207 protein-coding genes, 4 tRNA genes, 1 other RNA gene and 1 riboswitch (2 of these 213 cut by a window edge) are annotated in these 230686 nt (G+C 56.5%); of the genes, 123 read left to right on the top strand and 89 right to left on the bottom strand.

Annotated elements, in window-relative coordinates; all coding sequences use genetic code 11:
• From FJD38_RS05845 to FJD38_RS05835, 3 genes are all read left to right on the top strand, one after another.
• Positions 1–22, top strand: a tRNA-Pro gene (locus FJD38_RS05845); it begins 55 nt to the left of the window's first position.
• 120 nt (positions 23–142) lie between these two features.
• Positions 143–218: transfer RNA gene (locus FJD38_RS05840), tRNA-Asn, on the top strand.
• Positions 219–236: 18 nt separating this feature from the next.
• Positions 237–312, top strand: a tRNA-Lys gene (locus FJD38_RS05835).
• Between the two features lie 251 nt (positions 313–563).
• Here FJD38_RS05835 and FJD38_RS05830 read toward each other — a convergent pair.
• From FJD38_RS05830 to glsA, 3 genes are all read right to left on the bottom strand, one after another.
• On the bottom strand, positions 564–836 hold the full coding sequence (locus FJD38_RS05830; RefSeq protein ID WP_146384331.1) for a DUF3077 domain-containing protein: 273 nt from the start codon (positions 834–836) through the stop codon (positions 564–566).
• A gap of 572 nt (positions 837–1408) precedes the next feature.
• Entirely contained in the window at positions 1409–2995 is a 1587-nt protein-coding gene (locus FJD38_RS05815) for an amino acid permease (RefSeq protein WP_146384327.1), read from the bottom strand.
• 15 nt (positions 2996–3010) lie between these two features.
• Positions 3011–3964: a glutaminase A gene (gene glsA, locus FJD38_RS05810; RefSeq protein WP_122785824.1), complete on the bottom strand. Its 954-nt coding sequence runs from the start codon at positions 3962–3964 to the stop codon at positions 3011–3013.
• Between the two features lie 168 nt (positions 3965–4132).
• Here glsA and gad point away from each other — a divergent pair, with 168 nt between their 5' ends.
• A complete protein-coding gene (gene gad, locus FJD38_RS05805; protein ID WP_122785823.1) occupies positions 4133–5530 on the top strand; it encodes a glutamate decarboxylase in 1398 nt (465 codons plus the stop codon).
• Positions 5531–5576: 46 nt separating this feature from the next.
• Here gad and FJD38_RS05800 read toward each other — a convergent pair whose 3' ends face one another.
• The 8 genes from FJD38_RS05800 to FJD38_RS05765 all read right to left on the bottom strand — a co-directional run bounded on the left by FJD38_RS05800 (position 5577) and on the right by FJD38_RS05765 (position 11316).
• Complete coding sequence (locus FJD38_RS05800; RefSeq protein ID WP_122785822.1) at positions 5577–6878, bottom strand: NAD(P)/FAD-dependent oxidoreductase; 1302 nt, start codon at positions 6876–6878, stop codon at positions 5577–5579.
• Positions 6879–6944: 66 nt separating this feature from the next.
• Positions 6945–7118 (bottom strand): DUF3094 family protein, encoded by a 174-nt coding sequence (locus FJD38_RS05795; protein ID WP_122785821.1) that lies wholly within the window; start codon positions 7116–7118, stop codon positions 6945–6947.
• A 54-nt stretch (positions 7119–7172) separates the two neighbouring features.
• On the bottom strand, positions 7173–7700 hold the full coding sequence (locus FJD38_RS05790) for an MOSC domain-containing protein (RefSeq protein ID WP_146384325.1): 528 nt from the start codon (positions 7698–7700) through the stop codon (positions 7173–7175).
• On the bottom strand, positions 7697–8326 hold the full coding sequence (locus FJD38_RS05785) for a DUF1780 domain-containing protein (protein WP_146384323.1): 630 nt from the start codon (positions 8324–8326) through the stop codon (positions 7697–7699). The genes FJD38_RS05790 and FJD38_RS05785 overlap by 4 nt, the downstream gene beginning before the upstream one ends.
• 84 nt (positions 8327–8410) lie before the next feature.
• Positions 8411–8614 carry a DNA gyrase inhibitor YacG gene (yacG, locus tag FJD38_RS05780; RefSeq protein WP_122785818.1) on the bottom strand — a complete coding sequence of 68 codons (204 nt, stop codon included), beginning with the start codon at positions 8612–8614 and terminating at the stop codon, positions 8411–8413.
• Positions 8611–9234, bottom strand: a complete 624-nt coding sequence (gene coaE / locus FJD38_RS05775) for a dephospho-CoA kinase (RefSeq protein ID WP_146384321.1) — start codon at positions 9232–9234, stop codon at positions 8611–8613. The genes yacG and coaE overlap by 4 nt, the downstream gene beginning before the upstream one ends.
• Position 9235: 1 nt before the next feature.
• Positions 9236–10096 (bottom strand): prepilin peptidase, encoded by an 861-nt coding sequence (locus FJD38_RS05770; protein ID WP_146384319.1) that lies wholly within the window; start codon positions 10094–10096, stop codon positions 9236–9238.
• 2 nt (positions 10097–10098) lie between these two features.
• Positions 10099–11316, bottom strand: a complete 1218-nt coding sequence (locus tag FJD38_RS05765) for a type II secretion system F family protein (RefSeq protein WP_146384317.1) — start codon at positions 11314–11316, stop codon at positions 10099–10101.
• Positions 11317–11536: 220 nt separating this feature from the next.
• Between FJD38_RS05765 and FJD38_RS05760 the strand changes: the two genes are divergently transcribed.
• The 3 genes from FJD38_RS05760 (at position 11537) to FJD38_RS05750 (ending at position 14061) form a co-directional block, all read left to right on the top strand.
• A complete protein-coding gene (locus FJD38_RS05760; protein WP_122785814.1) occupies positions 11537–11944 on the top strand; it encodes a pilin in 408 nt (135 codons plus the stop codon).
• A 114-nt stretch (positions 11945–12058) separates the two neighbouring features.
• Entirely contained in the window at positions 12059–13555 is a 1497-nt protein-coding gene (locus FJD38_RS05755; protein WP_146384315.1) for a DNA-3-methyladenine glycosylase 2, read from the top strand.
• Entirely contained in the window at positions 13552–14061 is a 510-nt protein-coding gene (locus tag FJD38_RS05750) for a methylated-DNA--[protein]-cysteine S-methyltransferase (RefSeq protein ID WP_122785812.1), read from the top strand. Before FJD38_RS05755 ends, FJD38_RS05750 begins: the two co-directional genes overlap by 4 nt.
• Before the next feature lie 41 nt (positions 14062–14102).
• Here the strand turns inward: FJD38_RS05750 and nadC are convergent, their stop codons facing one another.
• On the bottom strand, positions 14103–14951 hold the full coding sequence (gene nadC, locus FJD38_RS05745; RefSeq protein ID WP_146384313.1) for a carboxylating nicotinate-nucleotide diphosphorylase: 849 nt from the start codon (positions 14949–14951) through the stop codon (positions 14103–14105).
• A 234-nt stretch (positions 14952–15185) separates the two neighbouring features.
• Here nadC and FJD38_RS05740 point away from each other — a divergent pair, with 234 nt between their 5' ends.
• The 3 genes from FJD38_RS05740 to ampE all read left to right on the top strand — a co-directional run bounded on the left by FJD38_RS05740 (position 15186) and on the right by ampE (position 18110).
• Positions 15186–16631 (top strand): DUF1631 family protein, encoded by a 1446-nt coding sequence (locus FJD38_RS05740; RefSeq protein ID WP_146384311.1) that lies wholly within the window; start codon positions 15186–15188, stop codon positions 16629–16631.
• Between the two features lie 82 nt (positions 16632–16713).
• Complete coding sequence (ampD, locus tag FJD38_RS05735; RefSeq protein ID WP_122785809.1) at positions 16714–17277, top strand: 1,6-anhydro-N-acetylmuramyl-L-alanine amidase AmpD; 564 nt, start codon at positions 16714–16716, stop codon at positions 17275–17277.
• On the top strand, positions 17274–18110 hold the full coding sequence (ampE, locus tag FJD38_RS05730; protein WP_122785808.1) for a regulatory signaling modulator protein AmpE: 837 nt from the start codon (positions 17274–17276) through the stop codon (positions 18108–18110). The genes ampD and ampE overlap by 4 nt, the downstream gene beginning before the upstream one ends.
• 109 nt (positions 18111–18219) lie before the next feature.
• Here the strand turns inward: ampE and FJD38_RS05725 are convergent, their stop codons facing one another.
• Together FJD38_RS05725 and cra are read right to left on the bottom strand one after the other, a co-directional pair.
• The gene (locus FJD38_RS05725; protein WP_146384309.1) at positions 18220–19023 is read right to left on the bottom strand and encodes a TatD family hydrolase; all 804 of its coding nucleotides are present in this window, start codon (positions 19021–19023) and stop codon (positions 18220–18222) included.
• A 2-nt stretch (positions 19024–19025) separates the two neighbouring features.
• Positions 19026–20021, bottom strand: coding sequence for a catabolite repressor/activator (gene cra / locus FJD38_RS05720; protein ID WP_146384307.1), 996 nt, complete (start codon positions 20019–20021; stop codon positions 19026–19028).
• 339 nt (positions 20022–20360) lie between these two features.
• On the opposite strand from cra, the gene ptsP reads away from it, so the two are divergent.
• Genes ptsP through FJD38_RS05705 form a run of 3 tightly spaced genes read left to right on the top strand, consistent with a single transcriptional unit; the run spans position 20361 to position 25911 of the window.
• Positions 20361–23222 (top strand): phosphoenolpyruvate--protein phosphotransferase, encoded by a 2862-nt coding sequence (gene ptsP / locus FJD38_RS05715; protein WP_146384305.1) that lies wholly within the window; start codon positions 20361–20363, stop codon positions 23220–23222.
• A complete protein-coding gene (gene pfkB / locus FJD38_RS05710) occupies positions 23222–24163 on the top strand; it encodes a 1-phosphofructokinase (protein ID WP_122785804.1) in 942 nt (313 codons plus the stop codon). Before ptsP ends, pfkB begins: the two co-directional genes overlap by 1 nt.
• A gap of 11 nt (positions 24164–24174) precedes the next feature.
• The gene (locus FJD38_RS05705) at positions 24175–25911 is read left to right on the top strand and encodes a PTS fructose-like transporter subunit IIB (RefSeq protein WP_146384303.1); all 1737 of its coding nucleotides are present in this window, start codon (positions 24175–24177) and stop codon (positions 25909–25911) included.
• Positions 25912–26051: 140 nt separating this feature from the next.
• Here the strand turns inward: FJD38_RS05705 and FJD38_RS05700 are convergent, their stop codons facing one another.
• The 3 genes from FJD38_RS05700 to FJD38_RS05690 all read right to left on the bottom strand — a co-directional run bounded on the left by FJD38_RS05700 (position 26052) and on the right by FJD38_RS05690 (position 31475).
• On the bottom strand, positions 26052–26348 hold the full coding sequence (locus FJD38_RS05700) for an endonuclease domain-containing protein (protein ID WP_341874103.1): 297 nt from the start codon (positions 26346–26348) through the stop codon (positions 26052–26054).
• Positions 26349–26526: 178 nt separating this feature from the next.
• A complete protein-coding gene (locus FJD38_RS05695; RefSeq protein ID WP_146384301.1) occupies positions 26527–29073 on the bottom strand; it encodes a PepSY domain-containing protein in 2547 nt (848 codons plus the stop codon).
• A gap of 89 nt (positions 29074–29162) precedes the next feature.
• Positions 29163–31475 (bottom strand): TonB-dependent receptor, encoded by a 2313-nt coding sequence (locus FJD38_RS05690; protein ID WP_122785801.1) that lies wholly within the window; start codon positions 31473–31475, stop codon positions 29163–29165.
• 218 nt (positions 31476–31693) lie between these two features.
• On the opposite strand from FJD38_RS05690, the gene FJD38_RS05685 reads away from it, so the two are divergent.
• The 4 genes from FJD38_RS05685 (at position 31694) to FJD38_RS05670 (ending at position 35565) form a co-directional block, all read left to right on the top strand.
• Positions 31694–32374: a Fe2+-dependent dioxygenase gene (locus FJD38_RS05685; RefSeq protein ID WP_146384299.1), complete on the top strand. Its 681-nt coding sequence runs from the start codon at positions 31694–31696 to the stop codon at positions 32372–32374.
• Between the two features lie 3 nt (positions 32375–32377).
• Positions 32378–33142, top strand: a complete 765-nt coding sequence (locus FJD38_RS05680) for a tetratricopeptide repeat protein (RefSeq protein WP_122785799.1) — start codon at positions 32378–32380, stop codon at positions 33140–33142.
• A gap of 181 nt (positions 33143–33323) precedes the next feature.
• The gene (locus tag FJD38_RS05675; RefSeq protein WP_146384297.1) at positions 33324–34532 is read left to right on the top strand and encodes an alpha-xenorhabdolysin family binary toxin subunit A; all 1209 of its coding nucleotides are present in this window, start codon (positions 33324–33326) and stop codon (positions 34530–34532) included.
• A gap of 19 nt (positions 34533–34551) precedes the next feature.
• Positions 34552–35565, top strand: a complete 1014-nt coding sequence (locus FJD38_RS05670) for an alpha-xenorhabdolysin family binary toxin subunit B (RefSeq protein ID WP_146384295.1) — start codon at positions 34552–34554, stop codon at positions 35563–35565.
• Between the two features lie 83 nt (positions 35566–35648).
• On the opposite strand, the gene FJD38_RS05665 is transcribed toward FJD38_RS05670, so the two are convergent.
• The 5 genes from FJD38_RS05665 to FJD38_RS05645 form a co-directional block, all read right to left on the bottom strand.
• Positions 35649–36812 (bottom strand): type III PLP-dependent enzyme, encoded by a 1164-nt coding sequence (locus FJD38_RS05665; protein ID WP_122785796.1) that lies wholly within the window; start codon positions 36810–36812, stop codon positions 35649–35651.
• A 631-nt stretch (positions 36813–37443) separates the two neighbouring features.
• Positions 37444–38601 carry an osmoprotectant ABC transporter ATP-binding protein OsmV gene (locus FJD38_RS05660; protein ID WP_122785795.1) on the bottom strand — a complete coding sequence of 386 codons (1158 nt, stop codon included), beginning with the start codon at positions 38599–38601 and terminating at the stop codon, positions 37444–37446.
• Positions 38598–39251: an ABC transporter permease gene (locus FJD38_RS05655; protein WP_122785794.1), complete on the bottom strand. Its 654-nt coding sequence runs from the start codon at positions 39249–39251 to the stop codon at positions 38598–38600. Before FJD38_RS05655 ends, FJD38_RS05660 begins: the two co-directional genes overlap by 4 nt.
• Positions 39252–39265: 14 nt before the next feature.
• Complete coding sequence (locus FJD38_RS05650) at positions 39266–40159, bottom strand: glycine betaine ABC transporter substrate-binding protein (protein ID WP_146384293.1); 894 nt, start codon at positions 40157–40159, stop codon at positions 39266–39268.
• Between the two features lie 25 nt (positions 40160–40184).
• Entirely contained in the window at positions 40185–40901 is a 717-nt protein-coding gene (locus FJD38_RS05645) for an ABC transporter permease (protein ID WP_122785792.1), read from the bottom strand.
• A 339-nt stretch (positions 40902–41240) separates the two neighbouring features.
• On the opposite strand from FJD38_RS05645, the gene FJD38_RS05640 reads away from it, so the two are divergent.
• The 5 genes from FJD38_RS05640 (at position 41241) to FJD38_RS05620 (ending at position 46818) form a co-directional block, all read left to right on the top strand.
• Entirely contained in the window at positions 41241–42824 is a 1584-nt protein-coding gene (locus FJD38_RS05640; RefSeq protein ID WP_122785791.1) for a peptide chain release factor 3, read from the top strand.
• A gap of 272 nt (positions 42825–43096) precedes the next feature.
• Complete coding sequence (locus FJD38_RS05635) at positions 43097–45676, top strand: S-type pyocin domain-containing protein (RefSeq protein WP_146384291.1); 2580 nt, start codon at positions 43097–43099, stop codon at positions 45674–45676.
• Positions 45676–45939, top strand: a complete 264-nt coding sequence (locus FJD38_RS05630; RefSeq protein WP_122785789.1) for a bacteriocin immunity protein — start codon at positions 45676–45678, stop codon at positions 45937–45939. Before FJD38_RS05635 ends, FJD38_RS05630 begins: the two co-directional genes overlap by 1 nt.
• Positions 45940–45973: 34 nt before the next feature.
• Positions 45974–46282, top strand: coding sequence for an S-type pyocin domain-containing protein (locus FJD38_RS05625; RefSeq protein ID WP_122785788.1), 309 nt, complete (start codon positions 45974–45976; stop codon positions 46280–46282).
• Positions 46283–46491: 209 nt separating this feature from the next.
• Entirely contained in the window at positions 46492–46818 is a 327-nt protein-coding gene (locus FJD38_RS05620) for a hypothetical protein (protein ID WP_122785787.1), read from the top strand.
• Positions 46819–47079: 261 nt separating this feature from the next.
• On the opposite strand, the gene FJD38_RS05615 is transcribed toward FJD38_RS05620, so the two are convergent.
• From FJD38_RS05615 to FJD38_RS05575, 9 genes are all read right to left on the bottom strand, one after another.
• Positions 47080–48048: a peptide ABC transporter ATP-binding protein gene (locus FJD38_RS05615; protein ID WP_122785786.1), complete on the bottom strand. Its 969-nt coding sequence runs from the start codon at positions 48046–48048 to the stop codon at positions 47080–47082.
• Positions 48048–49016: an ABC transporter ATP-binding protein gene (locus FJD38_RS05610; RefSeq protein ID WP_122785785.1), complete on the bottom strand. Its 969-nt coding sequence runs from the start codon at positions 49014–49016 to the stop codon at positions 48048–48050. The genes FJD38_RS05615 and FJD38_RS05610 overlap by 1 nt, the downstream gene beginning before the upstream one ends.
• Before the next feature lie 10 nt (positions 49017–49026).
• Positions 49027–49938, bottom strand: a complete 912-nt coding sequence (locus tag FJD38_RS05605; RefSeq protein WP_146384289.1) for an ABC transporter permease subunit — start codon at positions 49936–49938, stop codon at positions 49027–49029.
• Positions 49939–49948: 10 nt separating this feature from the next.
• On the bottom strand, positions 49949–50959 hold the full coding sequence (locus tag FJD38_RS05600; protein WP_122785783.1) for an ABC transporter permease subunit: 1011 nt from the start codon (positions 50957–50959) through the stop codon (positions 49949–49951).
• Between the two features lie 75 nt (positions 50960–51034).
• Positions 51035–52630, bottom strand: a complete 1596-nt coding sequence (locus FJD38_RS05595; RefSeq protein ID WP_146384287.1) for an ABC transporter substrate-binding protein — start codon at positions 52628–52630, stop codon at positions 51035–51037.
• Positions 52631–52718: 88 nt separating this feature from the next.
• Positions 52719–54086 (bottom strand): OprD family porin, encoded by a 1368-nt coding sequence (locus FJD38_RS05590; protein ID WP_146384285.1) that lies wholly within the window; start codon positions 54084–54086, stop codon positions 52719–52721.
• 159 nt (positions 54087–54245) lie between these two features.
• Positions 54246–55844, bottom strand: coding sequence for an ABC transporter substrate-binding protein (locus FJD38_RS05585; protein WP_122785780.1), 1599 nt, complete (start codon positions 55842–55844; stop codon positions 54246–54248).
• Positions 55845–56144: 300 nt separating this feature from the next.
• Entirely contained in the window at positions 56145–57770 is a 1626-nt protein-coding gene (locus FJD38_RS05580; RefSeq protein WP_146384283.1) for an ABC transporter substrate-binding protein, read from the bottom strand.
• 415 nt (positions 57771–58185) lie between these two features.
• Entirely contained in the window at positions 58186–58902 is a 717-nt protein-coding gene (locus FJD38_RS05575; protein WP_146384282.1) for an SIMPL domain-containing protein, read from the bottom strand.
• A gap of 357 nt (positions 58903–59259) precedes the next feature.
• Here FJD38_RS05575 and FJD38_RS05570 point away from each other — a divergent pair, with 357 nt between their 5' ends.
• From FJD38_RS05570 to FJD38_RS05545, 6 genes are all read left to right on the top strand, one after another.
• Complete coding sequence (locus FJD38_RS05570) at positions 59260–60522, top strand: ATP-binding protein (RefSeq protein WP_122785777.1); 1263 nt, start codon at positions 59260–59262, stop codon at positions 60520–60522.
• Complete coding sequence (locus tag FJD38_RS05565) at positions 60515–61075, top strand: response regulator transcription factor (RefSeq protein ID WP_122785776.1); 561 nt, start codon at positions 60515–60517, stop codon at positions 61073–61075. The genes FJD38_RS05570 and FJD38_RS05565 overlap by 8 nt, the downstream gene beginning before the upstream one ends.
• Positions 61076–61215: 140 nt before the next feature.
• A complete protein-coding gene (locus FJD38_RS05560; protein WP_146384280.1) occupies positions 61216–62931 on the top strand; it encodes an ABC transporter ATP-binding protein/permease in 1716 nt (571 codons plus the stop codon).
• Between the two features lie 69 nt (positions 62932–63000).
• Positions 63001–63495 carry a hypothetical protein gene (locus FJD38_RS05555; RefSeq protein WP_122785774.1) on the top strand — a complete coding sequence of 165 codons (495 nt, stop codon included), beginning with the start codon at positions 63001–63003 and terminating at the stop codon, positions 63493–63495.
• 51 nt (positions 63496–63546) lie between these two features.
• On the top strand, positions 63547–63831 hold the full coding sequence (locus FJD38_RS05550; protein WP_122785773.1) for a PA4642 family protein: 285 nt from the start codon (positions 63547–63549) through the stop codon (positions 63829–63831).
• Between the two features lie 273 nt (positions 63832–64104).
• Positions 64105–64545 carry a hypothetical protein gene (locus FJD38_RS05545; protein ID WP_146384278.1) on the top strand — a complete coding sequence of 147 codons (441 nt, stop codon included), beginning with the start codon at positions 64105–64107 and terminating at the stop codon, positions 64543–64545.
• Positions 64546–64614: 69 nt separating this feature from the next.
• Here FJD38_RS05545 and mqo read toward each other — a convergent pair whose 3' ends face one another.
• A complete protein-coding gene (gene mqo / locus FJD38_RS05540; RefSeq protein ID WP_146384276.1) occupies positions 64615–66120 on the bottom strand; it encodes a malate dehydrogenase (quinone) in 1506 nt (501 codons plus the stop codon).
• Between the two features lie 831 nt (positions 66121–66951).
• On the opposite strand from mqo, the gene FJD38_RS05535 reads away from it, so the two are divergent.
• Complete coding sequence (locus tag FJD38_RS05535) at positions 66952–67536, top strand: YajG family lipoprotein (protein WP_122785770.1); 585 nt, start codon at positions 66952–66954, stop codon at positions 67534–67536.
• Positions 67537–67595: 59 nt separating this feature from the next.
• Here FJD38_RS05535 and FJD38_RS05530 read toward each other — a convergent pair whose 3' ends face one another.
• Together FJD38_RS05530 and FJD38_RS05525 are read right to left on the bottom strand one after the other, a co-directional pair.
• Complete coding sequence (locus FJD38_RS05530) at positions 67596–67802, bottom strand: hypothetical protein (protein ID WP_122785769.1); 207 nt, start codon at positions 67800–67802, stop codon at positions 67596–67598.
• A gap of 196 nt (positions 67803–67998) precedes the next feature.
• Positions 67999–69165, bottom strand: a complete 1167-nt coding sequence (locus FJD38_RS05525; protein ID WP_122785768.1) for a 1-acyl-sn-glycerol-3-phosphate acyltransferase — start codon at positions 69163–69165, stop codon at positions 67999–68001.
• 103 nt (positions 69166–69268) lie between these two features.
• On the opposite strand from FJD38_RS05525, the gene FJD38_RS05520 reads away from it, so the two are divergent.
• The 4 genes from FJD38_RS05520 (at position 69269) to FJD38_RS05505 (ending at position 71368) form a co-directional block, all read left to right on the top strand.
• Positions 69269–69454 carry a CPXCG motif-containing cysteine-rich protein gene (locus FJD38_RS05520; protein ID WP_146384274.1) on the top strand — a complete coding sequence of 62 codons (186 nt, stop codon included), beginning with the start codon at positions 69269–69271 and terminating at the stop codon, positions 69452–69454.
• A gap of 9 nt (positions 69455–69463) precedes the next feature.
• Positions 69464–69724, top strand: a complete 261-nt coding sequence (locus FJD38_RS05515; protein ID WP_146384272.1) for a putative signal transducing protein — start codon at positions 69464–69466, stop codon at positions 69722–69724.
• A 46-nt stretch (positions 69725–69770) separates the two neighbouring features.
• Positions 69771–70397, top strand: coding sequence for an SOS response-associated peptidase (locus FJD38_RS05510; RefSeq protein ID WP_146384270.1), 627 nt, complete (start codon positions 69771–69773; stop codon positions 70395–70397).
• Positions 70398–70546: 149 nt separating this feature from the next.
• Positions 70547–71368 (top strand): M48 family metallopeptidase, encoded by an 822-nt coding sequence (locus FJD38_RS05505; RefSeq protein ID WP_122785765.1) that lies wholly within the window; start codon positions 70547–70549, stop codon positions 71366–71368.
• Positions 71369–71682: 314 nt separating this feature from the next.
• Here the strand turns inward: FJD38_RS05505 and FJD38_RS05500 are convergent, their stop codons facing one another.
• From FJD38_RS05500 to FJD38_RS05490, 3 genes are all read right to left on the bottom strand, one after another.
• Complete coding sequence (locus FJD38_RS05500) at positions 71683–72267, bottom strand: TMEM165/GDT1 family protein (RefSeq protein WP_122785876.1); 585 nt, start codon at positions 72265–72267, stop codon at positions 71683–71685.
• A gap of 91 nt (positions 72268–72358) precedes the next feature.
• Positions 72359–72480, bottom strand: a riboswitch (yybP-ykoY riboswitch).
• 49 nt (positions 72481–72529) lie between these two features.
• Positions 72530–73528, bottom strand: a complete 999-nt coding sequence (locus tag FJD38_RS05495) for a class I SAM-dependent methyltransferase (RefSeq protein WP_146384268.1) — start codon at positions 73526–73528, stop codon at positions 72530–72532.
• Between the two features lie 31 nt (positions 73529–73559).
• Positions 73560–74525 carry a 2-hydroxyacid dehydrogenase gene (locus tag FJD38_RS05490; protein ID WP_146384266.1) on the bottom strand — a complete coding sequence of 322 codons (966 nt, stop codon included), beginning with the start codon at positions 74523–74525 and terminating at the stop codon, positions 73560–73562.
• A gap of 80 nt (positions 74526–74605) precedes the next feature.
• On the opposite strand from FJD38_RS05490, the gene FJD38_RS05485 reads away from it, so the two are divergent.
• The 7 genes from FJD38_RS05485 to FJD38_RS05450 all read left to right on the top strand — a co-directional run bounded on the left by FJD38_RS05485 (position 74606) and on the right by FJD38_RS05450 (position 85332).
• Entirely contained in the window at positions 74606–75235 is a 630-nt protein-coding gene (locus tag FJD38_RS05485) for a LysE family translocator (protein WP_122785762.1), read from the top strand.
• Positions 75236–75353: 118 nt separating this feature from the next.
• Entirely contained in the window at positions 75354–77375 is a 2022-nt protein-coding gene (gene tssI, locus FJD38_RS05480; RefSeq protein WP_146384264.1) for a type VI secretion system tip protein TssI/VgrG, read from the top strand.
• Complete coding sequence (locus FJD38_RS05475; protein ID WP_146384262.1) at positions 77372–78220, top strand: DUF4123 domain-containing protein; 849 nt, start codon at positions 77372–77374, stop codon at positions 78218–78220. The genes tssI and FJD38_RS05475 overlap by 4 nt, the downstream gene beginning before the upstream one ends.
• Complete coding sequence (locus FJD38_RS05470; protein ID WP_167654231.1) at positions 78217–81552, top strand: toxin VasX; 3336 nt, start codon at positions 78217–78219, stop codon at positions 81550–81552. The genes FJD38_RS05475 and FJD38_RS05470 overlap by 4 nt, the downstream gene beginning before the upstream one ends.
• Complete coding sequence (locus tag FJD38_RS05460) at positions 81549–82505, top strand: DUF6708 domain-containing protein (RefSeq protein ID WP_146384260.1); 957 nt, start codon at positions 81549–81551, stop codon at positions 82503–82505. Before FJD38_RS05470 ends, FJD38_RS05460 begins: the two co-directional genes overlap by 4 nt.
• On the top strand, positions 82502–83461 hold the full coding sequence (locus tag FJD38_RS05455) for a DUF6708 domain-containing protein (protein WP_146384258.1): 960 nt from the start codon (positions 82502–82504) through the stop codon (positions 83459–83461). Before FJD38_RS05460 ends, FJD38_RS05455 begins: the two co-directional genes overlap by 4 nt.
• 104 nt (positions 83462–83565) lie before the next feature.
• Positions 83566–85332: a DUF1302 domain-containing protein gene (locus FJD38_RS05450; protein WP_146384256.1), complete on the top strand. Its 1767-nt coding sequence runs from the start codon at positions 83566–83568 to the stop codon at positions 85330–85332.
• Here the strand turns inward: FJD38_RS05450 and FJD38_RS05445 are convergent.
• The 5 genes from FJD38_RS05445 to FJD38_RS05425 all read right to left on the bottom strand — a co-directional run bounded on the left by FJD38_RS05445 (position 85329) and on the right by FJD38_RS05425 (position 90874).
• A complete protein-coding gene (locus FJD38_RS05445) occupies positions 85329–86543 on the bottom strand; it encodes an MFS transporter (RefSeq protein WP_146384254.1) in 1215 nt (404 codons plus the stop codon). The genes FJD38_RS05450 and FJD38_RS05445 overlap by 4 nt on opposite strands.
• Before the next feature lie 59 nt (positions 86544–86602).
• On the bottom strand, positions 86603–87640 hold the full coding sequence (locus FJD38_RS05440; RefSeq protein WP_122785755.1) for a heme-dependent oxidative N-demethylase family protein: 1038 nt from the start codon (positions 87638–87640) through the stop codon (positions 86603–86605).
• A gap of 15 nt (positions 87641–87655) precedes the next feature.
• Positions 87656–88624: a PDR/VanB family oxidoreductase gene (locus tag FJD38_RS05435; RefSeq protein ID WP_122785754.1), complete on the bottom strand. Its 969-nt coding sequence runs from the start codon at positions 88622–88624 to the stop codon at positions 87656–87658.
• On the bottom strand, positions 88621–89226 hold the full coding sequence (locus FJD38_RS05430; RefSeq protein WP_122785753.1) for a dimethylamine monooxygenase subunit DmmA family protein: 606 nt from the start codon (positions 89224–89226) through the stop codon (positions 88621–88623). Before FJD38_RS05430 ends, FJD38_RS05435 begins: the two co-directional genes overlap by 4 nt.
• 223 nt (positions 89227–89449) lie before the next feature.
• Positions 89450–90874 carry a gamma-aminobutyraldehyde dehydrogenase gene (locus tag FJD38_RS05425; RefSeq protein ID WP_146384252.1) on the bottom strand — a complete coding sequence of 475 codons (1425 nt, stop codon included), beginning with the start codon at positions 90872–90874 and terminating at the stop codon, positions 89450–89452.
• 245 nt (positions 90875–91119) lie between these two features.
• Here FJD38_RS05425 and FJD38_RS05420 point away from each other — a divergent pair, with 245 nt between their 5' ends.
• The 5 genes from FJD38_RS05420 to FJD38_RS05400 all read left to right on the top strand — a co-directional run bounded on the left by FJD38_RS05420 (position 91120) and on the right by FJD38_RS05400 (position 96431).
• Positions 91120–91875, top strand: a complete 756-nt coding sequence (locus FJD38_RS05420) for a FadR/GntR family transcriptional regulator (protein ID WP_146384250.1) — start codon at positions 91120–91122, stop codon at positions 91873–91875.
• Positions 91876–91969: 94 nt separating this feature from the next.
• Positions 91970–92719 (top strand): PDC sensor domain-containing protein, encoded by a 750-nt coding sequence (locus FJD38_RS05415; RefSeq protein ID WP_122785750.1) that lies wholly within the window; start codon positions 91970–91972, stop codon positions 92717–92719.
• 308 nt (positions 92720–93027) lie between these two features.
• Positions 93028–93948, top strand: a complete 921-nt coding sequence (rbsK, locus tag FJD38_RS05410) for a ribokinase (protein ID WP_146384248.1) — start codon at positions 93028–93030, stop codon at positions 93946–93948.
• Positions 93949–94014: 66 nt separating this feature from the next.
• Positions 94015–95346, top strand: coding sequence for an L-fucose:H+ symporter permease (gene fucP / locus FJD38_RS05405; protein ID WP_146384246.1), 1332 nt, complete (start codon positions 94015–94017; stop codon positions 95344–95346).
• A complete protein-coding gene (locus tag FJD38_RS05400; RefSeq protein ID WP_146384244.1) occupies positions 95343–96431 on the top strand; it encodes an aldose 1-epimerase family protein in 1089 nt (362 codons plus the stop codon). The genes fucP and FJD38_RS05400 overlap by 4 nt, the downstream gene beginning before the upstream one ends.
• Here the strand turns inward: FJD38_RS05400 and deoR are convergent.
• A complete protein-coding gene (gene deoR / locus FJD38_RS05395; protein WP_167654230.1) occupies positions 96428–97198 on the bottom strand; it encodes a DNA-binding transcriptional repressor DeoR in 771 nt (256 codons plus the stop codon). The genes FJD38_RS05400 and deoR overlap by 4 nt on opposite strands.
• A 119-nt stretch (positions 97199–97317) precedes the next feature.
• Here deoR and deoC point away from each other — a divergent pair, with 119 nt between their 5' ends.
• Positions 97318–98001 (top strand): deoxyribose-phosphate aldolase, encoded by a 684-nt coding sequence (gene deoC / locus FJD38_RS05390; RefSeq protein WP_146384240.1) that lies wholly within the window; start codon positions 97318–97320, stop codon positions 97999–98001.
• Between the two features lie 182 nt (positions 98002–98183).
• Positions 98184–98900, top strand: coding sequence for a YiaD family glycine zipper/OmpA-like lipoprotein (locus FJD38_RS05385; RefSeq protein WP_146384238.1), 717 nt, complete (start codon positions 98184–98186; stop codon positions 98898–98900).
• Between the two features lie 216 nt (positions 98901–99116).
• Here FJD38_RS05385 and FJD38_RS05380 read toward each other — a convergent pair whose 3' ends face one another.
• Entirely contained in the window at positions 99117–99551 is a 435-nt protein-coding gene (locus tag FJD38_RS05380; RefSeq protein ID WP_122785744.1) for a Z-ring associated ZapG family protein, read from the bottom strand.
• A gap of 145 nt (positions 99552–99696) precedes the next feature.
• Between FJD38_RS05380 and FJD38_RS05375 the strand changes: the two genes are divergently transcribed.
• From FJD38_RS05375 to zapE, 3 genes are all read left to right on the top strand, one after another.
• Positions 99697–100326, top strand: coding sequence for an alpha/beta hydrolase (locus FJD38_RS05375; protein WP_208727502.1), 630 nt, complete (start codon positions 99697–99699; stop codon positions 100324–100326).
• Positions 100327–100350: 24 nt separating this feature from the next.
• On the top strand, positions 100351–101706 hold the full coding sequence (locus FJD38_RS05370; RefSeq protein WP_146384236.1) for a tryptophan--tRNA ligase: 1356 nt from the start codon (positions 100351–100353) through the stop codon (positions 101704–101706).
• 91 nt (positions 101707–101797) lie between these two features.
• The gene (zapE, locus tag FJD38_RS05365) at positions 101798–102892 is read left to right on the top strand and encodes a cell division protein ZapE (protein ID WP_122785741.1); all 1095 of its coding nucleotides are present in this window, start codon (positions 101798–101800) and stop codon (positions 102890–102892) included.
• A gap of 59 nt (positions 102893–102951) precedes the next feature.
• Here zapE and FJD38_RS05360 read toward each other — a convergent pair whose 3' ends face one another.
• Both FJD38_RS05360 and FJD38_RS05355 read right to left on the bottom strand, forming a co-directional pair.
• Positions 102952–103848: a GlxA family transcriptional regulator gene (locus FJD38_RS05360; protein WP_199750919.1), complete on the bottom strand. Its 897-nt coding sequence runs from the start codon at positions 103846–103848 to the stop codon at positions 102952–102954.
• A 341-nt stretch (positions 103849–104189) separates the two neighbouring features.
• Positions 104190–105230, bottom strand: a complete 1041-nt coding sequence (locus tag FJD38_RS05355; RefSeq protein WP_146384232.1) for an NADP(H)-dependent aldo-keto reductase — start codon at positions 105228–105230, stop codon at positions 104190–104192.
• Positions 105231–105476: 246 nt separating this feature from the next.
• Here FJD38_RS05355 and rplM point away from each other — a divergent pair, with 246 nt between their 5' ends.
• From rplM to FJD38_RS05320, 7 genes are all read left to right on the top strand, one after another.
• Positions 105477–105905, top strand: coding sequence for a 50S ribosomal protein L13 (gene rplM / locus FJD38_RS05350; RefSeq protein WP_007917032.1), 429 nt, complete (start codon positions 105477–105479; stop codon positions 105903–105905).
• A gap of 14 nt (positions 105906–105919) precedes the next feature.
• Positions 105920–106312 (top strand): 30S ribosomal protein S9, encoded by a 393-nt coding sequence (rpsI, locus tag FJD38_RS05345; protein WP_003216038.1) that lies wholly within the window; start codon positions 105920–105922, stop codon positions 106310–106312.
• A gap of 265 nt (positions 106313–106577) precedes the next feature.
• Entirely contained in the window at positions 106578–107177 is a 600-nt protein-coding gene (gene petA, locus FJD38_RS05340; RefSeq protein ID WP_122785739.1) for a ubiquinol-cytochrome c reductase iron-sulfur subunit, read from the top strand.
• Positions 107177–108388 carry a cytochrome b gene (locus tag FJD38_RS05335; RefSeq protein ID WP_122785738.1) on the top strand — a complete coding sequence of 404 codons (1212 nt, stop codon included), beginning with the start codon at positions 107177–107179 and terminating at the stop codon, positions 108386–108388. Before petA ends, FJD38_RS05335 begins: the two co-directional genes overlap by 1 nt.
• Positions 108388–109167: a cytochrome c1 gene (locus FJD38_RS05330; RefSeq protein ID WP_122785737.1), complete on the top strand. Its 780-nt coding sequence runs from the start codon at positions 108388–108390 to the stop codon at positions 109165–109167. Before FJD38_RS05335 ends, FJD38_RS05330 begins: the two co-directional genes overlap by 1 nt.
• Positions 109168–109349: 182 nt before the next feature.
• A complete protein-coding gene (locus FJD38_RS05325) occupies positions 109350–109967 on the top strand; it encodes a glutathione S-transferase N-terminal domain-containing protein (RefSeq protein WP_122785736.1) in 618 nt (205 codons plus the stop codon).
• Between the two features lie 16 nt (positions 109968–109983).
• Entirely contained in the window at positions 109984–110397 is a 414-nt protein-coding gene (locus FJD38_RS05320; RefSeq protein ID WP_122785735.1) for a ClpXP protease specificity-enhancing factor, read from the top strand.
• Between the two features lie 48 nt (positions 110398–110445).
• Here the strand turns inward: FJD38_RS05320 and FJD38_RS05315 are convergent, their stop codons facing one another.
• The 4 genes from FJD38_RS05315 to FJD38_RS05300 form a co-directional block, all read right to left on the bottom strand.
• Positions 110446–111027 carry a BON domain-containing protein gene (locus FJD38_RS05315; RefSeq protein WP_122785734.1) on the bottom strand — a complete coding sequence of 194 codons (582 nt, stop codon included), beginning with the start codon at positions 111025–111027 and terminating at the stop codon, positions 110446–110448.
• Positions 111024–111617 (bottom strand): phosphoheptose isomerase, encoded by a 594-nt coding sequence (locus FJD38_RS05310; protein ID WP_122785733.1) that lies wholly within the window; start codon positions 111615–111617, stop codon positions 111024–111026. The genes FJD38_RS05315 and FJD38_RS05310 overlap by 4 nt, the downstream gene beginning before the upstream one ends.
• 137 nt (positions 111618–111754) lie before the next feature.
• Positions 111755–112117: a YraN family protein gene (locus FJD38_RS05305; RefSeq protein WP_122785732.1), complete on the bottom strand. Its 363-nt coding sequence runs from the start codon at positions 112115–112117 to the stop codon at positions 111755–111757.
• Positions 112117–113868, bottom strand: a complete 1752-nt coding sequence (locus FJD38_RS05300; RefSeq protein WP_146384230.1) for a penicillin-binding protein activator — start codon at positions 113866–113868, stop codon at positions 112117–112119. Before FJD38_RS05300 ends, FJD38_RS05305 begins: the two co-directional genes overlap by 1 nt.
• A gap of 235 nt (positions 113869–114103) precedes the next feature.
• Between FJD38_RS05300 and rsmI the strand changes: the two genes are divergently transcribed.
• From rsmI to lpxC, 18 genes are all read left to right on the top strand, one after another.
• A complete protein-coding gene (rsmI, locus tag FJD38_RS05295; protein ID WP_122785730.1) occupies positions 114104–114958 on the top strand; it encodes a 16S rRNA (cytidine(1402)-2'-O)-methyltransferase in 855 nt (284 codons plus the stop codon).
• A gap of 137 nt (positions 114959–115095) precedes the next feature.
• Positions 115096–115449, top strand: an RNA gene (gene rnpB / locus FJD38_RS05290) — RNase P RNA component class A.
• Positions 115450–115804: 355 nt separating this feature from the next.
• A complete protein-coding gene (gene mraZ / locus FJD38_RS05285) occupies positions 115805–116260 on the top strand; it encodes a division/cell wall cluster transcriptional repressor MraZ (RefSeq protein WP_048359172.1) in 456 nt (151 codons plus the stop codon).
• On the top strand, positions 116257–117204 hold the full coding sequence (rsmH, locus tag FJD38_RS05280; RefSeq protein WP_167654229.1) for a 16S rRNA (cytosine(1402)-N(4))-methyltransferase RsmH: 948 nt from the start codon (positions 116257–116259) through the stop codon (positions 117202–117204). Before mraZ ends, rsmH begins: the two co-directional genes overlap by 4 nt.
• Positions 117201–117494 (top strand): cell division protein FtsL, encoded by a 294-nt coding sequence (gene ftsL / locus FJD38_RS05275; protein ID WP_122785729.1) that lies wholly within the window; start codon positions 117201–117203, stop codon positions 117492–117494. The genes rsmH and ftsL overlap by 4 nt, the downstream gene beginning before the upstream one ends.
• Positions 117491–119239: a peptidoglycan D,D-transpeptidase FtsI family protein gene (locus FJD38_RS05270; protein WP_146384228.1), complete on the top strand. Its 1749-nt coding sequence runs from the start codon at positions 117491–117493 to the stop codon at positions 119237–119239. The genes ftsL and FJD38_RS05270 overlap by 4 nt, the downstream gene beginning before the upstream one ends.
• On the top strand, positions 119239–120702 hold the full coding sequence (locus tag FJD38_RS05265) for a UDP-N-acetylmuramoyl-L-alanyl-D-glutamate--2,6-diaminopimelate ligase (protein WP_146384226.1): 1464 nt from the start codon (positions 119239–119241) through the stop codon (positions 120700–120702). The genes FJD38_RS05270 and FJD38_RS05265 overlap by 1 nt, the downstream gene beginning before the upstream one ends.
• Positions 120695–122062, top strand: coding sequence for a UDP-N-acetylmuramoyl-tripeptide--D-alanyl-D-alanine ligase (locus FJD38_RS05260; protein WP_146384224.1), 1368 nt, complete (start codon positions 120695–120697; stop codon positions 122060–122062). Before FJD38_RS05265 ends, FJD38_RS05260 begins: the two co-directional genes overlap by 8 nt.
• Positions 122062–123144: a phospho-N-acetylmuramoyl-pentapeptide-transferase gene (gene mraY / locus FJD38_RS05255; protein ID WP_122785725.1), complete on the top strand. Its 1083-nt coding sequence runs from the start codon at positions 122062–122064 to the stop codon at positions 123142–123144. The genes FJD38_RS05260 and mraY overlap by 1 nt, the downstream gene beginning before the upstream one ends.
• A 5-nt stretch (positions 123145–123149) precedes the next feature.
• Complete coding sequence (murD, locus tag FJD38_RS05250; RefSeq protein WP_122785724.1) at positions 123150–124496, top strand: UDP-N-acetylmuramoyl-L-alanine--D-glutamate ligase; 1347 nt, start codon at positions 123150–123152, stop codon at positions 124494–124496.
• Positions 124493–125707: a putative lipid II flippase FtsW gene (gene ftsW / locus FJD38_RS05245; protein ID WP_146384221.1), complete on the top strand. Its 1215-nt coding sequence runs from the start codon at positions 124493–124495 to the stop codon at positions 125705–125707. The genes murD and ftsW overlap by 4 nt, the downstream gene beginning before the upstream one ends.
• Positions 125697–126767 (top strand): undecaprenyldiphospho-muramoylpentapeptide beta-N-acetylglucosaminyltransferase, encoded by a 1071-nt coding sequence (murG, locus tag FJD38_RS05240; RefSeq protein ID WP_122785722.1) that lies wholly within the window; start codon positions 125697–125699, stop codon positions 126765–126767. The genes ftsW and murG overlap by 11 nt, the downstream gene beginning before the upstream one ends.
• Positions 126760–128220 (top strand): UDP-N-acetylmuramate--L-alanine ligase, encoded by a 1461-nt coding sequence (gene murC, locus FJD38_RS05235; RefSeq protein ID WP_122785721.1) that lies wholly within the window; start codon positions 126760–126762, stop codon positions 128218–128220. The genes murG and murC overlap by 8 nt, the downstream gene beginning before the upstream one ends.
• The gene (locus tag FJD38_RS05230) at positions 128217–129176 is read left to right on the top strand and encodes a D-alanine--D-alanine ligase (protein WP_122785720.1); all 960 of its coding nucleotides are present in this window, start codon (positions 128217–128219) and stop codon (positions 129174–129176) included. Before murC ends, FJD38_RS05230 begins: the two co-directional genes overlap by 4 nt.
• Positions 129177–129180: 4 nt before the next feature.
• On the top strand, positions 129181–130047 hold the full coding sequence (locus tag FJD38_RS05225) for a cell division protein FtsQ/DivIB (RefSeq protein WP_122785719.1): 867 nt from the start codon (positions 129181–129183) through the stop codon (positions 130045–130047).
• A gap of 15 nt (positions 130048–130062) precedes the next feature.
• On the top strand, positions 130063–131322 hold the full coding sequence (ftsA, locus tag FJD38_RS05220) for a cell division protein FtsA (protein ID WP_122785718.1): 1260 nt from the start codon (positions 130063–130065) through the stop codon (positions 131320–131322).
• Positions 131323–131394: 72 nt separating this feature from the next.
• Entirely contained in the window at positions 131395–132606 is a 1212-nt protein-coding gene (ftsZ, locus tag FJD38_RS05215; RefSeq protein ID WP_122785717.1) for a cell division protein FtsZ, read from the top strand.
• A 112-nt stretch (positions 132607–132718) separates the two neighbouring features.
• Positions 132719–133630, top strand: coding sequence for a UDP-3-O-acyl-N-acetylglucosamine deacetylase (gene lpxC / locus FJD38_RS05210; protein ID WP_122785716.1), 912 nt, complete (start codon positions 132719–132721; stop codon positions 133628–133630).
• Between the two features lie 79 nt (positions 133631–133709).
• Here lpxC and FJD38_RS05205 read toward each other — a convergent pair whose 3' ends face one another.
• The 12 genes from FJD38_RS05205 to FJD38_RS05150 form a co-directional block, all read right to left on the bottom strand.
• Entirely contained in the window at positions 133710–135188 is a 1479-nt protein-coding gene (locus FJD38_RS05205; RefSeq protein ID WP_244302701.1) for a sensor domain-containing diguanylate cyclase, read from the bottom strand.
• A gap of 130 nt (positions 135189–135318) precedes the next feature.
• Positions 135319–136638: an OprD family porin gene (locus FJD38_RS05200; protein ID WP_122785715.1), complete on the bottom strand. Its 1320-nt coding sequence runs from the start codon at positions 136636–136638 to the stop codon at positions 135319–135321.
• Positions 136639–136830: 192 nt separating this feature from the next.
• On the bottom strand, positions 136831–137055 hold the full coding sequence (locus FJD38_RS05195) for a hypothetical protein (RefSeq protein WP_122785714.1): 225 nt from the start codon (positions 137053–137055) through the stop codon (positions 136831–136833).
• Between the two features lie 374 nt (positions 137056–137429).
• On the bottom strand, positions 137430–138494 hold the full coding sequence (locus tag FJD38_RS05190) for a DUF6708 domain-containing protein (RefSeq protein ID WP_244302700.1): 1065 nt from the start codon (positions 138492–138494) through the stop codon (positions 137430–137432).
• The gene (locus FJD38_RS24735; protein ID WP_233609212.1) at positions 138487–139548 is read right to left on the bottom strand and encodes a DUF6708 domain-containing protein; all 1062 of its coding nucleotides are present in this window, start codon (positions 139546–139548) and stop codon (positions 138487–138489) included. The genes FJD38_RS05190 and FJD38_RS24735 overlap by 8 nt, the downstream gene beginning before the upstream one ends.
• Positions 139541–142957 (bottom strand): toxin VasX, encoded by a 3417-nt coding sequence (locus FJD38_RS05180; protein WP_146384217.1) that lies wholly within the window; start codon positions 142955–142957, stop codon positions 139541–139543. The genes FJD38_RS24735 and FJD38_RS05180 overlap by 8 nt, the downstream gene beginning before the upstream one ends.
• Positions 142954–143841 carry a DUF4123 domain-containing protein gene (locus tag FJD38_RS05175; protein WP_146384215.1) on the bottom strand — a complete coding sequence of 296 codons (888 nt, stop codon included), beginning with the start codon at positions 143839–143841 and terminating at the stop codon, positions 142954–142956. Before FJD38_RS05175 ends, FJD38_RS05180 begins: the two co-directional genes overlap by 4 nt.
• Entirely contained in the window at positions 143828–145876 is a 2049-nt protein-coding gene (locus FJD38_RS05170) for a type VI secretion system Vgr family protein (protein WP_146384213.1), read from the bottom strand. The genes FJD38_RS05175 and FJD38_RS05170 overlap by 14 nt, the downstream gene beginning before the upstream one ends.
• Positions 145877–146088: 212 nt before the next feature.
• Entirely contained in the window at positions 146089–147486 is a 1398-nt protein-coding gene (locus FJD38_RS05165) for a heavy metal sensor histidine kinase (protein ID WP_146384211.1), read from the bottom strand.
• On the bottom strand, positions 147461–148135 hold the full coding sequence (locus FJD38_RS05160; RefSeq protein WP_146384209.1) for a heavy metal response regulator transcription factor: 675 nt from the start codon (positions 148133–148135) through the stop codon (positions 147461–147463). Before FJD38_RS05160 ends, FJD38_RS05165 begins: the two co-directional genes overlap by 26 nt.
• 8 nt (positions 148136–148143) lie before the next feature.
• Positions 148144–151239, bottom strand: a complete 3096-nt coding sequence (locus FJD38_RS05155) for a multidrug efflux RND transporter permease subunit (protein ID WP_146384207.1) — start codon at positions 151237–151239, stop codon at positions 148144–148146.
• The gene (locus tag FJD38_RS05150) at positions 151236–152399 is read right to left on the bottom strand and encodes an efflux RND transporter periplasmic adaptor subunit (RefSeq protein ID WP_146384205.1); all 1164 of its coding nucleotides are present in this window, start codon (positions 152397–152399) and stop codon (positions 151236–151238) included. The genes FJD38_RS05155 and FJD38_RS05150 overlap by 4 nt, the downstream gene beginning before the upstream one ends.
• Before the next feature lie 205 nt (positions 152400–152604).
• Here FJD38_RS05150 and FJD38_RS05145 point away from each other — a divergent pair, with 205 nt between their 5' ends.
• Both FJD38_RS05145 and FJD38_RS05140 read left to right on the top strand, forming a co-directional pair.
• On the top strand, positions 152605–152940 hold the full coding sequence (locus FJD38_RS05145; RefSeq protein ID WP_158637849.1) for a hypothetical protein: 336 nt from the start codon (positions 152605–152607) through the stop codon (positions 152938–152940).
• Positions 152941–153021: 81 nt separating this feature from the next.
• Positions 153022–153261, top strand: a complete 240-nt coding sequence (locus tag FJD38_RS05140; RefSeq protein ID WP_122784879.1) for a hypothetical protein — start codon at positions 153022–153024, stop codon at positions 153259–153261.
• Positions 153262–153277: 16 nt separating this feature from the next.
• Here the strand turns inward: FJD38_RS05140 and FJD38_RS05135 are convergent, their stop codons facing one another.
• The 3 genes from FJD38_RS05135 to norR form a co-directional block, all read right to left on the bottom strand.
• Positions 153278–153754, bottom strand: coding sequence for a GNAT family N-acetyltransferase (locus tag FJD38_RS05135; protein WP_122784878.1), 477 nt, complete (start codon positions 153752–153754; stop codon positions 153278–153280).
• A 4-nt stretch (positions 153755–153758) separates the two neighbouring features.
• Positions 153759–154658 (bottom strand): chemotaxis protein CheV, encoded by a 900-nt coding sequence (locus tag FJD38_RS05130; RefSeq protein ID WP_146384201.1) that lies wholly within the window; start codon positions 154656–154658, stop codon positions 153759–153761.
• 196 nt (positions 154659–154854) lie between these two features.
• A complete protein-coding gene (gene norR, locus FJD38_RS05125; RefSeq protein ID WP_146384198.1) occupies positions 154855–156399 on the bottom strand; it encodes a nitric oxide reductase transcriptional regulator NorR in 1545 nt (514 codons plus the stop codon).
• A 149-nt stretch (positions 156400–156548) separates the two neighbouring features.
• Here norR and hmpA point away from each other — a divergent pair, with 149 nt between their 5' ends.
• From hmpA to cyoE, 7 genes are all read left to right on the top strand, one after another.
• Positions 156549–157721 (top strand): NO-inducible flavohemoprotein, encoded by a 1173-nt coding sequence (hmpA, locus tag FJD38_RS05120; protein ID WP_146384196.1) that lies wholly within the window; start codon positions 156549–156551, stop codon positions 157719–157721.
• A gap of 204 nt (positions 157722–157925) precedes the next feature.
• On the top strand, positions 157926–158435 hold the full coding sequence (locus FJD38_RS05115) for a disulfide bond formation protein B (protein WP_122784874.1): 510 nt from the start codon (positions 157926–157928) through the stop codon (positions 158433–158435).
• Between the two features lie 787 nt (positions 158436–159222).
• On the top strand, positions 159223–160161 hold the full coding sequence (gene cyoA / locus FJD38_RS05105; protein WP_122784872.1) for a ubiquinol oxidase subunit II: 939 nt from the start codon (positions 159223–159225) through the stop codon (positions 160159–160161).
• 3 nt (positions 160162–160164) lie between these two features.
• Positions 160165–162189 (top strand): cytochrome o ubiquinol oxidase subunit I, encoded by a 2025-nt coding sequence (gene cyoB / locus FJD38_RS05100; protein ID WP_122784871.1) that lies wholly within the window; start codon positions 160165–160167, stop codon positions 162187–162189.
• Positions 162190–162192: 3 nt separating this feature from the next.
• Positions 162193–162819, top strand: a complete 627-nt coding sequence (locus tag FJD38_RS05095; protein ID WP_122784870.1) for a cytochrome o ubiquinol oxidase subunit III — start codon at positions 162193–162195, stop codon at positions 162817–162819.
• Positions 162819–163145, top strand: a complete 327-nt coding sequence (gene cyoD, locus FJD38_RS05090) for a cytochrome o ubiquinol oxidase subunit IV (RefSeq protein WP_122784869.1) — start codon at positions 162819–162821, stop codon at positions 163143–163145. Before FJD38_RS05095 ends, cyoD begins: the two co-directional genes overlap by 1 nt.
• Positions 163146–163156: 11 nt before the next feature.
• A complete protein-coding gene (gene cyoE / locus FJD38_RS05085) occupies positions 163157–164044 on the top strand; it encodes a heme o synthase (protein WP_122784868.1) in 888 nt (295 codons plus the stop codon).
• 64 nt (positions 164045–164108) lie between these two features.
• Here cyoE and FJD38_RS05080 read toward each other — a convergent pair whose 3' ends face one another.
• The 4 genes from FJD38_RS05080 to FJD38_RS05065 all read right to left on the bottom strand — a co-directional run bounded on the left by FJD38_RS05080 (position 164109) and on the right by FJD38_RS05065 (position 174493).
• A complete protein-coding gene (locus tag FJD38_RS05080) occupies positions 164109–169874 on the bottom strand; it encodes a glycosyltransferase family 32 protein (RefSeq protein ID WP_146384194.1) in 5766 nt (1921 codons plus the stop codon).
• A gap of 536 nt (positions 169875–170410) precedes the next feature.
• Positions 170411–171826: an efflux transporter outer membrane subunit gene (locus FJD38_RS05075; protein ID WP_146384192.1), complete on the bottom strand. Its 1416-nt coding sequence runs from the start codon at positions 171824–171826 to the stop codon at positions 170411–170413.
• A gap of 2 nt (positions 171827–171828) precedes the next feature.
• Positions 171829–173418 carry an MDR family MFS transporter gene (locus tag FJD38_RS05070; RefSeq protein ID WP_122784865.1) on the bottom strand — a complete coding sequence of 530 codons (1590 nt, stop codon included), beginning with the start codon at positions 173416–173418 and terminating at the stop codon, positions 171829–171831.
• On the bottom strand, positions 173411–174493 hold the full coding sequence (locus tag FJD38_RS05065) for an HlyD family secretion protein (protein WP_146384190.1): 1083 nt from the start codon (positions 174491–174493) through the stop codon (positions 173411–173413). The genes FJD38_RS05070 and FJD38_RS05065 overlap by 8 nt, the downstream gene beginning before the upstream one ends.
• Positions 174494–174600: 107 nt before the next feature.
• Here FJD38_RS05065 and FJD38_RS05060 point away from each other — a divergent pair, with 107 nt between their 5' ends.
• A complete protein-coding gene (locus tag FJD38_RS05060) occupies positions 174601–175302 on the top strand; it encodes a CerR family C-terminal domain-containing protein (RefSeq protein WP_122784863.1) in 702 nt (233 codons plus the stop codon).
• Between the two features lie 85 nt (positions 175303–175387).
• Here FJD38_RS05060 and FJD38_RS05055 read toward each other — a convergent pair whose 3' ends face one another.
• Complete coding sequence (locus tag FJD38_RS05055; RefSeq protein WP_122784862.1) at positions 175388–176278, bottom strand: SDR family oxidoreductase; 891 nt, start codon at positions 176276–176278, stop codon at positions 175388–175390.
• 116 nt (positions 176279–176394) lie between these two features.
• Between FJD38_RS05055 and FJD38_RS05050 the strand changes: the two genes are divergently transcribed.
• Positions 176395–177318 (top strand): LysR family transcriptional regulator, encoded by a 924-nt coding sequence (locus FJD38_RS05050; protein WP_122784861.1) that lies wholly within the window; start codon positions 176395–176397, stop codon positions 177316–177318.
• A 96-nt stretch (positions 177319–177414) separates the two neighbouring features.
• On the opposite strand, the gene FJD38_RS05045 is transcribed toward FJD38_RS05050, so the two are convergent.
• Entirely contained in the window at positions 177415–177867 is a 453-nt protein-coding gene (locus FJD38_RS05045) for an Lrp/AsnC family transcriptional regulator (protein ID WP_122784860.1), read from the bottom strand.
• Positions 177868–178004: 137 nt separating this feature from the next.
• On the opposite strand from FJD38_RS05045, the gene FJD38_RS05040 reads away from it, so the two are divergent.
• Entirely contained in the window at positions 178005–178622 is a 618-nt protein-coding gene (locus tag FJD38_RS05040) for a LysE family translocator (RefSeq protein WP_122784859.1), read from the top strand.
• Here FJD38_RS05040 and FJD38_RS05035 read toward each other — a convergent pair whose 3' ends face one another.
• Entirely contained in the window at positions 178623–179321 is a 699-nt protein-coding gene (locus FJD38_RS05035) for a pentapeptide repeat-containing protein (RefSeq protein WP_122784858.1), read from the bottom strand. It lies immediately after the preceding gene.
• A gap of 187 nt (positions 179322–179508) precedes the next feature.
• Between FJD38_RS05035 and FJD38_RS05030 the strand changes: the two genes are divergently transcribed.
• On the top strand, positions 179509–179898 hold the full coding sequence (locus FJD38_RS05030; RefSeq protein ID WP_146384188.1) for a c-type cytochrome: 390 nt from the start codon (positions 179509–179511) through the stop codon (positions 179896–179898).
• Here the strand turns inward: FJD38_RS05030 and FJD38_RS05025 are convergent, their stop codons facing one another.
• From FJD38_RS05025 to FJD38_RS05005, 5 genes are all read right to left on the bottom strand, one after another.
• Positions 179899–180228 (bottom strand): hypothetical protein, encoded by a 330-nt coding sequence (locus tag FJD38_RS05025; protein WP_146384186.1) that lies wholly within the window; start codon positions 180226–180228, stop codon positions 179899–179901.
• A 130-nt stretch (positions 180229–180358) separates the two neighbouring features.
• Positions 180359–180649 (bottom strand): DUF3077 domain-containing protein, encoded by a 291-nt coding sequence (locus FJD38_RS05020; RefSeq protein ID WP_146384184.1) that lies wholly within the window; start codon positions 180647–180649, stop codon positions 180359–180361.
• A 364-nt stretch (positions 180650–181013) separates the two neighbouring features.
• The gene (locus FJD38_RS05015; RefSeq protein ID WP_146384182.1) at positions 181014–181421 is read right to left on the bottom strand and encodes a type II toxin-antitoxin system HicB family antitoxin; all 408 of its coding nucleotides are present in this window, start codon (positions 181419–181421) and stop codon (positions 181014–181016) included.
• Between the two features lie 40 nt (positions 181422–181461).
• On the bottom strand, positions 181462–181641 hold the full coding sequence (locus FJD38_RS05010; RefSeq protein WP_146384180.1) for a type II toxin-antitoxin system HicA family toxin: 180 nt from the start codon (positions 181639–181641) through the stop codon (positions 181462–181464).
• A 371-nt stretch (positions 181642–182012) separates the two neighbouring features.
• Positions 182013–182097: transfer RNA gene (locus FJD38_RS05005), tRNA-Leu, on the bottom strand.
• A 106-nt stretch (positions 182098–182203) separates the two neighbouring features.
• Here FJD38_RS05005 and queA point away from each other — a divergent pair.
• From queA to FJD38_RS04975, 6 genes are all read left to right on the top strand, one after another.
• Positions 182204–183265 carry a tRNA preQ1(34) S-adenosylmethionine ribosyltransferase-isomerase QueA gene (gene queA, locus FJD38_RS05000; protein WP_131652254.1) on the top strand — a complete coding sequence of 354 codons (1062 nt, stop codon included), beginning with the start codon at positions 182204–182206 and terminating at the stop codon, positions 183263–183265.
• A gap of 11 nt (positions 183266–183276) precedes the next feature.
• Positions 183277–184392 (top strand): tRNA guanosine(34) transglycosylase Tgt, encoded by a 1116-nt coding sequence (gene tgt, locus FJD38_RS04995; RefSeq protein WP_122784899.1) that lies wholly within the window; start codon positions 183277–183279, stop codon positions 184390–184392.
• Between the two features lie 42 nt (positions 184393–184434).
• Positions 184435–184773, top strand: coding sequence for a preprotein translocase subunit YajC (gene yajC, locus FJD38_RS04990; RefSeq protein ID WP_003443398.1), 339 nt, complete (start codon positions 184435–184437; stop codon positions 184771–184773).
• Between the two features lie 66 nt (positions 184774–184839).
• Entirely contained in the window at positions 184840–186708 is a 1869-nt protein-coding gene (secD, locus tag FJD38_RS04985; RefSeq protein ID WP_122784853.1) for a protein translocase subunit SecD, read from the top strand.
• A gap of 9 nt (positions 186709–186717) precedes the next feature.
• Positions 186718–187632, top strand: coding sequence for a protein translocase subunit SecF (gene secF / locus FJD38_RS04980; protein ID WP_122784852.1), 915 nt, complete (start codon positions 186718–186720; stop codon positions 187630–187632).
• 120 nt (positions 187633–187752) lie between these two features.
• Positions 187753–188280, top strand: a complete 528-nt coding sequence (locus FJD38_RS04975) for a glycine zipper 2TM domain-containing protein (RefSeq protein ID WP_146384178.1) — start codon at positions 187753–187755, stop codon at positions 188278–188280.
• A gap of 82 nt (positions 188281–188362) precedes the next feature.
• Here the strand turns inward: FJD38_RS04975 and suhB are convergent, their stop codons facing one another.
• Positions 188363–189178: a type III secretion system regulator SuhB gene (gene suhB / locus FJD38_RS04970; RefSeq protein ID WP_122784850.1), complete on the bottom strand. Its 816-nt coding sequence runs from the start codon at positions 189176–189178 to the stop codon at positions 188363–188365.
• A 144-nt stretch (positions 189179–189322) separates the two neighbouring features.
• On the opposite strand from suhB, the gene trmJ reads away from it, so the two are divergent.
• From trmJ to FJD38_RS04865, 21 genes are all read left to right on the top strand, one after another.
• The gene (trmJ, locus tag FJD38_RS04965) at positions 189323–190093 is read left to right on the top strand and encodes a tRNA (cytosine(32)/uridine(32)-2'-O)-methyltransferase TrmJ (RefSeq protein WP_122784849.1); all 771 of its coding nucleotides are present in this window, start codon (positions 189323–189325) and stop codon (positions 190091–190093) included.
• A gap of 2 nt (positions 190094–190095) precedes the next feature.
• The gene (gene cysE, locus FJD38_RS04960; RefSeq protein ID WP_146384176.1) at positions 190096–190872 is read left to right on the top strand and encodes a serine O-acetyltransferase; all 777 of its coding nucleotides are present in this window, start codon (positions 190096–190098) and stop codon (positions 190870–190872) included.
• 263 nt (positions 190873–191135) lie between these two features.
• Positions 191136–191627: a Fe-S cluster assembly transcriptional regulator IscR gene (gene iscR, locus FJD38_RS04955; protein WP_122784847.1), complete on the top strand. Its 492-nt coding sequence runs from the start codon at positions 191136–191138 to the stop codon at positions 191625–191627.
• A 49-nt stretch (positions 191628–191676) separates the two neighbouring features.
• Entirely contained in the window at positions 191677–192891 is a 1215-nt protein-coding gene (locus tag FJD38_RS04950; protein WP_146384174.1) for an IscS subfamily cysteine desulfurase, read from the top strand.
• Between the two features lie 95 nt (positions 192892–192986).
• Complete coding sequence (gene iscU, locus FJD38_RS04945) at positions 192987–193373, top strand: Fe-S cluster assembly scaffold IscU (RefSeq protein ID WP_003443374.1); 387 nt, start codon at positions 192987–192989, stop codon at positions 193371–193373.
• A gap of 67 nt (positions 193374–193440) precedes the next feature.
• Complete coding sequence (iscA, locus tag FJD38_RS04940; RefSeq protein WP_122784845.1) at positions 193441–193764, top strand: iron-sulfur cluster assembly protein IscA; 324 nt, start codon at positions 193441–193443, stop codon at positions 193762–193764.
• A gap of 8 nt (positions 193765–193772) precedes the next feature.
• Positions 193773–194294 carry a co-chaperone HscB gene (gene hscB, locus FJD38_RS04935; protein ID WP_146384172.1) on the top strand — a complete coding sequence of 174 codons (522 nt, stop codon included), beginning with the start codon at positions 193773–193775 and terminating at the stop codon, positions 194292–194294.
• A gap of 50 nt (positions 194295–194344) precedes the next feature.
• Entirely contained in the window at positions 194345–196207 is a 1863-nt protein-coding gene (hscA, locus tag FJD38_RS04930; RefSeq protein ID WP_146384170.1) for a Fe-S protein assembly chaperone HscA, read from the top strand.
• 3 nt (positions 196208–196210) lie between these two features.
• The gene (gene fdx / locus FJD38_RS04925; RefSeq protein ID WP_047273851.1) at positions 196211–196552 is read left to right on the top strand and encodes an ISC system 2Fe-2S type ferredoxin; all 342 of its coding nucleotides are present in this window, start codon (positions 196211–196213) and stop codon (positions 196550–196552) included.
• 12 nt (positions 196553–196564) lie between these two features.
• Positions 196565–196765, top strand: a complete 201-nt coding sequence (gene iscX / locus FJD38_RS04920) for a Fe-S cluster assembly protein IscX (protein WP_032879605.1) — start codon at positions 196565–196567, stop codon at positions 196763–196765.
• Positions 196766–196858: 93 nt separating this feature from the next.
• Positions 196859–197284: a nucleoside-diphosphate kinase gene (gene ndk, locus FJD38_RS04915; protein ID WP_010457859.1), complete on the top strand. Its 426-nt coding sequence runs from the start codon at positions 196859–196861 to the stop codon at positions 197282–197284.
• Positions 197285–197312: 28 nt separating this feature from the next.
• Positions 197313–198461 carry a dual-specificity RNA methyltransferase RlmN gene (rlmN, locus tag FJD38_RS04910; protein ID WP_122784842.1) on the top strand — a complete coding sequence of 383 codons (1149 nt, stop codon included), beginning with the start codon at positions 197313–197315 and terminating at the stop codon, positions 198459–198461.
• Positions 198462–198473: 12 nt separating this feature from the next.
• A complete protein-coding gene (gene pilW, locus FJD38_RS04905) occupies positions 198474–199232 on the top strand; it encodes a type IV pilus biogenesis/stability protein PilW (RefSeq protein ID WP_122784841.1) in 759 nt (252 codons plus the stop codon).
• A complete protein-coding gene (locus tag FJD38_RS04900; protein ID WP_146384169.1) occupies positions 199232–200248 on the top strand; it encodes a RodZ domain-containing protein in 1017 nt (338 codons plus the stop codon). The genes pilW and FJD38_RS04900 overlap by 1 nt, the downstream gene beginning before the upstream one ends.
• Positions 200249–200251: 3 nt before the next feature.
• Entirely contained in the window at positions 200252–201361 is a 1110-nt protein-coding gene (gene ispG, locus FJD38_RS04895) for a flavodoxin-dependent (E)-4-hydroxy-3-methylbut-2-enyl-diphosphate synthase (protein ID WP_122784839.1), read from the top strand.
• A 22-nt stretch (positions 201362–201383) separates the two neighbouring features.
• Positions 201384–202673 carry a histidine--tRNA ligase gene (gene hisS, locus FJD38_RS04890; RefSeq protein ID WP_122784838.1) on the top strand — a complete coding sequence of 430 codons (1290 nt, stop codon included), beginning with the start codon at positions 201384–201386 and terminating at the stop codon, positions 202671–202673.
• A 41-nt stretch (positions 202674–202714) separates the two neighbouring features.
• A complete protein-coding gene (locus tag FJD38_RS04885) occupies positions 202715–203356 on the top strand; it encodes a YfgM family protein (protein WP_122784837.1) in 642 nt (213 codons plus the stop codon).
• On the top strand, positions 203349–204500 hold the full coding sequence (gene bamB / locus FJD38_RS04880) for an outer membrane protein assembly factor BamB (RefSeq protein ID WP_146384167.1): 1152 nt from the start codon (positions 203349–203351) through the stop codon (positions 204498–204500). The genes FJD38_RS04885 and bamB overlap by 8 nt, the downstream gene beginning before the upstream one ends.
• Before the next feature lie 138 nt (positions 204501–204638).
• Complete coding sequence (gene der / locus FJD38_RS04875) at positions 204639–206108, top strand: ribosome biogenesis GTPase Der (protein WP_122784835.1); 1470 nt, start codon at positions 204639–204641, stop codon at positions 206106–206108.
• 123 nt (positions 206109–206231) lie between these two features.
• Positions 206232–207380 (top strand): pyridoxal phosphate-dependent aminotransferase, encoded by a 1149-nt coding sequence (locus FJD38_RS04870; protein WP_146384165.1) that lies wholly within the window; start codon positions 206232–206234, stop codon positions 207378–207380.
• Positions 207368–208159, top strand: coding sequence for an amidohydrolase (locus tag FJD38_RS04865; protein ID WP_146384163.1), 792 nt, complete (start codon positions 207368–207370; stop codon positions 208157–208159). The genes FJD38_RS04870 and FJD38_RS04865 overlap by 13 nt, the downstream gene beginning before the upstream one ends.
• 177 nt (positions 208160–208336) lie before the next feature.
• Here FJD38_RS04865 and leuA read toward each other — a convergent pair whose 3' ends face one another.
• From leuA to xseA, 3 genes are all read right to left on the bottom strand, one after another.
• Positions 208337–210016: a 2-isopropylmalate synthase gene (leuA, locus tag FJD38_RS04860; RefSeq protein ID WP_122784832.1), complete on the bottom strand. Its 1680-nt coding sequence runs from the start codon at positions 210014–210016 to the stop codon at positions 208337–208339.
• A 346-nt stretch (positions 210017–210362) separates the two neighbouring features.
• Entirely contained in the window at positions 210363–211187 is an 825-nt protein-coding gene (locus tag FJD38_RS04855) for a M23 family metallopeptidase (RefSeq protein ID WP_146384161.1), read from the bottom strand.
• 3 nt (positions 211188–211190) lie between these two features.
• Positions 211191–212570, bottom strand: a complete 1380-nt coding sequence (xseA, locus tag FJD38_RS04850; RefSeq protein WP_146384159.1) for an exodeoxyribonuclease VII large subunit — start codon at positions 212568–212570, stop codon at positions 211191–211193.
• Between the two features lie 79 nt (positions 212571–212649).
• Between xseA and FJD38_RS04845 the strand changes: the two genes are divergently transcribed.
• From FJD38_RS04845 to tadA, 6 genes are all read left to right on the top strand, one after another.
• Positions 212650–213393: a sulfite exporter TauE/SafE family protein gene (locus FJD38_RS04845; RefSeq protein ID WP_146384157.1), complete on the top strand. Its 744-nt coding sequence runs from the start codon at positions 212650–212652 to the stop codon at positions 213391–213393.
• 116 nt (positions 213394–213509) lie between these two features.
• The gene (locus FJD38_RS04840; RefSeq protein ID WP_146384155.1) at positions 213510–214058 is read left to right on the top strand and encodes a sugar ABC transporter ATPase; all 549 of its coding nucleotides are present in this window, start codon (positions 213510–213512) and stop codon (positions 214056–214058) included.
• Positions 214059–214285: 227 nt separating this feature from the next.
• Positions 214286–215755, top strand: a complete 1470-nt coding sequence (gene guaB, locus FJD38_RS04835) for an IMP dehydrogenase (RefSeq protein ID WP_122784829.1) — start codon at positions 214286–214288, stop codon at positions 215753–215755.
• A gap of 102 nt (positions 215756–215857) precedes the next feature.
• Positions 215858–217435, top strand: coding sequence for a glutamine-hydrolyzing GMP synthase (gene guaA / locus FJD38_RS04830; RefSeq protein ID WP_122784828.1), 1578 nt, complete (start codon positions 215858–215860; stop codon positions 217433–217435).
• Between the two features lie 348 nt (positions 217436–217783).
• Positions 217784–219160 (top strand): multicopper oxidase family protein, encoded by a 1377-nt coding sequence (locus tag FJD38_RS04825; protein ID WP_122784827.1) that lies wholly within the window; start codon positions 217784–217786, stop codon positions 219158–219160.
• Positions 219160–219648: a tRNA adenosine(34) deaminase TadA gene (gene tadA, locus FJD38_RS04820; protein ID WP_122784826.1), complete on the top strand. Its 489-nt coding sequence runs from the start codon at positions 219160–219162 to the stop codon at positions 219646–219648. Before FJD38_RS04825 ends, tadA begins: the two co-directional genes overlap by 1 nt.
• 25 nt (positions 219649–219673) lie before the next feature.
• Here the strand turns inward: tadA and cmoB are convergent, their stop codons facing one another.
• The 6 genes from cmoB to lon form a co-directional block, all read right to left on the bottom strand.
• Positions 219674–220630, bottom strand: a complete 957-nt coding sequence (gene cmoB / locus FJD38_RS04815) for a tRNA 5-methoxyuridine(34)/uridine 5-oxyacetic acid(34) synthase CmoB (protein ID WP_146384153.1) — start codon at positions 220628–220630, stop codon at positions 219674–219676.
• Complete coding sequence (gene cmoA, locus FJD38_RS04810; RefSeq protein WP_122784824.1) at positions 220627–221370, bottom strand: carboxy-S-adenosyl-L-methionine synthase CmoA; 744 nt, start codon at positions 221368–221370, stop codon at positions 220627–220629. Before cmoA ends, cmoB begins: the two co-directional genes overlap by 4 nt.
• A 109-nt stretch (positions 221371–221479) precedes the next feature.
• On the bottom strand, positions 221480–221872 hold the full coding sequence (locus FJD38_RS04805) for a hypothetical protein (protein WP_146384151.1): 393 nt from the start codon (positions 221870–221872) through the stop codon (positions 221480–221482).
• Positions 221873–222090: 218 nt separating this feature from the next.
• Positions 222091–222483 carry a protease inhibitor I42 family protein gene (locus FJD38_RS04800; RefSeq protein WP_122784822.1) on the bottom strand — a complete coding sequence of 131 codons (393 nt, stop codon included), beginning with the start codon at positions 222481–222483 and terminating at the stop codon, positions 222091–222093.
• An 89-nt stretch (positions 222484–222572) separates the two neighbouring features.
• Positions 222573–223073: a hypothetical protein gene (locus tag FJD38_RS04795; RefSeq protein ID WP_146384149.1), complete on the bottom strand. Its 501-nt coding sequence runs from the start codon at positions 223071–223073 to the stop codon at positions 222573–222575.
• A gap of 173 nt (positions 223074–223246) precedes the next feature.
• The gene (gene lon, locus FJD38_RS04790; RefSeq protein ID WP_146384147.1) at positions 223247–225682 is read right to left on the bottom strand and encodes an endopeptidase La; all 2436 of its coding nucleotides are present in this window, start codon (positions 225680–225682) and stop codon (positions 223247–223249) included.
• 157 nt (positions 225683–225839) lie between these two features.
• On the opposite strand from lon, the gene FJD38_RS24435 reads away from it, so the two are divergent.
• The gene (locus FJD38_RS24435) at positions 225840–226004 is read left to right on the top strand and encodes a hypothetical protein (protein ID WP_158637848.1); all 165 of its coding nucleotides are present in this window, start codon (positions 225840–225842) and stop codon (positions 226002–226004) included.
• A 51-nt stretch (positions 226005–226055) separates the two neighbouring features.
• Here FJD38_RS24435 and FJD38_RS04785 read toward each other — a convergent pair whose 3' ends face one another.
• Positions 226056–228467 carry a glucose/quinate/shikimate family membrane-bound PQQ-dependent dehydrogenase gene (locus FJD38_RS04785; protein WP_122784819.1) on the bottom strand — a complete coding sequence of 804 codons (2412 nt, stop codon included), beginning with the start codon at positions 228465–228467 and terminating at the stop codon, positions 226056–226058.
• Between the two features lie 69 nt (positions 228468–228536).
• Between FJD38_RS04785 and FJD38_RS24430 the strand changes: the two genes are divergently transcribed.
• The gene (locus tag FJD38_RS24430) at positions 228537–228704 is read left to right on the top strand and encodes a hypothetical protein (RefSeq protein WP_158636744.1); all 168 of its coding nucleotides are present in this window, start codon (positions 228537–228539) and stop codon (positions 228702–228704) included.
• Between the two features lie 453 nt (positions 228705–229157).
• On the opposite strand, the gene FJD38_RS04780 is transcribed toward FJD38_RS24430, so the two are convergent.
• On the bottom strand, positions 229158–230686 hold the 3' portion of the coding sequence (locus FJD38_RS04780) for a TonB-dependent receptor (protein WP_146384145.1). It continues 502 nt past the right edge of the window; the window shows 1529 of its 2031 coding nt (coding positions 503–2031); the start codon falls outside the window, past its right edge; its stop codon occupies positions 229158–229160.

Raw genomic sequence — 230686 nt, 5'->3', positions numbered from 1 at the left:
TCGAATCCCCTTACCCCGACCATTTTCTGCCCGGCAGTAGTGGGTGTAGAAAATACGGTGCTGATGCCAATTGCATCAGTTGCCATAAAAAAAGCGTCCGCAGGGGCGCTTTTTTTATCCAGTTGTTATTGAAATATGCAGTTCCGCGATAGCTCAGTTGGTAGAGCAAATGACTGTTAATCATTGGGTCCCTGGTTCGAGTCCAGGTCGTGGAGCCATTTTCAAACCTGTTTTTTGGGTCGTTAGCTCAGTTGGTAGAGCAGTTGGCTTTTAACCAATTGGTCGTAGGTTCGAATCCCACACGACCCACCATATCGCAAGACCAAAACAGCCGGTTTATCCTCAGGGATGACCGGCTTTTTTGTGCCTGCGATTTGGTAAGAATAGCCCTCTTCAGGTGAGCACTAGCTGATATTCGACGGGAAGGATTGCCTAATATGCTGCTCCCGCTTTAAATCAATAGGTGCGTTGCACGTGGAAAGCCGCCAGGTCGATCGGCAGTTGGCGACCGAGCGTAGGCAGGATGGGCACTAGGCATCAAGGAGAAGCGCTCATGATGCGTGTCAAGGAACGTCTTGCAGCCCCAGGGTCACGTCATCAATGATCGCCTTCGCCATCTCGCTGAGGTAGTGCGACGCCCAACGCATGGTTTCGTGGCCATCGTCCATGGCGCCCAGGTACGAGAGTCTGTTGACACAGTTCAACAGTAACGAGGCGTGTTGTAGGGCTTCTTCGCCCGAGACACCGGCAATGACGCTGAACAGGCGTTGGTTCTCTGCGTTGCAGACGCCAAAGGTGGCGCCGCCAACAGTTTTGATCAACGGGGAGGCGTTCATAGGTCACCTCGTTTCGCATCGAGATGTTGGGCTTTGGGCAGGGCGACAGTGCGCGTAGGGCATTTTTTGAACGGATTGAGAGCGTGCATCTGGCATTACTCCTGTATGTGAGGAGCTACCACGGTTCGCCGCTAAACGAATTAGGGTGGCAGCTGTGCGCAGGTTAGCGGACCGGGCATACAGGACCCCGGCAGACCCGAGGGTCTCCCACGCACAACCGCCATAAACAGATAGGCGGGCACAAAAAAGCGCCTGTCATCTGAATGGTGGGCGCTGTGCGCCTGTATGAACTCGGGCCGCTAAACCCGTTCGCTGATGAGCAGCGACGTCGGAAGGGTAACGCTGGGGTAGTTAAAGTGCAACCGCGTGCTCGCGTGCCACAGCAACATCCCCGGCATTTGTAACGCGATCATTATTCCCAGCGACCACCGATAAGCCTCCGGATGAAAAACGGCTCTATCGAGAGCCGTATTCGCGTTACTCATAAAAAATGCGTCCGTTGGGACGCTTTTTTTACACCTGTGTTAAACCCAGTCTGTGGTCACTGCCCCAGGCAGCGACCACGTGCCATCTCAGGTTGCCGCTGGAGCAGGGGGAGGGGTCGTTGATGTCGTGCTGTTGCTTGCGGCCGTCGCGGCAGCAGCCTTGTCGTCTGCATCTTGCAAGTCTTGCAGTGCTGCGGAGTACTGATCGGCTTCTGCCTTGGGCACCATCTGCCATGAAGGTTTGCGCACCGCATAGAAGATAAAGGGCGGTATCCCCGCGATGATCAGCCCGAGCAGTAATATCCCCGCGTATTCAAAGAACGGCATGCTGCTGAAACTGTTCGGTGGAATAAAGCCGAAGATCAGCGCCACGCAGGTCGAAAACAGACCCAGATAGCACCAGCCGTGCAGCCCTTTAAGCACATAACCGCGTTTGACGTTGGGCTGAGTTTTACGCAACTTCATGGCGGCCAGGAACATGAACACGTAAATGATCAGGTACATCAACGCGGCCATGGCGCTGATCATCCAGAAGGCATCGGATACGTTGTCGATAAAGATATAGATCGTTGAAAGCAGGGTGACGATGATGGCCTGTAAGTACAGGATGTTTTTCTGCACGCCCTTTTTGTTCACTTGCTGAAAGATGGGTGGAAGCATGCCGGCTTTACCGACGAACAGCAGGCCTGTTGATGGCCCCGCCGTCCAGGCCAGCACCCCGCCCAATGCACCGATAATCAGCAGGATAGCCAGAATGGGCGTTGCCCACGGTATGCCGAAACCTTCAAAAAAGGCCGAGTAAGCCTGAATGACGCCCGCGGTCAGGCTGGTCGAATCCGCCGGCACCACCAGCGAAATCGCCACGGTCGGTGGGATGAACACCAACAGAATCATGAAGAACGCCAACAGGATTGCGCGCGGCATTTCTTTTTGCGGGTTGCGCAGCTCACGGGCGTGAATGGCGTTCATTTCAATACCGGCGAACGCCAGGAAGTTGCTGACGATCAGCACCAGGCCGGTGATGGCTCCGGTAAATTCCTGCCAAAAGTCCGGGTGCAGATTATGAACGCCGGCTTTTACTGTGGTGTGGGTGTCGAAAATGGCTGGAATCAGCGCGTCCCACGTCAAGGGTGTTGCCGATTTATGCCCCAGTACCAGCCAGGCCACGCCGAGCAGCACCAAGAGCGCAGCGGGTAAGGCCGTGCCCAGCAACATGAACCAGGAGGTCAATTTCGACAGGGCTGTCAGCCCGTTAAGCGCCACGAACGTTGATAGCCAATACAGGACGATGATCACCGCAGTGGTGAAAACCCCGCTCTTGGCCAGTTCAGGATTGATCAGGTAAGCCAGCGTGCTGGCGCCAAAGCCCAGGACGATGGGGTACCAGGTGACCACTTGTACCCACATGAACCACATGATGAAAAAGCCCGGTCGGTCGCCATATGCTTGGCGCACCCAGCCGTAAATCCCGCCGTTCCAACCTGTGCCCAGTTCAGAGGCAACCAGTGACACCGGAATGAAGAACAGCAGCGCCGGAATTACGTACAGAAACACCGAGCCCAAACCGTAGACCGCCATGCTTGGCAAGGAGCGGATGCTGGCAACCGCGGCAACCATCATGAAGCAGATGGTGAGCCACGACATGTATGTTTTAGCTTTACTGGTAGTAGCCATAAGTGTCTCGCTCCCTTACGCGAATTCGTGCAGCAGGCTCAGATTAAGCGTGCGGCTCAGGTGCTCGGCGGCTAGCTGGCCGCGCACGCTGTTACCCGCCACATCCAAAGGCGGGGCAAAGGCGGCAATGGCGCACACGCCCGGCACTACGGCCAGAATTCCACCGCCAACCCCGCTTTTACCCGGTAAGCCGACCTTGTAGTACCAGTCGCCCGTGGTGTCATACAGGCCATTCAAGGTCATCTCGGAAAGAATCGGTGCCACATTTTTAGCGGCCACAACACGCTTGCCCGTAATGGGGTTCACGCCGCCATTAGCCAGTGTCACGCCCATGGTCACGAGGTCATGGCAGGTGATCGAAACGGAGCATTGGCGGGTGTAAACGTCGCACACTTGCATGGGATCGGCGTGCATATAGCCATAGCTTTGCAACAGCCAGGCAATGCCGCGGTTGTGCTGATTGGTGTTGGCTTCCGATTGATAAACTTCTTCGTTGACCGCTAATTCGCGCCCTGCGAAAGCGTTGTAGGTTGCTTGAATCTGATCCCAGCGATCTTTTGCCGTCTCGGCTTTGATCAGGCTGACAGTCGCCATCGCACCGGCGTTGACGAAGGGGTTCAGGGGGCGGCCTTTGTGCAGTTCCAGAGCAATGACCGAATTGAAGGGTTCGCCAGTCGGGTCGCAGCCGATCTTGCTGCGCAAGACTTGGGGCCCCACTTCATCCAGCACGTGGGCCAGCGTAAATACCTTGGAAATTGACTCAATGGCGAAGGCGTAATCGGTGTCGCCCACTTCGGCATGCGTGCCATCGCAAAACATGATGCTGATGCCAAACAAATTTGAAGGTACTGAGGCCAGATAGGGAATGTAACTGGCGTTTTTTCCATGATGGTTGCCGCTATAGCGCTGCAGCGCTTCGTCCAGTGCCTGCTTGACCTCGCTATTGAGGGTGGTGGGTCTTTGTTTCATGGTGCTCGCTCCGTGAGTACGTTGAAGACAAAGACTATAGATCGGAAAATTCACATCGATCGATTATCGGAGGGCATCCCCCAAAAGGTTGTCTATGCTGGCTGGGTCTGATCGAGCCTCAGTTGATTCAGGCACGCCCCGGTTGACCCATACTCAAGGAGAGATTAAATGGCCCTTCACCGTATCAAGAGCAATAAGGATATTGACCCTGTATTTGGTTCTTCCGCGCTGGCGCATGTTGCAGCGACCAAGCAATTTCCCGAGGCTGAGCAATCCCCCGGGGATGTGTTTCAGCTGGTTCATGATGAGTTGTATCTCGATGGCAACTCTCGGCAGAACCTCGCCACGTTTTGCCAAACGTGGGAAGAGGATGAAGTTCACAAACTGATGGACCTGTCGATCGACAAAAACATGATCGACAAGGACGAATACCCTCAGTCCGCCGAGCTGGAAAACCGTTGCATTCACATGCTGGCGGACCTATGGCACTCCCCGGAAGCTGCCACCACTATCGGCACATCAACCGTAGGCTCCAGTGAGGCTTGCATGCTCGGCGGTCTCGCTGCTCTGTGGCGCTGGCGTGCGGTACGCAAGGCGGCAGGCAAGCCTACGTCCACCCCGAACATGGTCTGTGGTCCGGTACAAGTTTGCTGGCACAAATTTGCCCGTTACTGGGATGTCGAAATTCGTGAAGTGCCGATGTCCGAAGGGCAGTGGTTTATGACACCCGAAGACATGCTGTCGCGTGTTGATGAAAATACGATTGTGGTAGTACCAACGTTTGGGCAGACCTTCACCGGTCTGTATGAAACGGTAAAACCGCTTTCGGATGCGCTGGATGATCTGGACAAGCGCACTGGCCTGAGCGTTGATATTCACGTTGACGGTGCAAGTGGCGCGATGCTGGCTCCGTTTTGTGCACCCGATGTTCTTTGGGATTTCCGCGTCGCACGCGTCAAGTCCATCAGTACATCGGGGCACAAGTTTGGCTTGGCACCGCTGGGGGCAGGCTGGGTGATCTGGCGTGACGTCAAAGAGCTACCTGAAGGTTTGATCTTCCACGTGAATTACCTGGGCGGGGACATGCCAACCTTCGCCTTGAACTTCTCACGTCCGGCGGGGCAAATCATTGCGCAGTACTACAATTTCTTGCGCCTGGGGCGTGAAGGTTACGAGCGAATTCATTCGGCGTGCTATGAAACGGCACAATTTCTGGCCAGCGAAGTGGTCAAGATCGGCCCGTTCGAAATGCTCTATGACGGCAATCCACAGTTGGGTATCCCCGCGCTCACATGGCGTTTGAAGCCGGGCGCGAAGGTGAGTTATTCGCTCTATGATCTGGCGGATCGGTTGCGTACGCGGGGTTGGTTGGTGCCGGCGTATAGCTTGCCAGCAAATGTCGAAAACGTCGTCGTGCAGCGGATTCTGGTCAAGCAGGGCCTGTCGATCGACATGGCCAAGTTGCTGTTGGCTGACTTCAAACGTGCGGTTGAGTTCTTCGATGAGCACCAGCCTCATGGCTTCAAAGGCCGTGAGGGCGAGGCGGGTAACCACACGGGTCGTTAGGTTCTGCGCCCCGCAAGCGCTTGCTCGCGGGGCCGAGGGTGGTTATTTAGTGCAGTTTCAGACGCGGCTCGGTGCCGCGTCCGATTCTGCTGCCAAGCATCAGCATCAACGTACGGAACGTGCCGTAAAGCGCCATCTGATGCATGCGATACAGCGAGATATAGAACATTCGCGCCAACCAGCCTTCCAGCATGACGGTACCCATCAAGCTGCCCATCAAGTTACCCACCGCCGAAAAGCTCGACAGCGAAATCAGCGAGCCATAATCGCGGTAGTGGTAGTCCGGTAATTGCGTTTTACCTTCCAGGCGCAGTTTCAACGACTTGGCCAGCAGCGACGCTTGCTGGTGAGCGGCTTGCGCGCGAGGAGGAACCATCTTGTCACTGCCCGGTTGCGGGCACGCCGCACAGTCGCCAAAGGCAAAGATGTTGTCATCGTGCGTCGTTTGCAGGGTAGGGCGCACGACCAATTGGTTAATGCGGTTGGTTTCCAGCCCGGCAATGTCTTTCAGAAAGCCCGGTGCCCGAATGCCTGCTGCCCATACTTTCAGGCTGGCAGGAATGACTTGACCATCCTTGGTGATCAGGCTGTCAGCAGTCACTTCGCTCACGGCGGCGTTAGTCAGTACGGTGACGCCAAGTTTTTCCAGGGTTTTATGCACAGGCCCGCCAATACGTTCCGGCAGGGCAGGCAGCACCCGTGGACCGGCTTCGATCAGAGTGATGTGCATGTTTTCCGGCTTGATCCGATCCAGCCCGTAAGCCGCCAGCTCGTGCGCGGCATTGTGCAGTTCGGCGGCCAGTTCAACACCGGTTGCCCCGGCACCTACAATTGCGACGCTGATTTGCTCAACGGCATCGGTTTGCCCGGCGTGCGCGCGCAGGTAGTGATTAAGCAATTGTTGGTGAAACTTCTCTGCCTGTTTGCGGGTGTCGAGAAACAAACAGTGCTCCGCTGCGCCCTGGGTGCCGAAGTCGTTGGTGGTACTGCCCACGGCAATCACCAGCGTGTCGTAACTCAAGTCGCGCGCAGGCACCAATTCCTGACCGTTTTCGTCGAGGGTCGCCGACAATGAGATCTTTTTCCCATCGCGGTCCAGACCGCTCATGCGCCCCAGCTGGAACTCGAAGTGGTTCCATTTAGCTTGGGCGACATAGTTGAGCTCATCTTCAGAGGAGTTCAGCGAGCCAGCGGCGACTTCATGCAGCAACGGCTTCCAGATATGGGTCAGGTTGGCGTCGACCAGCGTGACGCTGGCTTTGCCGCGCTTACCCAGAGTCTTGCCCAGGCGGGTCGCCAACTCCAGGCCGCCGGCACCGCCGCCGACAATAACAATACGATGGGACATAGGTATCACTCACAAGGCTTGAAAAAAAATTCTGTGCCTGAGCAATCCGGGCGAGCGCTACGCAGCTCATAGCGCCAGATAACTCAGGAGGCGGCTCAAAAGGCCGAGGCCAATCACCACGATCACCACCACAGCAAGGAGCAGCCAAGGCCTGAAAGGCCGGCGCTCAACTTGGTGTTGAGGAAGCAGCAGGTACTCTTCGACATGCTTTTGATCATCTGGGTTCAGGCGGCTGGACATATTTAAGGCCTCATCCGATAGACGTTGCAGGCGGTGTTAAAGCTACAGCAGTGATCAACCGGGATGAAATGAAGCATAGCCGTTGGGACCCAGCGGCTCGACACTTACTTGGTCGTCTAGACGAATGATGCCACTTTCAATTACCCGTGCCGTGATACCGCCATGGCCGCGTACTGCCTGAAACGTCCCCTCACCCAGCCGTTGCTCAAGCCGGGCGCAGGGTTGGCACCAGCCGGTCGTTTCGAAAATGGCCTGGCCAATCTTGAACCGTCGGCCTTTGAGGCTAAACAGGTTGATCCCGCTGATGACCAGATTGCGGCGCAAGTCTTGCGCCACAACCGGTTGATCGGGCGCCCGTCCCAGCAATGAGTTGATCACAGCCAGATGCTCCCACTGAATAAGTGTGACTTGTCGGGCATAGCGAGCGCCGGGTCGTGCATGGTCGCCGGTCAGTCCGGCTTCGCGCCGGGCTTCGACGGCATCGAGCACCAGCATTTCGGCACGAGATTCGGGGCGTACGCCAATCCAGCGTACGAGCCCGGTTTGCGGGACGTTCGCTATCAACTCTTGCAGAGGGCTCACAGACTGATACCCACATCAAAAATAATGCTGCGGCCCAGGTTGTTGCGTAGAAAATCGGGTGCATCCGGTTGCGCGAAGAGCACACGGGCGAAGGTGGGGCCCACCAGTGACAAGGAGCGCCAGCCCATACGCAAATATTCGGTCGGCGGCGGGAAGTGGCTGTTGAGGTCCAGTACCTCGCGTTTGAGGCTGGAGAAGGCAATGATGTCCAGTTGACCCAGATCGATATCACGCTCTAAATAGTTCTTGGCTTTTTTGTGCAGAGTCGGGCCCAGTCGTTGCAGCAGCTTGCTCGCGGGAATGCGTTTGGGCCGTGCTTCACGGCGTACCAGTTGGCTCAGGGAATATGCACTGCGTCGTCGTTGGAGCTCTTCGCGCCATTCGTCATTCAAGCGTCGACCTTCGTCGAGCACAAAAAACACTTCGAAACGCGCTTCGCCAAACAGCACATCCGGGGGTTCCTGGCTGGCGGGTGTGAAGTCTTCAGTGTGGTAGGGAACATTCAACCCCTGAAGCAGGCGCTGGCATACCCAGCGCTCACGCTCCCATTTGCGAGCATTGGATAAAAATGCATTGGCTTGTTCGGCCTGGATCGTGAGCAGGCGCAGATAATCTGAGTCGTCCATATACAGGCACCTTAGCGTTGAAACAGGGGTTACCGAGAGCCCGAAACGTGTTCGGGCTCGCAGCCGCTGCCCGGCGCTCCTCGTTTAATGCACTTGCTCAGGCAAGTCTTCAGAAAAAAGTTCATCTTCAGCATCCGGGCTAACCGGGATTTTGTGCTCTTCGCTGGCCCATGCACCCAGATCGATCAGTTTGCAGCGGTCAGAGCAAAATGGACGGAACGGGTTGGTGGGCTTCCATTCCAGGGCTGTGCCACAAGTCGGGCAGTCTACGGTCATAGGTTTGGTCATGGTTGGCCTCCGCGCAACGTTAAATAAAAATGATGCAGGCGCTCGACTTCTGTCTTGAGAGCCTGCAGGTCGCGGTCATTGGTGAGTATGTCGTCAGCGTGGCGAAGGCGATCTTCGCGGCTGGCTTGTGCCTTGAGAATGGCGTGTACCTGTTCTTCGCTGGTGTTGTCGCGTTTAAGCGTGCGCTGAATCTGCAACGCCTGCGGCACGTCGATCACCAGCACGCGTTGAGTCGTGGTGTGTTGCCCGGACTCGATCAATAACGGTGAAACCAGAATGGCGTAAGGCGATTGGGCCTGTGCCAGATTGTTGGCGATTTCTTCACGAATCAGCGGGTGCAGCAGGGCTTCGAGCCAGCGGCGTTGCTCCGGTTCGCTGAAAACAAGCGTGCGCAACGCACCGCGATTGAGTTGCCCATCGGCTTGCAGCACATGCTCGCCGAAGTGCTCAGCAATTTTGCTCAGCGCCGGGCGCCCCGGTTCCACTACCCAGCGCGCCGCATGATCGGCGTCAACCACGTGGACGCCCAGCGCCGCAAAATGCTCGGCGGCAGCACTTTTGCCGCTGCCGATGCCGCCAGTCAGGCCGAGAATCCAGGGGTGTGCAGAAGGGGTATTCATATCAACTCGAAAGCTGCCAATAGAAAGTGGTTATTTGATCACCCCAGAGCAATGCAATCCAGCCAGCAATTGCCAGGTAGGGGGCAAAGGGGATCTGAGTAGAGGCTTGCGTGCGGCGCAAGGCCAGCATCAACACGCCAACCACCGCGCCCGATAGCGAGGCGAGCAGCAGGGTTAACGGTAGCACCGCGATGCCGCCCCACGCGCCAATCATGGCCAGTAATTTGAAGTCGCCATAGCCCAGGCCGTCCTTGCCGGTCAGCAGTTTGAAGACCCAAAAGATCGACCACAGGCAGGCATAGCCCAATGCGGCGGCCCAAACCGCCTGCGACAGGCTGGTAAAGGTGTCGAAACTGTTGAGCAGCAAGCCCAGCCACAGTAGGGGCAACACCAGCACATCAGGAACGATCATATGCTCCAGATCGATCAGGCAAATGGCGATCAACCCCCAGGTCAGCACGAGCATCCAGCCCGCTTGCGCACTGACGCCAAAATGCCAGGCGATAAAGGCTGACAATAATCCACAGGCCAGCTCGGTCAGCGGGTAACGCGGGCTAATGGCTTTCTTGCATTGCGCGCACTTGCCGCGCAGGAACAGGTAACTGATTACCGGGATGTTTTCCCATGCACGCAGGCGGTGTTGGCAATGGGGGCAATGAGAGTGGGGCAGCAACAAGTTATACACAGGGCCTTTGTCGGGCGCGGGCAGAGACAGCAACTCGCGAGCTTGCGCTTGCCAATCGTGCTCAAGCATCTTGGGCAGGCGCCACACCAGCACATTGAGAAAGCTGCCTACCAGTAATCCAAGTACAAGTGCGCTGGCAATGAAGAGGTCGGTGTAACGGGTGAACAGGTCGATCATGCTCAAATTACTTGGCCTAGTTTGAATATAGGTAGATACATGGCGATTACCAGACCGCCTACCATGACGCCCAATACCAGCATGATGGCTGGCTCCATCAAGGTTGTCAGGCTATCGGTCAATGTGTCGACCTCGTTCTCATAATAGGTGGCCAGATGGTCAAGCATGCTTTCCAGTGTGCCGGATTCTTCGCCTATAGCTGTCATCTGAATCGCCATGCCGGGAAATACGCCGGTAGCGGCCATGGCGACATGGATCTGCGACCCTGTTGCCACCTGATGTTTAAGCTTTAGCACGGCGTCTTTATAAACGTTGTTGCCTGTGGTGCCGGCGACAGCATTTAGCGCCTCCAGCAAGGGCACCCCGGCGGCAATGGTCGTTGCGAGTGTGCGGGCGAAGCGGGCAATGGCCGACACGTGCAGCAGGTTACCCATAACGGGCATTTTTAGTAGCCATTTATCAATGTTTTGACGTAACAACTCAGAGTGTTTGTACCGATAGCGCAGGCCCGCAACCACAAGGCTCACCGCTGACACCAACCCTATTGCGTGGTCTTGAAGCACCTGCGATAACGCGATGACCCACAGGGTGAGCGCTGGAAGTTGAGCGTCAAACGAACTGAATACACGTTGAAATTGCGGTACGACTTCGAGCAATAAAATCCCGCAGACCATCACTGCCACCACCAGTACGGCGATAGGGTAGGTCATGGCTTTCTGTATTTTCTTTTTCAGTGCCTGGGTTTTTTCTTTATAGGTTGCTATGCGTTCCAGCAGTACATCCAAAGCACCTGCCTGTTCGCCGGCATCAATCAAGTTGCAAAAAAGAGCGTCGAAATGTGCCGGTTTTTTACGTAATGCATTGGCCAGGCTGGTGCCTGCGCAGATGTCCTGTTTCAGGTCGATCACCAGTTCACGCATGGCGGGCAGCTCAACTCCCTCAGCAATCACGTCCAATGCTTGTATCAGTGAAATGCCTGCTTTGATCAACGAGGCCAGTTGGCGTGTGAACAGCATGATATCCAACCCTTTGATGGATTGAACGCCGAGTCGTCCGCGATGGGTTTTACGTCGAATGTGACATGCGGAAATACCTTGGCGGCGCAGCAGAACGCGTATCATCGCCTGACTTTCGGCGCTTGTTTCCCCCTTGGTTTTGGCCCCCGCGAGGTCTGTTCCTTCCCACTGATACAGACGGGTCTTAACGGGTTGTGTAGGCATGCGGCTGGTCCTTGTGGCGCTGATGGCTCGTGCGAGCGCTGAACCAAAAGACTAGGTGCCGTTCATGCCAGACCGTCCATGGGAGCGTGTCCAAAGGTGTCAGCGGAGCGGTTGTGGAGCATCGGCGGGCTAACCTTGATAGCCTGTGCGCCATTTTTGGCGGCTCAGAACGGCTATGGCATTTGGCCAAGGTGCCGCGTCTTTATTTTGGAGATGACTTGTGAAACAACAAAAAGGCTTCACCCTGATCGAATTGATGATCGTGGTAGCGATTATTGGTCTGATCGCCTCGTTTGCATTGCCCGCTTACACCGAGCACACCATGAAGGCCCGGTTCGCAGAAGTGAACGCCATTAGCAACACCTACAAAACCGCGGTAGCACTGTGCTACAGCGAGAGCAATGATTTGACGGTATGCGATGCAGGCAGCCATGGCATTCCTGGGCCGGCCGATGCGACGGATAACCTGGCTGCTGGCATGACGGTGATTGATGGCGTGATTACCCTGACCGGCACTCAGGCTGCGGGTGGCTGGACCAGCGTGCTGGCGCCTGCGTTAAGTGAATCGGGTAGCACCCTGGTGTGGACACAAAGCGGTACGTGTCTGGAAAAGGGAGCGTGCAAGTAAGCCTCGCACCGGTACGTATTTAATTTAGAGGGAGCCTTAAGCGCCCGCAAAACGGCAACATCCACGTCCGAAAATGGCGAGATTCGGCCCATTGCCAGTGCTATCGTGCAGGCTATGAACACATCCGACAGTCTTAGTGTACCCAGCACCGCCGCCTGTGAAATCGCGCGTCTGAGCCGCGATTCGCGGTTCGACGGGGTGTTTTTTACAGCGGTGCTGAGTACGCGCATCTACTGCCGCCCGGTCTGTCCGGCGCGCGCGCCCAAAGCTGAAAACGTGGTGTATTACCCCAGTGCTGCGGCGGCTCAAGCCGAGGGTTTTCGCCCTTGTTTGCGTTGCCGCCCGGAGCTGGCACCGGGTAATCCCTTCTGGCAGCAGGGTGAGCATTTAGTGGCCCGAGCGTTGAAACTGATCAATGAAGGTTTTTTGGCTGACCACTCGCTGGAGAGGCTGGCTGAGCGCTTGCATGTCAGCGCCCGGCAAGTACGCAGGTTGTTCGTGCAGTATTTGGGCGCACCACCGATGGCGGTGCACGCCACTCAGCGATTGCTTTTTGCCAAGCAACTGTTGACCGAAACCCCTATGTCGATCACTGAAGTGGCGATGGCTTCAGGTTTTGGCAGCCTGCGGCGTTTCAATGCAGCCTTTGCCGAGGCCAATCACGTGCAGCCCAGAGCTTTCAGGCGCAGCCCAAAAGCGCGGGCGGACAATGCATTGGTGCTGCGCCTGAGTTATCGCCCGCCTTATGATTTCGCGGCGCTGCTGGGGTTTCTACGCAACCGTGCCTTACCCGGCATTGAACAGGTGGATGAGCACAGCTATCAACGGGTCATTGGCACGGGCGATGCCCCTGGCTGGTTGCGGATCAGCGCGTGGCCCGGTGAGCAGCATGCGTTGCAATTGGAACTGTTGAATGTGGCACCGAGCCAAATGCTGGGCGTGGTTTCACGGGTTCGGCGGATGTTTGATCTGGACGCTGATCCGCTCGCCATTGCTCAAACGTTAAGTGCCTCCCCACTGCTGGCGCCGATAATGGCCCGCTATCCGGGCCTGCGGCTGCCGGGCGGTTGGGACGGTTTTGAAGTGGCCGTGCGGGCGGTATTGGGCCAGCAAGTCAGCGTGGCCGCCGCGCGTACCTTGGCCAGTCGCATTGTGCAGCGCTATGGAGTGGTGATTGAATCCCCCTCCGGAACCCGCCTTGAGAGGTTGTTTCCTGGCCCTGCACAACTGGCCGACGCGGATCTGGGGCAGATGGGGATTACTCAGGCACGTATCGATACGATCAAAGGTATTGCGCGTGCTCTGGTGGAAGGTCGTGTTGACTTTGCCCTTGAGCAACCTTTACCCACTTTTATTGAGCGCTGGGTGCAATTACCGGGCATTGGCCCATGGACGGCTCATTACATCGCCATGCGCGTGCTTAAACACCCGGATGCTTTTCCCGCAGCAGATTTGATTTTGCGGCGCGAGGCCAACCCTCACGGCGTACCCTTGACGACCCAAGCGTTGCAATCGCTGGCCGAAAGCTGGCGCCCGTGGCGGGCCTATTCCGTCATGTATTTATGGCGCGCTGCCACAGACTCGGCGGCAGCCCGCAAGGAGGGAGCATGAGCCTTATTTATTACGATCAAATGCCTTCACCTATCGGCCCTCTTTTTTTGGTTGCCGATGATGAAGGACTGCGAGAGGTGCGTTTCGAGTTTGAAAAGCGTCCGCACGAGCCGCTGGACGGTTGGGTGCATTCAGCGCAACAGCTGGCGCAAGTTCGTCACCAGCTTGAAGCGTATTTCTCGGGAGAGCGACAGACTTTTGATCTGCCGCTCAAGCCGCAGGGCACTGATTTCCAGCAGTCGGTATGGCAGGCGCTGACGACCATTGCATACGGGACAACGGCCAGCTATGGGCAGATTTCGCAACAGCTTGATCGCCCCAAAGCCTCACGGGCGGTGGGCGCTGCCAACGGACGCAACCCAATCCCGATCATCATCCCGTGTCATCGTGTGATTGGTAGCAACGGCAGCCTGACCGGGTTTGCTGGTGGGCTGGCTGCCAAACAGTGGTTGTTGGGGTTTGAAGCAGCGGCAAGCTTTAAGCTGCAAGCTCCAGGTAAAAGCTGAGACCCGGCTGTAGCTTGCAGCGCTTGAAGCTCTAACCCCCGCTAGACACTCAACCGCATCGACAAATCGACCGCTTTGACATCCTTGGTCATGGCGCCAATTGAAATGTAGTCCACCCCGGTTTGGGCGATAGGAAGCAGTGTGGCTTCGTTGATCCCGCCGCTGGCTTCCAGTTTGGCCTTGCCCGCGTTAAGGCGCACGGCCTCGCGCATATCGTCCATGCTCAACTCGTCGAGCATGATGATGTCTGCGCCAGCCGCCAGCGCCTCTTTGAGTTCCGAGAGGCTTTCTACTTCGATTTCCACGGGTTTTCCCGGGGCAATTTTGTGCGCGGCAATGATGGCCTGAGCAATGCCGCCGCAGGCTGCAATGTGGTTTTCCTTGATTAAAAAGGCGTCGTACAGGCCGATGCGGTGGTTGTGGCAACCGCCACAGGTCACGGCGTATTTCTGTGCTAGACGCAGGCCGGGCAAGGTTTTACGGGTGTCGAGCAGTTTGACCTGGGTATCGGCAACCTGATCGGCCAGCGACTGCGCGTGAGTCGCGACACCGGATAACAGTTGCAGAAAGTTCAGGGCACTGCGTTCCCCGCTGAGCAGAGAGCGGGCCGGGCCTTCAAGGTGAAAGAGTATTTGGTTCGGGGTTACGCGCTCGCCATCGCACACTTGCCAATGCACTGCGACACGCGGGTCCAGCTGACGAAATACGGTATCGACCCACGCTGTTCCGCTGATGACAGCCGCTTGGCGCGTAATGATTGAAGCTTTGGCCAGGCGTTCGGCCGGGATCAGCTGTGCAGTGATGTCGCCGCTGCCGAGGTCTTCGGCTAACGCACGGCGCACGTTGGCTTCGATTTCGGCAGTGAGGTCGGCCAGACGTAAATTCGGCATAACGAGCTCCACAAACAAAGTGCTTCGATTATAGAGGCATGCCGGGAGTGAACCCAAGGTGCGCGCGACACCCAGAGTAAATGGCCACAATTGTGCGGTTTTCGGCAGTTTGAGGTTTAATTCAACCACTCATGCCATGAAGTGAAGAGTCTGCTGGCACAAACGGCATGATTTACAAGATAATCCGCCTTCTATTTGGCGTCATAGCTTTGACGCGCATGATTGGGGGGCGGGATGCACAATGAAGGGAAAGGGGGAGGGCCACAATGGGCCTCAACGGAGTTGGCGACCCACTCGCCGCTCACCCGCTTGCCCGTGATCCTGTCACAAGTGCATGACAAAGCGGCACAGCAACTCAAGCAGCAGTTGCAGGTGCTGTTTGATAACGCGGATAAAGCCCTGTTCGAGATGGCCGACAAAGCCCGGAGCAATGTCGAGCAAAGTCTGTTTTTCGAGGCCATGCGCGACCTGCGGCTCAAACGAAAGAATATTGAACGTGGTTTTCTCAATCGCCTGTTTGATGCCTTTATCGCCCTGACCCAGCCCTCGGCCAATGAATCGACTTTATTGGGCAAGGGGCTCTCCCCGAATAGTTTTTCGCTGCTGGGCAATGATTTTGTCCGTGCCGAGGCCGTCAACTCGATGGTGTCGAAAGTGTTGAATCGTGATCATCTGGCTTTGTGCCATTTGAGTACGCGTTTCAACACCTTGAGTTGGGTGAAGCTGGATGAACAGAGCAACCCTCTGGGGCCGGCGATGCTGTGTGAGTATTTTCTTCAAGCTGAGCGCGACCAAGGTGTCGACATCAAAGTCAAACTGATCACGCTGCAGTTATTCGAACATTACCTGCTCAGGCATACCGGGCAGCTTTATGCCGATGCCAATCAGTTGTTGATCGCCACAGGGGTATTGCCCAATCTCTGCGCGATCACGTCGGATCACGCTCAGGAAGTTCCGGGTGCAGGGGAATACGCGAGCCAGTTGGTGGGCCAACTGTTCGAATACATCAGCGGTGATCGTAACCTCTCGCCGGCGCTCAAGAATCTTGTCGCTCAAGTGCAACTGCCCATCCTCAAGATTGCGCAAATGGACCAGAACTTTTTCAGTTCTGACAGGCACCCGGCGCGGCGCTTGCTCAATCTCGTGGCCCAGGCCGCGATCGGGTGGGACGCGAATCTTGATTGCGACAATGACCCGCTCCACGCGTGCATTGAGCAAGTCGTGCGGCAGTTGGCTGCTTATTCAGGGAGCACCCCTGACGCGCTGGAAACCGTACTGCACGATTTTCTGTTATTTACCAACGCCGAAAGAGAGCGCGTCGAAGCCCTTGAATTCGCCCTCATCGATGGCCTGTCAGCGCCTTCTCAGCAGGTGCCGGCAGAGCCCCTGGCCGAGTTGGAAGAGCAGGATCACTTGGGGTTGTTGCTGGTCAGTCAACTGCGCATTGGCAGTTGGGTCGAGATCAAGGACGGGCAGGGTATTCGCCAGCGTTGCAAGCTCATTGCGATTGTTGCCCCTGAACACCGGCATGTTTTTGTCAACCGAAGCGGTATTCAGGTGGTGGAACAATCCCGTGGGGAATTGATTGCACAGTTGCGCTGCGGTGCGATTGAGTTGATTGATGAGCGCCTGTTATTCGACCGGGCTCTGGCGTCCATGATCGACAGCCTGGCACATTAAAGCGACCACGGCAGATTGCTGCCCATCTGCAGGCACATCGCGGCATACTGCACCTTTGGTTTGAGTTGTCGAAGGAGGCTGTATGCTGCTGGACCCCGCTAGCGGTTGGTTTGAAGGCGTGTGCCATTGCCCGTCGCCCAACTTCAATGAGCGCCCTGATGGCGAAATCTCCTTGCTGGTTATCCACAACATCAGCTTGCCGCCCGGCCAGTTTGCCACCGGAAAGGTTCAGGCGTTCTTTCAGAATCATTTGAATGCCACAGAGCATCCATTCTTCGAAAGCATCAGTGAATTGAAAGTCAGTGCGCATTTTCTGATTGAACGGGATGGCAAGATCACGCAGTTTGTTTCATGCCTTGATCGCGCATGGCATGCCGGTGTTTCAAGTTTTGAAGGTCGTGAGGTTTGCAACGACTTCTCGCTGGGCATCGAGCTTGAAGGCACCGATGAGTTACCGTTCACCGATGCTCAATACGACGCGTTGGTCGCTTTGACCTTGCAACTGCAAGGGGCTTATCCCGCCATTACCGTGCAACGGATATGTGGCCACAGTGACGTGGCCCCCGGGCGTAAAACTGACCCGGGCCCTGCGTTTGATTGGCAGCGCTATCGCGGCGCGTTGCAGCACACAGGAGAGATGCAATGAGTTTTGTGGTGTTACTGCTGGCGATCTTGATCGAAAAGTTTTCGAGTTTGCGCCAGCGTTTTCAGCGTGACGGGGGCTGGCTGCGAGAGTTGCACGCACTGGAAGCCAGCCCGAAGTTCGTGACCCGCCCCTGGCTGGTCTTAGCCATTCTGATTCTCTGCCCGGTGGCCTTGCTGGCCTTGTTGCTATGGGTGCTCGACCCTGTGGCTTATGGTCTGTTGGCGTTGCCAGTGCATGTGCTGGTGGTGATTTACAGTCTGGGCAGAGGCGATGTAGAGGCCGGGCTAGGGCCATTCCGAGATGCCTGGCGCCGCGGCGACTTGCAGGCCGGTGCTCATGTTGCTGAGCGTGACCTTGGTATCACCGCTGAAAATGGCGAGCAATTACTGGAAAAGGTGCAAAGCCATTTGCTGTGGCAGTCGTATCAGGGTTTTTTTGCGGTGATTTTTTGGTACTTCCTGCTGGGCCCCGTGGCTGCCTTGAGCTATCGCTTGTTGGCGCTGGCTGCCGAGCAAGGTAAAAACCCGGAGTTGGTCGAACGGGCGCAACAACTTCGCCATGCCTTTGACTGGGTGCCGGTACGGTTGCTGGCGGCAAGTTTTGCGTTGGTGGGCAATTTCGCGGCGGTGGGCCGGGTGATGTTGCATGAATTGTTGAATTGGCACATTAGCGCCGAGCAGTTGATCAACAAGGCCGGTTGTGCAGCGGCAGAAATCGCGGCACCGCAGGCGGGACCTGAGGGTATTGTGAGCCTGGACACGCTGTGGGCTTTGCTGCTGCGCGCGGCGTTGTTGTGGTATGCCGGTTTTGCGGTGTGGACGTTATTGCTCTAAACGTCAAAAGCCCCTCACCCTAACCCTCTCCCGGAGGGAGAGGGGACTTGATCGGTGTCGTTGCGCACATCTGCATTTGCTATTAGTCCCCTCTCCCTCTGGGAGAGGGTTAGGGTGAGGGTCGATCTTGTGTGCTCACCCAACCAAACACCTCACACGCATTCGCAGTCGTCACCTCAGCCAACTGCTCTTCACTGATACCCATCACCTGCGCCAGCGCCTGGCATATGGCCGGTAGATGCTGTGGGCTGTTGCGCTGGTTGGCAAACATGGCCGGCGCCATGTCCGGTGAGTCGGTTTCCAGCACAATGGCACTCAACGGCAAATCAGCAATCACTCTGCGCATCCGTAAAGCCTGGGGCCATGTCGCGGCACCTCCCAAGCCCAATTTAAAGCCCAGCTTTATATACTCGCGGGCCTCTTCCCGGCTGCCCGCAAAGGCATGAATAATCCCGCCGCGTTTGAGCCGAAAACGTTTGAGTGTCGCAATCACTTGCGCGTGGCTACGTCGAACATGCAGCAAGGCAGGAAGGTGGAAATCGACCGCCAATTGCAACTGCGCTTCAAATAGCCGTTGCTGAGCCCCACGGTCGAGTTCGGGGAGAAAGTAATCCAGGCCGATTTCACCCACGGCACACACCTGCGGATGCCCGGCCAGTCTACTCAGCCATTCGCCCAGTTCAGTCATATGTTCGGGCCGGTGCTGATTGAGGTACACCGGGTGCAAGCCAAACGCGGCAAACAGATGACTGTCTGTTTGCACCAGGTCCCATAGCCGCTGCCAATTTTCTTGATAGACCCCCAGCACCACCATTTGCTCGACACCCAATGCCCGACTCCGGCTCAGCACTTGAGCGCGATCCGCATCGAAGTCCGGGAAGTCGAGATGAGTATGGCTGTCGATCAAATGCATGGTCAGGCCTGATGAATGCGCTGTTTGAACACTCGGGCAATGGCGTGGATGCCGGGTTCATAGCGTTGATCTTCAATGGCCGCCAAGGCAAGGTCCAGTGCCTTTTCAGCAATTTTTTGATGCTGCTGGCCCATGGCATTTACAGGCAATGGCAGGAAGTACAGTAACTGAGTGTCACCAAAGGTGGCCAGACGTAACGGCGGTTTCTGTTCTGGATGCTCCAGCAGCGCATCGAACATCCCTTGCAGCAACACGTACGAAGTGGTCACCAGTGCATCGGGGAAATGCCCGAGGCGCTCCAGTAACTCGTCGATAATGCGTCGGCCACACTCTCGGCTAAAGGCGCTGCCGTGCTCAATCAGGATGTCGCCTTCAAAGTGCTCCAGGGCTTTTTTGAAGCCCGCCGCCCGCGCCTGACTGACGCTCAGCTCGGGGCGAGCGCCGATCAAAACGATCTGTCGCGGCATGGGTTGTAACAGGCTGCGGGTCAATTGCAGACTGGCTTCGCAGTCATCGCTGATCACCGAGCTAAAACGCGTCGGGTCCAGTGTCCGGTCAATTGCAATAATCGGTATGCCCAGCTCTTGCAGTGTGCGGTAGCTGTCATCCTCGGCGGGCAAGCAACTGGCGACGAACAGGGCATCGCAACGGCGGGCACGAAACAATTTGAGCAACTGACGCTCGCTGTCGGGTGCATCATCGGAGCTGGCGATCAATAACTGATAGCCACGGGCACGGGCACCTTTTTCCAGTTGCTTGGCGATGCGCGCATAACTCGGGTTTTCAAGGTCGGGAAGGATAAACCCCAGTGTGCGTGTGTGCCGGCTGCGCAGCCCGGCCGCTTGCGGGTTGGGGGTGAAACCGTGCTCTTCAACCACCGCTCGCACGCGTTCGACCGTGGCGCTGCTGATGCGCTGCTGCTCGGCCTTGCCGTTGATGACGTAGCTGGCCGTGGTGACGGATACACCTGCCAGTTGAGCTATATCACTGAGCTTCACGCCGAAAATTCCTTATTTTTTGTAGTACATATCAACATTTTCGCCAATCCTACCCGATTGTGGCAGTCGATCATCGTCTGCCTTGTGCTCACGGTATTTTTTTGTGTCAGTACCAACACAGGCTCGAACAATGCGACAGGTTGGGCTTCAAGCGCGGGCAATTATGCAGTAACGTGCCGTGCAGTCAGGGTTAAACGTTTCAGCAGGCGTGTTTAATAGGTTTTTCCGCACGTGATGTGCTTGCCACACATCGGCCCAAAGCGGTCTGGTGCTAACAACCTAAGCTGACCTCATTCAAAACAATACCTGGCGCCACAGAGTGCCGGAAAAGGAGAACGCATGCTCGAACTCACCATAGAGCAGATTTCCATGGGCCAAACGGCTGTGGATAAGTCTGCGGCGCTGCAATTACTCGCGGATAAGCTGGTCGCCGATGGGTTGGTGGCTGAAGGTTATCTTCAGGGCTTGCAAGCGCGTGAGGCTCAAGGTTCGACCTTTTTGGGCCAAGGTATTGCCATTCCCCACGGCACTCCGGACACCCGTGAGCTGGTGTATGCCACCGGCGTGCGTTTATTGCAGTTTCCTGAGGGGGTGGATTGGGGCGATGGCCAAATCGTCTATCTGGCGATTGGCATTGCCGCCAAATCCGACGAGCATTTGCGCTTGTTGCAATTGCTCACTCGTGCCCTTGGCGAGACCGATCTGGGCCAGGCATTGCGCCGTGCCAGCACACCTGAAGCCTTACTCAAGCTGCTTCAGGGCGCCCCGCAGGAATTGGCGCTGGACGCGCAGATGATTGGCCTGGGGGTCTCGGCGGATGACTTTGAAGAGCTGGTGTGGCGCGGCGCACGCTTGCTGCGACAAGCCGACTGCGTCAGCAATGGCTTTGCCGCCGTGCTGCAACAAGTTGAAGCCCTGCCGCTGGGCGACGGTCTGTGGTGGCTGCACAGCGAGCAAACCGTCAAGCGCCCGGGGCTGGCGTTTGTCACTCCCGACAAGCCGATCCGGTATTTGGGCCAGCCCTTGAGCGGGTTGTTTTGCCTGGCCAGTCTGGGCGAAGCGCATCAAGCCCTGCTCGAACGTTTGTGTGCGCTGCTGATTGAAGGCCGGGGCCATGAACTGGGCCGTGCCACCAGCCGTCGCGCAGTGCTCGAGGTGCTGGGCGGCGAGTTGCCGGCAGATTGGCCGAGCGCCCGCATCACGTTGCCCAATGCCCACGGCCTGCACGCGCGCCCGGCCAAGATTCTCGCGCAACTGGCGAAAAGTTTTGATGGCGACATCCGCGTGCGAGTTGTCGAGGGGCAAGACTCTGCGGTATCCGCCAAAAGCCTGAGCAAACTTCTGAGCCTAGGCGCCCGTCGCGGTCAGGTACTGGAATTTGTGGCTGAACCGAGTATTGCCGACGATGCACTGCCAGCGATCCTGGCCGCCATTGAAGAAGGCCTTGGCGAAGAAGTAGAGCCATTGCCAATCGAAACCGAAGCACCGTCCGTGGTGGCGGACATTGCCGCAGTGCTCACGGCACCGGCCGCTGGCACCGTGATTCAGGCCATTGCGGCGGCACCTGGTATCGCCGTCGGCCCGGCGCATATTCACGTCCTGCCAATTCTGGATTACCCGCTGCGGGGCGAGTCATCCGTGGTTGAGCGCGAGCGCCTGCAAAAAGCCCTGGCGGATGTGCGGCAAGACATTGACGGGCTGATTCAACGCAGCCAGTCCAAAGCCATTCGCGAGATTTTCATTACTCATCAGGAAATGCTCGACGACCCCGAGCTCACCGACGAAGTCGACACACGCCTCAAGCAAGGCGAAAGCGCGGAAGCGGCATGGATGTCGGTTATTGAAGCGGCCGCGCTCAAGCAAGAGTCATTGAAGGATGCGCTGTTGGCCGAGCGGGCCGCCGATCTGCGCGACATCGGTCGTCGTGTGCTGGCGCAGTTGTGTGGTATCGAAACCCCTGCTGAACCCGATCAGCCGTATGTGCTGGTGATGGACGAAGTCGGCCCCTCGGACGTGGCGCGCCTTGATCCGACGCGGGTTGCAGGGATTTTGACCGCCCGTGGCGGTGCGACCGCACACAGTGCCATTGTGGCCCGTGCACTGGGCATTCCGGCGTTGGTCGGGGCGGGCGACAGCGTATTGCTGCTGGCCCCGGGCACGCCGTTGTTGATCGACGGACAGCGCGGCCGCTTGCATGTGGCCCCTGGTGCCGATGCCCTGCAGCGCGCCACGCAGGAACGCGACAGTCGCGACCAACGTTTACTGGCCGCCGCCGAGCGCCGTCATGAACCTGCTGTCACCCAGGATGGGCATGCGGTTGAGGTGTTTGCCAATATCGGTGAGAGCAAAGGTGTTGCCAGCGCGGTGGAGCAGGGGGCAGAAGGCATTGGCCTGTTGCGTACCGAACTGATTTTCATGGCTCACTCCCAAGTGCCCGACGAAGCCACGCAGGAAGCCGAATACCGACGCGTACTGGATGGGCTTGATGGTCGCCCTTTGGTCGTGCGCACGTTGGATGTGGGCGGTGACAAACCCTTGTCCTACTGGCCCATCGAGAAAGAAGAAAACCCGTTTTTGGGCGTGCGCGGCATTCGTCTGACGCTGCAACGTCCACAAATAATGGAAAGCCAGTTGCGTGCCCTGTTGCGCTCCGCGGATAACCGTCCGCTGCGCATCATGTTCCCGATGGTGGGTAGCGTGGCCGAATGGCGCGCCGCGAGGGACATGACCGAGCGTCTGCGTGTGGAAATACCGGTTGCTGATTTGCAGCTGGGCATCATGGTCGAAGTACCCTCGGCGGCCTTGCTGGCGCCGGTATTGGCCAAGGAAGTCGACTTCTTCAGCGTCGGTACTAACGATTTGACCCAGTACACCTTGGCCATCGACCGGGGGCATCCGACCTTGTCGGCGCAGGCGGATGGTTTGCATCCTGCCGTGTTGCAACTGATCGACATCACCGTCCGTGCGGCCCATGCCCATGGCAAATGGGTGGGGGTATGCGGCGAACTGGCGGCCGACCCTCTGGCGGTGCCGGTGTTGGTTGGGCTTGGCGTTGATGAGTTGAGCGTGTCGGCGCGCAGCATTCCTGAGGTTAAGGCTCGAGTACGTGAATTGTCGATGGAACGCCTTAAAACCTTGGCCGCTGACGCGTTGAGCGTGGGCAGCCCGGATGAAGTTCGTGCCTTGGTGGAAGCGCTCTAATGGCCAGAATACTGTGTATCACCCTGAACCCCGCATTGGACGTGACCGTGCGCATGCCGCACTTGGTGCCCGGCGAGGTCAACCGCTGCCAGCCTTTAATCACCCATGCCGCCGGTAAAGGCGTGAATGTGGCCCAAGTGCTGGCTGATTTAGGCCACACCGTGACCGTCAGTGGTTTTCTGGGTGAACAGAATCCGCATGCGTTTGAAGCACTGTTTGCCCGCAGAGGGTTCGCCGATGCGTTTATCCGCGTACCGGGCGAAACCCGCAGCAACATCAAACTGGCGGAAGACGATGGCCGCGTGACCGACCTTAACGGGCCGGGGCCGCAGGTCAGTGAACTGGCCCAGCAAGCGTTGCTCGACAAACTGGATCAGATTGCCAGTGCTCACGACGCGGTCGTTGTCGCAGGCAGCTTGCCCTGCGGCGTCAGTGCGCAGTGGTTACGAGCGTTACTGCTGCGCCTTAAAGCGATGGGGTTGAAAGTGGTATTGGACAGCAGTGGCGAGGCGTTGAAAGAAGGCCTGAGTGCCGGTCCTTGGCTGGTCAAGCCCAATACCGAAGAGTTGGGCGGCGCGCTGGCCTGTGCAGTGGACAGTCTGGCCGCCCAAGTAGGCGCTGCGACTCAATTACTCGCTCAGGGCATCGAGCATGTAGTGATTTCTGACGGTGCGCAGGGGGTTAACTGGTTCAGTCGCCATGTGGCCCTGCAGGCAGTGCCGCCCAAGGTTCGTGTGGCCAGCACTGTGGGCGCGGGTGACTCGCTGCTGGCGGGCATGCTGCATGGCTTGATCAGTGGTCACAGCCCCGAACAGACCTTGCGCACGGCCACCGCGATTGCGGCGATGGCGGTTACCCAGATTGGATTTGGTATCAGCGATGCGGTGCAGTTAGCGCTGCTCGAAAGCCGCGTAAACGTGCGCCACCTGACAAAAGAATAAGAGGAATACCCATGAAATTAGCCATAGTGACGGGCTGCCCCAACGGCATGGTGACCAGTGTGCTGTGTGCTCGCCTGCTGGATGCAGCGGCGCAGCGTCAGGGCTGGAGCACCAGCGTTGAAGTGCATGATCCCAAACACCCTGAGCGCCAACTGTCGAAAGCGACACTCGACGAGGCCGAATGGGTGCTGGTGGTGAGCAGCACGCCATTGGACATGCAGCGGTTTATCGGCAAGCGAGTGTTTCAGAGCACTCCGGCCCAGGCTCTGCAAGATGTAGAGGCGGTGTTGCAGCGTGGGGTGAAAGAAGCCCAAGTGTACGTCGCGCCTGCGCAGGCTGTTGAGACTGAAAAACCGCAGAGCACGCCTAAAATTGTGGCAGTCACGGCATGCCCGACGGGGGTAGCGCACACCTTCATGGCCGCCGAAGCCTTGCAGCAGGCGGCCAAGCGCTTGGGGTACGACTTGCAGGTCGAAACCCAGGGTTCTGTAGGGGCTCGTAATCCCTTGAGCGAGCAGGCCATCCGCGACGCCGATGTGGTGCTGTTGGCCGCCGACATTGAAGTACCTACAGAGCGTTTCGCCGGTAAGAAGATTTACCGTTGTGGCACGGGCATTGCGCTGAAGCAGGCTGAAGCAACGCTTAACAAAGCGCTGAGCGAAGGTCAGCAGGAGAGCGCTGCTGCGGGTGGCGGAGCCCCGGCCAAGCAAGAGAAAACCGGCGTCTACAAACACCTGCTGACGGGTGTGTCGTTTATGTTGCCGATGGTGGTAGCGGGCGGTTTGTTGATTGCACTGTCTTTTGTGTTCGGCATCGAGGCCTATAAAGAGCCGGGTACGTTGGCGGCGGCGCTGATGCAAATCGGCGGAGATGCTGCGTTCAAGCTGATGGTGCCGTTGCTGGCGGGTTATATCGCCTATTCGATTGCCGACCGTCCGGGTCTGGCCCCGGGGATGATAGGTGGCTTGTTGGCGAGCACCTTGGGCGCCGGCTTTATCGGCGGGATCATTGCCGGTTTTGTCGCGGGGTACTGTGCCAAAGCGATCAATCGCTATGCGACGTTGCCGCAGAGTCTTGAGGCGCTCAAGCCGATTTTGATCATCCCGTTGTTTGCCAGTCTGTTCACCGGGTTAGTGATGATCTACGTGGTGGGCAAGCCTGTGGCCGGGATGCTGGAAGGCTTGACTCACTTCCTGGACAGCATGGGCACCACGAACGCAATTTTGCTGGGTGTGCTGCTGGGCGGCATGATGTGTGTTGACCTTGGCGGGCCGATCAACAAGGCGGCGTATGCGTTTTCGGTTGGGCTGCTGGCGTCGCAAAGCTACGCGCCGATGGCGGCGACGATGGCGGCGGGCATGGTGCCGCCGATCGGCTTGGGGATTGCGACTTTCATAGCGCGCCGCAAGTTTGCCCAGACCGAGCGCGAGGCGGGCAAGGCTGCTCTGGTGCTGGGGTTGTGTTTTATTTCTGAGGGGGCCATTCCCTTTGCGGCCAAAGATCCGCTGCGGGTGATACCAGCGAGTATCTTGGGCGGGGCGTTGACGGGTGCGTTGTCGATGTACTTCGGCTGCAAACTGATGGCGCCGCATGGTGGTTTGTTTGTGCTGTTGATTCCGAACGCGATTAACCATGCGTTGTTGTATTTGCTGGCGATCGTAGCGGGCAGCGTGGTGACGGCTGTGGTGTATGCGGTGATCAAACGGCCGGAGCCGGTGGAGATTGCGCTGGAAACGGCGAAGGCGTGATACCGCTGACCCTCACCCCAACCCTCTCCCAAAGGGAGAGGGGGCTGATTTGTGGTGTTTGGTCTGTCTGCTTTTGGCTTTAATCCCCCTCTCGCCGCGAGAAGGCTTTGCCTTTAATCCCCTCTCCCTCTGGGAGAGGGTTAGGGTGAGGGGCTTTTGATTTTTCGGTGCGCTGTACGCCATATCTCTTGCAATACACCTTCGGTTTCCACCAATACCTGCCGGTTATCAAACCGCAGCACTTCAATTCCCAAGCTATTCAAATACTCGCTTCGACGCCGGTCATCATCGCGCTGCTCAGGCGTGAAGTGCTGACTGCCATCCAGCTCAACAGCCAATTGCAGTTCAAGGCAGTAAAAGTCCAGTACATAAGGCGGGCAGGGATGTTGGCGTCTGAACTTCAAATCCAGTACTTGCCGGGCACGCAGTTTTGCCATATCAGTCGTTCACACTCGGTTTGATGAGTGCGTAATTGGCGGGCGAATTGATGGAGTGTTGGCATGCTTCACGTCCTTGTGAAGGTGGGTGCCTGATTGAGTGTAGTTGCCTGCCACACAATACTGTTTTTGCTTTAAGTCCCCTCTCCCTCCGGTAGAGGGAGAGGGTTAGGGAGACTCAATACACATCCCGACGATAACGGCCTTGCTCAATCAACACCTGCACCCCTTCAGCACCGAGTATCTCGATCAATACCTCATCCACACCCGTAGCCATGCCTTGCAGGCTGCCACAGATATAAATGGCGGCGCCTTCAGCGACCCAGCGTTTGACCTCTTCACCCGCGTCACGCAGTCGGTCCTGAACATAAATCTTGTCAGCCTGATCCCGCGAAAACGCCAGATCCAGCCGTTCAAGATCACCGCTGGCCAACCATCCCTCTAATTCCTCGCGGCAATAAAAGTCATGCGCCGCATTGCGCTCACCAAACACTAGCCAGTTGCGCTGCTCACCTGCAGCGATGCGTGCCTTGAGCAAACTGAGCAAACCAGCCAACCCAGTGCCATTACCCAGCAAAATCACCGGGCACGGTTCGCCTGGAAGATGAAAGCCACTGTTGCGGCGCAGGCGCAGGCTGATACTCGACCCTATCTCGGCATGCTCGGTCAGCCAGCCAGAACCCACCCCCAAACTACCATCGGCATGTCGTTCCTGACGCACGAGCAGTTGCAACAGACCGTCCTGGGGGATGGATGCGATGGAATACTCACGCATCGTCAGCGGGATCAGCGCATCGACCAGCGCTTGGGCATGCATGCCCACCAGGTGGCCACGGTTTTCAGGCAGTTGGCGACTGGCAAGCGCCTGAGCGAGTGTTTCATTCAGACCATCAAGGCGCACTTGCGCGTCGCACGCCAAGCCCAAGCCCTCCAGAAAATGCTCAACGGCCCAGCTCGACTGTCTTGGCATGACTTCCACCAGATCACCGGCTTGCCACGTGTAGCGGGCATCGGGTGCTCGCAACTGCAATTGGTAGACGCCCGATCCGCTGCTGTCAGGATTGAGTAACAGGCGTTGCTCAAGCGCCCAGTTGTCATACGCCGCTACCGGCCATTTACCTGTGGGGGCAACACCCGTCAGTTGCCCCAATTGCTGTTGCCAGTGCTGGAGCGCTTGCGGATCGCCGCTGTCGACCTGAACGGGAGTGAACAACGATTGCGCGCCACGTTCGCTCAACCAGTGGGCAATGCGAGTCGCAAAGCCACAGAAATGCGGGTATTGACGATCGCCCAGCGCCAGCACTGAATACTTGAGCGTTTCCAGCCCCAAGGGCTGGCCGAGGATTTTGCGTTCAAAGCCCCGTGCGCTGTCGGGCGCTTCGCCGTCACCAAAGGTGCTGACCACGAACAACGCATTGCTCGCTTGTTGCAGGTCTTGCTTGCTGACCGAACTCAACGGCTCGACCCGCACCGGCAAACCGGCCGCTTGTAATTGCCCGGCAGTCTGCCACGCCAGTTGCTCAGCAAAGCCGCTTTGGCTGGCGAAACCGATCAACCATGAAGGCGTATCGGTGTTAGCCGCCCCAACGCCCTGACGCGCCTGCTTGATCTGGCGCTTTTTGCGTCGACGGTCCAGGTACAGCAGCCAACCCGTAATAAAGAACAAAGGCATGGTCAGGCTGGCAACAGTGACCAGAATACGTCCGGGCAAACCCCAGTAACTTCCGGTGTGCAGGGCGTAAATACTGGAGAGCAATTGCGCTTTGTACGTCTTGTCGTCATAGCGCTCGACCTTCTTGACCACTCCCGTGGCTGGATCGAGCACGATCTGGTTGAAGGCGCGCTCATGGGGCGACGTTTTCAAAAGATAGAAGACCGTCGCAGGCTGACCGGCCACGGGCGGCATACGCACGTTGTACATGCTCAGATCGGGGCCGGCGGCTTTCTGAATGCTGGCCCACATTGCGTCGTAATCGGCGACGGGTGCAGGGCCGGAAGGCCCGCCCTGACCGCGAGGGCCACGACCGCCACCTTGGCGTTGTTCACCAGCGGGGGCGTCTGACAGCAGTTTTTGCAGGCCCTTGTTGTACCATTCGTACGACCACGACAGGCCGGTCAAAGCGGCCAACAAGTAAAAGACCATGCACCAAGTGCCCGCCACTGCGTGCAAGTCCCAGTTGAAACTGCGACCTTTCTTGGCCCAGTCCAGCGTTAACCAGGTGCGCCAGTTCAAGGCTTTGCGCGGCCAGCGCAGGTACAGCCCCGACAGACAGAAGAACACCAGCATCAAGGTGCAGGCGCCTGTGATCTGGCGACCCGTCTGGCCAATGGCCAAAAAGCGGTGCAGTTGCAGCATCAGGTCGAAAAAGCCTTGGCCGGTGGCGCTGCCCTGATAGTTGCCGGTGTACGGATCGACATAACGCAGTTCGCCGCGACGTTGCCCCGGTGGAGGGGTGAGAAAGATCCGCGCAACGCTGTCGCTGTCCACACCGACCCACAGCATGGAGACGGGTTTGCCTTCAATGGCTTCGACTTTGCGCACCAACTCGGCAGGGGGCAATACGCCGCTTTCGCGTTTTTCGACCTTAAGCACCGAAGGATTGAGCAGGTTCAGTAACTCGTCCTGAAACGATACGGTGGCGCCGGTAATGCCCATCAGGGCCAGGATCAACCCTGCGGTTATCCCGAAAAACCAGTGCAACTGAAACAGGATTTTCTTAAACACGACGACCGCCTTGCTCGCTCAATGGGTGGGGCTTTCACACAAAAGCCCCGGCCATTGAATGGGCGGGGCTTGTTCAGCGCTAAACCGGTTTAGAAGTGGACGCTGGTGGTCAACAAGGCTGTACGGCCCGCCGCCTGGTTGGCGAAGTGGGTCGAGAACGCTTTGTCGTAGTAGGTCTTGTCTGTCAGGTTTTGCACGTTCAGTTGCAGGTCGATATTTTTGGTCAGCTTGTAGCTGGCCATGGCATCGAAGCGGGTGTAAGCCGGTACATAGGTGGAGTTAGCCACGTTACCAAACACTTCATCCACGTAGAACGCACCGCCACCTACGGTCAGCTTTGGCGTAATGGCATACGTTGTCCACAGGCTGGCGCTGTTTTTCGGGGTGTTAGGCAGTTGGTTGCCATCCGTGGCCTTGTTCAACGGGCCGCCATCTTTCTGTTTGCCGTCCAGGTAGGTGTAACCGGCGAACACTTGCCATTTGTCGGTGATCTTCCCGGAAGCCGACAGTTCAACACCGTCGACGCGGGTTTTACCGGCGTTTTCGTAGGTGTCAGCGTCGGTCTGAACGCGGGTGTTTTCTTTCTCGGTGCGGAAAATGGCAGCCGTCAGAGACAGGCGGTCATTGAACACATCCCACTTGGTACCGATCTCGTAGTTGGTGGTTTCTTCCGGCTCCATGTCGCTGGCCAGCAGCTTGCCAGTGCGATCCGGTGTGCCGCCCAAGGCGTTGCCTTCCATACCTTCACCGAGCATCGAGCCGGGCGGTGTCGCCGAGGTGGCGTAAGACACATAGATGCTGCCGTTAGGCCGCACTTTCCACACCAGACCCAGTTGGCCGGAGAAGAAATCGCTGGTGTCATCGCCTTTATACGTCGTGGCGCCATCAGCGGTGTACGACTTGTACTTGGTTTCAAAGTGGTCGTAACGCAGGCCCATGTTCAGCAGCCATTCCGGCGACAGTTCCAACGTGTCCATCGCGTAAATGGCGCGTGTGGTGCTGGATGTATCAGTGCCTGCGTAGTTGCGTGCGATGGCGCCGTTCCATGGGTCATTCGGGTTCGGGTTGCCCAGCGAGGTGCAGTTAAAGCCGCTGGTTGAGCCAATCATGCTCGGCGTACAGTTTGTGCTGGCAGTGCCAGGGCTGCCCGGTGTGGTATCGGTGTTCACCGTGTATGACGACTTGCTGCTGGTCTCACGGCTCAGTTCGATACCGGTCGAGTAGCTGTTTTTAAAGCCGCCGATGTACACGTCACCAAACAGGTCAGTCTGGTTGGTGGTGGTGGCCGTGTTGCTGACGCGAGTGTTGGCCCGGCGCCATACGCTGCCGTTGTTCACGTTGCCTTTACTGTCATCGGGCTGGGTCAGGATGTAATCCTGCATGCTGTTGCCGTGGCGCAAGGTGTTCTTGATGTGCAGGTCTTCGGTGAAGTCGTGCTCAAACGCCAGCGTGGTGATGTCGGTGCGGGTTTTACGGAAGTCGCGGTCTTTCAGGCCGTAGAAATTGCTGCTGTCGCCGCCGTTATTCGGGCGGTCGGGGCTGGCGGCGGTGTGGGTTTTACCCACCGAATAACCATAAGGAATGCCCGAGTCCGGCAGGTCGTTGCTTTCCATGTGGTAGTAATCAATGTTGACGCGGGTATCTGTACCCAGGCCGAACGCCAGCGAGGGTGCAATACCCCAACGGTCGTAGTTGACGCTGTCACGACCGGCCACATTGCTTTCGTGGCTCATCAGGTTCAATCGACCTGCAACGGTGTCACTGAACTGATAGTTACCGTCCAGCGTGTAGCGTTGGGTCTGGTCAGAACCCCAGGTGTAACCGCCATCAAAGGAGTTACCCAAGTGGGCCTTTTTGCTGACCATGTTGATTGTGCCGCCCGCTGCGCCACGACCGCCGAAGGCCGAGTTCGGGCCCTTGGCAACTTCAATGGATTCAACTGCGAAAATTTCGCGGCTCTGTGCGCCAGTGTCGCGCACACCGTCCAGGTAGGTATCACCCTGCGCGTCAAAACCACGGATGAAAGGTCGGTCGCCCTGCGGGTTGCCGCCTTCGCCAGCACCGAAGGTCACGCCCGGCACGGTGCGCAGCGCATCTTGCAGGGAGGTGGCCGCGGTGTCTTTGATCAGTTGCTGCGGGATGATGGTGATTGAGCGGGGGGTATCGATCAGGGGTGCGGTGTACTTAGGCGAGTCGGCCTTTTCAATCTGGTAAGACTGTTCAGTCTGCTCGCCCGAAACCGTGGTCGCGCCAAGGGAAAGGGTATTGCCCTGCGCCTTGCTGTCAGTGCTTTCAGCGGCTTGAGCCATGTGCGCAGCCGAGGTCGCAGTAATCGCAACACCGATGGCCGAAGCCAGTAAACGCGGTGAGCTGACAGGTATTTTTATAAGTTGGCGCGACATGTGAAGATCCCTTCCCCCAGAATTTGAGCCGCGAAATATAGTGCAAACAATTACTCCTATCAATTGAGAGCAATTACTATTAGCGCTAAATTTACAATCTTTACAATTTGGCTTTACGGTTTTTTCACACTCGTTCGTCTATGTAGCCCTTAACAGGGTTTTACACAATCAATAAGAATCAATACCATTGCCATCCCTTTGCTATCAGGTATTGCGCCATGCTGCTGCACATTCCCGGCTTGTTCTCCCGTGAAGAAGTACAGCGCATTCGCGAGGCGCTGGAGCAGACGGAGTGGGCTGACGGTAAAATCACCGCCGGCTTCCAGTCGGCCAAAGCCAAGCACAATCTGCAACTGCCTGAAGGCCATCCGCTCGCCAAGGAAATCGGCGCGGCGATGATTGATCGGCTGTGGCAAAACCCGCAATTCATGTCAGCAGCCTTGCCGCATAAGGTGTTCCCGCCTTTGGTCAATTGCTACACCGGCGGCGGCAGCTTCGACTTCCATATCGACAATGCTGTGCGTCAGCCCAAAGGCAGCCCGGAGCGTGTGCGCACTGATTTGTCGGCCACCCTGTTTTTCAGCAACCCCGAGGACTATGACGGCGGTGAGCTGGTGATTCAGGACACCTACGGTGTGCAGCAGGTCAAGTTGCCCGCGGGCGATATGGTGCTGTACCCCGGTACCAGTTTGCATAAGGTCAATGCCGTCACCCGTGGTACCCGCTTTGCGTCGTTTTTCTGGACCCAAAGCCTGGTACGCGAAGACAGCCAGCGCACATTGTTGTACGAGATGGACGGGGCAATTCAGCAACTGACACGCGACGTGCCGGATCACCCCTCGCTGATCCAGCTCACCGGCACCTATCACAACCTGTTGCGTCGCTGGGTCGAGGTCTAAGCCATGAGCTTTCAACTGCGTCGCGAAGAACAGCTGGATGGTCAGCAACTGACGGCCATGCTGGCTGAAAATCCGGCCCGGGCTGCCCAGGCAATTTTACTGGCAGCCAAACAAGGCATCGTCGACGGGCAGGCTTTGCTGGGTCAGATTTTGCTCGATGGGCAAGGCATCGCTTGCGATCCAGTCCTGGCCAAGCGCTGGTTCCAGATTGCAGCCAACGGCGGTCATTTAATGGCTCGCAACATGTTGGGCCGTTGCTGGGAGCATGGCTGGGGCGGGGCTGTGGACTGTGCCAAAGCCAGCCATGAGTACCGGCTGGCGGCCGAAGCCGGGCTGGACTGGGCGCTCTACAACTTTGCCAATTTGCTGGCCACCGGGCGTGGTGTGGCGCAAGACGTTGCAGGCGCACTCAAGCTGTATCGAGTGGCGGCAGAGGCGGGACATGCCAAGTCGATGAATCTTGTAGGACGCTACCTGGAAGAGGGGGTGCATTGCCCCATGGACAAGGCAGCGGCCTGCGAGTGGTACAAGCGCTCGGCATACGGTGGGGATTTCCGTGGGCAGTTCAGTTATGCCTCTGTGCTGTTGGAAAATGGTCAGATGGAAAGCGCGCTTGTGTGGTATCGCAAGGCGCTTGATAACGGCAATTTGAATTTCTTGCGCGTGGCTTATCCAGCCTTGCTTACCAGCCGGTCTGCCGCCATCCAGGCCGTGTGCGTTGACTATAAAAAGCGCTTGGATGAGTTAGAACTTTTGGCGAGTAAGTGATTAATTAAGGTCATTGTTGTAACAGTTACTTACGCTAATTTTTTAAAGCGCAGGTAAAGGTCTTATTTCTTGCCTGAGAACGTGCGCATCCTACGTGCACAGTATGTTTTTTCACGTTGAGTAAATTGATATCGACACTACCCTTTTGAAAGGGAAGTTAATAGGTATCAAGGAGCTCAACGTGAATACGTTAACGATTCAAAGTGAAGCAGGGAGTATTGAAAGTCTAAGTGTGCATGAGGCGGCAAGTTACATGCCCGAGCAGTATTTGAAAGTCATGTCGGGTGCCACGCTGTCGGGTATTGATAAGAAGGAACTAGGTTTCTTGATTCGGCGAGGTGATATTGCGAACACGCGCCAGTATGTGCGTCATGTGCAAGTTTTGCCGACCCGTTTGCAGGATGTGCGGCAGCGGTTGAATTATGAGTCTATCGGCGTTCCCGAGTTGGAACCTGAGAGCATCATGAAAATGCATGTCAGCATCGTTGCGCATGCGAATACGTGGTCTGCACTGGAGGTGGGCACTAAAGAATTGGCGAGGCAGTTAGAAAAGTTCTCGGCTGAATTTTTATTGTTCGGCAATGCCCTGCTTGATCTTATTAAAGAAGTTGAATTGGGGCGGCGTTTAACCGGCACCCTTGAAGAGCTCACTGATCAGGAACACCAGAAACTGAGCCAAATGCTGCTTAATGCCACAGAAAAAAAGGGTATTTCCAGTTTGAAGCAGTACCTGACCATGTTGCAGGAACGAACTCAGAAATTCATCAAGGAGGTCAGTCACGTTGAAAAGCTGGCCTGCGTGTTTGAAACCACCTTGACCGACGATTTGATTCCGACTCTTCAGATAAAACTTTCGGCCTACAAGTACTCTGGAAAGCTGGGTGAACGTGATGATTGGGTGGATCAGATAGAAGAGCTCGATGAGCAAATCGAACTCCTGAGTGCCACCTACAAAAAACTGGTGGGGCTCGCCTTTTCGGGAATGGCTGCTGGCCCTCTGGGTCTCGTCATCACGGGGGGCGTGTTTGGTGATAAAGCAGAAAAATGCCGAAAACAGAAAAACCAGCTGATAGATAAACGAAGAGTCGCTCGAGAAAAAGTGAGGGAGGTGGACCGTGTTGCCGACTTGCTGGACGGGTTGCAGGAGCAGTTTGTAGACCTGCAAGGGCGAATGTTTTCTGCGGAAGTGGGCGCTAAACAACTGTCCCAGGTCTGGGCTTATATTGCCCGTTATCTGGATGAAGCGAGCGATGAGCTCGACCAGGTGGATAACATGGCTGAACTGCACTTGTTTGCGCTTAACTTGTCCTTGGTGATTAATCCGTGGCGCAGTATTAAAAATTATTCAATTCAGATTTCCAGTGCCTTTAATGAACTGGTCAAGCCTTAACTTGATAAGGAGTCTTCACGTGAATGGAATCACCTCTTTGAATCTCTACCGAGCGTTGAATATGACCGCTGTCAAGTCTGCTACGCGCCTGTTTAATCAGGTGGTGGCCAATAATTACTATGCGTTTATTCCCGGTTTGCAGGAGCGTGTAGTGGCGGCCAGTGCAATGATGAATACTCATGGTCGTGCCCTGGTGGTCGAAGTCATGAAGCTGGAAGTCAAACTTTCGAACTCAGGTATGGACGACATTGCAACGCAAACCCGCGAACTCAGTGAGTCAGTCACTTTGTCTGACGCAGTGAAGAGCAAAGGCCTGGAGAGTTTGGTTGCGCTCAGCAAGAAGCGGTTGTTGAGTGTGATCATCAAAACCGAAGAGGTTCGGTTGGCCCTGGATGCGTTAAAGCAGGAGTTCAACGCGTTAAACCTTGAACATTATGCGGGCGAGTTGGTTGACTATGATGAAAGCCGTTTAAAGATACTGTGCGCACGGGAGGGGGCGTTGCAGGCGCAGCGAGAAAAGCTATTGGCCGACCTGCAAGCACTTAAAGCGGCTGATGCCGTGTTGGGGACTGATTTTTGGTTAGAGCAAGCCAAAACTTTATTGCCCACGGCTGAAGAAGTAGAGTTATTGGTTTCGATTGCAATCGTACCCAAAGTCGACGCTCAGATTATCGAACTGGCATTAAAGCGCTTAAGCCAATACATAGACCTGTTCGCAGGAGTGGCAAAGCGCTCCTCTCTCGCGCAGGCGATTATGAATGTGTCAGCAAAGTTGACCGTTAATACCCGTGAACGGTCAGATAACCAGGAAAAAATTCAGGTGTTGCAGGCGCGTAAAGAAAGGGTTGAGGCTTATGACCGTCTGCTCGAAGCTAAGACACGGTGGGTGGAGCAGGTCGGCAACGTCATTGAGTGTGTAGACGTATTTTCAAGAGAGTGCCGGCTATTTCAGACGGCAGAAGCGGTTGAAATGCGCCGCTTACTTGATCATTTTCTAACCTTTGAGCAGTTGCTCCGTCAGGTGCGCGTGTAAAGGTGCAGGGCAAAGGCCCAATGATCGGTGATGAACATTGCGCCCATGTGATGAACCTCACGGGCGCAATGATCAATCGCTACTTATAGATAGAACGATTTCAACGGTGGGAAGCCATTGAATTCGACCGCGCTGTAGCTGGTGGTGTAAGCACCGGTCGACAGCCAGTACAAGCGGTCGCCAATGGCCAGGTTCAGCGGCAGACCGTATTTGTAGTTCTCATACATAATGTCGGCGCTGTCGCAGGTCGGACCAGCGATGACAACTTCTTCCATCTCGCCTTTCTTTTCAGTCCAGATCGGGAACTTGATGGCTTCGTCCATCGTTTCGATCAGGCCCGAGAATTTGCCCACGTCCGTGTACACCCAACGCTCGACGGCGGTACGCGATTTACGCGCGACCAATACCACTTCACTGACCAGAATGCCGGCGTTGGCAATCAGCGAGCGGCCTGGTTCCAGAATGATTTCTGGCAGGTCATCGCCGAAGTCATCTTTAAGGAAACGAATGATTTCTTCTGCGTAGGTTTCCAGGCTGTTGGTGCGGGTGATGTAGTTGGCCGGGAAGCCGCCACCCATGTTGATCAGCTTGAGGATGATGCCGTCTTCTTCTTTCAGGCGCTCGAAGATCACTTTGACCTTGGCAATCGCCGCGTCCCATACACCGATGTCGCGTTGCTGCGAACCGACGTGGAAGGAAATGCCGTAAGGCACCAAGCCCAATTCACGGGCCAGAATCAGCAGGTCCATGGCCATGTCGGTCTGGCAGCCGAACTTGCGCGACAGTGGCCAGTCAGCCGTGGTGGAACCTTCGGTGAGAATGCGCACATAAATCTTCGAGCCTGGGGCAGCCTTGGCGATATTGCGCAAGTCAGCTTCGGAGTCGGTAGAGAACAGACGCACGCCTTTCTCGTAGAAATAACGAATGTCTTTGGATTTCTTGATGGTGTTGCCGTAGCTGATGCGGTCCGGGCTAACACCGCGGTCCATGACTTTATCCAGCTCATAAATCGACGCGATGTCGAAGCTCGAGCCTTTGTCGCGCAGCAGGTCAATGATTTCGACGGCCGGGTTGGCCTTCACCGCGTAATACACCTTGGCGAATTCGAAGCCTGCGCGCAGGTCATCGTAAGCCTTGCTGATCATGGCAGTGTCGATCACCACGAACGGCGTTTCCTGGGTGTCAGCGAAGGCCTTCATTTTGTTGAAGGTATCGCGCGCGTAATAGTCTTCGATCTGGATCGACATGCTGGGGAACTCCTGTGGCAAACGTCATCAATAAATGGGTGCAGCTGAACATCCTCCGTATCCCCACTTTGGTTCGCCTACTTCCCAAGGCATGTCCGCCGAAAGCAAATAAGGTAAATGAACCTTGCTGTCTCGTCGTCAGTACTTGAGCCGGATGGATCGTTTCCAGCATGGATGTTCGGCGCGAACTTTAGGGCGTGACCGCGTTGAGATCAACAAAAAATGTCGCGTTTTTACACGGCTTTGTCGTGGGGGAAAAAACGGCCCTTTATGTAACCGACTGTGATGACAGCGCAGAGTTCAGGCAGCAGAAAATCAAAAGCCCCTCACCCCAACCCTCTCCCAGAGGGAGAGGGGGCTGACCAGTGGTGGGGCCAAGATCAGCTTTTGCCTTCAGTCCCTCTCCCAGAGGGAGAGGAGGCTGAGGAGTGGTGAGGCCAAGATCAGCTTTTGCCTTCAGTCCCTCTCCCAGAGGGAGAGGGGGCTGAGGAGTGGTGGGGCCAAGATCAGCTTTTGCCTTCAGTCTTCTCTCCCGTTGGGAGAGGAGCTGATTTGTGATGGGGCGCAAATACGCTGTTGCCTTTAGTCCCCTCTCCCTCTGGGAGAGGGCTAGGGTGAGGGTGACATTCGATCAGGCCAGCGCAATGTCCGCTGGCGACACGATACTGCTCTTGGCCCCACGCGAACGTCCTGAGCTCAAGTACGCTGCAATCGACTCTTGTGTCACTTCACCCTGGAACACGCGCTCGGGGTCCATCACCGGCAACCACGAACGGTTGAACTCGTACATGCGCGACAGGAGAATGCGCAAGTGCTCTTCCGACGCAGCGGTCGCGGTGAACTCCCGCAGGAACTGGCCACAGGTGCCGGTCTGACGGTGCAAGTCGCGTCGACGTACATAGCCGAGTGCCTTGTTGTCGCCATCGGTGACCACAACATAACGGCGATCCAGTTCGTCCATCAATTCCAGCGCTTCGGCGACCGGTGTTTCCGGGCTCACCGACGGTGCGTTATCGGCCGCATCTTCCGCCTTGACCAGCAACAGACGCTTGAGGGTGCTGTCCTGACCCACAAAATTACTGACAAATTCATCCGCCGGATGCGCCAGCAAGGTGTCCGGGTGATCCATCTGCAACAGCTTGCCGCCACGGAAAATGGCGATTTTGTCACCCAGCTTGATCGCTTCGTCGATGTCATGGCTGACCATGATTACGGTCTTGTTCAGCGCCCGCTGCATCTCGAAAAACTCGTTCTGGATCATCTCGCGGTTGATCGGGTCGACCGCACCAAACGGCTCGTCCATCAACAGCAGCGGGGCGTCAGCGGCCAATGCGCGAATCACGCCGATACGCTGCTGTTGGCCACCGGACAACTCACGCGGGTAGCGATGCAAGTACTGCTTGGGCTCCAGCTTGATCATGCTCATCAGTTCGCGAGCGCGCTCATGGCACTTTTGCTTGTCCCAACCCAGCAGGCGCGGGACTACGGTGATGTTTTCTTCGATGGTCATGTTCGGGAACAGACCGATCTGCTGGATCACATAACCGATGTTGCGACGCAGGGTCACCGGGTCGAGGTCGGTGGTGTCTTCACCGTTGATCAAAATCTTGCCGGAGGTTGGCTTGATCAGGCGGTTGATCATTTTCAACGTGGTGCTTTTACCGCAACCCGAAGGCCCCAGGAACACGCAGATTTCGCCTTCGTTCACGGTCAGGCTTACCGAATCCACGGCCTTTACATCTTTGCCGTTGCTTTGGAATGTTTTGCTGAGGTTTTGAAGTTCGATCATTTGAGCAGTCCTTTTGGAGTCAGCGAGCGTTGCAGCCATTGCAGAAGCAAGTCAGCGATGATGGCCAGAACACTGACCAATACGGCGCCGACGATCAGCATCGACATGTCGCTACGGCTGATTGCAGCAAGAATAAGTACACCCAGACCGCCGGCACCGATGGTGGCGGCAATGGTCATGACGCCGATGTTCATGACCACGGCGGTACGCACGCCGGCCAGAATCACCGGTACGGCAATGGGCAGTTCAACCATGCGCAGGCGCTGGCTGAAGGTCATGCCGATGCCGCGTGCGGCTTCGCGAATACCCGGTTCCACGCCGGTAAGGGCCAGAAAGGTGTTACGCATGATTGGCAGCAGCGAGTACAGGAACACCGCCGTAATGGCTGGCATCGGGCCAAGGCCTTGGCCGAACTTGGAGTAGAACGGCAGTAGCAGGCCAAACAGGGCAATCGACGGGATGGTCAGCAGCACCGTGGCACTGGCTTGCAGCGGGCCGGCGAGTGACGGGAAGCGTGTCATCAAGACACCCAGGGGCACACCGATCAGGATCGCCAAAATGACGGCGATGCCCACCAAGGTGATGTGTTGCAGCGTCAGATGCAGAACCTGTGACCAGTCCATGTGGGAAAAGGCGTTTAAAAATTCCATGTCTTCTCCTCGGTTCAGTTCAGTGGGTGCTGGCGCAGAAAGTCTGCGGCGACTTTGGATGGGCTTTCGTGATCAACGTCGACCCGGGCGTTCAGTTGACGCATGGTTTCATCGTCGAACAGATCGGCCAGTGGCTTGAGCAAGCCTTCGAGATCCGGGTGCTTGTCCAGATAGGCTTTGCTCACCACCGGCGCTGCGGTGTAGTCCGGGAAGTAGTGCATGTCGTCTTCAAGCAATTTGAGATTGAAGGCGCTCAAGCGACCGTCCGTGGTGTAGACCAAACCGGCAAATACTTGACCGTTTTTCAGCGCGGTGTAGACCAGCCCGGCGTCCATCTGGCGGATATTGCGGCGCGTCAGGTCCATGTCATAAAGCTTGACCATGCCCTGCAAACCGTCAGAGCGGTTGGCAAACTCGGTATCCAGTGCCACCAGCGCATCTTTGTTTTCCGGATCGCGCAGCGCCTTGTTCAGGTCGCTGACGCTGTTGATCTGCGGAAATTCCTCGGCCACTTTCTGTGGCAAGGCCAGTGCGTAGGTATTGCTGAACTTGGACGGATGCAACCAGACCAGGCCTTTTTTGGCATCCAGCTCTTTAACCCGATCGTAGGATTGCTGGCTGTCGAGTTTTTCAGTGACGTGGTTGTAAGCCACCAGTGACACACCGGTGTATTCCCACACCATGTCCAGTTGCCCGGACTCATGGGCCGAACGTGCCAGGCTACTGCCCAGACCGCCGGTGACTTGTGCGTTGTAGCCCTTGCTGTTGAGGTATTGCGAGGTGATTTCAGCGAGCAGGGTTTGCTCGGTAAAGACCCGTGCGCCGATGCGAATCAAGGGTTTCTCGGCGGCCTGGACAATGCCTGCGCACAGCAGAACGCAGCCCAGTAAAAAGCTAATTTTTTTCATGCTTATTCCTTTGCTCAGCCAGACCTTAAGCAGGTCGAAGACCGCGTTCCAACCAGCGACGGCTGATGAGAATCACCAGGCCATCGAGCAGCAATGCCAGCAGCGCGGTGCACGCGGCGCCAAGGATCAATTGCGGCTGATTGTTAAGGGCGATGCCGGGGAAAATCAGGCTGCCCAAGCTGTTGGCGCCGATCAGGAACGCCAGCGGTGCAGTACCGACGTTGATCGCCAGTGCCACGCGTACACCGCCCATGATGATGGGCACGGCGTTGGGCATTTCGACCCGCCAGAGCACTTGGCGCGGGGTCATGCCGATGCCGACGGCGGCTTCTTTGAGCGAACCCTGGACGTTTTTCAGGCCTTCATAGGTGTTGCGCACAATGGGCAGCAACGAAGCGAGAAACAGGGCGAAGATGGCCGGACCGCTGCCGATCCCCAGGAAACCCAGTGCAATGGCCAATACGGCCAGCGGCGGGACGGTGTTACCGATATTGAAAACCTGCATGAAGCGCTCGGCACGAGCGGCCATGCTGGGTCTGCTGAGAAAAATCCCGGCGGGTATCCCTACAAGGAGGGCGGCAAACATTGAAGCGAGTACGAGGTACAGATGGGCTTGCAGATAGAACAACAGATCATCTTGATAGTGTTCGATAGTGCTGATGCCGATCCAGTGGACCAACAGGGCCAGAAGCGCGATAACGATCACACTTCCTATAAGCCCTTTACCATAGCGATTAGCCACAGGCGGACTCCTTTTTTTTAGTCGGCGGACACATTGTCGCGTGGCAACGCCATTCCTGGCTGCCGACGATGTGTTCGCGAAAAGCAACAGGCCGTGGCGAAAAAAACGCCGTCATCACCTGTCATTAGCGCAGCCTCGTCAGGCTAACTTGCTGATATTTCAGCCCCTGACGGTTTGTCGTATCAGGGGAGTGGACGCCTCCACTGCCTAAAAGGTTCACATTTTTTACGGCACATTGCCACTCTTAACCGACGAGCCACGGTACCAACGGTGGCTGCACACGCTGTATTTGGGCTATAATCCGCGCCCTTTTTTGAATCAATCGTCAGGCGATTTCCCATGACCCACCAGGCCGCCGAAGTCGCGAAACGCCGCACTTTCGCCATCATTTCCCACCCCGATGCGGGTAAGACCACCATCACCGAAAAGCTCTTGCTGATGGGTAAGGCGATTGCTATCGCCGGCACGGTGAAATCGCGAAAGTCCGACCGCCATGCCACCTCCGACTGGATGGAAATGGAGAAACAACGGGGTATTTCGATTACCACGTCGGTCATGCAGTTCCCGTATCGCGACCACATGATCAACCTGCTCGACACCCCGGGCCACGAAGACTTCTCTGAAGACACCTACCGCACCCTGACCGCAGTGGATTCGGCACTGATGGTGCTCGATGGCGGTAAAGGCGTTGAGCCACGCACCATTGCCCTGATGGACGTGTGTCGCCTGCGTGACACGCCTATCGTCAGCTTCATCAACAAACTCGACCGTGATATTCGTGACCCTATCGAGTTGCTTGATGAGATTGAAGCCGTCCTCAAAATCAAGGCCGCGCCAATCACCTGGCCAATTGGTTGCTACCGAGACTTCAAGGGTGTGTACCACCTGGCTGACGACTACATCATCGTCTACACCGCCGGTCATGGTCATGAACGCACCGCAACCAAGATCATCGAGAAGCTCGATTCTGACGAAGCCCGTGCCCACTTGGGTGACGAGTACCAGCGCTTCGTTGATCAACTTGAATTGGTTCAAGGCGCCTGCCACGAGTTCAACCAGCAGGAATTCCTTGACGGCCAACTGACGCCGGTGTTCTTCGGTACAGCATTGGGCAACTTCGGTGTCGATCACGTGCTTGATGCCGTGGTCAACTGGGCGCCGGAGCCGCTGCCACGTGTGGCTAACGAGCGCGTGGTTGAACCGACCGAAGAAAAATTCAGCGGTTTCGTGTTCAAGATTCAGGCGAACATGGACCCTAAACACCGCGACCGCATCGCCTTTATGCGTATTTGCTCGGGCAAGTACGAAAAGGGCATGAAAATGCGTCACGTGCGTACCGGCAAAGACATCCGCATCGGCGATGCACTGACGTTCTTCTCTTCTGAGCGTGAACAGCTCGAAGAAGCCTACGCGGGCGACATCATCGGTCTGCACAACCACGGCACCATCCAGATCGGCGACACCTTCACCGAAGGCGAAGTGTTGGGTTTCACCGGTATTCCGCACTTTGCTCCGGAACTGTTCCGTCGCGTGCGTCTGCGTGACCCGCTCAAATCCAAGCAGCTGCGTCAGGGCTTGCAGCAATTGGCCGAAGAGGGCGCCACTCAGGTGTTCTTCCCGGAGCGCAGCAACGACATCATTTTGGGTGCCGTCGGTGTGCTGCAATTCGACGTGGTCGCCAGCCGCTTGAAGGGCGAATACAAAGTTGAGTGCTCCTACGAGCCAATCACTGTGTACTCGGCCCGCTGGATTGACTGCGACGATAAGAAGAAGCTGGAAGAGTTCAAAATCAAGGCGGTGGAAAACCTCGCGATTGACGGCGGCGGTCACCTGACCTACCTGGCGCCAACCCGCGTTAACCTCGCACTGATGGAAGAGCGCTGGCCCGATGTGAAGTTCCGCGCCACGCGTGAGCATCACTAAGGCGTAAGCCATCGTTTAAAAAAGCGAAGCTCTTTGGGCTTCGCTTTTTATTGCGTGTTTGAAAGTGATCCCACTTACTAAAGAGAACAATAGTGTGGGAAATTTCTTTTTTAAATTTGTGTTGTCTCTATGTTTATAGAATGTGAGGCATGTCCTTTTTTATGAGGGATGCTTCTGTTCTTGACCTGTAGGTCTGAATTGTGCCGAGCGAAGCGCTAAAGTTTTGTGCGTGTTAAGGGAGGCGCATCAATAATTCAATACAGGGATAAAACATGTCTAATGACATTGAAAGGTATTTAGGGCCGCATAAGAAATTAGGTCCCGGCTCATATGAAATTGGGTCTGTTGTCACTCGAGCTCCACAGCTTATAGAGTTTGGCGGTGGCTATAATACGTGGGGCTTGAATGAAGGCCCGCGCAGAGGTGAAGGCGGTCCGAGCAATATTCAAACTGTCGCAAAACCCAACGTGGTTGCTGAATTGTTGAATGATCAAATTCATAATCAGGCAGACATGGAACGTGACTACGCGGTGCGTATGAACGGGGTTAAGCCCGACGTCGAGCGTGAAGTAAACGTCCGTAAACAAGCGGCCAAGGGTTCGCAACCATTAACGCCTGCTCAGGCGGCGGCCATAGATCAGCAGGTCACGCTTGATTTGGTACTGTCGAAAATAAATCAATACGCAGAACTCGCGCCAGCGACTTACGGACTTTATGGCCAAAGTCCGTATTTTTTAATGACTTACCTTTCGCGGCAGAAAATACACGAATTTATCCATTCGGATAATGGCAGCAATCCGCGTGAAGTTTTAATGGCGCTGTATGCCCAGTTTGATGCTGTTTATAAGTCCGCAATGGATTTGAAGGCCCTGTCTCTGTCCATCGAAATACTGGCAGAGCAGCTGCCTCAACTGGCCTTGAATCTAGAGCGGTCGGAGGGAGTTGCTGCGGATGCTGCACTTTATGAACGATTAAATACGGTCGCGAAAGAGCGAGATCTACACGCGCGGCAACTGCCTGGTTTTTTACAGTCCGAACTTCTTGGCGCAGCAGGCTCTGTCGCGGGTTTAAAGCCATCGCTCGTAATGGCCCACTACAAGGCGACGCTGGAGCGAATGGCTGCGTCGAAAATTGCCGCGATAAAACCTATTGTTGCGCCAACACCATACGAAAGGGGAGGCATTACCTACTCGCCTCCTGCTCATAATCCCAAAATCAATGCGCCCTTACGCCAGCCTGAGCTGCAGGCACTATACGAATTGGTTCACTTGCAAACCCATACTCAGTTAGGAACCAAGTGGATTACCTATCACGATGCCCTGCTCAAACGAGAGTCTGCCAGGCACTTGACGGCAACTGCAAACGCCTTTGGAGGCTTGGCAGAACGAGCGGATCGTGCAGAACACCTAATTGACGCAAAGCTTCTAGCGGATGAACAGGCTCGTGCAGCAGCAGTGGCAGAGGCCAAGCGCGTTGCAGAAGAACAGGCACGCGCTGCGGCAGAAGCTGAGGCCAAGCGAGTTGCAGAGGAGCAGGCACGCGCTGCGGCAGAAGTTGAGGCCAAGCGTGTTGCAGAAGAGCAGGCCCGCGCTGCGGCAGAAGCTGAGGCCAAGCGTGTTGCCGAAGAACAGGCACGCGTTGCGGCAGAAGCTGAGGTCAGGCGTGTTGCAGAAGAGCAGGCCCGCGCTGCGGCAGAGACTGAGGCCAAGCGTGTTGCAGAAGAGCAAGTGCGTGTAGCGGAGGCTATTCGGGTTGCCAATACGTTTGTAGCGTCTGGGCCTGCTGCAGCGACTAGCCCGCTGTTTATGACTGCTTCTGGTGTCCTGGACGTTATTGATGCTGCGGGAGTCACCCTGCAAGCGGCGATACGGTCTGCCGTTGCCGCATTGAGCAACGTGGCTGCCGGCACTGCATCCGGTCTGATGGTCGGGGTGACTGCGTTAATCTATTCACCCAAACTGGCGAATGGAGAATTGCCGGAGCGTTACGCTTTTAGCACGCCACTCTCGGATCTGGCATCTGTGCATGTGCAGGGTTTACAGGCAATTGCTGATGCCAGTGGAGCCGTTGATTTGCCTGTCCGTATCAGTTCAAAAACAACCGTAGATGGGCAGTCAGAGGTTTATGTAGCCATAACGGATGGCGCCATCGTGCCCTCGAAGGTCAGGGTTGTAGCGGCCACCTATAACCCCCAACTAAATGTATACAGCGTCACAACATCGTCTATACCGCCAAGAACCTTAACGTGGACGCCTATCGTCAATCCTGACAACAGTTCGACAACGTCTCCTACTGTGCAGCCTGAAGCGCCGGTCTACACGGGGGCGACTGTGACACCTATTTTGGGAAGGATTGATACTTTCCCTGGGCTTGCCGAAGCCGGATTTGATGACTTCATTACGGTATTCCCGGTAGATTCAGGTCTGCCTCCGTTGTATGTGATGTTCAGGGATCCTCGGGAAGATCCCGGGACTGCAACAGGAATGGGTCAACCTATTGTTGGCGTGTGGCTGGGTGCAGACACGCAGGATGGGGGGGCTGCTATTCCGGCGCAGATAGCAGATCGGTTAAGAAGTATAAAGTTTAAGAGTTTTAGGGAGTTTCGAGAGACATTATGGACCGAAATATATAATGATCCCGAGCTATCTGGTCAATTCATAGTTGCGAACCGAGCTCGCATGAGTTCTGGTAAGGCTGCAAAGACCAGAAAGGTAGATGCTGTAGGTGGCCGGAGTACATTTGAGATTCATCATGTTCGTGAGTTGGCTAAAGGTGGAGATGTTTATAATATCGACAATATGTTGATTCTGACGCCAAAGCGTCACATAGAAATACATAAAAGGAAGCCGTGATGAAACTGATGAACAGTTTTTCCGATTACACAGAACATGAGTTTTTTGAGTTTATGTACGAGCTTTTCAAAGAGAATGCATCAAAAACAGATGAGCAATTGGATGTTCTTTTGGCTCATTTCGAAAGAATTACGGAGCATCCTGAAGGTACGGATCTTATCTACTACGCTTCGTCGGATGCGGAGTGTACGCCTGAGGTGATAACAAAAAAAGTTAAAGAATGGCGGGCAGCTAATGGTAAGCCAGGATTTAGGGAGGTTTAGCTAAGTCACTATACTCAGCCACTGAATAGTATGAGTGGCTGAGTATTTCGATGCTTTAACAGGTAGTAAAGCAGTCGAACCTCCTGTCCGTATCATTTCAAAAACTGCCGTAGATGGGCAGTCAGAGGTTCATGTAGCCATAACGGATGGCGCCATCGTGCCCTCGAAGGTCAGGGTTGTAGCGGCCACCTATAACCCCCAACAAAATGTATACAGCGTCACAACCTCTTCTATACCGCCAAGCACGTTAACGTGGACGAATATCGTTAATCCTGAGTACAGTTCTACAGCTTCCCCTGCCGTGCGGCCTGAATGGGGAGTTGGAAACGCTCGTAGCAGTTGACGAGTAGAACGAGGCTACGTTCGACGATGCTATCGTCGCAAACGCTATGTTGCAGCCTCGCAAAGCTCTTGTGCAGCAACATAGAGTTGACGATAAAGCCATGGATTTAGACCGAATGGTTCTAGTGAGACTCCAAGCTTTTGGGCAATAGCGACGTAAAAGGTCTAGGTTTAAACCGAACTTCTCCTATTAACAGGATGGAATTGGCTATGAACCTTTTTCAACGCATCGTGTTGTCGATCAAAGTACTGCTACTGCTCACGATAAGCGCGTCGAGTGCGTGGGCGAGTAATCCTCTAACGCTTCCCGGTGTCGGGGCTTCAACCACGGGTGTGGCCGGGCCGACGGTGCATGCCATTTACAAGTCTGATTCTGAGCCGGGTGATCAAGGCCAGGGCGGCAGCTCGGGGGATGATGATCAGGTCGATGGCGACAGCGGGACGGATGGTGAAGACTCGACCGATGGCGATGGCAAGACTGATCCTGACGAAGATGACAGCGTCGATGACGGTAAATCGAGCGGCGGGCAGTATTGATCGTCAGCAACATAAGCTGAGAATTCCTGCGTAGGAGCTGTCGAGCTCCGCGAGGCTGCGATCGGCGGCAAGGCCGTCGCAAAACTGTACTTGCGTTACATCAGGTACAAAGCAAAGTTTGGATTTGCGGTCTCGGATACACCTTGCTCATAGCACTTGCGACGATTGCATCGTCGAACGCAGCCTCGCGGAGCTCGACAGCTGCTACACGGTTTCTCAGGGCAGGCGCTGCGGCTTATCGACTAAGCCGCAGCATTCCTTTTACATAAACTGTTCCGCGTAATGGCACGCTACCTGGCGGTTGTCGAGCAGGCGCAGCGCCGGTTCGTCTGTGCTGCACAACTCGGTCGCGTACGGGCAGCGCTTGTGGAAAGCGCAGCCCGAGGGCGGGTTTAGCGGGTTGGGCAGCTCGCCGACAATCTTTATTTTCGGTTTGAGCGGGTCCGGGTGGATGGTCGGGGTCGCTGACAGCAGCGCTTGGGTGTAAGGGTGCAACGGGCGGGTGTAGATCTCTTCCTTGGGGCCCATTTCAACCGGGCGACCCAAGTACATCACCAACACGGTATCTGCTACATGGCGCACCACCGCAAGGTTGTGCGAGATAAACACGTAGGCGGTGTTGAACTCTTGCTGCAAGTCCATGAACAGGTTGAGCACCTGTGCCTGAATCGAGACGTCGAGCGCCGAGGTCGGTTCATCGGCCACCAGCACTTTAGGTTGCAGCATCATGGCGCGAGCCAGGGCAATGCGCTGACGTTGGCCGCCAGAGAACATGTGCGGGTAGCGCTGGTAATGCTCAGGGCGCAATCCGACTTGTTTCATCATGGCCTGGACTTTTTCGCGACGTTCGCTGGCGCTCAGGGTGGTGTTGATCAGCAGCGGTTCGGCCAGTTGGTCCCCGACTTTTTGCCGCGGGTTAAGCGACGCGTAAGGGCTTTGGAAGACCATCTGCACGTCTTTGCGCAGTTGCTTGCGCTCGGCTTTGTTGGCCCCGGTCACTTCCTGGCCGGCGATTTTCAATGAGCCGGAAGACGGTTCTTCGATCAGTGTGAGGGCGCGGGCGAGGGTGGACTTGCCACAGCCCGACTCACCCACCACGGCCAATGTTTTACCGGCCTCCAGTTCAAAGGAGACGCCGTTCAGGGCGCGTACCAGAGCGTGGCCTTTGAACAGGCCACGGGACACTTCGTAGTGACGGGTTAGGTCGCGGGCGGTAAGAACGACAGTCATTACGCCACCTCCTGATTCAAGGGGAAGAAGCAGCGCACCTGGCTGTGGGCCTTTGGCTCCAGCGCAGGACGTTGTTGGCGGCAGGTGTCTTGCACATAGGGGCAGCGCGGCGACAGCAGGCAACCATTGGGGCGGTCATAGCGACCGGGAACGATCCCGGGCAATGTGGCCAGACGCTCAGCGCCCATGCTGTGTTCCGGAATTGCCGCCAGCAAGGCTTCGCTGTAAGGGTGGCCCGGTACGTCGAACAAGCCCGGCACCTGGCCGACTTCCACGGCTTGGCCTGCGTACATCACGCAGACTCGCTGGGCGGTTTCGGCCACCACGGCGAGGTCGTGGGTGATCAGCACCAACCCCATGTTTTGCTCGCGTTGCAGGTTGAGCAACAAGTCCATGATCTGGGCTTGAATGGTCACGTCCAGCGCGGTGGTCGGTTCGTCGGCGATCAGCAGCTTGGGTTCGCCGGCAATGGCCATGGCAATCGCAACCCGCTGGCTCATGCCGCCCGACAGTTGGTGCGGGTAGGCATCCATGCGGCTGGACGCGCCGGGGATTTCAACCTTTTCCAACAGTTCGATGGCGCGCTTGCGGGCCTGTTTTTTCGACATGTTGAGGTGCAGGCGTAGAACTTCTTCAATCTGGAAGCCCACGGTGTAGCTGGGGTTCAGTGCGGTCATCGGGTCCTGGAAGACCATCGCCATGTCTTTGCCGACGATTTGCCGACGTTGGCGGGCGCTGAGGGTCAGCATGTTTTTGCCGTCGAAGTTGAGCGCGTCGGCGGTGACGATGCCGGGGTGCTCGATCAGGCCCATCAGCGCCATCATGGTCACGGATTTACCGGACCCCGACTCGCCTACGATGGCCAATACTTCGCCTTTGTCGACCGACAGGCTCAGCCCGTCCACCACCGGCACGGCCGTAGCGTCGCCAAAGCGGACGTTGAGATTCTTGATTTCTAACAGTGACATGGGAATCTCCTCAGGCGGCGTTCTTGAGTTTCGGGTCCAGCGCATCGCGCAGGCCGTCGCCCATCAAGTTGATTGCCAGCACGCTGAGCAAAATGGTCAAACCGGGCAGGCTCACGACCCACCACGCGCGTTCGATGTAGTCGCGGGCAGAGGCCAGCATGGTGCCCCACTCCGGGGTCGGTGGTTGTACGCCAAGGCCCAGAAAGCCCAGTGCGGCGGCGTCGAGAATGGCCGATGAAAAGCTCAAGGTGGCCTGAACGATCAGCGGTGCCATGCAGTTGGGCAGCACGGTGATGAACATCAGGCGCGGCAAGCTGGCGCCGGCCAGGCGGGCGGCGGTCACGTAGTCGCGGTTCAGTTCGCCCATCACGGCAGCGCGGGTCAGACGCACGTAGGAGGGCAATGACACCACGGCAATGGCGATCACGGTGTTGATCAGGCCAGGGCCGAGGATGGCGACAATCGCCACGGCCAGCAGCAAGGACGGCAGGGCCAGCATGATGTCCATCAAGCGCATGATGCTGGGGCCAAGGATGCGCGGGAAGAACCCGGCAAACAGTCCCAGAATCACGCCCGGAATCAGCGAAATGACCACCGATGACAAGCCGATCAGCAGTGACAGGCGTGAGCCTTCGATCAGGCGCGAGAGCAGGTCACGGCCCAGTTCGTCCGTGCCGAGCAGGAACTGCCAGTTGCCACCTTCGAGCCAGACCGGCGGGGTCAACAGGAAGTCGCGGTATTGCTCGCTGGGGTTATGCGGGGCGACCCACGGGGCAAAAATCGCGCAAAACACGATGATGCTCATAAAGATGAGGCCGGCCACGGCGCCTTTGTTTTTCGCGAAGGCGTGCCAGAACTCTTTGTAAGGCGATGGATAAAGCAGGCTTTGATCCACTTCTGTAGCGTTGGTTGGGGTGGTCATGGTCAAGATCTCAGCGCTGGTGACGGATGCGTGGGTTGGCAAAGCCGTAGAGGATGTCCACCACGAAGTTGACCAGAATCACCAGGCAGGCGATTAGCAGGATGCCGTTTTGCACCACGGGATAGTCCCGGGCGCCAATGGCTTCAATCAGCCATTTGCCGATACCGGGCCATGAAAAGATCGTTTCGGTCAGTACGGCACCGGCCAGCAGGGTGCCGACTTGCAGGCCGACAACGGTGAGTACCGGGATCAGCGCATTGCGCAGGCCGTGTACGAACACCACACGGGCGGGCGACAGACCTTTGGCGCGGGCGGTACGGATGTAGTCTTCGCGCAGCACTTCAAGCATGGATGAGCGGGTCATCCGTGCGATCACGGCCAACGGGATAGTGCCTAGCACAATGGCGGGCAGGATCAAGTGATGCAGCGCATCCCAAAAGGCCTCAGGTTCCTCACTGAGCAAGGTATCGATGAGCATGAAGCCCGTTTTTGGCTCGATGTCGTACAGCAGGTCGATGCGTCCGGACACCGGCGTCCAGCCAAGACCGACGGAGAAGAACATGATCAGAATCAACCCCCACCAGAAGATGGGCATTGAATAACCCGCCAGGGAGATCCCCATCACCCCGTGGTCAAACAACGAGCCTCGCTTGAGTGCCGCGATCACACCGGCCAGCAACCCGAGGATGCCGGCGAACAACAGCGCGGCCATCGACAACTCAAGGGTGGCCGGGAACAGGGCGGTAAATTCGGTCCACACGCTTTCACGTGTTCTGAGGGATTCGCCAAGGTCGCCGTGGGCGAGCTTGTCGATGTAGTCAAAGTATTGCTCATACAGCGGTTTGTTCAGGCCCAGACGTTCCATGGCCTGTGCGTGCATTTCGGGGTCGACTCGACGCTCGCCCATCATGACTTCGACCGGGTCGCCGGGAATCATGCGAATCAGGGCGAAGGTCAGCAGGGTGATGCCGAAGAACGTGGGAATCAACAATCCCACTCGGCGGGCAATAAAACTAAACATCGTGTGGTGTACCTCATCAGCCGGTTAGGCAGGTCCGCCAGTGTTCGGGTGAACGCTGGCGGGTGTTTTATTGTTCTACTTCACCTGGGTGGTGGCGAAGTTGTTATTGGTCAGCGGGCTAAGGGTGTAGCCCTCGACGTTTTTGCGCAGGGCAGTGAAGAGCATAGGGTGCACCACATTGATCCAGGGTTGGTCCTGATTGAAAATCACCTGTGCCTGTTCATAGAGTGCGGCCCGTTCAGCGGGTTCACTGATCGTGCGAGCCTTGGTGATCAGGGCCTCGAAGTCCTTGTTGCACCAGCGGGCGTAGTTTTCACCATTTTTAGCGGCTTCACAGCTTAGTAGCGGGGTCAGGAAGTTATCCGGGTCGCCGTTATCGCCGCCCCAACCGGTGGAGACCATATCGTGCTCGCCACTTTTGGCACGCTTGAGCATTTCACCCCATTCCATGACCCGAATATCCAGCTTGATGCCGATTTGCGCCAGATCCGATTGCAAGAGTTGTGCACCCAGCATCGGGTTAGGGTTGGTCGGGCCGCCGCCGTTGCGGGTGAACAGGGTGAAGACTTGCCCTTCAGGTACACCGGCTTCCTTGAGCAGAGCGCGGGCTTTGTCGAGGTCGCGGGGTGGAATCGGGATGTTCTTGTTAAAACCGAGCATCGTAGGCGGATACGGGGTTATTGCTAACAGGGCATTACCGGCGCCGTGAACGGTATTGAGGTAGGTCTGTTTGTCGAAAGCCATGTCGATGGCTTTGCGCACCCGGACGTCGTTCAGATAGGGATGGCTTGAGTTGATGGCGATGTAGCTGGTCATCAGCGCGGCCAGTTCATCGACCTTTAGATTCGCGTCGGTGCGGATATTTTTGACGTCATCGGGCTTGGGGTAAAGCGCGATCTGGCATTCGTTGGCCTTGAGCTTTTGCAGGCGCACATTGCTGTCGGTGGAAATGGCAAAGATCAGCACGTCGCTGGGCGGCTTGCCGCGAAAGTAGTCGGGGTTGGCTTTGAAGCGTACCTGCGCGTCTTTGTTGTAGCGCACGAAGATAAACGGGCCCGTGCCGATCGGCTTGCTGTTCAGCTCGGCTGTTTTGCCGCTTTTGAGCAATTGGTCGGCGTATTCGGCGGAGTAGATCGACGTGAAGGGCATGGCCACGTCACGCAAAAAAGGCGACTCGGCATGGTTGAGCGTTATTTTGACGGTCAGGTCGTCGACTTTTTCGACGCTCTTGAGCAAGTCTTTAAAACCCATGCTTTCGAAATAGGGAAAACCGACCAGCGAAAGCTTGTGCCACGGGTGGTTCGGGTCCAGCTGGCGCTGAAAACTCCAGACCACATCATCGGCATTCAGGGTTCGGGTCGGTTTGAAATAGTCGGTGGTGTGAAATTTCACGTCGGGGCGCAGGTGAAAAGTGTACTCCAGGCCATCCGGGCTGATGTCCCAGCGCTCTGCCAGTGCGGGCACAACATCGGTGGAGCCCGGTGCAAAGTCGACCAGGCGGTTGAGGATGGTTTCAGCCGAAGCATCGGCCGTGACGGCGGTGGTGTATTGAGCGATGTCGAACCCTTCAGGGCTGGCTTCGGTACAGACCACCAGGTTTTTGGCGCTAACACTGACAGCGGTGCTGAGCAGTGCCACGGCCAGGGCAGTGCGTAGTGGACGTTTTTTCATTGCAACCCTCTCCAATTGGTTGAACCAGCGTAACGACTACGGCTGATTCGTCGAATCAGCCGTAGTCTTCAGGGGTGTAAGCGGTGTTTTACAAAATGTTGAATGGAATGGTGGTGACCACGCGGAACTCGTTGATGCTGCCGTCAGCCTGATTTTTGCTGGCGCGGTGTGTGGTGTAGGTGGCGCGAATGGCAGTGGCTTTCAGTGGGCCGCTTTGGATTGCATAGGACGTGCCAACGCTGTACTCGTAGTGTTTTTCACCGTCCATATTGCGCACGTCATAGGCAGTGCCTTTGTAATGAGTGCCGTCGATGTCCCAACCACGGGCGTGGTAAGCGTTGAACTTCAGACCCGGTATGCCGTACTGCGCCATGTTGATGCTGTAGGCCAGTTGCAGCGACTTCTCGTTCGGGCCGTTGAAGTCCGAGAGCAAGGAGTTGGCCAGGTAGATGCCGTTGGTTTCATGCAGGTAGTCGAAGTACTCATCACCCGCAATTTGCTGGAACGACAGGCTGACGGTGTGTGCCTGATGGGTCAGGGCGAAGGCCAGGCTGTACGCATCGTTGTTGATGTTCCCCATGGCCTTGCTGCCGGTGTCGAGGGTCTTGTAGTAGTTGAAGTTGGTGTTCAGGCCCAGCGTGGCGTTGTCACCCATGTCGTGCACGGCGCCGAAGTAGTACTGATTCCAGAAGTCTTCTACGTGGGTGGCGTAGAGCGTGGTTTTCAGGTTTTTGAACGGCTGGTAGTTAAGGCCGGCGACGCTGGCGCGGTCTGTCTCAACCCCGGTGGCGCTGTATTCACTACGAAACTTGCTCAGGCTGGCTTCGGTACGTGGCGACACGCGATCAAACGAACCTGCGTCAAAGGACAGGTTGTTGAATTCTTCGCTGTGCAGCGCCACACCCTGGAAGCTGGAAGGCAGTGCACGGTTGCCAATCACGTCGATGGTCGGGCTGCTGAAGTTCTGTCGGCCTGCGGTCAGTGTGGTGTTGGAGATACGCGCACTGATATTGGCCAGCCCCAGTTTGCTCCACTGGCCCACAGCGTCGCCGTTATGGCGGGTCAGGGTGCGGTTGTTGTCGCCGGCAATGTCATTGATGTCGCGATCCAGTGCAATGGCGTTGTAAGCCGCGAATTGGGTGCTGAACCCGACGGTACCCTGGGTGAACCCCGAGGTGTAGTCCAGGATGGTGCCCTGTACCCAGTTGATCCGGCGCGGGGTGGTTTTTGTTTCACCGTGATCGTTATAGGTAAAGCGACCGTCGCGGCGCTTGAGCTCATTGGCATACCAGTTGCGCGTGGTGCCGCTCAAGGTTTGTTCTTCAACAAAGCCTTTGGTTTCGCTTTGAGCGCTGGCACCGGTTTTCAGTTCGGTGGCAATGAACTCATCGGCATGGGCCATACCGGCCAGGCCGCTGATGGACAAGGCTAACAACGCGCTGCTTGTGACTTTCATGGTTGAGGCTCCTTACTGCTTTTTTTATTGCCGGTCTTTATTGGTTTGACCTGGCTGTTATGGAACTTTGAAGCGTTGCAAACCTGTCCCCGCCCTGCGGCTGCACACCTTCAACCCACCCTCCCAAGGGGCTGGTTGAAGGTGAGCGCAGGGGAGGGGTTATTCCTTGAGGCTGACGCCCGAGAACGCGTTACGTCCAAAAGGGCTGACCGTGAAACCTTCGACGTTGGCCGTAAGCGGCTGGTTGACCGTGGAGTGCGCAATCGGAGTCATGGGCACGTTTTGCTTGATCAGCTGCTGGGCCTGCTTGTACAGCACAGTGCGCTGGTCGCGGTCAGTGATGGTTTTTGCATTTTTGACCAGCGTGTCGTAGGCCTTGTCGCACCACATGGAGTAGTTGTTACCGCCGATGGCGTCGCAGCTGTAGAGGGTGCCGAGCCAGTTGTCCGGATCACCGTTGTCACCGGTCCAGCCAATCAGGCTGATGTCATGTTCGCCATTTTTGGTGCGTTTGATGTACTCGCCCCATTCATAGCTGATGATGTTGACCTTAAGACCAATCTTGCCCCAGTCCGCTTGCAGCATTTCGGCCATCAGCTTGGCGTTCGGGTTGTACGGGCGTTGTACCGGCATGGCCCACAGGTTGATCACCGTGCCTTCTTTGACACCGGCAGCCTTGAGCAACTCCTTGGCTTTTTCAGGGTTGTAGGGGGCGTCTGTGATGGTGTCGTCGTAAGACCACTGGGTGGGCGGCATGGCATTCACGGCTTTTTGCCCCGCGCCCTGATACACCGCTTTGAGAATGGCATCCTTGTTGACGGCCATATCCAGCGCCTGACGTACTGGAAGCTGGTCGAGCGGTTTGTGTTGAACGTTGTAGGCAATGTAACCAAGGTTGAAACCGGGCTTTTCGATGACCTTGATTTTCGGGTCTGCCTTAAGACCGGCAATGTCGGCCGGACGCGGATTGAGCGATACCTGACATTCGTTTTTACGCAGCTTTTGCATGCGTGCCGAGGCATCGACGCTGATCGAGAAAATCAAGTTGTCGAGCTTGACCATGCTGGGATTCCAGTAGTCCTTGTTGGCCGCATAGCGAATGTTCGAATCTTTTTGATAACGCTGAAACACGTATGGGCCAGTGCCGATCGGTCGCTGATTGATATCGCTGGGTTTGCCGGTCTTGAGCAATTGATCGGCATATTCGGCGGACAGAATCGCGGCAAAGCTCATGGCGAGGTTTTGAATGAACGCGGCGTCGACCGAGTTGAGCTTCATCACTACGGTCAGCGGGTCGGTTTTTTCAACGCTGGCGATGTTTTTGTCCAGGCTCATTCCGGTGAAATACGGGAACTCGGTCGGGTAAGCCTTACGGAACGGGTGCTCAGGGTTGAGCATGCGGTTGAACGTGAAGAGCACGTCATCGGCATTGAAATTACGGGTCGGCGTAAACCATTTGGTGGTGTGAAATTTCACATCGTCACGCAAATGAAAGGTCCATGTCAGTCCGTCTTCGGACACGTCCCAGCTTTTTGCCAATGCGGGAATGGCGGCCGTACCGCCTTTCTCGAATTCGGCAAGACGGTTGTAAATGGGTTCTGCCGCGTCGTTGTCGGTGGCGGTGGTGTATTGCGCGGTATCAAAGCCGGCAGGGCTGCCTTCCGAGCAGAAGACCAAGCTGTTGGCGGCGTTTGCGAGCGGGCTTGCGGCCAGAATTCCGGCACTGAGTAATACAGATAAAACCACTGGGTTGCGCATGAAGTTGCCAATCCTTTTTCTTGTTTTTGAGTCTTGCGCGCACGTTTTTGATTGCGCACGAAGGGCTCGGGGCGTCGTTCTCATCAGCTACGGTGTTTTACCTGGCGCAATAGACTGGCTATGCGTCGACGTTAGGGAGTCGACGCATATGAGTAAATGCGGCAGGACTGACAATCGTGTAGGAAATGTCTCTAAGTCCTATAGCCTCTGCTGTAGTACGCAGTGGCTTTAGACTGACGGAAATTTCCGATTGCGAGGGGGTAGGGGGATGCGGCGTTGTCGCCGCATTTACCCTTAACCTTATTTGCTGACGCTCACGCCGTAGAAGGAGTTCAAGGCAAACGGACTGATCTTGAAACCCTCCACTTTTTTGCTCATTGGCTGATACACCGTCGAGTGGGCGATCGGTGTCATGGGCACCTGTTGTTTGATCAGTTGCTGCGCCTCTTGATAAAGCTTTGTGCGCTCAGCAACATCGGTGGTGGCTTTTGCGGCCTTGACCAGTTTGTCGAACTGCGGGTTACACCACTTGGAAAAGTTGTTGCCTTCGATCGCGTCGCAGCCAAACAGGGTGCCCAGCCAGTTGTCCGGGTCACCGTTGTCGCCACTCCAGCCAATCAGCATTGCGCCGTTTTCACCGCCCTTGGAGCGCTTGATGTACTCGCCCCACTCATAGGTCATGATCTTGGCGTTGATGCCGATCTTGGACCAGTCCGATTGCAGCATTTCAGCCATCAGCTTGGCATTCGGGTTGTAGGGGCGTTGAACAGGCATGGCCCACAGTGTGATTTCGGTACCTGGCTTGATGCCGGCTTCCTTGAGCAGCTCTTTGGCTTTCTCAAGGTCGTAAGGGGCATCCTTGATGGTGGTGTCATAGGACCATTGGGTCGGTGGCATGGAACCTACAGCCAGTTGACCGGCACCCTGATAGACCGAGTCGATGATTTGCTGTTTGTTCACGGACATGTCCAGCGCTTGGCGAACCTTGAGCTGAGCCATCGGGTTGGGCTCGTTGCTGCCCTTGATTTTGTCCATCACGTTGTAAGCGATGTAGCCAAGGTTAAAGCCTGCTTGCTGTGGCATTTGCAGCTTCGAATCAGCTTTTAACGCCTCGAGGTCGGCAGGGCGCGGGTAGAGAGTCACCTGACACTCATCCTTTTTCAGCTTTTGCATCCGCACCGACGGGTCAGTGGTGATGGCGAAAATCAGGTTGTCGATCTTGACGTCTTCAGGCTTCCAGTAGTTCTTGTTACCGGTAAAGCGGATGTTCGAATCTTTCTGGTAGCTCTTGAATACAAAAGGGCCGGTGCCCACTGGCTTCTGGTTGATATCAGCCGGATTGCCTTGCTTGAGCAGTTGGTCGGCGTATTCAGCAGACTGGATAGAGGCAAAGCTCATGGCCAGGTTCTGGATAAACGCAGCGTCGACCGTGTTCAGGGTGAATTTGACGGTTTTATCGTCAATCTTTTCCACCTTGGCGATGTTTTTATCCATGCCCATGTCGGTGAAATAAGGGAATTCGCTGGGGTAGGCCTTACGGAACGGCATGTCTTTGTCGAGCATGCGGTTGAAGGTGAACAGCACGTCGTCTGCGTTGAAGTCGCGAGTCGGTTTGAAGTAAGGCGTAGTGTGGAACTTGACCCCGTCACGCAGGTGGAACGTCCAGATCAAGTTGTCCGGCGAAACGTCCCAGCTCGTGGCCAGACCGGGTTCGACGGCGGTGCCGCCGCGCTGGAATTGGCTCAAACGGTTGAACATCGTTTCGGCCGAGGCATCGAAATCTGTACCGGTGGTGTATTGGCCCGGGTCAAAACCGGCAGGGCTGCCTTCGGAGCAATACACCAGGTTTGTTGCCGCCGAGGCAAAAGGTGCACTGGCCAGCAGGCTGGCGCCCACTAACAACGGAATGACCGCGAGTTTAAACATGGAGACCTCATGATTTTTATCGTTTTTGATTTGAGGGCGACCTTATGAGTCGACCTGGCGATACTTATGCACGGCCCGTACCCAATGCAATATGTGTATGAGTGTGCACCCGAAAAAAGTGGAACGTGCGTACAAGAATGTCGCTTATCTATAACTTATGACGCATTTGATCGTTTGCGTCGCGGTTTTCGACTCATTTAGTTACATGCGCGCGACACGCAAGCACGCTCAATGCCCAGCTTTGGTGCGGGGTTGTTACTTATCCAGACTTTTGGCGGGCTTGCATGTAAGTCCATGCTCTAAATGGTGTAAGAATTTTCTAATATTGTTCTTGGGCGCGTCCCACTATTACACCGGGCGTAAAAAAGCCCTTGAAGCGAAACCACTTCAAGGGCTTGGGCAAACGTACGCAGTTTTATTGCATCTGCACTTCAATCACGCCGTCAGCACTCATGCTGACTTCGCTGGTGCCGGCTTCAATTTCGGGAGTAGGTGCCGAGTCCATTGCAGGGGCGGCGGCTTTCATCATCATGGCGCCGCGCATATAGGGTTGCGGGTAGCCATTGGTGTTGAGGTTCAGGCTGACGATTTTGTAACCTTTGCCGCCCAAGGCATCGGTGGCCAGTTGGGCGCGGGCCTTGAAGGCGTTGACCGCATCTTTGAGCAGTGCATCTTCGCTGGTTTTGCGCGTGGCATTGGCCACGGAGAATTGCATATTGCCCATTTTAAGGGTTTGCATCAGTTCGCCGGTCAGCTTGGACAGGGCTGCGAAATCGGTACTTTCCAGGCGTAACTCTGCGCGTTCACGCCAGCCAGTGATTTTCTGGGTTTTGTTGTCGTAAATAGGGAAGCTGTTACGCGACCCCTGTCGCAGGGTCACTTCCTTGACCTGTTTGGCCTGATTCAGGGCGTTGTTCATGGTGGTAGTGATTTCAGCTGCCAGCTTGGCAGAGTCGCTATTTTGCGCTTCGGTGTACAGGGTCACTATCATCAGGTCGCGAGGCACTTCCTGACTGGCCTCGGCACGCAGTGAAACCTGATTGTAGTTAATGCCTTCGGCCAACGCCGGCAGGCTGGCGAATGTGCCGAGGGTCAGAGTCAGAACGGCTGCAGTGCGTTGAAACGTAGACATGGAAGCTCCTTGAATGGGTAAACCTATAAGACTGTAGTGATTGGGCTTCCGTTCGCCCAGTTTACATTTTCACTACAACTGCACTGTGCTCCGTAGCAGCTGCCGAAGGCGGCGTCCGGCGGCGAAGCCGTCGCAATATTAGGCAGCGCGTTTTAACTGTTGTATCGAGATTCGCGGATTTACGATCGCTTCGCAATCGGACGCCGCCTTCGTCAGCTGCTACGAGATGGCGCGGGGGCGGCTAATAGACAAAAATTCAGAAATTACACTGTGGCCCTTTGCCGCACTTGTGACTGTCAGGCCTTCAGCTTGGTTATACTGCGCACGAATCGCCTGCAGTGCTCATCAGGAGAGCTCATGCTCGCCCCCGAACAGTTAGTCTCCGTTACTCGCCAAAATCTCTGGCGCCTTACCATTATCCGAACACTCGTGCTGGCCGCGCAGGCGAGTTCAGTAGGCATTGCCTATCTGTTCGATCTGTTGCCGCTGCCATGGTTTCAGCTATGCCTGACGCTGGCTTTCTCCATGCTGTTGTGTGCATTCACGGCCATCCGGTTACGTACCACATGGCCGGTTACCGAGCTGGAATACGCACTCCAGTTGGCATGCGACCTGTTTATCCACAGTGCCTTGCTGTACTTCTCGGGGGGGTCGACCAACCCGTTTGTCTCGTATTATCTGGTGCCGCTGACCATTGCCGCCGTTACCCTGCCCTGGCGGTTCTCGGTGGTGTTGTCGTGTATCGCACTCACGCTCTACACCTTGTTGCTGGTGCAGTCTTACCCGCTGGACACGATGGCGTTCTTCCGCGAAAAGCTGCAGATCTACGGGATGTGGCTGAGCTTTGCGCTTTCTGCGGGGGTTATTACCTTTTTTGCCGCAAAAATGGCCGAAGAGTTGCGTCGCCAGGAAGAACTGCGCGCATTGCGTCGTGAAGAGGGGTTGCGTGATCAGCAATTGCTGGCGGTCGCGACTCAAGCTGCGGGTGCAGCGCATGAGCTGGGTACACCCTTGTCGACCATGAGCGTGTTGCTCAAAGAGATGCGCAGCGATCACCCCGACCCGGAGTTGCAAGAAGACTTGAGCGTGCTTCAGGATCAGGTCAAGTTGTGCAAGGAGACCTTGCAGCAATTGGTGCGTGCCGCTGAAGCCAATCGCCGTCTGGCCATTGAAGTGCAGGACGTCACCGAGTGGCTGGATGAAGCGCTGCATCGCTGGCACTTGATGCGCCCCGAAGCCACCTATCGCTTTAATTGTCTTGGCCATGCGCCGATACCGCGCATGGCGCCGCCCCCCGATTTGACCCAGGCACTGCTCAATTTGTTGAACAATGCAGCCGACGCGTGCCCCGAAGGGCTTGAGGTGTCCCTGGATTGGGATGCGGTGGATGTCACCATCAATATTCGTGATCATGGCCCCGGGGTTCCGTTGGCCATCGCAGAGCAAATCGGTAAACCTTTTTTTACAACCAAGGGTAAAGGCTTCGGTCTGGGCCTATTCTTGAGCAAAGCCAGCGTGACACGCGCAGGCGGCTCGGTAAAACTCTACAGTCATGAGGATGGCGGCACGCTCACCGAGCTGCGCCTGCCACGTGTCGCCCGAGGAAATGAAAATGAGTGAAGAAATTCAGGTCGAAGAAGAAGAGCTGCCGCATTTGTTGCTGGTAGACGATGACGCCACGTTTACCCGGGTGATGGCCCGCGCCATGTCACGCCGCGGTTTTCGCGTCAGCACTGCCAGTTCGGCAGATGAAGGGCTGGAGCTGGCTCAGCAGGACTTGCCGGACTTTGCCGCGCTGGACCTGAAAATGGACGGCGATTCAGGTCTGGTATTGCTGCCCAAACTGCTGGAACTCGACCCGGAAATGCGCGTGGTCATCCTCACCGGGTATTCGAGTATTGCCACCGCCGTTGAAGCGATCAAACGCGGCGCCTGCAACTACCTGTGCAAGCCAGCCGATGCCGACGACGTGTTGGCGGCCCTGCTGACCGAGCACGCCGACCTGGATTCTCTGGTGCCGGAAAACCCGATGTCGGTGGACCGTTTGCAGTGGGAACATATCCAGCGCGTGCTGGGTGAGCATGAAGGCAATATCTCCGCTACCGCCCGCGCACTGGGCATGCACCGCCGCACCTTGCAGCGCAAGTTGCAAAAGCGCCCGGTCCGACGCTGAACGAGAGCTGTAGCCACTGCCTTGCGAGTTGCAACGCAGTGGCAACCGCCTCTAGTCTGTAACTAGACGTTTCTGCGCGTCAAAGGCCGGTCGCCTTGACCGGCTTACCGGTTGCTCTCTATACCCACCGAGCTTGAACGATGAAAAAGAACGCTGAGCCTTCTGCGGTCAATGATGCTGTGCACGGCGATTTTATCCCTCGGGTATGGGGCCTGATTACACCCTATTGGCGCAGTGAAGAACGTGCTGGGGCCTGGACGTTGCTGGTCGCTGTTATTGCCTTGTCGCTGGTCAGCGTAGGCCTCTCGGTGTGGATCAACCATTGGTACAAGGACTTTTACAACGCGCTGGAAAAAAAGGATGGCGCGGCCTTCTGGAGCCTGATCGGTTACTTCGGGATCATCGCGGCAGTGGGTATTGTCGGTGCGGTCTACAGGCTTTATCTCACACAGATGTTGACCATACGCTGGCGTCGCTGGCTGACCGAGGAGCACTTCGCGCGCTGGCTGGCGCACAAGAACTATTACCAGCTGGAGCAGGGCAGTTATACCGATAACCCTGACCAACGCATCAGCGAAGACATCAACTCGTTCACCGACAACACGCTCACGCTTGGCTTGGGTTTGATCCGCAACGTGGTCAGCCTGGTGTCCTTTTCGATTATCTTGTGGGGCGTTTCAGGCAGTATTGAAGTCTTTGGCATCACCATACCCGGCTATATGTTCTGGTGCGCGCTGGTGTATGCCGCAGTGGGCAGTTGGCTGGCGCACTTGATCGGTCGTCGTCTGATTGGCCTGAGTAATCAACAACAACGCTACGAAGCTGACTTGCGTTTTTCGATGGTGCGGGTGCGTGAAAACGCCGAAAGCATTGCCTTGTATAACGGTGAACCCAACGAATATGAGCGCTTGAGTGAACGCTTCACCAAGGTCTGGAAGAATTTCTGGACACAAATGAAGGTGCAGAAACGCCTTACGTTCTTCACGGCGGGTTATTCGCAAATCGCCATTATCTTTCCGTTTATTGTCGCGGCACCGCGATACTTCGCAGGCAACATCGAGCTGGGCGAGCTGATGCAGATCAACTCGGCCTTCAGCAATGTGCAAGAAAATTTCAGCTGGTTTATTGATGCCTATGTGACCCTGGCCGCATGGCGCGCGACCTGCGACCGGTTACTGAGCTTTCGTCAGGCTATGACCGACAATGAGCTACGCCCCCCTGCCATTGATGTGCGGGCCCAAGGCGACGCGTTACTGGTTGATGAACTGGACCTGACTTTGGCCGATGGGCGCCCCTTGCTGTGTGACGCCAACCTACGGGTGGCGGCGGGCGAGCGAGTCATGCTCAGTGGTCGTTCAGGCAGTGGCAAAAGCACCTTGCTGCGGGCGATGGGCGGTTTGTGGCCGCAAGGGGGTGGGGCGATTCGGTTGCCTGAACAGCGCGCTCTGTTTTTGCCGCAAAAGCCTTACCTGCCCATCGGCACCTTGCGTGACGCGTTGAGTTATCCACAGGAGAGCACCCTTTACGCGCTTGAAGAGTATGAGCGCGTGCTGCGCGACTGCCGTCTGGGGCATCTGGTGTCCAAGCTTGATGAACCTAATCACTGGCAGCGTTTGCTCTCTGGAGGTGAACAACAACGCCTGGCTTTTGCCCGTGTGTTGCTGTATCGCCCGCAGTGGCTGTACATGGACGAGTCCACGTCAGCGATGGATGAAGAAGACGAAGCGATGATGTATCAGGCGCTGATCGACCAACTCCAGGGCTTGAGCATTGTCAGTGTGGGGCATCGCAGCAGTCTGGCGCGCTTTCATGCCCGGCACGTGCGTATTGAAACCGGTCAGTTGGTTGTGCAGTAGCTCGCTGACCTCTGCCGGTCGCGGTAAACAGCATGCTAGAGTGCTGTTTCCCGCTTTTTGGAATATGCCATGAGTTTTCTATTTCGCAGTGTTGCTTTGAGCCTGTTGATGGCCAGCCTGCCATTGGCGGCCGCGCCCGCTGCGACTGCGCCGTTGCATGCGCAGTTTCTACCGGCTGATGACCTTCAACTGCGGGCCGAAGCGCCCGAGCACCAACAGTTGATGTTGGTGACCTCTTACTCTGTGGTGGTGGGCAGCCAGCGGCAGTCCAATCAGCAGCCGATTCCGGTCACATCGCCTCTACTGGTGCGCCTCAAGGGTAAGCCTATGAGCCAGGGGGCAACGGTGCGTGAAGTGCTGATGACATTCGATGGCGAAAGTAAAAGCCTTAAAAAGCCGACATTTGACAGTAAAACCCGCACTTTGAACCTGTCTTATCCACAGAGCCAATACCGCGTGATTATGGATTTGCTGCGCAATGACACGGTCTATGTTCAGTTTTTGACCTATGCCAATGGCCATGTCTGGGCTGATTTGCACACCGGCAGCGTGCGCGCACGTTGAGCCTTGGGTAAACTGCGGGCCCCGTGAAGTTTGAGCAGGTTGGAGTCGGACATGCGTAAAGACAAGAAACAGTTGATTGGTGATGAGATTGGCGACGAGCAGGTCAAGTTATTCCTGGATTTTGAGCCGGTAGACGCCACTTCACCCTCGCTGCACAAACTGATCAAGGCCTATCGTGGCCTGCGTATTGACGATTTCGAGCGTTTTCTGGGCTTTTTCAAAGAAGCCGGCTACGACCTTGATGGCAAAGATGAGCATGGCCAGACCTTTGTCGACCTCATCAAAGACCAGCGCAATGCTGCCGAATACATCGAGCTGATCGAGCAAGCCCGCTGATCCTGTAGCAGCTGACGAGGAACGAGGCGGCGTCCGGCGGCGAAGCCGTCGTAAATTCAGGTGTCACGTTTTATCAGGCAAGACGCACACTCAGGTTTTACGATTGCTTCGCAACCGGACGCCGCCTCGTCCCTACGGCAGCTGCTACGGACTCAAGACCCTTCCTACGAATCGCATTCGCTTTGGCGCATGGGGCTTTTGCGTGGGCGAGCAATACTCGATGATGAAGCGGCCCATAAGGACTATGGGTCGATGACTCATAGGAATTGAGCAATGACGGGTACATTGGTAAGGATAACCGGCCTGATGTTGGGGCTTTTTGGCCCGGCCGCGCTGGCGTTGGATCCGGTGCTGGAGGTCGAAATATTCAACGCAACGGAGCATGACATTTCGCCGGGTAAGGATTTTTCATGGTTGAGCCAGCCAGAGAACTCGGGCCATGACTTTGTTATTACACCGGGCGGCAGTCAGGAATTGATGTATTACTTGCCCGAATCTCGGGGCACCCAAGCATTTACCTATCAGTACGGCGAGCAAGCGTGTCACTTCGGCTTTGGCCACCTCACGCCAGATTCTGCCAACCTCAATCGTTGGGTGGGGGCCAAATCTGTGGGTTCAGTGCCTGCTCAATGCAGTGCCGAGCAGATTGCCGTACCCGACGACGATGAGTTTGTCAGCCACGGCGGTTCACGGGTGATGTTTACGATGCGATGAGGCAATAAAAAGCCCGCGCTCCATAGTGGGGCGCGGGCTTTTTGTGCGCCCCTTTATGGGGCGATGGTGTTACGCGATGCTGGTTGCAGTGCTCGGTGCGACCAGTTCCAGCAACTCGGAGTTGCGGGTGCTGATTTCACGGTACAACTGAGCGTCGGTTTCGAGGGCTTTTTCACGAGCCGGGAAAATTTCCTTGAGCTTGGTGGCCCATTCACCTTTGGCCTTGTCGGCGAAGCAGCGCTCAATCAGGTCAAGCATGATCGAAACGGTCACCGAAGCGCCCGGAGATGCGCCCAACAGCGCAGCCAACGAACCGTCCTTCGCTGCTACCAGCTCAGTGCCGAACTGCAACACACCGCCTTTTTTCGGATCTTTTTTGATGATCTGAACCCGTTGGCCGGCCACTTCAAGGCGCCAGTCTTCGGCTTTGGCCTGCGGGTAGAAGCGACGCAGGGACTCAAGGCGTTGCTCCATCGACTGACGCACTTCGCTGACCAGGTATTTGGTGAGGTCCATGTTGTCGCGAGCTACGGCGAGCATTGGCCCGATGTTACCCAGACGAATCGACATCGGCAGGTCAAGGAACGAACCATGCTTGAGGAACTTGGTGGTGAAGCCGGCATAAGGTCCGAACAGAAGGGACTTTTTGCCATCGACCACACGGGTGTCCAAATGCGGAACCGACATCGGTGGGGAGCCAACCGCAGCCTGGCTGTACACCTTGGCCTGATGCTGTTTGACCACCTCTGGATTGTCGCAACGCAGCCACTGACCGCTGACCGGGAAGCCACCGTAACCTTTGCTTTCTTCAATGCCGGAAGCTTGAAGCAGTGGCAAGGCAGCGCCGCCAGCGCCCAGGAACACGAACTTGGCATCAATGTGACGGGTGTTACCGCTATTGATGTCCTTGATGCTCACTGTCCAGCCGCTGCCATTGCGTTTAAGGCCAGTGACTTTTTTGCTGTACTTGATCTGGGTGTCCGGAGCGCTGCCCAGATGCTTGAGCAGTTGCTGGGTCAGGGCGCCGAAGTTGACGTCAGTACCCTGCATCACGCGAGTGGCCGAGATGCGCTGGTCCGCAGGGCGGCCCGGCATCATCAAGGGCATCCATTCGTTCATGACGGCTTTGTCTTCGGTGTATTCCATGTCGGCAAACGCATGGTGCTGGCTCAGCACGTCAAAGCGTTTTTTCAGGAAGCAAACCCCTTTTTCGCCTTCAACGTAGCTCAGATGAGGAATCGGGCTGATGAAGGACTTGCACGAACCGAAGGTTCCTTTTTGCGCCAGATAGGCCCAAAACTGTTTTGACACTTCGAACTGGGCATTGATATGCACAGCCTTTTTGATGTCAATCGAGCCATCGGCCGCTTGCGGCGTGTAGTTCAGTTCACAAAGACCAGCGTGACCGGTGCCGGCGTTGTTCCACGGGTTGGAACTTTCTGCAGCACCTGAGTCCATCTGCTCAACAACTTCCAGCGTAATACCGGGGTCGAGCTCTTTGAGCAGCACGGCAAGAGTGGCACTCATGATGCCTGCTCCAACCAGTACTACGTCGACTGCTTCGTTATGCGCCATTAACGCGTCTCCAAAATCTACGGCACCAAATTGACGGCATAGCTGCCAGGTGTTCCGAGGCGTCAATCAGGTGTGCCTCAAACCACGCGTGGCCAGGATCGCCATGTCCGATTCTCGCAATTTCTTGCTACTTCAGCGGACGCTTCCAGTCGGGCCTTGAAGGTTCATATGAACGCATTTTGGTTCCCGACAGGCAATTCGACTTAAGGTCTAGAGCGTCCGATTGTGCAACCAGATCCGATGCGGACAGGCTTCAGTCTCGTGCTGTGGAGCCGACTTCGATCCTGCTTGGTGGGGCTGTTTCAGACGCTAATGGTGCATGTTCAGACGCAAAACTTTTCATTTGCTCGCCACACTCTTGTGAAGTTGTGAAAACCCGTTTTTTTTCACGCTCTCTTGAAGACGTGAACCTCAAAAAAGGGCTGTCGCACGCGTGGCACCGAACACCAGTGGCCGAGCGTTATGACAGCTCTGGCAGACCGTGTGAAAAATGGGGATCGACGCATAAAAAATCAAGCGCCCCCGTTTCACAGGGTCTGTGTGGGCGGCTCTCTGTGGGCGGTGCGGGGGAGCTAATACAAGCGCATTAGCGGTGCTGCGAGGCCCGATCAGGAGACGTCCTTATAATCGGGGGGAGAGTGTATCGAAGAAACGTGGGCAATTGACCCTGTTTAATGACTTTAATTGGTTCGCCGGTCAATTTCTTTGCATTCAACCCTGGCGGTTACTGGCTGACGACTGCGTAAAACAGCGCACAGCAAGCCGCTAGTTAGCAGGGACAGTGCACCGCTATACTGGCGACCTGTTTTACCCAGTCCTGGAGAGATGAGCATGTTGCAACGCCTGTTGTTCGGTTTGATTACTGTGACCAGTTTGACGCTGGTCGGTTGCGCCCACAGCCCGCAGCAGCTTAGCCCGCAACCCAAGCTGACAACTCAGCTGGCACCCGTGGGCCGGGGCCAGCCGGTAGTGGTGCGTGTGGTAGACGGCCGTCCGTCGCCAACCCTGGGAACCCGTGGCGGCATGTACCCCGAGACCAGCGCGATCAGCGTCAGCAGCAACGACGTGATCCCCAAGCTCCAGGCTCAAGCTGAAGCGGCCGTGCGTTTGCTGGGTTTCACCCCCACCAGCAATGCAATGAATGCGCCGACGCTGACCGTTACTCTGGCTGAGCTTAAGTATCAATCGCCCAAAGACACCATGTACGTGACCGAAGCCACCATTGGGGCGACGTTTCGCTCTGATGTGAAGAACGGCGGGCGTACCTACAGTGGCCGTTATGGTGCCTCGCTGGATCAGCGCTTCGGCATGGCACCCAATCAGGAAACCAACACCAAGCTGGTCAGCGATGTGTTGAGCGACGCACTGACCCGCGTGTTCAAAGACCCGAGCATTGGTCGTTTGCTGAGCGAGTAATCGCGTTTAAACAAAAAGCCCGAACGTGCTGCGTTCGGGCTTTTTTGTGGGTGCTGCCTTCAGGCTGCTTCGGCATACACTTCAAGGCGACTGACCCCGGTCAGCAGATCCAGCTCGGGCAGGTCGGCATGGGTGTGGCCGCTCAAGGCGCAAAAAACCAGCCAGTGATGGTCCTGCACGTTAAAGGCCAAGCCCTCGATCAGTGCTTGCTGTTCGTCGCTGGGTGCGATGAGGTAAAGACGATCCTGATTTTCTGCGTGCAGCATGACAATCTCCGTGTCGGTGTCGAGGGGCCACAGAGTGACCTCTGTTGATGACGATACGGTGACAGCAGAAATTAGCACCCGATGTTCTCGTAGCAGTTGCCGAAGGCGACGTCCGATTGCGCAGCGATCGTAAAATGATTACGACGACTGCGTCGCCGAACGCAGCCTTCGGCAGCTGCTACGAAAATGAGAGGCGTTAGAGGGGTAATCCGGCCTTGATCCGGTACTGGTTGCGCACCGGCATCGCGTATTGCAGCACCAGATACGGGCGATGCTCCGCCGGGCAGGCGTCAAGGCGGCGTTGCCACTCTTGTTGGGCCTTGGCCAGTTCTTCGGCGGGGAACACTTCGGCGGCCTTGGGCACCTGCAATTGCGGGTCTGCGTCGGTCCACTGGGCATACGCCAGGTAGTGCGCAGGGAACAGGCGATAACCACTGAGAATATGACGGTCCATTTCGGCGGCCAGCAATTTGCTGTCTTCGAAGGCCTCGGTAACGGGTTCGGCAAAGTTGATGTGCACGCGGCCTTTGTAGCCGGTAATGCCGTTGGCAATGCTGGTGTCGTCTTCGCCCGGGGCTTTGGTGTAAGTGCCGGTGGTGGCGCGGATATACAGTTCGCGGGCTTTGGCCTGATCACAGGGGTCGTATTCGTAGCTGATCGACACAGGCGTCAGATTCAGCGACTGAATCACCTCGGCGAAGGGCTCGTTTTTACGGCTCATGTGGAACATTTTCAGGATCGCCGAATCAGTGCGGTCATCACCGTCCTTGGCGCGGCCTTCGGCCTGGGCAATCCAGATCGATTGGCAATCATTGATGATTGAGTGATTGATATACGCCGACAGCAGTTGATACGCCGCCAGCTTTTCGCGACGCCCGGTAATTGAGCGGTGCACGATAAAGCTTTTGTTCAGGCGCATCAGGTCGCTGACAAAGGGTTTTTGCAGCAGGTTGTCGCCAATGGCGATACGCGGCGTCGGCAGGCCCGCGTGGTACACCGCGTAGTTGACGAAAGCCGGGTCCATGACGATGTCGCGGTGGTTGGCCAGGAACAGATACGCACTGCCGGGCTTGAGCCGCTCTACGCCGGTGTAGGTCACGCCGTCAGTGGCTTGCCCAATGGTGCGGTCGACATAGACTTCAACTTTGTCCTGTAAAGTGGCGACCGAGGTGACACCTGCGAACTCTTTGCGCAGACGATGCGCTATAAGGGGTCGTAACAACCAGCCGAAAGCGCCCGCCAGACGTGGGAAGCGGAAGTGGGTCAGGATTTCCAGAAACGCCTTGTCGCTGAGCAGCCGGGCCAGCACGGCTGGGACTTCGGCGTCGTTGTAAGGTCGGATGCTATCGAATTCGCCCATCATGCTCTCTTGTTGGAAACAGCTAAGGTTAGTACACAGGGCAGGACACAATAATAGCCCTGCAAATAGACGGCGATTATACGCACAAGTCACTCTGGAGACCGCGATGCTTGAGACCGAACACTATGACTGCCCGTATTGCGGCGAATCAGCAGAGGCGGTCATCGACCTGTCGGGTGGCGATCAGCAGTACATAGAAGACTGCCCCGTATGTTGCCGTCCTATCGTGTTTAAGCTCCAGACCGATGGTCATGAGTGGATGCTGGAAGTACTCAGCGAGAATGAGGTGTGAGTGACGGCCATGCGACGTATCTATGAGCCACAAAACCTGATGGAAGCCGAGCTTTTGCTGGGGATGCTGGACAGCGAGGGTATTTATGCCCGCCTCGACGGCCGCGATCTGGTGGGCGGTACGGGCGAGTTGCCCGCGCTGGGTTTACTGGGACTGACGGTGGCCGATGATCAGGCGCGGCACGCGCGCGAGCTGATCGATGCGTACAATGCGGCATCTCCCGTGGCGGACGATGAGCCTCAAAGCTTCCCGGATGTGCTCGATTGCTGAGCCCCGTGTTTCTTGCCACCTTTATATAGAAGAGTTGTACAGCCCCATGTGTGGACGTTTTGCCCTGTTTCGTTGGAACCCTGCGTTTGCAGCCTTGCCCGGTTTTCCGGCAGATCAGCAGGCTCAGTGGAATATTTCGCCCAATGACTCGGTATTGATCCTGCGTGCCGAGGCTGAAACCGGCCAGCGTAATCTGGCACGGGCCCGTTGGGGGCTTACCCCGCCGTGGCTGACCGACCTGTCGCGCACCCCGGCGCATGCCCGCGCCGAAACGGTCGTCGAGCAGCCCATGTTTCGCGATGCCTTTAACCTGCGTCGCTGTCTGATCCCGGCCAATGGTTTTTACGAATGGCGCGGTACCACGCGAAAACGCCCTTATTGGCTGACGCCGGGTGAGGGGGCTTCACTGTTTTTCGCGGGCATCTGGGAGGCGTATCCGGTGGACGGGCACGTGTGGCTGAGCACCGCGGTGATCACACAGGCGGCGGCGAGTCAGCGTCGCCCGTTGATTCTTGATGAGGCGGGCCAACAGGCGTGGCTCGACCCTGAAACCCCGCTGCACACCCTGCAAGCGCTGTTAGCGGCGCCGCAATCGCCTTTGCGCGAGCGGCCGCTGGCTAACCTGGTCAATGACCCCAAGCTTAATGCCCCCGAGTGCCTCACGCCGGGCTAAACCTCAGATTCGCCACGCCATTCAAGGCCCACGGGCTAGACACATTTGCTAATGTCTGGACGCGCATAACCCGCAGGTTGCCGAGTCATGGCCCTAGCGCAGTTGCCAGCGCGCGCCTACCATGGCCGCCACGTTTATGGAGGCTGATGATGGGTAAATTAGCGGTAGTGTGTGCAGTGGGTGCTGGCCTGTTGCTGGGCGGTTGCCAGGCGGTGAACACCACCAGTGGCGGAGCGGTCGGCGTCGAGCGCAAGCAGTACATGTTCAGCATGCTGTCGAGTGAGCAGGTTGACCAAATGTATGCGCAGTCGTACCAGCAGACGGTCAGTGAAGCCAGCACCAAGGGCGAGCTGGATAAAACCAGCGCCAACGCCCAGCGCTTGCAGGCCATTGCCAATCGACTGATTGCCCAGGCACCGGCTTTCCGTCCCGATGCGGCGCAGTGGAATTGGGAAGTCAATTTGATCAAGAGCGACGAACTCAACGCCAACTGCGGGCCGGGCGGCAAGATCATCTTCTACAGCGGCATCATCGATCAGCTCAAGTTAAGTGACGATGAGATTGCCGCGGTGATGGGCCATGAAATCGCCCACGCCTTGCGAGAGCACGGGCGTGAGTCGATGTCCAAGGCGTACGGCATCGAGATTGCCAAACAAGGCGCGGGCGCGTTGTTGGGCTTGGGGCAAGACAGCCTGCAACTGGCCGATACCGTGGTGAACTACAGCCTGACGTTGCCCAATAGTCGCAGCAATGAGAACGAAGCGGATTTGATTGGTCTGGAGTTGGCGGCGCGGGCGGGTTACAACCCGAATGCGGCGATTACGCTGTGGCAGAAGATGGGTCAGGCTTCGCAAAGTGCACCGCCTGAATTCATGAGCACTCACCCGGCCTCTACCAGCCGGATTGCGGCGCTGGAAGCGGCGATTCCCAAGGTGATGCCGCTTTATCAGCAAGCGGCCAAGACCCAGTAACGGCTGGGCCCTCACCCCAACCCTCTCCCAAAGGGAGAGGGGGCCAGACGGTGGCGTTGTGCAAATCTGCTTTTGCTTTTAGTCCCCTCTCCCAAAGGGAGAGGGGGCAGACGGTGGCGTTGCGCAAATCTGCTTTTGCTTTTAGTCCCCTCTCCCACAGGGAGAGGGGGCCAGACGGTGGGGTTGCGCAAACTTTCTTTTGCTTTTAGTCCCCTCTCCCACAGGGAGAGGGGGCCAGACGGTGGCGTTGCGCATATCTGCTTTTGCTTTTAGTCCCCTCTCCCTCTGGGAGAGGGCTAGGGTGAGGGTCGCTTTTAAACCCAGCCGCTGATCACCATCGCCTTGTACACCGCCACTACTGCCAATACAAAGAACGCTGTCGCAGCCAAGCGGCGGATCAGGGTCAACGGCAGTTTATCCGCCGCAAAATTACCGGCAATGACCACCGGTACGTTAGCAATCAACATACCCACGGTGGTGCCGATAATCACCAGCCACAAGTCTGGATACTGCGCGGCCAGCATCACAGTCGCCACTTGGGTCTTGTCGCCAATCTCGGCAATGAAAAACGTAATCAGAGTGGTCACGAAAGGGCCGTACTTGCGCGCAGTACTGGCTTCGTCATCGTCCATTTTGTCCGGCACCAGCGTCCACAAGGCCGTGGCGGTAAAGCTGGCAGCCAGAATCCAGTGCAGCATTGCATCGGTGAAGAACCCGCCCACCCATGCTCCCACGGCACCGGCTGCGGCGTGGTTGGCGAGGGTCGCGACCACGATACCGGCAATAATCGGCCAGGGTTTGCGAAAGCGTGCGGCAAGAATAAGCGCGAGGAGTTGCGTCTTGTCGCCGATTTCGGCCAAGGCAACGATTGCAGTAGGAACAAGTAAGGAGTCGAGCATCATCAGGTAGTTTTCCAGGGGCGGGTCGACACGGCTATGACACGTACAGCCTTCCCGCCCCGGGTAAGGTGTTCGTGTCATAGGTCTTGTCAAACCCTGGTCCATCTCTGTGGACACCTGGGTCGCATGCACCATGGTCTGTTGACCAAGTATGTTGACGCATGCCGGACGAGCGTGAGGCTCGTGGGAGACTACTCCCCTAGGACGGAGCGGATTCTGCCTAGGCAAATCCGATCCGGCAAGCCCTTATTTTCAAATAGCGTCAACGACGTTTGGCGCTGTAGATGCGAAAACCCGATCCTTCAGCCTTGACCGTACAGTGGCCAAATTGCGCTTCGATGAGCGGTTGGTAGCGCAGAAAGCTATTGGCAACCAAGCGAAGTTCGCCACCTGTTTTCAGATGTTTTACCGCTTTTGTCAGCAAGTTCTCGGTGGCGTGATAATCCGTATGCACGCCGACATGGAACGGCGGATTGCTCAGAATAGTGTTCAAACCCATCGGTGCAGCGTCGATGCCATCACCGGTGATCACCTCTGCTTCCAGACCATTCGCGGCCAGAGTCAGACGACTGCTGGCGGTGGCAAACGCATCGACATCGAGCAAGGTGACGGTGTTATGCGGGTAGCGACGCTTGACTGCTGCGCCCAAAACCCCCGCGCCGCAGCCGAAATCCAGCACGTGGCCGCTCGGCAGTTTATCCAGGTGTTCCAGCAGCAGCGCGCTGCCGCGGTCCAGTCGCCCGTGGCTGAATACACCCGGCAGGCTGACGACTTTAAGCGGACCTTCTGCCAGTGGCAGTTCGTAGTGCTGAGCGAGGTCGGCCAATACCGGGGCTTGCGGTGCCGTCTCGACAGTCACTTGCCACAGTTGGCAATGCCGCGCGCTGTCGAGTTTGCGCGGTTTGCCCAGCGCCAGCAGTTGCTTGGAAGCGCCTTCGATACCGCCCTTTTTCTCACCGACCAAGAACACATCGGCGCCCGGCAGGCGAGCGGCGACCGCCTTGAGCACGTAATCGGCCAATTCCTTGGATTTGGGCAAAAACACCACCGCCGTGTCGAACGCGCGCTCTGGCACCTCAACGCCGAAGTGCACGCGCCCGGCAAAGCGGGCGTCGAGCGCGGCCTGATCACCCGCATGCCAGCACCAGCCATGGGCATTGGGCAGTTGGCCGAGTAAATCATCGGCCGGTAAGCCGACTAACAGCAGCGAGCCTTGAAAGTATTCAGGCTGACGAAGCAGTACTTCACTGCGCGGATCCATAATCTGCTCCTCAAAAAAGGGTCGCAGTTTATCAACTGACGACCCGCAGCGCTGTACCGTTGAAGAAGGCTTCGGCGTTTTCAGTCAATTGAGCAACGATTCGTTGCCGCGCCTCACGGCTGCCCCAGGCGCTGTGCGGGGTGATGATCAAGCGTGGGATGTCTGGCGCCAGTAGCGGGTTGCCGTCACGCGGTGGCTCTACGCTCAGCACATCGGTGGCCGCACCGCCCAGATGACCACTGCGCAATGCGTCGGCCAGTGCCTGTTCATTGATCATGCCGCCGCGGGCGGTGTTGACCACAAACGCTCCGGGTTTGAGCAAGGCCAGCTCGCGGGCACCGATAAAGTTTCGGGTGTGCTCGGTGAGCGGGCAGTGAAAGGTCAGCGCATCGACCTGAGGCAGCAGTTCGTTCAGTGTCAGGCGATCAGCACGGGCCGGGCGACCGGGGATTTGCCCGATCAACACGCGCATGCCAAAGGCTTCGGCCAATTTGGCCACGGCGCTGCCGAGCTCGCCATGACCGAACAGGCCCAACGTTTTGCCTTCCAGCTCGACAATCGGAAAATCCAGCAGGCAGAACTGCTTGGCCTGCTGCCATTGACCGTCGCGTACGGCGTGGTTGTAGTCGACCAGGCGTGTGGCCAGCGCCAGCAGCAAGCCCAGAGTGTGTTGCGCCACGGAAGGTGTGCCGTAGCCTTGGCAATTGGCGACGGTAATCCCTTGGGCGCGGGCTGCTGCAAGGTCGACGTTATTGGTGCCGGTGGCGGCGACCAGAATCAGCTTAAGCTCCGGGCAGGCGGCGAGGGTGCGGGCGTCCAGCTGGATTTTATTGCTGATGGCCACGCTGGCCCCTTGCAGGCGCTCGATCACGTTGTCGGGGGTGGTGTCGGTCCATAACTGCAACTCGCTGAAGCATTGACGCAGAGGGCTGAGGTCGAGGTCGCCGAGATCCAGAGAAGGGTGGTCAAGAAAGACGGCGCGCTGAGTGTTTGTCATCAACTGTACCTTTTGTGCTGTCGAGTGAAGGCGTAATGTGGCGAGCCTAACAGAAGAAACATTTTGTAATGGAGCCCTGCATGTACTGGACAGAATTTTTGACCGTTGCCCTGATTCACTTGTTGGCGGTGGCCAGCCCCGGGCCGGATTTCGCCGTTGTGGTGCGTGAAAGCGTGACCCACGGGCGACGTGCTGGTCTGTTTACCGCGTTCGGTGTGGGCACGGCCATTTTTGTCCACGTGGGCTATTCGTTGCTGGGTATCGGCATCATCGTGTCGCAGTCGATTGTGCTGTTTAACGCGCTCAAATGGCTCGCGGCGGCTTACCTGCTGTACATCGGCATCAAGGCACTGCGGGCCAAACCGGCCGACCCGGCGGCCATGGCGCAGAGCTTGCCGGTGGGCGAACGCACGGCGCGCGGTGCGTTCACGGCAGGGTTTGTGACCAATGGCCTGAATCCCAAGGCGACGTTGTTTTTCCTCTCGCTGTTTACCGTCGTGATCAACCCGCACACGCCGCTGTCGATTCAGGCCGGTTATGGCGTGTACCTAGCGGTGGCGACGGGGCTGTGGTTTTGCATGGTGGCTACGTTGTTCAGTCATCAGCGGGTGCGCAACGGTTTTGCCCGCATGGGCCACTGGTTCGATCGCAGCATGGGGGCGGTACTGGTGGCACTGGGCATCAAGCTCGCCTTTACCGAAATGCATTGATCGAGTACGTCGATCGCTGTTTGCAAAAAGGTATTTCAGTCGCGAGTTAAAGAAGCCTCCTACATCCCAGAAAGCGTTCATCCGTTAGCGTTTATCCCTCATTTCAGAGGATCGACGGATGAACGCCCATCACCGTTTCAGCCTGACCGCCCAGGCCAGCCCGAACCCGTTGGAGGTGCTGGCCTTCAGCGGTGACGAAGCCATCAGCACACCCTTTTCGTTTGCCGTTGAAGTGGTGTGTGAACGCCCTGATCTGGACCTTGAAGCGCTGCTGTACACCCCTGCCTTTCTGGCCTTTGACACGCAAGGGCATGGCGTCCATGGGCAGATTTATAGCATTGTCAAAAGCAGTTCCGGCCCACGGCTGACCCACTATCGTCTGTCGCTTCGACCGCAGTTGGCTTATCTGCTCCACCGTACCAATCACCGTATTTTTCAGAACCAGACCGTGCAGCGCATCATCGAGACACTCCTCGAAGAGCACGGCATTTTCAGCATTGATTATGGTTTCACCCTGCAAGCCGCTTACGCGCCGCGTGAATACTGCGTGCAGTACGGTGAATCGGACCTGCACTTTATCCAGCGCCTGTGTTTTGAAGAAGGTATCCACTATCTCTTCAGGCATTCGCCCGACGGCCATTTTTTACAATTCGGCGATGGTGAGGCTGCGTTCACCCCTTCGCGGGGAGCAACTCCCTTCAAGCCTGATAACGCAATGGTAGCCGGCGAGCCGTCTGTTCACAGTTTTCGCGTAAAACTGAGCCGGCGGTTCAACAGCGCCGTATCTCGCGACTACAACTTCAAGGTCGCCAGTCGTACGTTAGAGGCCGACAGTCGCGCCAATCTCCACGAACGGCCCCTTGAGGATTACACCTATCCCGGTGGTTTTACGGATCATGCTGACGGTGAGCGGCAGAGTCAGCTCGCTCTCGAGCGTCATCAAGCCGATCGTTGCGAAGGGCATGGTGACAGCGATCAACCGACCCTGTGCAGCGGCCAGTTTATGACCCTGACCGAGCACCCCAATCCGACATTCAACGCGCCTTGGCTGCTGACCCATGTTCGCCATGAAGGCAAACAGCCGCAGGTGTTGAAAGAGCAGGGCGGCGGTTCAGACATTGAGCATTTAATCGATTTTACCCAAGGCTACCGCAACCGTTTTCGGGGCATTCCCGAGACCGTTACCTACAGATCGTCCACCGTTTTCGCCAAACCCGTGGTTGCGGGTTATCAGACGGCCCGCGTCACCGGGCCGACCGGCGAAGATATTCACATCGATGCGTTCGGCCGGGTGCGGGTCAAGTTTCACTGGGACCGCAGCGAGGTAAGCAATGAGCACAGCAGCTGCTGGGTGCGCGTCGCCTCCAGTTGGGCTGGCGATTCCTATGGCGTCGTGATCACCCCGCGGGTTGGCATGGAAGTGATGATCAGCTATCTGGAAGGGGATGTTGACCGCCCCGTGGTCACCGGCTGCCTGGCGTCGAGCATCACCCCGACGCCGCTCACACTGCCAGCAGAAAACACCCAAAGCGTGTTGCGCAGCCGCAGTACGCCGGGCGGCAGCGGCCACAACGAGCTGCGCCTGCAAGACCGCAAAGGTCAGGAGTTGATCTATCTGCACGCCCAGCGAGACCTGCGGCAACACATCAAACACGACAGCCACCTGCACGTCGAAGGCAAGCGCGAAGAAACCATCGAAGGCAACAGCCGGGTGGTGCTCGATGCCGAGGATCAGCAAACGGTCACCGGCGACCGCAAAACAATGATCAACGCCAGTGATTATCTGGACACCGCCCTCAACAGTCATACCCGCGTGGGTGCGGTATGGACGGTTGAGGCGGGTGAGCATATCCATCTCAATGCGGGGGCCATGATGACACTCGACGGCGGCTCCAGCTTGAGCCTCAAGGCGGGTGGCCAACACTTGTTGCTGACGCCTGCCGGGATACACAGCAGCACGCCGATTTTGCCGGGCGGGGTGCCCATCCCTGGCGTGCCAGTGGTGTCGGCGCTGGCCGGGTCGGTTGGGGTGATGACGGCGCTGGCGTTAAAAACCCAACAACAGGCCTTCACCCAAGCCATCGCCAACCGTTCGCCGGTGTGCATGGTCTGCCAGTCCCTTGAGGAGCGCCAGCCATGATGCACGCCTACCTGTTGCTCGACAGCCATCAAATTGAGGGTCTGCATGCGCAGTTGTATGCGCTGGCGCCCACCGCCACCCCTCACTCGCTGTATCTGATGACGCAATACGCGGCCATGGCTGCCTTTGGTCCGGTAGTGGTAGGCGTTGAGCGCGATAGTCAACTGGCTAACACCTTCTACGCGAACTGGCAGGAAAAGGCAGGCATCTGGCTGGAGTCCGACGCGGCTGAAGCGGACCTCATTGCGCATTTACGCAGCCTGATTCATGTGCAGCTGGACGGTGACGTGAGCGCGTTTTTCCGCTTTTACGATCCCGTGATCACACGCCTCTGGCTGCACGATTTACCTGTGGTTGAACGTGACCGGTTGATGGGGCCGGTGCGAGTGATTCGGTTGCCGGAGGCTGATGGCAACACGCTCCTGATCAGTCAGCAAAACCCGGATCAGCCGACAGCTCGCTATGCGCCGACGCCTTGGTTGAGGCTGAGCGCACACACCCTGGAGCACCTCGGTCAGGCCCAGCGCAGTCAGTTTTTGCAACATCTTGTGGACCATGTACAGCGCTATTTTCCTCAATGCCTGCACGACCTCCACCCCCGACAGCAGCAGGCGTGGGCCTTGGCGTGTCAGGCCAGCGCCGCGCGGCAGGGCTACAGCGCAGAAGACGAAGTGATGCTCTGGGCGAGTCTGTTCGCCACTTATGGCCAAGACTTCCCGCAGGGTGAGGGGCAGGAGATTTATCGCACCCTGCTGGCAGAGCGAGGCGTCACCCCACGACAACGTCTTGATCGTGTGCTGGACGAATTGACCCTGCGCGCCATCCCAAGAGAGCCCGCCCAATGAGCGAAATTAAACCTCTGCAAACCGTTACCCAACTGGCAGAGGCCAGACGCGCTGCCGCTGCGTGCGGTCATGTCGACATCAACAGCACCGTCCAGCAATGCCCGGCCAGCCAAGGGCAACTGTTTGTCGTGCCAGTACGCTATGCCCTCAGCGAAGAACCTGTGACCCATTCTGCCTTCCAGCCGGGCGTTGACACTCAAAGTCATCCCATGGCGGCGCGGTTGCTGCGCGTCGGTTTTATCTACGTGTGGCAGGGCAAGGGGCCGCTACAGCGGTATGCCGTGGCGGAGAACAATCGGTTGCGCAAACAGGCGCTGGACGACGATGACACCGTCGTGGTCGTGGGTGATTTGAGCGGTATTGCACTGGCCAAGCACCAGTCGGCGTGGATGCTGTACAGCGAAATCCCGCTCAAGCCCCAGCATTGCGAACACCTGAACGATCCAGAGGTTCGCGCCCGGCGCATGCGCTGCCTCGACTTGAGAACCGTCGCCAACACCCTGCAAGCGCCTCATTGCGTGCCCTTGCAAGACGCGGCACAGGTCATCGGCGAGTTGATACCCAAGACCTACGATCTGACCTTGGCGATGGATTTTCAGCGCGACCAACAGGCTTACCGTAGAAGCGTGGATGAGTTGGGTGATCAGCTATCCAAAAAGCACACCTCTGCCACGGTCAAGTCCTACACCGATGCCGTGCGTTGGCTGAATGAACGAGAGCAAATAGCAGCGAACTATCCGCAGCTTTCCGAAGACGTCCCGCCACCGGGAGAGTGGAGTGCCCAAACGTGGGCACCCACCGCCAGCAAAACGCTTATGGAAATTGCTCACGAACAATCGAGCGGTTTACACAGCGTACTGGCCTGCCTCGATGATGACCTGGGTGTGCTGCGCGACATCAATCATGAGCAGGAATTGGTCGAGTACCGCCATGAACAGTGGCAAACCGATAACAACCTGCGCTTGAGCATTGGCGGGTTTGTGAGGAGTTTGATCACTGAGGACGCTGCAGAATTATCAGGACTGATCAGCTATCGCTACCGTGATCGCGACATTGTGATGACGCTCGATCAGGCCCAAATCCTGATGGATGCCCGCACACAATTAGCAAAGCTGGCCAGAGACCGTTACACCGCCAACATTCGGCGCGGCACCACCCACAGCAATGTAGAAGCTGATACTCGTTTGGCTGAAATACATCTGCGCGAGCAGGCTGCCGTATTCCCTGTGCGCGGGTTTATTCCCCTAGATCTGCACAGTGAAGTGATAGAACTGGTGCGCGATTATCAGGAAAGCAAAGCCAACAATATCAACAACAAGCACGCCAGCGACAAGGTCGGGGAATACATCGACTTGCCGGCGATGAACACCTGGCTCGACACCACGGCTCCGGCGCACTTTGCGCAGGTTCAGCAGCGCCACGAAAGCCTGTATTCAGACCGTGGGCTGTACTTGCAGCGCCATCACAGCGCGACCTGGCAAGTCGATTACAGCGACCCTGACCACACCCATTGGCTGGACACACTGGCCGTGGCCTGCCTCAGTGGCCAATGCATCCGCACCCAGGGTGCCGAGCAATACGCCGATTATGTGCGCAGTCCTGATGAAGGGGCGTTGCGCCAATTGTTCTATGGCTGGAACCCGACGCTGGATGCCGCGGTTAACAGCACCACGCGCGCAGGCGAATTGATCATGGCATTGGGGCTGGAAAATCAGGCCAACGCCAAGCAGGGCATTATCAAGGTCCTGGGGGTGTTGAACGAGTCAATGGTCACCCGTATGGGTATTCGTGCGGAAGACATCCAGGGCAGTTGGGCAACATTGGTCAAGCGGTTGGGGGCCGCGTTGCTGCTGCTTAAAGGCGAGCACGGCAATGCGCCCGGCGGCACCTGGCTGGCCATACTGGTGGCGGCTCGTTTGGGGAGTGGCGTCGGGTTGCGTGCGGTCAAGGAAGGGGCCTTGCGGACGTGGGAACTGTTTGGCAAAGCCGGGGAAGATATTGCGCAATGGGCCAAAAAAACCGGCGATGCCATTGGTGCAGGGCAAGTGTCCAAAATCCTTAACTCCCAAGCGGTGAAGGGCAGCGGAGGGTTGGTGGCTTTGGCGGCGTTATTGCTCAATAGCTGGAACGCCAAGAATTATCTCTCGCAGGCAGGGGCTCTGGAGGGAATGGATCGGCAGCGGATTAATGACACGGCATCTGCGACGTTGTATGCAGGGGCTGCGTTATTAGCGGTTATTGATAGTCAGATGAGGAGTAAGGTTGCTGAGAGGGTGTTTACATTTAAGTTACCCGGTAGCCGCTGGGTTTCAGCACCCGTATTAACTTTTTTTGGATTCTTCATCGGTGGCTTTTCAGCGGCCGCAGCTTTCAATGAGTTTTTGTCTCTTCAGAATCAGTTAGAAAAAGCTCAAGGTTCACTGGATCCGTGGTTGAGCATGCGGACTAACGTAGTAGGTGGACAAGTTTTCGCATTTGGTGCCCAGGCAGTATTAGGACTTTATTACACTGCCAAAGTCCTTGCTGGAGCAATGACAGCTAAAGCAGCTATAGCGGCTTACGCTATTTGGATGGGGCCGCTAAATTTATTGGTCGCTGTATTGGGTGTGTTGTATTTGATTGCATGGTACTTCCAGCAAACACCCATACAAAAATTTCTAAACTCGTGTTGTTGGTCCAAAGCCCGCGCCAGCGAACTAAGCCCCATTACAATTGAGAATCAGCAAGATGAACTAAACAGGCTCTACGGTATTCTGTACTCCCCGAGAGTCAGCTTTAAAGGGCGTGATGAACCCGTTGGCGCCAATAGCTATGTGGGGGTGAAGTTCACCACCTTTATTGATTCCCTGACTATTGATTTACCTGGGGCGGAACCGGGTAATGCGCACCTCGAAATCGCCATGATTGGTAATCCAGTGGATTCGCCGGCGATGTGGGCGCGTATCAAAAATGGTGAAGGTCGCCTGCGCGCGGAAGAACCTATGCAAACCCTGGGTGATCTGTGGATAAAGCACAGCCGATGTGAGTGGATCCCGTATACCCAAGGTCAAGGGTTACGTTTGACAGGCAATTTCTTGAAGGTTGTGCCGGGTGTCTTTGTCTCTCAGCCTTCAAAAGTGTCCTTGCGGTTGCGCTATCGCACGCCGTTGACTTCCCTGCTGGGGGCACTCAGCTACGTCGGTGGCGAACGAGGTGTAGCCTTTACAGTGAGCAGTTCATCAGGCGTTGTTGAACTTCGTAACGATCCAACTCCAGAACTGGATAGAGCGCCTAACTATGTTTTAGGTAATCAAGAGTTTTCGGTGCTCTGGCAGTCGGGGTTGAAGAAATGAGTTCTCCTGCGGCTGGAACAATCAAAAAAAGCGTCCTTTCTCAGCAGGACTACTTGGCACCGTTGCCAATTCCGACCGGTCAGAAGCCAGTTGATATGGCCAACATGATTTGGCGCAAGAATGATGTTTTTTTAGACATAGGGAATTTTAATATTGGCGGAGTAATGGTGCTTTGGTGTGCGACGCTTTTTTATTTGATTCTTGGTTTAAGCTTTAAAAATATCGATCCTGAAGTTACCAAATTTGCGATTTTGAGTGGGCTCGTTATTGTAGGGATTCCCGCAATCGTATTTGTCTACAATTTAAGCCGCCCAACGCCATTGCCAATACGCTTCAATCGCCAGCGTCGTGAAGTTTGTGTACCTCGAGAAGAGGGCGAGTATTGGATTGTGCCTTGGGAAACAGTCACCGCCGCAGCATCGCAGCATTCTTCAGTCAGTCAGGCAGGAAAAACGACTTCGGGAATGCTGTTTATTAGCTTTGATAACCCTGATCCTCTTGCATCCGAAGACAACAAGCACTGGATGTGGGGGTTTAACTGCGGCGGCAATGAAGCCGCGATGTCAACGTGGGAATGTATTCGCAGTTACATGGAAATCGGTCCGCACGCCATACCTCAATGCAATAATTTTGAAGGGGCGCGTACCAACTTTAAAGACCGTGGAATAGTTTGGGGTAACTGCTGTGAGTATGCGCAGGGTATTTGGAAGCATCTGCGGGACGGGGAGGTCGGTGAAGCCATTTGGTTAATACTGGGTATCTTCGTTTTTGGCGCCCCCGTAGCCTTCATGCTGCAAACTTGGAAACTCTCACCGCCACCCACATTGGATTACCCCGAGATCATCGAATGGTCCAAACCCCTGCCCCCTGAGCAATGGGCCAAGCGTTCAGACGCTTTGGAAGCCGCCATTATTCAGCGCGACGCGGAATTGCTTGCGAGAGCACAGTCATGACTACAGAAGCCGCGGGCACTACAAAAAATAATTTATTTTCGCAGCAGGACTATTTAGCTCCGTTGCCCATTCCGACCGGCGAGAAACCGGTTGATATGGTCAACATGATATGGCGCAAGAACGATATTTATTTGGATATAGGGAATTTCAATATTGCTGGAGGCGTTGCGTCGATTTGGTTTTTGTCTTTGGTTTTCATAAGCCTTGGCACCTATATGGCAAGAATTTCTCCGCATGATGGTATTTACATTCTTTCAGGATTAGTTCTCTTTCTTGGACTGCCGACACTCATATTTATCTACAACCTGATCCGCCCAACCCCATTACCAATTCGCTTTAATCGCCAGCGCCGCGAAGTCTGCGTCCCCCGAGAAGATGGCGAGTATTGGATCGTGCCCTGGGAAACAGTCACCGCCGCAGCATCGCAGCATTCTTCAGTCAGTCAGGCAGGCAAAACGACTTCGGGGATGCTGTTTATAAGCTTTGACAACCCCGACCCGCTTGCGCCCGAAGACAATAAGCACTGGATGTGGGGGTTTAACTGCGGCGGCAATGAAGCGTCGATGTCAACGTGGGAATGTATACGCAGTTATATGGAAATTGGGCCGCATGTTTTACCGCAAAGTAATGGCTTCGAAAAAAGTCGCGCCAGCCTTAAAGGGCGAGGCCTGTTATGGGGAACGTGCTGTGCCTATGTCGAGGATTTTTGGCTGCACTTACGCAAAGGTGAATTATGGGAGGCAACGTATTTGATACTGTGCATATTCCTGTTCGGCGGCCCCCTCATCTTCATGCTGCAAACCTGGAAACTCTCACCGCCACCCACATTGGATTACCCCGAGATCATCGAATGGTCCAAACCCCTGCCCTCTGAGCAATGGGCCAAGCGTTCAGACGCTTTGGAAGCCGCCATTATTCAGCGCGAAGCAGAATTGGCAGCCCGTCCCGCTTCTTGAATAAACCCGTCAGTCACGGACGAGCAGGCAGGCTGTGATCTTGTCTATTTCTGAGTTTGCTTCATCCTTGCGGGCTAATTGTGCGTGCCCACGGAGAAGTGTCGATGTCCTCAGTCAATCGGTTTTGGCGCCGAGCCAAGCTGCCACTGGTAGTCAGCCTCGTTTCGACCTTTGCCGGGCCTGCCTGGGCGTTGAGTTTCAATATCGGTGAAGTAGAAGCCCAGCTCGATTCAGAGCTGTCCATCGGTGCCAGTTGGTCCACTGCCAAGGCGGATCACAACCTGATTGGCGCCAATAATGGCGGCAAGGGGCAGTCGCAAATCTCCGATGACGGGCGGTTGAACTTCAAGCGCGGCGAAACTTTCTCCAAGCTGTTCGCCGGCATGCACGCGCTGGAGTTGAAGTACGGCGACAGCGGTGTGTATGTGCGCGGCAAGTATTGGTACGACTTTGAGCTGCAAGACGACAGTCGACCTTTCAAGCAGATCAGTGACCGTGGCCGCAAAGCCTCCGCGCAATCGGCGGGCGCTCAGTGGCTCGACGCTTTTGTGTATCACAATTACGCCATCGCCGATCAGCCCGGTGCCGTGCGTTTGGGCAAGCAAGTGGTTAATTGGGGCGAGGCCGCGTTTATCGGCGGCGGGATCAATGCGATCAACCCCACCGATGTATCAGCCTATCGTCGCCCCGGTACGGAATACAAAGACGGGCTGGTGCCGGTCAACCTGTTTTATCTGTCGCAAAACCTCACTGACAACCTGTCTGCCGAAGCGTTTTATCAGCTGGATTGGGAGCAGTCCGAGGCTGATAACTGCGGCACGTTTTTCTCGCAGTCAGACGTGATGGCTGACGGCTGTAGCGGCAATTATCGGGTGATGAGCAAACGCTCGGCATTGGAAGTGGCGCAGTTGTCGACCCTGACCTCGGCAGGTGTCGAGGTTAACGAGGAGGGCGTGTTGGTGCGCCGTGGCGCTGATCGTGATGCGCGCAACGGCGGTCAGTTCGGTGTGGCCATGCACTACGTGTTCGAGCCTTTGGACACCGAGTTTGGCGCTTTTTTCATGAACTATCACAGCCGTGATCCTATTCTCAGCGGGCAGGCAGCGTCACAGTCGGCGTATAACGCGGCTATTGGGGCAGGTGCGCTGGCGCCGATGATTGTGGCGGGTAATTCCAGCTATTACGTCGAGTACCCCGAAGACATTCGGTTATACGGTCTGAGTTTCGCCACGACCTTATCCACAGGCACGCGCTGGAAAGGCGAGCTGAGTTACCGTCCCAATGCGCCCGTGCAGCTCAACAGTAATGATCTGCTCTATGCCAATGTCACGTTGCTGCCGGGGCTGGCGGATGCCTCACCCTTGAGCGTGACGCCCGGTGCGGACATACAAGGGTATCGGCGCAAGGAGGTCAGTCAGTTTCAGACATCGCTGGCGCACACCTTCGACAATGGCATGGGCGCTGACCGTATGACCCTGATGGGCGAGGTGGGTATGACCCATGTGGCCGGGCTGGAAGGTAATTCCGAGCGGCGTTACGGGCGTGACCCGGTGTTTGGTTCGGCGGGCAATGACGGTTTTACCACGGCCAATTCCTGGGGGTATCGCGCCCGTGCCGTGTGGGAATACAACCATGTGTATCCCAGCTTGCGCCTCAAGCCCAATCTGGCGTGGTCCCACGATGTCAGCGGTTATTCACCCGGCCCGGAAAACACATTTGAGGAAGGCCGCAAGGCGGTCAGCGTGGGCGTTGATGCCGAGTACCAGAACACTTACACCAGCAGCCTGTCGTACACCAATTTCTTTGGTGGGCGTTACAGCACACTCAGCGACCGCGACTTTATGGCGCTGAGTGTGGGTATCAAGTTTTAAACCGCCGGTTGAGGCGCCAGACCGAGGTCAGGCGACGCTTGCTCACGACGAACACTGTTCAGCGGCACAATCACCAGCAGCAAGGTCAGCAGTACGGTGACGGCAATGCCCCACGCGGCCAGGGTCAGGCCACCGATGGAAATCAGCCCGCCGGAAATGGCCGGGCCCACGGCCAGACCCAGACTCAGGAAGCTGCTGGCGGCAGCCACTACACGGCCTTCGCGGTCCAGCGCGGCGGCGAGTGCGGTGAGGTAGCTCAATGCGTAGAAGTAAGTGATGCAGATGGTCATCACGCCGACGGTGTAGAGCATTTTCGAGTGCTCACCCAAGACATAGCTCAGGCTGGTGCCGCCGGTCAGCAGGATGGCCAGAATCACTGGGGTGCTGAGACCGAAACGCTTGCCGATCAGGGCGGCCAGTAATGGGCCGATCAGGCCGACGAAGGACTGGAATGACAGCAAAATGCCGACTTCATCGCCGCTGTAGCCGACCATCGTGCCGATGCGCTCGACAAAGGCCCAGCCCATGGTGTCGCGGGCCTGAAACACAAACATGGCGAGCATCATGCAAATGGCCGGCAGGCTCAGCAGCACATTGCCCGCAGGTTTGATGCTGTGCAGGCGTGGCTCGATTACATCCTTCGGCGCGTACTGGGGCATAAACGGAATGGCCAGCAGCATGACTGCCATGGTGCCCGCCATTGCGTAGTACAGACCCGGCAAGCCGTAGGCGGCCATGACTTTGGCGTAGCTGAGCATCACCACAATCATCAGCAGTACTGACAGCACGTTCATGTGCCCGGCAATCCGGTCAGGTTGTTTGGCGCTGGCCACGCAGGCGTTACCGCAGGCCAAGGCCAGACCGGCACCGATACCGGCAATGCAACGCACGGCCGCCAGGGCGTAAATGTCAGTCATGCTGGCGCTGATCAGGTTGGCGGCGATCGCCAATAGGGTGCCCGCGATGGCCAGCGTGCGGCGCGGCGCACGGCCCATAAATGGGGCGACCAGCAAAGACGCCAGCATGGTGAAGATAAATTCGGCCGACATCAGGATGCCGGCGTGAGCCTCATTCAAATGGAGGTCATTAATGATCGCACTGATCAAAAAGGGCAGCGCCCAAAGGCCAAGCAGACCGACGCCGTAGGCAGAACCTGCGGCGGAGAACACCAGACTCCAGCTCTCGGGCAGGACGTTTCGTATTGTTTTCATGGGGTGATCCCTAGGTTTAAAAAAAGCGCGCCTGAACAGGCGCGCTACAGGTACAAACGTTATTGCTGGCTTTCGTCAACCGGCGTGCCGTCGTCGTACTGCGACAGCCACGTCACCATGGCATCGCGGTAACGGGTAAAGCCTTTGTAGTCCACCAGTTCCTGATCCAGATCGCGGATCACCCGGTGCATGCGTTTGGCCCATTGCGGGGCGAATTCTGCCAGTTGTGCGAGGCTCACCAGATAGGTACGCACCGGAAACAACACGGCGTTGCTGCGCGGCAGGCGGTGCAGCGGTTGCAGTTCGACGCGCAGGTTGACCAGCTCACCGGCGTTTTCGGCGGTGACGATGGTGCGATCCGGCGCCCAGTCCGGCAAGGTTTCAGCCGATGTTTCAAGGCGCGGGTTAACCGTGATCGACCAGTTGGTGCGGCGCACCGGGTGACCGGGTTGCAGGCGCAGCAGGAACTTCAGGGCGCGTTGCAGGATGCCCATCTCATGCAGCTTTGGCACCGGGCCATGAAACTCCATAAAGCTCATGCCCAGGTTGAAACGCAACGAGTAGTCCGCTCGCTGAGTGGCCATGCCTGCGCCCATGATCAGGGTTTCGTCGCGCTCTTCGAGCAGGATGAATTCGCCCTGTGCCTGACGGGTGATGTATTCCATCGGCTCCATCGGCAAGGTGCTGGTGTCACCGAAGGTAAAGGTCTGATTAATTTGCAGCGGGCGGTTGATCCAGTGCCACTGGCTGCCGTTTTTCTCCAGGGTGAAGTGCTCTGGGAAGTCACGGGAGTAGGACTCCATCAGCAACTCCAGCAAGTCCCATTGGGCTTCCATCATGTGCGGCAGCGCAGCGTAGTGAACACCGGGCTCGTTCTCCAGCGTCTGGGCGCGGTGATGGCACTCGGAGATGTAATGTTCGTCGATGTCAAATTGGGCGCGCAGGGCGCCTTGGCCGAATGGCACATGCGGTTCGACGTTCATCGAGTACATGTACTGGTCTTCCGGGTACGGGAAGGGCAGGCGCGTGACCGCTTCGCGGCTGTTGCTGTAGGTGTAGTCGCCGGAGTAGGTTTCGATTGGCTTGAAAGCAGTCATCTTTGAGTTCCTGAATTAGAGGTCTACGACCAGGCGGCTACATGTGGCGCGGGACACGCACGGCATAAATTTGCGCTGGCTGAGTTTGTCTTCTTCGCTGAGCCAGTCGTCGCGATGATCCAGTTCGCCTTCAAGCTCCAGCACTTCGGTTTCGCAGTAACCGCAGGCACCGCCACGGCACAGGTACGGCACCTGATAACCGGCCTGTTCGGCTGCTTCCAGCAACGATTGATCGGGCGGCACTTCCAGCGTCACGCCTTGACGCGCCAGGGTGACGGTGAACGGCTGGCCGTTGGAGCCTTGTTCGACGAAGCGCTCGAAGTGCACATGGCTGTCAGTCCAGCCCAGTGCGCGGGCGCTGGCCAAGGTGTCGTCGATCATGCTGTCGGGGCCGCACGCATACACGTGGCTGCCCAGCGGGCGGTCGGTGAGGATCTGGCGAATGTTCATGCGCGGGCCTTCACCCGGCACATACAGCGTGACCTTCTCGCCGTAGCGCGCTTTTAATTCGTGGCCCAGTGCGGTGTGCTCCGGGCCGCGAACCGCCAGGTGCAGTTCGAAATCGGCCTGTTTGAGCAGCAGTTCTTCGAGCTGCGAATAGACCGGGGTGATGCCCACGCCGCCCGCGATAAACACATGCTGGCGCGCATGTTTGGCCAGCGGGAACAGGTTGGCAGGCTGCAGTATTTGAATCAGGTCGCCTTCGTTCAACTGGTCATGCAGGTAGCGCGAGCCACCACGACCTTCACTGACTCGGCGTACGGCGATCTGGTAGGCGCTGGAGTCATACGGTGAGTTCATCAGCGAGTAGGCGTTGCGCAGGGTTTTCTCGCCATTAGGCACCAGCACCACCACATGGCTGCCGCCGGAAAACGCCGGCAAGTGTTTGCCGTCCGGGTCGACCAGGGTGAAGCGGGTAATTTCCGGGGTCATGGCCTCAATGCGGGCAACCCGCACGCTGAGTGTTCCGTTATGCGTACTCATGTGTCCAGCTCCTCGGCAGGGGGCAGTTCGCCCGGTACTTCGCCATCGGCCTTGATGCCTTGAAACGCCGCCAGGCGGCGTGAGTAATGATCGCGTACGACCAGATTGAGCTGGCAACCCGGGCAGGTGAACAGGCGTTGGGTTACGTTTTCGGTGTAGGTGTCGCAGTGCACGCACCAGACGCGGCGTACCAGAGTGCCGCTGTGTTCGCGCAGCACTTCGTCACGGTTCAGGTCCACCGCGTTGGCGGCTTGCATCGCTGTGCCGATAAAGCTCTCTGAGCCGCTGAGGTACAGGCGGGTGCCCATGTGGGCGTTGCCCAGCCACGTATGCAAGGCTTTAAGCAGCTGTTGATTGCTGGCAAAAACGTGCAAATCGTCGGCGGCGCTGTGTTTCAGCGCGCTGAGGTGGTTGTGCCCGGAAAACGATTCGGTGGAGTAGAGCAACGTGCTGTTCTGGCGCTGGCTCGGGGTCATTTCCTCAATCAGCCGCAGCATGGCCGTACCGCCGCTGCCCTGACCTGCGATCAGGTGGCGCAGGCCTCCCTCCATGGGGCGCAGCACGTCATAGACGGGGCGGCTTTTAATGCCGGTGATAAGCATGGTTACACACCTCTTAATACGTTACCGCCACGGTGCCGTTCGGTAACAAAGGATGGCGGCTTCAAGTTCATGCCAAATACAAAGCAGAACCTATGCCATATTTCATCTTGTTTTATATGTTTTAGTATCAAGGCCAAAATCTGGCCCTTTTGCTCGCTTGCTGCGGCCACTTATTGCTCTGTAAAGGTGCGCTAAGTGGCTGCGTGCTCGAACAGGGTGCGAATCAGTGCTTGAACATCACATGGCGGACGCAGGTGTAGTCTTCCAGTCCGTACATGGACATGTCCTTGCCATAGCCAGATTGTTTCATGCCGCCGTGGGGCATTTCGCTGACGAGCATGAAGTGCGTGTTTACCCAAGTGCAGCCATATTGCAGGCGCGAGGCGAGGCGATTGGCGCGCCCCACATCTTGTGTCCAGACCGAAGACGCCAGGCCGTAATCCGAGTCGTTGGCGAACGCCAGGGCTTGGGCTTCGTCCGTAAACGGGGTGATCGTCACCACTGGGCCAAAGACTTCGCGCTGGACGATTTCATCGTCCTGGCGGGCGTCGGCCAGCACCGTGGGCTCAAAGAAAAAGCCCGGCCCTTCGACGCGGTTGCCGCCGGTGATGACGCGGATGTGCGGCTGAGCCTTGGCCCGCTCCACAAAGCCTGCGACCCGCTCCAAGTGGTCGCGGGTAATCAAAGGGCCGAGTTCGGTGTCGGGATCGTCCTGTAGGCCATGGCGAATGGTGCCTACAGCGGCACCCAGTTTTTCAACGAATTGCTCGTAAACGCCTTCTTGCACATAGAGGCGGCATGCGGCGGTGCAGTCCTGGCCCGCGTTGTAAAAACCGAAGGCGCGGATGCCTTCAACGGCGGCGTCGATGTCGGCATCGTTAAAAATCAGTACGGGCGCTTTGCCGCCCAATTCCATGTGGGTGCGTTTTACGCTGCTGGCGGTGGCGCCGATGATGCGCGCGCCGGTGGCCACTGAGCCGGTCAGGGAGACCAATCGCACCTTGGGGTGAGTGACCAGTGGCTCGCCAACGCTCGGCCCGCGACCGAACAGAATGTTGACCACGCCTGCTGGGAACAGCTCGGCGATGATTTCAGCCAGTTTCAAAGCGCTGAGCGGAGTCTGTTCCGAGGGTTTAAGCACAACGCAGTTACCGGCGGCCAGTGCAGGCGCGAGTTTCCAAGCGACCATCATGAGCGGGTAATTCCAGGGTGCGATAGAAGCCACAACGCCCAGCGGATCGCGGCGAATCATCGACGTGTGCCCTGGCAGGTATTCACCGCCAGCCGAGCCGGACATGCAGCGGCTGGCGCCGGCGAAGAAGCGAAATACATCAGCAATGGCGGGGATTTCGTCATTCAGCGCGGCCTGATAAGGCTTGCCGCAGTTGAGTGACTCCAGGCGGGCCAGGGTTTCTGCCTGCTCCTCGATTCGATCAGCCAGCTTGAGCAGTAACTGAGCGCGGTCTTTGGGGGGCGTTTGTGCCCAGCCTTCAAATGCTTGGTCGGCGGCGAGGACGGCAGCTTCGACCTGGCGCGTGCTGGCTTCGGCAATGTCCACCAGCACAGTGCCCAGCGACGGGTTGTAAACAGGTTGGCAGGTGCCTTCGCCGTCGACCAGCTGGCCGTTGATCAGAAGTTTGGTTTGCATGGCGTATCCCTTGGTCAGCGTGCGGGTGGAAAGTCGCAAAGAGCAGAAGATGCCCATGACGTTACATCGTAGGCATCTTAAACATATGGAAACATATCTTAAAGTTTGTCGCGTGTGCAAGCCGTGCTGATATTTCGCCTATCAGGGGGGCTTTAATCGCTATAAGATACGAATCCGAACCTTTAAATGCCTCTTTGCCCCACAAGGGCGGCAGTTACCTGCAAGTCGAGGAATGTGGAGAACCGATGAGTGCCCTGAATACAGCCCGCAGTACCGCCTTTATACGGTTGCGCCAGGAAGGCCGTACCGATGAGGTCGCGAGGCGGCTGGTGGAAGCGATTGAACTGGGATTGTTCGCCGAAGGGCAGCAACTGCCCAGCGAGAGTGAGCTTGCACTGCAACTGGGTGTCGCGACGGTCACCTTGCGTGAAGCTCTAGTGGTGCTGCGCCAGCGCGGATTGATCGAGACCCGGCGCGGGCGCAATGGCGGCAGTTTTGTCTGTGCGCCGGTGGAGTTGCCCGAAGCCCTGTTGTTGCAACGTCTTAAAGACATCAGCGGCCCGGACTTGCGCGATTTGGGCGATGAACACATGGCCATTTCCGGGACTGCGGCACGCTTGGCCGCGCAACGCAGTTCACCCGAGCACCATGCCCGTATCGCTCAGCACATTGATGCCTTGCACCATGCCAAGACGCGGCAGGCACGGCACCGGGCAGACGCACGCTTTCACATTGAAGTGGCCGCCGCCGCGCAATCGCTGAGGCTGACCAACGCCGAAATGCGTTTGCAATCAGAAGTGGGCGAGTTGCTGTGGCTGGACGCGATTGGCGGCAATGACGTGACGCTGGTCGAGCAGGAGCACCAGGCGATCCTGCAAGCGTTGGTCAATAACGATGTGGTATTGGCCGGTGCGCTGGCAGAGGCTCATGTCGTGCGGGGCATCAAACGCCTGATCGGCCTGCGTCTGGAGCTGCTGGCCGCAGGCGATGAAACCGCGTGAGTCTGGCGTGGTTATTGCGTGAATGTTCAAGGTAATGTCAGAAACACAGCCGTAACCCATAAAAAGAAAGCCCCAAACTGCGTGAGGTAATGCCATGTTCGCCGCGAGTGAGAATGCTCCCCTTGGTGCCTGTATTCAGCAGCTCAACAGCACACTGGAGACGATCTTCGGTCAGGTCCGTCAACTGGTGGATGAGACCCTCGGCCTCTGGGTGCGAGTACTGGCGGAAGGCCGTCAACCCACAGCAAAAGACCTGACCACCCTGCGCCCTGGCATAGACCGGCAGCTGCTGGCCACCGGCGCATTTGGCTGTGGGGGTGGGGTGATTCTAGAGCCGGGTTGTCTGGCGGATCGCGAAATGCATCTGGAATGGTGGTATTTGGCAGATGGCGGAAAAACCATGCCCTTGCGGCCGAATTTCGACCTGCGTCGCGAGAACTTTTACGACTACACCGCCATGCCTTGGTTCAGTCGCCCGCGCAGTACAGGATCGAGCTGTGTAGAAGGCCCTTACGTCGACCTCTACGGCACCAATATGTATGTGCTGACCTTCACCATGCCGATTGTGGTCGACGGTCGTTTTATCGGGGTGGCGGGGCTGGATCTGTCGCTGCACAACGTTGAGCGTCTGTTGATTCGCAGTTTGATGCGACTTGAACACGAAGCGGTATTGATCGCAGTGGATGGCCGCGTGATCGCGTCCAATAGTCCCAACTGGATGGTCGGTGATCTGGCCTCAAAACTCTTGCAGCCCCTGCCTGATCAAGGCCAACGCCTGGCCTTGGCCGAGCCGGAGGCAGGCTGGTCGCTGGTGCGTTTACCAACGTTGCGCAACGCCGCCTGAATCCCGTAGCAGTTGCCGAAGGCGACGTTCGGCGACGAAGTCGTCGCAAATCAGCCCTTGCGATTTAGCAGGCAGATCACAAGTTCCAGTTTTACGATCGCTTCGCAATCGGACGTAGCCTTCGGCAACTGCTACGCAATTGGTGCCGCCTCTAATGGGCCAGACAGTAATGTCTGGCCCATTTTTTATTGTGCCCTTCATCAGGGGGGCAAATAAAAAGATTGAATAGTCACAGTAAATGTTATTTAAATAACAAAAATAATAGCGCCAGCGAGCACTGAGTCGTGGCGTTCACAAGGTAATTATTGATGAACAAGATCGCGGTCATTGGCAGCAACATGGTGGATTTGATCACCTATATCGACCGGATGCCTGCGCAGGGCGAAACCCTTGAAGCTCCCGATTTTGCCATGGGCTGTGGCGGCAAGGGGGCCAATCAGGCCGTTGCCGCTGCCAAACTGGGGGCTGACGTGCTCATGCTGAGCAAGGTTGGCGACGACATGTTCGCCGATAACACCCTGGCCAATTTCAAACGCTTTGGCATTGATACCCGTTATGTCGAGCGTGTACCGGGTGTGTCCAGCGGTGTGGCTCCGATATTTGTGAAGTGCGATTCGCACAACAGCATTCTGATCATCAAAGGTGCCAACGCTCACCTCAAGCCTGCGGATATTGATGCCGCGCAAAGCGATTTGCGCGACTGCAAGCTGATCGTTCTGCAACTGGAAATCGAGCTCGACACCGTTTACTACGCCATCGACTTTGCCAAGCGTAACGGCATTCAGGTGTTGCTCAACCCTGCACCTGCGGTGGCGGGCTTGAGCCACGCGCACTTGTCGCAGCTGGATTTCTTTATCCCCAACGAAACCGAGCTGGCACTGATCACCGGCCTTACGGTCGACGGGCCTGAATCTGCCCTTATCGCTGCGCGCCAATTGGTTGAAGACGGCATACGTCATGTGATTGTCACCCTGGGTGCCAACGGCGCGCTGTACGTGGGCGAGGAGGGTGAGTTTCGGGTCGAAGGCCTCAACGTCGCCGCGCGTGACACCACGGGTGCGGGCGATGCGTTTATCGGTTGCTTTGCCCATCACTGGAGCCAGGACGGTGAAATCCGCCACGCCATGACCTTGGCCGTGGCCTATTCCGCGTTTTCGGTCACCGGCCTCGGCACGCAAACCTCCTACCCGGACGCGGCCCAGTTCGCGCAGTTTTTAGCGTCACTTTAAGCCGCTGCGTGAAGCCCTTCACAGACTAGGGCGCGCGCGGCATCCCGCAGATCACGGAGAACAATAATGACAAAATCCGCGCTCCAACAATCCCCTGATGGTTTCTACCTCAACCGTACGCCGTGGTTCGCGTTCCTGCTGTTGTGCAGCATTTTTGCCATGTGGGCGGCGGCCGCGGGCATGAACGATGTGCTGATCGCGCACTTCAAAAAAGCCTTCTTGCTCAGCGATTTTGAAACCGCTTTCGTGCAGTCGGCGTTTTATCTGGGGTACTTCTTTCTGGCGATTCCGGCAGCGATGGTGGTCAAGCGATTTAGCTACAAGACCACCATTTTGATCGGACTACTGCTGTACATGGGTGGCTGCCTGCTGTTTTTCCCGGCGGCTGCCACGGCTAAATACGGCATGTTCCTGCTGGCGCTGTTTGTAATTGCAGCAGGCCTGTCGTTTCTTGAAACTGCCTGCAACACCTACTCCACACTCATGGGGCCGCGTGAAACCGGCACGCGCCGTTTGAATATTTCGCAGACCTTCCACCCGTTCGGCGCGATGGCCGGGGTGTATGTCGGCAGCTTTGTGATGTTCAAGGACACGGACGCCACCCGCGAGCAGTTGACGCAAATGAGCGCGTCAGAAGCGGCGGTTGAGCAGTTGCAGATGATTCAGTCCACCTTGCTGCCCTACAAGTGGATGATCGCTGTGCTGGTGCTGATGTTTATCTTGATCGCCATCACTAAGTTTCCTGCGTGCAAAGGCATTGTCAAAGAGCGTGTGAAAACCAGCAGCGTGGGCCAAAGCCTGTCGCGGTTGTGGCGTAACCCGCGCTTTACCTTCGGTGTGCTGGCGCAGTTTTTGTACGTCGGGGCGCAGGTGGGTGTGTGGAGCTTCACTATTCGGCTGGCCATGCAAATGGGCGGAATGAACGAGCGCAGTGCGTCGTGGTTTTTGATCACCACGTTTGCTGCGTATTTTGTGGGCAAGCTGATTGCCAACTTTATGATGCGCAAAATGCACCCGGCCAAAGTGCTGGCCATTTATGGTGTGCTGGCCATTGTGCTGCTGGCCTACACCATTCTGGTGCCCAATATCACAGCGGTGTACGCCGCGGTGGGCGTGAGTATTTTCCTGGGACCATGCTGGCCGACCATCTACGGCCTGACCATTGATGGTCTGGGCGAAGACACGGGTGTGGGTGGTTCACTGTTGGTGATGAGCATTGTCGGCGGCGGTGTGATTCCGATCTTTCAAGGGCTGTTGTCTGACGCGACCCACGGCAATATGCAGTTGGCCTACAGCGTGCCATTGGTGTGCTTTGTGGTGATCGTGGCCTATGCGCTCAAATGCCTGCGTGATACCCGCACAGAGCCGTTGCCGGTGTGTGCAGTGGTGGCCTCATGAGTACGCCTGCGAAGAAAGTCACGTTGGCGTTGTATCCGGAATTATTTGGCAGTGCAGAAAAGACACTGCTCGAATCCTCTGATTTTCGCGTGCTGGCCTGGACCTATCCTTCGGGGGTGAAAGCGCTGGCGCTGGAAAACAACCGGGGTCGCGTGGTGGTGCTGCCGTATCAGGGGCAGATGGTGTGGTCTGCCGTGTTCGACGGTTGCAACCTGACCATGGGCAACATGTTCAGCCAGCCGCGCCCCAGCTCCACCGTGCTGGGTACGTACGGCTGCTTTATGTTTCACAGCGGCTTGCTGCGCAACGGCTGCCCTTCACCCCTGGACGACCATCCGATACACGGCGAAATGCCCTGCGCGCCGATGGATAGGGCCTGGCTCGAAGTGGGGGAGGATGCAGACGGTGTGTTCCTCAGCGTGGGCGGGGAGTACGAGTACGTTCAGGGTTTTGGCGATCATTATCGCGCGTGCCCCAGCGTCACGTTGCGGGCGGGAACGGCGTTGTTCGATATCGGCATGGACGTGAGCAATCTTGCCGGCAAGCCGATGGACCTGATGTACATGGCGCATATGAATTACGCCTATGTGGCGCAGGGGCAATTCGTCCAGCCGTTAGGTGTTGCGCGTGCACGCATGCGCAGCAGTGTTCCGGCGCATGTTAAGCCCACGCCTGCGTGGTCGGCCTATGTGGCTGACTTGACCGAAGCGCCTGAACGCTTGTCGACGCTGGACAGCCCCGGCTTGTACGACCCGGAAATCGTATGCTTTTTCGAGGGTGTGAAGGCTGACGTCAACGGTGACGCGCATTTTTTGCTTAAGCATCCACAGGGGGCGGCGTTTTACACGCGCTACAAGCCCGAGCAGTTTGAGCATGCGGCGCGCTGGGTTCTGCATAACCCCGATCAACAGGTCGCGGCTTTCGTGCTGCCCGCCACGTGTGAGCCAGAAGGGTATTTGGCAGAAAAGGCCAAGGGCCATGTGCGCACGCTGAACGCCGGGGAGCGAGCGGTTTTCAGCGTGACTACAGGCTATTTGTCGGCGGATGAAATGCGCCGACTGGAAGCTGATGGGTTGGTGGGTTAAATCACCACCTTGGCACCGTTTGCTTGGATCAGATCGCGGTAGGTCTTGGGCATTTTTTTGTCCGAGACCACCACGTGAAATTGTTCAAGCGTCGCGAAGTGCGCTGTTTTGACAGCATCGAATTTGGTGTGGTCGGCCAACAACATGCAGTGCTGGGCTTGGCGCAAGACCTTCTGTTTGACTTCGACCTCGTTGAAGTTAAAACAGGTCACGCCCAAGGTCTGGCTGACGCCTGCGGCCGATACAAAGGCCCAGGTCAGGCGAACGCTGTCCAGAATGCTGCTTTCATCGCGGTGTTCGAATACCTGGTTTTTTCGGTGAAAGGTGCCGCCACACAACACGATGCTGCAATTGGGTTTCTGCTGAAGTTTGAGCAGGACGTTGAGTGAATTGCACACCGCGGTGAACTCCAGATCGTCGGGAATGAAGTCCACGACAAAAGGAACGGTTGTGCCGCAATCGAAGAACACGGTGTCGCCGGGCTGAATAAACCCTGCAGCGAGTTTACCGATTCGGCGCTTCTCTTCGACGTGCCGTGTGCCTTGCTCGGCGAGCTTGTATTCCGCCGTGTCGCAAGGGTCGAACGCCAGCGTGATATGCCCTCCCAGCAGATGAAATTTGTCCGGGTAGCGGCCCAGATCGCGGCGCAGAGTCATTTCCGAGACGTCCAGCAAGGCGGCCATTTCCCGTAAATGAATGGCCTTCTGATCCTGCAGGGCTTGCTGGATCAGTTTGATGCGATCTGATTTTTTACGGTCCACAGGCATTCCGACAGTCGATTAATTGTGGTAAAAAAGTAACACTAATTGTTAAATTAGCAACACAACAGGTTTGGCTTGGGGCGTTGATGCGCTCACAGGTCATGGCTCATAAAAGGATCTAAAGCATGATCAAGATTGAACCCGCAGCACTGGCCCAGTATATCGATCACACGCTGTTGGCCGCTGATGCCTCGCGTGAGCAGATCGCCACATTGTGCCGTGAAGCGCAGGAGCATGGGTTTTATTCCGTGTGCGTCAATTCTGGCCAAGTGCCTCATGCAGCGCAATTGCTGGTGGGTCAGAAGGTGAAGGTCTGTGCTGTGGTGGGCTTCCCGCTGGGTGCCGGTTTAACCGCCAGCAAAGCCTTTGAAGCCGCGCAGGCGATTGCCGCTGGCGCGGGTGAAATCGATATGGTGCTCAATATCGGCGCATTGAAAGAAGGGTTGCTGGAGGTTGTACGTGATGACATTGACGCCGTGAAGCAGGCGTGTGGCATCGTGCCGCTGAAAGTCATTCTGGAAACGTGCTTGTTGGATGACGAGCAGAAAATCCGCGCCTGTGAAATCTGCCGCGAGTTGAACGTGGCTTTCGTCAAAACCTCCACAGGCTTCAGCCGCAGCGGAGCTACGGTTGAAGACGTGGCGCTGATGCGTCGGGTGGTGGGTGCTGATATCGGCGTCAAGGCGTCGGGCGGTGTACGCGACTACGCGACAGCCGTGGCGATGATTGAAGCGGGTGCTACGCGGTTGGGCACCAGTTCGGGTATCGCCATTGTGACGGGCGCTCAAGCGACAGGTTCGGGCTACTGAGGTGAGTTAATCAATCTGTGGGAGGGTGTTTTAAGGCGGCTTGATTTGTGGGCTGGCGATCCGGCAGCTATCGTAATCGCCCAAAGGGTGGGTGGAATTTTTACCGTTGGTCGTGTTCCAACGCTCCACAGAAGTCTAACGCCCATGTTTTTGCCCCCAGAAAGATTGACAGGAGCTTCACCATGTTCAACTCGCGTCGTTTGATTATTGCGGCCAGTGCAATGGCCTTGCTGGCTGGTTGCGCTTCCCCCAACCCTTATGACAATCAAGGTCAAGGGTCTACTGGCCTGAGCAAAACGGCTACCTACGGTGGTTTGGGAGCGTTGGCCGGTGCTGTTGCAGGTGCGGCCATCGACCACAATAACCGTGGCAAGGGCGCTCTGATTGGTGCCGCGGTGGCAGGTCTTGGGGCTGCCGGCTATGGTTACTACGCAGATAAACAAGAAGCTGCATTGCGTGCCAGCATGGCCAATACCGGGGTAGAAGTTCAGCGTCAGGGCGACAACATCACGCTGGTAATGCCGGGCAATATTACCTTTGCCACCAACTCGGCGAACATAGCCCCAAGTTTCTATCAGCCGCTGAACACCTTGGCGAACTCCTTGAAGCAATTGAACAATCAACAGCAAATTCAGGTGGTGGGTTACACCGACAACACCGGATCTTATGCCTACAACATGCAGCTTTCCCAGCAGCGTGCGCAGAGCGTGGCCACCTATTTGACCTCTCAGGGCGTGAGCGGCCAGTACCTGACGGTCAAAGGTATGGGGCCTGCGGACCCGATTGCCAGCAACGCAACGCCTGATGGTCGTGCCATGAACCGCCGCGTGCAAATCACCCTGGCGCCGATTCCGGGTATGAACTATCAGCAAGCAGGAACTGTTCAGCAATACCCTTAACGTATACGCAAGCTTTGTAGCAGCTGCCGCAGGCGGCGTCCGGTTGCGAAGCAATCGTAAACGTTGAGATTGCGGTCAAACAGATAAATCGGGTTGTCATAGGTTGCGACGGCTTTGCCGCCGGACGCAGCCTTCGGCGGCGGCTACAGATCCAATAAAAAGCCCCGTGATCCTTACAGATCACGGGGCTTTTTAGTGAGCGTTTAACCGGAAAAATTACTTCTTCAAGCCGTAGTGCTCATCCAGCATGCCAGGGCCGTTTGCGCTTTTTGGCGCGTAATCCAGTGGCGGCTCGGTGCTGTGCGGCGGAGTGATGCGCTCGCGATGGGGTTGCGCCACGTCAGAATTCAGGGCGGCCAGCAGGCGTTGGCGAGTCAGCTCGTCCAGGGCCAGACGATTGGCACCCTCGGCGAGATGTTCTTGCACGTCCTGATGACTCTGATTGAGTTTCTTCATCAAATTGGCGGTGCTGTTGAAGTGGGTTACCACCTCACTTTGATAACTGTCAAAACGTTCCTGGATGTCGTCTAGCTGACGCTGCGTGCGGTTAGGCGCGGCATTGGGCAGCAGACGAGCAAGCAGAAAACCAATGGCGACACCGGCAACCAAGGCTAGAGTCGGCAACAACCAAATTAAGAGCGAGTGTTCCACGAGTCCTTCCTCTATAAACGGCTTTGCTTTACGTTAACGGCTCGGACCTGCGCTGTATACCGCGATCCACTCGCAAATATCTCAGACAGAATCTATCAGCTAGACGAGTCGACCCACTTTTAGGTCACGGAGTTCCTTTTTGCTTATGCGTGAAACAGCGTTATTCATTGATGGCCCGGTCGGCCAGTTGGAAGCTTTATACCTTGATCACGTTGAGCCTCGCGGCCTCGCGTTGCTGTGTCATCCCAACCCGGTACAGGGTGGGACGATGTTGAATAAAGTGGTTTCAACCCTGCAACGTACGGCCCGTGATGCCGGTTTTGTAACCTTGCGATTCAATTACCGTGGCACTGGAGCCAGCGCCGGTAGCCACGACATGGGCGCCGGTGAAGTTGATGATGCGTACGCGGCGGCCAACTGGTTGCTCGAAAAGCACCCGGGCTTACCGATCACCCTGTTGGGTTTTTCATTTGGCGGTTTTGTTGCGGCCAGCCTCGGCGGGCGTCTTGAGAAAGCAGGCGTCACGCTTGAGCGCGTGTTTATGGTCGCGCCTGCCGTGATGCGTTTAAGTGATGCTGACTCGCTGCCCGCGCAGTGCGCGCTGACTGTGATCCAGCCTGAAACCGACGAAGTGATTGAACCCCAGCTGGTGTATGACTGGTCTGAACACCTGTCACGTCCCCATGAGCTGCTGAAAGTGGCAGAATGCGGGCACTTTTTTCACGGCAAGCTGACTGACCTCAAAGAGTTGGTAGCGCCACGCCTTTCGAAATGATTGCAGCCTGATAAGCGATTACCCATGACCACTCGTACCCGAATTCTTACCGGTATCACCACCACCGGCACGCCGCACCTGGGCAACTACGCCGGGGCTATTCGCCCTGCGATCGTGGCCAGCCGTGACAGCAATGCCGACTCGTTCTACTTTCTGGCCGACTACCACGCCCTCATCAAGTGCGATGACCCGCAGCGCATTCAGCGTTCGCGTCAGGAAATCGCCGCGACCTGGCTGGCGGCCGGGCTGGACGTTGATCGCGTTACGTTTTATCGCCAGTCAGACATTCCGGAAATCCCTGAGCTGACCTGGTTGTTGACCTGTGTGGCAGCCAAGGGCTTGCTCAACCGCGCCCACGCTTACAAAGCCTCGGTCGACAAAAACCTGGAAAACGGCGAAGACCCGGATGCGGGGATCACCATGGGGCTGTACAGCTATCCGGTGTTGATGGCGGCGGACATCCTGATGTTCAACGCCCACAAAGTGCCGGTCGGCCGCGACCAGATCCAGCACGTGGAAATGGCTCGTGATATTGGGCAGCGTTTCAATCACCTGTTTGGCAACGGCAAAGAGTTTTTCGCCATGCCCCAGGCGTTGATCGAAGAAAGCGTAGCCACGCTGCCGGGTCTTGATGGCCGCAAGATGTCCAAAAGCTACGACAACACCATTCCGTTGTTCAGCAGCGCCAAGGACATGAAAAGCGCTATCTCGCGCATTGTCACCGACTCCCGCGCACCGGGTGAGCCGAAAGACCCTGACAATTCGCACCTGTTCACCTTGTATCAAGCGTTCTCGACGCCTGAGCAAGCGGCAGAGTTCCGTAGCGAGCTGTTGCAGGGCATGGGCTGGGGAGAGGCCAAAGAGCGGCTGTTCAAGCTGCTGGACGGCGAGCTGGGTGAGTCACGCGAGCGTTATCACGAGCTGATGTCGCGTCCTGCCGACATGGAAGACATTCTGTTGGCCGGTGCGCAAAAGGCCCGCAAAACAGCGACGCCCTTTCTCGCTGAACTGCGTGAGGCAGTTGGCCTGCGTTCGTTTGTCGGCGCGGCGCAAACCAGCGCTGCCAGCAAAAAGAAAGCGGCGAAAGGCCCGCGGTTTGTCAGCTTCCGTGATGAGGATGGCAGTTTCCGCTTCCGTTTACTGGCAGCCGATGGCGAGCAGTTGCTGTTGTCGCGCAGTTTTGCCGACGGTAAAGCCGCCGGTCAGGTGACCAAACAGTTGCAGAGTGGCGAAGCCCTTGATATTCGCACCGACGATCTGAGCTTTAGCCTGTGGCTCAACGACAGCTGTGTGGCTGACAGCCCGGTGTTTGCCGGCGCGGATGCCCGTGATGCAGCTATCGAAGCTCTGCGTGTGGCGCTGGTGCCTGCGCAAGACTGAGAAAGTGCGACGTTTCGACACAGGTTTGATTGCCATTCCTCAGGGCCGTCGCTACAGTGACGGCCCGTTTTTGTTGCCTTGCTAACGAATTATGACGCCTCTAGAACGATACCAAGCAGATCTGAAACGCCCGGACTTCTTCCATGATGCTGCGCAGGAAAACGCTGTGCGCCATTTGCAGCGTCTGTACGACGACCTGGTGGCCGCTTCGCAAAGCAAGCCGGGCATGTTCGGCAAGCTGTTCGGCAAAAAAGAACGCACGCCGGTCAAAGGCCTGTATTTCTGGGGCGGTGTTGGACGGGGCAAAACCTATCTGGTTGATACCTTTTTCGACGCGTTGCCATTCAAGGAGAAAGTGCGGACGCACTTTCACCGCTTCATGAAGCGCGTGCATGAAGAAATGCGCACGCTTCCTGGCGAAAAGAACCCGCTGACCATCATTGCCAAGCGCTTTGCCGATGAGGCGCGGGTGATCTGTTTTGACGAGTTTTTTGTCTCGGACATTACCGATGCCATGATTCTCGGCACGCTGATGGAAGAGTTGTTCAAAAATGGCGTCACACTGGTCGCGACCTCGAACATCGTGCCGGACGGCTTGTACAAAGACGGTTTGCAGCGTGCACGCTTCTTGCCGGCGATTGCCTTGATCAAGCAGAACACTGACATCGTCAACGTCGACAGTGGCGTCGACTACCGTTTGCGTCACCTTGAGCAGGCAGAGTTGTTCCACTTCCCGTTGAACGAGGAGTCTGAAAAGTCCCTGCGCGAAAGCTTCAAGGCGCTGACGCACAATTCCACCCGGGCAATCGAAAACGATGAGCTGATCATCGAAAACCGCACCATCCGTGCATTGCGTACGTGCGATGACGTGGCCTGGTTTGATTTCCGTGAGCTGTGCGATGGCCCGCGTAGCCAGAACGACTACATCGAGCTCGGCAAAATCTTCAATGCCGTGATACTCAGCGGGGTCGAGCAGATGGACGTCAAAACTGACGATATTGCCCGTCGGTTTATCAACATGGTCGACGAGTTCTACGACCGTAACGTCAAGTTGATCATCTCGGCCGAGGTTGAGCTCAAAGACCTCTACACCGGCGGGCGATTGAATTTCGAATTCCAGCGCACGCTGAGTCGTCTGCTTGAAATGCAGTCCCACGAGTACCTGACGCGGGCGCACAAGCCTTAGTCCAACGCTGTACAAAAAAAGGCCTGCGATTGCAGGCCTTTTGCATTCAGGGCGCTGATTCAAGCCGCTTGCTGAAACTGCTGGCGATATTGATGGGGGGAACGTTCGGTGTGTTGGCGAAACAGTCGCGCAAAGAAGCTCGCGTCGTCGTAGCCCACATCGTAACTGATGGTCTTGATGCTTTTGCGGGTGGCCGAGAGCAGCCCTTTAGCGGTTTCGATGCGCAGTCGTTGCAGGTAGTGCAAGGGCTTGTCGCCGGTGGCGGTCTGAAAGCGGCGCATAAAGTTGCGAATGCTCATGCCGTGTTCGCGGGCCACGTCTTCAAAGCGGAATTTGTCGGCAAAATGCTCTTCGAGCCAGTGCTGGATCTGCAGGATGATCACGTCCTGATGCAGTTTTTGCCCGCCAAAACCGATAGGCCCTGTGGTGTAGTTGCGCTGCACTTCGTAGAGGATGTCGCGGGCAACGGCCTGGGCGATGTTGGCGCCGCAAAAACGCTCGATCAGGTAGATATAGAGGTCACAGGCTGAGGTCGGACCACCTGCGCAGTAGAGGTTGTCGGCGTCGGTCAGGTGCTTGTCCTGATTAAGCTGCACCTGCGGATAGCGAGTGGCAAAGGTCGTGAAAAAGCGCCAGTAAGTGGTCGCTTCCTTGCCGTCCAGCAAGCCGGCTTCTGCCAGCCAGAAGGCGCCGGTGGCTTCGGCACACAACACCGCACCGCGCGCATGCTGGGCACACAGCCACGGCAGGATTTGCGGGTAGCGTTGGAGGAGGGTGTCGAAGTCGTCCCAGAAGGCCGGGAGGATGATGATGTCGGTGTCTTCCAGTGCGCCATCGACGGGAATGGCGACATCGCTGAAGCTGCTCACAGGCAAGCCGTCGGGGCTGACCAGTCGGGTTTCAAAACTGGCGGTCAGGCCTTGGCCCAATTGTTTGCCATGCCGCAGGCTGGCCAGATGAAAAAAATCCTTGGCTTGCATCAGGGTTGAAGCAAATACCCGATCAATGGCCAATATGCTGACGCGCCGCAGGGGCGTAGAGAGTTGATTAGACATGATTTGATTATTCTTATAGGTGAAATTGGTCAACTTACGGCTGGATCGTCTTATTTTTTATCCTGTGTGTCTAGGGCTGCATGCTAAATCCGTAGCAGCTGCCGCAGGCTGCGTCCGGCGGCGAAGCCGTCGTAAATCTGGGGGGAGCGATCTTTGAATAAAATCGCGGTGCCTGGGTTTACGATCGCTACGCAATCGAACGCAGCCTGTGCCAGCTGCTACGGGACGATTGATAACCGTGGTTATGGCGCGGGGTTTGGCTGATCCTTGTGGATGGCTTCTATCCCCGCCAGAACCTCATCCGAGAGCTTCACATCAACGCTGGCGATGTTGCTTTTGAGTTGCTCCATCGTGGTTGCGCCAATGATGTTGCTGGTCACGAAGGGTTGCTGGGTGACATACGCCAACGCCATTTGCGCCGGATCAAGACCGTGCTCACGGGCCAGGGCCACGTAACGCTCGCAGGCAGCAACAGCTTGCGGGTTGGAGTAGCGTGAGAAGCGGCTGTACAGGCTCAGGCGGCCTTTTGGCGGCTGTGCGCCACCACTGTACTTGCCTGAGAGCATGCCGAACGCCAGGGGTGAGTAGGCGAGAAGCCCGCATTGTTCGCGAATGGCGATTTCAGCCAGGCCCACTTCGAAGCTGCGGTTGAGCAGGCTGTAGGGGTTCTGGATCGAAACGGCACGTGGCCAGCCACGGCTTTCGGCCAGTTGCAGAAACTTCATGGTGGCCCACGGTGTTTCGTTGGACAGGCCGATGTGGCGGATTTTGCCGGCTTTGACTTGTTCGTCCAGCGCCTCGAGGGTTTCCTCCAGCGGTGTGAACTGCTCGTCGGCGTTGTGCGTGTAGCCCAGTTGCCCGAAAAAGTTGGTGCTGCGTTCAGGCCAATGCAGTTGGTAAAGGTCGATCCAGTCCGTTTGCAGGCGCTTGAGGCTGGCATCCAGCGCTTGCACAATGTGGGTCCGATTATGTTTGAGCTGGCCGTCACGGATGTAGTCGATGCCATTGCCTGGGCCGGCGATCTTGCTGGCCAGAATCCAGTCGGCGCGGTCACCGTGTTCCTTGAACCAGTTGCCGATATAGCGCTCGGTTGTGGCGTAAGTTTCGGCTTTTGGGGGGACCGGATACATCTCGGCGGTGTCGATGAAATTGATGCCGGCGTTTTTGGCGTAGGCAATCTGCTCGAAGGCTTCAGCCTGGGTGTTTTGCTCGCCCCAGGTCATGGTGCCGAGAGCAATTTCGCTGACTTTTACTTCGGTTCTGCCCAGCTTTCGATAGTCCATCGGATGCTCCTTCGGGTAAACAAACATAAAAGCAGGTTGTATTTTTTTTCGCAATCTGCATAATTGCCGACCTCTTTCTGCAGTGGAAGTGATGCGCCGCCTGCCGAAGAATCTTGCCGTTGAACGGACGCGCTGACCCGAGCCCCCGATAGCGTCTGTATCCGGCTGCCTTTGACTTGTCAAAGTACGCACTATTCAGTAAGATCCGCCGTCTAATTTACAGGGCGGCCCCTGAGGCTATAAAGAATGAAAACTTTTACTGCTAAACCAGAAACAGTAAAGCGCGACTGGTTTGTCGTCGACGCTGCTGGTCAGACCCTGGGTCGTCTGGCCACCGAGATCGCCAGCCGTCTGCGTGGCAAGCACAAGCCGGAATACACTCCGCACGTTGACACCGGTGATTACATCGTTGTTATCAACGCTGAGCAGATCCGTGTCACTGGTGCTAAAACCACTGACAAAATGTACTACTCTCACTCCGGTTTCCCGGGCGGGATTAAGTCGATCAACTTCGAAAAGCTGATCGCCAAAGCTCCTGAGCGCGTGATCGAGACCGCGGTTAAAGGCATGCTGCCTAAAAACCCACTGGGTCGCGACATGTACCGTAAGCTGAAAGTCTATGCGGGCGCTGCTCACCCTCATACTGCTCAGCAGCCCCAAGAACTGAAGTTTTAACGGAATAGTTCATTATGTCGGCGACTCAAAACTACGGCACTGGCCGTCGTAAAACCGCAACCGCACGCGTTTTCCTGCGTCCAGGTACCGGTAACATCTCGATCAACAACCGCACTCTGGAGAATTTCTTCGGTCGCGAAACTGCCCGCATGGTAGTTCGTCAACCGTTGGAACTGACTGAGACTGTCGAGAAATTCGATATCTACGTCACCGTGATCGGTGGTGGTGTAAGTGGTCAAGCTGGCGCAATCCGCCACGGTATCACTCGCGCACTGATGCAGTACGACGAAACTCTGCGTGGCGCTCTGCGCAAAGCAGGCTTCGTAACTCGCGATGCTCGTGAAGTTGAACGTAAGAAAGTCGGTCTGCGTAAAGCGCGTAAGCGTCCGCAGTACTCGAAGCGTTAATTCGCAGCTTCGTTCAAAAAAAGCCCAGCCTCTTCGGAGCTGGGCTTTTTTTATGGGCTTTTTTTATGGGCGTTAATTATGTGCTGTGTCAACGTGCCACATCAGTAGAGACCCTATACTGCAAGGGCTGTAGCCGACTCAGAACGGTAAAGACCTTGTAAGAGTAGGGTCTTTTCATTACCATTCTGCAAAATTTTAATAAGCACAGATTGTTACTTAAAAGAAGCCTGGTTTTACAGGCTAAAAAGCTGATGGGAGAGGACTGATGAGCAATGACGGCGTCAATGTCGGCCGGCGTCGCTTCCTCGTGGCAGCCACATCCGTGGTGGGTGCTGCTGGAGCGGTGGGGGCGGCGGTTCCGTTCGTAGGGTCATGGTTTCCCAGTGCCAAGGCGAAAGCCGCAGGCGCACCGGTGAGAGTGAATATCGCAAAGATTGAGCCGGGCCAGCAGATGATTGCTGAGTGGCGGGGTCAGCCGGTATTTATTGTTCGCCGCACAGAGGAGATTCTGGCAAATCTGAAAAAGATTGAGGGCCAGCTTGCTGATCCTGAGTCCAAGCAGTCTGATCAGCCTGAAAACTCAACGAATGAATGGCGATCCATTAAGCCGCAAGTGCTGGTGGTGATCGGAATTTGTACGCATCTGGGCTGTTCGCCGACGTTTCGTCCAGAAGTTGCGCCTGCTGACCTGGGTAAGGATTGGGTCGGAGGGTATTTTTGCCCCTGTCATGGTTCCCACTATGATCTGGCCGGTCGTGTTTACAAGTCGCAGCCTGCTCCATTGAACCTGCCAGTTCCGCCTTACTACTATGTAGATGGCAGCGATAACGTCATTGTCGTTGGTCTTGAAGGGGAGAACGCGTAATGAGCAAATTCATGGATTGGATTGACGCTCGCTTCCCCGCAACGAAAATGTGGGAAGACCATCTCAGTAAATATTACGCCCCCAAAAACTTCAATTTCCTCTACTTCTTCGGCTCCCTCGCTTTATTGGTTCTGGTAAACCAGCTGGTAACGGGTGTGTGGCTGACGATGAGTTATACGCCGTCAGCAGAAGAGGCTTTTGCTTCTGTCGAATACATCATGCGTGATGTTGAGTACGGCTCCATCCTGCGCTACCTGCACTCCACAGGCGCGTCAGCGTTCTTTATCGTGGTGTATCTGCATATGTTTCGGGGCTTGCTCTATGGCTCCTATCAGAAGCCGCGAGAGCTGGTGTGGTTATTCGGCATGATGATTTACCTGGCCCTGATGGCGGAAGCTTTTATGGGCTATTTGCTGCCTTGGGGGCAGATGTCCTACTGGGGCGCGCAAGTGATCATCTCGCTGTTCGGCGCTATTCCGGTCATCGGCAACGATCTTACGCAGTGGATCCGTGGCGATTACCTGATCTCCGGTATCACTCTGAACCGTTTCTTTGCCTTGCACGTGGTGGCCTTGCCGATCGTGATTTTGGGATTGGTGGTGCTGCATATCCTGGCCTTGCACGAAGTCGGGTCCAACAACCCGGATGGCGTGGACATCAAAAAGCTCAAAGACGAAAACGGTATCCCGTTGGATGGCATTCCTTTCCATCCCTATTACACCGTCAAAGACATTGTCGGCGTGGTGGTATTCCTGTTTATCTTTTGCTCGATCGTGTTCTTCTTCCCGGAAATGGGTGGCTATTTCCTTGAAAAACCAAACTTTGAACAGGCTAATGCCTTCAAGACACCTGAGCATATTGCCCCTGTCTGGTACTTCACACCGTTCTACGCGATCTTGCGGGCAATCCCGGACAAGCTGTTTGGCGTGATCGCCATGGGCGCTGCAATTGCCCTGTTGTTCGTGTTGCCCTGGCTTGACCGTAGCCCGGTTAAATCGATGCGCTACAAAGGCTGGCTGAGCAAAATCTGGTTGTGGGTATTTTGCATCTCGTTCGTGATTCTCGGTGTGCTGGGTGTTATGGCTCCGACTCCGGGCCGTACGCTGCTGTCGCAGGTGTGTACGTTCCTGTACTTCGCCTACTTCATTCTGATGCCGTTCTACACCCGGCTTGAGAAGACCAAACCTGTTCCGCAAAGGGTGACTGGCTGATGAAAAAGCTATTGGCTGTATTGATGCTCGTGGCCTTGCCGGTAGTCTCCTTTGCCTCTGAACAAGGTGTGCAACTCGACAAGGTCGACATTGATGTGTCTGACAAGGCAGCCTTGCAGGATGGCGCGCGTACGTTCGCCAACTATTGCATGGGTTGTCACAGTGCCAAGTTCCAGCGCTATGAGCGGGTGGCCGATGACTTGGGTATCCCCCATGACGTCATGCTCGACAATCTGGTGTTTACGGGAGCCAAGATTGGTGACCATATGAACATTGGTATGCAGCCTGAGGATGCCAAGGCCTGGTTTGGTGCCGCCCCTCCCGACCTCACGCTGGTGGCGCGTGTGCGCGGCACGGATTGGTTGTACAGCTACCTGCGTGCGTTCTATGAAGATCCGTCACGCCCATGGGGAGTGAACAACAAAGTCTTCCCGAATGTGGGCATGCCTAACGTTCTGGCACCGTTGCAAGGTCGTCAGGTTATCGGCTGCAAGCAAGTACAGATCGTAGAAGATGGCAAGAAGCAGTATGATCCGCTCACTGGCACGCCTTTGACACATGAAGCGTGCGACCAGCTGACAGTGTTGCCTAAAACCGGCACGCTGACTGAAGAGCAGTTCGATGAGAAGATCAAGAACCTTGTGACCTTCCTGGCCTACTCGGCCAACCCGGTAAAGCTGGAGCATCAGCGCATCGGGACCTACGTTCTGCTCTATCTGGCCTTCCTGTTCGTATTCGCTTATCTGCTCAAGCGCGAATACTGGAAAGATGTGCACTAAAAGATTTACACGCAATGCTGTTAATCGTGTGCGCCCGAGGTGTCTCTTAAAGGTAACCCGGCAAGATGTGCGAGGGGCAAGGTGAATACCTTGCCCCTCCGGATTTTGCAGTTATCGGAGACGTTCCTTGGGCGTGTTCGTTTTTCCGCTCCTGATAATTTCTACAAGCGAGGAGGACCGCCATGGGCGTGACCAATCGGTTGGCCTGTTACTCCGACCCAGCAGACCACTATTCTCACCGGGTGCGCATTGTGCTCGCAGAGAAAGGCGTCAGCGCCGAGATCATCAGTGTGGAGGCGGGTCGTCAACCGCCGAAGCTGATCGAAGTGAACCCTTACGGCAGCCTGCCAACGTTGGTCGATCGTGACCTGGCGTTGTGGGAGTCGACTGTAGTCATGGAATATCTGGATGAGCGTTATCCGCATCCGCCGTTGTTGCCGGTGTATCCGGTAGCGCGTGCCAACAGTCGTCTGCTGATCCACCGTATCCAGCGTGACTGGTGTGTACTGGTGGACCTGATTCTCGACGCCAAGACCAAAGAGCCGGCACGGGTGCAGGCCCGTAAAGAGTTGCGCGAAAGCCTGACAGGCGTTTCTGCATTATTTGCCGACAAACCTTTTTTCCTCAGTGATGAGCAAAGTCTGGTCGACTGCTGTCTATTGCCGATACTCTGGCGCCTGCCTGTTTTGGGTATTGAATTGCCGCGGCAAGCCAAGCCGCTGCTCGACTATATGGAGCGCCAGTTTGCGCGTGAGGCTTTCCAGGCTAGTTTGTCTGGTGTCGAACGCGACATGCGCTAAGGCTTAGGAGCCCTCGATGAATTCAAGCAGACCTTACCTGGTGCGTGCGCTCTATGAGTGGATCGTTGATAACGATTGCACGCCGCACATGCTGGTTAACTCTGACTACCCGGAGGTGCAAGTGCCTGCGGGTTTCGCCAGTGACGGGCAGATTGTCCTGAATGTTTCGCCAACCGCCGTGCGCGATTTGCACATGGACAACGAAGCAGTAAGCTTTGAAGGGCGTTTCGGTGGTGTGCCGCATACGCTGTACGTTCCTATCCCGGCCATCATGGGCATTTACGCTCGTGAGAACGGCGAGGGGATGGTATTTGACCTTGAAGAGCACCTGAGTGGTGATGATGAGGTTGAGCCGCATGATGATGGGCCGCCACCAGGTACTGAGCCGCCGAGACCTTCGGGTCGGCCAAGCCTGAAAGTGGTCAAGTAATAAAAAAGGCGACCTTGAAGGTCGCCTTTTTTGTGCCTGACGTTCAGGTCAGTCGATGTACTCAAACAGCTTTACGATTTTTTGCACGCCAGACACGCCTTGCACCAGATTGGTGGCGCGAGTGGCTTCTTGTTTGGTGACAAGGCCCAGCATGTAGACGATGCCGTTCTCAGTGACAATTTTGATCCGCGAGCCCGGGATTTCACTGTCGGTCAGCATTTGGGTTTTGATTTTGGTGGTCAGCCACGCGTCATTGTTACGTGCCAGAAGGGATGACGGTGCCATCACTTGCAGTTCGTTGTTGACCTTCTTTACGCGTTGAACGGCAGCAGCGGCCTGTTCAGCCTGGGCTTTGAGTTCTGCGCGCGGTGTTTGTCCGGCCAGCAATACGATGCCGTTGTAGCTGGTCACAACGATATGGGACGCGGTGTCCAGATCAGGGTTGGCTTTGGCCACATTCACGGCCACTTTGGTTTCGATCAGGGAATCGTCGATTTTGCTGCCGAAAGTACGCGTACCACGATCATCTTCGATCGGTGTGTCGCGGGTGGCGGTCAGTACCGAGCTGCAGCCTGCGGTCAGGCCCAGACACAGGGTCAGGGCGACGAGGCCAAGGCGATTGAAAGTCATTCTTCACTCCCGAACAATTGGCTGTCGATCAGATCACACAAACAGTGGATCGCCAGCAGATGGACTTCTTGGATGCGTGCAGTGACCAGGGACGGGACGCGAATTTCCACGTCCTCGGGTAGCAGTAGTGAGGCCATGCCGCCGCCGTCTCGGCCGGTCATGGCAACCACGATCATTTCTCGGTCATGGGCCGCCTGGATTGCCTGAATGATATTGGCCGAGTTACCGCTGGTGGAAATGGCCAGCAGGACGTCGCCAGGCTGGCCGAGGGCGCGAATCTGTTTGGAGAACACCTCGTTAAAGCTGTAGTCATTGGCGATCGAGGTGATCGTCGAGCTGTCAGTGGTCAGGGCAATGGCCGGCAGGCTCGGGCGCTCGCGTTCGAAACGGTTGAGCAGCTCGGATGAGAAGTGTTGGGCGTCGCCGGCGGACCCGCCGTTGCCGCACGACAACATTTTGCCTTCATTGAGCAGTGCGTTGACCATCACTTGGCTGGCGAGCTCAATGTGGGGGGCAAGCACTTCCATCGCTTGCTGCTTGGTGTCGATGCTGGCTTGAAAAAGCTGGCGGATCCGGGATTGCATGTCCATCTATGTGACCTTAAGTAGGGCGGCTGGTCGGGCGTGATTCAGGTGTTCCTGAGTGACTTCCCGGCACAAGAATGTGCAGCCCGCAAAGCAAAGCAATAATCGTTTTAAAAAGGGTGCTGGATAGGCCTGATAGCGCATTAGCTGTCAAAGGCGTTCCGTAGCCAGTTCAAGTGAGGTGTGGCGCTGTCCATGGCGACTACATCGAATCGACATGGGTGATTGGCCCAGCGTGCCTCGCGTTGCAAGAAGTGCTGGGCGGCAAGAATCAGTTTTTGGCGCTTGCGTGTGTCAATACTGGCCAGTGCGCCACCCCATTGTGCGTGTTGCCGGTAACGAACTTCGACGAATACTACTGTATCGCCGTCAAGCATGACCAGATCCAGCTCGCCGCGTTTGCACAGCCAGTTTTGCGCCAGCAACCGCAAGCCATGTTGCTCAAGATGCCGCAGCGCCAGGCGCTCGGCATCTTTGCCTGTGTTTTGGCTGGAGCGCTCAGGCATCAGTTCGGGGTGTCGGGCAGGCGTTGGACTTGGCCATTAACGAACTCGGCCCATGGCAACTGGCGCTCAACGTGCTGGGTCGGGCTCATGCCGAGGCTGCCGGACAAGCCGTCAATCCGGCTATCAGGCAGTGCCTTGAGTTGGCCCAGGCGCGAGGTCAGTATGTAAGCGTCAACGCCCATTGCATAAAGGCGTCCCAGGCTGCCAGATGCTTGAGGCCACTGCGCGGCGACTTGCTGGCGCAGTGGATTGCCAGGTTCAAGCAGCCAAGGCGTTTCACAAAAACGTACGCCGTTCATGTCGTTGTACTGGTCCTGATTGCCACTCGCGCTGAAAACGTGGGACGTGGCATACACAGGCAGGTCGCTGGCATATTGATAGTTCAGGGTCGGCTTGATCTGCTGGGCTTGCTGAGGAGTGGCCGCCAAAAACAGGAACTGCATGGGCTCGTTCGAGTTTTTGCGTTGCTGAACCAAATCGCCGACTTGCTGTGCCAATGCAACGGGTTGATCGATGTATTCAATACCTACAACGCTGCCGCCGTGGGCAATCCATTCCTGACGGAAGGCGTTAAGCACGCGCTCGCCCCATTCGCCTTTAGGCACCATGGCGCCAGCGCGGGTCAAGCCATCGGCACGTGCGCGACGAGCCACTTCACGGGCTTCGTCTTCAGCGGCCAGGCCGAACTGAAACAGCTGAGCCGGGCCTTGGGTACCTTCGCTGTAGTTCAGAGCCAGTGTGGTAATGGGCAATTGCGAGCGTGCATTGAGTTGCTTGACCAGTGTTTTTTCCAGTGGGCCGACGACCAGTTGCACGCCGTCGGCTTGGGCCTGGCGATAAAAATCGTCCAGCGAAGTCAGGCGAGAGCTGTCATAAAACTGGATGCTCGGCGGGTTTTGACCGGCCTGTTGAGCCTGGTAATGAGCGGCCACGAAGCCGTCACGTAGCGCTTTGCTGACCGAAGCCAATTGGCCTTCTTGTGGCAGCAGCAGCCCAATTTTGGTCAGTGGCTGGCTGGCCAGCTCCTTGAGTTTGACCAAGGGGGTCGGCAGTTGGATAGCAGCAGGGTGAGCAGGGTTCTGAGCACGCCATTGGTCAATGGCAGTTTGTTGCTCCTGCACGGTGCCGGCACGCTTCACGGCCAGCGCCAATGATGCCCAGCCGCCTAGCACGTCATTGCCTTGAGCCTGTAATTGCTCAACCGGCAACGCGGCAACCAGCGCCCAGATAGCGTCATTGTTGCTGTTGGCAGCATCGCCCGTCAGATTTGCGCTCATGGCCACGCGTTCACGCGCAGCAGCGAGAGTTTGGTCATCGGCTTCGAGTGCGCGGGCATGAACCGTGTGTGTGCGCACTTGCAGATCAGCTGGCATCTCGTCAATTCGCGCGATGCTCGGGTGGCTCAGAGCGGTCAGGGCAGCTTTAGGGTCGTTGCGGTTCATGGCCAGCTCAGCGGCCAGCGTGCTGGCAAAAACCTGCTGGGCGGGTTTTAGTTGATCCACTGGCACTTGAGCCAGGATCTGGGCGGCGCGCTCATTGTTTTGCTGGCGCATGGCGAGGTCGGCCGCAGACAGGCGCAGCAGCGCAGCCTTCTGCGGATCCTTGCTGGCAGACGCCTGTTGCAGCAGCTGTTCAAGGCTGGCATCCGGGGTCCGGGGGAGTTCGCCAAGGCTGGACGAGGGCGAGCTGGCGCAAGCCGCCAACAGGGCAGCAAGGCAGAGGGCAGTGAACAGCCGCAGGCAGACGGTCATGTAGTGTTCCTGATACTCGATCAAATGAGGGGGGAAGTGTACCCAAGCGCTGGCCGGGGCGCGATGTTAGGTTCGTTAAAGCTTAAATTTAGATCACATATACGACCTGTGGCCGCTGAAGTTTTCGGGTTCAGCGGTTAACGGCCATTCTGAAGGGTGCTTTCAAGAGGGGTCTACGCGTTACAATGGCGCCTTTAACTCTCATGAGGTGTGCGTTTTGACTGCTCCAGGTGCAATGAATTCCGTTGTCGGCTCGCTTTATGTGGTGGCCACGCCCATCGGTAACCTGGACGACATCAGTGCGCGTGCGCTCAAAGTGTTGCGCGAGGTGTCGTTGATTGCGGCCGAAGACACGCGTCACTCCCTGCGTTTAATGCAGCATTTCGGTATTTCCACGCCGTTGGGCGCTTGCCACGAACATAACGAGCGTGAAGAAGGCAGTCGGTTCATTCAGCGGTTGCTGGCCGGGGAAGACGTAGCCCTGATCTCCGATGCGGGAACGCCACTGATTTCTGATCCCGGTTACCACTTGGTGCGTCAGGCTCGGGCGGCAGGGGTCAAAGTGGTGCCGGTGCCGGGCGCGTGTGCCCTGATTGCAGCGTTGTCTGCGGCAGGTCTGCCTTCAGACCGTTTTATCTTCGAGGGTTTTTTGCCGGCCAAGGCCGTAGGGCGTCGTTCGCGGCTGGAATTGTTGAAAGAAGAGCCGCGCACGCTGATTTTCTATGAAGCGCCTCACCGTATTCTGGAGTGCCTGCAAGATCTTGAACTGGTCTTCGGCCCTGAGCGCCCAGCGTTGCTGGCCCGCGAGCTGACCAAAACGTTCGAGACGCTTAAAGGTTTGCCGTTGGCTGAGCTGCGTGCTTTCGTAGAAGGCGACAGCAATCAGCAGCGCGGGGAGTGCGTAGTGTTGGTGGCGGGCTGGACTGCACCTGAAACAGGTGAAGTGGTCAGCAGTGAAGCGATGCGAATTCTTGATTTGCTTCTCAAGGAAATGCCACTCAAACGTGCAGCAGCCCTAGCCGCGGAAATCACGGGCGAACGCAAAAACGTGTTGTATCAAGTGGCGCTGGAAAAACAAAAAGCCGATTAAGTGCGGCTGAGTAGTGGCGCTTTGATATTTTTAGGCTTCTTATTCTGCCGGCAAAAGGTTTTGCGACATATGAATGTAGTGGCTAAGTGGCTTTAGCGCTTGTTCTATACGCTCTGTACAGTTAACCTTTGCGCCGGAGAGTCGATTGGACAGTCGCTGCCCCCTATGAAAATTAGGGGGGGGAGGAAAGTCCGGGCTCCATAGGGCGAAGTGCCAGGTAATGCCTGGGAGGCGTGAGCCTACGGAAAGTGCCACAGAAAATAACCGCCTAAGCACTTCGGTGCCGGTAAGGGTGAAAAGGTGCGGTAAGAGCGCACCGCACGACTGGCAACAGTTCGTGGCTAGGTAAACCCCACTTGGAGCAAGACCAAATAGGGTCCCAAGGCGTGGCCCGCGCTGGGACCGGGTAGGTTGCTAAAGATGTCCAGTGATGGCCATCGTAGACGAATGACTGTTCACGACAGAACCCGGCTTACAGATCGACTCTCCACCTTTTTCTCTCTGTTTGCATCGCAAGCAGATCGCTGATTGTAATATCGAGTCATATCCCTTCGAAACATTCGCAAGCAAACTCGGCTATGTAATGCCAAAAAGTTCTTACTCTTAACAAACTGCTTTAAGTTTGAAGGTTAGAGCCCCGAGTTTGCTGTGTATCGGTTGTCAAAAAATCCCTTCGCTAAATGCTGTACGTCTATTTACCCCGTTAAAACTCCGTTCTGTAAGGATTTTCCTATGGGCATCTCCTTGACGGTGTGGTGGGCGCATTCCTATAGTGTGCGCAAGTGGCGAAAAGTGGCATAAAGTGGGTTTTTCAGACGTAAAACGATAAGAATTGGAGTGACGCTCGTGTTTCGTGGAGCTAACGCAATCAGTCTCGATGCCAAGGGTCGTCTCGCAATGCCGAGCCGGTACCGTGACGAGCTGATTTCGAGAAGTTCCGGGCAACTGATCGTGACCATCGATGCGGTCGATCCTTGCTTGTGCGTTTACCCGCTCGATGAGTGGGAGTTGATTGAAACCAAGCTTCGTGCGTTGCCTTCGTTACGTGAAGAAAACCGTCGTTTGCAGCGCCTTTTGATTGGTAACGCCGTCGACCTAGAGCTCGATGGCAGCGGTCGTTTTTTGGTGCCACCGCGGTTGCGTGAATATGCCAAGTTGGATAAACGCGCGATGTTGGTGGGCCAGCTGAACAAGTTTCAACTGTGGGACGAGGATGCCTGGGAAGCTGTTTCTGCCGCTGACCTTGCAGCCATTCAACAACCGGGCGCCATGCCTGAAGAACTGCGTGATTTAATTCTGTGACTATAGATAGCGACTTCAACCACATCACCGTACTGCTCGACGAAGCCGTAGAGGCTCTCGCCGTACGTCCTGATGGATGCTATCTGGATGGCACCTTCGGTCGCGGCGGACATAGCCGCTTGATACTCCAGAAGCTTGGCCCGCAGGGGCGTCTCCTCGGGTTTGATAAAGATCCACAAGCGATTGCCACCGGGCAAGCGCTAGCGGCCGAAGACGGCCGCTTTGTCATTGTGCAACGCAGTTTTGCCGAGATGGGCTCCGAGGTCGCTGCGCGCGGTTTGGCGGGTAAGGTGAGCGGTGTACTGCTTGATCTTGGCGTGTCTTCGCCGCAGCTTGACGATCCTGAGCGCGGCTTCAGCTTTATGAATGACGGCCCTTTGGATATGCGTATGGACCCGAGTCAAGGGATCAGCGCCGCCGAGTTTGTGAACACGGCTTCCCATGAAGAAATCACTCGCGTATTCAAAGAGTATGGCGAAGAGCGTTTCTCGGGCCGCATGGCTCGCGCAGTCGTTGAGCGCCGTGAAATCAAACCGTTCGAGCGCACGGGTGATCTTGCTGAAGTGCTAAAAGTGGCCAATCCGGCCTGGGAGAAGGGCAAACACCCGGCAACCCGAACTTTTCAAGGGCTGCGTATTCACGTCAACAACGAACTGGGTGATCTGGAGGCTGGCCTCGAAGCAGCGCTGGAGGCGCTCGAAGTTGGCGGCCGTCTGGTTGTGATCAGCTTCCATTCTCTTGAAGACCGCATCGTTAAGCTGTTCATGCGCAAACTGGTCAAAGGCGAGCCCGATAATTTGCCGCGCGGCTTGCCCGTGCAGCACGTTGCCTTTGTTCCCAAAATCAAGATCCACGGCAAGGCACAAACGGCTTCTGAAGCAGAGCTCAAGGCCAATCCGCGTTCGCGCAGCGCTGTTATGCGCGTCGCGGAGAAGCTTCGTTGAACAAGCTCTTCGCCAAGCCACTTCCCGGCGGAAGCTTTTTCATGTTGCTGCTATTTATTGGCGTGCTCGTCTCGGCCGTGGGCGTTTCTTACAGTGCTCACTGGAACCGGCAGTTGCTCAACACCCTGTACGGAGAGCTGAGCGTGCGCGACAAAGCGCAAGCCGAGTGGGGACGCCTGATCCTTGAACAAAGTACCTGGACAGCCCATAGCCGCATCGAAACATTGGCCAGCGAACAACTGAAAATGCACATTCCGGGCGCAGCGGAAGTGCGGATGGTGGCGCCATGATTAAACTCGAAGGCGCACTCTACCCGTGGCGTTTTCGCGTAGTGCTGGCATTGCTGGCACTGCTGGTAGGGGCTATTGCCTGCCAAATTGTCTACTTGCAGGTCATCGACCATGACTTCCTTAAAGGACAGGGCGATGCTCGCAGCATGCGTCACATCCCGATTCCCGCGCATCGTGGTCTGATTACTGACCGCAATGGCGAGCCTTTGGCGGTGAGCACGCCCGTGACCACGTTGTGGGCCAATGCCAAAGAAATGCAAGCGGCCAAAGACCGCTGGCCAGCGTTGGCGCACGCGTTGGGGCAAGACCCCAAAGTATTGACGGCGCGTCTTGAGCAACAAGCCAATAAAGAATTCATCTATCTGGTTCGGGGGCTGACGCCGGAGCAGGGCCAAGTTGTGCTCGACCTCAAAGTGCCGGGCGTTTATGGCATCGAGGAGTTTCGGCGTTTCTATCCGGCCGGTGAAGTCACCGCGCATATGGTTGGCTTTACCGATATCGACGATAAAGGTCGTGAGGGCGTCGAACTGGCTTATGACGAGTGGCTGGCCGGTGTTCCGGGTAAACGACAAGTGATCAAGGACCGACGAGGGCGCTTGATCAAAGACGTTCAGGTGACCAAAAACGCCAAGGCAGGGAAGACCTTGGCGTTGTCCATTGACCTGCGCCTGCAATATCTGGCTAACCGCGAACTGCGCAATGCGCTGGTCGAGAACGGTGCAAAGGCGGGCAGCCTGGTCATCATGGATGTGAAGACCGGCGAGATTCTGGCCATGGTCAATCAGCCGACTTACAACCCGAACAACCGCCGTAACCTGCAGCCGGCGATGATGCGCAACCGCGCCATGATCGACGTGTTTGAGCCCGGTTCGACCGTTAAACCTATTTCGATGAGTGCTGCGCTGGAAACCGGCCGCTGGAAACCGACGGATAAAGTCGAGGTGTATCCAGGGACGTTGCAATTGGGCAAGTACACCATTCGTGACGTATCGCGCACCGAAGGGCCGGTTCTCGACCTGACCGGCATCCTGATCAACTCCAGTAACGTCGGCATGAGTAAAGTCGCCTTCGATATTGGTGGTGAAGCGATCTTCAGGCAGATGGCAAAAATGGGGCTCGGCCAAGACACCGGCTTGGGCTTCCCCGGTGAGCGCGTTGGCAATCTGCCGAACTACCGCGAGTGGCGCAAGGCTGAAACCGCGACCCTGTCTTATGGCTATGGCGTTTCGGTAACGGCTATCCAGTTGGTGCACGCTTTCTCGGCTTTGGCCAACAACGGCAAGCTGGCGCCACTGACCTTGCTTAAAGCAGACAAGGACAAGCCAGCCGAGGCCGCGCAAGTCATGCCTGAAAAAGTGGCCAAAACCCTTCAGGGCATGTTGCAGGAAGTGATTGAAAACCCACGGGGTGTCTGGCGTGCCAAGGTGCCGGCTTACCATGTCGGCGGCAAGTCGGGTACTGCACGTAAAACGTCCTCGGGCGGCGTTAAAGGCTACGCGGTGAACTCTTATCGTTCCCTGTTTGCCGGGTTTGGTCCGATGAGCGATCCGCGTTACGCGATCGTTGTCGTGATTGATGAACCGAGCAAGGCCGGTTACTTCGGTGGCCTGGTCTCGGCCCCGGTCTTCAGCAAAGTCATGTCGGGGACACTGCGCCTGATGAACGTGACCCCCGACAACCTGCCTACAGCCGCCGAGCAACAAGCTGCAGCCGCTGCTGCCACAGCCAAAGGAGGGCGCGGCTAATGTCCCTGAGCCTGAACAAGATCTTCCCTCATGCTGGCCACGATCTGTTGATTCGTGAGCTGACACTCGATAGCCGCAACGTGCGCGCCGGAGATTTATTTCTCGCGGTGCCTGGTGGCAAGCTTGATGGGCGCGAGCATATTGGCGACGCGCTAAAACGTGGCGCGGCCGCTGTGGCTTATGAAGTGGACGGTGCCGATGTATTGCCGATCACCGCCGTTCCGTTGATTCCGGTCAAGGGGTTGGCCGCGCAGTTGTCGGACATTGCCGGGCGTTTCTACGGTGAGCCGAGCCATCATCTGGACCTGGTCGGTGTAACCGGCACCAACGGCAAAACCAGCGTGACTCAACTGGTTGCGCAAGCCCTGGATTTGCTCGGTCAGCACTGCGGCATCGTCGGGACTCTGGGCACCGGCTTTTATGGCGCGCTGCACAGTGGTCGCCATACCACGCCCGATCCGATTAGCGTGCAAGCCATGCTGGCCGATTTGAAAAAGGCCGGGGCCAAAGCGGTTGCGATGGAAGTCTCTTCCCACGGGCTCGACCAAGGTCGCGTCAGTGCGCTGGCGTTCGATGTGGCGGTGTTGACCAACCTGTCCCGCGATCATCTGGATTACCACGGCACTATGGAAGCCTACGCCGCCGCCAAGGCCAAACTGTTCGCTTGGGCTGATCTGCGTTGCCGCGTACTGAATCTGGATGATGACTTTGGTCGCCAACTGGCCACTGAAAAGCACGACTCGCGCCTGATCAGCTACAGCCTTGAAGACAGCAGTGCCTACTTGTATTGCCGCGAAGCGACCTTCGATGACGAGGGCGTACGTGCCACGCTGGTGACCCCGCAAGGTGAACATCACCTGCGCAGCGCCTTGTTGGGGCGCTTCAATCTGAGCAACGTACTGGCAGCGGTAGGTGCCTTGCTGGGGCTCGAATACCCGCTGGACGATATTCTTAAAATACTGCCCAAGCTCGAAGGCCCGGTGGGGCGTATGCAGCGATTGGGTGGCGGTAATAAACCGCTGGTGGTGGTCGACTACGCGCATACCCCGGATGCACTGGAAAAAGTGCTGCTGGCCATGCGTCCCCACGCCAAAGGTCAGTTGTTGTGCCTGTTCGGGTGCGGTGGCGATCGTGATCGCGGCAAGCGCCCATTAATGGCCGAGGTGGTAGAACGCTTGGCTGACGGCGTGTTGGTTACCGATGACAATCCGCGCACAGAAGCACCCGCTCAAATATTTGATGATATTCGAGCGGGCTTTGCTGCCCCCGGTAACGTCACTTTTGTCGCCGGTCGCGGCGAGGCCATTGCCCGCATTATTAGCAACGCTCGCGCCGAAGATGTGATTGTGTTGGCCGGCAAAGGTCATGAGGACTATCAGGAAATTAACGGCGTACGCCACGACTTCTCTGATCTGGTCGAAGCTCAAAAGGCGCTCGATGCTTGGGAGGCCGCGCATGCTTAAGCCTCTGTTGTTGAGCGAAGTAGCCGACGCCCTTGGCGGGCGTTTAGTCGCAGCGGATAGCTACTTCAACGGCGTCAGCATCGACAGTCGGGCCATTACCAAAGGCCAGCTGTTTATCGCACTGACCGGCCCGCGTTTCGACGGCCACAACTATCTGAATGAAGTCGCCGCCAAGGGCGCTGTTGCGGCATTGGTAGAGCGCGAAGTGCCTGAGTCGACGTTGCCGCAGCTGGTGGTCGAAGATACCCGCGCAGCACTGGGTCAACTGGGCGCGCTTAATCGCGCCGGTTATGACAAGCCTGTTGCCGCGATTACTGGCTCCAGCGGTAAAACCACGGTCAAAGAAATGCTGGCCTGCATCCTGCGTACTCGCGGGCCGGTGCTGGCGACCAAAGGGAATTTGAATAACGATCTAGGCGTGCCGCTCACGCTGCTTGAACTGACTCACGAGCATACTGCTGCCGTGATTGAGTTGGGTGCGTCGCGTCTTGGGGAAATTGCCTACACCGTCGCCATGACCCGACCACAAGTTGCTGTGCTTAACAATGCGGGCACTGCTCATGTCGGCGAATTCGGCGGGCCGGATAAAATCGTTGAAGCCAAAGGCGAGATCATTGAAGGGCTGGGCGCCGCTGGCGTCGCCGTTCTGAATCTGGATGACAAGGCTTTTGATATCTGGAAGAACCGGGCGGCAGGCCGCACGGTGCTCACCTTTGCATTGAGCAACACTAAAGCCGATTTTCATGCGGGCGATTTGACCCGTGATGCACGGGGCTGCCCAGGTTTCAAGCTGTACAGCCCGACGGGTGTCGAGCAGGTTCAACTTAACCTGCTGGGCACTCATAACGTGGCCAATGCATTGGCCGCTGCGGCTGCTGCCCATGCGTTGGGCGTATCGCTGTTTGGCATCAAAACCGGCCTTGAAGCGGTACAACCGGTCAAAGGACGTGCGGTGGCACAATTGACCGCTGCTGGCTTGCGAATTATTGATGACACTTACAACGCAAACCCCACCTCAATGTGCGCCGCCATTGATATACTCGCCGCCTTTTCCGGTCGCACCGTCCTGGTGCTCGGAGATATTGGCGAGCTGGGTGAGTGGGCGGAGCAAGGACATCGTGAAGTAGGCGCTTATGCCGCCGACAAGGTTTCAGCGCTCTATGCGGTGGGACCGATGATGGCTCATGCCGTCTCTGAATTTGGACCACAGGCTCGTCATTTCGCCAATCAGGCTGACCTGATCATGGCGCTTCGCGCTGAGCACCAAACCAACACCACTATTTTGATCAAGGGCTCGCGCAGTGCAGCGATGGAAAACGTCGTTGCGGCTTTGTGCGGTTCCAGCGGGGAGAAACACTAATGCTGCTGCTGCTAGCGGAGTATCTGCAACAGTTCTATAAAGGCTTCGCGGTCTTCCAGTACTTGTCCTTGCGCGGGATTCTTGGAGTATTGACCGCGTTGACCTTGTCGTTGTGCCTAGGGCCGTGGATGATCCGCACCCTGCAAAACCGCCAGATTGGCCAGTCGGTTCGTAATGACGGCCCGCAGTCGCACTTGTCCAAGTCCGGCACGCCCACCATGGGTGGTGCGCTTATCCTGTCGGCGATCACAGTCAGCACCTTGTTGTGGGCTGATCTGAGCAACCGCTATGTCTGGGTCGTGATGATTGTGACCCTGCTGTTCGGTGCCATTGGTTGGGTAGACGATTATCGCAAAGTGATCGAGAAAAACTCCCGCGGCCTCCCGAGCCGCTGGAAGTATTTCTGGCAGTCGGTTTTCGGTCTGGGTGCAGCGATCTTTCTATACGCCACAGCCCCTAGCGCTGTTGAAACCACCCTTATTCTGCCGATCCTTAAAGATGCCAGCATTCCGCTGGGCATTGGTTTTGTGGTGCTGACCTACTTCGTGATCGTGGGGTCGAGCAACGCCGTCAACCTGACTGATGGCCTCGACGGCCTGGCGATCATGCCAACGGTAATGGTGGGCGGTGCCTTGGGCATCTTCTGCTACCTGTCGGGTAACGTGAAATTCGCTGATTATCTGCTCATTCCATACGTGCCGGGCGCAGGCGAACTGATTGTCTTCTGTGGTGCGCTGATTGGTGCCGGCCTTGGTTTTCTGTGGTTCAACACCTACCCGGCACAAGTCTTCATGGGCGACGTTGGCGCGCTGGCACTGGGTGCTGCGCTGGGCACCATTGCCGTGATCGTGCGTCAGGAAATCGTGCTGTTCATCATGGGCGGAGTGTTCGTGATGGAAACCCTGTCGGTGGTGATACAAGTCGCGTCCTTCAAGTTGACCGGCAAGCGGGTGTTTCGCATGGCACCGATTCATCACCACTTTGAACTCAAGGGCTGGCCTGAGCCGCGAGTGATTGTCCGTTTCTGGATTATCACCGTGATTCTTGTGCTGATTGGCCTTGCCACTCTGAAGCTGAGGTAGAACCTGTGTCTCTGATTGCTTCTGACCACTTCCGCATTGTCGTCGGCCTCGGCAAGAGCGGCATGTCTCTGGTGCGCTTTCTAGCGCAGCAGGGCGTGTCGTTTGCTGTGGCTGATACGCGGGAAACACCACCGGAGCTGGCCACGCTGCGCCGTGACTACCCGCAAGTGGAAGTGCGTTGTGGCGAACTGGATGTCGATTTCCTGTGCCGTGCCGATGAGCTCTACGTGAGCCCCGGCCTGGCCTTGGCGACACCTGCGCTGCAAGCGGCGGCTGCCCGCGGGGTGAAGCTGTCGGGTGACATCGATCTGTTCGCGCGTAACGCGAAAGCGCCCATCGTGGCAATCAGTGGTTCCAACGCCAAGAGCACCGTGACCACGCTGGTTGGCGAAATGGCGGCGGCTGCCGGTAAGCGTGTGGCGGTCGGCGGCAACCTCGGTACACCGGCACTTGATCTGCTCAACGATGACGTCGAGCTGTACGTGATGGAGCTGTCGAGCTTTCAGCTGGAAACCACCAACCAGCTGGGCGCCGAAGTGGCTACCGTGCTGAATGTCAGCGAAGACCACATGGACCGTTACAGCGGTCTGCCGGCTTACCATCTGGCCAAGCACCGGATTTTCCGCGGTGCCAAACAGGTTGTGGTCAATCGCCAGGATGCCTTGACCCGTCCGCTGATGGGTGAAGGTCTTCCGTGCTGGACCTTCGGTCTGAGCGCGCCTGACTTCAAGGCGTTCGGCCTGCGTGAAGAAAACGGCGAAAAATACCTCGCCTTTGAATTTCAAAACCTGATGCCGGTGCGCGAGCTGAAAGTACGTGGCGCTCATAATCAGGCCAATGCGTTGGCCGCTCTGGCGCTGGGGCATGCCGTAGGCTTGCCGTTCGATGCCATGTTGAGCAGCCTGCGCAGCTTCACCGGGCTTGAGCACCGCTGCCAATGGGTGCGCGAACTCGATGGCGTGAGCTACTACAACGATTCCAAAGCCACCAACGTGGGCGCTGCACTGGCCGCGATCGACGGTCTGGGTGCCGACATGGACGGCAAGCTGGTGCTGATCGCTGGCGGTGATGGCAAGGGCGCCGACTTCAGCGGCCTGCGTGACTCCGTGGCCAAGCATTGTCGCGCCGTGGTGTTGATTGGCCGTGATGCGGATTTGATCGCTGCAGCCTTGGGCGAGGAAGTGCCGCAAGTGCGGGCAGCTTCGCTGGATGACGCCATTGCGCAAAGCCGCGAGTTGGCACAACCGGGCGACGCCGTATTGCTGTCTCCGGCCTGTGCCAGCTTCGACATGTTCAAGAACTACGAAGAGCGCGGCCAGCTGTTCGCTCGCGCAGTGGAGGCCTTGGCATGATCTTCGGCATTATCAAACCTTATCCATCACCCTTGATCACAGGTCGTGGCATCGACCTCGACTTCCCGTTGCTCGCCGGTTGCCTGGCGTTGCTTGGTCTGGGCTTGGTGATGATTACTTCGGCATCGTCCGAAGTGGCCGCTTTGCAGTCAGGCAACACGCTGTACCACATGATCCGCCACCTGTTTTATATCGTGCTCGGTCTGGGCGCTTGTGTGCTGACCATGATGGTGCCGATTGCGACCTGGCAACGTATGGGCTGGATGTTGCTGCTCGGTGCGTTTGGCTTGCTGGTGATGGTGTTGCTGCCCGGTATTGGCCGTGAGGTCAACGGCTCAATGCGCTGGATCGGTTTCAGCTTCTTCAACGTGCAACCTTCGGAAATCGCCAAGGTGTTCGTGGTGATCTACCTCGCCGGTTATCTGGTGCGTCAGCAAAAAGAAGTTCGCGAAAGCTGGATGGGGTTCTTCAAGCCGTTCATCGTGTTGCTGCCGATGGCTGGCCTGTTGCTGATGGAGCCGGACTTTGGTGCAACGGTTGTAATGATGGGCGCTGCGGCCGCCATGCTGTTTTTGGGCGGCGTCGGTTTGTTCCGTTTTGCCCTGATGGTGGCGCTCGCGGTCGGTGCGGTGTTCGTACTGGTGCAGGCCCAGCCTTACCGGATGGCGCGCTTGATTACCTTTACTGACCCGTGGTCCGACCAGTTCGGTTCCGGGTACCAGCTGACTCAGGCCTTGATCGCATTTGGCCGTGGCGAGTGGTTCGGTGTAGGTCTGGGCAACAGCGTACAGAAGCAGTTCTACCTGCCTGAAGCGCACACCGACTTTGTATTTTCGGTGCTGGCTGAAGAGCTGGGTGTGGTCGGTTCGTTGCTGACCGTGGCGCTCTTTGTATTTGTGTGTGTGCGTGGCATGTACATCGGCCTGTGGGCTGAACGGGCCAAGCAATACTTCGCCGCCTATATGGCGTATGGCCTGTCCTTTCTGTGGATCGGCCAGTTCCTGATCAATATCGGGGTGAACGTCGGCCTGCTGCCAACCAAAGGTCTGACCTTGCCATTTCTCAGTTATGGCGGCAGCTCGTTGGTGATTTGCTGTGTGTGCATGGGCTTGTTGCTGCGTATTGAGTGGGAAAGTCGTACCCATTTAGGCAGTGAAGAAGCCGATTTCAAAGAAAGCGATTTCGCAGAGGAGCCGACCCATGGGCGCTAATGTGCTGATCATGGCGGGCGGCACTGGCGGGCACGTATTCCCGGCACTGGCGTGCGCACGTGAATTCCAGGCGCGTGGCTACACCGTGCATTGGCTGGGTACGCCGCGTGGTATCGAGAACGAACTGGTTGAGCCCGCGGGCTTCAAACTGCACCTGATTAACGTGGCGGGCCTGCGGGGCAAAAGCAAACTGTCGCTGCTCAAAGCACCGTTTGTGCTGCTCAAGGCCTTGTTTCAGGCGCGCAAGATCATTCGTGAACTTCAGCCCGTTTGCGTGCTGGGCTTTGGGGGCTACGTCACAGGCCCAGGCGGCCTGGCGGCGAAAACCTGCGGTGTGCCCGTGATCATTCACGAGCAGAACGCGGTCGCCGGAACGGCCAACCGTTTGTTGGTACCGATGGCGAGCCGTGTGTGTGAAGCCTTCCCGCAAACCTTTGCAGCGATGGACAAATTGCGCACCACCGGCAACCCGGTGCGTGCCGAGTTGTTCACGTTGGCGCCACGTGCTGCCCTTGAAGGGCGCAAGGCGAGGCTGTTGGTGCTGGGCGGTAGTCTGGGCGCCGAGCCGTTGAACAAACTGTTGCCTGAGGCACTGGCCCATGTACCGGCCGAGGTGCGCCCTGAGGTGTTTCATCAGGCGGGCAAGCAACACGATCAAATAACGGCCGAGCGTTATCAAGCGGTTGGCGTTGAGGCTGAAGTTCAGCCGTTTATCAAAGACATGGCCCATGCCTATGGCTGGGCCGACCTGGTGGTTTGTCGCGCAGGCGCGCTGACTGTCAGTGAACTGGCTGCGGCCGGTCTGCCTTCGCTGTTGGTGCCATTGCCCCATGCGATTGACGACCATCAGAGCCGCAATGCCGACTTTTTGGCCCGCGAAGGTGCTGCCTTCCTGATGCCACAAGCGACAACTGGCGCAGCCGAACTGGCTGAACGCCTGACAGAGGTATTGATGCAACCGGAACGACTGAACAGCATGGCGACCCATGCTCGCCGCCTGGCCAAACCTGATGCAACTCGCAATGTTGTCGATATCTGCCTGGAGGTGGCCAATGGTTGAGAATCAGAAAGCTATTCCGCAGCCGGAAATGCGCCGCATCCGCCATATTCACTTTGTCGGTATCGGTGGTGTGGGCATGTGCGGTATCGCCGAGGTATTGCTTAACCTGGGTTATCAAGTATCGGGTTCCGACCTGAATGCATCCCCTGTGACTGAACGCCTTGAGTCGTTCGGCGCGAAGATTTTCATCGGCCATCTCGCTGAAAACGCTGCCCATGCCGACGTGCTGGTGGTGTCGAGCGCGGTCAATACGTCTAACCCTGAAGTCGCAAATGCGCTGGAACGTCGTATTCCAGTGGTGCCTCGGGCCGAGATGTTGGCTGAGTTGATGCGTTATCGTCACGGTATTGCCGTTGCCGGTACGCATGGCAAAACCACCACCACCAGTCTGTTGGCGTCCGTGTTTGCGGCTGGTGGTCTGGACCCGACTTTTGTAATCGGTGGCCGGCTGAATGCAGCAGGGACCAATGCTCAATTGGGTACCAGTCGTTATCTGATTGCCGAAGCCGACGAAAGCGATGCCAGCTTTTTGCACTTGCAGCCGCTGGTTGCCGTCGTGACCAATATCGACGCTGACCACATGGCGACCTACGAAGGCGACTTCAACAAGCTGAAAAAAACTTTCGTTGAGTTCCTGCATAACCTGCCGTTCTACGGTTTGGCCGTGGTGTGTATCGATGACCCGGTCGTGCGTGAAATTCTGCCGCTGGTCAAGCGCCCGACTGTCACGTACGGCTTCAGCGAAGAAGCTGACGTGCGGGCGATCAATGTTCGCCAGCAAGGCATGCAAACCTTCTTTACCGTACTGCGCCCTGACCGTGAACCTCTGGATGTGTCGGTCAATATGCCGGGCAACCATAACGTATTGAACGCATTGGCCACCATCTGCATCGCTTCGGATGAAGGCATCAGCGATGAGGCCATCGTTCAGGGGCTGTCGCGCTTTGAAGGGGTGGGCCGACGCTTCCAGGTTTACGGCGAACTGCCCGTTGAAGGTGGCAGTGTGATGCTGGTGGACGACTACGGTCATCACCCGACCGAAGTGGCTGCTGTGATCAAGGCTGTACGCGGTGGCTGGCCGGAGCGCCGTCTGGTCATGGTGTACCAGCCGCACCGTTTCAGTCGCACCCGTGACCTGTATGACGATTTTGTGCAAGTGCTGGCCGACGCCAACGTGTTGCTCTTGATGGAAGTGTACCCGGCCGGTGAAGAGCCTATTCCGGGGGCTGACAGTCGTCAGCTGTGCCACAGCATCCGTCAACGGGGTCAGTTGGACCCAATCTACATCGAGCGCGGTGTTGAGCTGGCACCGATCGTCAAGCCGCTGCTGCGTGCTGGCGACATCCTGCTTTGCCAAGGCGCGGGCGATATTGGTCGCCTGGCACCGCAACTTATTAAAAGTCCGCTGTTTGCCGGTGCTGTTGTTGCAGCCACTGAAGGGAAGTTGAAATGACTGCTGCCTACGCCAACCTGTTCTCGACCATTGCCCCCGCCGACTTCGGTCGTGTGGCGGTGCTGTTCGGCGGCAAAAGCGCCGAGCGCGAGGTGTCGCTCAATTCGGGCAATGCCGTGCTTGCAGCGCTACAAAGTGCGGGCGTCGATGCGTTCGGCATTGATGTAGGCGACGATTTCATCTCACGCATCACGCAAGAAAAAATCGACCGCGCCTTTATCATTCTTCACGGCCGTGGCGGCGAAGACGGCAGCATGCAAGGTCTGCTGGAGTGCCTGGGCATTCCTTACACCGGCAGCGGCATCCTCGCGTCGGCGTTGGCCATGGACAAGCTGCGCACCAAACAGGTGTGGCACAGCCTGGGTATTCCGACCCCGCGTCACGCCGTTCTGGCCACTGAGGCTGATTGTATTTGCGCGGCGAAGGAACTGAGCTTCCCTTTGATCGTCAAACCGGCCCATGAAGGTTCAAGTATCGGTATGGCCAAAGTGAACAACGTTGATGAATTGATCAGCGCGTGGGCCGAGGCCAGTAAGTACGACTCGCAAGTATTGGTAGAGCAATGGATCACTGGTCCCGAGTTCACCATCGCCACCCTGCGTGATCAGGTGTTGCCACCGATTGCGCTGGGCACTCCGCATACGTTCTACGACTACGACGCCAAGTACGTGGCCAACGACACTCAGTACCGGGTGCCGTGCGGTCTTGATGAAGCCAAGGAAAAAGAACTGATGGACCTGACGGCCAAGGCCTGTGAGGCGATTGGTATTGCCGGGTGGGGCCGTCTGGACGTGATGCAGGATGCCGAAGGGCAATTCTGGCTGCTTGAGGTCAACACTGCCCCGGGCATGACTGATCACAGCCTGGTGCCGATGGCGGCCAAGGCTGCCGGTCTGGATTTCCAGCAACTGGTGTTGTCGATTCTGGCCGCCAGTGTTGAAGAGTCGCGAGGTTAAGACCATGCAAGGCGCATCGCTTCGTCATCAGCAACCTGTCCCCGGCCGCAAGCCGGTGCCTCGGGGTGCAAGCCGAATGGTGGCTAAAGAGCCGATGTCGGGGCGTCTGCCAAAAGCCAATTTCGGCTTTTTGAAGATACTGTTTTGGCCGGTGTTATTGGTTGTGTTGGGTTTTGGCACTTACGAAGGTGCGCAACGGTTGATGCCGTACGCGGACCGCCCGATCAGCAATATCAACGTGCAGGGTGATTTGACTTATATCAGCCAGCAAGCCGTGCAGCAGCGCATTGCCCCCTACATGGCCGCGAGCTTCTTCACGGTGGATCTGGAAGGCATGCGCACCGAGCTTGAGCAAATGCCATGGATTGCCCACGCAGAAGTACGCCGCGTTTGGCCTGATCAGGTGGTCATTCGCCTTGAAGAGCAACTGCCGGTTGCTCGTTGGGGTGATGCAGCCTTGCTCAACAACCAGGGGCAGGCATTTACCCCGCGTGAATTGGCCAATTATGAGCACTTGCCGCAGTTGTTTGGCCCACAGCGGGCTCAGCAGCAAGTGATGCAGCAGTATCAGGTGTTAAGCCAGATGCTGCGTCCGATGGGCTTTTCTATCGCCCGTCTGGAGCTGCGTGAGCGCGGTAGCTGGTTCCTGACCACTGGAGCTGGCAGTGCAGGGCCAGGAATCGAGCTGCTGTTGGGGCGCGATCACCTGGTAGAGAAAATGCGTCGATTCATAGCCATCTATGACAAGACGCTTAAAGAACAGATTACGAACATAGCGCGCATTGATTTGCGTTACGCCAACGGATTGGCCGTCGGCTGGCGGGAACCTGTGGCACCCACGATAGCCCAACCCGCTGTCGCGAAGAATTAAGAAGAGGCAGGACCCATGGCAAACGTGCAAAGCGGAAAAATGATCGTCGGTCTCGATATCGGCACCTCCAAGGTGGTGGCGCTGGTGGGCGAGGTCGGTGAAGACGGCACGATCGAAATCGTCGGTATTGGCACGCATCCGTCCCGGGGCCTGAAAAAGGGCGTGGTGGTGAACATCGAGTCCACCGTGCAATCGATCCAGCGCGCCATCGAAGAAGCGCAGCTGATGGCCGGTTGCCGGATTCACTCGGCATTCGTCGGCGTTGCCGGTAGCCACATCCGCAGCCTGAACTCCCACGGCATCGTGGCGATCCGCGATCGTGAAGTCAGTGCGGCCGATTTGGAGCGCGTTCTCGACGCCGCACAGGCTGTCGCGATTCCTGCAGACCAGCGTGTGCTGCACACACTCGCGCAGGATTACGTGATCGATAACCAGGAAGGCGTGCGTGAGCCGCTGGGCATGTCGGGCGTGCGGCTGGAAGCCAAGGTGCACGTGGTGACCTGTGCGGTAAATGCCGCCCAGAACATCGAGAAGTGTGTACGCCGTTGTGGCCTTGAGGTAGATGACATCATCCTTGAGCAACTGGCTTCGGCTTACTCCGTTCTCACCGATGACGAAAAAGAGCTGGGCGTCTGCCTGGTCGACATCGGCGGCGGCACGACGGACATCGCCATTTTCACCGAAGGTGCTATCCGCCATACGGCAGTGATCCCGATTGCGGGTGATCAGGTGACCAACGACATCGCGATGGCTTTGCGTACTCCGACTCAGTACGCCGAAGAAATCAAAATCCGTTACGCCTGCGCACTGGCCAAACTGGCGGGTGCCGGTGAAACCATCAAGGTACCAAGCGTGGGCGATCGTCCTCCGCGCGAGCTCTCTCGTCAGGCGTTGGCCGAAGTGGTCGAGCCGCGTTACGACGAGCTCTTCACCCTGATTCAGGCGGAGCTGCGTCGCAGCGGCTACGAAGACCTGATTCCGGCAGGCATCGTCCTGACCGGCGGCACTTCGAAAATGGAAGGCGCAGTTGAACTGGCGGAAGAAATCTTCCACATGCCGGTGCGTCTGGGCGTTCCGCACAGCGCCAAAGGCTTGTCTGACGTTGTGCGCAATCCGATTTACTCCACCGCTGTGGGCTTGTTGCTGTACGGACTGCAAAAGCAGTCGGACGGTATTTCCATATCGGGTATCAGCAACCGCGACAACTACAGCAGTGATGAACAGAAAGCCCCTGTATTCGAGCGCCTCAAGCGCTGGGTGCAGGGCAACTTTTAAAGCATGAGCAGTAAAAGATTCAAAGCGGTAGAAGTAGGCGAAAAAAACTAGAGAACTGTAAGGAGAGGGACCATGTTCGAACTCGTAGACAACATCCCGCAAAGCCCGGTAATCAAGGTTATCGGTGTTGGTGGTGGCGGTGGCAATGCTGTTAACCACATGGTTAAGAGCAACATCGAAGGTGTGGAATTCATCTGCGCCAACACTGACGCGCAAGCGCTCAAAAGCATCGGCGCGCGTACCATCCTGCAATTGGGCACCGGTGTGACCAAGGGCCTGGGTGCCGGCGCAAACCCTGAGGTCGGTCGTCAGGCCGCTCTGGAAGACCGCGAGCGCATCGCAGAAGTGCTGCAGGGCACCAATATGGTGTTCATCACCACGGGTATGGGCGGTGGTACCGGTACCGGTGCTGCGCCGATCATTGCCGAAGTGGCCAAGGAAATGGGCATCCTCACCGTTGCGGTGGTGACACGTCCGTTCCCGTTCGAAGGTCGCAAGCGCATGCAGATTGCTGACGAAGGTATTCGTCTGCTGTCTGAAAGCGTTGACTCGTTGATCACGATTCCGAACGAGAAATTGCTGACCATCCTGGGCAAGGACGCGAGCCTGCTGTCTGCGTTTGCCAAGGCTGATGACGTGTTGGCCGGTGCCGTTCGCGGTATTTCCGACATCATCAAGCGTCCGGGCATGATTAACGTCGACTTTGCCGACGTGCGCACCGTGATGAGCGAAATGGGCATGGCGATGATGGGCACTGGCTGCGCCAGCGGTCCGAACCGTGCACGTGAAGCGACCGAAGCGGCCATTCGCAACCCGTTGCTCGAAGACGTAAACCTGGAAGGCGCTCGCGGCATCCTGGTTAACATCACTGCCGGTCCTGACCTGTCCCTGGGTGAGTACTCCGACGTGGGTAGCATCATTGAAGCCTTTGCTTCCGAGCACGCGATGGTCAAAGTGGGCACCGTGATCGATCCGGACATGCGCGATGAACTGCACGTGACCGTGGTAGCGACCGGTTTGGGCGCGAAAATCGAGAAACCGGTCAAGGTCATTGATAACGTGCAAGCTTCCTACGCACCTTCTCAGGCACATACTGCCCCTGCTCGTCAGGACGTACGTACCGAGCGTCAGGAGCAGCCAGTGGTTAATTACCGCGATCTGGACCGTCCTACCGTTATGCGTAATCAGGCTCAGCAGGGGGCAACAACCGCTGCCAAACTGAATCCGCAAGACGATCTGGACTATCTGGACATCCCGGCTTTCCTGCGTCGACAGGCTGATTAATGAAATCAATCAGGGGGATTAAGGTGATTGGTATTCAGCAAAGGCTCGGTCTGCTATTATCGCCAGCCTTTGTTGATACCAGTTCGCAATTTGCGCTGAAGCGGCCAATGCCATGATTAAACAACGCACCCTGAAAAATATTATCCGTGCCACAGGTGTCGGCCTGCACTCCGGTGAGAAGGTCTACCTGACCCTCAAACCTGCGCCTGTGGATACCGGCATCGTGTTTTGTCGTGCAGACCTTGACCCTGTGGTGCAGATTCCTGCTCGCGCGGAAAACGTCGGCGAGACGACGATGTCGACCACGTTGGTCAACGGTGATGTAAAAGTAGACACGGTAGAGCACTTGCTCTCGGCCATGGCTGGCCTGGGGATCGATAACGCCTACGTCGAACTCTCCGCGTCTGAAGTCCCGATTATGGACGGTAGCGCCGGGCCTTTCGTGTTTCTGATTCAATCGGCGGGCCTGGAAGAACAGGACGCGCCGAAGAAGTTCATTCGAATCCTGCGTGAAGTGACAGTAGAAGATGGCGACAAGCGCGCCACTTTTGTCCCTTTCGAAGGCTTTAAGGTGAGCTTCGAGATCGATTTCGATCACCCGGTTTTCCATAACCGTACCCAAAGTGCAAGCGTGGATTTTTCCAGCACTTCGTTTGTTAAAGAAGTCAGCCGCGCCCGTACTTTCGGTTTTATGAGTGACATCGAGTACCTGCGCAAGCACAACCTTGCACTCGGCGGTAGCGTAGAAAACGCCATCGTGGTTGATGCTAACGGTGTTCTGAACGAAGACGGCCTTCGCTATGAAGACGAATTCGTTAAGCACAAGATTCTCGACGCCATTGGTGACCTTTACCTCTTGGGCAATAGCCTGATTGGTGAGTTCAAGGGCTTCAAGTCTGGCCATGCACTGAACAACCAGCTGCTTCGCAAGCTGATTGAGCAGAAAGATGCATGGGAAGTCGTGACCTTTGAAGATGCCAGCACGGCACCGATCTCGTACATGCGTCCGGTTGCAGCAGTTTAAGTAAAAACTTCTTTCTCTAGTTTTGAAGGCCACCCTCGGGTGGCTTTTTTTATGGTGCGCATTCGTGCCGTCGCGGCAGTTAAAGCGTTTCGGGGGTAGGCTTGATCGCATTTAGCCCCGTTTCGTTGATCGCTACGACCCGGTTTCTCCCCCCTTTCTTGGCTTGGTACAGGGCTTTGTCCGCCATGCTTAACAACACTTGAACCTCATCTTTCGGCTTGGCATAACAGGTACACGCCCCCAGGCTGATCGTGAGTTTTTGCTTGCCCTGTGGCACAGGCTCCATGGCATTGACTGATGAGCGGATTTCTTCAGCCAATTGTCGGGCGCCCGCAGCATCTGTATCGGCCAGCACTACGGCAAATTCCTCACCGTCATAACGAGTTGCCAGGTCTCGTGGCCGGCGCATGTGCATGTTGATGACTTTGGCAACTCGACGAATAGCCTCATCACCGGTCTGATGCCCGTGGAGGTCGTTAAAGTGTTTGAAGTGATCAATATCTATCATCAAAAGCGAGACTGGCCGGCCTGTGCGCTGTGCAAAACGCCATTCTTCGGCAAGCGTTTTATCCAGAAAACGGCGATTGGCCAACCCGCTCAAAGGATCCGTAAAGGTAAGTTCATCCAGCGAGCGTTCGGCCTGTTGGCGCAAGTTCAGTTCATGCATCAACAGCAAAGTCAGCCAGATAATGCCCAGGCACAGCAGCAAGGTGGTGGTTCCAATCAGTAAGGCTGTATGCCACCAATTACTGAAAATATATTCTGTAGATAAGCCCACCACGACCACGATAGGCAAGTTGTAAACCTGGGAGAAGTTGTAGAGCCGCGACGCTTGATAGATTTCAGAGAGGGCGATAAAGCTACCGTAACCCTCATTCAGCAGTCGCACGTAGTTAGGGTGGCTGCCCAAATCCTCTCCCGTACTGATGGAGGGGATCGGTGGGTATTGCACCAGCATGATGCCGTCAGTGCGAAAGAGACTTATGCGACCATCGGGGCCCAGGTCCAGGCCGCGTAACAGGTTAGTGAAGTAATCCAGCTTCATCTGAGCAACGGCCACACCCGCAAAAGCGCCGTCCCCCGTTGACATGCGTCGGGAGAAACGGATGCTCCAGTCGCCATTTTTACCGCTGGTTTGAAACGGCCGGCTGATGAAGATCTCTGCACTGTCCAGTTCGCGATGTACCTTAAACCAAGGCTCCTCGGTCACGTGCGGGCCCAGGACGACGTCCGGTACTGAAGTTGCAATCACGTTGCCCGCTGCATTGAGCACATAAAAGCCGTCGTTAGAGGGCAGGTTGCTGGCTGTGTGAAATAGCAGGGTGTTTTGAAGGGGGGCAGAAAACGAATCGAGGGCACGGCTTTGGAACAAATTGATCAAGCTCATCAACGTTGTGTCGTAAAGCGATACGGTATTGCGTAACTCACGATCAATCAGTTGCACAAGATTAAACGCTGAGCGCGTGGCCTCTTGTTCGGTGTTGCGGTATTCGCGCACCAAAAAATAACTGACGATGCACAGAATTGACGCCACGAGCAGGGCAGATGCAGTTATCAATCGGCGCCGCGTGAGGGCCTGTGTGCGAACGTAGAATGAAATAGCTCGACCCTCACTGATATCCACGGCGCCGGGATGAGACACAACCAAGAAGCTCAAGGCCAGCAAGGGCCAGCCTTGAGCTCATCGTTTAAAACACGTCCAGAGGATAGTCGATGATTACACGGTATTCATCAACATCGTTATCCACTGTTTGGTAAGCCGTGTTGCCGCGGTTGGTCGCCCAGCGCAGGCTGACTGCGAGGTCTTTGGCTTTGCCATCCTGAATCACATATTTGAGGCCCAGATCGCGTTCCCAGTGGTGAGCATTTTTACCTTCTGGGTTATACCAATTGCCATACCCGATGCTGTTGGGGTCGGCTTTGGTCAAGTCCAGTTCGCCACGAGAGTACGAAACGCTTGAGGTCAGGCCTGCGATCCCAATGCCAGCGAAGTCGTATTCGTATTGCAGCTTCCACGAGCGTTCGTTCGGGCCGTTGAAGTCTGAATATTGCTGTGAGTTGTCCAGATAGACGCTGTCGCCTTCATTGATGTAGTCAAACGGGGTATCACCATTTACTCGCTGATACACCGCTGTCACGGTGTGCCCCGCCATTGCCAGCGCCAAGTGAAGGCTGAACGTGTTGTTGTCGATGTCGCCGAGCAGCGCTTTGCCGCTGTTCTCAGTGTGATAGAAATGCACGCCGGGGTTTAGGCTGATGCTATCAGTCAGCGCGTGGGTGTAGTCCAGATCGTAGTAGTACTGGTTCCATACATCCTTGAGTTGCGCGGCATACAGGTTGCTGGTGATCTCGGGAATTCCGCTCCAGGATACGCCTGCCCAAGTCAGGTGCTTGGTGGTCTGATCGCCGAGGTCGCCATACGTGGTGGTCAGCCGGCGCATACCGCTTTGATCGTAAGGTTTGTCGAAGCTGACCTGACCGCCTTCCAGCATCCAGCCTTCGAAGCTGGTGTTGGTCAGACTGACGCCTTGAAAGGTCTGCGGCAACATGCGGGTTTCACCGCCTGCAATCACCGGGTTGGTCAAAAACAGATCGCCGGCTTTAAGTTCCGTGTCAAACGCACGGATCTTCAGCGCGGCCCCACCGGACGAGAACGAGGTTGGCGCTTTGCCATTGCCATCACTCACCGGCAGGATGCTGCTGCCATCGGTACCGCCGCCACCGTCGAGCTTGAGGCCCAGCATGCCGTAGGCATCCAGGCCAAAGCCGACAACGCCCTGAGTGAAGCCGGATTCGAATTTAGCGATAAACCCTTGGCCCCACTCCTTGCTGTCATCAGCATGGGGGCTGCGGATGTCGTGGTTCATATAGTAGTTGCGGGCGTGCAGGTTAAGGCTGGAGCCTTCAATGAAACCGTCTTTTGCGGTTTCGTCGTCGGCGTGGGCAAAGGTTGGGATCGTTGCAGCCAGGGCAATGAATAACGGACTGAGTTTAAGTGAAGACTTCACCAGTGAGTTGCTCCTTGAGAGTGGCGGCAGTTGTTATTTTCGTTGAGTAGTCAGTTCTTGTTCTAAGGCACGCCTGGGTTGGCCGCAGCTTTTTTCGAAACAAAAAAAAGCCGCTATGATAGCGGCTTTTGAAACAGTTGGTCACATTAGTGACGTGTGACCCACTGCGACGGGAAGTCTTGGAGCTTCGAATCAGCTGTCTTTCGCTTCATCGGTGGTGCTGGCTTTAGCTTGTGTTTGCTGAGGCTGCACATCGTTTTGATGCTGTGCTGTCAGCTCTGCCTGGTGCTGTTCAAAGGCTGCTGCACGGGCCGCATTTTGGGCGACGAATGCAGGTGATTCTTCCGCCATGGCCAGGGGCGACAACAACAAAGATGACAAAACGAAAACGCTAGCCATACCCATACTGCTGGACATTTCAAAGACCTTCTTGCTGAGCAAGTTCTGTGTGGTTGAGACAAATTTATAGCGGTATGGGGGGGCGAAAAAGCCCTGATTTTAACAAGGACTTTTGCGTTTTGAGTAACAAAGGCTGAAAGGTGCGGGGTAGAGCTGTGCTTGGTTTCAGTGGCGCGTCTGTAGCGGCTGACGAGAAATGCCTGACACACCGAGGGCCTCATGGTACGACCGCTTCGCGCTCGATCGCTGACGAGGCACGAAGGCTGCGATCGGCGGCAAAGCCGTCGTAAAACCTGACACACCGAGGCGTCCATTGTGCGACCGCTTCGCGCTCGAACGCAGCCTCGCACTACTCGTCAGCTGCTACGAGGATTTGCGCTCAACTCTTCTGCTTAATGTGCGTCTGTCGTGTTTTGAGGCTCTGAAAACTTAACCTTGTAATAGTCCATCAGGCTTTGCCCTTGGCTAAAGGCCAAATTCACTTCGGCGCTTTCTTGCACTAATTCTGCGCTGGGCTGAGCGTGTTGTTCGGCGGGTAAAGGTTTCGACCATTCACGAATCGATTCGGGGAAGGCAGCCTTCGGGCGGGTGTTTATCCATTGAGCAAACCGGCAAGGCAATGTCCAGCCGCTGCAAAACTGAATGGTCAAAAAGCCAACTGCATACACCGGCCAGGAGTGCATTTCGCGGTAAACCCCTCGGCACATATGGAAGTACGCCACGGTGCCCTCTTGAAATTCTTCGTCTATCAATAAGGGCGTCGGCAAGGCGTCCGGGCCTTGCTCCATATACACCCGCAGCGCCTCCCATTCGCTGACGGCCAAACTTGGATGACCGGTGGACAGCGTCATCCATATCACTTCACCGCTGTTGCTGTCACGCAACCCAATCATCAGGGAATAGCTGGACATCACGGAGTATTGGGTAATAACGGTGCCCGCTGTGACACAGGCAATGACTTCTTCCCAGGGAACAATCAGTGGAGGTTGGCCTTTTTCTCGGACGTAAACGACTTCTCGGCGTTGACGGTTGAAACGGACTGGGGGTTGGGAAGTTATTTGGTGAATGCTTTTATAAAGGGGAACGCCAGCCAGTACCATCAAGATGGTTATAAAACCCCAAAAGTAATAATTAGGAAGCACCAAAGTAAGTAATATCTCAAACGGTGAATCCCCATGTTCAATATAATCATGAACACCTAAACCCAGCCCAGTTATGAAAAATAACATCACCATAAACATGATTGATCCCACAGGAGCTCTTACAGCAAACTCTAATCCCTTGACACCCTGAGCGAAATCCAAAAAAACTTCATTCACCTCTCTATGCATTCGCAACCCAGTAAAAGGAGTTGCTCCCGTAGGCAAAGGCTTGGGTGAAAGATAAAACGCCTCTGTGCCGTTTTTATTTTCAAAATCCCCGGCATGCGGTAACCGATTGTATTTAGAATCACCCATTATTTTCACCCGTAGGCTCAGGCTCTGAAAACTTGACCTTGTAATAATCCATCAGGCTTTGCCCTTGGCTAAGGGCCAAATTTAGTTCGGCGCTTTCTTGCACTAATTCTGCGCTGGGCTGAGCGTGTTGTTCGGCGGGTAAAGGTTTCGACCATTCACGAATCGATTCGGGGAAGGCAGCCTTCGGGCGGGTGTTTATCCATTGGGAAAACCGGCAAGGCAATGTCCAGCCGCTGCAAAACTGAATGGTCAAAAAGCCAAACGCATACACCGGCCAAGAGTGCATTTCGCGGTACACCCCCCGGCACATATGGAAGTACGCCACGGTGCCTTCTTGAAACTCTTCGTCTATCAGTAATGGCGTTGGCAAGGCATCCGGGCCTTGCTCCATATACACCCGCAGCGCCTCCCATTCGCTGATAGCCAGACTTGGATGACCTGTGGACAGTGTCAACCACACCACTTCGCCGCTGTTGCTGTCACGCAACCCAATCATCAGGGAATAGCTGGACATCACGGCGTATTGGGTAACAAGGGTGCCCGCTGTGACACTGGCAATGACTTCTTCCCAAGGAACAATCAGAGGAGGTTGACCTTTTTCTCGGACGTAAACGACTTCGCGGCGTTGGCGGTTAAAGCGGATAGGGGGTGTAGAGGTTATGTGATGGATGCTTCGGTAAAGGGGAACACCTGCCATAATCATTAGAACTATAAGAAAACCCCACATTAAAGGATTTTGAATATATTCAAACAAAGTACTCCAGAACGGCCGGCCATAACTAAAAGCTGAGCAGGCTAAAATAACATTCACTACAGCAAAGAAAATCGCCATAAATATGATAGAACCTAACGGAGCTCGAACAGCGAACTCCAAGCCTCTGACACCCTGAGCGAAATCCAAATATACATCATTTACCTCTCTATGCATTTGCAACCCAGTAAAAGGAGCGGCTCCAGTAGGCAAGGGCTTTGGGGAAAGATAAAACGCCTCTGTACCGCTTTTGCTCTCAAAATCTCCGGCGTGTGGTAAACGTTCATATTTTGGATTATTCATTGAGGTGCTCCGGCTTAAGTTCATATACTTCAGCAGCACCAATATGAGGTACACCTGCGACCCCTTTTATGGGCGTATTAACACTAACGAGATCCAAAGGGATACGGTAATGGAGAAATAGGTTTTTGTTATCGAGTGGTGCAAATGCCAGTTCAGGCTGAACCGAAATCCGCATTAATAGGACTGCCTGTGGACCACACCACTCATACGGTAAGTTTAACTGCAGTGAGAGAGAGGAATTACTCACAAGCTTGCAGCTTTTGCGAACTTCTTCACCGACTTCTTTCAGAGCGGTGAAATTATCTCGTTGCCACTGTGCTGTAAATTCAATTGGATTTTCCGCCAATGCCTGTACATTCATGCCCGGAAAGCTAACAGACAAAGTGCGAAAACTGTCCAGTTCATTTTCAGGCTGAGTAATACCGTGATCAGTAATGACTGGCTGTAATGTAGCCTCTGCCAAGCGCTGGGCATGGGTGGGCCAATCCCATTCTTGATCTTCATTCCCCCAGCAGCAATTCAACAACCATCGCTGGCTTTCATCAAGATTGTAATATTTGTAAATGGTCTCCCCCCCGTAACTCAATGCCATAAAGCCTAGCGTCCACGGGGTGAGTCTGGCGGCATAGAATGCATAGCGGCTACTGCTCAATGACCAAGCCTCACCTAACGCCTTTGCCCCTGCGCCTCGTAATCTTGCTGCAACAACTGGAGCAAACTCTACCCACGCTCTTACCGTCCATATACCCCCTACTAGGCTACTGCCTGTATCTCCGGTCAGCGCTATTAAAGCTCCGGCTCTTTCGCCTGCACTACCCGTGCGAATAGCTGAGATCCATTTATTGAAATTACTTATCGATACACCAAGTGCTCCTACAAAAGCTAATGGTGAGATAAAAATTCCAAGGCCCAAACTCAACTTCGCAATTTTAACAGCCAGCAACATTCCATTTGCACCTTGGCTGTTAATCTGGACAGCCCTGAAGGCTTTTTCGACTAGAGATATATGGACAGCCTGATATACGGATAACGCAGATGAGATCGCAGCTGCTATTGCACCTCCAATTATAAATCGCTCTTTAAGCCCATCCGTGCCCTCAGTGATATGCTTCCCAAACTCCACCCAAGCATCCCTCAACGCCTGCGTCTGCCATAACATCAATGCCAGCGGCAGCCAGCCACTTTTAAACGCTGCCACGCCCGCGTGCCCTTCGCCGTAGCCTCCGCGCACGCCGGAGCGCAGCCGTTTTATCTCTTCATCCAGATAAGCCTTTTGCCGTGGATCAAGATCAAGTTTGACCCCAATAAAACCGGCCGCCTGACTGCTGGTGACCGTCAGGCTGCTTTGTATTTGTTGCACCAACTGCCAGCGCTGAGAGCGGGCTTCGTTCCACAAGTTGTAGTAACGCTCAACGTTGAGCCGGGCACGTTCTCGCTGCAGGTCGCTGAGGTACCTGCGGTTGCTGTCTTTTTGGGACAGTTTGAAGTTGTACTTGTAGGTGTCTTCGTTTTTCAGCAACACATTCAGGTTGGCCATGCGGATGCTGAACTCCTGCACGTGCTGTGCACTGGCCACGTGTAAGGTCGCGCCTGAATGTTCCAGTGCGATCAGACCGGCTAAACGATGAGCGCGGTTGGTGACGGTGTTTAAATCGTCCAGATGCGCTTTGAGCGTGGGGTTGTTCAGTTCGGTTTGCAGTTTGATCAGCCATTGCTCTGTGCGCAGCGCGGCCGCAGGCGCATAGATGGCCTGCACCAACTGGCTGTTGTTGGACGCTTGCTGATTGAGCGTCACGCTGTTACCCCAATACCGCCCCATCAGTTCACTCACTTGCACCCGGTGGGCTTGGGCCTTGGCAATGTTTTCCTGCGCGTGGAGGCTGTCATCCAGAAGCTTGATGAGGTCGGGCGCTTTGCTGTTGAGAAAGGTCCAGTCCAGTCGGCTGCCGAAGGCGGGCAACAGGTAGTACGGGTGCGCGTGCAAGTATTCGCTGACCGCTTCAAGGCTTTCATCGGTGCGGCACAGGTCGCGCAGGCAGTTGTGCTCGGCCACCAGCACGGCGTTCAGTTGTTCTTCGATGCTGGGGTCGTAGGCCCACAGGCTACGGTGCATGTCACCGCGGGTTAACAGGTGCGTGCGGTCGACGGTGATGCGGTCCAGTCGGGCGGTCCATCGCTTGATGTGCACCCGCTGCGCTTCGAGGTAGGCGGTCATTTCCTGGTGCCGGACCAAATCATGAATGCCGCGAGCGCCCAACCCTTTGCCTTGCAGCGCGGCATCGCCGTGGTCTTGCAGGGCTTCGATGTCGTCTTCCAGTTCGTCATGCAGCGGCTGGCCGAGGGCGTCGTGCATGGCCTGTTTTTTGTCGACCATGGTTTGTCGAATCGCCCGGCTGTTGGCGTCGTAACCTTGGCCGGGGTAGGCGGCTTTTTCCGGGCTGGCACTGCTGGGCAGGCCTTTTAACGTATTGCGTGCATTCAAGTAGTCGTAGATCGCCTCCCGTTGTTGCGGGGTGGTTTTTTCGAACAGTTTGGGGCTGACTCCCGCGTTCGGGGCGCTTTGGTCGTTCAGGACCATGAGGGTTTCGATGTAGCTGCCCACCAGATATTTCAGTTCATGTTTTTCCTTGGCCACCCACTCATCGATCCAGCTCACCACGGTGTCTTGTTCTTCGGCCAGGTCGCGCATGACCCCAAGGGTGTCGTTGAACACCAGGTACAGATGGTCGTATTCGTAGGCCGCCAGCATCTGGCGTTTGACCGCGGCGATGGGGGTCTTTTTGAACAGTGGCGTGTCTTCCCAGACGTAGTCCTGGGTTTCCTGCGGGTGAAAGCCTTCTGACGGAGCAATGCTTGAGGGCGCTTCGGCGACTTCGGCCAGCCACTGCTTGGCTTGCGCGTCGGTCAGCAAATGCGTCCCGCCTTTGACGCAGTCGGCGCTGCTCAAGTCGACGCATTGCATGAAGTGATCGCGGTCGGGGCGGCTGTCGATCATTTTTGAGCATTTGTGGGCCGTCCACTGAACCTCGCTGTAGGCGATGTGCAAGGTGGTGGCGCGTGAGAATAGCAATACATGCTGGGTGTCCATGCCTGGGCGGTGGTCCTGGCTGGCCTCGTTGCCTTGCCAGACAAATTGGCTGACTTCACCGTTTTCCACCCGGTATTCGTGCAGGTAGCCGCTGGTGTTGTCGATCACGTACAGCCAGCCATCCCGTACCAGACGTATGCCCATTGGCCGTGAGGTGGTCTGGTAAGGCAAGGACAACGCTGCCGCTGGGTCGAGCCGCTCGACCAGGCCATAGCGCAGCGGCAACAGTTGTACTTTGGGTTTGCGCAAGGGGCATACGCCCAGGGCTGATTTGGCATCACTGCGACGCAAATCCAGATGGTTAGGGTTTGTCAGCGTCATGGGCGTTTGCTCCCAAGGGTTTGGAATCTTGAGAAGGCGAGTGCAACGGCTTTCTCAAGGCGCAGTGATGCAGTGAGTTCGGACGGTTGAGTGATCAACGCGGCAATGTCGGGGTGGCGCTGCAATACCTCGTTGCCTAACATCAGGCCGAGCGTGGTGTAACGCCATATGTCCTGTTCGCTCGTATAGCCCGCGTGGTAGGCCTGATTGGCGAATTCATGGATCCATTGCCATCGCGCCTCCGGTGGTAAACCGGCTCCAGCGTCGGGGAATGTGTTTCGAAGGTGCTTTTCCAGCTCTTTGATAACCCCGCGAAAGCTCACGTCATCCAGCTTCGCCTGCTGCGCTTCGCATACCCCGTAAGGCCCGTCAGGCAAGGCTCGCACTGTACCTTCGGGGCGGGCATGTTGGTGCCAGCCATTGCAGACCACATCCGGCAGGACGACGCGCTCCATCGGGCCAAACACTTCAGGTTTACGGGTGTCGATGGCATGGCTTAAAACGGTGTGCATCACCGATGGATCGGCAATCCGTAGCCATACGTTTAGCCCTTGTGGCTGGTACTGGGCATTAAGTAACAGGCGCAAGTGGCGGATGACGTCGAACGCACTCGCCTGGCTGTAAATCAAATAGCCCCATTCTTCACCGCTATGGGCCAGGTAGTGACCAAGGCCGGGTGTGTTCGGGCCATTGAGCGTGATCAGACAGGGGGAAATTTCATTGCAAGAAGCCAACGGTGTGGTCGCGTACAGCACTTGAATTTCAGGCGTGCCGTACCACTCGGTGATCTTGGCTTGCAGGTTGTTCACACTCACGCCATCAAGCAGCAAATAAGCATGGGTCTGCCAAGGCAGATCGTCAGGCAGCGTCTCAAGCGTCGACATGGACTACCCCTTGAGCAGTGGCTTGCTTTAAGGCTTCGCATTGCGGGCAAGCCGGGTGCTTCTGCTGTAACGCCTGCATTTGCGTCGCAGGCGCCAGCACAAGGCTGTGCAACGCCTCGACTTCACCCGGTATCAACGGGCTGGCCGGCGTACCCGGCACCGGCGCACCGCCCAGCACAATCGGCGTGCTGCTGAAAATCCCGCCGCCGCCAATCACCAGGTGCTGACCACCGGCCATCAAGGTGATGTTCGCGCCTGCCTCCAGCACCACCCGAGCACCCGCCTGCAAGCTCACTTCTTGCCCGGCCTCGGCTGCCAGTAATTGCCCCACCCGCGTGTGGCTGCTGGTGGCCACCTGCAAATGGTCGCTGGCCTTGAGCTGCACTTTGCGATCCCCTGTAACGGTGTGCTGCTCCTGCGCCTTGAGCACCACCACACTGTTGCCAGTGACCCGGGTTTCGCTGGCGCCTTCGATGTGCACGCGGCTGTCGTTTTTGATGTGCTGTTGCAGGTCGCGCTGGGCGTGCAGGTAAATCAGCTCCTGGCCCTGACGGTCTTCGATGCGCAGTTCGTTGTAGCCACCACCACCGGGGGTGCTGCGGCTGCGAAAGACGCTTTGGGTTTTATGGGCGGGCAGTTCGTGCGCGACCGGGTTGATGCTATTGGGAAGGCACGAAGATATGACCGGAAAATCCGGGTCTGAATTGAGGTATTCCACTAGCACTTCCATGCCCACCCGGGGAATGGTCACGGCGCCATAGCCATCACCGGCCCAACTGGACGACACCCTGACCCAACAACTGCTTTGCTCGTTGTTGAGGTCGCTGCGATCCCAATGAAATTTAACGCGGACCCGACCGTACTCATCGCAATGGATCTCTTCCCCCGCCGGCCCGGTGACGCGCGCGGTCTGGCTGCCAATGATGCGCGGCTTGGCGTAGACCTTTTGCGGCCGGAAGGTCACTGCTTCTGGGATGCTCTCGAAAGTGTTGCGATAGCCCTGGGTAAACTCGTCGAGCTGCGCAGGCTGGCGGGTGCGGCTCTGCTCTTCCAGCACTTGCGGCTGTTTGCCTTCATGGTGAACGTGGGTCAGCAACCAACGGCCATTCCAAGCGGTGTTTTTATGCTCGCTCAGGGTCAGAAAGTGGCCACTGCACAGGCGCGGCTGATTGCTGGTGCCACTGGCCAGTCGGTGGCCAGTCTGGTGATGCTCCAGCGCGCGCTGGCTCAGCCGTTCACCGTCGACTTTTTGTTTGAAGCCGCCGGGGTATCTGTAGTGCTCAAGAACGCGCTCCTTGCGCTCGAAATGGCTGTCGGCTTCCAGCGTGCGGCTGGCTTTCTGGAAGTCGTAGTCGCGGCGCACGATGTGATTGGTGCCGATTTTCAGCCTCAGCTTGAAGCGGTCGATTGAGGGTTCGGCGGCGGCCATGCCGTTATTGGGCACGTAGGGCGTGGGGTGTGTTAGCGGAGTAAAGGCTTGCTGTTTGTCACCGAACACCAGTGTGTGGCCGTCAGGTGAATGCTTGAAGTAATAGTGAAAACCCTCTTCAAAACACAGGCGTTGAATAAAGTCCAAATCAGACTCGGCGTATTGCACGCAGTATTCGCGAGGCAAGCAGGGTGAAAAGGCATTGAAGGCGTAGGCATCGCTGAAAATGCCGTGCTCTTCGAGCAGTGTTTCAATGATCTGCTGGACGGTCAGGTTCTGAAAGATACGGTGGTTGGTGCGATATTTCAGGTTGGCCAGATGCGGCGTCAGTGTCAGGTAATAGCGGGTCAGGCGGCTGTCGGAGTGGCCCTGTTCAATGTCCAATATCTGCCCGTGAACACCGCACCCCTGATCGTCGAATGCCAGAAAAGCGCTGTGACTCATCAGGGTGTCGAGGTCAATACCAGCGTGTTCGCTGACCAGTTCAATCTTGAAGGCATAGGGCGTGCTGATGGCCTCTTCGCCGGTGAATTCCAGCACCTTGAAATCATGTTGAACGTGGTGGATGTGCAGGCTGAAGGGGTGTTGACGGGCTGACGTGGGCATGCCGGGTTCCTCCCTAAATAAAGGGCTGAACGCTAACGGATTGACAGGTGAGGGGGGTGTAGGAGGATTCTGAAAGATTCTAAATATGTATTACCGATTGTTCAGTGCTGTAGGTGAAGTGACGGTGGGAACACGATCAAAGACTGTGTCGCTGGCGAGGCACCGCTCAAGAATGACTGCTTTTTTCAGCGCGATATGTCGCGATGGATGGACTACACCGGCAAATGCAGGCCAAACGTATTTGTCCCATTGCGGCTGGTTACAAACACCTCGCCGCCGTGCATCAGCGTAATGGCCCTGACGATAGCCAGTCCCAGGCCGTGATTGGCGCCGCTGTTATGCCGCGAGGCATCAACACGGTAGAAGCGTTCGAACAAACGCGGTAGGTGCTCCTCGGCAATGGGGGCACCCGGATTGCTGATGCTGATACTCACCCGCTCAGCGCTCTGGCTGATTAGCACCTCAATCGATTGCCCTGCTTCGGTATGCTGCACCGCGTTGTTGAGCAGGTTAATCAGCGCTCGACGCAGATGAGCTTTTTCGATATCCGCCTGCGCATCGCCACTGACTCGAACCTGTACCTGCGCGTCTTCCAGAATGAATTCAAGATAATCCAGTGTCGTTGCCACTTCGTCCGCCAGCGACACGCGGGTCAGTTTGCTGGCTTTGCTGCCTTGATCCGCACTGGCCAAAAACAGCATGTCGTTAATGATGCTGCGCAACCGCTCCAGCTCCTCCAGATTGGATTGCAGCACCTCAAAGTAATGCTCCGCCGACCGCCCGCGGGTCAGCGCAACCTGGGTTTGGCCGATCAGGTTGGTCAGCGGCGAACGCAGTTCATGGGCCACGTCTGCGTTGAAGGATTCCAGACGGGTATAGGCCTGTTCAACACGTTCAAGGGTCGAATTGAATGCGTTGACGAATTGATCAAGCTCCGGCGGCAAAGCGTCCAGATGCAAACGTCCGGACAAGCGCGGAGGGGCCAGCTTCTGGGCTTCTTCAGACAAAGTGATCAAAGGTTTAAGGCCGATTTTGGCCACCCAATAGCCCAGCAGCGACGCCAGTAGCACCCCGATAATCGCCAGACTGATCAGAGCCACCAGCAATTGATGCTGGGTCTGGCGAAAGGTCTCGGTGTCGATGGCGATCAGAAAACGCAGTGCCGGGCGCTGCTCTTTGGCCGGCATCTGGCTGACCAGCACTTTGAACGGATAAGCCTCACCGGGCAGATGCAGGTCGCGTACACCGGGCGGGCCTTGAGCAAAATTCCGCACGATGGCGTCTGGGTGGCCGTACTCATAATTCGGATCGTCGCTGATAACCCAAAAATGGATGCGCTTGTCTTCTTCGCTGAGCAATTTGAGTTTGGTGCTCATTTTGGCCCAATGATCTGGATTGCCAAATCGGTTGATCGACGACTCCAGTACGCTGTAGCGCGCATCCAGTTCGGCTTCGGGCAGCAAGCCGATACTTTTGTCGACTTGCTGGTACAGCGCCCCACCGATGAGCACAAACACCACCAAGGCCACCAGCGTGAACATGGCGCTCAGGCGAAGGGCGATGGCGTTCAAACGATGGGGCCGCTTAGGCACTACGTCGCTCCAGCACATAACCCATACCGCGAATGGTGTGCAGCAATTTGTGCTCGAAGGGGCCGTCAAGTTTGGCGCGCAGGCGTTTGATGGCGACTTCGACCACATTGGCATCGCTGTCGAAATTGATGTCCCAGACCATCTCGGCTATGGCGGTTTTAGAGAGGATTTGGCCCTGGCTTCGCGCCAGTACGCTAAGCAATGAAAATTCCTTGGCTGTCAGGTCCAGGCGCGTACCCGAACGCGTCGCCTTGCGGCTGATCAAATCGATCCACAGGTCGTCGACTGTCACCTGCACTGGCTCGTGACCACCGCTGCGTCGGGTCAGGGCTTGCAGGCGAGCCACCAGTTCCAGAAACGAAAACGGCTTGCCCAGGTAATCATCGGCTCCTTCGCGCAGGCCGCGAATGCGGTCTTCAACCCGTTCGCGCGCGGTCAGCATGATCACCGGGGTTTGTTTGCGGGCGCGCAGAGCGCGTAACACAGCAAAGCCATCCAGCCCCGGCAGCATCACATCAAGCACAATCACCGCGTAGTCGCTTTCCAGTGCCAGGTGCAAGCCTTCAATGCCGTCGCGGGCCACATCCACGGTGTAGCCTTGCTCCGTCAGGCCACGATGCAGGTAGTCTGCGGTTTTCTCTTCGTCTTCAATTATCAGAACGCGCATAACCCGCCTCAGTGATTCGTCGCCAGCAAGCTGACGGGTTTGGAACGATGGAACAGCCGCTCAAGCCACAAGTATATGACTGGCGTGGTAAACAGCGTCAGCGCCTGGCTCACCAACAGCCCGCCAACGACGGCAATGCCCAACGGCTGACGCAGTTCAGCGCCGGTGCCATAACCGAGCATCAATGGCAGTGCGCCGAGCAAGGCGGCGAGGGTGGTCATGATGATGGGCCGAAAACGCGTGAGGCAGGCTTCATAAATCGCCTGCTCAGGCGTTAAACCGCGAGTACGCTGGGCATCAAGGGCAAAGTCGACCATCAGAATGCCGTTCTTCTTGACGATACCAATCAGCAGAACCAAGCCGATCAGCGCCATGATTGAGAAGTCCTGACCACACAGCCATAGCATCAACAGTGCGCCAAGCCCGGCCGAAGGTAAGGTTGAGATGATGGTCAGCGGGTGTACAAGGCTTTCGTACAGCACGCCAAGAATGATGTACACCGCCACCAGTGCCGCCAGAATCAGCCACGGCTGGCTGGCCAGCGAGCTTTGGAATGCTTGTGCCGCGCCCTGAAAGTTGCCGCTGATGGTGGCCGGCATACCGATCTCGTTCTTCGCCTGATTGAGCATCAGCACCGCATCGCCCAGTGCCACGCCGGGCGCGAGGTTAAAGGACAGGTTGGCGGCCGGGAACATGCCGTCATGGCTGATCGACAACGGCCCGCTGACCGGCGCATCGACCTTGGCTACGGCGGACAATGGCACCATGTCACCGTTAAGCGGCGAGCGCAGATAGAAGTAGTTCAGGCTTTCGGCCTCGGCGCGCTGCTGTGCATCGACTTCCAGAATCACGTTGTACTGGTTGATCTCGGTCTGAAACTCATTGACCTGACGCTGGCCGAACGCGTCATACAACGCCTCATCAACATCGGTGGCGGTGAGGCCGAAGCGGGCAGCGGCGTTCCGATCAATGCTGATATGGGTGATGCTACCGCCCAGTTGCAGGTCGTTGGACAAGTCGCGGAAGGCCGGGTTGGCCCGCAGCTTTTCAGTCAGGCGCTGAGTCCAGGTGTTGAGCGTCGGCCCATCGTTGCTTTTAAGTACATATTGATATTGGCTGCGGCTTGGCCCCGAGCTGAGGTTGATGTCTTGCCCGGCGCGCAGGTAGAGCACGATGCCTGGCACTTTAGCCAGTTGCGGGCGGATACGGTCGATAAACTCGCTGGCGGACACGTCGCGGTCGCCGCGATCCTTGAGGGCAATCCAGAAGCGTCCGTTGGCGATGGTCTGGTTGCTGCCGGTCACCCCCACCGCGTGGGAGAACGCCTGCACGGCCGGGTCGTTGCTGATGATGTCGGCCAGCGCCAGATGCTTTTGTTTCATGTCAGTAAATGAAATATCGGACGCAGCCTCAGTGGTGCCGAGCACGAAGCCGGTGTCTTGCACCGGGAAGAACCCTTTGGGGATCAGCACATAGCCGGCAATGGCCATCGCCAGCGTGACAGCGAAGATCCCCAGCATCAGCCGTTGATAGGCCAGTGCGCGTTGCAACCCTCTGTCGTAAAGCCTCAGCAAGCGCTCACCAAACCCCGGTTTGGCATCGGCTTGATGCACCGGCGAACGCATGAACAGCGCCGCCAGGGTGGGCGCAAGGGTCAGCGACACCAGTACCGAAATCAAAATGGTCGAGGTGGCGGTCAGGGCGAACTCCTTGAACAGACGGCCCACCACGCCGCCCATAAACAGCAGCGGGATAAAGGCCGCCACCAGCGAAAAGCTGATCGACACCACGGTAAAGCCAATCTCGCTGGAACCTTTGATCGCCGCATCGCGCATGCTTTCGCCCGCTTCGAGATGACGGTGAATGTTTTCCACCACCACGATGGCATCGTCGACCACAAAACCCACGGCCACCACGATGGCCACCAGCGTCAGGTTATTCAAGCTGAAGCCCAATACATACATCAAGGCAAAACTGGCAATCAGTGACACACCGAGCACGGCAGATACGATCAGGGTGGCCGACCATTGGCGCAAGAACAGCGCCATTACGGCGATGACCAGCAGGACGGCAATCAGCAGGGTGATTTCCACCTCGTGCAACGACGCGCGAATGGTTTTGGTGCGGTCGCTCAGCACGGTCACTTCGACCGATGCCGGGAGCATTGCTTGCAAGCTCGGCAGGGCGGCCTGAATACGGTCTACCGTCTCGACAATATTGGCGCCGGGCTGGCGCGAAATCACCAGGTTGAGCCCCGGCTGATGGCCGGACCACGCTTGCACATAATCGTTTTCGGAGCCGTTGATCACCCGCGCCACGTCCCGAAGTTGTACCGGGGCACCGTCTTTGTAGGAGACCACTAACTGGCTGTACTCGTCGGCGTTGAACAATTGATCGTTGGTCGACAGGGTCGAAATGCTCGACGGCCCGTACAGCGCGCCTTTGGCCAGATTAAGGCTGGTTTGTTGAATGGCCAGACGTATATCGGCCAGCGTCAGGCCAATGGCGGCCAGTTTGTCCGCAGAGGCTTGTACCCGGATCGCCGGCCGCTGCTGGCCGGTGATATTGATCAGGCCCACGCCATCGATTTGGCTGATCTGTCGGGCCAGCAAGGTTTCGACGTAATCGCTCAGTTCTGTGCCGGGCATTTGCAAAGAGCTGATGCTGAGGATCAGCACGGGGCTGTCCGCCGGATTGACCTTCTTCCAGGTCGGTAATGTCGGCATGTCTTTAGGCAATTTGCCGGATGCGGTATTGATGGCCGCTTGCACCTCCTGGGCGGCGGTATCGATGCTTTTGTCGAGGGTGAATTGCAGGGTCAGGGTGGTCGATCCCAACGCGCTGCTGGAGGTCATTTGGGTCATGCCGGGGATCGCGCTGAACTGCACTTCCAGCGGGGTGGCTACCGACGACGCCATCGTGTCGGGGCTGGCGCCGGGCAATTGCGCCGAGACTTGAATGGTCGGGAATTCCGCCTCGGGCAAAGGCGCGATGGGCAGCCGCGGAAAGGCAATCAGCCCCAGCAATACCAGCGCAAAGGTCAGTAACACCGTGGCTATCGGGTGATCAACGCACCAGGCAGAGAGCGAGCGGCTGCGGCTCATGGTTGCACCGGCGGGTTGCTGCGTGCGTCGGTTAGCGCCGGTTCGCTCAAGACGGTGATGTGCGAGCCGGGTTTAAGCCGTGACTGGCCGTCGCTGACCAGTGTATCGCCCACATTGACCCCGCTGATCACGTTGAGCGCCGTGTTTTGATAGACGATCTGTACCGGTACGGTTTCAACCGAATCGCCCACCGTGCGGTACACGAAGTAATTATCCAGCCCGCGCTGCACCACCTGTGGCGGCACCACGAGGGCCTGTTGTTCAAGCCCGGTCTGGATCTCGATATTGACCAACTGGCCGGGCCACAAGGTGTGGGTGGGGTTATCAAATTGAGCTTTGACTTTGATCGTGCCGGTGGTTGCGGATACCTGATTATCGATCAGGCTCAAGCGGCCTTGGCCCAGCGGCGTACCTGCGGGGCCGGCGTTGCCTAGAAAGGCTTTGACCAAGGCCGGTTGTGGAGCGTCGAGGAGTGCGTGCAAGGTCGGCAGCAACTGTTGCGGTAACGAGAACTCCACGGCAATCGGGTCGATTTGGGTGACGGAAAACAGCCCCTGGGTATCGCTGACACGCAGGAAGTTGCCTTGGTCAACCGTGCGAATGCCAACGCGACCTGAGACCGGCGAGTGAATTTGGGTGAACGACAACTGAACTTCTGCAGCGGCAATCGCAGCCTGATAGCCCTTCGCTGTGGCGTTGAGCTCATCGACCAGCGCCTGCTGCTGGTCGAGGGTTTGTTTGGACACCCCGTTGTCGACACTGAGCAACAGGTAACGCTTGAGGTCGATCCGGGCGACTTGCAGTTGCGCCTGGTTTTGCCCTAACTGGGCTTTGGCTTGATCGAGGCTGGCCTTGATTGAACGGTCATCCAGGGTTGCCAGCAAATCTCCGGCTTTGACCGTTTGGCCTTCGGTTACCAGCAGCCGGGTCAGAATGCCGTCGATCTGCGGGCGTATGACCACACTGTGCAGGGACAGTACTGAGCCAATCCCGCTGACATAGCGCGGCACATCTTGCTGCACCACGTGAATCACCCTGACCGGTACGGGCGCAGCAGCGGATGACTTGAGAGGGGGGGGGCGTGTGGCCCACCACAGTGTGCCGCCGATAAGGGCAACAACTAATGTGCCCAGCACTATCTTATTGGTTTTGGTTGGCATGCCGGTTAGACGCCGTGTGCGTGAGGTGGTTGGATGGGCTCAGCCAAGGGTTATAACGCGTGAACCCGGTCAGTACAGTGACGGCTAACTGACATTACCGACAGCTTAATTAAAAAAGTGTGAAGGCTTGTCAGGATCTGTCATGAGTGGCCGATAGGCTGATTAATAAGAGGAGCGCTTCAGCGTTCCCGCACGGAGATGCATGATGAAGAATGTAGCGTTCGGGCTGTCGGTATTCGGGGTGTTGGGGCTGATACATCAGGTGAGTGCCCAGCCCGCCGTAGAGGGGGGAACCCTCCATTTTCGAGGCTCAATCGTGGAGCGCATGTGCGAATTGGACGCGGGCGCTACGGTCACGTATGGCGCCGCAACCCAGCTTATCAACGTCACCCCCTCGGTCGTACTGGCGGTGAACCGGGCCACCCGGTTATGTCGGTTTGCAGACCTACCGTTTGTCGCGACGTATCAGGTGCTCGAACCCGCAGACCTGCGTGCAGAGTCACCGAATGAAAAGGGTGTGGTAACTATTTCCTACTTGTGACTGCGCGGCGGAGGAATCAGGCAGGTATACTGCGCGGCTGTTCGCCAATTGGCCTGATTATTCCCGTATCCCGGAGCTTTCATGACTACTCCTACACAACCGACCGCTCCTGATGCTGTGGACACGGTTGACAGCGAAACCAGCCTCAACACTGTAGAAAAGCCGGTTATCCCGGCCTTCAAATTCCCGTTCAAGCCCGCTGAGTTTGCTAAAGCCAAATCTCAGGGCAAAGCGTATTACCAGAAGAGCGGGCTTGGCGGCCACGATACAACGCCAGGTGCACCGCCGCATGGCACGCGTAAAACCATGGGTAAACGCTGATTAACTTGACGGTTCATCAGAGCACCCGTTCGCGTTGCACCACGGTCATGCCGTGTTTTTGATACAGGCACAGGGCCGTGTGATTGTGTTCCATGACCTTGAGGTCTACACAGGCTTCGCGACGCTGCTCAAATACAGCGAACACATGGCTTAGCAACGCGTCGCCCAAGCCACGGCGCTGGTGGTCGGGATGCACGACCAAATCCTTGAGGAAGGCGCTGGTCCAAGCTTGTGCAAACGCGATGACCTGGCCATTGCGCAGCAGCGCAAAACACAACTGCGGATCATATTCAGCGTCATGCACCAGGGCATGTTGCCAGTGCGCAATTGATTCGATACTGCCCATGCCGCCGCTATACGCCTGGTCAAGCAGCGCGTGGGCTTGAGGCAGCCACTGTGGCTTCAGGGTTGCCAGGGTTACGTCGTCAGGCCAGCGAACGGCTAATAAGGGTTCGCGCAGGTCTTTGCGTAGCAACAGGCTATAGGCACTCATGCTGTTAATAGCCTTGTTCGGCTACCGTGCGCGCGGCCTGAATGAGGCATTGCGTCAACTCCGGCGAGGAAAACTTGGTCAGCACCGCATTGGCTCCGGCCAGGTGGGCTTTCTGGGTGTTCATGGTGCTGTTCAATGAGGTATGCAACAGCACATACAGGTGAGCAAAATCGGGGGTGTCGCGCACCGTACGGGTGAACGCATAACCGTCCATTTCAGACATTTCGATGTCCGAGACCACCACGTTGATCTGCTGCGGCGTGCCTTGTAACTCCAGCAGGCGGTCGATGGCTTCCTTGGCGCTGCGGGCGGTGTGGCAGTGCACACCCAGATTGCGCAAGGTGATGACCGATTGTTGCAGTGCCACCTGGCTGTCATCCACTACCAGAATTCGGGCGTTGGCCAGCAGTTTGGCGTCTTCACGGCTGAGCACCTCAGGTGAGGTGTCAACCCGGGTGGGGGCGATACCGTGGATGACTTTTTCGATGTCCAGTATTTGCACCAGCGCGCCGTCTACCTGGGTAACACCAGTGATGTACGAGCGTTTGCCAGAGCCATAGGGCGGCGGGCGAATGTCAGTTGTCAGGCAGTGCACGATCCTGCTGACGGCTTGAACGTGAAGCCCCTGCTTGGAGCGGCTGACATCGGTCACGATCAGGCAGCCGCCATCAGGATCGAGCAAAGGTTGTTCGCCGATGGCACGGCTCAGGTCGATCACCGAAAGAGACAGGCCACGCAGTACTGCAATGCCTTTCACATGGGGGTGAGACTCCGGCATTTTGGTCAGTGGCGGGCAAGGGATGATTTCACTGACTTTGAGCAGGTTGATTGCCATCAGCTTGCCGCTGCGCAGGGTAAAGAGCAGAAGCGAGAGTGAATCTGCGCGGGCATTGCTTGAGGACATAAAAACCTTCAAAAGGCCGAGGGTGGCGTGGGATACAGGGTTATCGACCTGATCGGGTTGGGCTTTAGGTGGGCAGGGAGATTGTGTGGCCTTCAAGACCCTCACCCCAACCCTCTCCCAAAGGGAGAGGGGGCTGGATTTGCTTTTGCTTTTAGTCCCCTCTCCCTCTGGGAGAGGGTTAGGGTGAGGGCGGTTTTTATTTCAAGCCCAATCGCTTGGCCATTCGCCCTAGATTCGCCCTGTCGACCCCCAGCTCGCGGGCCGCACTGGCCCAGTTATGCTGATGACGCTCCAGGCAGGCACTGATGAACTGGCGTTGGAAACTCTCAGTGGCATGACGCAAGTCGCCCACGCCTTCAATGCTCATCGCCTGCTCATTCATGCCAGCACTCTCAGTGGTGGTGGGCAAATCAAGATCCGCCGCCGTCAACGTCAAAATACGCGGGCGTGTGGTGCAACGGCCCAAGGCTTTCAGCGCGCTGCGGGCTATCAGGTGTTCCAGTTCTCGCACATTCCCCGGCCAGTCATAGTGCACCAGCGCTGCTTGCGCATCGGCGCTTAACCGCAAGCTGCCAAGGCCCAGGCGGGAACGGTTTTGCTCCAGAAAGAAGCCACTCAACAGCAACACATCTCGCCCGCGCTCACGCAGCGCCGGAACCCTGAGCGGGTAGACGCTCAAACGATGGTAGAAATCAGCACGGTAGCGTCCGCTGCGCACTTCTTCGGCCAAATCCCGGTTGGTTGCCGCGATTAAGCGCACGTCCACCCGATGCTCCTGATCTGAGCCCAAGCGCTGTAACTGGCCGCTTTGCAGCACGCGCAAGAGCTTCGCCTGCACCGTCAGTGACAATTCGCCCACTTCGTCCAGAAACAGAGTGCCGCCATTGGCCAATTCGAATTTGCCGCGTCGATCTTGGGTGGCCCCAGTAAATGCGCCTCGCACATGACCGAACAGTTCGCTCTCTACCAGTGTGTCGGGCAGCGCAGCGCAATTGAGGCTGATCATCGGTTTATCGGCGCGTGGCGAGGCCGCGTGTATGGCTTGCGCCACCAACTCTTTGCCGACTCCGGTTTCGCCCGTGATCAGTACAGTCAACTCACTGCTGCCTACCAGGGATATTTCTTCAAGCAGCCGCTTGTGCGGGAGGCTCTGGCCGATCAGCTCTTTGTCCGGTGAGTCGTGGGCCTGACGGTAGGATTCGGCCCTTTGCTGTTCATCCTCGACCCGCAGAGCCAGGCGTTCAATGCGCTGGGCCACCTTGACCGTAGCCGCTGCAAGGCTGGCAAAGGCTTGCAGGTCATCAAGCTCAATAGGCTCAAAACGCTTTGAGTCCAGCGCGTCCAGTGTCAATAACCCCCAAGGCTGTTCATCAACAAACAGCGGGCAACCCATGCAGTCGTGAACTTCCAGGTGATCACCCAGACCGTCCACCAGACCGTCGTAGGGGTCGGGCAATTCGCAATTGCTGGGAAAGCGCGTGGGGCCGGGGCTGCTGAGCAGAAATTGAAAACGCGGGTGTTCGCTGACTTTAAAGCGCCGGCCCAGTGTGTCGAGGCTTAAACCATCGACGGCCAAGGGCACCAGCCATTCACCGTCCAGTCGCAATAATGCCGCCGCGTCGCACGGTAGCAAGGTGCGCAGTGCGTGCAGCAAGCGGCGATAGCGTTCACTTTCAGGCAGGTCGCGGGCCAGGTCTGCGACCAGCGGCAAGAGTGTGGTGAGCAGTAGTTTTGCAGTCATTTTGACCTCGTGTAGTCGATATGACTCTAGTGCAGGGCGGGTCAAAATGACAAATAAATTTCTAAGTATCTGATTTGTAACGATTTAAATGTTGGCACGAATAGTGATGTGTAATGGCTAATAGTTCTACATTATCAGGAGTCACTCTTATGCTTACTGCTCAAGATCGTGCCATCGTCAAATCCACTGTACCGCTGCTGGAAAGCGGTGGTGAAGCGCTGACCACTCACTTTTATAAATTGATGCTCGCCGAGCACCCTGAAGTGCGTCCATTGTTCAACCCGGCCAACCAGGCCAGCGGGGCTCAACCTCGCGCACTGGCTAACGGCGTATTGATGTATGCCCGTCATATCGACCAACTCGACCAGTTGGGTGATCTGGTGGCACGGATCATCAACAAGCACGTTGCCCTGCAAATTCTGCCCGAGCATTACCCCATTGTCGGCAGCTGCCTGCTGCGCGCGATTGAAGAAGTGCTGGGCAGCGACATAGCCACACCTGAGGTGCTTGCCGCCTGGGGGGCAGCCTACAATCAGCTGGCTGAAATTCTGATAGGCGCCGAATCGGCACTGTATGAAGAAAAAGCTAACGCACCGGGCGGCTGGCGTGGCGGGCGTGAATTCAAGTTGGCGGCCAAGGTTGAAGAAAGTGCTGAAGTGACTTCTTTCTACTTCCGCCCTGTGGATGAACAGCCCATTTTAGAATTCACCCCCGGTCAGTACATCGGCCTCAAATTGAATATAGATGGCGAAGAAGTGCGCCGTAACTATTCGTTGTCAGCCACAGCCCAACTGGGCCGCTACCGCATCAGCGTCAAGCGCTTGGAAGGGGGCGTAGCCTCTAACTACCTGCATGAGCGTATGCAGGTGGGCGATACCCTTGAGCTGTTCCCACCAGCCGGGGAGTTCACCCTGACCGACAGCGATAAGCCTTTGGTATTGATCAGCGGTGGTGTCGGCATTACTCCGACGTTACCGATGCTTGAGGTTGCGCTCAAAACAGGGCGGCCTATTCATTTCATTCACTGCGCCCGCAATGCCCGTGTGCATGCGTTCCGCACCTGGGTCGATGAGCTGGCTGAGCAACACCCGCAGTTGCAGCGTTTCTACTGCTATGAAGAGCACGACGACGGGGCCGACCATGTTGGCCTGCTGACTGAGGAAGTGCTGGCACAATGGTTACCTGCTGACCGAGATGCAGACGTCTACTTCCTTGGCCCGCAAGGCTTTATGCGCTCGGTAAAACGCCACCTCAAGGCGCTGGGCGTGCCAGAGCAACAAAGCCGTTATGAGTTCTTCGGCCCGGCTGCGCTGTTGGATTGATCCAGCTGTAGCCTAGCCTTCGTTCCTCGACAGCGGCGACAAAGGTTGGCAGCACCCCGTTTCGATGCGCGGGTGCTGCTTTGCGCCTTTAATGTTGCATTAATTGCCTTGCGCCACGTTTATCCACACAGTTTCACTCCTTCAGGCTGCAGGTCTGCGTGTAAACTGCGGACTTTTCCAATATTCAGGCTTAAGGGATATGCGATGACACATGACATGATGCGTTTGGGCCCCGAGAAGCGCTTTCTGGCGTTGCTCGGGCTGATTTGCCTGGCCCTGATCGGTGGGGCGTTGTACATGCAAATCGTGCTCGGAGAGGCGCCATGCCCGCTGTGCATATTGCAACGCTATGCCTTGTTATTGATCGCACTCTTTGCCTTTATCGGGGTGGCGATGCCGACCCGGCGCAGTATCACGGTGTGTGAGGTGCTGGTGGTGCTCAGTGCCATTGGCGGAATTATCGCTGCGGCCCGCCACGTCTATATCCTCGCTAACCCGGCAGTGAGCTGTGGCCTTGATGTATTGCAACCTATCGTTGACGGCCTGCCACTGGCTGCGATTTTTCCTTTAGGTTTTCAAGTCGATGGCTTTTGTTCAACGCCTTATCCTCCCGTATTGGGCTTGTCGCTGGCGCAATGGGCGTTGGTGGCGTTTGTGTTGACCGCCGTGCTGGTGCCGGTGGGCATTTACCGCAATCGCAGAAAAACGCATTAAAACACTCGCATCCGCCCCGTACTTCTATTGGAAGTACGGGTTTTTTATGTCCGGCCAAATGTCAACAGGATGTGATGCAGCATAAAAAAAAGTGTCTGCTAAGCTGCGACATATTGTCACGCGAGAGGTGTCGCACGGCGGCTTTAGCGGGATGCAGCGCGTCGTAAAACCGCCTATCGGGTATTAATGGATCTAGACTTACTTCTGATGGGCAAGGGTTGAAATAGGCAGAGGGCGTCTCAATGAAAAAACGCTGTAAGCCTCTTTGTTTGGGCGTTTACGCGGATTGACGATGGGGCGGTCGTGCGCTAAAAAGAGGCGTTTTTTGAAGGGGCGGTGGCGTGCTACAAGCTGTTTCGAGAGGGTTAGGGGGCGTGCGGCGTAATAATAGTTAGGGATTGTTACCGTAGCCGAGATGAATTATTTCGGTATGAGACATGGTTTATGGAGGGCTACCTAACTACAATCGCACGCACTGAACGTCCAGCCTGCTCGTCCCGAGCCCAAGCGGGTAGTTGACGGTCGTCTGGGCGGTTCGACAGGCGTCCCATGCGACTCCCAGGTACTGGCAACCCTTCTAAGTTCTGCACCAAATGGATTTGGTCTGTAACAAGGCCATTGACCACGTATCAAATAAGAAATCACTGCTACCCCGGAATTCGCCTATTCGCCTGATAGTGATAGAGCAGGGCTTCATACAATTCCGGAAAAGAGCCAACGCTTGGCAGGGCGAAGCGTTGGCGAAAAAAACCAACTGCATTGTGCAAGCTGTTTTAGAGGTCGTGAGATGACTAAAAAAAGGTACCCCAGACTCCTTGGCTTATTGCCACTTTTCGGCACGTTGCTGCTGGGAGGTTGCAATTGGACATTGCTCAATCCAGTGGGGCAGATCGGGATCGAAGAGCGGAATCTGATCATCACTGCAACATTGTTGATGCTCCTGGTTGTGGTCCCGGTCATCGCGATGACATTTATCTTCGCGTGGAAATACCGTGCGTCGAACAAGGATGCTACCTACGCACCTAAATGGTCGCACTCTACCAAGATCGAAGTCGTGATCTGGACTGTTCCTATCCTGATCATCCTCGCCCTGGGCGTTTTGACCTACAAGTCGACCCACGCTCTGGATCCATACCGTCCACTTGAATCCGACGTCAAACCGTTGACCATCGAAGTGGTGGCAATGGATTGGAAGTGGCTGTTCATCTACCCGGAACAGGGTATCGCCACTGTCAACAAGATCGTGTTCCCGGCCAATACGCCGATCAATTTCCGTATCACCTCTGACACGGTCATGAACTCGTTCTTCATTCCGGGCCTGGGCGGGCAGATCTACGCCATGGCCGGTATGCAGACCAAGTTGCACTTGATTGCCAACCACAACGCTGAACTGGATGGCATCTCTGCCAACTACAGCGGTGCGGGCTTCACTGGCATGAAATTCAAAGCGATTGCGACTTCTCAGGCCGAATTCGACGCCTGGGTAAATGAAGTCAAAGCGTCACCTAAACAGCTTGATCAAGCTGAATACGCCGCCTTGTCCAAGCCAAGCCAAAACAACCCCGTTGCGCTTTACTCTTCGTACGCACCGAACCTGTTCCAGACCATCATCGACAAGTATGAAGGTATGACACCAGGCAAACCGGTCAAGCACGAGAAGAAAGCAGTCGCCGGGACCGATGGGGTGGACGAGAGTTCGAATTCAGCTGCCGGGGCAGAGGAGTAAACGATGTTTGGTAAATTAAGTTGGGAAGCGGTCCCATTCCACGAGCCGATCGTAATGGTGACCATTGCCATGATCGCGCTGGGTGGTCTGGCACTGTTTGCAGCAATAACCTACTTCAAGAAGTGGACCTACTTGTGGACTGAATGGCTAACGTCAGTCGACCACAAGAAAATCGGCGTGATGTACATCATCGTCGCCATGATCATGCTGCTGCGCGGCTTTGCCGACGCCGTCATGATGCGTACCCAGTTGGCCATGGCCACCGAGGGTTCACCTGGCTACTTGCCGCCTGAACACTATGACCAGATCTTCACCGCTCACGGTGTGATCATGATCATCTTCATGGCGATGCCATTCTTCACCGGCCTGATGAACCTTGCGGTGCCGCTGCAGATTGGCGCACGTGACGTTGCCTATCCGTTCCTGAACTCCCTGAGCTTCTGGCTGCTGGTGTCCGGCGTTGTGCTGGTCAACCTGTCGCTGGGCGTCGGCGAGTTCGCCAAGACCGGTTGGGTTGCTTATCCGCCGCTGTCGGGCTTGCAGTACAGCCCTGGCGTGGGGATGGACTACTACATCTGGGCCCTGCAGTTATCGGGGTTAGGTACGACGTTAACCGGGGTTAACTTCCTGGCGACCGTACTGAAGATGCGTGCTCCAGGCATGAAACTGATGGACATGCCGATCTTCACCTGGACCTGCACCTGGGCAAACGTCCTGATCGTGGCTTCGTTCCCGATCCTGACTGCTACCCTGGCACTGCTGACACTTGACCGTTACATGGATTTCCACATTTTCACCAGTGAACTTGGTGGTAATCCAATGATGTACGTCAACCTGTTCTGGGCGTGGGGTCACCCTGAGGTGTACATCCTCATTCTGCCGGCGTTCGGGATCTTCTCTGAAGTTATCTCCACGTTCACCGGTAAACGTCTGTTCGGTCACCACTCGATGGTCTACGCCTCCGGCGCGATCTCGGTGCTGGGCTTCATGGTTTGGCTGCACCACTTCTTCACCATGGGTTCGGGTGCAAGCGTCAACGCCTTCTTCGGTCTGGCGACGATGCTTATTTCGATCCCGACGGGGGTCAAGCTATTCAACTGGCTGTTCACCATCTACCAAGGTCGTCTGCGCTTCACCAGCCAGGTTCTGTGGACCCTGGGCTTCATGGTGACCTTCGCCATTGGTGGTATGACTGGCGTACTGCTGGCCATCCCGGGTGCTGACTTCGTACTGCACAACAGCCTGTTTGTAATTGCTCACTTCCATAACGTGATCATTGGCGGTGCGGTATTTGGTTACATCGCTGGTTTCAGCTTCTACTTCCCTAAAGCGTTCGGCTTCAAACTGAACGAGAAGTGGGGCAAGGCAGCGTTCTGGTTCTGGATTGTTGGCTTCTTCATCGCGTTCATGCCGCTGTATGCACTGGGCTTCATGGGCATGACCCGTCGTCTGAACGCCACTACCAACCCAGAGTGGGTGCCTTACCTGTACGTAGCTGCGTTCGGCGCATTCCTGATTGCATTGGGCATCATCAGCCAGTTGATCCAGCTGTACGTCAGCGTACGTGACCGTAACAAACCAGAGAACGCCTGCGAATTCGGCGATCCATGGAATGGCCACACCCTGGAATGGTCGACTTCGTCGCCACCTCCGTTCTACAACTTCGCCGTAGTGCCAAAAGTAGACGGTATCGACGCGTTCACCGAAGCCAAGGAAAACGGTACGGCTTACAAGGCTCCGGCCAAGTACTCGCCGATCCACATGCCTAACAACACCGCTACTGGTGTGTACATGGGCGCACTGCTGACCGTATTCGGTTTCGCGATGATCTGGCACATCTGGTGGCTGGCCATCGTGGGCCTGGTAGGTACGGTTGTTGTCTTCGTTGCTCACGCAGCCCGTGACGACCAAGGCTACATGGTGCCGGTCGAGACCATCGAGCGTATCGAGGCCGAGCAGCACAAGCGTTTGGTAGCCGCCAAAGCAATCCCGGCTACCGGTGTTGAATCCAAGTTGGAACAGGTTTAAACCATGTCGAACTTAGCGACCACTGCTGGAAACGCTCATGGTCACGACCATGAGCACCATGACGAACATCACGACGCAGGCGAGACTACCGTATTCGGTTTCTGGCTTTACCTGATGACCGACTGCATCTTGTTTGCGTCGATCTTCGCGGTATATGCGGTATTGGTGAACAACGTTGCGGGTGGCCCGTCGGGCCACGACATCTTCGAACTGCCGTACGTACTGGGTGAGACTGCCCTGTTGCTGTTCAGCTCGATCACCTACGGCTTCGCCATGCTGGCGTTGTTCAAGGGCAAGAAGCCGCAAGTGCTGTTCTGGCTTGCGATGACTTTCCTGCTGGGTGCCGGCTTTATCGCCATGGAAATCAACGAGTTCCATCTGTTGATCTCCGAAGGCTACGGCCCTAGCCGTTCAGGCTTCCTGTCCGGGTTCTTCACCCTGGTTGGTACCCACGGTCTGCACGTGACCAGCGGTCTGATCTGGATGGCGATCATGATGTATCAGGTGCAGAAAAACGGCCTGACGGCAACCAACAAGACCCGTCTGAGCTGCTTGAGCCTGTTCTGGCACTTCCTGGACGTGGTGTGGATCTGCGTATTCACCGTTGTTTACCTGATGGGGACTTTGTAATGGCTAACGCACATTCCGACGGCGCCAACCACGGCAGCGTGAAGTCATACGTGATCGGCTTCATCCTGTCGGTAATCCTGACCGCCATTCCGTTCGGGCTGGTCATGTATCCGAGCTTGCCGAAAATCACCACGCTGGCAGTCGTACTGCTGTGCGCTGTGGTGCAAGTGGTTGTTCACCTGGTGTACTTCCTGCACCTGGACCGCTCGCCGGCACAACGCAACAACGTGACAGCGCTGGTGTTTGCCGCGCTGGTAATTGTCCTGCTGGTGGGCTTGTCCCTGTGGATCATGTTTAGCATCCACGCTGAAATGATGGCGAAGTGAGGTAAGACCCGATGTCCTTCAAGCACTTTATCCAAATCACCAAACCGGGGATCATTTTCGGTAACGTGCTTTCTGTGGCAGGCGGGTTCTTCCTGGCCTCGAAGGGGCATTTCGATCTTGCCCTCTTCCTGGCCGCGGTAATCGGCACCTCCTTGGTGGTTGCGTCTGGATGCGTGTTTAACAACTGCATTGACCGCGACATCGACATCAAGATGGACCGCACCAAAAACCGCGTATTGGTACAAGGCTTGATTTCCCTCAAGGTGGCACTGCTTTACGCCACCTTGCTGGGGGTTGCTGGTCTTGCGCTGTTGTATCGCGTGGCCAACCCGCTGGCGGCTCTGTTCGCAGCGATCGGCTTTGTGATCTACGTGTGTTTGTACAGCCTGTACTTCAAGCGCAAGTCGGTTCACGGCACGCTGATAGGCAGTCTGTCGGGTGCAATGCCTCCGGTCATCGGCTATGTCGCAGTGAGTAACCACTTCGACATGGCTGCCCTGACCCTTTTGGTGATGTTTAGCCTGTGGCAGATGCCGCATTCGTACGCCATCGCGATTTTCCGCTTCAACGATTACCTGGCTGCATCGATTCCGGTGTTGCCGGTGAAGCGCGGGATCAAGGTTGCCAAGAAGCACATCCTGCTTTACATCCTCGCGTTCCTGATCGCGACCCTGATGCTTACGCTTGGCGGTTACGCCGGCATGAGCTACATGGCCGTAGCAGCAGCGATGGGCATGTACTGGCTGTACATGGCGTGGACAGGCTATAAAGCTGTCGACGATAAGGTCTGGGCACGCAAGCTGTTCGTGTTCTCGATCTTCACCATTACCGCGTTGAGCGTCATGATGTCACTGGACTTCAAAGTGCCAAGCGAGTTGTTACTCACTTACGCGCACTAATTAAGCCAGACAAAAAAACCGCCTTTCGACAAGAAAGGCGGTTTTTTTTCGTCTTCACAAAGGCTTAGACCCAGGAATGCTCGTTGCCGGTTTCGATAATGTACTTACTGGCAAAGGGGAAGTAGTGGTGGGTGCAATCAATCGCTTGTTTGTGATGCCTGATATCATAGATGCCTTGTGTCTGGAGTGTGCTGTACTTGGGCATTAACTCAAACACCGTTTTATGGACAACGGGTATTTTAGCGATCAGCACATCATTCATCAGTGTGGGGCCGGTGAGTCGAAAATAGTTCTGGTGATAGGCTTTGCAATCGGCCTTGTTTTTGATCAAGGCGTCCCCCGACAGCCTCAGATCAAGTACGGGTTTGGGCTGTGAGTAAAAGTCCCTGCTCTCTATAAAACGCTTGTGCATTTCGGCAGAGATAGCGGTTAACAGATCGTTATTAGGATGGGATGCAAAGTGGCTGGTGTTATAGCCCTCAAAGTCCAATGTGGTTTCAGTAACGATGCTGCCTAACAATAGGTCATGGGGGGCTGCTTTGATATCGTCTGCGGCCAAGGCCACGATCAACGCATCGTCCAAATCCATATAGAGGCCACCGTAATAATTGATCAGCGGAAAACGAATCACGTCGCAGGCCGCGGACCAGTTTTTATGTTCTGCCGCTATCAGGGTTGTGTATTGTTCAGCGTTGGAACTGTTTTTGAACACGTCGTAAAAAGGTTCGTTCTTGATGTTTGAGAGCTGTAACTGAGGGGTGTATTTCTCGCTCATCGATTTTATTTTAATAAACAGTTCATCGCTTACATCGAGGTGCAAGGTGGAGGTGAACTCAGTGGAGTACTCAAGGTTTTTAGCAATCCGGTCAAACAAGTGACTGCCCGGTACTTGAGTGCCGACCCAGATGTAATGAATGTGATTGGGGATGGCCACTGGGTTTTTCGGCAATTGAGGTAACTGCGGCAGTGTAATGGTTACACGTTCTTGGGCGGCGGGTAGGGAGGCTTTGACCGCGTTGAATTTTTCGATGCTGCCTTTTTGCCATTTCCCATCAGCGTTAAGCCAGACAGGATCGCCGAAGCTCATATCCATCTCGGCCTGGGGCCCAGAGTTTTTCTTGACGATACGTTGGCGCCAGGTACCAAGGTCGGCGTCATATGCAACGGGAATCAGATAGTGGCTCAACATGATTGCATAATCGGGTGTGTGAGCAGGCGCACTTAAATTCATTACGTTATCCATGGGTACACTTAGCTGTCGCTGAAAAAAATGGGCCGTTGAAGGCGTCTCCATCCCTCCTGCCAAGCCGCTATGGGCAAGTTCCCATCTATTTTGAGCCGTGTTAAATCGTACCGCCGGACCTGTCACAGAGCCTTTATACACGTGCAGAAATGCACTGCCTGAAGGGCGTGTAACCGCAAAAATATTGCCCTGCATCTGGATGTAGCTAACACCCGTCAGCTGATAAATATGATTAACCCGCTGTGTGATGGATAAGTCGACATCATTGACATGAAAATACTGTTGCTGAGCAATGTTCAGCTTTCGATTTCCCCAAGAAAAATCAGGATTGAATGCAACAAGGGGCGCGTCGATAAAGGGGCTGTTAATGATTTTTGGTTGAATCAAAGGGGCCGTAACAAATGATGAATAGGCGGTTTCGGGGTTCAGTTTGGCTTTAAGTCCTACCAGTGATATCACGTTATTCAGCGATTTTGCGGTCTGGAGCTTGAACTGAATAAGCGTCACCCCTTTGAGTCCGCCTCGGAACAAAAGCCCTGCCAGAGCCAACGGGTTGGCGGCGGAAATCAACCCTTTGCCCAACGTCGTAGCAAATGCTTTGCTGGCATAGAGTGTTTTCATGGTGTTCAGTGCAAACCTTGATACGCCGAGCGATGTACTGCGAACCACAACCTTGCCCAGTGTGATGGAGGCTCTCAAACCGCTATAAGCCGCTTTGCCAAACGGCAAAACAAACGCCAGAACTTCCAGCGCGCCGAATATCGCCGTCCCTGTGGTTACATTCTCGGTCTCAATGTCTCGATACAGGGCATAGAACGGAATAATGACGTTGAAAATGATTTCAGTTCGATTGACCAACTCATCACGGTACGATTCATAAGGTGTCGAGCCCCTGAATACGGGACGCACTTGTGACAGGCTCAGGCTAAAGATTGAGTTAACCAACTTCTCGCACAGTTGCTGCACACGCTGCTCTTCGCTGACTCCCGCCGGATTGTTCCACGTAAAGCTCAACGTTAAAGAGGGTGTGACTTTCAGAGTGCCGGGCATGCCCGTCAAGTACGCTTGTTGATCGAGTTGGGGAACACCCATGACGTACTTGTTTGCCTCAGTGGGTGCCCAATCATCAGAGTCATACAGAATATAGGCGTTACCTTCAGCGCGTATTTTGCGGACAGTGCCGGAAGGGCAAAACACTTCATAGAAACTATTGTTTTGCGGGTCTGTTGAAAATGCCAACACGCCATAGAAGCCCGGTACCTCTTCGCCCTCAACCGTGAAAGAAACCCTCAGGAAATGTTCGGCATTGAGCAGGTCTCGACGCAGTTCGGGGGTTAGGTCATTGATCGCGTGTGTGAGTTGTACAATCAGTGCCGCGTTGTATTTTTGCTGAAAAGCATCGAACTGTTCATTGAATGCCTTCAACAATGTGCACCCCCCCAAACCCTGGGACTCCAAGGCCAGCTCGCTATCTGAGAAGGCACGATCCTGGCCGCAGGTCATATACCGCTCCAAGAGCGACAGGTTCATGGTGCGGCCGAGGTTTTTGAAGCGGGTGACGAAGTACTTATGGATTTCAGCCTCAGTAAACGGCCTTTTTTGATGCACATCGGTGAGCGGATGATGCTCTGACAATTGCTGGAGTGCCATTTTTTTGCGATCCGGCGGGAGCTGCACCAGTGTGGTCATGGCCGAGGTCTTTTGTTCATCAAGCTCGATGGCGTATTGCAGGGCGATCATCACCTCTTCAGGTTTTACCTCGGCTATGTCGGTGAAGGGGATTTTCCCGCGGCACATCGCAAAATGCAGGACGGGCTCTCGGCGCAATAAGGTGATGGCCAGTTGTTCATCGTGGTTCATCGATTCGCAGAGGGTCTCGTTCAATAGTTCGATCAGACGCTGATACCCCAGCGCCACTGCAGCGCCGGGCAGTGTTGATTCGGCCAGTGCCACGGCGTGACGAAAGTCAACGGCCTCTCGGGTATAGCCATAGCGCAGATCCTGCGGAACGTCATACACCGTTAACTGCGGGCAGTAGCGCCCGGCAATCAATTCGAAAGCCAGACGCATAGCCGGTTCGCTCGTGCATTGGAGCGTGCTGCGCAGATGCTCCATGACTTGGCGCCGCACCTCACTGATCGAGTGACCGCCCATTGCCTGAGTATTCAAGTTAAGACCGCAGACATAGCCTTCGGTGTGGTTCTCTGGTGGATACAGGTAGTCGGTAATGCAAGCCAGGGCGAGTGCCCTGGTCATGTCGGGTGTTGCCTCCCGGCGCTCTCGCTCTGTCCATGAAGACGTACCGACAGCGGCCAGTTCCAACTGATGAAAAACAGGTGAATCGACCACGATGCTCATAAGCGTGGTGAAGGTCGCGTCGCGATGCAGCCCGGATTCGGGAAACCTTGGGTCACGAATCAGCGTCGAAAGTTTCAGGTATACCGTCAGCGCATTGATATCTGGCGTGCGCTCACCTCCTGAAATATTGGCATGGATGTCCAGCGTTGAAGACGCTGCGGACACACGGGCCGATGCCCAAAGGCTTGTACTCAGGGGCTCAACGTTCGTGCCTGTTGTAGCTGCACTGCCCAGCAACAAAAAGCACGACGTCAGGTAGTGATGATCGGCGGTGAAAAGCGTTTTGTTTCGCAGCGCTTGCTGCACCGCAATGGTGACTCGGTGGTTGCGGCTATCAATCTCGGGTATTGCTGTGGTGTGGCTGGCATATTTATGAACCAGCTTCAGGCCCATTTCGGCGGTGATCGGAACCTTTGCTGCCATCGGATCAAGCACGCCCTCCAGCACACGGCTCAACAGGGTTTGGTTTTGGGGCGTAGCCAGCAGATGGCTGGCGAAGGTTTTAAATTGATCATCGGTGATCAGCGTTTGCAGCTCGGCTGACGGGTGCAGTACGTGGGCAATGTCGCGGATTGGCAGAGGGCTATGCAGGGGCAATTCCACCTGCGGCTCTTGCTGAATCAAAAACGCCTGAGCTATCGCTTCGGGCAGGGAGCGTTCGATAACACGGTTAACGCGAGTATTTAAAAGATCGCCCGTGGTGGGCTCCATTGTGCGTCCTGTTGCCAGGTCAAACCACGTGCTAAGGCTCATGGTTTGTGGTTCGGTTTCAAGCGCACGGTACTGGTTAAAAGTGGTGTTGATGTCCTGATAGCTTTGTTCGAGCTTAAAACCGATTAAATCCGGAATGATGTTTTCCCTGAAGCGTTCCAAGGTCATGGTTTTACGCACACGGTGATTGAAAAACGCCGTCTCTGCCTTATGTTCCAGGCCCACATACTCAACCCAGGCAGGTAGCGTTTGGCGGTTGTTCAATTGCTGGTTCAGCTCGACTCTTGCCTGGTTCGCGTTGGCGAACACCTCAAAGCCCCGGTGCGCGGTGAGCACATAGGTGGTCCGGGGTACTGCTGCAGCTGGCCCCCTGACCTGGAAGGCCACGGCAAATGAACAGCCCCGCGAGTTTAATGAGGCACCATTGCGTATGCCGAGTCGCGCAGCCCGCAGTTTATTTGGCGTTTTAAGAGAGGGCTGAAAGATCAGGGTGCGGATGGCGCTGTCATCATCCTGGTCAAAGTAGCCGTCGGCGCACAACAGTTGCAATTGCGTCTCTAGAAGCAGCCTGAGGTGGGCGCCATAGTCCTGCTCTTTTGTAGGTGCCTCGGCACGGCTATCTGCGGGGCTGCTCCAGTAGCCTTTCAAGCGCTCGATGTAAGTTGTGTTGAGGTTTTTGATGCGCTCACAGAAGGCCTGGTACTGAGGCTCAGTAATCGACAGGTAGTCTTCATTGGGTGGGTTCAGTTGCGTCAAAAAACGAATTTCAAGAGGAACACGCACAGGCTCTGGAGGGGCGTTCGCTAACGATTGTCGGATCAAGCTCCCCAGGCTTTGCTCAAACACAGTGTGATCTTCCCTGTCGACAAACCACAGTGAGTCAAAGTTGGCGAGCAACAGGGTATCTGGCAGATCGGTAAAAATGGCCTTGAGTTCCGCGTGTATGCACTCCATCAGGCTCGGCTGCCTGGCCATCAGCATCTCGATGCTGTTGTTAGTCATCAGTCTGTTGGCCAGTACCTGTTGCAGGTTACTCAGGTGCTGGCAGTCGAGCAGATTGGCGATGAAGTGAGTGGTGCACTCGCTCATCACCCGGTTCAACGGAAAACTGGATAGCGTTGCAATAACGTTCGCTCTGAACGCCGCACGTGACGTCTGATGCGGGTGGAGCAGGGGGTAACTGAGCAACGGAAACTCGAGGCTCCAAATCAGATTGGCCAGTTTGGAAACAAGGTCCTTTACATGCTGATGATCTGTTTTATCAAGATCAGTACCGATGGCCAGTGCGGTTGTACGGCGTGCACTGAGTTGTGTGCAGAAGGCTTTCAAGAAGGTCGCACGTGCACACAGCTCTTTCGTTAGATCAGTTGCGGAACACTCTCTGAGCAGTCCGGCAATGATTTTCATCGCCAGGTTGAAGGCGGCTGAGTCACTGCGGTCGGTCGTGCGATAGCCGAGGTTGTTAGCAATGTCATAGATATCCATGCTCGCTATTTTTTGGCTGCTGTAGGTGTTCATGGGATGTCACTTACTTGTGGGGGATAACTTCAAAGTAAGTCAGGTGTTCTGGGGTGGGGTGGTATATATGTGTCAGCTTTTCTGATTGGGTTGAAGTGCCAGCCGGCACCTTTTGCATATTAGTATTAATCGGCACTGCAAACGTATTAAAGGGTAATCAGACAGATCAGCGCCCTCGCCATTCAAGGAGTTATAAGCATAGGCTTCAGCCAGCATCGCTGCTTTTTGCGGATCGTTTTCTGCCAGCGCGATAAGCGCCTGTGGAAGGAGAGTTTTAGTGCGGCAGGTGTTGTTGGTTTTTCATTATGCAATGCTCCTGTTGTTTTAATCAGAAGAGCAAAGACGGTGCCATGTTCAACAAATAATGTGTGCGGACGCTGTTGCACTCTGCATAAGGGCGAGGCGTCAGCGCGGCCTGCACTTAATATGTTTAAAGATTGGCAAGTATTGTCGGTTTTCGGCTAATACTTGCCGGTAGGGGGGTGTAAGTTATAGGCGTTATTTGTAAGGTTAAGTAATTAAATAGGTGGGGCTTTTCAAGTTTCGCAGCAGTGCCGAGCGGGTAGAGTGCGCCACCCTAACCCAAGACTCTTTTGCAGAGCTATGTAGTCCTTGATCAGTTGGCCGTCGCTGTGAACCCGGTCCTGTTCGGCACGGTAGCGGGTGCGTTCGGCGTCGAGCCAGTCCAGCACACTGCTGGTGCCCGCACGGTAACGTTGATCGGTCAGCTGGGAGGCGCGCACAGCGCTGCTCTCGACCCGGCCAAGGGTGCTGCGACGTTGACGTTCATTGCCATAGCGAGCCAGCGCCACGTCAGCATCGCGCAATGCGCTGAGTACGCTGCTGCGGTAGTTGGCCAGGGCTTCATCGCGCCCGGCTTCGGCCTGGGTGACCTGCGCCTGTACCCGGCCAAAATCCAGCCAGTTCCATTGCAGATACGGCACGCCCAGCGCACTGAGGTTGTCTTTGCGCAGCAAATGGCCCGGTTCGCTGGCGCTGAAGCTCAGCGAGCCAAACAGGCTGACTTTGGGAAAGGCCGCTGCCTTGCGTTCGCCGATTTGCGCGGTACTGGAGGCCAGACGGCGTTCGGCGGCGCGGATGTCAGGGCGTTGTTGCAGCAAATGCGCAGGGTCGCCGATGTTGACGGTGACGGGCAGCACGGGCAGGGCCGTTTGCTGCTGCAAGCGGGTGTTCAATGCACCGGGTGGCAGGCCGCTGAGCACGGCCAGTTCATCAAGAGATTCGATTACGTCCAGTTCCAGTGCAATGGAGGCGGCCCGGGTTGTTTCTACTTGAGTGGCAATGCGCTCGCGATCCAGTTCCGAGGCCGTGCCTTGAGCCAGGCGTTGTTCGGTGAAGTCGAGCAACTGCCGCTCAAGGGCTTCGGACTCGCGTGCAATATGCAGGCGCTGCTGCTGGTCACGCAAGCCGACATACGCTTGGCCGACTTCAGCGGCCAGTTGCACATGGGCATCAGCGAGGTCGGCCTGTACGGCATCGGCTTCGGCGCTGGCTGCTTCAACGGCACGGCGGCCGCCGCCGAAAATATCCAGCTCCCAACTGGCGTCAAAACCGCTCAGGTACAGGTGCGTGGCGTCGGTGTTTTTGTCTCCCGAGCCCGTGTACAACGCTGCCGCCGTGGCCGAACTTTTCGGCAGCAGGTCACTGCGCTTTTCTGACAGGCCCGCGCGGGCCTGACGCAAGCGTGCTGCCGCAGCGTGCAGATCGGGGCTGTTGCGCAGGCTGCTGTCGATTAGCTCGTTAAGCAGCGGATCGTTCAGGGCTAGCCACCACTCGGCCACGTGCGGCGTATTGGCCCGAGTTCCGGGCACTTGACGTTGAAAGGCCGTGCCTTGCAGCGTGCTGTCGGGCGCGGCGTGGTAGTCCGGGCCAAGGGTGCAGCCCACCAGCAACAGCGGGCACAGCAGGGTGAGGGTTTTACTCGCGATCATGGTCAGTGTCCTGTGCTCAAGGGCGTACCGGCCGGCGGTTTTTTCAAAAAGAAGGCCAGAGGCAGGCACAGCAGTAAGGCGATGCCGAGTACGTAAAAGGTTTCGCTGTAGGTGATCACTTGCGCCTGCACTTGAATTTGACTGGCCAGTTGGCCCAAGGCTTGAAGCTGGGCATGGGCGAGGTCGCCGTGTTCAGCGAAAAAGCCTTGGGTCGCCGTTGCAAGGTGGTTTTGCGCTTCGACGGATTGCACGTTCACGGCATCGCGCAAGGTGTCGTCATGAAAACTGCTGCGCCGTTCGATAAAGGTGCCCAGCAACGCCAGCCCCACCGAGCCACCGAGGTTGCGTGCCATGTTGTAGATACCGGCCGCTTCGCCTGCTTCATGGGGCGGCACACAGCTCATGGACGCCTGATTGAGCGGCATCATCGCCAGCACCTGGCCCAGCCCCAGCAGTAATTGAGTGCGGGTGAAATTGTCGCCCACACTGTCGGCTGTCAGGCCCGTGGCCAGTAAACAACTGCTGGCCAGGCAGCCCAGGCCAGCCATTACCAAAAGGCGGGTGTCTACGCGGCCGATCAGGCGCGGCAGAATCGGCATCATCAAGAAGGCCGGCAGGCCTGACATCAGCATCACTGCGCCCGATTGTTGAGCGTTGAAACCCGCGATGTTGCTGAGAAACTGCGGCAACACAAAGGCCACACAATACAGCCCGCAGCCGACCACAAAGACAATCGCGATCACGCTGGCAAAGCGTGGGTTGAGCAACAATCTGAGGCGCACGATCGGCGTTTGGGTGAGTTTCTGTGCAAACAGCAGCAGGGCAATCCCGGCCACGGCCAGCAGGCTGAGCGCGATGATGTGTGAGGACTCGAACCAGCGCTCGCGGTTGCCTTCTTCCAGCACCACGGTCATGGCACTCAAGCCCAGGGTCAGACCGATAATCCCCAACCAGTCGGCCTTGATAAACGCTTGCCAGTTGCCCGGGCTTTTTTTCAGGCCCTGACTCAGCATGACCAGCAGCAGAGCGCACACCGGAATATTCAAGAAGAAGCACCAGCGCCAGCTGAAGTTCTCGGTCAGGGTGCCGCCCAAGACCGGCCCCAGCAGGGGGCCAAGCAGCACGATCAGGCCGAATATCGTCATGCCGATGGGCATTTGATGGCGCGGCAAGCGGGTGGCTACCAGCACTTGCGCCGTTGGGATCATGGCACCGCCAGCGAAGCCTTGGCCGAGTCGACCGATGACCATTTGCGGCAAGGTTTCGCTGAGGCCGCAGAGGATTGAAAACAGGCTGAACAGAATCGCGTTGCCGATTAGAAAATTGCGCAGCCCAAACACCCGCGTCAGCCAGGCGGTCAGCGGGATCATGACAATTTCGGCCATCAAATAGCCGGTCGAAATCCACGTGCCTTCCGTGCCCGAGGCGCCAATCTGGCCCTGAATCTGCGGCAGCGCGGCGTTGGTGATGGAAATGTCCAGGGTGGCCATTAATGCCCCCAGCGCACCTGCAAAGACTACGATCCAGTCGCTGGTGCTGGCATTTGCCTGAGGGGGATTGAGCGCTGCGGGTGCAGCGGCTGCATTAGCCACGACGGGTATCGACGTCGGCCGTGGCTGACAATCCCGGCATCCATTCGATGCTGGCGTCGGGTGAAGGCTGGAGGCGAATACGCACCGGTACTCGCTGGACGATTTTGGTGAAGTTGCCGGTAGCGTTGTTGGACGGCAGCAAGGCAAATTGCGAGCCGGTGCCAGGTGACAGGCTCTCGATCACGCCCTTGAACTCAACCCCCGGCCAAGCATCAATGTGCACCGCAACCGTCTGGCCTGGGTGCATACGCTCGATCTGGGTTTCCTTGAAATTGGCGGTGAGGTACACATCATTGGTCGGTACGATGGTCATCAGCCGAGTACCGGGTTGCAGGTATTGGCCCACCCGCACCGAACGGCTGCCCACCCGTCCGGCCAGCGTGCTGTAAACCACGGTATCTTGCTCATCGAGCGTGCTTTGGCGGGTGCTGGCCTGCGCACTGGCTAATTGCGCGCGGGCCTGTTCGATGGCGGCGCGCTGAGTGTGTAACTGGCGTTGGGCAACGGTCAAGGCGGCGGCCTGAGCCGCCCGTTGAGCACTGGCCTGACGCAGGGCATTACGCAGCTCGGCCATGCGCTCTTGTGTCTCGGCACCACTTTGGGCCAGTGGCGCGTAGCGTTTGACCTGTGCGGCGGCGTATTGCTCGTTGGCACTTTCACCGTCGAGTTGCGCCTGCACTTGGGCAATCGAAGCGCTTTGCTGCTCCAGTTCAGCCTCGCCCCGGGCAATGTCAGCTTGCGCGGCACGAATGGCCGCTTCGGATTTTTCCCGCGCAGCCTGGTAAGGCCGTACATCGAGGCGCACCAACGGCTGACCGGCACTGACGGTCTGGTTATCAGTGACGTACACCTCACTGACCGTGCCCGAGACTTTCGCTGAAACGCTCAGACTGTCGGCCTGCAAATAGGCGTCGTTGGTGCTTTCAATAAACCGCCCCACGCTCCACCAGTGCGCCCCCCAAACCGCTGCACCGACCAGTGCGGCCAATCCCAACCCTCTCAAAAGCATTTTTTTAACGGGTCTGCGTGATGGCCGCAGCTGGGTCGGTTCATCGAGCGATTGATGTGCGGTCATGACGGTCTCAATTGTTAGCGGTTGTAACAATTATTACGATTGGTAAAATTATGTCAATCGATATAAATTCAGGCAAACTTGCGAATTCATCGATCAAGGAGAGACCCATGACCACCATTCACCGGCGCAGACCTGCCAGCGAAGGCGGCTACACGTGTGGGGATGAAACCAGTGCACGGATAATCGAAGCGGCATTGAACCTGTTTGGCGAGCGGGGGTACGACGGTGCATCCACTCGCGATATTGCCGAGCTGGCGGGAGTGAATGCGCCGGCATTGAATTACTACTTCAAGAACAAGGAAGGGGTCTACCGGGCTTGTACCGAGTACATGGTCGAGCGCATTTGGGACTATCTGGCACCCACCATCGAAGCGGCTCAAGCCCAATTGGGTGGGCGACCGGACAGTGAACAACTGATTGAGACCTTCTGCGCGGTGCAGAGCAAGATTGCTGAATTCATGCTGCTCTCCAATCGCACCAATAGCTGGCGTAAATTTTACGCACGCGAACAGGCAGGCTTGGGCCCCAGTGCGAATGAAGAGGTGGTTAGCCAGCGAATTGGCCAGCGCATCATTGGTGTGACCAGCGGCATCATCTCGCGGCTAATGGGCCCGGGGGCGAGTGATGAAGAGTGCAGCCTGCGCTCCATGACGCTGACCGGCCAGTTGCTGCCATTTCACCTGACCCGTAACAGCTCCCTCAAGTCACTGGGCTGGGACGCGTTAACGCCAGAGCGGTACGCATTGCTGATGAAGATCGTGCGCGAGCAGACCGAAACCTTGCTGCGTGGACTGATCAAAACGCCCTAGCTGCTGGCAGCATTCTGTTTGAAGTCTGCCGGGCGTAGGGCGTTTATCGCCTGATGCGTTTGATTCGCACCTCTTGCAACAGGTTTCAGGTGTAGGCGAACGCGCTGCGGTGCTTTTGCACAAAGTCTTCCCAGCGCACAGGCTGGCGGCCGGTGATCTCAGGGAAGTTGTCGAAGGTTTCTTCAACACCGGGGATCTGCCGTGCGGCCATGCGGGTGAAGTTGTCGTGTACGCAGGTCATGTAAGCCATTTCGGCCCCGGCTGCGCGCATGTTCTCCAGAAACACATCCGGCGATTGGGCGTCATAGCGGAACGGCTGACCCAGCACGCGGGTCATGATGGCGGCGATGTCCCCGTAGGATTGCACGTCGTAGCCCAAGCGATACGTTTTGCCTGCGTGCTTGTGTGGGTGCAGCAGGGTCTGCGCAGCAACGCGGGCAACGTCTTCGCCGTCCACCCAGCTAAAGCGTGCGTCGCCGGTGTATTGCTCGATCACCCCGTTTTTAACGGCTTGGGTGCCATCGTAGCTGAGCAGATTTTGCATAAAGCACTCGGGGCGCAAGTGGGTGAACGAGAAGCCGCACCATTCGATGTAGCGCTCTACAAACTGGTGCCAGGCCCAGTGGCCGATGGTGGTGTCGTCCCGCCCGCAAGCGCCCAAATGCACAATGTGCTGCACACCGGCTTTTTTCGCTTGATCGAGAAACGCTTTGCTTTGGCGCAGCATGTCCACGGTATAGCCGGTAACCAGCAAGGCGCGGTCGATGCCCTGTAAGGCCGGTGCCAGTGTCTCTTCCTTGTCGAAGTCGAGCATGACCGTGCGGATGCCCAGTGCTTCAAAAGGTTTGGCTTTGGCTGCAGAACGTACGGCCGCCACCAGCGTGATGCTGTCATCTTCCAGTAGGTTGCGCAGGGTATCGCCGCCAATCTGGCCGGTGGCGCCGGTGATTAAAACCGTGGGTTTTTGCGAAGTCATCGATCAGCCTGTTTTGTGAATAAGTAGAAGCAAACCAGCTTACTGGGGAAATGAGTGCGTATTTGCGATACCTTTTACTCAATCACGTGAACTGAATTCATGAATAGGTGCCGGGTATGTTTTCTTCGGAGCGCTTGAAAGGCATTGATGTGTTTGTCTGTGTCGCGGATGCAGGCAGTTTTCGGGCTGCGGCCGAGCGCTTGAATTTGACGGCGTCGGCGATCAGCAAAGCTATCGCCCGTCTTGAAGGCCGGTTACAGGTGCGTTTGTTTGAACGCACAACACGGCGCTTGGCACTGACCGATGCGGGCAGCGCGTTCTATCGAACCTGTACCGGGGTTTTGGCTGAACTGGAAGAGGCCGAGCTGGCCTTGCATGTGGAAAACACTGAGCCGCGGGGGCGAGTGCGCATTGATTTGCCAGCAGCGTTCGGCCGCTTGTTGGCATTGCCGGTGATTCTGCGCTGTGTGCAGGCGCATGACCTGTTGTTGCCGCATATCTCTTTTTCGGATCGCTTTATCGATCCGGTGGAAGAGGGCGTCGATATTGTGGTGCGGGTGGGTGGCCCACAGGTCTGGCCGGCGACGCTGGAGCATCGTTACCTGGGCAGTGAGCGGCATGTGTTTTGTGCTGCCCCGTCGTATCTGAGCGACCACGGCACACCTGCGACTGATCGTGACTTGGAGCATCACCAGTGTGTCGCTTATGGCTTGGCAGACGGAACGGTCAGCCCGTGGCGTTTTGCGGGTACCCGGCCGGGCGAGATTGAGCGACGGGTCATGCCCGCCCGGTACATCGTGGGCGACGGCGAAGGGCAGGTGATGGCGGTTGTGGCCGGGTGCGGTATTGCCCAGTTGCCAACCTGGCTGATCAAGCAACCACTGGCTGACGGCGCTTTGGTCGAGGTGCTGCCGCATTTGGCCAGTGAGGGGTTGCCGATCCATCTAGTGTGGCCAAAAAATCGTCAGGATCTGCCCAAAGTGCGTGTTTTGCTCGATGCGTTGGCACAGGGGTTGGCCGGCGGTATACAGACGCTGTAGCCGCTGCCGAGGAACGAAGGCTGCGATCGGCGGCAACGCCGCCGTATAACCGGATACACCTAAGACCCCGCTCCCGATCGCAGCCTGCGGCAGCGGCTACAGGGGCAACACCCGGTCATTGATGACGTTTTTCATGACCAGCGTTGACACCAGCCTTTGGACGTTGGGCAGTGAGGTCAGGGACTCATCATAGAGCTGCTGAAACGCAGCAAGGTCTTTGGTGATGACTTGCAGCAGGTAGTCCGGGTCGCCAAACAGCCGCTGCGCTTCGACGATCTGCGCGACGTCCAGCAACGCGGCCTCAAAGTCGGTAATCGCCTGGCGTGTCACTTCGCGCAACGTCACGAACACAATCGCTGAAAATCCAAGGCCCAGCTCTTTGGGCGCTAACAGTGCGCGATACCCCAAAATCACCCCTGATTCTTCCAGCGCCCGTACCCGTCGATGGCAGGGTGAAAGGCTTAAACCTACCCGCTCAGCCAGTTCGGTGAGAGAAAGCCGGCCGTCCGCGTGCAGCTGCGCAAGAATCTTTCGGTCAATTCGATCCATACAGAAGAACCTTCCAGCCATGTTAGGTGGCATTGGTATAAACGAAAGATAATCCTATCAGCATTTCCCTATTCTTCTACTCATAGCGTTCGCCAAAACGGGTGTAACGCACTTGGCGCTTAGAAGGTAGACATCCCGTGACTCTCAGCATTGTGGCCGCCTTTTGGGCGGTGTCGTTTCTCTTCATCATTACGCCGGGCGCTGATTGGGCTTACGCCATTTCAGCCGGTATGCGCGAGCGACGCGTCGCACCAGCCGTTGCCGGGTTGCTTTCGGGGCACTTGCTGGCAACGCTGTTGGTGGCGGCGGGTGTGGGCGCGTTGCTGGCCAAAAGCCCGGTGGTCATGTCGCTGCTCACCTTGGCCGGTGCTCTGTATCTGCTGTGGCTGGGCATTGCGATGGTCCGGCAGCCGTCAGCGCCCGAAGAAGGGCAGGCGCACGTTGCCGATTCCTGGTTTCGCTGGGTCTGGAAGGGCGCTTGTGTCAGTGGCCTGAACCCCAAGGTTTTATTGCTCTTTCTGGCTCTGTTGCCGCAGTTCACAGACCCGTTATCGACATGGCCGATACCCACCCAACTTTTGGCTTTGGGCGCTTTGCATGCGGTGAGTTGTGCGGTGGTCTATCTGTTGGTGGGCTTCAGCGCTCAAGCGGTATTGCAGACCCGGCCCAGTGCTGCGAGAACCGTCAGCCGGGTGTCTGGAGTGTTGATGGCGATCATTGCGCTGGTGTTGCTGGCTGAGCAGGTGATGCATTGATTACAGGACGTGCAACCCGAGACCGGCAAGCAGCATACCGGCTTGAGATTTGGAGATAATCGCGCCCTTGAACAGTTTGGCGTCGGTGAGGTGTAGCCCGTGCAGGCTGGCTTCGCGCAAGTCAGCCTGATCAAAACGCGCATTGTTGACCCGAGCCAGGGAAAGACTGCCGCCTTCAACAAAGACTGCTTGGCGAAAGTCGCAATAGCTGAGGTCGGCTTCGGCGAAATCCAGGTTGTGCAGCTCAGTCTTGTAGAAGGACAGCCCCGACAGGATGGCACTGCGCAACACGCAGTCTTTGAACACGAGCCCCAATGTAGAGCTATCTACAAAATTGGCCCCGGTTAATTTACAGCCTTCGAATAATGCGTGGGCCAGCTTGCTGCGTTGCCAAAGGGTATTGTTCAGGTCGCAATTAACAAATACCGCTTCTTCCAGCGTGGCAGAACGAAACACCGCTTGGGCTGCTCGACAGCTTTGCCAGTGCGTATTGGAAATGTCAGCCGCCGTCAGATTGGTGTCGCCAAAGAGGCAGCGCTCAAAACGTGAGCTGCTCAGGTTTAGTCGGGACAAGTCTTGCCCGCTGAAATCGATGCCCTGAAAGCGAACTGGACGGCGAGCGTCTTTAATAAAGTCCGCAAGGGCCGTTTCGCCCAATTCAGTGGCGTCAACGGTGACGTAATCGTTTTCAGAAAGCATGACGCCTCGCAATGGGTTCAGATGAACAGAGACCATAGTGGGTCAACGAACGCGAATCATCAATATTGATCATGGGCGCGCTTTGTGAGCAAGAATCCTTGATCCGAGTCAGCGTTTTGCGTGCGCTGACCGAATCAAGGCCCTGTAAGATTGCCGCTTGGTCAGATACCTGAATGTGGAAGCACTCATGCAAAAAACGCTGTTATTGACCGCTGTTCTAAGCCTCGCTGCCTTGTTTAACAGCGCCGCAGCTCTGGCCGCCGGTGATGCCGAGGCAGGCGAGAAGCTGTACAACAAAATGTGCGGAGGCTGTCACAGCATTGGCGAAAACGCGCGGGACGGTTTTGGCCCGCAGCTCAATGGCGTGATAGGGCGCGCGGCCGGCACTTCACCGACCTATCTGTACTCAGACGCCATGAAAAATTCCGGCGTGGTGTGGACGCGAGACAAACTGGCGGCCTATATCGAGGCACCCAAGAAAGTGGTCAAGGGCACCCGAATGATTTTCTGGGGCATCAGTGACCCGGAAAAAATCGACAACATCCTGGCGTACATCGAGCAATTTCAAGACCACTGATCACTGAATGGCTTTCAAGTAGTCCTTGAGATGAGCCAACGGTAGGTGCAGTTGTTCGAGCGTCTGAGCATCAGCGACCTGAGCGGAGAGCTTGTTCAGCTCCCTGCCCATCACAGTCCCCGCGCCGCCCAGGGCAATCAGCGCCACCTCAAGGCATTGATTGAGCTTGAGCTGAATGGCCTCGACATCGCCGTTGCGCAGCAGCAGGGCAAAGACTTCGCGCTGGTATTGAGCCATTGCCGGATCGTCGCGCAACAGCGGGCTTGAACCTTCGGGCTCATAAGCCAGTTTGAGGGCGTACAGGGCGACGGTTTCCAGAGGCGAATCCATGGGGCGGGTTCCAGTGGGTCAGAAGCGGGGCGGCGATCATCGCTGTTCTGGGGGTTAAAAAAAAGTCCTCGCCGACAGCGCGCGTGACGTGAGCGAGCGTCGGGTGATGGGCGCCCCGAGGTCCGTGAGCTCATAGATCACCCTCCCCGGCGTGTTGCAGCCCTAGAGTCACGTCATCAATCAGCGCTTTGGCCATCTCGCTGAGATAGTGAGAGGCCCAGCGCATGGCGGTTGCTTGGTTGCCATCATCGACGGCCCCCATAAACGAGAGGGTATTGATGCAGTTCATGAGCAGTGAGGCATGTTCGAGGGCTTCAAGGCTCGAAACCCCGGCGTTGACCGAAAACAGGCGTTGATCCTGAGCGTTGCACTTGCCAAACGTGGCGCCGCCAACGGTAGGCATCAAGGGCGAAGGACTCATTGCACACCCCCTTTTGCAGCAAGGGTGCGAATTTTGGACAGATTGAGGGTAGTCATGTGGTGTTGCTCCCGAATCATTGGAGCCACCGCGATCTGCCGCCAAGCAGAAAAGGGTGGCGAGTTGCGCAAGATTGGCGGACCGGTGATTCAGGAACCCGGCGCACCCGAAGGTGCTCCTGCACAACCCGCCATAACGCATTATCGCGAGCATAAAAAAAGCGCCCGCGATTAAGTCTATGGCGCTGTTGCGCCTGAAATCATTCGACCCGCCAAGGTCGTTCGCTGAATATGCAGCGACCGGCGGAGATTACCGCTCGAATTTCAAAACTGCAACCCTGTCAGGAAACCGACTATTGCCTGCCGGTCTACGCTTGCTGCAAGACCTTTAATGCCGCTGATGCCAAAAATCCAGAACGACTTTTTTCTTCTGGATGATGCTTCACGTACTCATCAATACGGTTCAGCAGGTATCCAGGTAGGGTGATGTTCAGCTTTTCAGCCTTGCCAAGATATTTGGTGATATCGATATCGACTACAGCCCAGATGCAATCCTTGTAATCGGGATTTGCCACATGAGCGCTTACCTTGGTTGCTACAGGGATCCTGGCGTTATCCTCGGCCAAAATCTCCAGGTGTCCTTCAATGGCCTCGCGTGCCATGGCCATCGCGTCATCAAGATCATCCCCCGCAGAAAAACATCCTGGTATATCGGGGACTTCCACGCCCCATGCGTGATGCATATCACCGGGTCGAATCGCAATTGGGTAAAGCATTACCTGGCCCTCCATCGGACTTGGTGCAGCTCCCGGCTCATCAGAGCTGGGCTTGTTTCAAGATGCTGTTAATTGTTTTGGTCAGTAGATCTTTTTTCGGATGAGGAATCGTGACCAGTCCCGGCTTCGTTGGATGCTTGAAGTGGTGATGACTTCCCTTGCTCCTTACCAGATACCAACCGTCAGCTTCTAGAGTGCTTATCAGCTGTCGGCTATTCACATCGCCTTCCTGCAGTCCGGATTGGTGGTTAGTATAACCACCAAACTTGCAATTTCCATCATTGGCTTCGTCGAGGGGCTTCTATCAAGCATGCCGTTGGCTGGTTGCGGGTCGGCTTTGAATTAATGCTGTAAGCGTTCGGCATTAGCTTTTCGATGACCGCTAAGCTTTCACGCAAGCCAGAAGTCACGACGAAATATCGGAGTGAATGTTTGAAGTGGCACACAGTGCTTTTGCCCAGTGAATGGCTTCAATGCCCCGGATCGAAGGCGAGGGGAGACAGAGCTAAATCGCAGGCACAAAAAAACCGGCGCTAGTGGCCGGTTTTTTTGTATTCAAGGTGCATTGAGCGGCACCTTGAGATCTTTGTTTGGTGCCCCGAGGGAGACTCGAACTCCCACTTCTTTCGAAAACGGATTTTGAATCCGCCGCGTCTACCAATTCCGCCATCAGGGCTCAATGGCGGCGAAGTATAGAGATGAGGTTGAGGTCGGTCAACAACTTATTGGTCTATTTTTACTAAGTCCGTTAAACTCCCCGGCCCTGCTAGACGAAACCTATCATGCGCGTTGCTGACTTTACTTTCGAGCTCCCTGATTCACTCATCGCACGCCATCCTTTGGCGGAGCGCCGCAACAGTCGCCTGCTGACCCTTGATGGGGAGAGCGGGGCACTGGCACATCGTCAATTTACTGATTTGCTTGAGCATTTACGCTCAGGCGATTTGATGGTGTTTAACAATACCCGGGTAATTCCAGCCCGTTTGTTCGGCCAAAAGGCGTCGGGCGGCAAGCTGGAAATTCTGGTTGAGCGGGTGCTCGACAGTCATCGGGTGCTGGCGCATGTACGCTCCAGCAAGTCGCCCAAGCCAGGCTCGAAAATCCTGATTGATGGCGGCGGCGAAGCCGAGATGCTGGCGCGCCACGATGCGTTGTTCGAGCTGGGCTTTGCCGAAGAGGTGTTGCCGCTGCTGGACCGTGTCGGGCACATGCCGTTGCCGCCTTATATCGATCGCCCGGACGAAGGTTCGGATCGCGAGCGTTATCAAACGGTCTACGCTCAGCGCCTGGGCGCAGTAGCTGCCCCCACGGCAGGTCTGCATTTCGATGAGCCGTTGATGCAGGCTATTGCCGCCAAGGGTGTCGAGACTGCATTTGTGACCCTGCATGTGGGCGCGGGTACGTTCCAGCCCGTACGGGTTGAGCGTCTTGAAGATCACCATATGCACACGGAGTGGCTGGAGGTCGGCCAGGACGTAGTGGATGCCGTAGCCGCATGCCGTGCACGTGGCGGTCGCGTGATTGCGGTGGGTACCACCAGTGTTCGTTCGCTTGAGAGCGCAGCACGTGATGGAGTGCTCAAGCCCTTCAGTGGTGATACCGATATCTTTATTTTCCCCGGTCGACCGTTTCATGTGGTCGATGCGCTGGTGACCAATTTTCATTTGCCGGAATCCACGCTGTTGATGCTGGTTTCGGCGTTCGCCGGTTATCCCGAAACCATGGCGGCCTATAAGGCTGCGGTTGAGCATGGGTACCGCTTCTTTAGTTACGGTGATGCAATGTTCATCACCCGCAATCCTGCGCCGACGGCTCCTGCCCCGGCCCCGGAGGATCAAGCATGAGCAACTGTCGTATGTCATTCGAGCTGCTTGCCACTGATGGCAAGGCGCGTCGCGGTCGTTTGACCTTCCCCCGTGGTGTGGTTGAAACCCCGGCCTTCATGCCTGTGGGCACCTATGGCACGGTCAAGGGCATGCTGCCGCGTGATATTGAAGCCATCGGCGCGCAGATGATTTTGGGCAACACTTTTCACCTGTGGCTACGCCCAGGCACTGAAGTGATCAAGAAGCATGGCGATCTGCATGACTTCATGAAGTGGCAAGGGCCGATCCTGACTGACTCGGGTGGTTTCCAGGTGTTCAGCCTGGGCGCCATGCGCAAGATCAAGGAGGAGGGCGTGACCTTCGCGTCCCCGGTAGACGGCGCCAAAGTGTTTATGGGGCCGGAAGAGTCGATGCAGGTTCAGCGTGACCTTGGCTCCGACGTCGTAATGATTTTCGACGAGTGCACGCCGTACCCGGCGGATGAAGATGTAGCGCGCGTGTCCATGGAGCTGTCGTTGCGCTGGGCGCAGCGCTCCAAGAACGCTCATGGTGATAACACCGCAGCTTTGTTCGGTATTGTTCAGGGTGGCATGCACCAGAACCTGCGCGAACGCTCGCTCGAAGGCCTGAACAAGATCGGTTTTGACGGTCTGGCTATTGGCGGTTTGTCGGTGGGCGAGCCCAAGCACGAAATGATCAAGGTGCTGGATTACCTGCCAGCGATGATGCCTGCTGACAAACCTCGTTACCTTATGGGGGTTGGCAAGCCAGAAGATCTGGTTGAGGGTGTGCGCCGCGGAGTGGACATGTTCGATTGCGTGATGCCAACCCGCAACGCCCGCAACGGGCATTTGTTTATCGATACGGGTGTGATCAAGATCCGTAATGCGTTCCATCGCCATGATGATTCGCCGCTGGATCCGACCTGCGATTGCTACACCTGCCAGAACTTCTCCCGCGCTTATCTGCATCATCTGGACAAGTGCGGTGAAATGTTGGGAAGCATGCTCAATACCATCCACAATTTGCGGCACTATCAGGTGCTCATGGCTGGTTTGCGCGAGGCTATTCAACAGGGTACATTGGCCACCTTTGTCGACGCCTTCTATGCCAAGCGCGGGCTTCCTGTGCCGCCCCTGGACTGAATTTACGACCTTTAAGAAACAACAATGCAACTGGAGTGCTTAATGAGCTTTTTCATCTCTTCCGCTTTCGCGGACGCTGCTGCACCTGCCGCTGCTGGCCCTATGGGTGGTGGTTTTGAATGGATTTTCCTGGTGGGTTTCCTGGTCATCTTCTATCTGATGATCTGGCGTCCACAGGCCAAGCGCGCCAAAGAGCAGAAAGCCCTGTTGGGTAACCTGCAAAAAGGTGACGAAATCGTAACGACTGGCGGCATTGCCGGCAAAATCGTTAAGGTTTCCGATGCATTTGTTGTGATCGAAGTGTCTGACACTGTCGAGCTGAAAATTCAGAAAGGCTCTGTTGCAGCCACGTTGCCTAAAGGCACGCTGAAAGCGATCTAAGTTTCAACTTTTAACAATCGACGGGGCGCGCAAGGCGCCCCGCGTTTTAAGCGGGCGGCGTGATTGATGCTGAACAAATACCCTCTGTGGAAATACATACTGATCCTGGCGGTGCTGGCGATCGGTCTTATTTATTCCGCTCCCAATCTGTACCCTGATGACCCGGCGATCCAGATTTCGGGTGCAAGCACAGCGTTGCAGGTCACTCAAGCTGATCTGGATCGTGCAAGCAAAGCACTGACGGATGCCGGTATTGCCGTCAAGGCTGCGACGTTGGCTCAGAACGGCAAAGGCGGTTTGCTGCGTCTGGAACAGAAAGACGACCAGTTGCCAGCCAAAGAAGTCGTGCGCAAGGCTTTGGGGGACGACTATGTGGTCGCGCTCAACCTGGCACAGACTACGCCGCAATGGTTGCGTAGCCTGGGTGCTCACCCAATGAAGTTGGGTCTGGACTTGTCGGGTGGTGTGCACTTCCTGTTGGAAGTGGACATGGACAAAGCTGTCGATGCACGTATGAAAGTGTACGAAAGCGATGTCAAAAGCTTGTTGCGTAAAGAGAAGGTGCGTTATCGCAGCCTGCCGCAACTCAATGGTGCCATTCAGCTGGGTTTCACTGATGAAGCTGTCCTTGAGCAAGCGCGTAGCCTGATCCGCAAGAACTTCAATGATTTTGACGTAACGACAGCGGACCTTAATGGTCAGCCAGTTCTGCGTCTGGCGATGACCCCGGCCAAGCTGGCGGAAATCCGTGAATATTCCATCAAGCAAAACCTGACAACGGTCCGTAACCGGGTCAACGAGTTGGGTGTTGCCGAGCCTCTGGTTCAGCGTCAGGGTGCCAACCGCATCGTGGTTGAGCTGCCGGGCGTACAAGACACCGCCGAAGCCAAGCGTATTCTGGGCAAGACGGCCAACCTGGAGTTCCGTCTCGCAGCCGAGCCGGGCGCATCCAAAGCCACTTCCGAGACATTCGAATTCCGCGAGGGCAATCGCCCTTCCGCGCAAATCGAGCGTGGTCTGATCATCACGGGTGATCAGGTGACCGATGCTCAGGCGGGCTTTGACGAGCACGGCCGTCCGCAGGTGAACATCAAGCTTGATGGGCATGGTGGTGAGCTGATGAGTCGTTCGACTCGCAGCAACGTGGGTCGCAGCATGGCGGTTATCTTCATCGAGCAAAAGCCGGTGACGACGTACACCAAGCAAGTGGTCGATGGTGTTGAGAAGGACGTGCCGACTCAGACGTTCAAGGAAGAGAAGAAGATCATCAGTCTGGCGACCATTCAGTCGCCATTGGGCAGTCAGTTCCGGATTACCGGCCTGAATGGCCAGGGTGAGGCTTCCGAGCTGGCTTTGCTGTTGCGTGCCGGTGGTCTGGCCGCGCCGATGTACTTCGCTGAGGAGCGCACCATTGGCCCGAGCCTGGGTGCTGACAACATCACCAAGGGTATTCACGCATCGTTGTGGGGCATGTTGTTTGTGTCGCTGTTCATTATCGCCATCTACCGTTTCTTCGGTTTGATTGCGACAGTGGCGCTGGCAGTCAACATGGTCTTGCTGCTGGCGTTGATGTCGCTGCTGGGTGCAACGCTGACCCTTCCGGGTATTGCCGGTATCGTCTTGACGATGGGTATGGCGGTCGACGCCAACGTGCTGATCTTCTCGCGGATTCGTGAAGAGATCGCCAATGGCATGACTGTGCAGCGGGCAATCAATGAAGGTTTCAGTCGGGCATTCACGGCAATTGTCGATGCCAACCTGACAACCTTGCTGGTTGGCGGAATTCTGTTTGCCATGGGTACCGGGCCGGTTAAAGGCTTTGCGGTGACCATGTCCCTCGGGATCTTTACCTCGATGTTCACGGCCATTATGGTGACCCGCGCAATGGTCAACCTGATCTACGGCGGTCGGGACTTCAAGAAGTTGTGGATTTAAGGGGCTGCCATGTTACGTACAATCAACTTCATGGGCGTTCGCAACGTTGCGTTCGGCGTCACTGTAGTGCTCACCTTGCTGGCACTGTTCAGCATGTTCCACAAGGGCATGAACTACGGCCTGGACTTCACCGGCGGTACGCTTATCGAGCTGACCTACGAGAAGCCAGCTGACCTGACCAAGGTGCGTAATGAGCTGGCTACGGCAGGTTTTCATGACGCGGTAGTGCAGAGCTTTGGTGCGACCACTGACTTGCTGGTGCGTATGCCCGGCGATGATCCGTTGCTCGGCAACAAGGTTGCCGCAGCATTGGGGCAGGCAGATGCCAGCAACCCTGCGGTGATCAAGCGGGTTGAGTTTGTGGGCCCGCAAGTGGGTGAAGAGCTGCGCGACCAGGGCGGCCTTGGCATGCTGATGGCGCTGGGCGGCATCATGCTTTACCTGGCTTTCCGCTTTCAGTGGAAGTTTGCGGTGGGCGCCATTGTGTCCCTGGTGCATGACGTGATCGTCACCATGGGCGTGCTGTCGTGGTTCCAGATTACCTTCGACCTGACGGTGTTGGCAGCGGTACTGGCTATCATCGGCTACTCGCTCAACGACACCATCGTGGTATTTGACCGGGTGCGGGAGAACTTCCGGGTGCTGCGCAAGGCCAGCCTGATCGAGAACATCAACATCTCGACCACGCAAACCCTGCTGCGCACCATGGCAACGTCCATCTCCACCCTGTTGGCGATCGCTGCGTTGCTGATCTTTGGTGGCGACAACCTCTGGGGCTTCTCGATTGCCTTGTTCGTGGGTGTGTTGGCGGGTACTTACTCGTCGATTTACATCGCCAACGTCGTGCTGATCTGGCTGAACCTCAGTGCTGAGGATTTGATTCCGCCAGCGGCGAGCGAAAAAGAGGTGGATGACCGTCCTTAACGGTTAATCATCTAAAAGCTGTGACTAAAAGGCGTGAGTATTGAACTCACGCCTTTTTTTATGCTCCAACATCAGGATTGGTGTGGGACTGTTCCCACGTGTGATGGTCTGGAGGTTCGCGTGAACAAATCTTTGCTGGTAGGCGCTGTTTTAGGTGCTGTCGGTGTGACTGCCGGAGGTGCTTTTGCCACCTACAGCTTGGTTAAATCCCCTGATGCTGCGCAGGTGTTGGCGGTTGTTCCAGTCAATCAGCAGATCAAAACGCCGCGAGAAGTATGCAAAGAAGTGGCTGTGACGCGACAAGCGCCAGTCAAGGATCAGCATCAAATCGTCGGTAGCGTGATCGGTGCGGTCGCGGGCGGTTTGCTGGGCAATCAGATTGGTGGCGGTAGCGGCAAGAAGATCGCTACGGTTGCCGGTGCGGTGGGCGGTGGCTATGCCGGTAACAAGGTTCAAGAAGGTATGCAGAACCGCGATACCTACACCACGACCCAAACACGCTGCAATACTGTCAACGACATCAGTGAGAAGGTCGTTGGTTATGACGTGCGTTATTCCCTCAATGGCAAGGAAGGCAAGGTCCGGATGGATCGTGAGCCTGGCAGTGAAATTGCCGTGGATAAGCAGGGCAAGCTGATTTTGAATTAAGTTCGGTATTGTAGTTTCGGCTCAGAAACTGCAAGCCAAAAAAAAGCACCCGCAAGGGTGCTTTTTTGTTTGCGGGTTTCGCTTAGCGTTTCAGCGAAGCCGGCAGGTGAGGCTGGATAGCCGTCAGAACTGCTTTGAAGCACTTGGTGTTACCAGCAACGATGTGGCCTTTTTCAAGGAAATCGTGGCTACCGGTGAAGTCGCTGACCAGGCCGCCTGCTTCTTGAATCAGCAGTGCGCCTGCGGCCATGTCCCATTCGGACAAGCCCGACTCCCAGAATGCATCGAAACGACCAGCGGCCACGTAAGCCAAGTCCAGGCTGGCTGCGCCTGCGCGGCGGATGCCGGCAGTTTGGCCAACCAGGCTACGGAACATGCCCAGGTAGTTTTCGAGGTTGTCCATCTGGTTGTCGCGGAACGGGAAGCCCGTACCCAGCAATGCGCCTTCCAGGCTGGTGCGACCGCTGACACGCAGGCGGCGACCATTCAGTTGAGCGCCACGGCCACGGCTGGCGGTGAACTCTTCTTGGCGAACTGGATCAAGAACCACGGCGTGCTCAAGGCGGCCGCGGTATTTGCAGGCGATGCTGACGGCGAAGTGTGGAACGCCGCGCAGGAAGTTGGTGGTGCCATCCAGTGGGTCGATGATCCACAGGTAGTCTTCACCTTCACCGCTGCCTGGGTGCAGGCCGGTTTCTTCACCGAGGATGCCGTGCGTCGGGTAAGCCTTGCGCAGGGCGTCGATGATTTTCTGTTCGGCCGCACGATCGACTTCAGAGACGTAATCCTTGGCGTCTTTTTCGTCAACCTTAATGGTATCCAGGCGCTCGATGGAGCGGAAAATCAATTCACTGGCGCTGCGGGCGGCGCGCAGCGCGATATTCAGCATGGGCTGCATGGACGTTTCACCTAAGGTTGTTAAAGAAAGCCGAATATTCTATCAGAAAACTTTGGTAGATGAAGGTTTGCGTTAGCTTTCGTAGCTTATGGCGTTTTCGTTAGGTAAGATTTGCTCCCTTTTGCTGGCCTGTGAGCGCTTCCTTTGTTGCCTAATATTCGTGTCGTTCTGGTTAATACCAGCCATCCCGGGAACATCGGTGGTGCTGCGCGCGCCATGAAAAACATGGGCTTGTCACGGCTGGTGCTGGTTGAGCCCCGAGTATTTCCGCACCATGAAGCCGATGCGCGTGCTTCTGGGGCGGGCGATATTCTTGAAAATGCGCAAGTCGTGGCCACCCTGGAAGATGCGTTGGTGGGCTGCAATCTGGTGCTGGGTACCAGTGCGCGTGATCGCCGTATTCCCTGGCCACTGCTGGACCCCCGTGAGTGTGGGCAAAAAGTTGTGGCTGAGGCGGCTAATGGTGCAGAGATCGCCTTGGTGTTTGGTCGTGAAGACTCTGGTCTGACTAATGACGAGCTGCAGCGTTGCCACTTTCATGTACACATCCCTTCGGATCCAGAGTTTAGCTCCCTGAATCTGGGTGCAGCTGTGCAGGTGTTGAGCTACGAGATTCGCATGGCCTGGCTGGCCGCTCAGGGGCAGCCAAGCAAGGTCGAAAAAGAAGAAGTGGCCTCCACTAAAAGTGGTGAGCTGGCGACTATGGATGAGCTGGAGCGATTTTATGAGCATCTGGAGCAAACGCTGGTCGCCATTGAATTTATGGATCCCGAAAAGCCGCGCCACTTGATGGCGCGTTTGCGCCGGCTCTATGGGCGCAGTTCGATCAGCCGGGCAGAGATGAATATTTTGCGTGGCATTCTCACTGAAACCCAAAAAGCAGCCCGCGGTGAGCTGCTCAAGCGCAAGGATTGATCATGTTTGAGCGTCTGCGTGAAGATATTCAAAGTGTGTTTCATCGAGATCCTGCAGCGCGAAATGCTTTTGAGGTGCTGACCTGCTACCCGGGCATGCACGCCATCTGGATTCACCGCTTGTCAGCAGTATTGTGGGGGGCGGGCTGGAAGTGGTTGGCGCGCCTGGTGTCGAATTTCGGGCGCTGGTTGACCGGTATCGAAATTCATCCGGGGGCCAAAGTCGGGCGCCGTTTCTTTATTGATCACGGCATGGGCATTGTGATCGGTGAGACCGCCGAGATCGGTGATGACGTGACGTTGTACCAGGGCGTGACGCTGGGTGGCACCAGCTGGAATAAAGGCAAGCGTCACCCAACGCTGGAAAATGGCGTGGTGGTCGGTGCCGGTGCCAAGGTGCTGGGGCCATTTACGGTAGGGTCTGGCGCCAAGATCGGTTCCAATGCGGTGGTGACCAAGGCGGTGCCAGCCGGGGCGACGGTTGTCGGTATTCCGGGTCGTATCATTGTCAAAAGTGACGATGCGGTTGAAGCCAAGCGCAAGGCGATGGCTGAAAAGATCGGTTTTGATGCCTATGGTGTGGGCGAAGACATGCCGGATCCGGTGGCGCGAGCGATTGCTCAGTTGCTGGATCATCTTCAGGCGGTAGATGGCAAGCTCGATGGTATGTGTGGTGCTCTGAAAGATTTGGGCAGTCCCTATTGCGCGCAGGATTTGCCTGAACTGCGTGAAGAAGACTTCGCCTGCGTCAAAGGCAAGGACGACAGCCAGGCCGTCTAGGCTTGTAGCCGCTGCCGCAGGCTGCGATCGAGCGCGAAGCGATCGTGCTTTTTGGGCTGCAGGAAATTCCTGCAGCCCCTACGGAAGTCTGCGATGTTGAGCGGTGCGTTTGCTGTGGCTCATGTGCCATTACGTCGCAGATGCTGCTACAATGCGGCCGCTGTTTTGCGGGTAATCCCGACTAAAGTGCTAGGTCTAATAGTTGACTTAAATGGTCGGGAATAGCATACTCGCCTCCATTCCGAATTCCGTGGTACCTGTCCATGAGACTGACTACAAAAGGCCGTTACGCCGTTACTGCAATGCTTGATTTGGCGTTGCACGCACAGCACGGGCCGGTGTCCCTGGCTGATATTTCCGAGCGCCAAGGCATTTCTCTTTCCTACCTTGAGCAATTGTTCGCCAAATTGCGCCGCAGCAGCCTGGTTTCCAGTGTGCGCGGGCCTGGCGGTGGCTATCGGCTGTCGCGAGACATGCAGGGTATTCAGGTCGCCCAAGTGATTGACGCGGTCAACGAATCTGTCGATGCCACGCGTTGCCAGGGGCTTGGCGACTGCCATGCCGGCGACACGTGCCTGACCCACCATTTGTGGTGCGACCTGAGCCTGCAAATCCACGAATTTCTCAGCGGTATCAGCTTGGCTGATCTTGTTACTCGCCGTGAGGTACAAGAAGTAGCCCAGCGTCAGGATCAGCGCCGCTGTAATGGCAAAGCGCCGCACCTGGATAAGATCGAAGCGTCCGCCGTCGAGTGATTGCATAAAAACGACGGTGCGCCAGCCAGCCTGATTTAGGAGATAGTCCATGAAATTGCCCATTTACCTTGATTACTCAGCCACTACCCCGGTTGATCCGCGTGTTGCTCAAAAAATGAGCGACTGCTTGCTGGTTGACGGGAACTTCGGTAACCCGGCTTCGCGCTCTCACGTATTCGGCTGGAAAGCTGAAGAAGCGGTTGAGAACGGTCGTCGTCAGGTCGCTGATCTGGTCAACGCTGACCCGCGTGAAATTGTCTGGACCTCCGGTGCAACCGAGGCCAACAACCTGGCAATCAAAGGTGCAGCGCATTTCTATGCCACCAAAGGCAAGCACCTGATCACCGACAAGATTGAGCACAAAGCTGTTCTCGACACCATGCGTCAGCTGGAGCGTGAAGGTTTTGAAGTGACCTACATCGAGCCGGGTGAAGACGGTCTGGTCACCCCTGCCATGGTTGAAGCAGCCATGCGCGATGACACCATTCTGGTGTCGATCATGCATGTGAACAACGAAATCGGCACCATCAACGACATCGCTGCCATTGGTGAGCTAACGCGCTCGCGCGGCGTGCTGTTCCATGTTGATGCGGCACAGTCTACCGGTAAGGTTGAAATCGACCTGGCCAAGCTGAAAGTCGACCTGATGTCCTTCTCGGCTCACAAAACATACGGCCCTAAAGGCATCGGTGCTCTTTACGTAAGTCGCAAACCGCGCGTACGTATTGAAGCTGCCATGCACGGCGGCGGTCACGAGCGCGGCATGCGTTCGGGCACCTTGGCCACCCACCAGATCGTGGGTATGGGCGAAGCGTTCCAGATTGCCAAAGAAGAAATGGCCGCTGAAAACGTTCGAATCAAGGCCTTGAGCGATCGCTTCTTCAAGCAGGTTGAACACCTTGAAGAGCTGTACGTTAACGGCAGCATGATTCACCGCGTACCGCACAACCTGAACCTGAGCTTCAACTACGTTGAAGGCGAGTCGCTGATCATGGCACTCAAGGATCTGGCTGTTTCGTCCGGTTCGGCGTGCACTTCCGCTTCCCTTGAGCCGTCCTACGTATTGCGTGCCTTGGGCCGCAATGACGAATTGGCGCACAGCTCAATCCGTTTCACCTTCGGCCGATTCACCACCGAAGAAGAAATCGACTACGCCGCGCAGAAAGTGTGCGAGGCCGTTACCAAGCTGCGCGCTCTGTCGCCGCTGTGGGACATGTACAAAGACGGCATCGACATCTCGAAAATCGAGTGGGCGGCGCACTGATATTTCAAGTCGCCGTAGACAGCCGCTGTAAGCGCAGCGAAAGCAGCGTTTACAGCGTCTCAAGAGCGACTCTCTGATGAGTGAGGATTAGTACCATGGCTTACAGCGAAAAGGTCATTGACCACTACGAGAACCCGCGCAACGTCGGCAAGATGGACGCGGAAGACCCGGATGTCGGCACCGGCATGGTTGGCGCGCCTGCGTGCGGCGACGTGATGCGTTTGCAGATCAAGGTTAACGAGCAGGGCATCATTGAAGATGCCAAGTTCAAGACCTATGGTTGCGGTTCGGCAATTGCCTCCAGCTCCCTGGCAACTGAGTGGATGAAAGGCAAGACTCTGGATGAAGCAGAGACCATCAAAAACACTCAACTGGCCGAAGAACTGGCTTTGCCTCCGGTGAAAATTCACTGCTCGGTACTCGCAGAAGACGCCATCAAGGCGGCTGTTCGCGATTACAAGCAGAAGAAAGGTTTGATCTGATCCGCATGGCTTGCGCCTTTAATGGCGCAAGCGTGGTGAAGAGACTGGCAAAAGGTAAGGAGTCACGATGGCTATCAGCATGACAGAAGCGGCTGCTCGACACATTCGCCGCTCCCTTGACGGGCGCGGCAAAGGTGAGGGGATTCGTCTGGGTGTTCGCACCACAGGCTGTTCCGGTCTCGCCTATGTGCTGGAGTTTGTCGATGAAGTGGGTGAAGAAGACCAGGTCTTCGAAACCTATGGCGAAAAAGTGATCATTGATCCGAAGAGCCTGACCTACCTGGACGGAACTGAGCTGGACTTCGTCAAGGAAGGCCTGAACGAAGGCTTCAAGTTCAATAACCCTAACGTACGTGGCGAATGTGGCTGCGGCGAAAGCTTCAACATCTGAGGCTAGTCGTGGGTACTCCTTGTCATTTTGCTTTGTTTGAGCTGCAACCGAGTTTCGTTCTGGATCTCGATCAGCTCGCTGTGCGCTATCGAGAGTTGGCACGCGGTGTTCACCCGGATCGTTTTGCTGATGCTTCCGAGCGCGAGCAGCGCCTGGCGCTGGAGCAGTCGGCTAGCCTCAATGAGGCTTATCAGACGCTCAAAAACCCGTCCAAGCGTGCGCGTTACCTGCTCGCGTTAAAGGGTGGGGAGTTGCCGCTGGAAGTCACGGTGCATGATCCCGAGTTTCTGATGCAGCAAATGCAGTGGCGCGAAGAACTTGAAGATTTGCAGGACAGCGCCGATATGGCGGGTATTGCAGCATTCAAGCGTCGACTGAAAGTCGCTCAGGATCACCTGAACGACAGCTTCGCTGCTTGTTGGGATGACGCTGCGCAACGCGAGCAGGCCGAACGTCTGATGCGCCGCATGCAGTTCCTGGACAAGCTCTCTTACGAAGTGCGCCAGCTAGAAGAGCGCCTCGACGATTAACTCCGTGCTTCCCTGATGGCACGCCTGATTACAGATAAGTCCTGATTACGATGGCCCTACTGCAGATCGCCGAACCCGGCCAAAGTCCTCAACCGCACCAGCGTCGTCTGGCTGTGGGGATCGACTTGGGCACTACCAATTCGTTGGTCGCTGCATTGCGCAGCGGTCTTTCCGAGCCCTTGGCTGACGCAAATGGCAATGTCATTTTGCCGTCTGCCGTTCGCTATCACGCTGATCGCGTCGAGGTTGGTGAGTCGGCGCGTCTGGCAGCCGCAAGCGACCCTTTCAATACCATCCTGTCGGTCAAGCGTTTGATGGGGCGCGGTGTGTCTGACGTCAAGCAATTGGGTGAGCAGTTGCCTTACCGCTTTGTTGGCGGTGAGTCGCATATGCCGTTTATCGACACCGTGCAAGGGCCTAAAAGCCCGGTTGAAGTGTCTGCCGATATTCTGAAAGTGCTGCGTGAGCGTGCTGAAAAGACTTTGGGCGGGGAATTGGTGGGTGCGGTGATTACCGTTCCGGCCTATTTCGACGATGCTCAGCGTCAAGCCACTAAAGATGCTGCCAAATTGGCGGGCCTCAATGTGCTGCGTTTGCTCAATGAGCCAACCGCAGCGGCCGTGGCTTACGGGTTGGATCAGTCGGCTGAAGGGGTTGTGGCTATTTACGACCTGGGCGGAGGCACGTTCGATATTTCGATCCTGCGCCTGACCGGCGGTGTATTTGAAGTGCTGGCCACCGGTGGTGACACCGCGTTGGGCGGCGATGATTTCGATCATGCGATTGCGGGCTGGATCATTGAGCAGGCGGGTTTGTCCGCTGATCTTGACCCCGGCACTCAGCGCGCTTTGCTTCAGGCCGCTTGCGCTGCCAAGGAAGCGCTTAGCGATGCATCTTCTGTAGCGGTCACGTTTGGTGAGTGGCGTTCAGAGCTGACCCGCGAGGCTTTTGATGCGTTGATTGAGCCCATGGTTGCCCGCAGTCTCAAAGCCTGCCGGCGCGCCGTGCGCGATGCCAACATCGAAATTGAAGACGTTCAGGCCGTGGTCATGGTCGGCGGTTCGACCCGCGTACCGCGTGTGCGTGAAGCGGTGGCAGCCATGTTCGGCCGTGAGCCGCTGACCGATATCGACCCGGATCAAGTGGTAGCCATTGGTGCTGCGATCCAGGCCGATACGCTGGCGGGTAACAAGCGTGAAGGTGGCGAGTTGTTGCTGCTGGACGTGATTCCATTGTCGCTCGGTCTTGAGACCATGGGCGGCTTGATGGAGAAGGTTATCCCGCGCAACACCACGATTCCAGTGGCCCGTGCGCAGGATTTCACGACCTACAAAGATGGTCAGACGGCCATGATGATTCATGTGCTGCAAGGCGAGCGTGAACTGATCAGCGATTGCCGTTCTCTGGCACGCTTTGAGTTGCGTGGTATTCCGCCGATGGTGGCCGGTGCTGCAAAAATTCGTGTGACCTTTCAGGTCGATGCGGATGGTTTGCTCAGCGTCGCCGCTCGCGAGCTGGGCTCGGGCGTTGAAGCGAGCATTCAGGTCAAGCCGTCTTACGGCCTGACCGATGGCGAAATTGCCAAGATGCTCAAAGATTCGTTCCAGTACGCCGGTGATGACAAGGTGGCCCGTGTGCTGCGCGAACAGCAGGTCGATGCGCAGCGTCTGATCGAGGCTGTGCAGTCAGCACTGGAGGTTGACGGTGATCGCTTGCTGGACGCTGAAGAGCGCATGGTCATCGAAGCGCAAATGCAAGAATTGTCTGAATTGATGAAAGGCACAGATGGTTACGCCATCGAGCAGCAGACCAAGCGTCTGTCGCAAGTAACTGATGCCTTTGCTGCCCGTCGTATGGATTTGACGGTCAAAGCCGCCCTGTCTGGGCGCAACCTGAATGAAATCGAGGAATAACTGATGCCGCAGATCATTTTTCTGCCACACGCCGAGCATTGCCCGGACGGTATGGTCGTAGAGGCTGAGACCGGCAAGTCCATTCTCGAAGTGGCCCATGACAATCACATCGAAATCGAAAGTGCTTGTGGTGGTGTCTGTGCGTGCACGACCTGTCACTGCATTATTCGTGAAGGCTTTGACTCGCTCGAAGAAGCTGATGAGCTGGAAGAAGACTACCTGGATCGTGCCTGGGGTCTTGAAGCTCACTCTCGTTTGAGCTGTCAGGCCAAGGTCGGTACTGAAGACCTGACGGTCGAGATTCCGAAATATTCCCTTAACCATGCTGCTGAAGCGCCGCACTGATAAGGAATTGTCATGAGCCTTAAATGGGTTGATGTGCAAGAAATCGCCATACAACTGGCTGAAGCTCACCCGGAGGTTAATCCTCTGACCGTGAACTTCGTCAAGCTGCGCAATCTGGTAATGGCGCTGCCGGACTTTGATGACATCCCGGATCGTGGCGGAGAGAAGGTTCTCGAAGCCATTCAGGGGTTGTGGATCGAAGAAGCCGACTAAGCTTGTAACTACGCAATTATGCAATACCCCAGAACCCGCGTATAATTCGCGGGTTTAATTTTTCGCTTAAATCACTGTTTCTGGAGTTACACCATGGCTGTTCAACGCACTTTCTCCATCATCAAGCCTGACGCTGTTGCAAAAAACGTTATTGGCGAGATCACCACTCGTTTTGAAAAAGCCGGCCTGAAGGTTGTAGCTTCGAAAATGAAGCAACTGTCCAAAGCAGAAGCTGAAGGCTTCTACGCTGAGCACAGCGCTCGTGGTTTCTTCGGCGACCTGGTTGCTTTCATGATCTCCGGTCCTGTTGTTGTTCAGGTTCTGGAAGGCGAAAACGCTATCGCTCTGAACCGCGAACTGATGGGCGCTACTAACCCTAAAGAAGCAGCTGCTGGCACTATCCGTGCTGATTTCGCTGATTCCATCGACGCTAACGCTGTTCACGGTTCCGACTCGGAAGCCGCTGCTGCACGCGAAATCTCCTACTTTTTCGCAGCTACTGAAGTAACCACTCGCTAAGTATTGGCTTGTGAGTGAGGGTGAAGACATGATTGCAACGACTGGCAAAACCAACCTGTTGGGTTTGACTCAACCGGAAATGGAGAAATTCTTCGACTCAATCGGGGAGAAGCGTTTCCGTGCCGGTCAGGTCATGAAGTGGATTCACCACTTTGGCGTCGATGATTTCGACGCCATGACTAACGTCAGCAAGGCCTTGCGCGACAAGCTCAAGGCTATTGCTGAGGTTCGTGGGCCTGAAGTCGTCAGCGAGGACATCTCCAGCGATGGCACCCGTAAATGGGTGGTACGTGTAGAGTCCGGCAGCTGCGTCGAGACGGTTTACATTCCCTCGGGCAAACGCGGCACCTTGTGCGTTTCGTCCCAGGCTGGCTGTGCCCTGGATTGCAGTTTCTGCTCCACCGGCAAGCAAGGCTTCAATAGCAACCTCACCGCCGCCGAAGTAATCGGTCAGGTGTGGATTGCCAACAAATCCTTCGGCAGTGTTCCGGCAACCATCGACCGCGCCATCACCAACGTGGTGATGATGGGCATGGGTGAACCGCTGCTGAACTTCGACAACGTCATCAGTGCCATGCAACTGATGATGGATGACTTGGGCTACGGCATTTCCAAGCGCCGGGTGACCTTGTCTACCTCGGGCGTAGTGCCGATGATCGATGAGCTGGCCAAGCACATCGATGTCTCTCTGGCATTGTCGCTGCACGCACCTAACGACGAACTGCGTAGTCAATTGGTGCCCATCAACAAGAAGTACCCGCTGGCCATGCTGCTTGATTCTTGCCGTCGTTATATGGCGACCTTGGGCGAGAAGCGCGTGTTGACCGTCGAGTACACCTTGCTCAAAGACGTGAACGACCATGTCGACCACGCGCGTGAAATGATCGAGTTGCTCAAAGACACGCCGTGCAAGATCAACCTGATCCCGTTCAATCCGTTCCCGCATTCGGGTTACGAGCGTCCAAGCAACAACGCCATTCGCCGTTTTCAGGAGCTGTTGCAACAGGCGGGTTACAACGTGACTGTGCGTACGACGCGCGGCGAAGATATCGACGCGGCATGTGGGCAGTTGGTGGGGCAGGTCAATGACCGCACCCGTCGCAGCTCGCGCCTGATTGCGGCACGTGAGCTCAATGCCGATGCCGACTCAGCGCCTAACGCTGCCTCTGCGCCCTGAGAGAGGACATTCATGATCCTGCGCGCTGCGCTGTGTGTCGTTTGGGTCGGCTTTATAGCTGGCTGCGTTTCATCGGGTAGCTCAAACCCGATGAACAGCGACAAAGGGCGTGATGCAGCGCGTGAGGCTTATGTACAGCTGGGGCTCGGTTATCTTCAGCAGGGTATGGCAGAGCAGGCCAAAGTACCTTTGGGTAAAGCCCTCGAACTCGACAAGACTGACCCTGACACCCAAGCCGCCCTGGCATTGGTTTTTCAGTCTGAAATGGAGTTTGAGCTGGCTGAGCAGGCATTTCGCACGGCGTTGAACCGGCGGCCTGATGACTCGCGCATTCTCAACAATTACGCCAGCTTTCTGTTTGAACAACAGCGCTACCAAGAAGCCAGTACGTACTTCCAAAAAGCGCTGGCGGACCCTCTCTATCCTGAACGATCGCGCATCTACGAGAACCTGGGGATTACTGCACTCAAGTTAGGGCAGCGTGACTCGGGCCGTCAGCAGCTCGAAAAAGCCCTGCGTTTGAACCCTCGGCAACCCCGCGCACTGCTCGAAATGGCTGAGTTGTCTTACGAAGACAGGCATTATGTGCCCGCACGTGACTTTTACGATCGTTTTAGCCTGCTTAGCGGGCAAAATGCACGTAGTCTATTGCTCGGTGCGCGGTTGGCAGATGTTCTCGACGAGCGTACTTCAACAGCCAATTATGGTCAGCAACTAAAAAGACTCTATCCCGGTACGCCGGAATATCAGCAATACCTGTCGGAGCAATGATGAAAGCGGCGCAACCCGAAGTTCTAGCAGCGACTCGTGTCAATCCTGGTGAGACCTTGCGTCAGGCCCGTGAAAATAATGGCTGGACGTTGGCTGAAGTCGCCATGAAGCTCAATCTGACGGCCAGCTCCTTGAGTAATCTTGAGGCGGGTGCGTTCGACAAGCTGCCAGGGCATACCTTTGCCCGCGGTTATATCCGCGCCTATGCCAAATTGCTCGGTATGGACCAGACTGCGCTGGTGCATGAGTTTGATCTCTACACCGGGACAGATGCCAACGGCAGCAATGTGCATAGCCTTGGTCGTATTGAAGAGCCGGTGCGTATTTCGCACACCATCTTGCGTATTGTCAGCCTGCTCTTGCTGATCGCTGTTATCGGCGGAGGCTTTATCTGGTGGCAGGACCAAACGTCCATGCGCGCCAAAGACCTGATTGGCCTGGCCCCGGAACACGTGGAAGTTGAAGGCGCTGACGGCACCACCCAGATCCACCCGCTCGACGAGCCGGAAGATCAGGCTGTGGCTGAAGCCAAGGTTGAGGCAGAGTCTGCGGCCGAGGCTCAAACCACGACGCAGCCAGATCAGAGTTCGCAGTTGGCACTGCCGCTGGCGTCTGAACCTGCCGCTACCGCCTCCACAACCACAACCGCACCCGCTGCTCCTGCTGCATCTACCACGGCTGTTCTGCCTGCTCCTGCAGCACCTGTCGCGCCAACGCCTGCTGCCACGCCTGTGGCGCCCGCAGTTGCTCCGGTTGAAAGCGCACCGGTAGCCGGTGCTGGCAAGGTTGCAGTTCAATACAGCGCAGATTGCTGGACTCAAGTCACCGACGCCACGGGTAAAGTGTTGTTCGGCGGCCTGAAGCGCAAAGGCGATAATCTTGAAGTGAGCGGCAAGCCGCCTCTAAGTTTGCGACTGGGCTTTGCCCGTGGTGCGCAAGTGACCTACAACGGTCAGGCGGTAGATGTCGCTCCTTTCACCAGTGGCGAGACTGCTCGCCTGAAGTTAGGTCAATAAGTCATGCACGGCGAATCACCAATCAAACGTCGCGAATCGCGCAAAATCTGGGTCGGCTCGGTGCCAGTCGGTGGCGATGCCCCTATTGCTGTACAGAGCATGACCAACAGCGATACCAATGATGTCGCTGCGACCGTTGCGCAAATCAATCGTCTGGAAGCTGCGGGTGTCGATATCGTGCGGGTTTCCGTACCCGATATGGATGCAGCAGAAGCGTTTGGCCGTATCAAGCAATTGGTCAAAGTGCCATTGGTTGCTGACATCCACTTCGACTATCGGATCGCGCTGCGCGTGGCCGAGCTGGGTGTGGACTGCTTGCGAATCAACCCGGGCAACATTGGTCGCGAAGACCGTGTGCGTGCTGTGGTTGATGCTGCCCGTGATCGCGGTATTCCAATCCGAATCGGCGTTAACGCCGGCTCGCTCGAAAAAGACCTGCAAAAGAAGTACGGCGAACCGACCCCTGCTGCGCTGGTAGAGTCGGCATTGCGTCACGTTGAACACCTTGAACGCCTGAATTTCAAGGACTTCAAGGTCAGCGTAAAGGCCTCCGACGTGTTTATGGCCGTTGAAGCCTACCGCTTGCTGGCCAAAGAAATTGTCCAGCCGCTGCACTTGGGTATCACCGAAGCCGGCGGTTTACGTTCGGGCACAGTGAAATCTGCTGTCGGCCTAGGTATGCTGCTCGCCGAGGGAATTGGCGATACTATCCGCATCTCGTTGGCAGCAGACCCGGTTGAGGAAGTCAAAGTTGGTTACGACATCCTGAAATCCCTGCGTTTGCGCTCGCGTGGCATTAACTTTATTGCGTGCCCAAGCTGTTCGCGCCAGAACTTCGACGTGGTTAAAACCATGAACGAGCTGGAAGGGCGCCTCGAAGATCTGCTGGTGCCATTGGATGTCGCTGTGATCGGCTGTGTCGTTAACGGCCCCGGTGAAGCCAAAGAGGCCCATGTCGGTCTGACTGGCGGAACGCCCAACCTGATTTATATCGACGGCAAGCCGTCGCAGAAATTAACGAATGAAAATCTGGTGGATGAGCTCGAAAAGCTGATTCGCCAGAAGGCGGCCGAAAAGGTCGAAGCTGACGCAGCGGTTATCGCGCGCGGCTAATCAAACGAATTAAGGACTTTTTGTGAGCAAGTCTCTGCAAGCCATTCGTGGCATGAACGACATTCTGCCCGACCAGACACCTGTATGGCGTTACGTCGAGGGCAAGGTATCGCGTTTGCTGGATAACTACGGTTACAAGCAAATTCGCATGCCTATCGTCGAGTTCACCGAACTGTTCAAACGCTCCATCGGCGAAGTGACAGATATCGTCGAAAAAGAGATGTACACCTTCGAGGACCGCAACGGCGATTCGCTGACCTTGCGTCCTGAAGGCACGGCGGCGTGCGTGCGTGCAGTACTTGAGCACGGGATCACCGGCGGTGGTCAGGTTCAAAAGTTGTGGTACATCGGTCCGATGTTCCGCCACGAACGTCCGCAGAAAGGTCGCTATCGCCAGTTCCATCAGATTGGGGTTGAAGTGTTCAACCTGGATGGGCCGGACATCGATGCCGAGTTGATCGTGCTGACCTGGCGTCTGTGGGGCGAGCTGGGCATCCGTGATGCGGTCAAGCTCGAACTCAACAGCCTGGGTACCAGTGAGGCCCGCGCTCGCTATCGTGCGGCGCTGGTGCAATACCTGTCCTCGCGCTTGAGCGAGCTTGACGAAGATAGCCAGCGTCGTTTGAAATCCAACCCGCTGCGTGTGCTTGATACCAAGAACGCCGATACACAGGCTGTACTGGTCGATGCACCCAAGCTCGTGGATTACCTCGACGAAGAGTCTCGTGTGCATTTCGAAGGGCTGAAGGCACGTCTGGATGCTGCCGGTATCCCTTACGTGATCAACCCCAAGCTGGTTCGTGGCCTCGATTACTACAGCAAAACCGTATTTGAATGGGTCACCGACAAGCTGGGCGCTCAAGGCACTGTCTGCGCGGGCGGCCGTTATGACGGTCTGGTCGAGCAAATGGGCGGCAAACCGACCACGGGTGTTGGTTTTGCAATGGGCATCGAGCGTCTGATCCTGTTGGTCGAAACGCTTGAACAAATCCCGCAAGAACTGGCGCGTCAGGTGGACGTTTACCTGTGCGCGTTTGGTGAGGCCGCCGAACTGGCTGCCTTGGCCTTGAGCGAACGGGTTCGTGATCAGTTGCCGAACCTGCGCTTGCAGATCAATGCTGGCGCCGGCAGTTTCAAAAGCCAGTTTAAAAAAGCCGACAAAAGCGGTGCGCTGTACGCACTGATTCTGGGCGACGACGAATTGGCCCAGCAAGTGGTAGGTGTCAAACCTCTGCGTGGCCAGGGCGAACAACAAACGATTGCCTGGGATGCTCTAGCTGAGCACTTGGCCACCTGCGTTGTGCAGGGTTGAAGCTGTAAAAACAGCCGATTTAGCGAATAAGGAGTGTTGGGGTGTCGAGTAACGAAGATGAACAGCTGGGCGAGTTGAAAGACTGGTGGCAGCGTAACGGCAAACCCCTGCTGACTGGCGGCTTGCTTGCGCTGGTTGTGGTGTCGGGCTGGCAGCTATGGCACAAATATCAGGCGAATCAGTCGCAAGGTGCGTCGGTTCTCTATCAGCAGTTGCTTGAAACCACACTCACGCCTGACGGTAAGCCCGATGTGGCACGTGTGGCTGATCTGGCCAACAAGTTGAAAGGCGAATACGCAGGTTCCGCCTACGCACAATTTGGCGGGTTGTTCGTGGCCAAAGTGGCCGTGGACAATGGCAAACTCGACGACGCAGCCACTGAGCTGAAAGTCATTGTCGACAAGCCGGCCAACCCAACGCTGGGTGAAGTTGCACGTCAGCGTCTGGCTCAAGTTCTGGCAGCACAAGGCAAAGTTGATGATGCCTTGAAACTGCTTGAAGGTGATTCGGACAAGGCATTCCTGGCCAGCCGTGAAGAATTGAAAGGCGACCTGCTGGTTCAGCAGGGCCGTACTGACGACGCACGTGCCGCCTACGAAAAAGCTAAAGCCGCGCTGTCGGATGAAGCCGCGGTCGGTGGCTTACAAATCAAGCTGGACGACCTGGCCAAAGGGGATGCGTGAAGTGATTCGATGGAAACATGCGGCATTGCTGGCTCTGGTCGTTTTGGCCGCGGGTTGCAGCAGTAACAGCAAAAAAGAACTTCCACCGGCTGAATTGACCGACTTCAAAGAAGAAGTCGTGTTGCAAAAGCAGTGGGATCGCTCGATCGGTGACGGTCAGGGCAAAACCTATAACATGCTGGTGCCAGCGGTTGAAGGTAATAACATCTACGCCGCTGATGTGACGGGCGTAGTGATGTCTCTTGATCGCATGAACGGTGACGTTCAGTGGAAAAAAGACCTCGATCAGCCTGTTTCTGGCGCAGTAGGTCTGGGCTATGGTCTGGTGCTGCTGGGTACCTTGCAGGGTGATGTCATTGCTCTGGATGCCAGCAACGGTGAAGAGAAATGGCGTGCACGCGTTAATAGCGAAGTGCTGGCTCCGCCTGCAACCAACGGCGATATCGTTGTGGTTCAGACCCAGGACGATCATCTGATTGGCCTGGATGCCTCGACAGGCGATCAGCGCTGGATCTACGACAGCACGCCAGGTGTTCTGACCTTGCGTGGCACCGGTGCTCCGCTGGTCACCAATCACCTGGCGGTTGCAGGTCTGTCGACCGGTAAAGTCGTTGCGCTGGATACTCAGACCGGTGTGCCGGTATGGGAGCAGCGTGTGGCCGTACCGCAAGGTCGCTCGGAGCTGGAGCGCATCGTTGATATTGACGGCGGTCTGCTGTTGTCCGGCGGCACGCTGTATGTAGCGAGCTACCAGGGCCGCATGGCAGCACTGGAACTGGAAAGCGGTCGCGTGCTCTGGCAGCGTGATGCTTCCAGCTATGCCGGTGTCGCGCAGGGCTTTGGCAACGTCTACGTCAGCCTGGCGTCCGGTACGGTTGAAGGCGTTGATGAACGCTCGACCACTGCCTTGTGGAGCAACGATGCTCTGGCCCGCCGTCAACTGTCGGCACCAGAAGTGTTCTCCAGCTACGTGGCAGTCGGCGACATGGAAGGCTATCTGCACCTGCTCAGTCAGGTTGATGGTCGTTTCGTTGGCCGTACTCGCGTAGACAGTGATGGCCTTCGGGCACGTCCGCTGGTGGTCGGTGACATGATTTACGTGTTTGGTAACAGCGGCAAACTGGAAGCCCTGACCATTCGCTAAGGCGTCTATGCTTGAGACTCTAGGGTTTCAAGCAGCCTTGCTCTGGCAAGGCTCGCGGCACATATGTGCTGTTCCGAACTCTGGCCGCAGCCTTGCTGCGGCTTTTGTATTTTCTGAAATAACGAAGTGGAGAGCCGCATGGTTCCCGTAATCGCCCTGGTGGGCCGACCTAACGTCGGCAAGTCCACCTTGTTCAACCGCCTGACCAGGACTCGCGACGCAATCGTCGGCGACTTGTCCGGTCTGACCCGTGATCGCCAATACGGTGAGGCCAAGTGGCAAGGGCGTTCCTACATTCTGGTCGACACCGGTGGTATTTCCGGTGACGAGCACGGTATGGACGAAAAGATGGCCGAGCAGTCCCTGCTGGCGATCGAAGAAGCAGATGTTGTTCTGTTCCTGGTAGATGCGAAGGCGGGTTTCACCGCCGCTGACCAGATGATCGGCGAGCACTTGCGTAAGCGTAACAAGCGTTCTTACGTTGTTGCCAACAAGGTCGATAACATCGATCCGGACATGGCTCGCGCCGAGTTCGCACCGTTGGGCATGGGTGATGCGATTCCAATCGCTGGTGCTCATGGTCGCGGTATCACGCAAATGCTGGAAATTGCCTTGAGCAACTTCCCGCGTGACGAAGAAGAGCCGGTCGACGGCGAAGAAGAAATCGTTCTCGAGGGTGAGGAAGCCAAGCGCATTCCTGGCCCAAGCGAAAAAGACGGTATCAAGATCGCTATCATTGGTCGCCCTAACGTCGGTAAATCGACCCTGGTTAACCGCATGCTCGGTGAAGACCGGGTGATCGTGTACGACCAGCCGGGTACCACGCGTGACAGTATCTACATCCCGTTTGAGCGTAATGACGAGAAATACACGCTTATTGACACCGCCGGTGTGCGCAAGCGCGGCAAGATCCACGAAGAAGTTGAAAAGTTCTCCGTGGTCAAAACCTTGCAGGCGATCAAAGACGCTAACGTGGTGATCTTTGTAATGGATGCCCGTGAAGGCGTGGTAGACCATGACCTTAACTTGTTGGGCTTTGCGCTTGAGGCCGGTCGTGCACTGGTTATAGCGATCAACAAGTGGGACGGCATGACCCCGAGCGAGCGAGAGTTCGTGAAGGTTGAGCTGACGCGTCGCTTGTTCTTCGTCGACTTTGCTGACATTCACTTTATCTCGGCGTTGCATGGCACTGGCGTAGGTAACCTGTACCAGTCGGTGCAGAATTCCTTCAAGTCGGCAGTAACGCGCTGGCCGACCAACCGTCTGACCCAGATTCTGGAAGACGCGGTCAGCGAGCACGCGCCACCGATGGTTAACAGCCGCCGGATCAAGCTGCGTTATGCCCACTTGGGTGGTGCTAACCCGCCGATTATCGTGATTCACGGTAACCAGGTTGAGAAGGTTCCGAAGTCTTACGTCCGTTATCTCGAAAACACCTACCGTCGTGTCTTGAAACTGGTCGGTACGCCGATCCGCATCGAGTTCAAAGGTGGCGAGAACCCGTACGAAGGCAACAAGAACTCGCTGACCGACCGTCAGGTCAACAAGAAACGCCGCATGATGTCGCACCACAAGAAAGCCGAGAAAAATCGCAAAGACAAGCGCTGATAGCAGCACGTTTTAGCGTAATGAGAAAGGGTCCTAATGGACCCTTTTTCGTCTCCGGCGTTTGGGCTATTCTCGTTGAGTCCTGTGCCGCAGTCAGTGCCGGGAACTCAACAGGGAACGGCCATGATTATCAGCAAGCTGCCGAATGTCGGCACCACCATCTTCACACGCATGTCGCAGCTCGCGGCCGAGACCGGCGCTCTGAACCTGTCTCAGGGGTTTCCTGACTTTGATGGGCCGCAAGCCCTGCGTGACGCGGTTGGCCGCCATGTCAGCAATGGTCACAACCAGTATTCCCCCATGACCGGCTTGCCTGCCCTACGTCAGCAAGTAGCAGCCAAGATTGCCCGCAGTTACGGTGTTCAGGTCAATCCCGACAGCGAAGTCACGATTACTCCCGGCGCGACCCAAGCCATCTTTTGCGCGATTCAGGCGGTCATTCATGCGGGTGACGAAGTGATCGTCTTTGATCCCTGTTACGACAGCTACGAGCCCTCGGTTGAACTTGCCGGTGGCCGATGTGTGCATGTGCAATTAGGGCTGGGTGATTTTTCGATTGACTGGCAAAAGCTTGAAGAGGCGCTGAGCCCGCGTACGCGCATGATCATCCTCAACAGCCCGCATAACCCAAGCGGTGCGCTCATTACTCGGGCCGAACTGGATCAGTTGGCCAAGCTCATCGAAAACCGTGACATTTACCTCATCAGCGACGAGGTGTATGAGCACCTGGTGTACGACGGCGTGCCCCATGTCAGTGTTTTGTCGCATGCGCAGCTGTACGATCGTGCATTCGTGGTCAGCTCGTTCGGCAAGACTTATCACGTTACTGGTTGGAAAACGGGTTATGTCGTGGCGCCGCCGGCCCTGACAGCTGAGTTGCGCAAGGTTCATCAGTACGTCAGTTTTTGCGGAGTGACGCCTTTGCAGTATGCGTTGGCAGATTTTATGCAAGCTCATCCCGAGCATGTAGAAGAGCTGCCGGGGTTCTATCAGGCCAAGCGCGATCTGTTTTGTGATTTGCTGAGCCCGTCGCGTTTTACGTTCAAACCCGTGGCAGGGACCTATTTTCAACTGGTCGATTACTCTCGAATTCGTCCCGACCTTGATGATGTCGCCATGGCCGAATGGCTAACCCGTGAGCACGGTGTGGCGACGATTCCGGTGTCGGTGTTCTACCAGACCCCGCCTGAAGGGCAGCGGCTGGTTCGTTTATGTTTTGCAAAACGCGAGGAGACGCTGCGTGAAGCAGCAGAAAAACTATGCGTGATCTAAGTGGATTATCCGATTTAACCGTTGCGTTGGTTCAGACCACGCTGGTCTGGCATGACCGTCAGGCCAATTTCGAGCATTTTGAAGAGCTGCTGGAGCAAGCCAAAGGCGCTGATCTAGTGGTGTTGCCGGAGATGTTCACCACGGGCTTCAGCATGGAGTCAGAAACGCTGGCAGAGCCTGAGCACGGGCCTACTCAGGCCTGGATGGTCAAGCAGGCGAAAAGGCTTAATGCGGTCGTGACTGGAAGCATCATCGTACAAGCGGCTGATGGCAGCCATCGTAATCGCCTGTTGTGGGCCCGCCCCGATGGTGAAGTGCTGCACTACGATAAGCGCCATTTGTTCCGCATGGCGGGTGAGCATGAGCATTTCACCCCGGGCGAGCGTCAGGTGCAGTTTGAAGTCAAAGGCTGGCGTATTCGTCCGTTGATTTGCTACGACCTGAGATTCCCGGTGTGGAGCAGTGACCCTCACGACACTGATTTGTTGCTGTACACCGCCAACTGGCCGGGTGCGCGTCGTTTGCACTGGAACCGCTTGCTGCCTGCACGTGCGATTGAAAACTTGTGCTACGTCGCAGCCGTCAACCGGGTGGGAACAGACGGTAAAGGTTTGGTCTATACCGGCGACAGCCATGTCTTCGACTTTCAAGGGGAGTCGTTGCTCAGTGCGGGGGAGGGTGATGGGGTGTTTGAAGTTCGCCTGAATGCGGCTGAACTGGCGGCTTACCGAGAGCGCTTTCCGGCCTATATGGACGCCGATACATTCGAGTTTCGGTAGCGAGGCTTGCCCTCACCCTAACCCTCTCCCGGAGGGAGAGGGGACTAAAAGCCACAGCATCTCGCAATCAGTTCCCTCTCCCTCTGGGAGAGGGCTAGGGTGAGGGTTTTCTGTCAGCCAATACGCAAAAGGCCCCAAGGTTCGCACCTTGGGGCCTTTTGCCATACTAGCACTGCTTTACGCGGCTTTAGCCTCGCTTTCGCTCAGCGAGCGGTTCAGGGCGCTGAACAGGGCCTTGAAGCTGGCGGTGGTGATGTTTTCATCAATGCCCACGCCATGCACTGCGCGTTCACCATTCACGCGCAACTCAATGTAGGCCGCAGCTTTGGCATTAGTGCCCGCGCCAATCGCATGCTCGTTGTAATCCATGATCTCTGCTTTAACCGGCAGACCGGCCACCAGCGCTTCCAGTGCGCCATTACCCTTGCCGCTCCAGCGCAGATTGGTTTCACCGTCGCCTTTGGCGGACACTTCGACCTCTACCGCGCTGTGGCCGTTTTCTTCCTGAAGACGATGACTGACCAGTGCGTAAGGCGTATTGGCCTGCAAGTACTCACTGCGCAGCAAGTTGTGAATCTGTTGTGCAGTCATTTCAAGGCCCAGGCGATCAGTCTCGCGCTGAACGACCTGGCTGAATTCAATCTGCATGCGGCGCGGCAAGCTGATGCCGTATTCCTGTTCCAGCAGGTAGGCAATCCCGCCTTTGCCGGATTGGCTGTTCACGCGGATTACTGCTTCATAGCTACGGCCAATGTCTGCCGGGTCGATGGGCAAGTACGGTACTTCCCACAGGCCATCCGGTTTTTGCTGGGCGAAACCTTTGCGGATAGCGTCCTGATGCGAGCCAGAGAATGCGGTGTGGACCAAATCACCCACGTACGGGTGTCGCGGGTGCACCGGAATCTGGTTGCACTCTTCAACGACTTTGCGCACGCCGTCGATGTCGGAGAAATCCAGTTCAGGGTTCAGGCCCTGGGTGTACATGTTCAAAGCCACAGTCACCAGATCGACGTTACCGGTACGTTCACCGTTACCGAACAGGCAACCTTCAACGCGATCGGCACCCGCCATCAGGCCCAATTCAGTGGCGGCCACACCGGTGCCACGGTCATTGTGGGTGTGCAGGCTGATCAGCACGCTGTCACGGCGATTGATATGGCGACCGAACCACTCGATCTGGTCGGCATAAATGTTCGGCGTGGCGCACTCAACGGTCGCAGGCAGGTTGAGGATCATTTTGTGTTCGGGAGTCGGGTTCCACACCTCGATCACCGCGTCGCACACTTCCTTGGCGAACTCCAGCTCGGTGGCGCTGAACGTTTCAGGCGAATACTCGAACGTCCAGTGAGTTTCAGGCTGTTGAGCCGCATATTTGACGAACAGCTTGGCCGCGCTGACGGCAATTTCCTTGATGCCTTCTTTGTCCTGGTTGAACACGATGCGGCGGAACGCCGGGCTGGTCGCGTTGTACAGGTGGACAATGGCTTTCTTTGCGCCGCGCAGCGACTCAAAGGTGCGAGCGATCAAGTCTTCACGGCCTTGGGTCAGCACCTGGATGGTGGTGTCGTCCGGGATATGCCCGTCTTCGATCAAGGTGCGCACGAAGTCAAAGTCGGTTTGCGATGCTGCCGGGAACGATGCCTCGATTTCTTTCACGCCTACGCTCACCAGCGTCTTCCAGAAACGCAGCTTCTTTACCGCATCCATCGGCTCGATCAGCGACTGGTTGCCGTCGCGCAGGTCGGAGCTGCACCAGATCGGCGCTTTGGTGATGGTTTTCGACGGCCAGGTGCGGTCAGGCAAGTTAATAACCGGGAAGGCGCGGTATTTGGAAGACGGGTCTTTGAGCATGGTCATCAGGCAATCCTTTTTGTACAAGTCGCAATTAATGAGCGGCTTGCTGAAGAAATACAAAGCATAAGGGGCGAGGCACCGCGACTAGCTTTGCAGTCGTGCACTGACGAGGCAAAGGCTGCGATGTTGGCGTTGCAGAATGAGGGTGTGAGAGCTATTCATGGCCTCAACCCTAACCCTGCGGGAGGGAAGATGGCAAGCAGCTAAATAATATTGAGAGAAATGCCCGGATGTTGGCGTTATTCGAGCTTTTATTGCGCGAATATTGTCTGGTGGTTGTTTTTATTGCAGGGCTTAAAGGGATGTCCAGCAGTGCGTGCTGCTGATGGTCATCCCTTTGGCGGCGCTGTCAGGGTTGGAAGGCGCCGATAAAAATGGCCGGGTCAACCCGGGCATCATTGAGGCTGACGTTCCAGTGCATATGCGGGCCCGTGGCACGGCCGGTGGAGCCTACTTTGCCCACCACATCGCCACGCGCCAGTTGCTGGCCGACCTTTGTATCCACTTTCGACATGTGGCAAAACATGCTGATGAAGCCTTGGCCGTGGTCGACAAATACAGTGTTGCCGTTAAAAAAGTAGTTACCGATCAAGATGACCTTTCCCGCTGCCGGGGTCTTGATGGGAGTGCCCGCCGGCACGGCGAAATCGAGACCTGCGTGCGGGTTGCGCTCTTCGCCATTGAAGAATCGACGAACGCCGAACTTGCTCGACAGCGGCCCGTTAACGGGTTTATCGAGGAGCAGATTGCTTGGCGTGTTAGGGCTGAAGGTACGGTAGGCCTTGATCTGGATCGCCAGTTCGTTGTCGATGCGCTTGATGTCATTCAGGTTGGGGTTGACCTGACGCTGATTTTTTAAGGTGATGCGTTGTTCCGGGTACTTCTTGGTGCCCACCGTAAAGTTAAGCTCGCGCCCGCCCGTAGTGATCTGCTGGATTCCAGGCTTGACGGTGAGTGGTATGCCGACAATGGCCCGCCAGGTGTCCTGCTCTTTAATCACCATAACGGGTTTGCCTTCAAAGGATGCCTTGGGCGCTTGTGCACCCGTTCCCAGCTCAATTACGGCTACCCCGCCCGGCACCGGCTTATTCAGCAAGCGCGTGATATAGCTGTCAGCAGCGTTGGCGTTCAGGGTCAGGCACAGCAAAAACAGTGCAGAGATAAAGCGCAGCATGGATCAATCCAATAATGAGAGGGTGACAGGCGTGAGATGGTTGTCTTCAACCCGAACTTGCAGTTCGCCTTCGCCTAGCCTGGCTTTCAACCGCTGGCCATTTTGGGTTTGTGCGGCGCTGCGGATGGCGTTGCCGCGCTCATCGAGCAAAATGCTGTAACCCCGGCCCAGCGTGGCCAAGGGGCTGACCACATGCAGGGTTTGCATTTGGGTTTGCAGCTGCAGGCGGCGCGACTTCAGCCCTTCGCGCATGGCGCGTGGCAAGCGCTCGGCCAGACTGTCCAGGCGTTGACGCAACAGAGCCAGTTGACGGCCCGGATGCTGACCGGCCAAACGCGTTTCGAGGCGGATAAGGCGTTCGCGGCGTGTATTGAGGTTGCGTTCGAATGCCCGACGCATGCGCATGTCCAAATCATCCAGGCGCTGTGATTGCTGGCGCAAGCGCTCTGCGGGGTTGCGCAGGCGTCGTGCCAAGCCGTCGAGACGCAGGCGATCACGCATCAGACGATCGCGGATGCGCATCACCAAGCGGCGGTGAAGGCTGTCGATACGCCGTTGCAGGTCGCTCGAGTCGGGGGCCAGCAACTCGGCAGCCGCTGAAGGCGTCGGGGCTCGGACGTCCGCCACAAAGTCAGCGATTGAAACATCGGTTTCGTGGCCAACAGCGCTGACGATAGGTGTGATGCATGCATCAATGGCTCGGGCCACGGCTTCTTCGTTAAAACACCACAGGTCTTCCAGCGAACCGCCGCCGCGGGCCAGAATCAGCGCGTCAAAACCTCGCGCATCGGCGAGTGTCAACGCTCGCACAATTTGTGCGGTGGCTTCGCGGCCTTGCACGGCGGTGGGGATCAGGGTCAATTCAACGTGCGGCGCGCGGCGACGGAAGACGCTGATGATGTCGCGGATCACCGCCCCCGTAGGCGAACTGACAATACCGATGCGCTTTGGGTGGGCGGGCAGGGCGACCTTGCGCTCAGCGCTGAACAGGCCTTCAGCGCTGAGTTTTTCTTTCAGCGCGTCGAACGCCAGGCGCAATGCGCCATCACCGGCAGGCTCTACGGTGTCGAGGATCAACTGATAATCCCCGCGGCCTTCAAACAGTGAAACCTTGCCGCGCACTTTGACCGCAAGGCCGTCTTTTAGCGCCTGACGCACCCGCGCCGCATTGTTGCGAAACAGCGCGCAACGCACTTGGGCGCCGCTGTCCTTGAGCGTGAAATACACATGGCCAGAGGCCGGGCGGGCAAGGTTGGAGATCTCGCCTTCTACCCAGATGTTGCTGAACACGTCTTCGAGCAGGACCCGCGCCCGGCCGTTGAGTTGGCTGACGGTCAGGACTTCTCGGTCGAGGTTGAGTCGTGCAAAGGGATCTTTAATCATGGCGGCCATCATAAGGGTGGATTGTGATGACTGCACGGTCTGGTTAAAGTCGCGACACTAAAAATAAGGAAAGTGTGCAATGGAGTTGCCTTTTACCGGCAGTGAGTGGGTGTTGCTTGAGCTGACTATTGCGCTGGCTTATATCGTGTTCGGTGTGGCGGGTTTTGGTACTGCATTGGTGGCCGGGCCGATTTTGATCCTGTGCCTGCCCCTTTCAAAAATTATTCCGTTGTTGGTATTGCTGGATTTTGTCGCCGCATTTGGCAATTGGCTGCCCTCGCGCCGTGACGTGGCCCGCTCGGAACTGCTGCGATTGTTGCCGTGCATGGCGGTGGGTTGTGTGGTCGGCGTGGTGTTCCTGCTCAACCTCAAGTCCGACGTGTTACTGCTGTTGATGGGGCTTTTTATCACCGCATACGCTTTGTACAGCCTGGCCGTTAAGGTCAAGCCGAAACAGGTCGCTGCCGGTTGGGCCATTCCCACGGGTATCACGGGTGGATTGTTTGGCGCCCTGTTCGGTAGTGGCGGGTTTTTGTATGCGCTTTATCTTAATTCACGCTTGCCCAAAGACGCCGCCCGCGCCACCCAAAGTGCGCTAATCAGTTGCAGCACCGTGGTGCGCTTGAGCCTGTTTGTGATCGCGGGGGTGTACGCCGATGGGACGTTGCTCTTGCTCGCTGCCTGCTTGTTGCCAGCCATGGCACTTGGATTGTGGATTGGCCGACGGTTGACCCGCAAATTGTCCCGGGAAGCCTTTGTGCGGTTGGTCACCTGGTTGGTACTGGTCAGCGGGATTGCGTTGATTGTGCGCTACCTGAGTTAAACTGCGCGGCCTAATCCTGTATTCACTGCCGCAGGCTGCGATCCGCGAAACGGCTCTCAGCCTGTGGCTGCGACGACCGGATACAGAATTTGCTCTTATCCATATGTGCCATACCCATGAATTCGCAAAGCATCATCGTTCCTAAAATCTCAACCTTGCCGGTTCATGAGCCTCGTGCCCGGGCTATCGTGCGCTGGCTGGTGCGCAAGAACATCATCGAACAAGAGCTGACCACCTGTGGCCGAACCGGCAATGGCATGGCTTACGCCATCGCTCCCGGTGCTGCCAGTGTGGTGTTGCACCCTGAGGCCTTGCCTTTTGGTGAGGCGGTCAATGGTCTTGAAATCATCACCAAGCGCTGCATCTATACCCCGGCCAAGGGCTTTCTTGAAGAAGCCGGTTGCGCTGAATGCCGTAAAGAAGTCGGTGAAGCCTTGTTCGAAAGCCTTGAAGACTGGATGCCGGGGCGTACCGACAACTTCACGTGCCCGCTGTGCGCCCACGAAGATGACATCAACGGTTTTCTTTTTTTGCAGCCGTGTGCGTTTTCCAATCTGGGGTTTATTTTCAACAACTGGGCTGAAGCGGGGTTCAAGCAAAGTTTCCTTGATGAATTTGCCGACTGGCTGGATCAGCCGGTGGCGTGGGTGAAGGTAGAGTTGTAAGCCTGTAGTCGCTGTCTGAGGCTGTGAAGGGGTGCGCAGCAACCCCTTACCTGAAAGCTGCGCATTACCTTTCTCGGCCTTCGCCAGCGTCAAAGGTGGGCTAGCTGTCCGCAGAGTCAATAAATCATTGACCCTTAGCGCAAAACTCTCTAAAGGTTTCCGTTGAGAGAGTCAGGTGTTTTAAGTACAATGGCGCGCTTCCATTTTCCCGCTCGGGAGCCCCAGCGATGCTGCGTATCAGCCAAGAAGCACTCACATTCGATGACATCCTTCTCGTCCCCGGTTATTCCGAGGTTCTCCCGAACGAAGTCAGCCTTAAGACTCGTTTGACCCGTGGCATTGAACTGAATATTCCGCTGGTTTCCGCCGCAATGGACACCGTAACTGAAGCCCGTCTGGCAATCGCCATGGCTCAGGAAGGCGGTATCGGCATTATTCACAAGAACATGACCATCGAGCAGCAAGCTCACGAAGTACGCAAAGTTAAGCGTTACGAAGCCGGTGTGGTTAAAGAACCGATCACCATCGAAGCTGACGCTACTGTTCGTGAACTGTTCGAATTGACCCGCCAGCACAATATCTCCGGCGTTCCTGTACTGCACAATGGCGACCTGGTCGGCATCGTGACGTCCCGTGACGTGCGTTTCGAGAACCGTCTGGAAGCCACTGTTCGTGAAGTGATGACGCCTAAAGAGCGTCTGGTCACGGTCAAGGAAGGCGCCGACAAGGACGAAGCCCGCGAGCTGTTGCACAAGCACCGCATTGAGCGCGTACTGATCGTTGATGACAAATTTGCCCTCAAAGGCATGATGACCGTCAACGACATCGAAAAAGCCAAGGCGTACCCGCTGGCCAGCAAGGATGATCAAGGTCGTCTGCGCGTAGGCGCTGCGGTCGGCACGGGTAAAGACACTGCAGATCGCGTTGCTGCTCTTGTGGCTGCGGGGGTTGATGTGGTGGTAGTGGATACCGCGCATGGTCACTCCAAAGGCGTTATCGACCGCGTACGTTGGGTCAAGCAGAACTTCCCTGACGTTCAGGTCATTGGCGGCAACATCGCCACGGGCGCTGCCGCTCTGGCACTGGCCGAAGCCGGCGCTGATGCCGTTAAGGTCGGTATCGGTCCAGGCTCGATCTGCACCACACGTATCGTTGCCGGTGTTGGCGTTCCACAAATCAGCGCCATTGCCAATGTGGCCGCTGCCCTTGAAGGTACGGGCGTACCGTTGATCGCTGACGGCGGCATCCGTTTCTCGGGTGACCTGTCCAAGGCTATCGTTGCCGGTGCATCGTGCGTGATGATGGGCTCGATGTTTGCCGGTACTGAAGAAGCGCCGGGTGAGATCGAGCTGTTCCAGGGCCGTTCGTACAAGGCCTATCGCGGCATGGGCTCACTGGGTGCGATGTCGCAATCCCAAGGTTCCTCCGACCGTTACTTCCAGGACTCGTCCGCGGGTGCCGAGAAGCTGGTGCCGGAAGGCATCGAAGGTCGTGTGCCGTACAAAGGCTCGCTGACAGCGATCATTCACCAACTGATGGGCGGTCTGCGTTCTTCGATGGGTTACACCGGCAGCGCCGACATCGAGCAAATGCGTACCAAGCCTGAGTTCGTGCGTATCACTGGCGCGGGCATGGCTGAATCCCACGTCCACGACGTGCAGATCACCAAAGAAGCACCTAACTATCGCGTAGGTTGATAGTGATCGCATTCGGGCCAAACCCGGGTGCGATACGAATTAAATCACCGGGGCTGTTTGATTCAGCCCCGTGTCGTTTCTGAAATTTATCGAGATTTTGTCATGGCCCTCGACATTCACGCTCACCGCATCCTGATTCTGGACTTCGGTTCCCAGTACACCCAGCTGATCGCTCGTCGCGTTCGCGAAATCGGCGTTTACTGCGAACTGCACCCGTTCGACATGGATGACGCTGCGATCCGCGAATTCGCCCCTAAAGGCATCATCCTGGCCGGTGGCCCGGAATCCGTGCACGAAGCTGGCAGCCCGCGCGCGCCTCAAGCTGTATTTGACCTGGGCGTACCCGTTTTCGGTATCTGCTACGGCATGCAGACCATGGCTGAACAGCTGGGCGGCAAGGTTGAAGGTTCCGAGCTGCGTGAGTTCGGTTATGCCCGCGTAGACGTGGTCGGCAAAAGCCGTCTGCTGGACGGTATCGAAGACCATATCGACGCTGATGGCCTGTACGGTCTGGACGTGTGGATGAGCCACGGTGACAAAGTCACCAAGATGCCATCGGACTTCCACATTCTGGCCAGCACCCCGAGCTGCCCGATTGCCGGCATGTACAACGACGAGCGCGGCTACTACGGCGTTCAGTTCCACCCGGAAGTGACCCACACCAAGCAAGGCGGTCGTATCCTGTCGCGCTTTATCCTCGACATTTGCGGCTGTGAAGCCCTGTGGACGCCGTCGAAAATCGCTGAAGACGCGATTGCCAACGTCCGTGCCCAGGTCGGTACCGACAACGTATTGCTGGGCTTGTCCGGCGGCGTTGACTCCTCGGTTGTGGCCGCGTTGCTGCACAAGGCGATCGGCGATCAACTGACGTGCGTATTCGTGGACAACGGCCTGCTGCGCTTGCACGAAGGTGAGCAAGTGATGGCCATGTTCGCCGAGAACATGGGTGTCAAAGTGATCCGCGCCAACGCGGCGGACCAGTTCCTGAACAATCTGGCTGGCGAAAGCGATCCGGAGAAGAAGCGCAAGATCATCGGTCGTACCTTTATCGACGTGTTCGATGCCGAATCCTGCAAGCTGGACAACATCAAGTATCTGGCGCAGGGCACGATCTACCCGGACGTGATCGAGTCGGCTGGCGCGAAAAGCGGCAAGGCTCACGTCATCAAGTCGCACCACAACGTGGGCGGCCTGCCGGACGAGATGAACCTCAAGCTGGTCGAACCGCTGCGTGAGCTGTTCAAGGACGAAGTTCGTCGTCTGGGTCTGGAACTGGGCCTGCCGTACGACATGGTCTACCGTCACCCGTTCCCGGGCCCGGGCCTGGGTGTCCGTATTCTGGGTGAAGTGAAAAAGGAATACGCCGACCTGCTGCGTCGTGCTGACCACATCTTCATTGAAGAACTGCGTAAAGCTGACTGGTACCACAAAGTCAGCCAGGCATTCGTAGTGTTCCAGCCGGTGAAATCGGTGGGTGTTGTTGGAGATGGTCGCCGTTACGCCTGGGTTGTTGCCCTGCGTGCCGTTGAAACCATCGACTTCATGACTGCTCGTTGGGCACACCTGCCTTACGAGCTGCTTGAAACCGTGAGCGGTCGCATCATCAACGAGATCGAAGGTATTTCGCGCGTTACTTACGACGTGTCGAGCAAGCCGCCAGCAACGATTGAGTGGGAATAAGTCAGACCGGCTTAACGGTTTGAACTGAAAAAGGCGGCCAACATTCTGTGTTGGCCGCCTTTTTTATGGAGGCAAAAGCCCCTCACCCCAACCCTCTCCCAGAGGGAGAGGGGGCTGTTTTGTGTCGTTTTGGAAATTTGCTACGACGTGGATCAGTCCTTCTCCAGAGGGAGAGAGGCTATTTTGTGTCGTCTGGAAAAGGTAGCCACGACGTAGATCAGTCCCCTCTCCCTCCGGGAGAGGGTTAGGGTGAGGGCGCTTGCTCTTACGATTTCTCATTTGCAGGTGTATCGTATTCGCCTTTTGCGGGCTCAGCGCCCGCGCCGGATACGAGAGGTAATTAAATCCATGTCCTTTACCCGTCGACAAATACTCGGTGGTTTGGCCGGCCTGGTAGTGGTGGGTGTTGGCGCAGGAGGCGCTTCGCGTTACTGGTTAGGCAAGATGGCCGATGCTGAAGCTGGCCACGATTACGAACTGATCGCCGCTCCGCTTGATGTTGAGCTGGTGCCGGGTCATCAGACCGAGGCCTGGGCCTTTGGCCCTTCGGCGCCCGGCACGGAGTTACGGGTGCGTCAGGGCGAATGGCTGCGGGTGCGCTTCATCAATCATTTACCCGTGGCGACCACCATTCATTGGCATGGCATCCGTCTGCCGCTGGAAATGGACGGCGTCCCTTATGTGTCGCAATTGCCTGTTCTGCCCGGTGAGTACTTCGATTACAAATTCCGTGTACCCGATGCCGGCAGCTATTGGTATCACCCGCACGTCAACAGCAGCGAAGAGCTGGGCCGGGGGCTGGTCGGGCCGCTGATTGTGGAAGAGCGCGAGCCCACGGGTTTCAAGCACGAACGCACGCTGAGCATCAAAAACTGGCACGTGGACGAAGAGGGCGGTTTTCTGCCGTTCAGCATCACCCGTGAAGCCGCACGAGGGGGGACAGCGGGACGGTTGTCGACGATTAACGGCACCCATGTACCAACCATTGATTTGCCCGCCGGGCAGATCACCCGGGTGCGGATTCTCAACCTCGACAACACGCTGACCTATCGCCTGAATATTCCCGGCGTTGAAGCCAAAATTTACGCACTGGACGGTAACCCCATCGAGCCACGCCCGCTGGGCAAGGATTACTGGCTAGGGCCGGGCATGCGTATTTGTCTGGCGATCAAGGCGCCGCCTGCAGGTGAAGAGTTGTCGTTGCGTGATGGCCCTGTGCGTTTGGGCACATTGCGTTCGGTCGCTAATAACGATGCCCCGAACGAATGGCCGCCTGCGTTGCCAGCCAATCCGATTGCCGAGCCGGATGTGGCAAATGCCGAGAAGATTAATTTCAACTTTGAATGGGTCGGCTCGGTGTCAGAGAATCAGAACGGTGATCAACCGCCCAGCCTGTGGCAAATCAATGGTATTGCCTGGGACATCAAGGACAAGACCTGTGCTGATCGCCCTATTGCCAAGCTCAAGCTGGGGCAGAGCTACATTTTCGAATTGAAGAACATGACGCAGTACCAGCACCCGATTCACTTGCACGGTATGAGCTTCAAAGTGCTGGCGTCCAATCGCAAAAAGATCACACCCTATTTCACCGATACTTACCTGTTGGGTAAAAACGAGCGTGCCCGCGTAGCGCTGGTGGCGGATAATCCCGGCGTGTGGATGTTCCACTGCCATGTGATTGACCACATGGAAACCGGCCTGATGGCCGCCATTGAGGTTTCCTGATGCGACAAGGGCGTCAACCCCAGATCATCGACCGCAGTCGCGATCAAGAGTACATGCGTGAAGCGCTGGCGTTGGCCGCGCAGGGTGCCGCGTTAGGCGAAGTGCCGGTGGGCGCGGTGCTGGTGCAAGACGGCGAGATTATTGGTCGAGGGTTCAACTGCCCGATCAGTGGCAGCGATCCCAGTGCCCATGCCGAAATGGTCGCCATTCGGGCTGCCGCTGCTGCGGCCAGTAACTACAGGTTGCCCGGCAGTACGCTGTACGTAACCCTGGAGCCGTGCAGCATGTGTGCGGGCCTGATCGTGCATTCGCGGGTATCGCGGGTGGTGTACGGCGCGGTGGAGCCCAAGGCAGGGATTGTAGAAAGCCAGGGGCAGTTCTTTACCCAAGGCTTTCTTAATCACCGCGTGCTGTTCGAAGGCGGGGTCTTGGCCGAGGAGTGCGGGGCGATCCTCAGCGAGTTCTTCAAGGCCCGACGAGCGAAGTAGCCGTACGGGCACTGATGAGCAGGGCTTACTTCTTCGCCACTATCACTGCCCGCATCGGCGCTGGCAGCCCCTCGATGGTTTTGCTGTGGTCGTTCGGGTCAAGGTAATCACTGAGCGACTGAAACTTCATCCATTCTGTGGCGCGTTGTTCTTCCACCGTGGTGATGCTCACATCCACGCAGCGTACATCGCTGAAACCCGCGCGGCGCAACCAGCGCTCCAGTGCCGCAATTGACGGCAGGAACCAGACGTTGCGCATTTGCGCGTAGCGGTCTTCGGGCATCAACACCTGATTGACATCACCTTCAATCACTAGCGTTTCCAGCACCAGTTCGCCGCCTTTGACCAGGCAGTCTTTGAGCGCGAGCAAGTGCTCGATGGGCGAGCGGCGATGGTAGAACACGCCCATGGAAAACACGGTGTCAAAGCCTTCCAGATTCGCGGGCAGGTCTTCGAACGGGAAGGGCAGGTGCCACGCCGCTTCTTGCTGCAAGTAGCGTTGTACAGCCTGGAACTGGCAGAAGAACAGCCAGTTTGGATCGACCCCGATCACGCTGTGTGCGCCCGCGCCCAGCATGCGCCACATGTAATACCCATTGCCGCAACCCACATCGAGGACGCGTTTGCCCTGCAGGTCGATGTGGGGTGCGACCCGCGACCACTTCCAGTCGGAGTGCCATTCCGTGTCGACATGTACCCCGAACAAATCGAACGGCCCCTTGCGCCACGGTGACAAGCCCATCAGTGCCTGACGCATCTGTGCACGGGTTTCGTCGTCGCAGTCGGTGTCCAGCCTCAGGCCGTCAAGCAAGTCGATTTCGGTTGGTACAACGTCAGGCAATGCATCCAGGGCGCTTTGCCAGCGCTCAAGGTCGCCATGACCTTTCTCCATTTTGGCGTCGAGCCGGGCTTGCAGTGTGGTGGCCCATTCAGCCAGAGGTGTTGCGGCAAGACGCCGGACGAGGGGGGAAAGATCAATCATGGCAAGGCAATCAACGAGGCAAAGTTAAGACACTGGAACCACGGCACGACTTTCGAGAACCCGGCCGCCAGCAGGCGTTCGCGGTGTTCTTCGAGGCTGTCGGGCTTCATGACGTTTTCGATGGCGCTGCGCTTTTGCGCTATTTCGAGGTCGCTGTAACCGTTGGCGCGTTTAAAGGCGATGTGCAGGTCAGTCAGCAGTTCATGCTCTTGAGGATCACTGAAACGCAGTTTCTCCGACAAAATCAGCGCACCGCCAGGCAGTAACGACTGGCGGATGCGGCTGAGCAAGGTCAGCCGCTCGTGTGGGGCAATGAATTGTAGGGTGAAGTTCAGTGCCACCACCGATGCGGGCTGAAACTCCAGGGCAAGAATGTCGCCCTCAATGACCTCTACCGGCAGCAACTCCTGAAACATCGAGTTTTGCCCGTTGAGGTACTCGCGACAGCGCTCAACCATCGCCGCCGAGTTGTCTACGGCAATCACGGAGCAGCCTTCTGTGCGCACATGACGACGCAATGCCTGAGTGACGGCCCCCAGTGAACTGCCCAAGTCGTATAGCACGCTGTTGGGCTGAGCGAATTGGGCGGCAAGTACCCCGAGGTTTTCGACAATGGTCGGATAACCGGGCACCGAGCGTTTGATCATGTCCGGGAACACCCGCACGACGTCTTCGTTAAAGGCGAAGTCCGGCACCTGGGCCAGGGGCTGGGCGAATATACGGTCGGGGTCTTGGCTCACGGCGGTTCCGGCGGTGATTTTTCAAAGGGGCGGTATTTTAGCCAAGTTGGCGCCGGGATGCGCGGTTTGTCTGATGAACCACGCATCTTAAGGGGCTGGAGGATGACTGCTAGTCACATTCACACAGCGTGGATGACACGGCCAGATTGCCAGTGACAGTCAAGTCAATGCCTTCGCTGTCTTTTGCGGAGAACGAAAAGGCAGTGAGGGTGTAGGTACTTCCTTCAACTTGGAGGTCCAATGTCCCACTCAGACCTTCGCAGTTGTAGTACACCTCATTGCCGCCTATCGTCGCGAACTCGACATAGGAGAGTGCATGAATGTCACCGGCCTGACCGGAGGTGAACGTGTATTGCCCTGATTCCAGACCCAGTGTCAGCGTGAAGTTGATCACGCGGTACTCATAAGACCCAAACGTTGCTGCCGACGCCGCAATGCTGACGGTATTCAAGCCGCTACCGAGCAGAATGTCATCGGCGTTGAAATCAGGTCTGCCGGTCACTGTGGCAGTTGCTTCACTGACCCTGAGGCGAGATGTTTGCGGCCCTTGTTTTTGGGGTTTGTGGGTGCTGTTAACAGCGGCGGATTTTGGCGTGTTATCGACCATGATTGAACCCTCTCAGTTTAATAATGACGAGAAGGCATCATGAGCGGATGTCACACGACGTCTACTGTCATAACTGCCAGTAGGTCTGTGTTGCGAGGGTCAGTCGGGGTCTCTCAGTTCACCGTGATCGCGCAGTCAAAGGTTTGCGCCGGTTCGGCTTCGGGTTCCCACGGTTGTTGATAGGTCAGCCGCAAGCGTCCGTTGCCCGCAGCAATGGCCTGAAAGCGCCAGGTAGATTGCCCGCCGCTGCCCAGCACTTGCCCATTCTCGGCACTGGTGTAGACCTCCGGGCTGAGACTGCGTAATACGCCCCCGGCTGAGTCCTGAATGGCCCAGCGATAACCTGTTGTAGGGTTGCTTGGCAAAGACACCGTGAGAGGTTGCCCGACGTGGAGTTGCAACGGGCAGTCGCTTTGCTCTTCAACATTAATGTTGTCGACAGGCGAGTGTGCACAGGCAGTCAGCAGGCCGAGGCTGAGCGCAGTCATTAAGCGAGTGAGGGACATTCAAAGCTCCAGTCAGACAAAAACAATGGCGCAGCATACCCCATCAAGTGTGCTGCGCCATTTTCGTTGGCCGGTGCTGGAGTTCAGTATCAATATTTGAAGGAAGCATGGGGTGGGCTGATTTTGAAATCGCCGCACATTTCTAATGTTTCATCGTTATGGTCAAGGCATTCAAGGGTGAAGAGTCGAGCGCTGTAACAACTCTCGACAACACTGAGGTGCAATGTACCGACGGCCGCCTCGTTCAAGTGATAAACCTCTATGCCATTCACTTCCGCACATTCTAAATACGTCATCCCCCACACGGGGCCCGCTTCACCTTTTTTGAAAAGGTAAATGCCGGACTGGATATTGACGTCCAGAGTGAGCGTGATGGCTCGATAGTGCTTTGATCCGAAGTCGTCGAACTCAGCGGTAATCACAATTTTCTTGTGGCTACTGGCAAAGGTCATCTCCTGGGCCGTGAACGGTCGTCGGTCCAGTATCTCAGCCTTGAGTTCGCCTCGCGTTTTGGGATTGAACACGGCTTGGTCGAATAATGCCGGCCAAAAAACATCTGGGTTTTGATGTGCAGGATGATGAAGTGGCATCTTGGTTTCCCGACGTAATCCATGTGGGCTATGGGTCGCATTTTTACGTCGAGACCTGAATGGCTGTCTACTGTCAGAAATAACAGTGAGTGTGCCAAGCCATGCCGTGGAATACAGGAATGAGACTGCGGGCCAGCGCACAATCGCCTGGCCCTGCTCACGGAATCAACTCACTAGCGTTGAAACAATACTTTGGCCACGTCGCTGAAGTGTTTGGCAAAGTGCACGGTGATCCCCTCTTTCAAGTAGTCAGGCAACTCATCAAAGTGCCCTTTGTTGGGTTCAGGAAGAATCAGTTCGTGAATTTTTTGCCGTCGTGCAGCAATCACCTTTTCGCGCACACCACCAATGGGCAGAACATGCCCGGTGAGCGTCAGTTCACCGGTCATGGCGATGCCTTTTTTCGGTGGCTGATTACGCGCCAATGACAACAAGGCGCTGGCCATGGTCACACCCGCACTCGGGCCGTCTTTGGGCGTTGCACCTTCAGGCACGTGCAAATGCACAAAGGCTTCGTCGAAGAACCGTGGGTCGCCGCCAAACTGCTGAAGGTTGGCGCTGACGTAGCTGTAGGCGATTTCGGCAGACTCTTTCATCACATCGCCCAATTGACCGGTCAATTTGAAACCGCGATTCAGGGTATGAATACGTGTCGCTTCAATCGGTAGCGTGGCGCCTCCCATGCTGGTCCATGCCAGGCCGGTAATCACACCGGTGCCGCTGATCACCTGCTCGTTTCGAAATATCGGTGTTCCCAGAGAGGCTTCGAGGTCTTTGGGGCCTATCTTGATCACCGCCTTAGGGTCTTCGAGGAGTTCGATGACTGCTTTGCGCACCAGTTTGCCCAGTTGTTTTTCCAACTGGCGTACCCCGGCCTCACGGGCATACCCGTCGATGACATGGCGCAGGGCGCTGTCGCTGATGCTCAGGCTGTTTTTCGAAACGCCGGCTTTTTCCAGCTGCTTTGGCCACAAATGGCGTTTGGCAATCGCGATTTTCTCTTCGGTGATGTAACCGGAGAGACGAATGACTTCCATGCGGTCCAGCAGGGGGCCGGGGATGGAGTCCAGGGTGTTGGCGGTGCACACGAACAGCACTTTGGACAGGTCTAGACGCAAATCGAGGTAGTGGTCGAGGAACTCGACGTTTTGCTCAGGATCCAGGGTTTCCAGCAATGCAGAAGCCGGGTCGCCCTGGAAGCTCTGGCCCATTTTGTCGATTTCATCGAGCATGATCACCGGGTTCATCACTTCGACATCTTTGAGCGCCTGCACCAGCTTGCCGGGTTGGGCGCCGATGTAGGTACGCCGGTGACCCTTGATCTCGGCTTCATCGCGCATGCCGCCCAGGCTGAAGCGGTAGAACGGACGGCCCAGAGACTCCGCAATCGACTTGCCGACGCTGGTTTTGCCCACGCCTGGCGGTCCCACCAGCAAGACGATAGACCCGCTGATAGAGCCTTTGTAAGCGCCCACGGCGAGAAATTCGATAATGCGGTTTTTAATGTCATCGAGCCCGGCATGATGGGCATCGAGTACTTTGCGGGCGTGTTTGAGGTCGAGCTTGTCCTGGCCATAGACCCCCCACGGCAGCGCCGTGGCCCAGTCCAGATAGTTGCGGGTCACAGCGTATTCGGGGGAGCCGGTTTCCAGAATCGACAGTTTGTTGAGTTCTTCATCGATACGTTTTTGCGCTTGCGCCGTCAGGGTTTTACCTTCAAGACGTTGCTTGAATTGTTCGATATCCGCGCTGCGATCATCTTTGGTCAGGCCCAGCTCTTGCTGGATCACCTTGAGTTGTTCCTTGAGGAAAAACTCGCGCTGATGCTCGCCAATCTTGAGGTTCACCTCTGCTGAAATCTCTTTTTGCAGACGTACGACTTCAACTTCTTTGCGCAGCATGGGCAGAACTTTTTCCATGCGCTTGAGGATCGGCACGCAATCGAGCACTTCTTGCAGCTCGTTGCCGGTGGCCGAGGTCAGGGCTGCGGCAAAGTCAGTGAGCGGCGAAGGGTCGTTGGGACTGAAGCGGTTGAGGTAGTTTTTCAGCTCTTCGCTGTACAACGGATTAAGCGGTAGCAGCTCTTTGATCGCATTGATCAAGGCCATGCCGTAAGCCTTCACCTCATCGGTAGGGGCTTTGTTTTCTTGCGGGTACTCAACCTCCACCAGATACGGCGGACGGTGATGTTTGAGCCACATGCTGATGCGTACGCGGGTCAGGCCTTGCGCGACGAACTGTAACTTGCCGTTTTCGCGGCTGGCGTGATGCACCTTCACCAGCGTGCCGTATTCCGGAAGACTGTCGGTGTCGAAATGACGAGTGTCATCGGGGGGCGTGTCGACAAAAAACAGCGCCAAAGAGTGATGCGGCGACTTGCTGACCAATTCGAGGGTTTCGGCCCAAGGTTCTTCATTGACGATGACCGGCAAGACTTGAGCCGGGAAGAATGGGCGGTTGTGAATCGGGATGATGTAAACCTTGTCAGGCAGATTCTGGCCTGGCAATGCCAATTCGGTGCCACCCGTGTGTATGGAATGTTCGGGCTCGGTGTGTTCTACATCAGAGGCTTCTACCGTGTCTTCTGAAAATTTTTGCTGGTCGCTCATGGGGCACCTGCGCAATTGAGTATGAGTCTTAGATGGGGCGCAGTGGCAGTCGTTTCAATGGTGAAGCGATTTTCATGTCGCATCACGTGCAGTCCTCGGCGCTGGGTTGATTGGAACCTAAGGACTGTAGACGGTCAGGGTCGTTTGCAGAGCCTAAATGCCCTTGAAATGCCAAGCGGGTGTGCGCTTGAGCCACAGTCTGGGGCTGCAGGTGGAGGCCGGGGCGTTGAGTGGCAGCACAGCCTTGCTTTGCTTTGAGGCGGGGATGACCACGTTGAGGGCGATTATTTACAACGGTCAGCGTATAAAACAGCGGCCATAAAAAAAGCGGCTATCTCTCGATAGCCGCTTCTTCAACAACCAGCTGTATTACTTACTCAGCCAGTTTAAACGCCACCAGGTAGTCACCGGCTTTAGTGCCCAGACCGCCGTGACCGCCGGCCATGACCACCACATATTGGGTGCCATCCTTGCCGGTGTAAGTCATCGGAGTGGTCTGGCCGCCAGCAGGCAGACGACCTTCCCACAACAGCTTACCGTTGCTTACATCGTAAGCACGCAGGTATTGGTCGAGTGTACCGCTCAGGAAGGCAACACCCCCTGCAGTGGTCACTGTACCGCCCAAGCTTGGAACACCCATAGCCAGTGGGATTGGAACCGGCGAGCTGTCACGCACGGTGCCGTTTTTGTGTTTCCAGATCACTTCGTTGTTGGTCAGGTCGACCGCAGCAACGTAGCCCCACGCCGGTGCCTGGCAAGGCAGACCGAGTGGCGACAACAGAGGCTCCAGAATCACGCCGTATGGAGCGCCTTTGTTCGGTTGAACGCCCGAGGTTTCGCCTTTACGTGGACCCATTGCTGCCACATCCGCCTGAGGAACCAGTTTGGAGGTGAAAGCCATGTAGCTTGGGTTCAGGAAAGCAATCTGACGTACCGGGTCAACCGAGATACCACCCCAGTCGAACACGCCGAAGTTGCCTGGATACACAATCGAACCTTGCAACGAAGGCGGGGTGTACATGCCGTCGTAACGCAGGGATTTGAAGTTGATCCGGCACAGCATTTGGTCAAATGGAGTCACGCCCCACATGTCACGCTCGGTCAGAACCGGCGGAATCATGTTCAGCTCTGAACGAGGCTGAGTAGGAGCAGTGTGGTCGCCTTCGACAGCGCCGCCTGGAGCTGGCACTTCGTGGATTGGAACAATGTCCTCACCCGTGCGACGGTCCAGTACGTAGATGCTGCCTTGTTTGGTGGACGCCAGCAGAGCCGGTTTCTCACCCTCAGCGGTTTTCAGGTTCATCAGCGTTGGTTGACCACCTACGTCCATGTCCCACAGGTCATGGTGAGTAAGCGGACGGTACCAGCGGACTTTACCGGTTTTGATATCCAGAGCAGTGATGCCTGCGGCATAACGCTCGGAGTCTTCGGTACGGTCGCCGCCGTATTGGTCAGGGGTCTGGTTGCCCATTGGCAGGTACAGCATGCCAAGGTCTTCGTCGACCGCGAACATCGACCACATGTTAGGCGAGTTACGGGTGTAGGTTTCGCCTTCAGCAATCGGAGCGGTGGCTTCAGGGTTACCGCTGTCCCAGTTCCAGACCAGTTTACCGGTACGTACGTCGTACGCACGGATCACACCGGATGGCTCGTCAGTGGAGATGTTATCGGTCACGTGACCGCCAACCACAACCAGATCTTTGGTCACGGCAGGTGGCGAAGTGGAGTAGTAGCCACCCGGTGCAAAGCCACCGACGTTATGACGCAGGTCGATTGCGCCGTTGTCACCGAAGTCTTCACACACTTTACCGGTGTCGGCGTTCAGTGCGATCAGGCGGGTGTCAGCGGTTGGCAAGAACAGGCGACGTGGGCACGAGTTGCTGGAGGCAGCAGGCTCGGCAGCGTTTTCGTCGGTGCTCGCTTTAGCGTATGCGTTTTCGTCGTGATAGCTCACGCCGCGGCAGGTCATGTGTGCCCAACCTTTGAAGTTTTCAGCATTTTGCGTGCTGATCTTCGGGTCGTAGCGCCAGATTTCCTTGCCGGTATCCGGGTCAAGGGCCAGTACCTGACTGTGTGGTGTACACACATAGAGCATGCCGTTCACTTTCAGCGGAGTGTTCTCGGCAGTTGTTTCGCCCGGATCACCTTCGCCTGGCATGTCACCGGTACGGATTGTCCAGGCTGGAACCAGCTTGTGGGCATTTTCCGGAGTGATTTGTTTCAGTGGCGAGTAACGATCACCGAAAGCCGTGCGGCCATAGGACTGCCAGTCGCCTTCAGGCATTTCTGGTGCAGCATTGGTCACACCTGGTACTGCTTCACGGTCCAGTTGACCTTTGATTTCGCCTGGGCTGGTGAACTGGCTAGCCAGTGCAGCTGCGCCTGCCAATACAACGGCAACGCTCAGTGCGCCAGTGGCCATTGGGGCCGATTGGCCGCGTAGCACGGGACGACGAAACCAAGGCAGCAGCAGGACGATACCGATGGCGAACCACAGTGCCAGACGTGGCACCAGTTGCCACCAGTCCAGACCCACTTCCATCAAGGCCCAAACAGTGCTGGCGAACAGCACCAGAGCATACAGACCCAGCGCCGCACGGCGCCCGGCAATCAGCAATGCGCCTGATAAGCCAAAACCGATACCGGCCAGCAGGTAGTACCAAGACCCGCCGAGTGTTACCAGTTTGATACCCCCGACCAACATGGCCAGGCCCATAAGCAGCAGCAAGATACCGAGCAGGCTCGGTAGCAGGCGGCTTCGACTGAAAGCACTATCAGTGCTCATAGTGTGGTTCTCCGTTACGTTATAGATACCCTGTCGTTACACGTCTTGTGGACACGTATCGATGCGGGAATGAATCAACTAAATAGGTTCTTGGTGACAACCTTCAAGGTTGCCGTTGTAGTCCGTTGGTCAGGCGACCAGTCGGTGCGTCACTCAGTGGGCAGCCAGTCCCTGACAGCGATCTCGCTGTACAACAGTGCGCTGTACTCCGAGCGCGGAGGTGGGCATGCAGGTTGACGTGTTGAATGGGTTGAAGGCGCAGGCCTCACCGCGTGCAACGATGTTTAACGCTATGACGTGACTGTAGTTGCTACCCGGCTGATATTCGCGCTGCGAACCATTTTTTTTTGCCGGCCGCACACCTTCAAGCTGCTTCGCTGCGGCATATGCGCGGCTTGCGTTGAATGGGTGCGGAATCACGAAAGTGGGCATGTCAAAAATTGAGTCTTTAGATTTTTCTTGGCGTGAGTAGGGCTGCCAGAGGTAGCGCTAACTTTGCGTCGATCGGGATAAACTGAATCGTTTCAACCCTTTATGTGCGAATGATAAAGCCCCAAAACATTTTGAAACAGCACTTTAAATGACATGGATCATTTCTGAATCGGTAACAGTGTGCTGCGGCGGTTCGTCTCAGGGCTTTTATGTCGCACCCCCTGTTGGTTGGAGGCCATGATTTTAAAGGCGTCCAGCCTAGAAGGTGGTTCGTAGTCCGAGCTCGATACCGCGGCCGGGAGCGGGGGCAATATTTCTTAAAATTGAACTCGCATAACGTACGGTCTGGTTGGTCAAATTGTCTCCTTTGACGAAAGCCAGCCATTGACTGCTGCCGACATCGAAGTGATAGCCCGCGCTGGCCCCCACGGTGGTGTAGCCGTTGGTGCCTGACTCATTGTCCGGAACGCGGCCTTGATTGCTGGCGTGCTGCACGTCGACTCGCGCTTGCCAGCGATCAGATTCCCACAGCAGACCACTGTTCAATCGCAGGGGAGCGATTCGCGGCAAGGGTTCGCCTGAGTCGAGGTTAGTGGCGCGTGTGTAATCACCGGAGAGCTCCAGTGCAAATTTTCCGTAGGCACTTTCACCCAGTGTCCAGTGGTCCTTGGCCTCGAAGCCGGTGAAGCGTGCCCGAACCCCGGAATAGGTGTATTCAGGAATGCCGTCTGCGTCAGCTTCGCCTTCATCATTGAGTGTACGGCCCGTGCCCAGAAGACCGATGTAATTGGAGAAATGGCTGTAAAAAACGCCAACGCTGCCTTTATGTGTACCGTTGTCGAAGCGTAACGCCAGGTCGCTGGAGACGGCTTTTTCTTTGGACAAGTTGGCGTTACCCACCTCGTAGGTGCCGGTGGCAACATGAGCGCCATTGGCATAAAGCTCGTAGAAGGTTGGTGCCCGTTCGGTATAACCCAGCGTCGCGGCCAGCGACCAGATCGGTGTCAGGGTGAGCACGGCGCCCGATGACAGGCTGCCTGCGGTGAAGCTTTTGGAGCGCTCGGCAGCGGCAAAGCGCTCATTGCCCTGGGCATGCGGGTCCACCACGGTGTGCTCAAGTCGCCCGCCAAGGCTAAGCTTGAGCTGTTCGTAGGCTTGCACCTCTTCCAGAATAAACAAAGCACCGCTGTTGGTATCGGTCTGCGGTACGAAGGCTTCCTCGCCCAAGGCCGAGAATTCATTGCGGTTTACCTGCGCACCAATGACCCCATTGAGTGGGCCAAGGGGAACGTGACGGGCCTCGACACGGCCTTCATAACCCTTGTTCTTGAAGGTGGTGCCCACTTCACCACCTTCAATTTCGCGGTGTTCATAGTCGGTGTAGCCAGCGTCGATTTTCACTGAGCTGAAGGGGCCCTGCAGGTTGCGAATTTCAGACGCGAAAGCGTAGTGATCCTGCTTCATGCGGATGCGTACATCCTGCTCCGCTGGCGAGCCGTAGTTCGCGTCGTAATTGCTGTAGGAAAGGCCAGCATAACCGTCGTCCCAGGTATAGGAACCACCGACTGAACCGCCATCCTGGCGACCATTACTATTGCCTAAACGGCCTTTCTTTTCGTTCCCGTCTTCACTTTGCGGTGCATGTCGATCGCGGGCATAGCCGGGAATTTTAAGGTCGTTGAATTCTCGGGCGTTGGCATCCAGGTGCAGGGCAAAAGTCCCATTACCGGCTTCCAGTTTCCCAGCGCTGCTGCGTGTGGTGTCCGCGCCGCCATAACGCAGTTCCC

It is taken from the genome of Pseudomonas saxonica, assembly GCF_007858365.1.
In the GTDB taxonomy this organism is placed as follows: domain Bacteria; phylum Pseudomonadota; class Gammaproteobacteria; order Pseudomonadales; family Pseudomonadaceae; genus Aquipseudomonas; species Aquipseudomonas saxonica.
The sequence above is the reverse complement of the archived record's forward strand: the minus strand, read 5'-3'. Positions and strand labels throughout refer to the sequence as shown.

Coding starts and splice junctions, on each gene's coding strand:
- FJD38_RS05830 (WP_146384331.1), bottom strand. CDS start 836: ATGAACGCCTCCCCGTTGATCAAAACTGTTGGCGGCGCCACCTTTGGC.
- FJD38_RS05815 (WP_146384327.1), bottom strand. CDS start 2,995: ATGGCTACTACCAGTAAAGCTAAAACATACATGTCGTGGCTCACCATC.
- glsA (WP_122785824.1), bottom strand. CDS start 3,964: ATGAAACAAAGACCCACCACCCTCAATAGCGAGGTCAAGCAGGCACTG.
- gad (WP_122785823.1), top strand. CDS start 4,133: ATGGCCCTTCACCGTATCAAGAGCAATAAGGATATTGACCCTGTATTT.
- FJD38_RS05800 (WP_122785822.1), bottom strand. CDS start 6,878: ATGTCCCATCGTATTGTTATTGTCGGCGGCGGTGCCGGCGGCCTGGAG.
- FJD38_RS05795 (WP_122785821.1), bottom strand. CDS start 7,118: ATGTCCAGCCGCCTGAACCCAGATGATCAAAAGCATGTCGAAGAGTAC.
- FJD38_RS05785 (WP_146384323.1), bottom strand. CDS start 8,326: ATGGACGACTCAGATTATCTGCGCCTGCTCACGATCCAGGCCGAACAA.
- yacG (WP_122785818.1), bottom strand. CDS start 8,614: ATGACCAAACCTATGACCGTAGACTGCCCGACTTGTGGCACAGCCCTG.
- coaE (WP_146384321.1), bottom strand. CDS start 9,234: ATGAATACCCCTTCTGCACACCCCTGGATTCTCGGCCTGACTGGCGGC.
- FJD38_RS05770 (WP_146384319.1), bottom strand. CDS start 10,096: ATGATCGACCTGTTCACCCGTTACACCGACCTCTTCATTGCCAGCGCA.
- FJD38_RS05765 (WP_146384317.1), bottom strand. CDS start 11,316: ATGCCTACACAACCCGTTAAGACCCGTCTGTATCAGTGGGAAGGAACA.
- FJD38_RS05755 (WP_146384315.1), top strand. CDS start 12,059: ATGAACACATCCGACAGTCTTAGTGTACCCAGCACCGCCGCCTGTGAA.
- FJD38_RS05750 (WP_122785812.1), top strand. CDS start 13,552: ATGAGCCTTATTTATTACGATCAAATGCCTTCACCTATCGGCCCTCTT.
- nadC (WP_146384313.1), bottom strand. CDS start 14,951: ATGCCGAATTTACGTCTGGCCGACCTCACTGCCGAAATCGAAGCCAAC.
- FJD38_RS05740 (WP_146384311.1), top strand. CDS start 15,186: ATGCACAATGAAGGGAAAGGGGGAGGGCCACAATGGGCCTCAACGGAG.
- ampD (WP_122785809.1), top strand. CDS start 16,714: ATGCTGCTGGACCCCGCTAGCGGTTGGTTTGAAGGCGTGTGCCATTGC.
- ampE (WP_122785808.1), top strand. CDS start 17,274: ATGAGTTTTGTGGTGTTACTGCTGGCGATCTTGATCGAAAAGTTTTCG.
- FJD38_RS05725 (WP_146384309.1), bottom strand. CDS start 19,023: ATGCATTTGATCGACAGCCATACTCATCTCGACTTCCCGGACTTCGAT.
- ptsP (WP_146384305.1), top strand. CDS start 20,361: ATGCTCGAACTCACCATAGAGCAGATTTCCATGGGCCAAACGGCTGTG.
- pfkB (WP_122785804.1), top strand. CDS start 23,222: ATGGCCAGAATACTGTGTATCACCCTGAACCCCGCATTGGACGTGACC.
- FJD38_RS05705 (WP_146384303.1), top strand. CDS start 24,175: ATGAAATTAGCCATAGTGACGGGCTGCCCCAACGGCATGGTGACCAGT.
- FJD38_RS05700 (WP_341874103.1), bottom strand. CDS start 26,348: ATGGCAAAACTGCGTGCCCGGCAAGTACTGGATTTGAAGTTCAGACGC.
- FJD38_RS05690 (WP_122785801.1), bottom strand. CDS start 31,475: ATGTCGCGCCAACTTATAAAAATACCTGTCAGCTCACCGCGTTTACTG.
- FJD38_RS05685 (WP_146384299.1), top strand. CDS start 31,694: ATGCTGCTGCACATTCCCGGCTTGTTCTCCCGTGAAGAAGTACAGCGC.
- FJD38_RS05680 (WP_122785799.1), top strand. CDS start 32,378: ATGAGCTTTCAACTGCGTCGCGAAGAACAGCTGGATGGTCAGCAACTG.
- FJD38_RS05665 (WP_122785796.1), bottom strand. CDS start 36,812: ATGTCGATCCAGATCGAAGACTATTACGCGCGCGATACCTTCAACAAA.
- FJD38_RS05660 (WP_122785795.1), bottom strand. CDS start 38,601: ATGATCGAACTTCAAAACCTCAGCAAAACATTCCAAAGCAACGGCAAA.
- FJD38_RS05655 (WP_122785794.1), bottom strand. CDS start 39,251: ATGGAATTTTTAAACGCCTTTTCCCACATGGACTGGTCACAGGTTCTG.
- FJD38_RS05650 (WP_146384293.1), bottom strand. CDS start 40,159: ATGAAAAAAATTAGCTTTTTACTGGGCTGCGTTCTGCTGTGCGCAGGC.
- FJD38_RS05640 (WP_122785791.1), top strand. CDS start 41,241: ATGACCCACCAGGCCGCCGAAGTCGCGAAACGCCGCACTTTCGCCATC.
- FJD38_RS05635 (WP_146384291.1), top strand. CDS start 43,097: ATGTCTAATGACATTGAAAGGTATTTAGGGCCGCATAAGAAATTAGGT.
- FJD38_RS05630 (WP_122785789.1), top strand. CDS start 45,676: ATGAAACTGATGAACAGTTTTTCCGATTACACAGAACATGAGTTTTTT.
- FJD38_RS05620 (WP_122785787.1), top strand. CDS start 46,492: ATGAACCTTTTTCAACGCATCGTGTTGTCGATCAAAGTACTGCTACTG.
- FJD38_RS05615 (WP_122785786.1), bottom strand. CDS start 48,048: ATGACTGTCGTTCTTACCGCCCGCGACCTAACCCGTCACTACGAAGTG.
- FJD38_RS05610 (WP_122785785.1), bottom strand. CDS start 49,016: ATGTCACTGTTAGAAATCAAGAATCTCAACGTCCGCTTTGGCGACGCT.
- FJD38_RS05605 (WP_146384289.1), bottom strand. CDS start 49,938: ATGACCACCCCAACCAACGCTACAGAAGTGGATCAAAGCCTGCTTTAT.
- FJD38_RS05600 (WP_122785783.1), bottom strand. CDS start 50,959: ATGTTTAGTTTTATTGCCCGCCGAGTGGGATTGTTGATTCCCACGTTC.
- FJD38_RS05595 (WP_146384287.1), bottom strand. CDS start 52,630: ATGAAAAAACGTCCACTACGCACTGCCCTGGCCGTGGCACTGCTCAGC.
- FJD38_RS05590 (WP_146384285.1), bottom strand. CDS start 54,086: ATGAAAGTCACAAGCAGCGCGTTGTTAGCCTTGTCCATCAGCGGCCTG.
- FJD38_RS05585 (WP_122785780.1), bottom strand. CDS start 55,844: ATGCGCAACCCAGTGGTTTTATCTGTATTACTCAGTGCCGGAATTCTG.
- FJD38_RS05580 (WP_146384283.1), bottom strand. CDS start 57,770: ATGTTTAAACTCGCGGTCATTCCGTTGTTAGTGGGCGCCAGCCTGCTG.
- FJD38_RS05575 (WP_146384282.1), bottom strand. CDS start 58,902: ATGTCTACGTTTCAACGCACTGCAGCCGTTCTGACTCTGACCCTCGGC.
- FJD38_RS05570 (WP_122785777.1), top strand. CDS start 59,260: ATGCTCGCCCCCGAACAGTTAGTCTCCGTTACTCGCCAAAATCTCTGG.
- FJD38_RS05565 (WP_122785776.1), top strand. CDS start 60,515: ATGAGTGAAGAAATTCAGGTCGAAGAAGAAGAGCTGCCGCATTTGTTG.
- FJD38_RS05560 (WP_146384280.1), top strand. CDS start 61,216: ATGAAAAAGAACGCTGAGCCTTCTGCGGTCAATGATGCTGTGCACGGC.
- FJD38_RS05555 (WP_122785774.1), top strand. CDS start 63,001: ATGAGTTTTCTATTTCGCAGTGTTGCTTTGAGCCTGTTGATGGCCAGC.
- FJD38_RS05550 (WP_122785773.1), top strand. CDS start 63,547: ATGCGTAAAGACAAGAAACAGTTGATTGGTGATGAGATTGGCGACGAG.
- FJD38_RS05545 (WP_146384278.1), top strand. CDS start 64,105: ATGACGGGTACATTGGTAAGGATAACCGGCCTGATGTTGGGGCTTTTT.
- mqo (WP_146384276.1), bottom strand. CDS start 66,120: ATGGCGCATAACGAAGCAGTCGACGTAGTACTGGTTGGAGCAGGCATC.
- FJD38_RS05535 (WP_122785770.1), top strand. CDS start 66,952: ATGTTGCAACGCCTGTTGTTCGGTTTGATTACTGTGACCAGTTTGACG.
- FJD38_RS05530 (WP_122785769.1), bottom strand. CDS start 67,802: ATGCTGCACGCAGAAAATCAGGATCGTCTTTACCTCATCGCACCCAGC.
- FJD38_RS05525 (WP_122785768.1), bottom strand. CDS start 69,165: ATGATGGGCGAATTCGATAGCATCCGACCTTACAACGACGCCGAAGTC.
- FJD38_RS05520 (WP_146384274.1), top strand. CDS start 69,269: ATGCTTGAGACCGAACACTATGACTGCCCGTATTGCGGCGAATCAGCA.
- FJD38_RS05515 (WP_146384272.1), top strand. CDS start 69,464: ATGCGACGTATCTATGAGCCACAAAACCTGATGGAAGCCGAGCTTTTG.
- FJD38_RS05510 (WP_146384270.1), top strand. CDS start 69,771: ATGTGTGGACGTTTTGCCCTGTTTCGTTGGAACCCTGCGTTTGCAGCC.
- FJD38_RS05505 (WP_122785765.1), top strand. CDS start 70,547: ATGGGTAAATTAGCGGTAGTGTGTGCAGTGGGTGCTGGCCTGTTGCTG.
- FJD38_RS05500 (WP_122785876.1), bottom strand. CDS start 72,267: ATGCTCGACTCCTTACTTGTTCCTACTGCAATCGTTGCCTTGGCCGAA.
- FJD38_RS05495 (WP_146384268.1), bottom strand. CDS start 73,528: ATGGATCCGCGCAGTGAAGTACTGCTTCGTCAGCCTGAATACTTTCAA.
- FJD38_RS05490 (WP_146384266.1), bottom strand. CDS start 74,525: ATGACAAACACTCAGCGCGCCGTCTTTCTTGACCACCCTTCTCTGGAT.
- FJD38_RS05485 (WP_122785762.1), top strand. CDS start 74,606: ATGTACTGGACAGAATTTTTGACCGTTGCCCTGATTCACTTGTTGGCG.
- tssI (WP_146384264.1), top strand. CDS start 75,354: ATGAACGCCCATCACCGTTTCAGCCTGACCGCCCAGGCCAGCCCGAAC.
- FJD38_RS05475 (WP_146384262.1), top strand. CDS start 77,372: ATGATGCACGCCTACCTGTTGCTCGACAGCCATCAAATTGAGGGTCTG.
- FJD38_RS05470 (WP_167654231.1), top strand. CDS start 78,217: ATGAGCGAAATTAAACCTCTGCAAACCGTTACCCAACTGGCAGAGGCC.
- FJD38_RS05460 (WP_146384260.1), top strand. CDS start 81,549: ATGAGTTCTCCTGCGGCTGGAACAATCAAAAAAAGCGTCCTTTCTCAG.
- FJD38_RS05455 (WP_146384258.1), top strand. CDS start 82,502: ATGACTACAGAAGCCGCGGGCACTACAAAAAATAATTTATTTTCGCAG.
- FJD38_RS05450 (WP_146384256.1), top strand. CDS start 83,566: ATGTCCTCAGTCAATCGGTTTTGGCGCCGAGCCAAGCTGCCACTGGTA.
- FJD38_RS05445 (WP_146384254.1), bottom strand. CDS start 86,543: ATGAAAACAATACGAAACGTCCTGCCCGAGAGCTGGAGTCTGGTGTTC.
- FJD38_RS05440 (WP_122785755.1), bottom strand. CDS start 87,640: ATGACTGCTTTCAAGCCAATCGAAACCTACTCCGGCGACTACACCTAC.
- FJD38_RS05435 (WP_122785754.1), bottom strand. CDS start 88,624: ATGAGTACGCATAACGGAACACTCAGCGTGCGGGTTGCCCGCATTGAG.
- FJD38_RS05430 (WP_122785753.1), bottom strand. CDS start 89,226: ATGCTTATCACCGGCATTAAAAGCCGCCCCGTCTATGACGTGCTGCGC.
- FJD38_RS05425 (WP_146384252.1), bottom strand. CDS start 90,874: ATGCAAACCAAACTTCTGATCAACGGCCAGCTGGTCGACGGCGAAGGC.
- FJD38_RS05420 (WP_146384250.1), top strand. CDS start 91,120: ATGAGTGCCCTGAATACAGCCCGCAGTACCGCCTTTATACGGTTGCGC.
- FJD38_RS05415 (WP_122785750.1), top strand. CDS start 91,970: ATGTTCGCCGCGAGTGAGAATGCTCCCCTTGGTGCCTGTATTCAGCAG.
- rbsK (WP_146384248.1), top strand. CDS start 93,028: ATGAACAAGATCGCGGTCATTGGCAGCAACATGGTGGATTTGATCACC.
- fucP (WP_146384246.1), top strand. CDS start 94,015: ATGACAAAATCCGCGCTCCAACAATCCCCTGATGGTTTCTACCTCAAC.
- FJD38_RS05400 (WP_146384244.1), top strand. CDS start 95,343: ATGAGTACGCCTGCGAAGAAAGTCACGTTGGCGTTGTATCCGGAATTA.
- deoR (WP_167654230.1), bottom strand. CDS start 97,198: ATGCCTGTGGACCGTAAAAAATCAGATCGCATCAAACTGATCCAGCAA.
- deoC (WP_146384240.1), top strand. CDS start 97,318: ATGATCAAGATTGAACCCGCAGCACTGGCCCAGTATATCGATCACACG.
- FJD38_RS05385 (WP_146384238.1), top strand. CDS start 98,184: ATGTTCAACTCGCGTCGTTTGATTATTGCGGCCAGTGCAATGGCCTTG.
- FJD38_RS05375 (WP_208727502.1), top strand. CDS start 99,697: ATGCGTGAAACAGCGTTATTCATTGATGGCCCGGTCGGCCAGTTGGAA.
- FJD38_RS05370 (WP_146384236.1), top strand. CDS start 100,351: ATGACCACTCGTACCCGAATTCTTACCGGTATCACCACCACCGGCACG.
- zapE (WP_122785741.1), top strand. CDS start 101,798: ATGACGCCTCTAGAACGATACCAAGCAGATCTGAAACGCCCGGACTTC.
- FJD38_RS05355 (WP_146384232.1), bottom strand. CDS start 105,230: ATGGACTATCGAAAGCTGGGCAGAACCGAAGTAAAAGTCAGCGAAATT.
- rplM (WP_007917032.1), top strand. CDS start 105,477: ATGAAAACTTTTACTGCTAAACCAGAAACAGTAAAGCGCGACTGGTTT.
- rpsI (WP_003216038.1), top strand. CDS start 105,920: ATGTCGGCGACTCAAAACTACGGCACTGGCCGTCGTAAAACCGCAACC.
- petA (WP_122785739.1), top strand. CDS start 106,578: ATGAGCAATGACGGCGTCAATGTCGGCCGGCGTCGCTTCCTCGTGGCA.
- FJD38_RS05335 (WP_122785738.1), top strand. CDS start 107,177: ATGAGCAAATTCATGGATTGGATTGACGCTCGCTTCCCCGCAACGAAA.
- FJD38_RS05330 (WP_122785737.1), top strand. CDS start 108,388: ATGAAAAAGCTATTGGCTGTATTGATGCTCGTGGCCTTGCCGGTAGTC.
- FJD38_RS05325 (WP_122785736.1), top strand. CDS start 109,350: ATGGGCGTGACCAATCGGTTGGCCTGTTACTCCGACCCAGCAGACCAC.
- FJD38_RS05320 (WP_122785735.1), top strand. CDS start 109,984: ATGAATTCAAGCAGACCTTACCTGGTGCGTGCGCTCTATGAGTGGATC.
- FJD38_RS05315 (WP_122785734.1), bottom strand. CDS start 111,027: ATGACTTTCAATCGCCTTGGCCTCGTCGCCCTGACCCTGTGTCTGGGC.
- FJD38_RS05310 (WP_122785733.1), bottom strand. CDS start 111,617: ATGGACATGCAATCCCGGATCCGCCAGCTTTTTCAAGCCAGCATCGAC.
- FJD38_RS05305 (WP_122785732.1), bottom strand. CDS start 112,117: ATGCCTGAGCGCTCCAGCCAAAACACAGGCAAAGATGCCGAGCGCCTG.
- FJD38_RS05300 (WP_146384230.1), bottom strand. CDS start 113,868: ATGACCGTCTGCCTGCGGCTGTTCACTGCCCTCTGCCTTGCTGCCCTG.
- rsmI (WP_122785730.1), top strand. CDS start 114,104: ATGAATTCCGTTGTCGGCTCGCTTTATGTGGTGGCCACGCCCATCGGT.
- FJD38_RS05270 (WP_146384228.1), top strand. CDS start 117,491: ATGATTAAACTCGAAGGCGCACTCTACCCGTGGCGTTTTCGCGTAGTG.
- FJD38_RS05265 (WP_146384226.1), top strand. CDS start 119,239: ATGTCCCTGAGCCTGAACAAGATCTTCCCTCATGCTGGCCACGATCTG.
- FJD38_RS05260 (WP_146384224.1), top strand. CDS start 120,695: ATGCTTAAGCCTCTGTTGTTGAGCGAAGTAGCCGACGCCCTTGGCGGG.
- mraY (WP_122785725.1), top strand. CDS start 122,062: ATGCTGCTGCTGCTAGCGGAGTATCTGCAACAGTTCTATAAAGGCTTC.
- ftsW (WP_146384221.1), top strand. CDS start 124,493: ATGATCTTCGGCATTATCAAACCTTATCCATCACCCTTGATCACAGGT.
- murG (WP_122785722.1), top strand. CDS start 125,697: ATGGGCGCTAATGTGCTGATCATGGCGGGCGGCACTGGCGGGCACGTA.
- murC (WP_122785721.1), top strand. CDS start 126,760: ATGGTTGAGAATCAGAAAGCTATTCCGCAGCCGGAAATGCGCCGCATC.
- FJD38_RS05230 (WP_122785720.1), top strand. CDS start 128,217: ATGACTGCTGCCTACGCCAACCTGTTCTCGACCATTGCCCCCGCCGAC.
- FJD38_RS05225 (WP_122785719.1), top strand. CDS start 129,181: ATGCAAGGCGCATCGCTTCGTCATCAGCAACCTGTCCCCGGCCGCAAG.
- ftsA (WP_122785718.1), top strand. CDS start 130,063: ATGGCAAACGTGCAAAGCGGAAAAATGATCGTCGGTCTCGATATCGGC.
- ftsZ (WP_122785717.1), top strand. CDS start 131,395: ATGTTCGAACTCGTAGACAACATCCCGCAAAGCCCGGTAATCAAGGTT.
- lpxC (WP_122785716.1), top strand. CDS start 132,719: ATGATTAAACAACGCACCCTGAAAAATATTATCCGTGCCACAGGTGTC.
- FJD38_RS05195 (WP_122785714.1), bottom strand. CDS start 137,055: ATGTCCAGCAGTATGGGTATGGCTAGCGTTTTCGTTTTGTCATCTTTG.
- FJD38_RS05190 (WP_244302700.1), bottom strand. CDS start 138,494: ATGGGTGATTCTAAATACAATCGGTTACCGCATGCCGGGGATTTTGAA.
- FJD38_RS24735 (WP_233609212.1), bottom strand. CDS start 139,548: ATGAATAATCCAAAATATGAACGTTTACCACACGCCGGAGATTTTGAG.
- FJD38_RS05180 (WP_146384217.1), bottom strand. CDS start 142,957: ATGACGCTGACAAACCCTAACCATCTGGATTTGCGTCGCAGTGATGCC.
- FJD38_RS05175 (WP_146384215.1), bottom strand. CDS start 143,841: ATGTCGACGCTTGAGACGCTGCCTGACGATCTGCCTTGGCAGACCCAT.
- FJD38_RS05170 (WP_146384213.1), bottom strand. CDS start 145,876: ATGCCCACGTCAGCCCGTCAACACCCCTTCAGCCTGCACATCCACCAC.
- FJD38_RS05165 (WP_146384211.1), bottom strand. CDS start 147,486: ATGTGCTGGAGCGACGTAGTGCCTAAGCGGCCCCATCGTTTGAACGCC.
- FJD38_RS05160 (WP_146384209.1), bottom strand. CDS start 148,135: ATGCGCGTTCTGATAATTGAAGACGAAGAGAAAACCGCAGACTACCTG.
- FJD38_RS05155 (WP_146384207.1), bottom strand. CDS start 151,239: ATGAGCCGCAGCCGCTCGCTCTCTGCCTGGTGCGTTGATCACCCGATA.
- FJD38_RS05150 (WP_146384205.1), bottom strand. CDS start 152,399: ATGCCAACCAAAACCAATAAGATAGTGCTGGGCACATTAGTTGTTGCC.
- FJD38_RS05145 (WP_158637849.1), top strand. CDS start 152,605: ATGAAGAATGTAGCGTTCGGGCTGTCGGTATTCGGGGTGTTGGGGCTG.
- FJD38_RS05140 (WP_122784879.1), top strand. CDS start 153,022: ATGACTACTCCTACACAACCGACCGCTCCTGATGCTGTGGACACGGTT.
- FJD38_RS05135 (WP_122784878.1), bottom strand. CDS start 153,754: ATGAGTGCCTATAGCCTGTTGCTACGCAAAGACCTGCGCGAACCCTTA.
- FJD38_RS05130 (WP_146384201.1), bottom strand. CDS start 154,658: ATGTCCTCAAGCAATGCCCGCGCAGATTCACTCTCGCTTCTGCTCTTT.
- norR (WP_146384198.1), bottom strand. CDS start 156,399: ATGACTGCAAAACTACTGCTCACCACACTCTTGCCGCTGGTCGCAGAC.
- hmpA (WP_146384196.1), top strand. CDS start 156,549: ATGCTTACTGCTCAAGATCGTGCCATCGTCAAATCCACTGTACCGCTG.
- FJD38_RS05115 (WP_122784874.1), top strand. CDS start 157,926: ATGACACATGACATGATGCGTTTGGGCCCCGAGAAGCGCTTTCTGGCG.
- cyoA (WP_122784872.1), top strand. CDS start 159,223: ATGACTAAAAAAAGGTACCCCAGACTCCTTGGCTTATTGCCACTTTTC.
- cyoB (WP_122784871.1), top strand. CDS start 160,165: ATGTTTGGTAAATTAAGTTGGGAAGCGGTCCCATTCCACGAGCCGATC.
- FJD38_RS05095 (WP_122784870.1), top strand. CDS start 162,193: ATGTCGAACTTAGCGACCACTGCTGGAAACGCTCATGGTCACGACCAT.
- cyoD (WP_122784869.1), top strand. CDS start 162,819: ATGGCTAACGCACATTCCGACGGCGCCAACCACGGCAGCGTGAAGTCA.
- cyoE (WP_122784868.1), top strand. CDS start 163,157: ATGTCCTTCAAGCACTTTATCCAAATCACCAAACCGGGGATCATTTTC.
- FJD38_RS05080 (WP_146384194.1), bottom strand. CDS start 169,874: ATGAACACCTACAGCAGCCAAAAAATAGCGAGCATGGATATCTATGAC.
- FJD38_RS05075 (WP_146384192.1), bottom strand. CDS start 171,826: ATGATCGCGAGTAAAACCCTCACCCTGCTGTGCCCGCTGTTGCTGGTG.
- FJD38_RS05065 (WP_146384190.1), bottom strand. CDS start 174,493: ATGACCGCACATCAATCGCTCGATGAACCGACCCAGCTGCGGCCATCA.
- FJD38_RS05060 (WP_122784863.1), top strand. CDS start 174,601: ATGACCACCATTCACCGGCGCAGACCTGCCAGCGAAGGCGGCTACACG.
- FJD38_RS05055 (WP_122784862.1), bottom strand. CDS start 176,278: ATGACTTCGCAAAAACCCACGGTTTTAATCACCGGCGCCACCGGCCAG.
- FJD38_RS05050 (WP_122784861.1), top strand. CDS start 176,395: ATGTTTTCTTCGGAGCGCTTGAAAGGCATTGATGTGTTTGTCTGTGTC.
- FJD38_RS05045 (WP_122784860.1), bottom strand. CDS start 177,867: ATGGATCGAATTGACCGAAAGATTCTTGCGCAGCTGCACGCGGACGGC.
- FJD38_RS05035 (WP_122784858.1), bottom strand. CDS start 179,321: ATGCTTTCTGAAAACGATTACGTCACCGTTGACGCCACTGAATTGGGC.
- FJD38_RS05030 (WP_146384188.1), top strand. CDS start 179,509: ATGCAAAAAACGCTGTTATTGACCGCTGTTCTAAGCCTCGCTGCCTTG.
- FJD38_RS05025 (WP_146384186.1), bottom strand. CDS start 180,228: ATGGATTCGCCTCTGGAAACCGTCGCCCTGTACGCCCTCAAACTGGCT.
- FJD38_RS05020 (WP_146384184.1), bottom strand. CDS start 180,649: ATGAGTCCTTCGCCCTTGATGCCTACCGTTGGCGGCGCCACGTTTGGC.
- FJD38_RS05015 (WP_146384182.1), bottom strand. CDS start 181,421: ATGCTTTACCCAATTGCGATTCGACCCGGTGATATGCATCACGCATGG.
- queA (WP_131652254.1), top strand. CDS start 182,204: ATGCGCGTTGCTGACTTTACTTTCGAGCTCCCTGATTCACTCATCGCA.
- tgt (WP_122784899.1), top strand. CDS start 183,277: ATGTCATTCGAGCTGCTTGCCACTGATGGCAAGGCGCGTCGCGGTCGT.
- yajC (WP_003443398.1), top strand. CDS start 184,435: ATGAGCTTTTTCATCTCTTCCGCTTTCGCGGACGCTGCTGCACCTGCC.
- secD (WP_122784853.1), top strand. CDS start 184,840: ATGCTGAACAAATACCCTCTGTGGAAATACATACTGATCCTGGCGGTG.
- secF (WP_122784852.1), top strand. CDS start 186,718: ATGTTACGTACAATCAACTTCATGGGCGTTCGCAACGTTGCGTTCGGC.
- suhB (WP_122784850.1), bottom strand. CDS start 189,178: ATGCAGCCCATGCTGAATATCGCGCTGCGCGCCGCCCGCAGCGCCAGT.
- cysE (WP_146384176.1), top strand. CDS start 190,096: ATGTTTGAGCGTCTGCGTGAAGATATTCAAAGTGTGTTTCATCGAGAT.
- iscR (WP_122784847.1), top strand. CDS start 191,136: ATGAGACTGACTACAAAAGGCCGTTACGCCGTTACTGCAATGCTTGAT.
- FJD38_RS04950 (WP_146384174.1), top strand. CDS start 191,677: ATGAAATTGCCCATTTACCTTGATTACTCAGCCACTACCCCGGTTGAT.
- iscU (WP_003443374.1), top strand. CDS start 192,987: ATGGCTTACAGCGAAAAGGTCATTGACCACTACGAGAACCCGCGCAAC.
- iscA (WP_122784845.1), top strand. CDS start 193,441: ATGGCTATCAGCATGACAGAAGCGGCTGCTCGACACATTCGCCGCTCC.
- hscA (WP_146384170.1), top strand. CDS start 194,345: ATGGCCCTACTGCAGATCGCCGAACCCGGCCAAAGTCCTCAACCGCAC.
- fdx (WP_047273851.1), top strand. CDS start 196,211: ATGCCGCAGATCATTTTTCTGCCACACGCCGAGCATTGCCCGGACGGT.
- iscX (WP_032879605.1), top strand. CDS start 196,565: ATGAGCCTTAAATGGGTTGATGTGCAAGAAATCGCCATACAACTGGCT.
- ndk (WP_010457859.1), top strand. CDS start 196,859: ATGGCTGTTCAACGCACTTTCTCCATCATCAAGCCTGACGCTGTTGCA.
- rlmN (WP_122784842.1), top strand. CDS start 197,313: ATGATTGCAACGACTGGCAAAACCAACCTGTTGGGTTTGACTCAACCG.
- pilW (WP_122784841.1), top strand. CDS start 198,474: ATGATCCTGCGCGCTGCGCTGTGTGTCGTTTGGGTCGGCTTTATAGCT.
- FJD38_RS04900 (WP_146384169.1), top strand. CDS start 199,232: ATGAAAGCGGCGCAACCCGAAGTTCTAGCAGCGACTCGTGTCAATCCT.
- ispG (WP_122784839.1), top strand. CDS start 200,252: ATGCACGGCGAATCACCAATCAAACGTCGCGAATCGCGCAAAATCTGG.
- bamB (WP_146384167.1), top strand. CDS start 203,349: ATGCGTGAAGTGATTCGATGGAAACATGCGGCATTGCTGGCTCTGGTC.
- der (WP_122784835.1), top strand. CDS start 204,639: ATGGTTCCCGTAATCGCCCTGGTGGGCCGACCTAACGTCGGCAAGTCC.
- FJD38_RS04870 (WP_146384165.1), top strand. CDS start 206,232: ATGATTATCAGCAAGCTGCCGAATGTCGGCACCACCATCTTCACACGC.
- FJD38_RS04865 (WP_146384163.1), top strand. CDS start 207,368: ATGCGTGATCTAAGTGGATTATCCGATTTAACCGTTGCGTTGGTTCAG.
- leuA (WP_122784832.1), bottom strand. CDS start 210,016: ATGACCATGCTCAAAGACCCGTCTTCCAAATACCGCGCCTTCCCGGTT.
- FJD38_RS04855 (WP_146384161.1), bottom strand. CDS start 211,187: ATGCTGCGCTTTATCTCTGCACTGTTTTTGCTGTGCCTGACCCTGAAC.
- xseA (WP_146384159.1), bottom strand. CDS start 212,570: ATGATTAAAGATCCCTTTGCACGACTCAACCTCGACCGAGAAGTCCTG.
- FJD38_RS04845 (WP_146384157.1), top strand. CDS start 212,650: ATGGAGTTGCCTTTTACCGGCAGTGAGTGGGTGTTGCTTGAGCTGACT.
- FJD38_RS04840 (WP_146384155.1), top strand. CDS start 213,510: ATGAATTCGCAAAGCATCATCGTTCCTAAAATCTCAACCTTGCCGGTT.
- guaB (WP_122784829.1), top strand. CDS start 214,286: ATGCTGCGTATCAGCCAAGAAGCACTCACATTCGATGACATCCTTCTC.
- guaA (WP_122784828.1), top strand. CDS start 215,858: ATGGCCCTCGACATTCACGCTCACCGCATCCTGATTCTGGACTTCGGT.
- FJD38_RS04825 (WP_122784827.1), top strand. CDS start 217,784: ATGTCCTTTACCCGTCGACAAATACTCGGTGGTTTGGCCGGCCTGGTA.
- tadA (WP_122784826.1), top strand. CDS start 219,160: ATGCGACAAGGGCGTCAACCCCAGATCATCGACCGCAGTCGCGATCAA.
- cmoB (WP_146384153.1), bottom strand. CDS start 220,630: ATGATTGATCTTTCCCCCCTCGTCCGGCGTCTTGCCGCAACACCTCTG.
- FJD38_RS04800 (WP_122784822.1), bottom strand. CDS start 222,483: ATGTCCCTCACTCGCTTAATGACTGCGCTCAGCCTCGGCCTGCTGACT.
- FJD38_RS04795 (WP_146384149.1), bottom strand. CDS start 223,073: ATGCCACTTCATCATCCTGCACATCAAAACCCAGATGTTTTTTGGCCG.
- lon (WP_146384147.1), bottom strand. CDS start 225,682: ATGAGCGACCAGCAAAAATTTTCAGAAGACACGGTAGAAGCCTCTGAT.
- FJD38_RS24435 (WP_158637848.1), top strand. CDS start 225,840: ATGCCCTTGAAATGCCAAGCGGGTGTGCGCTTGAGCCACAGTCTGGGG.
- FJD38_RS04785 (WP_122784819.1), bottom strand. CDS start 228,467: ATGAGCACTGATAGTGCTTTCAGTCGAAGCCGCCTGCTACCGAGCCTG.
- FJD38_RS24430 (WP_158636744.1), top strand. CDS start 228,537: ATGAATCAACTAAATAGGTTCTTGGTGACAACCTTCAAGGTTGCCGTT.